Here is a 224872-nt window from a genome sequence, read left to right on the forward strand (position 1 = left end):
TGAGCTGATTTTCAGCATCACGGGCAGGTTCTTGAAAGACATGATCTCGTTCCTGACGCCCTTCGAGGCGCCGCGACCCCATTAGACAGGTCCATCACTTCCAGTTCTCTCTCGATTAATCCGTAATAATTCGTAGGTAACTAAAAGAAGAATCCATTCTGAGTTGTATTGGAGTCTATTGATTATCAAAGTGGGGGCGTGATCAACCGGCCGACAGCGATCCGGCCCGCTCACGTCCCGCTGAGGCGGGCGCAATAGGGGTTCGGCGTGGCTGCAATCGCGCACCGCTCGGCGCTCTGGTGCAAGCCTTGTGCTTGGGTGTATAAGGCCCGCCTTTCCCGCAGGGGTAACGTGCAGCGCGACCCTGCGGACGTGATATCGAGGAGGCTGACATGTCTGATCGCTGGACGCCGGATAGCTGGAGGGCCAAGCCCATTCAGCAGGTGCCTGAGTATCCGGACGCCACGGTTCTGGCGTCGGTGGAGCGTCAGCTTGCCTCGTTTCCCCCGCTGGTTTTTGCCGGTGAGGCGCGCCGCCTGAAGCGCGAGCTGGCCAAGGTCGCCAAGGGCGAGGCCTTCCTCCTGCAGGGAGGTGACTGCGCTGAGAGCTTCGCCGAGCACTCGGCCGACAACATCCGCGATTTCTTCCGCGTCTTCCTGCAGATGGCGGTGGTGCTGACCTATGCCGGCGCCTCGCCCGTGGTGAAGGTCGGCCGCATCGCCGGCCAGTTCGCCAAGCCGCGCTCCACGCCAATGGAGACGGTGAATGGGGTCGAACTGCCGTCCTACCGGGGCGACATCGTCAACGACATCGAGTTCACGCCGGAAGGGCGCGTGCCCGATCCGCGCCGCCAGCTCGAGGCGTACCGCCAGTCGGCGGCGACGCTGAACCTGCTGCGCGCCTTCGCCAATGGCGGCTATGCCAGCCTTGGCAACGCGCATCAGTGGATGCTCGGCTTCATCAAGGATAGCCCGCAGTCCGGCCGCTACCAGGCGCTCGCCGATCGCATCACCGAGGCGCTCGACTTCATGCGCGCCATCGGCATCGACCCGGAAACCCACCCGGAGATGCGCTCGACCGATTTCTTCACCAGCCACGAGGCGCTGCTGCTCGGCTATGAGCAGGCGCTGACGCGGGTGGATTCGACCACGGGCGACTGGTACGCGACCTCCGGCCACATGATCTGGATCGGCGACCGCACCCGCCAGGCCGACCATGCGCATCTCGAATATGCCCGTGGCGTGAAGAACCCGGTGGGCCTGAAGTGCGGCCCCTCGCTGAAGCCGGACGACATGCTGCGCCTCATCGACATGCTGAACCCGCAGAACGAGGCGGGCCGGCTGACGCTGATCGCCCGCTTCGGCGCCGACAAGGTGGGCGACCACCTGCCAGCCCTGGTGCGTGCGGTCGAGCGCGAGGGCCGCACCGTCGTGTGGTCGTGCGACCCCATGCACGGCAACACGATCAAGGCCGGCTCGGGCTACAAGACCCGCCCGTTCGACCAGATCCTCAAGGAGGTGAAGGACTTCTTCGCCGTCCATGCGGCCGAGGGCACCTATGCCGGCGGCGTGCATCTGGAAATGACTGGCAAGAACGTCACCGAGTGCACCGGTGGCGCGCGGGCGATCTCGGATGCGGACCTCAAGGACCGCTACCACACCTATTGCGACCCGCGGCTCAATGCCGAGCAGGCCATCGAGATGGCCTTCCTCGTCGCCGAGCTGCTGAAGCAGGAACGCGCCGGCCGGGTTCGCCCGGTGACCGAAGCGGCTGAATGATACCGCCGGCCCGGAGCCTTGGGTTCCGGGCCGGTCTTCTCTTGCGCGCCGGTGGCACCGGCCGGGACTGACCGGCCGCACCGCGCGTCCTGACGATTGCCGGGCTTTCCGCGGAACGCTACATCAGGTCCATGTCGTCAGAACCCGCCGATCAGCTTCTCATCGCCCTTGCCCAGCTCAACCCGACGGTCGGTGACGTCGCCGGCAACCTCGCCATGGCGCGCGAGGCGCGGGCCCGCGCCGCCGAGCAGGGCGCCGATCTCCTCGTCCTCACCGAGCTGTTCATCGCCGGCTACCCGCCGGAAGATCTCGTGCTCAAGCCCGCCTTCCAGGCGGCGTGCCGCACGGCGGTGGAGCAGCTGGCGAGCGATACGTCGGATGGCGGCCCGGCCGTGCTGATCGGCGCGCCCTGGCTCGATGCCGGCAAGCTCTACAACGCCGTGCTGCTGCTGGAGGAAGGGCGCATCGCCGCCATTCGCTACAAGGTCGATCTGCCCAATTATGGCCCGTTCGACGAGAAGCGCGTCTTCGTCCCGGGCCCGATGCCCGGCCCGATCGCCTTCAAGGGCGTGCGGATCGGCGTGCCGGTCTGCGAGGATATCTGGTCGCAGGACGTCATCGAATGCCTCGCCGAGACCGGTGCGGAGCTGCTGCTGATTCCCAACGGGTCGCCGTATCGTCGTACCGTCTATGACGAGCGGATGAACGTCGCCGTCGCTCGCGTGGTCGAGAGCGGGCTGCCGCTCGCCTATGTGAACCAGATTGGCGGGCAGGACGAACTGGTGTTCGACGGCGGCTCCTTCGTGCTCAACGCCGACCGCTCGCTGGCCATCCAGCTTCCAAACTTCCAGGAGCGCATCCGCATCACCCGCTGGGAGCGCTGGGCCGATGGCTGGCGCTGCGAGGAGGGCGCGCGCGCGCCGCTGCTGACGGGCGACGAGGCGGACTATGCCGCCTGCGTCATCGGGCTGCGCGATTATGTCGAGAAGAACCGCTTCCCCGGCGTGGTGCTCGGCCTCTCCGGCGGCATCGATTCCGCCATCTGCGCCGCCATGGCGGTGGACGCCCTGGGCGCGGAGCGCGTGCATTGCGTGATGCTGCCCTACCGTTACACCTCCAATGAATCGCTCTCCGACGCGGCGGCGGTCGCCGAGGCGTTGGGCGTGCGCTACGACATCGTGCCGATCGCCGACGGTGTCGAGGCGCTGGAGGGCACGCTGGCGCCGATGTTCGCCGGGCGGGCGCGCGACGTGACGGAGGAGAACCTCCAGTCCCGCGTGCGCGGCACGCTGCTGATGTCGATCTCCAACAAGTTCGGCGCCATGGTCGTGACCACCGGCAACAAGTCGGAAATGTCCACCGGCTACGCCACGCTCTATGGCGACATGAATGGCGGCTACAACCCGATCAAGGACTTGTACAAGTCGCAGGTCTTCCGCCTGTGCCGCCTGCGCAATGGCTGGAAGCCGGCGCACGCTCTGGGCCCGGACGGACCGGTGATGCCGGAGAACATCATCACCAAGCCGCCGACGGCCGAGCTGCGCGAGAACCAGAAGGACGAGGACAGCCTGCCGCCTTACGAGGTGCTGGACGCTATCCTCGAACGCTTGGTGGAACGCGAGTTGCCGGTCGCCGAGATCGTCGCGCAGGGCTATGACGCGGCGCTGGTGGCACGCGTCGAGCGGATGCTGAACATCGCCGAATATAAGCGCCGTCAGGCCGCGCCGGGGGTGAAGGTCACGACCCGCAATTTCGGCCGCGACCGGCGCTACCCGATCACCAACCGCTTCCGCGAGACGGCGTAGGCGTCATGACACCTCCGGTCCTCCGCTTCGCCCCGTCCCCGACGGGGCTGCTGCATGTCGGCAATGCCCGCACCGCGCTCTACAACGCGCTCTTTGCCCGGCGCGAGGGCGGGACGTTCATCCTTCGGTATGATGACACCGATACGGCGCGCTCCACCGAGGCCTTTGCGGAGGCCATTGCCCGCGACATGGCATGGCTCGGGCTGGTGCCTGATCGGGTCGAGTACCAGTCGCGCCGGCTCGACCGCTACGATGCCGCCATCGAGCGCCTGAAGGCGGCGGGGCGGCTCTATCCGGCCTATGAGACGGAGGAGGAACTGGAGACCCGCCGCCTCTCCCGTCGCCGCCGGGGCCTGCCGCCAACCTATGACCGGGCGGCGCTCAAGCTCTCGCAGGAGGACCGCGCGCGGCTGGAGGCTGAGGGACGGCGCCCGCATTGGCGCTTCCGGCTCGACGGGCGCAAGGTCGTCTGGACCGATCTCGTGCGCGGCGAGCAGGCGGTGGACACCGCGACGCTCTCCGACCCCGTGCTGGTGCGCGCCGATGGCAGCTATCTCTACACGCTGACCTCGGTGGTGGATGACATCGAGATGGGCGTGACCCATGTCGTGCGCGGCGAGGACCATGTCACCAATACCGGCGTGCAGATCGAGATCATCGAGGCACTCGCCGGCAACGTTCCGGTGTTCGGGCACCATAATCTGCTGACCCTGCCGAGCGGGGAGGGGTTGTCGAAGCGCCTCGGTCATCTCTCGCTGACCGCGCTGCGCGAGGAAGGGCAGGAGGCGCTGGCCGTCGCCGCGCTCGCCATGCTCACCGGCACCTCGCTCGCCGTCGAGGCGGTGGCCGATCTCGATGCGCTGGCTGAACGCCTTGATTTTGCAAAGATTTCCCGCGCGCCGGCGCGCTTTGATCCGGCGGATCTCGACACGCTGACCGCCCAGACCCTGCACGCCCTGCCTTACGCGGCGGTGACGGACCGGCTGGCGGCGCTTGGTGTCGGCGGCGGCGAAGCCTTCTGGCTCGCGGTACGCGGCAATCTCGCGCGTCTGGCCGATGCCGCCGGTTGGTGGCGGGTGGTCGAGGGGCCGCTCGCGCCGGTGATCGCGCCGGAGGATGCTGAATTTCTCGCGCAGGCGGCCGAGCTGCTGCCGCCGGAACCCTGGGACGAGGGCGTCTATGCCGCCTTCCTCGCGGTGATGAAGCCCGCCAGCGGGCGCGCCGGCAAGGCGCTGTTCCACCCCCTGCGCCTCGCGCTCACCGGGGCGTCCAGCGGCCCGGAACTCAAGGCGTTGCTGCCGTTGATCGGCCGCGCGCGGGCCGAGGCGCGGCTCAAGGGCGAGACGGCCTGAGGCTGGTCCTCAGTCGCATCACAACGTCATGGCCGGGCTTGGCCCGGCCATCCACGACTTCTGTTCCGCCGGATGTAGCGGCATCAAATTACCTTTAAAGGTAATTACGGCTTCTTCGCCGGGGCGGCCGGCGTTGCCGGGCGGGGCTGGGCCATTTCGCGCGAGGCGTCCTCGGTGACGACGATGTCGCCCTTGCGCAGGGTCGGGTCGTCTTCCTGGCTCAGCGCCTGCGCCCAGCTCATGCCGGCAGGGCGGCAGGAGCAGGCGGCGACGAATTGTTTCTTGTAAAGCAAGGCGTTAGGCAGCGACATATAGGGCTGCCCATTGGTGCCGACCGCCTGCTCGATGTCCTCGCCCGGATTGCGATAGGCAAAGAGGCGGGCTTCCGTGCCCGGGCACTGGCGCTGGCACTGCGCCTCGTCCGAGCCGAATTTCGCAGGGGTGGCGGCGAAGGAGACCGGGAAGAAGAAGCCGTCGCAGGTGCGCACGCAGACCGTGCGGTAAGTTGACACCTTCGGCATTTCCAGCGGCTGCACGTCGAGCGGGCCGGCTTCCTCGTCGAGATTGCGCGGCACGCCGAAAAGCTGCTCGAACAGGTTGCGCGGGGCGCGGCGCTGCTGCGGGGCGTTGCCATAGCCGCCCTGCGGCTGGCCGAGCGCGGCCTGGTACTGCGCGCCGCAATTATTCTGCGCGAGGGCGTAGACGAGCTGGCGGCGCTGCTCGTCCGTGCCGCCCTGATCGCCGCGCTGCTGCATCATGGTACGGTCGAGCTGGGTGCGGGTCTGGGCGATCCTGCGGTTCAGCGCGTCGCATTGCGGGGGCAGCTGCGGCTGGAAAATGAGGAAGCCGCGCTTGTCGCAACCGAGCTGGCGGCCCTGCGCGGTGAGATCGGCAAGTCCTTGCTGGAGCTGGGCAATCTGCGCGCCGACATCGGGCTGTCCGGTGCTGCCGCCACGGTCGAGCGCGGCGAGCTGGCCCTCCAGGCGGATACACACCGAGCGGTCGCCGGGCGGCGCGCCGCCACCCACCGCGCCGGGCGGCAGATCCTGCGCGAGGGCGCTGCCGGCGAGGACCGTCAGGGCGGCCATGGGGCCGAGCACGGCCGAGAGCACGGCGCGCGGGCGGGGGAATCGCAGCATCATCAGCTAGGTCGTTTCACTTTTGGCTTGCGGCTGTGTGCCGGAATCGGGCGCGAAGGGCAATGAGCATGGCGAGCTTGTCGAAATTTTGAAGCACCGGCGGCCTGGTAGCCCTCCCGGCTTTACCGGGGCGCCGGGCACACCATATGAGCGGTGACATTGTGCCGGAGTGGAACGTCCATGAAGCCTTTCGCCGCCATCCTCCTCGCCGCCGCCCTCGGGCTCGGCCTCGCCGCCCCCGCCATGGCGCAGGAACCGGACCTTATCTTCAAGAAATCAACGGTTTGGAAGTTCCTCACGCCCGACGACAAACTCGCCACCTATGGCATTGACGACCCCGTCGTGGAGGGGGTGGCGTGCCATTATACCGTTCCGGAGAAGGGCGGGGTGAAGGGCATGGTGGGGATCGCCGAGGAGGTGTCGGATATTTCCATTGCCTGCCGGCAGATCGGTCCCATCGCCTTCAAGGGCAAGTTCGACCAGGGCGACGTGGTCTACCGCGAGAGCCGCTCGCTGATCTTCAAGAAGATGCAGATCGTGCGCGGCTGCGACGTCAAGCGTAACGTGCTGGTTTATCTCGTCTATTCCGACAAGCTGATCGACGGCAGCCCGAAGAACTCGACCTCCACCGTGCCGATCATGCCGTGGGGCGCGACCAATGAGGCGCCCAAATGCGCGGACTTCGTGAAATGAAAAAGCCGGCCTGTCAGGGCCGGCTTGAAGGCCGCGTCAGGCGTGGCCAGTCAGTGCAGTGAGGTGGACGATCAGGCCAGTGAGGTGGACAGTCAGGCCGATGAGGCCGACCTCACGGCCGGTCAGATCACCTCACTTGGTGCAGGTGCTCACTTGGTGCAGGTGCTCACTTGGTGCAGGTGCTCACTTGGTGCAGGTGCTCACTTGGTGCAGGTGATCGCCACCGTCTCGGCGCAGCCGGCGCCGTAACAGGCGGTACGCACCGGGCCGGTGGTCACGGCGCTCACCGTGGCATCCGACTTCACCTTGCCGAAGCTGGTGGCGCGCTCGAAATCGTGCACCCGGCACCAGGCGTCGGCCATGGCCTGCCCGCAGCTGGCGCCCGAGGCGACGCAGTTGTCGATGCCGTAGCCGTCCGAACTGTCGACGATGAAGATCTCGCGCACCGGCTCGGCGGCGAGGGCGAGGCCAGGCGCGAGGGTGAGGGCGGCGGCGAGGAGAGCGGAACGCAGGCGCGGGGAGACGGCGGAGGACATGGTCTGGGTCTGCTGCTGATGACAGGCGTTGCGGGGCACGAGCCGGGTGGCTCGGCTTACAGAACTCAACTTTGGCGAAAAGGTTTGAAGCGAGCCTTAATGTTTTCTCTTTCCGGCGCCGCGTGTCCCGCGTGCCGCACTCACCCCCCGGTGCAGAGGCGGGGGAGATAGACCCGCCGGCACGGGGGCGTCAACCGTGTTGCTGAAGATGATGCCGCAGCGGCAGCGGCGATGCTTATCCATCCGCACGCGGCTTGCGCGGGGCTTGCGTGGGTCGTGCGATCCCGCCCGGCGGCCCGCTTTCGCGCCTGCCGCCTTGACGGCCAGAGGGCTTTCCCATCTGCCGCCTTGACGGCGGCGGGCAAACCCGCGACAGACGCGGCACGCCGCGCGGCTTTGCGCGGAAGACCGCCCACGCCGCGCTCCTGAAGCGCGCGCGACGACCCCGGAAGGCTGCAGAAATGACCGACGCAAAGGCCGCGCTGCCCGAGCTGAAACTCTACAACACGCTCACCCGCGCCAAGGAGGCCTTCGCGCCCCTGGATCCGTCGCTGGTGCGCATGTATGTCTGCGGCCCCACCGTTTATGACTACGCGCATATCGGCAATGCGCGGCCGGTCATCGTCTTCGACCTGCTCTACCGCGTGCTGCGCCATCTCTATGGCGCGGACCATGTGAAATATGTCCGCAACATCACCGACGTGGACGACAAGATCAACGCGCGGGCGGCCACTGAGTATCCCGGCCTCGACCTCAACGCCGCCATCGGCAAGGTGACCTTCGCCACCGAGGCGCAGTTCCACGACGATCTCGAAGCGCTGGGCGTGCTGCACCCGGATGTGGAGCCGCGCGCCACCGAGCACATCGCCGAGATGCGCACGCTGATCGAGCGCCTCGTCGCCTCCGGCCATGCCTATGTGGCCGAGGACCATGTGCTGTTCTCCGTGCCCTCCATGCCGGATTATGGCCAGCTCTCCCGCCGCCCGCTCGACGACATGATCGCCGGCGCGCGCGTCGACGTGGCGCCCTACAAGCAGGACGCCATGGACTTCGTGCTGTGGAAGCCGTCCAAGCCCGGCGAGCCGGGCTGGGCTTCCCCGGCCGGCATCGCGGTGAACGGGCGTCCGGGCTGGCACATCGAATGCTCCGCCATGAGCTGGAAGCATCTGGGCGAGACTTTCGACATTCATGGCGGCGGCATCGACCTTGTGTTCCCGCACCATGAGAACGAGGTCGCGCAGTCGCGCTGCGCCTTCCACTCCGGGCTGATGGCCAAGGTGTGGATGCATAACGGCTTCCTGCAGGTGGAAGGCGAGAAGATGTCGAAGTCGCTCGGCAACTTCACCACCATCCGCGACCTGCTGAATGACTGGCCGGGCGACGTGCTGCGCCTCAACATGCTCAAGACCCATTACCGCCAGCCGATCGACTGGACGGTGAAGGGGCTGGAGGAGAGCGCCAAGACGCTGGAACAGTGGTTCGACGCGGCGGCGGACGATGCCTATCCGCGCCCGGCTCCGGCCGTGCTGGAGGCGCTGGCGGATGATCTCAACACGCCGAAGGCGATCGCCGAGCTGCACGGGCTGAAGGACCACGCCGGCAAGAAGGCGCTGGCGGGCACGCTGGCGTTTCTCGGCTTCACGCCCGGTCCGCTGCGCGAATGGTCGGCCTCCCGCGCCCCGGCGCTTTCCATCTCCGCGGCCGAAATCGAGGCGCGAATCGCCGAGCGCATCGAGGCCCGCCGCAACCGCGACTGGGCGGCCTCCGACCGCATCCGTGACGAGCTGCTCGCGCAGGGCGTCGCGGTGAAGGACAACAAGGACGGCACGACGAGCTGGGAGCCGAAGCGGTGAGTGCCGCCAAGGCCCCAGCCGCCGCGCTGCGGCCCTTCCTGCCGGCGGATACGTCGGCGCTCGCCTCCCTGATGCGCGACTCCATCTTCGCGCTGACGGGGGACGATTATGACGAGGACCAGCAGGATGCCTGGGCCGCCGTCACCGAGGACGAGGCCGCGCTCGCCGCGCGCTTCGGTGCCGCGCTCACGCTGGTGGCGACGCGCGAGGGCGAGCCGGTCGGCTTCCTCGCGCTCACCGACAACAAGGTGATCGACCTGCTCTATGTCCACCCGGAAGTGGTGGGCGAGGGCGTCGGCGCGCTGCTCTGCGACGCCGCGGAAAAGCTCGCCACCGCGCGCGGCGCGACCAGCCTGACGGTCGATGCCAGCGACACCGCGCTCGGCTTCTTCCAGAAGCGCGGATTCGTGCCCAAGAGCCGCAACACCGTGCAGCGCGGCGGCGTGTGGCTGGGCACCACGACGATGGAAAAGCTCCTCACCGCCGGCGACGCCCCGCTGCATTGAGGGGCGCGGGCGCCATGCCGATGAAGTGCCTTCGGCGGGTCTTTGCGCTGGATCCCGGCTCGGCGCTCCGGCTTCGCCTGCGCTGGGCCGGGACACGGGCTTGACCGACAGCGCTCCCCGTTTCCCGGACAAGCCGCGCTCACCATGTTCCGTTTCCCGGCCACTGCGACACGGAGAGCAGGGATCGTCGGTGGCTTCGCGACACACGCGATCCCGGATCGGCCTTGCGGCCGTCCGGGATGACGCCAACTCTCACCTCGCGCCGTCATGGCCGGGCTTGCCCCGGCCATCCCTCACGCGGCGGGGCGCGCGGCCCCGCCAAATCCCGTCAATGCCAGGTGTCAGGGCGTCTTGGCCGCCAGCAGGGCGTCGGTGGCATCCGACGACAGGCCGTTCAGCGTGGTGAGCGGGATGGAGAGCGGCTTGGTGCTGGCCGACAGCCGGGTGAGATCGAACCGCGTATAGTTCAGCCCGCCATAGGTGCGGAGATAGAGCGTGCTGCGGTTGAGATCGGTCAGCGCCGTCCAGGAGGTGTACTCGCTGGTGAAGGGCGGCGAATCCTTGGTGGCGACGGCGGCGATGCCTTCATTGCCACCGGAATTGGTGTCGATGGTGATGTTCTTCGGCCGGTCGAAATTGTTCATGATGTGCGCGAGCGTGCGCACCGCATCGTCGGGCGCGGCGACCTTCTCGGCATATTGCGAATAATACACCGCGCGCACGAAGCGGCCGACCGAGGTGTTCGAGGCCGGCAGACCGGCGGTGGCGATGCCGGAATCGGGCTGCGCCACCTTCAGCGCGCCGAACGCGCCGCTCGACTGGTCGACATTGCTGAGGAAGGTGTAATTGTCGAGATTGGTCAGGTGCCAGGTGAATTCCGGGCCGTTGGTCATCACCCCGACCGGGTTGTCGTAGACGGCCTGCTTGCCATTGGCGAACTCGACCACGATCGAGGCGCCGCTGCGGTCGTGCAGCACGTAATGGAAGGGCGACTTGGCGTTGCCGAGCACGGCGAGCGGAGCGAGCAGCACCGGCTGGGCGGCGAGCGCGGCCTTCACCTCGGCGACGCTCTGGAACTGGCCGAGCGTCCACGAGCCGAGATCGATGGCGGAGAGCGCCGCCTTGGTCTTCGAGAAGGAATCCGACGGACCCGCCGCGCCGGCAAAGGCCAGGAGGCTGAAGGTCAGGCCCTTCTCGTTGAAGCCCTCGACGATCTTGAGATCATCCAGCGACCCGTCCGGCACGGTGACGGCGAGGACGCGGTACTTGGTGGTGTAGTCGAGCGCAGCCGCGCCCGCCGTGGCCACCGAGCTGTAGCGCTGGCCGGCCGGCACATAGGCGACCCGGTAGGGCAGCTCCATCGCCAGTTCGAGCGTGCGGCCGAAATACACGCCGCCATTGGCGTCGCGGTAAATCAGGGAGGTGCAGGCCTGAGCTGCCGGCGCGAGCGCGAGGCTCAGGGCCAAGGTGATCGGTCCAACGGCACGGCGCAGGCGACGAAAACGGGTCATGGGCATCCAGGGAAAAGGCACGCCGGTATTGACGTAGCGTGCACCCTAGGCTGCGCGCGCGGCCTTGGATAGCCCCACGCGCCGGCCGTACCCCCTCACATCCGGCCGAGCACGCGCTCCTCGGTGGCGCCGTGCAGCTCGCCCTCGGGCACGCCAGCGACGGCCGTGGTCAGCTTGATGAGGGCGGCGCGCACGCTGTGGGCGACCTCCAGCGTCACCGGCCTCGACACATTGACGAAGCCGGTGGACTGCATGTGGTCGAACAGCGCCAGCAGCGGGTCCCAGAAGCCGGCGATGTTCAGTACCATGACCGGCTTGCGGTGGCGGTTGAGCTGCACCCAGGTGAGCTGCTCGACCAGTTCCTCCAGCGTGCCGATGCCGCCGGGCAGGGCGATGAAGGCATCCGCCCGCTCGAACATCAGCCGCTTGCGCTCATGCATGTCCTGCGTGACGACCAGCTCGTGGGCGTGCTCGAAGGCCTGCTCATTGCCGATCAGGAAATCCGGGATGATGCCGGTGACCTTGCCGCCGGCTTCCGCGCAGGCGCGGGCGGTGGCGCCCATCAGCCCCACGCCGCCGCCGCCATAGATGAGACGGATATCGGCCTCGGCAAGCGCCCGGCCGAGCTCGATCGCCCCGTCGAGATAGACCGGATCAGCCCCGGTGGCCGCTCCACAATAGACGCATACGCTCTTGATCTTTGTCATGGATACCATGGTGCACTGCGATAATGAGTCCGGCAAGGTGCCGATTCCTCTCCAGATGATACTGCCTACCGCCGCGTGCAAATGCGACGCGGTGGCCACCTGTTCCCTTTTCAGCGTCACCTTGTCTTCATCGTCCATCGACGATAAACGATGGCGATGAGCGATGATGCCGCTTCCGGTCCCGATGATGAGCTGCTGGCCTTGCGCCTGCGTGCCCTCGCGCATCCGGCGCGGTTGGCGATCCTGCGGGCGCTGGCGGAGGTGGAGCGCTGCCAGTGCGGGCACATTGTGCGCGGGCTGACGCTGGCGCAGTCCACTGTCTCGCAGCATCTCAAGGTGCTGAAGGAGGCGGGGCTGGTCACCGGCACCATTGAGGGGCCGCGCTCCTGCTATTGCATCGACCGGGAGGCCGTCGCCAGTCTGGCGCGGGAGATCGGCCCGCTGCTTGCCACGCTGGCGGGGGAGGGTGCCTGCGCCCGCCGCAGCCCTGATGCGCGGGAGCACGCTCTGGTCTGAGAGGCGTTTCCGCCTATCTCGACGCCTGATACGAGACAGATGACGCAGGCCCGATGGGACACCATCCCGCTTGCGCCGAACCGAAGGCCGGCCGGGCGCAGCGCGCGCCGGGCCCGCGCCGGAACTGAACGGAAAGCCTGATGTCCGCACCCCAAGGTGTGCCCGCACCTGACGCCCTCTCCCCCCAAGCCGCCGCGGCGACGCCGGGAAAAGCCAGCGAGATCAACCCGCGCGGCAGCCTCCTGGTCGCCCTGAAGGGGCTCGGCCCCTATCTGTGGCCGGCCGACCGGGCGGATCTGCGCGCGCGCGTGGTCTGGGGCCTGCTGCTGCTGGTGCTGGCGAAGATCGCCACCATGTCCACGCCCTTCATCTTCAAATGGGCGACCGACGCGGTGGCGGAGGGCGAGGGCGCCCGCATCACCAGCGATGCGGTGAGCTACCTCATCGCCGCGCCGGTGATGCTGACGCTGGCCTATGGCTTCTCGCGCATCGTCATGGCGGGCCTCACCCAGTGGCGGGACGGGCTGTTCGCCAAGGTGGCGATCCACGCGGTGCGGCGCCTCGCGCTGGAAACCTTCGAGCACATGCACGCCCTGTCGCTGCGCTTCCATCTGGAGCGCAAGACCGGCGGGCTGACGCGGGTGCTGGAGCGCTCGCGCGAGGGCATCGAGACCATCGTGCGCATGCTGGTGCTGCACCTCGCGCCGACGATTCTCGAATTCGCCATGGTGATCGGCGTGCTGCTCTGGCAGTTCGACTGGCGCTACGCGCTCGCCAGCGTGGCGATGATCGGCGCCTACACGCTCTTCACCTTCATCATGACCGAGTACCGCATGGGTATCCGCGCGGCGATGAACGAGAGTGACACCGACGCCAACTCCAAGGCGGTAGACAGCCTGCTGAACTACGAGACGGTGAAGTATTTCGGCGCGGAGACCTGGGAGGCGCAGCGCTATGACCGCTCCATGGCCCGCTATGAGCGCGCCACCGTCCACACCCACACGTCGCTCGCCTGGCTGAATGCCGGGCAGGCGACCATCTTCACCCTCGGCCTCACTGCGGTGATGGCGCTCTGCGTGTTCGACATCCGCGCCGGGCGGCAGTCGGTCGGCTCCTTCGTCATGATCAACGCCATGATGATCCAGCTCTACCAGCCGCTGAACTTCCTCGGGATGATCTACCGCGAGATCAAGCAGTCGCTGATCGACATCGAGGCGATGTTTACCATCCTCGCACGCCCGCCGGAGATCAAGGACACCCCCGGCGCCCCGGCGCTGGCGCTCAACGGCGGCACGGTGCGCTTCGAGGATGTGCGCTTCTCCTACGATCCCGACCGCGAGATCCTCAAGGGCGTGTCCTTCGAGGTGCCGGCCGGGCGCACCGTGGCGATCGTCGGGCCCTCGGGCGCGGGCAAGTCGACCATCTCGCGGCTGCTTTACCGCTTCTACGACATCAATGACGGGCGCATCACCATTGACGGGCAGGACATCCGCCGGGTGAACCAGCAGAGCCTGCGCGCCGCCATCGGCATGGTCCCGCAGGACACCGTGCTGTTCAACGACACGCTGGCCTACAACATCCGCTATGGCCGGGCCGGGGCGAGCGACGCCGAGGTGGCGCGCGCCGCCGAACTCGCGCAGATCGACGGCTTCGTGCGCCGCACCCCCAAGGGCTACGCCACCGAGGTCGGCGAGCGCGGATTGAAGCTCTCGGGCGGTGAGAAGCAGCGCGTGGCGATTGCCCGCACCATCCTGAAGAACCCGCCCATCCTCATCCTCGATGAAGCCACCTCGGCGCTGGACAGCCACACCGAGCGCGAGATTCAGGACGCTCTGGAAGGCGTCTCGCGCGGGCGCACCACGCTGGTCATCGCCCACCGGCTCTCCACCGTGGTCGGCGCCGACGAGATCATCGTGCTCGAGCATGGCCGCATCGCCGAGCGCGGCACCCATGCCGAGCTGATGGACAAGGGCGGCCTCTACCACTCCATGTGGGAGCGCCAGCGCGAGGCCGAGCGCGCCCGCGAGACGCTGAAGGCCGCCGGCGAGGTGGACGAGGTGGTGCCGGACGCGCCCGCGCCCGCCCGCCCGACGCCGAGCCCGGCCGCCGCGTGAGCGGTTGGCGCCGGCGCGGCCCTGCCGGGTGACGCAGCGGCGTCGCCGGGTCGCGACGCGATGGTGGAACCGGAACGGCCTCACGCCGCTTCCATTTGACGTACCGCCCGGCTCGCCCTACCTCTCCGGGGCCGCTGCCGGAGCGGCCGTCAGGAAAGCGGTTCATGACCATCTTCGACTCGATCCGCAGCGGTCTCGCCCCGATCCACCGCGAGGGCTACCCCTTCATCCTCATCGGCGCGGCGGCCTCCGCCTTGCTGCTGTGGCTGGTGCCGCCGCTCGGCTGGATCTGCGTGCTGATCACGGCGTGGATCTGCTACTTCTTCCGCGATCCCGAGCGCGTGACGCCGGTGCGCGAGGGGCTGGTGGTCTCCCCCGCCGATGGGCGCGTCTGCCTCGTCGGCCCGGCCGTGCCGCCGGCCGAGCTCGGCCTTGGCGAGTTGCCGCTGCCGCGCGTGTGCATCTTCATGAATGTGTTCGACGTGCATGTGAACCGCGCCCCGCTGGCCGGCCGCATCACCCGGATCGCCTATCGGCCGGGCAAGTTCCTCAATGCCGAGCTCGACAAGGCGAGCGACGACAATGAGCGCAGCGGCATGGTGCTGGAGACCACGCTCGGCGCCGTCGGCGTTGTGCAGATCGCCGGCCTGATCGCCCGCCGCATCGTCAGCTTCGTGCGCGAGGGCGAGAGCCTCGCGCCGGGCGAGCGCTTCGGCCTCATCCGCTTCGGCTCGCGCGTCGACGTCTACCTGCCGGTGGGCACCCGCATCCTCGTCGCCGAGGGCCAGCGCGCGCTGGCCGGCGAGACGGTGCTGGCCGATGCCCATGCCAGCGGGCCCGAAACCACCTACCGCGTCGACTGACCGTTCACCCCGTCCGCCGCTGCCCGCGAGGATCGCCATGTCGGATCTCTTTCCGCCCTTCGAGCCGGAGGCGCCCGAGCCGCCGCGCCGCCGCTTCCAGGCCATTCCGCTGCGGCTGCTGGTGCCGAATGTGGTGACGCTGCTGGCGCTCTGCGCCGGCCTCACCGGCATCCGCATGGCGTTCGAGGGGCGCATGGAGCTGGCGCTCGGCGCCATCGTCATCGCCGCCGTGCTCGACGCCATGGATGGCCGCCTCGCGCGCATGCTGCAGGGCACCTCGCGCTTCGGCGCGGAGCTGGACAGCCTGTCGGACTTCCTGTGCTTCGGCGTCGCGCCGGCGCTCATCATCTATATGTGGGGGCTGGACGTTCTCGGCTCGCTGGGCTGGATCGCCTCGCTGGCCTTCGCCATCTGCGCCGGGCTGCGCCTCGCGCGCTTCAACGTGATGCTGGAAGACCCGAACAAGCCGCCCTTCGCCGCGGATTATTTCACCGGCATCCCCGCGCCCGCCGGCGCGCTCATCATGCTGCTGCCGATCTATCTGGAGATGATCGGCCTGCCCCGCCTCGTGGTGACGCCCGCCGTGGCGGCGCTGTTCACCCTCGGCATCGGCCTGCTGATGGTGTCCAAGCTGCCGGCCTTCTCCGGCAAACGGCTCGGTGCGCGCATCCCGCGCGACAAAGTGATGCCGCTATTCGTCGCCGTGGTGCTCTCGGTGGCGGTGCTGGTCACCTGGCCCTGGGCGACTCTCTCCGTGGTATGCCTCGCCTATCTCGCGGCGCTGCCCTTCTCCGCCATGCGTTATGCCGGCCAGATGCGGGCCTATGAGGCGCGCCTCGCCAGCGGGGGCCGGCCCGAGGAGCCGCATGGCGTGGAGGTGCCGGACGAGCACCGCCCGCCCTCGCACCTCAACTGAGGCCCGTCAGCGGCTTCCCCAAAAAGAAGCCGCCCGACGGCGTGGAGCCGGGGCGGCATTGGGCAGGAAACGTCGGAAACCGTGACGGGCCCGCCTCAGCGGGCGCGGCGGGCCATGACCTCGACCCGCGCGGTAAGCGGCGCGCCGGGGAAGGCCTGACGCAAAAGGCGCAGCGCCTCGGAATCAGTGGCCGGGCAGGCGAGATCGAGATGCTGCGACATGAGCTGGGTGATGCTGGCCGGATCACGGCGCGCAAAGGCGGTCCGCGCCGGCTCGGCGTCACGCGCGATGAGTGAAGAAACCGCTGGTGTCATGGCCTTGGTCGCCTGCAGCATCACAATCCCCTCTTCTCAACCGAGCGAATCAATCAGCTTTCCTGATGACCACAATGGCTCGGAGCCGCTGTTAACGCACCAACTATCTCGCAGTTCCCGATAACGTGACGATGACTGTGATCAAGATCTCACAGTCCCACGTCGCCGCCATCCGCGAGACTACGCAAGTGGTGGGGGGATTAGTTCAGATATGCCGGCACTTTTTCCACGCGCACGACATATATCGCGGCGGTGCGGGCGTTTCTTCACCGCGCTGCACAATAAAAACGCGCCATCACGCTGGGGAATGGCGGTGCAATGACCGGAGCAATCCAGTCATTGGAATGATTGTAAAATTGAAATATTAGCCGCGGATCAGCGTGATGTGCGTGCCGTCGGCGGTGGTGGTGCCGTCGAACTGGCCATTGCCCATGGGCTTCAGCCGCGCCGTCACCTTGCCGAGGTGGTTCTGCAGCACGATGTCGTCGCCCCACACATCCCACGCCTTGGTCATGAAGATGTCGTTGGGGCAATCCACGTCGGCATTGGCGGCAAAGCCGGTCATGCCGCGATCGGTGGAGAGCGTGACCTTGCAGGTCTTCTGCCCGTTGTCCCAGCCGAACTTCCACGCGCCGGCGAGCTGCGTGCGGGCGGCGCCCGGCTCGGCATAGGCGACGCCGCCTGGCGCGGTGGCCTGGGGCGGGGAGAGGGCGACCGGGGTTTCCGGCGCGCGCGGCGTCACCGCGGCGGCGGCGGTGGCGGCGCCCGCGCCATAGGTGGTGGTCGCGGGGGGCGGCACGGCGGAGCTTTCCACCGAGCCCGAGGGCGCCGGGGTGATCTGGCTGGGCTCGACCGCCGCCTGCTGGCTCCCAAATCCGTCAAGCGTCGTGCTGCAGCCTCCGAGAAGGAGGGCGGCGACGGTGACGGCAAGGGTGGTCTTGACGCTCATCAGGCTCTAACTCCTCGCCCGCCGCACCGCGGGGGCGATCTCGTATCTCTCGGGGCACGCGGGGCGGTCGAGTCTTGTTTCGCGGAGGATCGTGGCGTGACCGTGACCCTGCGGCGGCAAGCCCCGCCCCTGCTGCTTATGCTCAACCATGGGTTAACGACGGCTTGACTGTCGGTCACCTGTCGCTCCGGCATGTTCGGACGATGGACGCGCAGGCGCCGACGCGATATGTGCGACGCAGCATTACCCCCGCCCGTTTCCGCCCGCCGCTTCACGCCTGAGAGGTCGCCGCCATGTATCAGATGCTGGATCCCGCCACGCTGACGGTTCTCATCACCGGAGCCACCTCCGGCATCGGCGCGGCGACCGCGCGGCGCTTCGTGCTGGCGGGCGCCAAGGTCATCGGCACCGGCCGGCGCGCCGACCGGCTGATCGCGCTGCGCGACGAGCTCGGCCCGCATTTCCACCCGCTCGAGGTCGATGTGCGCGACAACGCCGCGCTGACCGAGGCGCTCAGCGGCCTGCCGGAGAGCTTCCGCGCGGTCAATGTCGTCTTCGCCAATGCCGGCCTCGCCCTCGGCCTCGAACCCGCCCAGGCCGCCAGCCTGAAGGACTGGGAGGACATGGTCGACACCAACATCAAGGGCCTGCTCTACACGGTGCGCGCGACGCTGCCGGCCATGGTCGAGCGCAAGGAAGGCCATGTGGTGTTCACCGGCTCCATCGCCGGCGACTACCCCTATGCCGGCGGCAATGCCTATGGCGGCACCAAGGCCTTCGTGAAGCAGTTCGCGCTGAACCTGATGGCGGATCTGGCCGGCACGCAGGTGCGCGTCACCAATATCGAGCCGGGCATGGTCGAGACCGAGTTCTCGCTGGTGCGCTTCCATGGCGACGCGCAGAAGTCCGAGAGCGTCTATGCCGGCACCCAGTCGCTGACCTCCGAGGACATCGCCGAGCAGGTGTTCTTCTGCTGCACCCTGCCGCGCCATGTGGTGGTGAACAGCCTTCAGGTTTTTCCGACCTGCCAGGCCTTCGCCGGCTTCAAGGTGGTTCGGGACTGACCTCACAGCAGCAGGGCGCCGGCCAGCGCGGCGCCCGCCACCACGGCCCAGGCCGGCACCTTCCACAGCGCCAGAGCAAGATAGGCCAGCAGCGCCAGCGCGACCGCGCGCGGCGAGGTGAGGCTGGACGACACCACCGGATCCCAGAAGGCGGCGCCGAGCAGGCCGACCACGGCGGCATTGATGCCGGCGACCGCGTTGCGCACCCGCCGCTGCGCCGCCAGCGCGGTCCAGAAGCGCAGCGCGCCATAGACCAGCAGCGCCGAGGGCAGGAAGGCGCCGATCAGCGCGATGAGCCCGCCGGCAAGCCCGTTCGGCGCGCCGGGCATGATCGCGCCGACATAGGCGGCGAAGGAGAAGAGCGGGCCGGGCATCGCCTGCACCGCGCCATAGCCGGCGAGGAATGCCTCGCGCGTCACCCCGCCGGGATGCACCACCTCCGCCTCGATGAGCGGCAGCACCACATGGCCGCCGCCGAACACCAGCGATCCCGCGCGGTAGAAGGTGTCGAACAAGGCGAGGCCGGGATGCGTGGCCGCCAGCAGCGGCAGCGCGACCAGCAGCACGGCGAAGGTGACGAGCGCGGCGATGGAGACCGTGCGCCCTGGCAGATGCCGGCCGGGGGCGGGCACATGGGTCGGCTCGACCGAGAGCAGCGCCACGCCGATCAGCCCGCCGGCGAGGATGACGCCGACCTGACCCAACGCGCCGGGCAGCAGCGTCGCGGCGGCGGCGGCCAGCAGAGCGAGGGTGCGGCGTTCGCGGTCCGGGCAGAGATTGCGCGCCATGCCGAGCACGGCGTCCGCGACGATGGCGGCGGCGGCAACCTTCAGCCCCGCCAGCCAGCCCCCGCCGATTCCCGCCTTGTCGGCGGCGACGACGCCATAGGCGAAGCCGAGCATGAGCAGGGCGGAGGGCAGGGTGAAGGCGACCCAGGCGGCGGCCATGCCGGCGAGCCCCGCCCGCATCAGCCCGATGGCCATGCCGACCTGGCTGGAGGCCGGGCCGGGCAGGAACTGGCAGAGCGCGACGAGATTGGCGTAGGCGGGCTCGCTCAGCCAGCCACGCTTGGCGACGAGTTCCTCGCGGAAGAAGCCGAGATGCGCCACCGGACCGCCAAAGGAGGTGAGGCCGAGCTTGAGGAAGGCGCCGAACACCTCGCCGGGGCTACCGGTGGTCTCGGCGGTGTCGGTGGTGCGCTCGCGGGTCGTGTCGCTCATCCATCTGCGTTAGCGCGAGCGGGCGCGCTTTGCATGTGAATTTGCGATGACGGCCGGGACGACGATAGCCGGGACGATGGCGGCCTCAGGCCGCCGCGACGCTGCCGGGGACCACCGCGCTGGGCATCACGGCGCTCGGCATGGCCATCGCCGTGCGCAGCGTGTCGGCGAGGCGCCGGGCGGCGGGGGAGGCGGCCGGGGCGAGGAAGAGGCCGATCTCCATGTCCGGCAGCGGCGGCAGGCCATCGGCGGCGCCGAGGCGGCGCCATTCCGGCGGCGCGGCGCATTCGGGCAAAGCGGTGATGCACAGCCCGGTCTCCACCGCCGAATGCACGCCGCCCTGCGAGGAGGAGGTGCAGGCCACCCGCCAGTTCAGCCCGGCCTTATCGAGCGCGGCGGCGATGTGCGGGCGCACGCGGCAGCCAGTGGGAAACAGCGCCAGCGGCAGCGGGTCGTTGCGTTCGGGCCGGTGGCCGCGCGCGGCGAGCCAGAGCAGCTTTTCCTTCTTGAGCAGTTCGCCGGTCGGGCGGGTGAGGTCGCGCGTCAGCAGCGCCACGTCGATCTGCCCGCGATCGACCTCCGGCTCCAGATTCTTCGAGAGGTCGCAGCGAATGGAGATTTCCACGCGCGGATAGGCGGCGGCGAAGCGGGCGATGGTCGGGGTGAAATAGGCGTCGACATAGTCATCGGGCATGCCGATGCGCACGCTGCCCTCGGGCGTGCCGCCCTTGAGATCGGCCAGCGCCTCGCTCTCGAAGGCAAGCAGGCGCCGCGCATGCGCCACCAGCCGCTCGCCGGTCTCGGTCAGCGAGATGCCGCGCCGGGAGCGTTCCAGCAGCCGCACGCCGAGATTTTCCTCGAGCTGGGCGATGCGCGCGGAGACCGCCGATTGGGTGCGGCCCACCCGCTCGGCCGCGGCGGTGAAGCCGCCCGTATCGACGATGGCGATCAGCATTCCCAGCGATTCGGTATCGAGATGGCGCATCGGCGTCCTCCTGCGCGTCCTCCCGAACGCATGGGTCACAGGGCAGGCGGCGTCGGCCGCCGCGCTGACGACTTATATCACCATCATGAATGTATCGACAAAATAAAGTCGCTTTGGCGATGCCAATTCGCGGTGTATCCAGATGTCATCGGCGCTTTCCCCGTGCGGGACGCCGCGCGCGGTCGAGTAGGACCGCGTCGTCCACTCCCTGCATGTCCTGTGTCGAGCCCGGCAATGTCTCCGCCTCCCGCCGCCCTTGCCCCGGCCGCCGCCGAGGGTGCCATCCTGCTCTCCCCCGCGTCGACCGCCGACCTGCATGAGGCGGCGCTGCGCCGACAGGCGTTCTTCGCCGTGGTGCTGGCGGCCATCTGCATCGGCTTCTCCGCCATCTTCGTGCGCCTCGCCGATGTCGGCCCGGCGGCGGTGGGCTTCTGGCGGCTGGTTTTCGCGCTTGGCCCGACCATCATCTGGGCGGTGGCCGAGCAGCGGGCGCTGGAGCGCCGCGCGCCGCGTGCGCCGGGTACTCCCCGCGTGCTGTTCACCCGCCGGCAGCTGTTCATTTCCATGATGGCCGGGCTGTTCTTCGGCGCCGATCTCGTCGCCTTCCATCTCGGCCTTGCCCACACCACAACCGCCAACGCGCTGCTGATCGCCAATCTGGCGGTGGTCATCGTGATGGTGATCGGCTGGCTGGCGCTGGGCGAGCGGCCCTCGCGCGGCCTCCTGCTGGCGCTGGTGCTGTCGCTCGGCGGCACCGTGCTCATCATCTCGCGCAGCGCCGCCGCCGTGCCGGGCGATGGCGTCAGCGTCTATGGCGACGTGCTCTGCATGGCCGCCGCCGCCTGCTACGCCGGCTATATGCTGATGACCCGCCTCGTGCGCCGCAGCGGCCAGAGCCATGGCCCGGCGCTGGGCGGCGGCATGGTCTCGCTGATCGCCGCCAGCACTGCCGCCATCTTCTGCCTTGTCTGGGCCGTCGCGGCGGGCGAGACGCTGGTGCCCTCGAGCCTTCAGGGCCTGCTCGCGGTGGTCGGCCTCGGCCTTGTCGCCCATGCGACCGGGCAGGGGCTCACCACCTTCGCGCTCGGGCGGCTTCAGGCCGGGCTGATCTCGGTGGTGCTGCTGCTGCAGATCGTCGTCGGCACCAGCATGGCGGCCCTGCTGTTCGGTGAAATTCCCTCGCTCATGGTCGCCATTGGCGGCGCCATGGTGGTGGCCGGCATCGTCGTCGCCCGGCCGGGCAAGCCGCAGCCGCGCTGAGCCCGGCTGACGGGGACTTGCGGGGGGTACTTGCGGCGCCCGCGCCGCGGGTCTACCTCGGTGACCAACAGCGAGGAGCGTGACGATGCAGCAGCCCAATCCCTTCGGTGGCGTGATCGAGAACCTGTCGGTGGACGAGGTGAAGGCCGGGCTTGAGGCCGGTACGATCCTGCTGGTCGATGTGCGCGAGCCGAACGAACTCGACGCCGAGCGCATTCCCGGCGCGGTCGATTTCCCGCTCTCCACCTTCGATGCCGCGGCGCTGCCCGATCCCGCCGGCAAGACGCTGGTGTTCTCCTGCCGCTCCGGCCAGCGCTCGCAGAAGGCCGCCGCCGCCGCGCAGGCCGCCGGAATCGACCTCTACCGCCACATGGCCGGCGGTATCCTCGCGTGGAAGGAAGCGGGTTTTCCGACCGAGCGGGGCTGAGGGGGCGGCCGCCCGCCTGATGCGCGATTAGGACGCTGCGCGGAGTCTCTCCTGGATCCCGGATCGGCGCGGCGCTGTGCGCCGCTTGTCCGGGAAACAGGGGCGTTGTTCCGAGTAACGTGTCCCGGCCCAGCGGAGGCGCAGCCGAAGCGCCGAGCCGGGATCCAGCGCAATACACCGCCGCAGGCGTCGTCCTCGGCTTTCCCCGGCCCAGCCGGGCCTCGCAAGATGCTCGTGGCGGGGGGGCTCACCCCACCAGCCGGCGCACCACATCCGCCGTCGCCGCGACGAGGCGGTCGACCTGCACGTCCTGCGTCGCCGGCGAGCACAGCATCATGTCGTGGAAGGGCGAGATCAGCACGCCGCGCACCAGCAGGGCGAGGTGGATGGTGGCTTCGAGATCCGCGTAATGCGCCGCATGGGCCTCGCCGCCCGTTCTGAGCGGGCGCGGGGCGCGGACGACTTCCACGCGGGCGCCGCAGCGGGCGACATGCCAGGGCAGGCGCGCCTTTGCCAGAACCTCGGCAAGGCCCGCCTCCAGCCGGTCGGCCAGCCGGTTCATATGCGCATAGGCCGCGTCGGTGGCGACCTCCTCCAGCGTCGCGCGCAGGGCGGCGAGCTGGAGCGCGGTGCCCGACAGTGTCGTGCCCATCCCTGAGCGCCCGTCCGGCTGGCTGGCACGAGCCCGGGTGAGGCGTTCGGCGACGTCCGCGCTCATGCCCCAGACCGAGGTCGGGACGCCGCCGGCGATCGCCTTGCCGACCACGAACAGGTCCGGCTCCAGCCCGAACTTGCGGGTGTAGCCGCCCGGCCCGCTGGAGAGGGTGTGCGTCTCGTCGATCAGCAGCAGCGTGCCGGTTCGGCGGGTGATGTCGCGCAGCGCGTCGTGGAAGCCGGGCTGCGGCAGCACCATCGCGCAATTGGTCAGGACCGGCTCGGTGATGACGCAGGCGACCGAGCGGTCGGCCAGCGCTTCTTCGAGCGCAGCGATGTCGTTGAACGGGATGACGCGGGTCAGCGCGGTGAGGTCGCGCGGCTCGCCCAGCAGGCCCTGCGCGTTGCGCGCGCGGCCATCCGGGCCGAGCTCGACGAAGGTCTCGTCCACCGCGCCATGATAGGCGCCGTCGAACACCAGGATGCGCGGGCGCCCGGTGGCGGCGCGGGCGGCGCGCAGGGCGAAGCGGTTGGCGTCCGTCGCGGTGGTGGCGATCTGCCAGTAGGGCAGGCCGAAGCGGGCGGCGAGCAGGTCGCCGACAATGGCCGCGTCCGGGCTCGGCAGCATGGTGGCGAGCCCCGCCCGCGCCTGCCGCGTCAGCGCCTCGGCTACCGGCGCGGGGCCATGGCCGAACAGCGAGGCGGTGTCGCCGAGGCAGAAATCGTCATAGCCATTGCCGTCGACATCGGTGAGGCGGGCGCCGGACGCCTGCGCCACCACCAGCGGCACCGGGGTGGACCAGTCCACCATCCAGTGCATCGGCACACCTTGATAGAGATGCGCGGCGGCGCCGGCGGCCGCGCGGGTCTTCGGCCGCGTGCCGAGATAGAGCGCCTCGGCCTCCGCGCGCAGCGCCGCGGTGCGGGCCGGGCTGACCCCGGAGCCTTCGCCGACGGGGGTGACGAGGTTCATCGCGCTTTCCCTATAGTCCGTGCCGGCGGCATTGAAGCACGTTTCGCGCACCCGTGCCGCCGGCGATGGTCTCAGCCCGCCCTCAGTGCACCCAGCCCCAGCGCTTCAGCTCGGCATAGGCCTCGTCCAGCGTCTTGGTGGCGCGGGCGATCAGCTCGTCGATCTCGCCATGCGAGATGGTGAGCGGCGGGGCGATGATGAGGCGGTCACGCACGGCGCGCATGACGAGGTTGTTCTTGAAAGAGAAGTCGCGCGCCAGCGTGCCGGCCTTGCCGACATCGGCGAACTTGGTGCGGCCGACCTTGTCCGGCGTCAGCTCCAGCGCGCCGACGAGGCCCATCATCGGCGCCTCACCGACCAGCGGGTGCTCGGCGAGCTTGGACCACTGCGCCTTCAGATACGGGCCTACATCATTGGCGACGCGGCCGATCAGGTTCTCCCGCTCCATGATGGCGAGATTGGCGAGCGCGGCGGCGCAGGCGGCCGGGTGGCCGGAATAGGTGTAGCCATGGTTGAAGTCGCCGCCTTCCAGCAGCACCTCGACCACGCGGTCGGCCACCATCACCCCGCCCAGCGGCATGTAGCCGGAGGTGATGCCCTTGGCCATGACGAGGATGTCCGGCTCGGTGTGGAAGGTCTCGCAGCCGAACCAGCTGCCGGTCCGGCCGAAGCCGCAGATCACCTCGTCGGAGACGAACAGGATGTCGCGCTCGCGGCAGATGCGGGCGACTTCCGGCCAGTAGGTCGCGGGCGGGATGATGACGCCGCCGGCGCCCTGGATCGGCTCGGCGATGAAGGCGGCGATGCGGTCCTCGCCCAGCGCGTCAATGGTCGCTTCCAGCGCGCGGGCGGTGCGCAGGCCGAACTCGTCCGGCGTCTCGCCCTGGCGCGCCTCGCCCCAGAAATAGGGCTGGGCGATGTGGACGATGTCGGGAATGATCGCGCTCTGGCCGTGCATCGGCGACATGCCGCCGAGGCTGCCGGCGGCGACGGTGGAGCCGTGATAGGCGTTGTGCCGGGAGATGATGACCTTCTTCTCCGGCTTGCCCTTGATCTGGAAATAGCGGCGGACGAGCTTGATGACGGTGTCGTTCGACTCCGAGCCCGAGCCGGTGAAGAAGACGCGGTTGAACTGCTTCGGCGTCAGCTCGGCGAGCTTGGCGGCGAGCTCGATGGCCGGGCCGTGCGTCGTCTTGAAGAAGGTGTTGTAATAGGGCAGCTCCGCCATCTGCTTGGCGACGGCATCGACGATCTCCTGTCGGCCATAGCCGACATTGACGCACCAGAGGCCCGACATGCCGTCGAGGATGCGGTTGCCGTCCGAGTCGGTCAGCCACACGCCCTCGGCCTTGAGGATGACGCGCGAGCCTTCCTCGTTCAGCGATTTGGTATCGCTGAAGGGATGGAGGTGATGGGCGGCGTCGAGCGCACGCAGTTCGGCGGTGGAAGTGGGAAGCGGCATGGCGCACCTGCTCATCATGAAGTCGCGGTGACAATGTGATCACATTTCGCGTGCGTCAAGCCGTCCGGCATGGCAAAAGGGCGTGTCTCACGTCGCGGGGCGGCGCTTGACCACCACCGCGTCGGCGTGAGCACAATCGACTGACGCATTCTGCCAGGTGGATCATGCCATTGCCCGAAGCTGCGGACCTTGCCGCGGCGCTGTCTTCCTCCCGTCCTGCCGATGAGTTCGGCGCCTATGTCGCCGAACATGGCACCCCCGACATTGTCGAGGTGCTGCTGCCCGACACCCATGGCGTGCTGCGCGGCAAATGGATTCCAGGCACGGCGGGCGGGAAGATCTGGGGTGACGGGGTGGCGATCCCGCTCTCGATCTTCGGGTTGGACATTTGGGGGCGCGAGGTCGAGGAGACCGGCATCCATATCGAGACCGGCGATCGCGACGGCATCTGCCGCCCTGTGGCGGGCACGCTGAAGCCGGTGCCGTGGTCGCCGCGCCCGGCGGCGCAGGTGCTGATCTCGATGAACGAGCCGGACGGGCGGGGCGGCGAGCGGCCATGGGATCTCGATCCGCGCCACAAGCTCGCCGCGCAGGTGGCGCGCCTTGCCGCGCGGGGGCTTCATCCCTGCGTCGCCTTCGAGCTGGAATTCTATCTCATCAAGCCCGCCCCCGGCCCCGGCGGCGTGCCCGAGCCGGTGTTCCCGGCCTCTGCCAATGGCCCGGCGCGGCAGAACATGTATTCCATGTCGGACCTCGACGCCTATGCCGGGCTGCTGCACGAAATCCGCGAGGCGGCGCGCATTCAGGGCCTGCCGGCCGACACGGTGATCTCCGAGGCGGCGCCCGGCCAATATGAGGTGAACCTCTATCACCGCACCGACGCCATGGCGGCGGCGGATGACGCCATCCTGCTGCGCCGGCTGATCGACGGCGTCGCCCGCAAGCACGGGCTGCGCGCGAGCTTCATGCCCAAGCCCTTCCTCGACTTCGCCGGCTCCGGCATGCATGTGCATGTGAGCCTTGCCGACCGCTCCGGCGCCAATGCCTTCGGCCAGGGCGAGGCGGGCGAGACGCTGCTGCGCAACGCCGCGGCCGGGATGCTCGCCACCATGGCGGATACCTGCGTCTTCTATGTGCCGAGCTATAATGGCTTCCGCCGCCTCGTGCCCGGCAGCTACGCCCCGACCAGCGTGTCCTGGGGCTTCGACAACCGCGCGGTCGCCGTGCGCGTGCCCAATGGCGGGCCGAAGGCGCGCCGGCTGGAGCACCGCATCGCCGGCGCCGACGCTCACCCCCATCTCGTCCTCGCCGGCATCCTCGCGGGGATGCTGGAGGGCATCGAGAAGGGCCTTGAGCCGCCGGCGCCGCTGACCGGCAATGCCTATGAGCAGGAAGCCCCGCTCCTGAGCTACGACATGGGCGAGGCGGTGCGGCGCTTCGCGGGCTCGGAGTTCGTCGGCCGGGCCTTCGGCGCCCAGTACCAGCGTGTGTTCGCCATCATGAAGGAGACGGAACTGCTCGCCTTCGAGCGGCGGATCAATCTTCTGGAATACGAGACCTATTTGTGAGCGTCCCCAGCTTGTGACCAATGATTGGGCACGAGCCGGGGAGTTTCACTTGAGCGGGGATCGGCGAGGCACTAGCCTTGCCGCCCGGAGCCCTCACCGGTCCATTCGGCTGATCACTTTACTTGCCCAAGGAGAAACGGATGTCTCGCCTCCTTTCGACACTCGCGGCCGGTCTTCTGGCGGCGCTGGCGGTCGCGCCCGCGTCGGCTCAGGAGAAGGTCGTGAACGTCTACAACTGGTCCGACTATATCGACGAGTCGGTGCTGGAGGAGTTCACCAAGGAAACCGGCATCAAGGTCCGGTACGACGTCTTCGACTCCAACGAGGTGCTCGAGACCAAGCTGCTCGGCGGCAAGACCGGCTATGACGTGGTGGTGCCGACCGGCTCCTTCCTGCAGCGCCAGATCCAGGCCGGCGTGTTCATGAAGCTGGACAAGTCGAAGCTGCCGAACCTGCAGTACCAGTGGCCGGTCATCTCCGAGCGGCTCGCCGTCTATGATCCCGGCAACGACTACGCCGTGAACTATATGTGGGGCACCACCGGCATCGGCCTCAACGTCGACAAGGTGAAGCAGCGCCTCGGCGACACCCCGCTCAACAGCTGGGACATCGTGTTCAAGCCGGAACTGCTCGGCAAGCTGAAGGATTGCGGCGTCTACATGCTGGACGGCCCGGAGGAGATCATCCCCACCGCGCTGCGCTATCTCGGCAAGGACCCGAACTCCAAGGATCCGGCTGACATCGAGGCCGCCGGCAAGCTGCTGGCGCCGATCCGCAAATTCGTCAAGAAGTTCGATTCCTCGGGCTACATCAACGCGCTGGCCGGCGGCGACATCTGCCTCGCGGTCGGCTGGTCGGGCGACGTGTTCCAGGCCAAGGCCCGCGCCGAGGAAGCCGCCCAGAAGACCGGCAAGCCGCCGATCAACATCGAGTACATCATCCCGAAGGAAGGTGCGCTGATGTGGTTCGACAACTTTGCCATCCCGAAGGATGCCGCCCACCCCGAGGAGGCGCTGGCCTTCATCAACTACATGATGAAGCCCGAGGTCGCCGCGAAGAACTCCAACTTCATCTCCTATGCCTCGGGCAATGAGGGGGCGCAGAAGTTCATCGACAAGGCGATCCTCGACAACCCGGCGATCTACCCGGACAAGGACACGCTGGCCAACCTCTTCACCGTCACCACCTACCCGCAGAAGGTCCAGCGCGTCGTCACCAAGACGTGGACCGACTTCAAGCGCGGCAAGTGAGCTGAAGGGCTCGCCGGGCCGCCCTGTGGCGGTCGGTGGCACGCGTGGCCGATGAGACCAGACGGGCGTCCGGGAAACCGGGCGCCCGTTTTCTCTTGGGGGGCTCGGGGAGCAGGGGCGGCGCGAGGTGAGTGCGGCGCGAGGTCTGTATCCCGGACGCCTGAAGCGTCAGCGGAAGGCGAGCCGGGACCCAGCGGGAGACTCTTGGGCCGTGTTCTTTTCGACGGGAATAGGAAGGGCCGCCTTCGGCGGAGTCCTGCGCTGGACCCCGGATCGGCGCCGCGCCATGCGCGGCTTGTCCGGGGAACGGGAGGGATGGCGCGCCGCTCGCCGGCTCGTCATGGCCCAAGGCAGCGCCTGCCAACCCGTCATGGCCGGGCTTGGCCCGGCCATCCATGACTTCGGTCGGTGGTACGAGGGAAAGTCGTGGATCCCCGGGTCAAGCCCGGGGATGACGGCGTGTTGGGTGTAAGGCGGCGTGCGAGCAAGGGGATTGGTTGACCCCGCAGCGCGTCCCCGTCAGATCCGCCAGCGGCGGTAGAACCAGGTCCACTGCTCGGGATGCTCGCGGACCCAGCCCTCGACGACCGAGGTGATCATCTGCATCGAGCCGTCCACGTCGATCTTGCCCTTGGCGTCGCGCGGCAGATTGAGAGCGGGGGTGCACTGGATGCGGAAGCGTCCTTCCGGCAGGCGGATGACGCGCACGCCGTGCACCGGGCATTCATAGAGCCGGGCGAGGCGGGCGATGGTGGGGTTGGTGGTGCAGGGCCGGCCGAAGAACTGCACGATCGGCCCGCCCTTGCGCGCCTGATCGACGAGGATGCCGAGATGCTTGCCCTGGTCCAGCACCGCCGCGAGCTCGAACACCGCGACATGCGAGGCGGCGACGAGGTTGCCCATCACCTGGCTGCGGGCGCCGAACAGCAGGTCGGCGAAGAAGGTGTTGTCCGGCGCGCGGAACAGCACGGCGCTGTCCAGCCCCTGCGCGGCGGCGGCGATGGCCGGCAGTTCCCAGTTCGCCAGATGCGCGGTGAACACCAGCGCCGGCTTGCCGTCGATGCGCATGGCGACGAAGTTGGAGACGCCGGTGGTCTCGATCCGGCTCTTGGCCGGCTCCCACATATTGTACTGCCAGATGCGGTCGAGATGGACGAACTCGCCGGCCATGCGGCCGAGATTGTCCCACATGCCCCGCGCGATGGCCTGGCGCTCGGCCTCGGTTTTCTCCGGGTAGGCGAGGGCGAGGTTTTTCAACGCCGCCTTGTGGATCGGCGTGAAGGGACCGATGGCGCGGGCCCAGAAGCTGCCGACCCAGGCGGAGAATTGCGGGTTCTGCATCCGCAACAGGCGCGTGAGCGTCCACACGCCGGCCGAGAGGAAGCCATCGCGGATGCGAAGGCTCCACGGCTTGCGCGGCGAGGTGTCCGTGCTCATCGGCGGGGAAGGCGCCCGTTTGCCATCAGAAGGTGATGACCACCTTGCCGAAGACCCGGCGGGTTTCCAGCCGCTCCAGCCCGGCGCCGAACTGCTCCAGCGGGTACTGCGAATCGATGACCGGCAGCACGCCGCGCTCCATGCGCTTCAGACCGTCGGCAATGGCGCGGATCGGCGCGCCGAAGGAGCCGATGATGCGGTACTGGCGCTGGAAGAGCTGCATCAGGTTCATGTTCACCGACACGCCCGAGGTCGAGCCGCAGGTGACGAGGCGCGCGCCCGGCCGCATGGAGAGCAGCGAGCCGTTCCAGGTCTCGGCGCCGACATGCTCGAAGACGACGTCCACGCCCTTCTTCTTGGTGATCTTGCGGACCTCGTGCTCGAAGCGCTCGGTCTTGTAGTTGATGACATGGTCGGCGCCGAGCGCCTTGGCCTTGGCGCACTTCTCGTCATCGCCCGCCGTGGTGATGACCGTGCAGCCGATCTCCTTGGCCATGCGGATCGCCACCGTGCCGATGCCGGAGCCGGCGGCGTGGACCAGCACGGTCTCGCCGGGCTCGAGCTTGGCATTGTCGAACAGCATGTGCTCGACGGTGGAGAAGGTGACGGGCGCGGTGGCCGCGTCCACCCAGGAGATGCCGTCCGGGATCGGCACGCAGAGCCGGTCCTTGATGTTCAGCGTGTCGCGGGCAAAGCCATCGACATGGAAGCCCATGACGCCGGCGACTTCCTCGCAGAGATTGTCGCGGCCGGACTTGCACATGCGGCATTGGCCGCAGGTGAGGGCGCCATACATGGCGACCTTCGAGCCCTTCTTGAAGCGGGTCACGCCCTCGCCGGTGGCGACGACTTCGCCGACCGCCTCGGCGCCGACGACCAGCGGCATCTTGCGCTTGGCGAAGGCCATGCCGCGCCAGCCCCAGACGTCGATATGGTTCAGCGCCAGCGCCTTGACGGCGACCTGAACCTCGCCCGGCGCCGGAGCATCCGGCTCCGGCAGGTCGACGAGCTTGAGTTCACGGTCGGAAACCAGTTGCAGCGCGCGCATGAAACACTCCGAGGCAGCGCCGGCGGCTCGCATCGGCCCTGCTGGCCGCAAAAGCCAGAGGTGCCGCGCGGGCCGCCCGCGGAAAGACGAGGCTGGATAACGAAATCAGCGCTGGATGGCTAGTGCGGCGGTGAGACCGCCATCCACCGGGAGGGTCGCGCCGGTCACATAGGCGGCACCGGGGGAGAGCAGGAAGCCGACCACGGCCCCCACATCCCCGGGCGCCGCGAAGCGCCCGGCCGGAATCTGCTTCTCGACATTGGCGCGATAGGCCGCGTAGGGCGCCAGCATCGCCGTGTCGACGAAGCCGGGGGCGACGACGTTGACCGTGACGCCGCGCCGCGCCGTCTCGATGGCCAGCGTGCGGCAATAGCCGGCAAGCGCGGCCTTGGAGCCGGCATAGATGGCGTTGCCGGCATTGGCGACATCCGCCGCGATCGAGCCGATGGCGACGATGCGCCCGGCGCGGGCGCGCGTCATCGGCCGGATCAGCGCGCCGGCGATGCGCACGAAGGACCAGTAATTGACCTGCATGAGCTGCTCGGCCTTGGTCTGGTCGACCATCGCCGCCAGCGTGTCGTAGCTCATGCCGGCATTATGGACGAAGCCGAAATAGGCCGGCTCCTCCGCCACCTGTGCGGCGAAGGCCTCGACCGCGTCCTTGTCGGCGAGGTCGAGCGCGCGCACCTCGAGCGAGGCGTCCGGCTTCTCGGCCTTGATGTCGGCGATCAGCGCCTCGGCTTCCGCCGCGGCGGTGCGGACGGTGAAGACGACGTGAAAGCCGGCAAGCGCCGCGGCGCGCACAATGGCCGCGCCGACGCCGCGCCCGCCGCCGGTGACGAGAACACGCTGGGTCATGCTGGGTGGTGCCTGTCGTCTGCTCTCCCGCATGGGGAGAGGCCGGCCCGCAGGGCCGGGTGAGGGTGGAAGCCAAGGCCGGTACTGCCGGTGGCGCCCCGTCCCGCATCGCCTCTCGGGCGCGCGGTCGGCGGCACCGGCGCGTGGATCACGCCGGCGAGCCCTTCATGATCAGGCAGACATTCTGCCCGCCGAAACCGAAGGAGTTCGACATGATGCGGTTCACCTGCGCATCGCGCGCGACATTCGGCACCACGTCGAGCGGAATGGCCGGGTCCGGCAGCTCGTAATTGATGGTCGGCGGGATGCGGCCATTCTGGATGGTGAGCAGCGAGATCACCGCCTCGATGGCGCCGGCGGCGGTGAGCGTGTGGCCGATCATCGACTTGTTGGACGACAGCGGAATGCCCGCCAGACGCTCGCCGAACACGGCGGTCATGCCGGTGAACTCCATGCGATCGTTCTCGGGCGTCGAGGTGCCATGGGCGTTGATGTAGTCGATCTCGTCCGGCGTCACGGCCGCGTCGGCCAGCGCCCGGCGCATGCAGCCGATGACCGGCTTGGCGTCCGGCGAGGAGCGGGTGCGGTGGAAGCTGTCGGCCATCTCGCCGACACCCTCGATCACGCCGAGGATTTTCGCCCCGCGCGCGACCGCACTTTCCATGCTCTCCATCACCAGGGCGCCCGCGCCCTCGGCGATGATGAAGCCGTCTCGGTTCTTGGCGAAGGGGCGGGAGGCGGCTTCCGGCACTTCGTTATTGGTCGACAGAGCCGACAGCAGCGAGAAGCGGATGAGCGCCTCGGCGGTCACCGAGCCATCGGTGGCGATGGACAGCGCCGCGTCGCAATCGCCGCGACGGATCGCCTCGACCGCGAGCTGGATCGAGGTGTTGCCGGAGGCGCAGGCGGTGGACAGCGAGATCGGCTGGCCGCGCGTGCCGAAACGGTCGGCGAGATGATCGGCGATCGAGCCGTAGAGGAAGCGCTCGTGCCAGGCGTCGTGGCCATTGGCCTCGGCGGCGCGCAGCAGGTCGTCATAGGAGATCGGCCCGTTGGCGGCGGCTTCCTGGCCGAGGATGCGGCGCTGCGGCCATTCCAGCTCGATCGGCGGCACGGCGCAGAACAGCGGGCCGGGGAAGTCGCCCTTGGAGCCGATCCCCGATTCGCTGATCGCTTCTTCCGCCGCGAGCTGGGCCAGTTCCTCGGAGAGGTCCGGCGCGGTGCGCCCGCTCTCGGAGAGGTAGTCGACCGTACCGGCGATGGTGGTCCTCAGCGCATCAAGCGGGAAGCGGGTGATGCGATGAATGCCGGACTTGCCGGCCGTGAGCTTCGCCCAGTTGTCCGTCTTGCCCTGACCAAGCGACGTGACCAGGCCCATGCCGGTAACGACGACGATCGGCCGGCCGGCCTTGTCGGTATAGGACGCCATATTCTGCTCCTGCGAAGCCTCAGCTTCCGCAAACGGGGATCAGTCGACGCGCTCCACAAGCGCGACGCCTTCCCCACGCCAATGCCCCACTGCGGTAACGATGGCACGGGAGAGCGGTCCATCGAAAGGCTTTTCAAGCGTTTCGCCGGGCAGCGGGGCGAAGAGCTGCCCTTCCGAAACTGCAAGGCTCGCCAGGGCGAGCGCGACCGGCATCTGCGCCTCGAGCCCGTGGCCGACGCGGTCGGTCACCGAGCGCACCGGCAGGCCGCTGCGGGTGAGGACGTCGACTTCGGCGCGGGTCGGCTCCGGCGCGCCGGAGGCGGCGGAGAGGATCGCGGTACCGGAAACATCCGCGCCCTTGGCCTCGTTGATGAGGCTTTCGAGCACCGCCGCGACGGCGGCGGGATCGTTGCGGCGCGCGCGCTCGGACCAGACGCCGGAGAGCTTGGCGATGGGTTTCGCCCCACGCGCCGTGGCGTGCTCGGGCGATTCCAGAACCAGGAAGGCGCCGGCCGAGCCGGTCGGCACGCCCTTGGGGTCGGCCAGCACCGGCGCCCAGGGGGCGTGCATGGCGAGGCGCTTCAGGGCGAAGAGCAGCAGCATGTCGCGCCGCTCGGCATTATAGGCGCCGCCCACCAGCGCGATCTCGCTCGTGCCGGCGGCAATGCGCGACCAGCCGATGCGCACCGCGTCCGTGCCGGAGCTTTCCTCGCCCATGAAGGTGCGCGAGGAGCCGGTGACGCCGTGGACGATGGAGATGTTGCCGGCCAGCAGATTGGAGAGCTGGGCGAGGAACAGGGTCGGGCGCAGGTTCGACTGAAGCTGTTCGTTCAGGAACACGTCCGGCTTCGGCTGCTTCTCGATGTCGGTGAGGATGGCGCCGTCGACCGACTGGTCGCGCTCGCCGCCGCCCGCCGCCACCACCATGTCGGTGGTGGAGAGAATGTCCTTGTTGCCGGCGATGCCGGCGGAAACGAGGGCGAGACCGGCCGCATAGGTGCCGATGCGCTGCCACGGTTCCATCTGGCGCTGGTCGCCGCGCTTGGGGATCTGCTTGTCGAAGTCGATCTTCGCCAGCGGATGCACGACGTAGGGCAGGAAGTTGCCCTCGTCGGTAACAGGCTTCGGCGTGGCCGACAGGGCCTGCCAGTGCGCTTCCAGCCCTTCACCCAGCGACGAGACGAGCCCGATGCCGGTGATCCAGACGTCACGACGATTAGACATGCGAGAGAGTTCCTGAGCACGCCGCGGCAGCGCCGGCGACGGCCGGCGGCTCCATCGGCATGCCGATGCGCTCGGCTGTAGTAAGAAGGTAACCGCGCAGCTCCGGAGCCGGGAACGGCATGGTTTTCAGCGTGATGTCGGCGTTGCAGACGAGCTTGCCTTCGACGCGACCCTCGGCCTTGAGGCGGGCGAAGCCGGAGCCGTCATGCTCCATGCGCGCGTCCACCTCGATGACCTGGCCGGGCGTGACGAAGGTCCGCAGCTTGCCCTTGTCGACCGAGGCGAGGAACGCCATGCGGTCGTAATTATGCAGGCGGAGCAGCAGCATGCCGCAGCTCTGCGCCATGATTTCGAACAGCAGGACCCCCGGCAGAAGCGGGTGCCCGGGGAAGTGCCCCTCGAAGATCGGGCTTTCATCCGGCACGATATTCGCCGTCTTCAGGGTGCGGGCCTCGAGGTCGAGGTTCAGCACCTTGTCGATCATCTGAAAATATTCGAGCCGCATTACACCGTCCTGCCCCTACGTCGCGATGCCGCCATCAGGCGGACTTGGCGGCGATCAGCTCGTCGATGCGCGCGCAAAGGTTCTTGAGCACGAAATACTGCTCGGTCGTCGCCTTGCCTTCGTTGACTTCCTGCGTCCAGCTCTCGAGCGGGAGCTTGATGCCGAACGCCTTGTCGATGGCGAAGGCGATGTCCAGGAAGTCCAGGCTGTCGATGCCGAGATCGTCGATGGCGTGGCTCTCCGGCGTGATGTTCTCGCGCGGGATGTCGCACGTCTCGGCGATGATGTTGGCGACGGTCTCGAACGTGGTCGACATGGAAAGCCTCTGGTCTCGGCGGCCGCGTCCGGCCACGGTTGAATCGGAGCGTCTCCCGGCACGGCTGTGACGGCAGGCCCCCAAATGGATGTCGGCCCGTATACCTAAGCGCGGACGGCTATTCAATGGCAGCGGCGCGGCAATCCTCGGCTGTGTGACATCCGCGCCCGCCGCGCCGCGCGCGAGGGTTGGCCCCGCGCCGGTGGACAGGGGCGCGATGAGGGGCCGGCGAGCAGCCGGTGAATGGTTGACGTCATGGCCCGGACGCGGATTTCGGCCTATCGTGACGTCACCCGCCGGGGCGGGATCTTTCGAGGTGGTGCTATGGGTGGCGTGCGGTTGGCTTTTTCCTCTCTCGGGCGCGCCGTCGCCGCGTCGTCGCTGGTTCTGGCGCTGATGCTCGCGCCGGCCATGGCGCAGAACGTGCTGCCGGCGGCCAAGCCGGCCGCTCAGGCCACCAAGCCAGCCGCCCAGGCGGGCAAGCCCTCGGCGACCGGCGCGGCCGCGACCGTCGGAGCCCCGGCGCAGGACGCGCTGCCCAAGACCTTTACCCGGCAGGATCTTGTCGAGGCCGCGCGCCGGCTGCAGGCGCTGCTCGACCGCGAGCGCGGGCCGTTGCCCAAGCCCGCCGCGCAGCTGCGCAAGGACGCCGATGCCGCGCTGGCGGCGGGGGATGCGCGCACCGCGACCGATCTTTACGGCCAGCTCGCCCATGCCGCCGGCAACGATGCCGGCGCGTGGCTGCGGCTCTCGCGGGCGCTGGCGCGCATCAAGCCGAATGACGACGAGAGCGGCGACGTGTTCCTGGAGCGGGCGCAGGGCGCGGCGTTCCTCGCCTATCGCAACGCCACGACCCGCGCGCAGCAGGCGGACGCGCTGTTCGCCATCGGCCATCTCTACGACCAGCGCCAGCTCTGGCGCGCGGCACTCGACACGCTCACCCTCGCGCTGACCTACGCCAACGTTCCCGATCAGCGGGCCTTCTACGACAAGTTGCGCGCCGAGCGCGGCTTCCGCATGCTCGACTACAGCGTCGATTCGGACGCGGCGAGCCCGCGCATCTGCGTGCAGTTTTCCGAGCCGCTGGCCAAGGCGACGGACTATGCCGCCTATGTCACGCTGAAGGGCCCGCAGGGCGTGGTCGACAAGCCGGCGGTGTCCTTCGAGGACAGCCAGCTTTGCGTCGAGGGGCTGAAGCATGGCGAGAGCTATGATGTCGGCCTGCGCCAGGGCCTGCCCTCCAGCATCGCGAGCGAGCCGCTGGCCGCCGCGGCCGACCTCACCATCTATGTGCGTGACCGCAAGCCGGGCGTGCGCTTCACCGGGCGCAATTACGTGCTGCCGCGCACCGGCCCGCGCGGCATTCCGCTGGTGAGCGTCAACACCTCGGTTGTCGGCGTCGAGCTCTATCGCATCGGCGACCGGAGCCTCATTCCCACCGCCATTGATGGCGAGTTCCGCCGCGATCTCGCGGGCTATGATCTGGAGCGGCTGAAGTCCGGCCGGGCCGAGCTGGTCTTCAAGGGCGAGCTGGAGACCGCGTCGCCGCTCAATGAGGACGTCACCACCGCCTTCCCGGTGGATGAGGCCGCGCCGACGCTGGCGCCCGGCGTCTATGTGCTCGCCGCCCGCCCGGCCGGTTCCGCCGCCGACCCGAGCGACGAATGGGGTACGAGGGCGACGCAGTGGTTCGTCGTCTCCGATCTCGGCATGACCGCGCTGTCCGGCTCGACCGGCCTCACCGTGATGGTGCGCGCGCTCGGCACCGCCCAGCCGCTGGCCGATGTCGAGCTGCGCCTGCTCGCCAAGTCCAACGAGGTGCTGGCGACCGCGACCACCGACGCCACTGGCGGCGCCGCCTTCGCGCCGGGCGTGATGCGTGGCACTGACGGTTTCGCCCCGGCCGTGCTTGTCGCCCGCGCCAAGGATGGCGACTACGCCTTCCTGTCGCTGGAAGATCAGGCCTTCGATCTCACCGATCGCGGCGTCGGTGGCCGGGCGGCGCCGGACAAGATGGACGCCTTCCTCACCACCGAGCGCGGGGTCTACCGCTCCGGCGAGGAGGTGCATCTCACCGCGCTGCTGCGTAACCCGCAGGTGGAGGCGGTGGCTGGCGTGCCGCTGACGCTCATGCTCAAGCGGCCCGATGGTGTCGAGGAGCGCCGCGTCGTCGCCGAGGATGCCGGCGCCGGCGGGCGCGCGGTCGTCTTCCCGCTGATGAGCGGCGCGATGACCGGGGTGTGGCGGATCGAGGCCTATGTCGACCCGCGCGGCAAGCCCGTGGGCGAGACGACGTTCCTGCTCGAAGACTATGTGCCGGAGCGGCTGGCGCTCGACCTCTCCAGCACCACGACCCGCATCGCCCCAAAAACGCCGGTGACGGTGGATGCCAGCGGGCGCTGGCTGTTCGGCCCCCCGGCCGCCGGGCTGGAAATCGCCGGCGAGATCGAGGTGCGCGTCGCCAAGGAGCGCCCGAACCTGCCGGGCTGGCAGTTCGGCCGCCCCGATGACGGCTTCGCGCCGGTGCGCGCGGCGCTGCCGGACCTCGCCACCACCGATGCCGCCGGCAAGGCGCGGCTCTCCGCCCTGCTGCCGACCCTGCCGCCAACCGCCCGTCCGCTGGAGGCGGAAATCTTCGTCAGCCTGGAGGAAGGCGGCGGGCGCGCGGTGCGCCGCTCGCTGGTGATTCCGGTCGAGCCGGCGCCGCTGGTTTTGGGCGTGAAGCCTCTTTTCGGGCCGAGCGGGCCGGGCGAGAACGCCAATGCGAGCTTCGAGGTGCAGGCCTTTGATGCGGCGGGCGCCTCTGTGGCGAGGCCCGGCGCGAGCTGGGCGCTCTACCGCATCGAGACCCGCTATCAATGGTATCGCCTGGGCGGCAGTTGGGATTTCGAGCCGGTGCAGTCGGTCGCCAAGGTGGCCGATGGCAAGCTCGATCTCGGCAGCGCACCGGCGCGGCTCGACGTGCCGGTCGGCTGGGGCCGCTACCGGCTGGAAGTGAGCGATGGCAGCCTCGTCACCGCCGTGCCCTTCGAGGCCGGCTGGGGCGGCGGGGCGACGGCCGACGCGCCGGACAGGCTGGAGGTTAGTCTCGACAAGAAGCAGTACGCCGCTGGCGAGACGCTGAAGGTGAACCTCGCGAGCCGCCATGCCGGTTCCGCCACCGTGCTGATCGTCGGCGACGGCGTCTTCGCCGCGAAGACGCTCGACGTGCCGGCCGGCGCCAGCACGGTGGACTTCCCCGTCGCGGCGGGCTGGGGACCGGGCGCTTATGCGCTCGCCTTCCTGCACCGCCCGCTCGATGTGGCGGCCGGCCGCAACCCCGGCCGGGCCATCGGCCTTGCCTGGTTCGGCGTCGACCAGTCCGCGCGCCGGCTGGAGGTGAAGCTCGACGCCCCGACGCTGGTGCGGCCGGAGACGACGCTCTCGGTTCCCGTCACCGTCGCCGGGGCCGGGAACGGCGAAGCCTTCGTCACGCTGGCGCTGGTCGATGTCGGCATTCTCAACCTCACCCGCTTCGAGGCGCCGGACCCGGATGGCTTCTATCTCGGCCAGCGCGCGCTGGGCACGGAGGTGCGCGACTTCTACGGCCAGTTGATCGACGGCATGCTTGGTTCGCGCGGCCGCCTGCGCGCCGGTGGCGACGCGATGGACGCGGGCCTTCAGGCCGAGCCGCCGACACAGCCGCCGCTCGCTCTGTTCGCCGGCCCGGTGAAGCTGGACGCGGAAGGGCGCGGCACCATCGACTTCGCCATTCCCCCCTTTGACGGCACGGGCCGGCTGATGGCGGTGGCGTGGTCCGCGGCTGCCGTCGGCCATGCCTCGGCCGATGTCATCATCCGCGACCCGGTGGTGCTCACCGCGACGCTGCCGCGCTTCCTCGCCGCCGGTGACCGCTCGACGCTCAATCTCGCCTTGGCCAATGTCGATGGCGAGGCCGGCGACTATGCGCTCGATGTGGTGACGGAAGGCCCGATCACGGTGCCGAGCGCGCCCAAGACCATCCCGCTCGCCAAGGGCGCGCGGCAGGCCTTCAATGTCGCGCTGAACGGCACGGGGATTGGCGAGGCGAAGCTGTCGCTGCGGCTTTCCGGTCCCGGCGGCCTCAGCGTTACCCGCGACTACCGGCTGAATGTGCGCCCGGCCTATCCGGCGATCTCGCGCCGGACGGTGGAGGCCATCGCGCCCGGCGCTTCGCTGACGCTGAGCCGCGATCTCGTGGCCGATCTCGTGCCGGGCACGGGCGGCGTCACCGTCTTCGCCGGACCCGACCCGGCGCTCGACGTGCCCGCGCTGCTCGGCGCGCTCGACCGCTACCCCTTCGCCTGCTCCGAACAGCTCACCAGCCGCGCCCTCCCGCTGCTCTATCTCAGCGATTTCGGCACGGCCGAGCGGTTCCGCCTGAAGGACCCGGCGGAAACCATCCGCGACGCCATCGCCCGGCTGATCGCCCGGCAGGGCTCGGACGGTTCCTTCGGCCTGTGGAGCGCGGGCGGCAATGACCTCTGGCTTGACGCCTATGTCAGCGACTTCCTCACCCGTGCCCGCGAAAAGGGCCACAAGGTGCCGGAGCAGCCCTTCACCATGGCGCTCGACCGGCTGCGCAACGCGGTGGCCTATGCCAGCGAGGGCGCGACCGATGACGGCACCGCCTATGCCATCTATGTGCTCGCCCGCAATGGCCGTGCCCCGCTCGGCGATCTGCGCTACGTCGCCGATGCCAAGCTCGAGGACGTACAGAGCCCGCTGGCGCGCGGCCAGATTGGCGCGGCGCTCGCCATGCTCGGCGACAAGACCCGCGCCGAGCGGGTGTTCGGGGCGGCGCTGGAACTGCTGCCGGACGCGCCGGAGACGCTGACCTCCGGGCGCGCCGATTTCGGCTCGATCCTGCGCGACGCGGCGGGCGTGGCGACGCTGGCCTCGGAAGCCGGCTTCACCGGCACGGCGCGCACCGCGCGGTCCCGGCTCGCCACCGCCTTCGTCGATGCCGGGCCGACCTCGACGCAGGAAGATGCCTGGCTGCTGCTCGCCGCCCGCGCCGCGCGCGAGGGCAAGGGGCTGGCGGTGGAGGTCGATGGGCGCCTCACCAGCGGCATCTATGAGCGCACGCTCACCCCGGCCGAGCTGGCGACGCCGATCAAGCTGACCAATCGCGGCACGGCGCCGCTTGATGTCGCGGTGTCCATCGACGGCCCGCCCGCGACCCCCGAGTCCGCCTCGGCCGAGGGTTTCGCGCTCACCCGTAGCTATTTCACGCTGGACGGCACGCCGGTGGACCCGGCCAAGGTGGCGCAGAACACAAGGCTCGTCGTGGTACTGGATGCGAGCGAGGATGAGGCGGCGCCGAGCCATGTGCTGCTGGTGGATTATCTGCCGGCCGGTTTCGAGATCGACAATCCGGCCCTCGCCGTTGGCGCCGACACCGGCACGCTCGCCTGGATCGGCGAGACCTCGGACCCCGCCCATACCGAGTTCCGCGACGCCTTCTTCGCCGCTGCCTTCGACCTGACGCAGGAAGGCGAGGAACCGCAGAGCCTGCGCGTCGCCTATATAGTGCGCGCCGTCTCGCCCGGCAGCTATGCCCACCCGCCGGCCATCGTCGAGGACATGTACCGGCCGGGCCGCTATGCCCGCACCGAGCCCGGCAAGGTCGAGGTGACGGGGGCGGCACGGTGATGAGGTGCGCCGTCCGACGTCGGCTGGCGCGCGGGGCGGGCATTGCCCTGCTCGGCGGGATCCTGCTGTCTGGCGGCACCTATGCCTGGGTGGTCGGCGTGCGGGCGGCGGCGCCTCCGGTGGCGTCAATCGCGACCTCCGTGGAGGTGCTGGACCGCGAGTGGCGGCTTCTGCGCCCCTTCGCCCTGCCGGACGGCCGCTGGCGGCTGGCCGCGATGCCCGGCGATGTCGACCGGCGCTATCTCGACATGCTCGTCGCCTATGAGGACCGGCGCTTCTACCAGCATGTCGGCGTCGACCCGCTGGCGCTCATCCGCGCCGCCGGGCAGATGCTGCTCGGCGGGCGCATCGTCTCCGGCGGCTCTACGCTGACCATGCAGGTCGCCCGGCTGATGGAGCCGCGCGCCGAGCGCAGCCTTGCCGCCAAATGGCGCCAGATGAAGCGCGCTATCGAGCTTGAAGCGCGGCTGTCGAAGCGCGAGATCCTCGCGCTCTATCTCGCCCTCGCGCCCTTCGGCGGCAATATTGAGGGCGTGCGCGCGGCGAGCCTCGCCTATTTCGGCAAGGAGCCGCGCCGGCTTACGCTGGCCGAGGCCGCGCTTCTGGTCGCCCTGCCGCAGGCGCCGGAAGCCCGCCGGCCGGACCGTAATCCCGCCGGCGCCGAGCGAGCCCGCGCGCAGGTGCTGGCGCGGCTGGAGGAGACGGGGCTGTACGGCGCGGCCGAGATCGCCTTTGCCCAGCGCGCGCCGATCCCCGCGCAGCGGCAGGCCATGCCGATGCTGGCCGCCCATGCGGCCGAGGCGGCACGCGCCGAGCGGCCCGCCCAGGCGCGCCATCGCCTCGCCATCGACGCGCCGGCGCAGGCGCGGCTGAAGGAGCTGGCCGGCGAGCGGCTTCGCACGCTCGGTCCGAAGGTCTCGCTGGCGCTGGTGATGGTGGACAATGCGAGCGGCGAGGTGCTGGCGCGAGTCTCCGGCGGCGATCCGCTCGATGCGGGCCGCGCGGGGGCGGTGGATCTCACCCACGCCATTCGCTCGCCCGGCTCGACGCTGAAGCCCTTCATTTACGGCCTCGCCTTCGAGGATGGCGTTGCCCATCCCGATACGCTGATCGAGGACCGGCCGGTGCGCTTTGGCGCCTATCGGCCGCGCAATTTCGACCGCGACTATCAGGGCACGGTGCCGGTGCGGCAGGCCCTTCAACTGTCGCTCAACGTGCCGGCTGTCGTGCTGCTGGAGGCGGTGGGGCCACAGCGCCTCGCCGCCCGGCTGGGCTCGGCCGGCTTTGGCCTTCATCTGCCGGCGGGCGAGGTGGCGGGCCTGGCAGTCGGGCTCGGCGGTGTCGGCATGAGCCTTGAGGCGCTAGCCGGGCTCTATGCCGGCGTCGCCAATGGCGGCGCGCCGCATCATCTGCGCGCCCGGCTGGACGAGGGCGTGACCGGGGCGGGGGAGGCGCCGCGGCTGATGAGCGAGGTGGCCGCCTGGTATCTCGCCGATGCGCTCGCCGGCACGCCCGCGCCAAAAAATGAGCGGGCCGGGCGGATCGCCTTCAAGACCGGCACATCCTATGGCTATCGCGATGCCTGGGCGGTGGGGTTCGACGGACGGCGCACCATCGCGGTCTGGGTCGGGCGGCCGGACGGCCAGCCCGTGCCGGGCATGATCGGCCGCGAGGCCGCAGCGCCCATCCTGTTCGAGGCGTTCTCCCGGCTGGTGAGCCAGCCCGCGCCGCTGCGGGCGGCGCCGCGCGGCGCCATCGTCGCGCGGAACGCAGAGCTGCCGCCGCCGCTCCGGCATTTCGGCCGGAACGCGGGGCAGCTGGCGTCAGCGGAGGGTCCAAGGATTGCCTTCCCGCCCGACGGCGCGTCGCTTGAGCGCGGGGAGGGGGAGGCGTTGCCGCTGAAGGTCAACGGCGGCAGTGGCGGGCTCACCGTGCTGATCGACGGTGTGCCGGCGGTTCTCGCGGGAGGCGGACCGGCAGGCGCAGCTACCTATTTCTGGCAGCCGGCGGGCTCTGGTTTTGTCCGTCTCACCGTCATGGACGCTGTGGGGGCTTCCGACAGCGTCGTTCTGCGCATTCGCGGGCCGGAGGAGGCCTCAAGCCTTTCGGCCGGTCGTCTCAGCGGCCGTTGACGGCGACGCGGGCAATGTCGGCGCGGGTCAGGCCACGGGCGGCCAGAGCGGCGTCGGACAGGCGCGACAGGGTCTCGTAACGCTGGGCGATGCGGCGGCCTTCACCGACGGCCTCGAAGAAAGCAGCGACGCCCTCAAAGAAGCGCGAGAAGTCCGGGGTGGTGCGGTGGGTCAGCGAAAAAGTGCTCATCTGAGCTCTCCATGTCTCTCAAGGCATTCTGTATGCCAGTGAATATAGACCGATTGGTGCGCCGCAAAAGTCATTATGCTGCATGACAGCACTGAGGCTCACGCATGGATAGGTGCAAGCTTTCGGCAAGGCTTTTCGGTCTCGGAGGGGAGCGGGGTGCCTGAACGGCGCGATAAGGGTGTAATAATACCTTTAAACGCTGCTCCTATGCGCAATGTGCACCCTGCGCCTGCTTTTCAGTCATGCCTCAGGCGCGGGGGCTTTTCGGTGCTCCCGGCCGAGGAGCGCCGGAATGAGGGAGCAGAAGGTGATCGCGCGCTCAGCAGTGGAAAGCGTGACGGCGGCGGCGAAAGGGGGGTAGACCGAGCCCGCAGGAGGCGCTATAGACCGCGCCACTGCCGCCGAGCCACGTTTCCCGCCGATGCGGGTTTCACCGGCCCGGCCCCGAAAAGCGCCTCAGGGCGCTTCGGTGGGGGATAGTTTAACGGTAGAACTGCGGACTCTGACTCCGTTAGTCCTGGTTCGAATCCAGGTCCCCCAGCCACTCCACATTCCGGAAATATCAAGTTTAACGATTTCAGCGGCCTGCGCCGCAGGCGCGTTGCTGCTTCGGCGTGCGTCTAGTCGCCAAACCCGAACAGCACAACGACGCTCATGCCGATCATGGCGACAAGCCAGATCGCGCCGTAGATCAGGCGCGGGTCGATGCCGAAATCAAGCAGGGCGATCGCGGAGGTCATGGCGCAAGCCTACCTTATCTTCCCGGCGCGGAACAATGCCCGCATCGCGCGCGGAGCGGCGAGATTGCGGTGTTTTGAACGCCGCCGGCTGACGCCCATCTGCCGCCTCACATCCGCATGAAGGCGCTGCCGCGATAGGCGGGCAGGACGCGCAGGGCGAAATCGACCAGCCGCTCCTCGTCCTTCTCACCCTGGCTGGCGGCTTCGATCAGCGCGGCGGCGAGGCGGGTGCGGCGGTCCTGCGAATCGTCCTGCGGGCCGAATGTACCGGCCTCGCTTTCGGCGCGCGTCATGCAGCGGCTCAGCAGGGCGACGGTTTCCGGATCGAAACGGACGAAACGCGACGACATCATACACTCCACAGGGTCATTTGCGGCCCGGGGCAGATGTAGGCAGGGGACTCGGCGCGGCAAGATGCGCCGCGCGTCCCCGCTCATCGTTTTTTCGTGTCCGACGTAAGTCGTTGAAAACAGGGTATTTAACGGCGCCGCCGGAGCCAGATGGCGGCGGCGAGGCTCATGAGGGCAAGGCCGAACCAGGTGAGGGCGTAGACCAGGTGGTTGTTGGTGAAGCGCACCACGGTGAGCCCGCCGACGGGGGCGCCCTGCGGGCCCTGTGACGCCTCGGCATCGACGAAATAGGGCGCGGCATCAACGAGTTGGCGCGCCTGCGCGATCGCGGCGACATCGCGCGAGTACCAGCGGTCGCCGGCCGGGTCATTGCTGCGCAGGAAACCGCCGCCGGGCTCGGAAAGGCGAATGAGGCCAATGACTTGCGTCGGGCCGGCGATCTGCCCGACCGATCGGGTCGCGGGCTCACGGCGCTCGGGCGGGACGAAGCCGCGATTGACCAGCACGGTCCGCCCATCCGCCATCACCAGCGGCGTAAGCACCCAGAAGCCGCCGCCGAGCTCGGTGACGGCCTGCACTAAGGTCTCGCGATCATTGAGAAATTCGCCCTCAATCCGTACCCGGCGATAGGCGTCGTCCGGGGAGGCGGTGGCCGGCGCGGGGACGGGGGCGGCGTGGATGCGGCCGTCCACCTGGGCGATCAGGTCGAGCTTCCAGAACAGGCGCTGGACCTGCCAGATTCCGAGGCCGGTGAAGCCGCCAGTCAGGCCGATGAGGAGGACGATCAGGCCGATATGTGCAAGGCGGGAGCGGTGAGGCGCCAGCGGCGCCCCATCCCTATCCGGGTCGTCCTCGGGCGCCCCGTGGGGCACCCGAGACGCGCTCACGGCATCTTCCTCATGTCGTGCATGCCCGGCATCATGTTGGTGTTGAGGTGGTACATCACCCACACCGAGCCGGAGAGCATGATCACCACCACGATCAGGGTGAACAGCAGCGAGAGCATGCTCCAGCCGCCCTCGATGCGGAAGTCCATGTGCAGGAAGTAGATCATGTGGACCACGATCTGCACCACCGCGAAGCCCATGATGACGAAGCCGGTCAGCGCCGCGCTGCCGAGCACGCCGCTCATCACCAGCCAGAACGGGATGGCGGTGAGGATGACCGACAGCACGAAGCCGGTGACATAGCTGCGCAGGGAGCCGTGGCTGCCCTCGGCGTGGTCATCGTGACCGTGGCCGTGCGCGTCGCCGTGATGAGCGGGGGAGGGGGTCGTCGCGCTCATCGCAGAACTCCCATGAGATAGACGAAGGTGAAGACGCCGATCCAGATGACGTCCAGGAAGTGCCAGAACATCGACAGGCACATCAGCCGGCGCTTATTGGCCGGGATCAGGCCGTGCTTGGTGACCTGCACCATCAGCGTGATCAGCCAGAGGCTGCCAAAGGTGACGTGCAGGCCGTGCGTGCCGACCAGGATGAAGAAGGCCGACAGGAAGGCGCTGCGCTGGGGCGTGGCGCCCTCTTCGATCAGGTGATGGAACTCGTAGAGCTCGATGCCGAGGAAGGCGAAGCCGAAGGCCAGCGTCACCAGCAGCCAGAGCAGCGTCGCCTGCACCCGGTTCTTCTCCATCGTCAGCATGGCGAAGCCATAGGTGATGGAGGAGAACAGCAGCATCGCGGTGTTGAGCGCGACGAGGTTGAGGTCGAACAGGTCGCGCGGGCCGGGGCCCGCCGCGTAATTGCCGCCGAGCACCGCGAAGACCGCGAACAGCACGGCGAAGATGAGACAGTCGCTCATCAGATAGATCCAGAAGCCCAGCGCGGTGCTGTGGCCTTCCGGGTGCGGGTGCTCGTCGACCTCGTAGAAGACGGGCGTGTCGGTCGTGGTGGTTGCCGTGCTCATCACTTCGCCTGCGCGCCGAGCAGCCGGGTGCGCTCGTCCTCGGTACGGGTGACCTCGTCAGCGGGAATGTCGAAGTCGCGGTTGTAGTTGAAGGTGTGGTGGATGGCGGTGCCGATCAGCGCCACGAAGGCCAGCGCGGCGAGCCACCAGATGTACCAGATCAGCGCGAAACCGAGCACGTAGCTGATGGCGGCGAGGATCGGGCCGGTGCCCGTGTAGCGGGGCATGTGGATCGGCTTGAAGCCGGTCAGCGGACGCACATAGCCGCGCTGCTTCATGTCCCACCACGCGTCGAGGTCATGCACCACGGGGGTGAAGGCGAAATTGTAGGCCGGCGGGGGCGAGGAGGTCGCCCATTCCAGCGTGCGCGCGTTCCACGGGTCGCCGGTGGTGTCGCGCAGTTCCTCGCGCTTCCAGATCGAGACGGCGATCTGCAGCAGGAAGGAGCCGATACCGCAGGCGATGAGGAAGGCGCCGAAGGCCGCGATGATGAACCAGATGTGCAGCGACGGGTCGTCGAAGACGCGCAGGCGGCGGGTCACGCCCATCAGGCCGAGCACGTAGAGCGGCATGAAGGCGAAGAAGAAGCCCACCACCCAGAACCAGAACGACACCTTGCCCCAGAACGGCGCCAGCCGGAAGCCGAACGCCTTGGGCCACCAGAAGGCGATGCCGGCGAACAGGCCGAACAGCACGCCGCCAATGATGACGTTGTGGAAATGCGCGATCAGGAACAGCGAGTTGTGCAGCACGAAGTCGGCCGGCGGCACCGCCAGCAGCACGCCCGTCATGCCGCCGATCACGAAGATCAGCATGAAGGCGATGGTGTACATCATCGGCAGTTCGAAGCGGATGCGGCCGCGATACATCGTGAACAGCCAGTTGAACATCTTCGCGCCCGTTGGGATCGAGATGATCATCGTGGTGATGCCGAAGAAGGAGTTCACGCTGGCGCCCGAGCCCATCGTGAAGAAGTGGTGCAGCCACACCAGGTAGGACAGGATGGTGATGACGATGGTGGCGTAGACCATCGAGGTGTAGCCGAACAGGCGCTTGCCGGAAAAGGCCGAGGTGACTTCCGAGAAGATGCCGAAGGCCGGCAGGATCAGGATGTAGACCTCCGGGTGGCCCCAGATCCAGATCAGGTTCACGTACATCATCGGGTTGCCGCCGAGATCGGACGTGAAGAAGTTGGTGCCGATATAGCGGTCAGCCGAGAGCAGCGCGAGAACGGCGGTCAGCACCGGGAAGGTGGCGACGATCAGCACGTTGGTGCACAGCGAGGTCCAGGTGAAGATCGGCATCTTCATCATGGTCATGCCGGGGCAGCGCATCTTCACGATGGTGCAGATGAGGTTGATGCCCGACAAGGTTGTGCCGACACCCGCGATCTGCAGCGCCCAGATGTAATAGTCGACGCCGACATAGGGGCTGTAGCCGATGCCCGAGAGCGGGGGATAGGCCAGCCAGCCGGTCTGCGCGAACTCGCCGACGAACAGCGAGGTCATCACCAGCACGGCGCCCGACACCGTCATCCAGAACGAGAAATTGTTCAGGAAGGGGAAGGACACGTCACGCGCGCCGATCTGCAGCGGCACGACATAGTTCATGAAGCCCGTGACCATCGGCATGGCCACGAAGAAGATCATGATCACGCCATGGGCGGTGAACACCTGGTCGTAATGGTGGGCGGGCAGGTAGCCCTCCGAGCCACCGAAGGCCCAGGCCTGCTGGATGCGCATCATGATGGCGTCGGCGAAGCCGCGCAGCAGCATGATGATGCCCAGCACCATGTACATGATGCCGATCTTCTTGTGGTCCACGCTGGTGAACCACTCCTTCCAGAGATAGCCCCACAGCCGGAAATAGGTCAGCGCGCCCAGCACCGCGAGGCCGCCAATGGCCACCACGATGAAGGTCACGACCAGAATCGGCTCGTGATAGGGGATCGCCTGAAGGTTCAGGCGCCCCAGGAGGAAATTGGGCTCGATAAGCGGGGACTGGGTCATGGGCCGGTCAGGAGTTGGAGAGTCGGCGCGGACCGCGGACAAGCGCGTTCGGCGAGAGATCCGCCGGGCTCTCGCCCGAGGACAGCGACGGAAGGGGCAGGCCGACGCCCGTGACGGGGCGCGGATCCTTCAGCGGGGTGCGCGCGGGCACGGCGGTGAGCGGCAGCAGCGCGGCGAGTTCCTCCGGCGTGCACACGCCCACCACATAGGTCGGGGCGCCGCCGAACACGGTGCCGCCACGGCTCGCCTTGGCGGTGACGACGGTGCGCGGCACGACGTTGTTCACGCTGGCAAGGCCAAGGCCGCCGCGCGCGTCGAGCGCCATCATCTCGCTCTGGCACATCTTGCCGGGGTCGACGCACATATTGAGGATGGCGTCGTAGAGATCGGCGTCGACCGTGCCGAAATAGGTGACGGGCACCGCCTCGCTCGGCTTCTCGATGTCGAGATAGGCTTGGCGGTTGAGCGCGCCGGTGCTGGCCTTCGCCTTGGCGACCCAGCTCTCGAAGGCCGCCTCGTCGGTCGCCTCGAAGCCGAAATGCATCTTGGAGAAGCCGGCGCCGCTGTAGTTGGCGGAGAAGCCGCGCGAGGTGACGGGGCTGTTGGCGACGGCGTGAAGCTGCGTCTGCATGCCCGGCATGGCGTAGATCATGCCCGCCAGCGTCGGCACGTAGAAGGCGTTCATCACCGCCGAGGAGGTGATCTTGAAATGGATCGGGCGATCAACCGGCACGGCCAGTTCGTTGATCGTGGCGATGCCCTGCTCGGGGTAGATGAACAGCCACTTCCAGTCGAGCGCGACGACCTGCACTTCCAGCGGCTTGGTCTCGGCCGGCACCACGGTGTCGGCGGCGATCCGGTCCAGCGGGCGGTAGGGGTCGAGCAGATGCGTGCCCATCCAGGTGAGCGCGCCCAGGCAGATGATGATGAGCAGCGGCGCCGACCAGATCACCAGCTCCATCTGCGTGGAGTGGCTCCATTCAGGCTCATAGGTCGCCTTGGTATTCGAGGCCCGGTACTTCCAGGCAAAGAACACCGTCAGCGCCATCACCGGAATAATGATGAGCAGCATCAACAGCGTGGAGACCACCAGTAGATCACGCTGCTGCGCAGCGATATCGCCGGTGGGCGCCAGTACGACGAAATTGCAGCCGGCCAATGAGGCGGCCAGCGGCACCAGTGCTATGAGACGAAGCCAACGCAACGGAATGTAAACCTATGAAGTGGCCATTTGCGGCCCAATAGCTGCATCGCAGCAATTCCAATATCAAGCATAATGTGCAATGTCGAAGTGTCGCATCCCGGCTTTTCGGGAAGGATGATAACGGTGCCGTGCGATGGCGAAAGGCCGGACGTGGTGCCAGAGTATAAGTTAAATCTATTCAAGTTTCGGTGAAGAACTATGACGAGTCCGACCACCACGGTTGAGCAGGATGCCCGGCAGATCAATGCCCATGACGGTGAGGTCCGCCCCGGCGAGATCGCCGTTGGCGTCGTTATCGGCCGCGCGTCCGAGTTCTTCGACTTCTTCGTTTACGCCATCGCGTCTGTCGTGGTGTTTCCGAAGCTGGTCTTCCCCTTCGTCGATGCGCTCACCGGGACGATCTATTCCTTCGCGATCTTCGCGCTTGCGTTCATCGCGCGCCCGTTCGGCACCGCGCTGTTCATGACCATTGACCGCCGGCACGGCCGCGGCGCCAAGCTGGCGCTGGCGCTGTTCCTGCTGGGCACCTCGACGGTGCTGATCGCCTTCCTGCCGTCCTATGACACGATCGGCAGCTCGGTGATCTGGCTGCTGGCGGTGCTGCGCATCGGCCAGGGCCTCGCCTGGGGCGGCACCTGGGACGGCCTCGCGCCGCTCCTCGCGATGCGCGCGCCGGAAGGGCGCACCGGCTGGTACGCCATGCTGCCGCAGCTTGGCGCGCCGATCGGCCTCATCATCGCCAGCGCGCTGTTCGCCTTCTTCCTCGGCAATCTCTCAGCCGCCGACTTCTTCGAGTGGGGCTGGCGCTACCCGTTCTTCGTCGCCTTCGCGATCAACGTCGTCGCGCTGTTCGCCCGCCTGCGCATGGCGGTGACGCCGGAATATGTGAAGCTGTTCGAGAGCGGCGACCTTGAGCCGCAGAAGATCACCGAGACCATCCGCCTGGAAGGGCGCGGCATCCTCATCGGTGCCTTCGCTCCGCTGGCGACCTTCGCGCTGTTCCACATGGTCACCGTGTTCCCGCTCTCCTGGGTGTTCCTGTTCACCTCGGAAGCGCCGACGCGCTTCCTGCTGATCGAGGCGGTGGCGGCGTTCTTCGGCCTCGCGGCGGTGTTCGCCTCGGGCATGATCGCCGACAAGGTGGGCCGGCGCACGCTGCTCGGCGGCTCGGCGGTGGCGATCGCGGTGTTCTCGGGCTTTGCGCCGCAGCTGCTCGCCGGCGGCGTGGTGGGCGAGTCGCTCTACATGATCCTCGCCTTCATCCTGCTCGGCGTGTCCTTCGGCCAGTCCTCGGGCGTCGTCGCCTCGAACTTCCAGCGCAAGTACCGCTACACCGCCTCAGCGCTGACCAACGATCTCGCCTGGCTGTTCGGCGCGGGCTTCGCCCCGCTGGCGGCGCTGGTGATCTCCAGCCATCTCGGGCTGATCGCCTCGGGCGCCTATCTGCTCTCCGGTGCGATCTGCACCCTGCTGGCGCTGCGCTTCAACCGCTCGCTGTCCATGGCCGCCGCGGGCTGATCCGGCCCCGCCGGCTCAGCGATCTGACCCTCCCGGAGCGTTCCCCGGCGCCGGGCGGGCAGGAAGCCGTTTGCGCAAGCGCGGCCGAATGCTACATTTCACCTAACATGTGAACAGATGGCCGCTGCGCCGCCCCTGCGGCGCGCGGCCGACGGCTTCGGCCGGGGAATCAAAATGGTCGACGAGACCCAGACGCAGGCCGGCCTCGCGCCGGCCGAGAGGTCGTCGCGCACCGATCCGCCATGCCCTGAGACCGGGCGCGGCGAGGCCGGGCGTGCGCGGCAGAACCTTGCCCCGGAAACGGGGCTCCGCCGCGACGATCCCCGCCCGCGCGACGCGCATCGCGGCCGGGATGATCGTGGCCGCGACGAGGCACGCCCGCGCGGCGAGGGCGGCGGCCCGCCGCGCCCGCATGGTGGCCCCCACAGCCCGCATCACAGCTCCCACCACCGGCCGGGCGAAGGTCCGCGCGGGCGCTTTTCCGATTCCTGCTACGCCGCGCTCGATCTCGGCACCAACAACTGCCGCCTGCTGATCGCCCGGCCGACCGCCTCGGGCTTCCGCGTGGTCGATGCCTTCTCGCGCATCGTCCGGCTCGGCGAGGGGCTGATCGGCTCCGGCCGGCTCAGCGAGGCGGCGATGAGCCGCGCGGTGGACGCGCTCGCCGTCTGCGCCTCCAAGATCAACGCCCGCCGCATCGCCGGCGCCCGGCTGATCGCGACGGAAGCCTGCCGCTCGGCGGCCAATGGCGCCGAGTTCATCGCCCGCGTCGCCCGCGAGACCGGGCTGGATCTGGAGATCGTCGACCGCGAGACCGAGGCGCGCCTTGCCGCCGCCGGCTGCACGCCGCTGGTCGACACCCATGCCGATGGCGCCGTGCTGTTCGACATTGGCGGCGGCTCGACGGAAGTGGTCTGGCTCGACCGGCTGGAGACCTGCGACGGTGGCCCGCCCGCCGCCATCATCCGCGCCTGGGTGTCGGTGCCGCTCGGCGTCGTCACCGTGGCCGAGCGCCATGGCGGGGTGAAGGTCACGCCTGATGATTTCGAGGCCATGGTGCAGGAGTTCCGCCCCCATCTCGACGGCTTCGTCGCCGCCGTCGGCCCGCATAATTGCGGAAGGCTGCATTTGCTCGGCACCTCCGGCACGGTGACCACCATCGCCGGCGTGCATCTCGACCTGCCGCGCTATGACCGCTCGCAGGTCGACGGCACCTGGCTCGGCGCCGAACAGGTGCGCGTTGTGGTGGACCGGCTGCTCGCCATGCCCTTCGCCGAGCGGGCGGCCAACCCGTGCATCGGCGTGGAGCGGGCCGACCTCGTTCTCGCCGGCTGCGCCATTCTCGAAGCGGTGCGCCGCGCCTTCCCCTGTGATCGCCTGCGCGTGGCCGACCGTGGCCTGCGCGAGGGCATTCTCGTCGAACTGATGCGTGCCGACGGCGTCTGGCGCGACAGCCCCGGAGCATAGACGTGATCGACAAGCCGACACCGGGCAAGGGGGGCGAGGCGCGCCCGCTGAAAGTGCGCCTCAAGAAGGCGCGCAAGCTCTCCTCCTCCTCGCAGAAATGGCTGCAGCGCCAGCTCAACGACCCCTATGTCGCCCGCGCCAAGCGCGAGGGCTGGCGCTCGCGCGCCGCCTTCAAGCTGATCGAGATCGACGACAAGGTAAAAATCCTCCGGCCGGGCATGCGGGTGGTGGACCTTGGCGCCGCACCGGGCGGCTGGAGCCAGGTGGCGGCCAAGCGCATCGGGCTGGAGAACGGGCGCGGGCGCATCATTGCCATCGACCTTCTGGAGATCGACCCCATTGCCGGCGTCGACTTCGCCCAGATGGACTTCCTGAAAGACGACGCGCCCGAGGCGCTGAAGGCCATGCTCGGCGGCCCGGCTGATCTCGTCATGTCCGACATGGCGGCCAACACCACCGGCCACCGCCCGACCGATCATCTGCGCATTGTCGGCCTCGTCGAACTCGCCATCGACTTCGCCCGCCAGGTGCTCGCCCCCGACGGCGCCTTCATCGCCAAGGTGTTTCAGGGTGGCACCGAAGGCACGCTGCTCACAGAGCTTAAACGCGACTTCACCCAGGTCCGCCACGTCAAACCCCAAGCCAGCCGCGCGGATTCCGCGGAGCTTTATGTGGTGGCGACGGGGTTTAGGGGGTGAGGGGGCCGGTATGAGGACCGACGTTTGATTTTACACACTGGATGCCGCTTGGCCTCACGCTGCCTGACGGCTTCCGTGAGGATCAACATGCCGCTATAATCCGGTCATCCAGCGCAACTTGTTGAAAACAATTGTCAAAATATCCTAAGTCGATAGCAGGTTCTCACGATCTCTCGGCTGACGGGCAGCTAGAGTTCGATTTCAACGCGCCGCTGCCAACGTTACCGCAGCTTTGGACGCCCGATGATATCTTCGCCTCGTGCGACCAAGCGATCATCGAGCGGTTCAAAGAGGACAGTCGCGTCGAGCGGAAGCGAGCGCAGGTGTCCCAGAGTGATCTTGCAGATTACCTATCGATGTGGGGCAACACGCAACCGCACGGCGGTATTGTGTTCATAGGTGTCGAGAATAATGGCTTGATTTCTGGCTGCGCTGCAATCGACATCAAGCACATGAATGAGCTTGAAAAAATCCACCGTTTATGTGCGGATGCGCGGCATGAGTTCAAGAAGGTGCCTGTCCTAAACGCCAAAGGGCAGAAAGACTACGTATTGGTTCTCCGTGTTTATTATCGCGCAGATAAACTCGTAGAGATGGCTGACGGAAATGCTTACATTAGAGAGGGTGATGAGAAGCGTCGCCTTACAGAAACCGAGAAGCGGGAGATTCGATTAAATAAAGGTGAAATTGATGTTGAGTCGGAAAGGGTCAATCTCCGATTCCCTGATGAATTTGATTTAACGCTATTAGACTATTATCGTACAAAATATATTGCAAAACGGCAATTGTCGCAGAGATATACTATAGAGAATATATTATCTTTGAGCAAATTTGGTAGGGTAGGCGCTGACGGGTTTCAGCCTAATCTCGCGTGTGCCCTTCTTTTTGCAAAAGATTCCAGGGCCATTGTGCCGGGCGCTTATATTCGCGTGTTGCGCTACGATGGCACCGAAGAAGGGTTTGGTAGAGGCCTTAATTCAGTCGCTGATAGAATATTTGATGGGCCATTACCTGTTCAGATTCATGAGGCTGAAAGATTTATCGAAACACAAATACGGAATTTTACGAGACTTGGTCTCGATGGGCGATTTGTAACCAGTCCCGAGTATCCAAGGGATGTGTGGCTTGAGGCGTTAGTCAACGCTGTTGTTCATCGTTCTTATAACCTAAGACATATGAATATTTTTGTGAAAATGTTTGAGGATAAAATTGTAATTGAATCTCCAGGCTCTTTCATGCCTCCGACTACCGCTGATACTGTTTTCGAAGCGCATAATCCCCGTAATCCCAATCTAATGTGGGGTATGTATTACTTCGAATATGTACAATGCGCCTTTGAGGGGACTCGGCGTATGCGGGAGGGTATGCGCGGGGCGCATCTGCCGGATCCTATATTTGTTCAGAAGACAGGTAGCGCATATCGAGTGACGGTGACTCTAGAGAACGACGTGCAGCATAGAAAGCAATTTGTTCGCTCGGAGGCTGCAGCAGGTATAGATCCTGATGTATTTTCATCTTTAACTGAAAATGAAAAGATGATCGTAAATTATCTTGCTGAGCAAGGTAACGTCAATGTTACAGATGCGGGTCTTGTTATTGCAAAAGATTGGCGAGAAACAAAAATTATACTGGATAATTTAGAGAAAAAGAATATAATCGCTCGTACAGACGGTAAGGTTCGTAGTCGTCATAGATTTTATTATCTTAAGAAAATAAATATTGGTTAGTAGTATATTTGTCCTCCAATCAAAATTGGCACCCCCTCACACATAAAGCGGCGCCATCTGTCGCCAGGCGCCGGCGCGGTGGGCGCGGCCGGTCCAGATGTGCAGGCGGTGATCGACGCCCTTCTCCGCCAAGAGCCGGCTGAGGCGCAGATTATTGTCGAGGAAGGGGTCGGCGTCGCCGATGGTCATGACGATGTCGAGCCGGCGCAGGCTCTCCAGCCGCCATGGGCAGGCGAGGTTCGGCAGGAAATGCAGCGGCGTGTGGAAATAGATGGTGTCGTCGTAATAGCCGTCGAACAGGTCGGAAAAACATTCCACGGACTGGGTGAGGTCGTAGCGGCCTGAGAAGGCCACCAGCTTGCGCAGGCGGTGCGGGTGGCGGAAGGCGAGGCTCGCGGCCTGAAAGGCGCCGAGGCTGCACCCCATGGCGATGGTGCAGTCGGACGGGTTGAGCCCGTCCATCAGCGGCATCACCTCGTGCAGCACATAGTCTTCCAGCGCCGCGTGGCGGGCGATGCGCGCGGCCGGAGGGCGCGTCGTGTCATAGAAGCTCTCGCGCGCCAGCCCCTCGATGCAGAAGAGCTGGAGATGGCCGGCCCGCACCTTGTCGGCGAGGCTGGCGACGATGCGCAGATCCTCATATTCGAAGAACCGGCCCTCGCGGGTCGGGAACATCAGCACCTTCGCCCCCGCATGGCCGAAGATCAGCAATTCCATGTCGCGGCCGAGCCGCTCACTGTACCAGCGCCGGTAATCCCGCTTCATGTCGTGTCGAAAAACCGTCCCAGCTTGCCCTTGAGCAGCGCCTGTTGCGCGCCCATGCCGGGATAATCGACATGCCCCGCATCCAGAATGACGGTCTCATGGCGGTTCGATGTCGCGGCGGCATTGGCGAGCGAGAACTGGCAGGGCGGCGCCACCGCCGGATCGAAGCGCGCCACGGCGGTGATCAGCGGGATGGTGATGCGCGTCGCCGCGCTGGCGGAATCGAATAGAGCGAGCGTCTCCACCACCGAACCGTGCCGGGCCTGATAGGCCTGCACCGCGGCGGCGCTGCCAATGCTCGGCAAGGAGAGCCAGAGCGGCATGTTGCCAAAGGTCGGCACGCTCAGATGCGCGCGGGCGATCCGCGTCTCCAGGGCCAGCGCCAGCGCGCCAAGCCCGCCCGAGAAGCTGGTGCCGCTATAGCCGATATGGCCGGCCAGCGCGGGGTAGAGCGCAAGCAGGGCGGAGACGGCGAGCCAGATATCCTCCACGCAGCCGCCGAGAATGTAGCGCTCGGGCTTGTCGATATGATCGAGCACATGGAAGGCGGGATCGTCGGAGATCGGCGGGCGCCGGCTGCGCGAGAGGCCGCGCAGGCAGGGAAACAGCACCGCCGCCTCGCGCAGCGGCAGGTCGAGATCCGGCCCGGCGCGCCCGCCATAGCCATGGCCGACAATGATCCCGCGCTTCACCGGCGCGTGCTTCGGCAGCAGCAGCCAGCCGCCGATGGGAAAGTCGTCGGTCGAGGTGTAGGCGAGGTCATGCACCGTCCAATAGGCATGGCGCAGCGGGTTGCGGGTGAGGCGCGGGGCGGGGTCGCGCCGAAGGGCCCGCTCATAGCGCGGCTGCCAGAAGGCATCGAAGCCCGGCGCCAGCGGCGGCGGGCGCAGCGCGGCGAGGTCGCGCAGGCTAAAACCCTGCGTCGGGTCGAACGGGTAGGGGTGGGCGGTCGGCATCGGCATGGTCAGGCAGAATCCTGGCGGTAGAGCGCCAGACTAGCCGCACCGCGCCGACAAATCCCTCACCCCGCGCTGCCCATCTCGCCGGGCGGCTCGGGCATCCGCGCGGGCTTGACCTTGCGCTGGGCGAGTTCGGCGCCGGCATTGGCGGGCAGGCGGATGAAGAAGAACACGGAGCACACGGCGATGCCGGCCACCACCAGGAAGGCGACGCTGAAATCGTCGAGGGTGAGGTGCATCCGCCCGTGAAAGGCGCGCATGGCGTCGATCACCAGCGCGGCGACCGCGACGCCGGTGGAGATCGCCACCTGCTGGGCGACGCTGGCGAAGCTGGTCGCCCGGCTCATCGCCTCGGTCGGCACGTCGGCATAGGAGAGGGCGTTGGTGCTGGTGAATTGCAGCGAGCGGAAGAAGCCGCCGAGCAGCAGCGCCCCCATCAGGACGAGATGCGGCGTCGATGGGGTGAAGGCCGCCGCTACGGCGATGAAGGCCGAGGCGATGAAGCAGTTGACGATCAGCACCCGGCGGAAGCCGAAGGCGCGGATGATCGGCGCGGCCGAGAACTTCATCGTCATCGCCCCCGCCGCCGAGACGAAGGTGATGAGCCCGGAGGCGAAGGGCGACAGGCCGAAGCCGAGCTGAAGCACCAGCGGCAGCAGGAAAGGCATCGCCCCGATGCCGATGCGGAACAGCGAGGCGCCGACCACGCCGGCGAAGAAGGTGGGGATGCGCAACAGTTTCAGGTCGAGGATCGGCCGCTCGGTGCGGCGGGCATGGCGGATGTAGAACGCCATCGCCACCGCCCCGACGAGAATGACCGCGAGCGCGATGCGCGGCTCCACCGCGTGCTGGCCGAGCAGGGCGAAGCCGAAGACGAGGCCGGCGAGGCCGACGCCGGAGAGCATCATGCCCCGGAAATCGAAGGGCGGCACATCCTCCTCGCGAATGTCGGGGATGAAGCGCGAGGCCAGCGCGACGCCGACAATACCGATGGGGATGTTGAGGAAGAAGATGTAGCGCCAGTCGAAATAGGTGGTGATGAAGCCACCGAGTGGCGGGCCGAACACTGGCCCGAGCAGCGCCGGCACGGTGAGCCAGGCGAGCGCGGAAACCAGCTCCTCCTTCGGCACGGTGCGCAAGATGACGAGCCGCCCCACCGGCACCATCATCGCCCCGCCGAGCCCCTGGATGATGCGGTAGATCACGAAATCCGGCAGCGACTGCGCGAGCCCGCAGAGCAGCGAGCCGATGGTGAAGACGATGATCGCCGCGCGAAAGACGGTGCGCGAGCCGAATCGGTCGGCGAACCAGCCGCTCGCCGGGATGAACACGGCGAGGCTGAGCAGATAGGAGGTCAGGGCGAGCTTGAGCGCGATCGGGTCTTCGTTGAGATCTTTCGCGATGGCCGGCAGCGAGGTGGCGAGCACCGTCGAATCAAGCTGTTCCATGAACAGGGCGCAGGCGACGATCAGCGGGACGAGACGTTCGGGGCGCACGGGGAATCCGATCAGGCGGGGCCGAAACTCAAGGTCGTGGACTCAAGGTCGTGAACTCAAGGCGTTGGGGCCATATATCGCCCGCGACGCGCCGCGGCGAGGGCTCACGGCGCGTCATCGGGCCATCACGATAGGGTGACAGGGAAAAGCCGTGCAGACCGCCTGTTTCGCCGCCCGGTCCACAAGGCCACGGTCACGCGGGGCGGCATTGCACGGCGCACAGAGCAAGTGCCTAGGAAAGCGGTGCGGCCCATGGTATGAGCCCGCGCCAACTCGTCAGAGAGCGGCGCCCATCCCGCTCCCTTCGATTTTTCATCCATAGGGCCGACGCGCTGCCCCGCGTCGGGCACCCAACACGGGAGTTGGCGATGTCGGTTTTCGACGGCCTCGCGCGGGAAGCGCTTACGTTTGACGATGTGCTGCTGAAGCCGGGTCTGTCCGATGTCATGCCCGGACAGGTGGACATCCGCTCCCGCGTCACCCGCTCCATCTCGCTCAACATCCCGATCCTGTCCTCGGCCATGGACACGGTGACCGAGTGGCGCCTCGCCATCGCCATGGCGCAGGCCGGCGGTCTCGGTGTCATCCACCGCAACCTCGAGCCCGAGGTGCAGGCCGAGCATGTGCGCCTCGTGAAGAAGTACGAGAGCGGCATGGTGGTGAACCCGGTCACCATCCATCCCGACCAGCCGCTGGCCGACGCGCTGGCGCTCATGAAGAACCACAGCATCTCCGGCATTCCGGTGGTCGAGCGCGGCCCGAACGGGCGCGGCGGCAAGCTGGTGGGCATCCTCACCAACCGCGATGTGCGCTTCGCCACCAATCCCGACCAGCCCATCGCCGAACTGATGACCAAGGAACGGCTGATCACCGTGCGCGAGGGCGTCGAGCAGGCCGAAGCCAAGCGCCTCTTGCACACGCACCGCATCGAGAAGCTGCTGGTGGTGGACGATGAAGGCCGCTGCGTCGGTCTCATCACCGTCAAGGACATGGAAAAGGCCGTCACCAACCCCAACGCCTGCAAGGACGAGCAGGGTCGCCTGCGCGTCGCCGCCGCCACCACGGTGGGCGAGGACGGCTTCCGCCGCGCCGAGCTGCTGGTCGAGGCGGGCGTCGATCTGGTGGTGGTCGACACCGCGCACGGCCATTCGCGCAAGGTGCTGGACCAGGTGAGCCGCATCAAGCAGCTCTCCAACAAGGTGCAGATCCTCGCCGGCAATGTCGCCACGGGCGAGGGCACCCAGGCGCTGATCGACGCGGGCGCGGATGCGGTCAAGGTCGGCATCGGGCCGGGCTCGATCTGCACCACCCGCATCGTCGCCGGCGTCGGCGTGCCCCAGCTCACCGCCATCCTCGACGCGGTGGAAGTCGGTCGCAAGAACGACACGCCGGTGATCGCCGATGGCGGCATCAAGTTCTCGGGCGATCTCGCCAAGGCGCTCGCCGCCGGCGCGGAATGCGCCATGATCGGCTCGCTGCTGGCCGGCACGGATGAGAGCCCGGGCGAGGTCTACCTCTATCAGGGCCGGTCCTATAAGTCGTATCGCGGCATGGGCTCGGTGGGCGCCATGGCGCGCGGCTCCGCCGACCGCTACTTCCAGGCCGAGGTGAAGGACACGCTGAAGCTCGTGCCGGAAGGCATTGAGGGGCAGGTGCCCTATAAGGGCCCGGTCGGCGGCGTGCTGCACCAGCTCGCCGGCGGCCTGCGCGCCGCCATGGGCTATGTCGGCGGCGGCACGCTGGAGGAGTTCCGCTCCAAGGCGAAGTTCGTCCGCATCTCCGGCGCCAGCCTGCGCGAGAGCCACGTGCATGACGTGATCATCACCCGGGAGAGCCCGAACTACCCGTCGGGGGCGTGAGCCCTCCCGGAGCGTTCGCGCCCCGCTGAGAGAGAGTGCCGCGCGTGAGCGTCCAGGCCATCCTTCTGCCGGTCTTCGTGCAGATCGCGCTCACCTTCGCCGTGCTATTCCGCCTCGGAACGGTTCGGCTGCGGGCGGTGCGGGCCGGCAGCGTGGCGCGCGAGCGCGTGATGATCGACGACAGTGGCTGGCCGGCCGAGGTGCGGCAGGCCAGCAACTGTTTTCGCAACCAGTTCGAGCTGCCCGTGCTGTTCTACGCGCTGGTGGCTCTTGCCCTCATTACCCGGCAGGCCGATGGCGTGTTCGTCGTCCTCGCCTGGGTGTTCGTCCTCTCCCGCATCGTTCATGCGGTGGTACATGTCACCACCAATGAGCTGCGCTGGCGCTTTCCGTCCTACATGGTCGGAGTCGTGGTGCTGGCGGCGATGTGGATCCTTTTCGCGCTGGCGATCCTGATCGCGCCCGCGCTGCCCTGACGGAGACCGCATGACACCGGCTGCCCGGCTATCCGCCGCTATCGAGGTGATCGGCACCATTCTGGCCGAACGCCGCCCGGCCGCCGACGTGCTGAAGGACTGGGGCCGCGCCCACCGCTTCGCCGGTTCCGGCGACCGCGCCGCGTTGTCCTCCCTCGTCTACGACGCGCTGCGCCGGCGCGCCTCCAGCGCCTATCTGATGGGCGAGACGCTGGGCGAGGAGACGCCGCGCGGCGTCGCGCTCGGCATGATGAAGCTCGGCCGTGGGCTCGATGTCGAGGCCATCAGCGCGCTGTGCGACGGCGCGCGCTTTGCCCCCGCGCCGCTGACCGAGGCCGAGCGTGCGCGCCTCACGGAAGCCACGCTGGACGACGCGCCGGCCTTCGTCCGCGGCGACTACCCGGAATGGCTGGATGCTTCTTTGGAGGCGGTGTTCGGCGAGGCACGTGACGCGGAAGGCGCGGCGCTGGCCGACCGCGCGCCGCTGGACCTGCGCGTCAACTCGCTCAAGGGCACCATCGACAAGGCGCAGCAGCAGGTCGCCCACCTCAATCCGGTGCCCGGCCCATGGTCGCCGCTCACCCTGCGCATCGCGCTGGAGGCGGACGGCAAGGCGCCCCCGCTCACCGCTGAGCCGGCCTATATCAAGGGCCTCGTCGAGATTCAGGACGAGGGCTCGCAGATCGCCGCTATCCTCGCCGCCCCGCCGCGTGGCGGGCAGGTGCTGGACCTGTGCGCCGGCGGTGGCGGCAAGACGCTGGAACTCGCCGCGCTGATGGACAATGCCGGCCAGCTCTACGCCTATGACGACGATCTGCGCCGCCTCGCGCCGATCCATGAGCGCATCCAGCGCGCTGGCATCCACAATGTGCAGGTCCGCTCGCCCAAGGGACGCGGACCGGAGCGCGGCGACGTGCTGGCCGATCTTGTCGGCCGCATGGACCTCGTCCTCGTCGACGCGCCCTGCACCGGCACCGGCACCTGGCGCCGCAACCCCGACGCCAAATGGCGGATGCGGCCGGGCGCGCTGGCCGAGCGCATCAAGGAGCAGGCGGAAATCCTCGACGCCGCCGCCCCCTTCGTGAAGCCGGGCGGGCGGCTCGCCTACGTCACCTGCTCGCTGCTGGATGAAGAGAACATCGCGCAGATCCGCGCCTTTACCGCGCGCCACCCGGCCTTCCGCGTCATCCCGCCGGCCGAGAGCGTGCTCGCTTTGGGCGAGCGCGGCCTTGCTCTGGCGGGGGCGGCGCTGATGCGGCCGGAAGGCATTCTGCTGACGCCGCGCCGCACCGGAACCGACGGTTTCTTCGTCAGCATCATGGTGCGCGACGCCTGAGCCGGATATGAACCCACGATTGCCGAACGAGCTGATAGAGACCGACATGAGCCAGACCGAGACGACGCCCGAGCACGACACGATCCTCATCATCGACTTCGGTTCGCAGGTCACCCAGCTCATCGCCCGCCGCGTGCGCGAGGAGGGGGTCTATTCCGAGATCGTGCCCTTCCAGAGCGCGGCGGAAGCCTTCACCCGCGTGAAGCCGAAGGGCATCATCTTCTCCGGCGGCCCGGCCTCGGTGCTCGATGAGAACAGCCCACGCGCGCCGCAGGAAGCCTTCGAGGCCGGCGTGCCGATCTTCGCCATCTGCTACGGCCAGCAGACCTGCGCCGTGCAGCTCGGCGGCACGGTGGAAGGCGGCCATGCCGCCGAATTCGGCCGCGCCGAGGTGAAGGTGCAGAAGCCCAGCGCGCTCTATGAGGGCGTGTGGGAGGTCGGCGGCTCCTATCCCGTATGGATGAGCCATGGCGACCGCGTGACGAAGCTGCCCGAGGGCTTCGAGGTCGTCGCCACCTCCGAGAACGCGCCCTGCGCGGTGGCGGTCAATGAAGAGCGCCGCATCTACACCACCATGTTCCACCCGGAAGTGATGCACACGCCGAACGGCGCCGCGCTCATCCGCAACTTCGTGCGCAAGATCTCCGGCGCCCGCGCCGACTGGAGCATGAAGGCGTTCCGCGAGGAGGCCATCCGCCGCATCCGCGAGCAGGTGGGCGAGGGACGGGTGATCTGCGGCCTGTCGGGCGGCGTGGACTCGTCCGTCGCGGCGGTGCTGATCCACGAGGCGATCGGCGACCAGCTCACCTGCGTCTTCGTCGATCACGGCCTGTTGCGCCTCGGTGAGGCCGAGAAGGTCGTCACCCTGTTCCGCGACGCCTACAACATCCCGCTGGTGCATGTGGACGCTTCCGAGATGTTCCTCGGCGCGCTGGAAGGCGTGACCGACCCGGAAGTGAAGCGCAAGACGATCGGCAAGCTGTTCATCGACGTGTTCGAGGACGAGGCCAAGAAGATCGGTGGCGCCGGCTTCCTGGCCCAGGGCACGCTCTACCCGGACGTGATCGAGAGCGTGAGCTTCTCCGGTGGCCCGTCGGTGACCATCAAGAGCCACCACAATGTTGGCGGCCTGCCCGCGCGCATGAACATGCAGCTGGTCGAGCCGCTGCGCGAATTGTTCAAGGACGAGGTACGCGCGCTCGGCCGCGAACTCGGCCTGCCCGACATCTTCGTCGGCCGCCACCCCTTCCCGGGGCCGGGCCTCGCCATTCGCTGCCCCGGCGAGATCACCCGCGAGAAACTCGACATCCTGCGTCTCGCTGACGAGATCTACCTCGAAGAGATCCGCCGCCACGGCCTCTATGAGGAGATCTGGCAGGCCTTCGCCGTGATCCTGCCGGTGAAGACCGTCGGCGTGATGGGCGACTACCGCACCTATGACTATGTGGTCGGCCTGCGCGCCGTGACCTCGGTCGATGGCATGACGGCGGATTTCTACCCCTTCGACATGGCCTTCCTCGGCCGCGTCGCCACCCGCATCGTCAACGAGGTCAAGGGCGTCAACCGCGTGGTCTACGACGTAACCTCCAAGCCGCCGGGGACCATCGAGTGGGAGTGAACTAGGGTGGTTTCAGACCATCCCGCCATAGCGGGATCCGCACCAGCGCTATCGTCGCGTTGAGCCGCGCAAGCGCGCGCTGTCTCCATCGGACGTCCGCGCGGTCCTGGCAGCTCAGGATCACGTGGCGGCGGCGCCCACGCTGCGCTTAGCGGTGACGTTTTTGCTGCTGACCTGTCACAGATCGCCCCATCGACATCGCGATAGGCGACAACCGGTGCGCCGATGTCCATGCCGGCCATCGACACTTCGCCCGCTTCGAAGCGCAAGTCTCCCTGACTATCGCGGATCAGCTTGATCAGGTTGCGGATCAGCGCCTGCCGCGGCCCAAGGCGTGCGGGCGGGAGGTCAGACGCCGCCCCCGAAGTTCTCGTGGAACATCCGGCTTTCGCCAACGAGGCGGAACTTGGTGATGCCGCTGTAAGGCGGGCCGGCGAGGATCTGTTCGCCGCCCATCAAGGCGAGAGGAAACGCGGTGGCGGGATCGGCCAACGCGTCGTCCAACATGATGATGGCCGCTATTCACACCAAGGAGGCGTGTGAATAAATCGGACCGGTCCGCCGGTAATACGTATGTGTGCCGCTGATATATCGGCGGATCATTTATCCGGAGGTGAGCCTCGACCCTAATGGCGTCGGGGCTGCCTGCCGATCTTCCAACGTGTGGCAACTCCCGGCCGGCTCCTCGCCCGGCCGCTCTCCGAAGCCCGCGACAGGAGACCGGTATGGCTACCGTCAAGACCATTCGCCCCTATCACGAACCCGCCGGCGGCTGGGGGGCGCTGAAGGCCATGGGCACGGCGCTGCTGGAGCAGCATGTCGCTGTCTCCGGCATGGCGACGCTGTCGCGCATGAACCAGCCCGGCGGCTTCGATTGCCCGGGCTGCGGCTGGGCCGACCCGAAGAACCCCTCGCCCTTCGAATATTGTGAGAATGGCGGAAAGGCGGTCGCGTGGGAGGCGACCACCAAGCGCTGCACGCCCGATTTCTTCGCCAGCTTCACCGTCAGCGAGCTGGAAGCCTTCACTGACTTCGAGCTGGAAATGCAGGGCCGGCTGACCCACCCGCTGCGCTATGAGGCGCGCACGGATCGGTATGTGCCGGTGAGCTGGGAGGACGCGTTCGCGCTGGTCGGACGGCATCTCAACGCCCTGCCAAACCCGAACATGGCCGAGTTCTACACCTCGGGCCGCGCCTCGAACGAGGCGGCGTTTCTCTACCAGCTCTTCGCCCGCGCGTTCGGCACCAACAATTTCCCCGACTGCTCGAACATGTGCCACGAGGCGACGAGCGTCGGCCTGCCGCAATCTATCGGCGTCGGCAAGGGGACGGTTCTGCTGGAGGATTTCGACAAGGCCGACGCCATTCTGATCTTCGGCCAGAACCCCGGTACCAACTCCCCGCGCATGATGACGGAGCTGCGCAACGCCTCGCGCCGGGGCGCGACCATTCTCTCCTTCAACCCGTTCCGCGAGCGGGCGCTGGAGCGCTTCCAGGCGCCGCAGAACCCGGTGGAGATGGCGACGCTGACCTCGACGCCGATCTCGTCGCGGGTCTTTCAGGTGAAGGTCGGCGGCGACGTCGCCGTGCTCAAGGGCATGATGAAGTACCTGATCGATGCCGACCGGCTGGCGCGTACCGCCAACACGGCCCCGGTGCTCGACTGGGACTTCATCCACGGGCACAGCGTCGGCGTCGATGACCTGATCGCCGATCTCGACGCCACCTCCTGGGACGACATCACCCGCCGGAGCGGCCTTACCCGCGCGGAGATCGAGAGCGCGGGCGCCGCCTATGCGAAGGCCGAGCGCGCCATCCTCGTCTATGGCATGGGCATCACCCAGCATCGCCACGGCACGCACAACGTCCAGCAGATCGCCAACCTCGCTTTGCTGCGCGGCAATGTCGGGCGCGAGGGCACCGGCATCTGCCCGGTGCGCGGCCATTCCAATGTGCAGGGCGACCGCACGGTCGGCATCACGGAAATCCCCTCGGCGGAGTTCCTTGACCGGCTGGAAGCGCGCTACGGCTTCGCCCCGCCCCGCGCGCCCGGCCATAATGTGGTGACGGCGCTCGAAGCGATGCTGCGCGGCGAGGTCCGGGTGTTCATCGGCCTCGGCGGCAATTTCGCCGCCGCCATTCCCGACTGGCAGCGCACGCAGGAGGCGATGCGCCGGCTCGACCTCACCGTCCACATCGCCACCAAGCTGAACCGCAGCCACCTCTTCCATGGCCGCGACGCGCTGATCCTGCCCTGCCTCGGCCGTACCGAGCGCGATCTGCAGGCGGGCGGACCGCAGGTGGTGACGGTTGAGGACTCCATGTCGATGGTTCACGCCTCCTCCGGCCACAATCCGCCCGCGTCGGAGCATCTCAAGAGCGAGCCGGCCATCATCGCCGGCATGGCGCGGGCGACGCTGGGCGGCGGATCACGGATCGGCTGGGAAAAGCTGATCGGCGACTACGCGCTGATCCGCGAGGAGATCGAGGCGATCTTCCCGATCTTTCAGGGCTACAACGCCCGGATCGAGCTGCCCGGCGGCTTTCATCTCACCTCGCTGGCGCGCGAGCGCGTCTGGGCGACGCCGGCCGGCAAGGCGACCTTCCTCGTCTGCGAGGGGCTCTGCGAAGACCCGGCGATCGGCGAGGCGGATGCGCTGTGGCTGACCACGGTGCGCAGCCACGACCAGTACAACACGACGCTCTATTCCACGTCCGACCGCTACCGCGGGGTCTATGGTCAGCGCGATGTGCTGTTCCTCAACCGCGACGAGATCACCCGGCGCGGCCTCGCCGATGGCGACCGCGTGGATATCGCAACCGTGGCGACCGACGGCCTGACGCGTTTGGTCAGCGGTTTCCGCATCGTTGCCTACGATTTTCCGGATGGCAGTTGCGCCGCCTACTACCCGGAGACCAATCCGCTCGTCCCCCTCTACGCCCATGACCCGCAGAGCTTCACCCCGTCCTCCAAGGGCGTGCCGGTGCGGATCGTGAAGTCCACACTCCAGCCGGGAGCGCAGTGATCCCATGGATGCCGTAGCCCTCGCCCGCCTGCAATTCGCCTTCACCGTCGGGTTCCACATCCTGTGGCCGACCATGACCATCGGCCTCGCCTGGTTCGTCACCTGGCTGAGCGTGCTGTGGTGGCGCACCGGCAAGCCCGTGTACCGTCAGCTCATGCGCTTCTGGATGCGCATCTTCGCCCTCGGCTTCGGCATGGGCGTGGTGACCGGCATCGTGCTGAGTTACGAGATCGGCACCAACTGGGCCGGCTTCTCGCGCTCGGCGTCCAATGTGCTCGGGCCGCTGTTCCTCTACGAGACGCTGACCGCCTTTTTCCTCGAAGCCGGCTTCATCGGCATCATGCTGTTCGGCGAGGGGCGGGTCTCCAGGGGCGCGCATGTGTTCGCCGCCGTCATGGTGTCGGTCGGCGCCCTGTTCAGCGCCACCTGGATCATCGCCGCCAATAGCTGGATGCAGACGCCCGCCGGCACCGTCGCCGACGCGCAGGGCATCCACCATGTGGTGAGCTGGTGGGACGTGATCTTCACCGCCTCCTTCCCCTACCGGCTGGCGCATATGGTCTGCGCGAGCTTCCTCACCGTCTCCTTCGTCGTGGCCGGCGTCTCGGCGTTCCACCTCTGGCGCCGCCAGCACATCGCCGCGTCGCGTACCGCCTTCTCCATGGCGCTGTGGATGGCCCTCATCCTCGCGCCGACCCAGATCGTGCTCGGCGACCTGCATGGCCGCAACACGCTGGAGCACCAGCCGACCAAGCTCGCCGCCATGGAAGGTCTGTGGGAGACCACAAAGGGGCCGGCGATGACCGTGATCGCCTGGCCGGACATGGCGGCGCAGACCAACCTCTACGCCATCGACATCCCCCACCTCGCCAGCCTCTATCTCACCCATAGCTGGGATGGCGAGGTGCAGGGCCTGAAGGCCGTGCCCCCGGCCGACCAGCCCAACGTGCCGGTCGTGTTCTTCGCCTTCCGCATCATGGCCGGCATCGGCATGGTGCTGCTCGCCACCGCGATCACCGGCCTCGTGCTGCGGCTGCGGCGCCGGCTGTTCGACACGCGCTGGTTCCAGCTTGTCGTCATGGCCACCACGCCGCTCGGCTTCATCGCGGTGATCGCCGGCTGGACCGTGACCGAGGCCGGGCGCCAGCCCTGGCTGATCTATGGCGAACTGCGCACGGCGGACGCGGTGGCGCCTGTTGCCGCCGGGGCGGTGGGCGCGAGCCTCATCGGCTTCTTCCTGCTCTACAACCTGCTGCTGCTCGCCTTCCTGTGGTTTGCCGGTCGCGCCGCTCTTGCCGGGCCTGCCGACCTGCCGGTGCCGGTCCACGAGCATCCCGGTCTCGACGGCACCAATGTCGGCGGACGACGCGCGGCGTTGCCCACCTCATCCTCTGCCCCTCACGCGCCGGCCACGCCGCGCGACACGCAAGCCGTGGGAGCCTGAGCCATGACCGCCCTGTTTCTGACCGACCACGCCGCCCTGATCTTCGCCGCTCTCGCCGTGTTCTGCGTCGTGGTCTATGTGCTTGCCGACGGCCTCGATCTCGGTGTCGGCATCCTCTTCCTCGCCGCACCGCGCGATGCCGACCGCGACGTGATGATGGCCAGCATCGAACCGGTGTGGGACGGCAACGAGACCTGGCTGGTGGCGGGCGGCACGCTGCTGCTCGCGGCGTTTCCGGCCGGCTACTACATCCTGCTGCCGGCCTTCTATCTGCCGATCGTGACCATGCTGTTTGCGCTGATCCTGCGCGGCGTTGCCTTCGGCTTCCGCCTGCAGGCGACGCGTTTCAGGATCGTCTGGGACAGCGCCTTCTTCGCGGGCTCGGCCCTCGCCGCACTTTGCCAGGGGCTGATCCTGGGCGGCCTGATCGACGGCGTGCCGGTTCAGAACGGCATGTTCGCGGGCGGTCCCTTCAGCTTCCTCTCGCTATTGGGACTGATGTGCGGCGTCGGCCTCATCGGCGGTTACGCGCTGATCGGCGCCGGCTGGCTCATCCTGAAGACGCAGGGGCCCACGCAGGTCTTTGCCCGCGAGATCGCCCACGCGGCGCTGATCCTTGTCGCGGCGATGATGCTGGTCGTCAGTGCCTGGAGCGCCTGGAGCGTGCCGGAGGTGGCCGCGCGCTGGTTCGCCTGGCCGAACCTCGCTTTTCTCGCCCCGGTGCCGCTGGTGACGATCGCGGTTATCCTCGCCATCTGGCGCGGCATCTGGATCGGTGCGGAGATCCGGACCTTCGTTCTGTCCCTGCTTCTCTTCGCACTCGGCCTCATCGGCCTGGTGGTGAGCCTGTGGCCCTACGTGGTGCCACGCGCTGTGACCGTGTGGGATGGCATTGCCGACCCGCAATCCCTCGCCTTCATCAGCATCGGCCTCGCCGTGGTGCTGCCGATCGTGCTGGCCTACCAAGCCCACGCCTATTGGGTGTTCCGGGGCAAGACCGCGCACGACGCCGGGGCTTATGGCGGAAACGGTGGCTGAAGGATCGCCACCACCCTCCGTCGCCAGAAGTACAAGCTGATGGGCCGCTTCCCCGAACTCGACGCCGGACTTTTCGCCCGGCGTCGGGTAGCATCGGCACGGCGGTCGAGGCGATCAAGCTCGGGGCCAGCCAGTGTCTGCCCAAGCCTGCCAACACGCATCCCCCCTCAAAACCGTATCGCGAGCCTGCCGCTGATGGCGTTGTCCTGCGACGCGTCGGCGAGTTGGCCCGCGTAGTGGAAGCCGAAGGTGACGTTTGGGTTGGTGGCGATATCGACCCCGAGCCTGACGATGGCGGCGTTGCGGGCGATCGGGGTGCCGCTCTGCTGGAACGCTGCGCCGCCGCTCTCGAAAGACAGAGTGGAGACCGGCGTGGTGTCGCCGAAGGCATATTGCCAGCCGAGGCTCGCCGAGGCCGTCAGGATGCCGCCCTTGATGGCGAAGGTCTTGGCGGCACGCAGGCCAAGCGTCGTGAAGGTATTCTCCTGCGTATCAGCCCCGCTCTGCAGGGCCGCCGCACCGCCGCTCTCGCTCATGGCGTCGGTGTGGAGGTTGACATAGGCGATGGCGGCGAAGGGCTCGAAATCGGCATAGGGTGTGGCGATGCCGTAGCCGACATCGGCGAAGAGCTGGGTGGTGTCGGCGTCATAGGAAGAGGTCAGCGCGTCGGCGTAGCCCGGGATTGCCACCGTGCGGTTCACCGACACGTCGTGCCAAGTGTAGCTGGCGCCGAGCCGCAGGCCGAGGGCGCCAAACTGGGCGCTGCCATAGAGAGCGATGTCGTAATTGGCGCTGTCGCCGGAGGAACCGAGCGTCGCCGAGTCGAACTGCGACTGCGAATAGCCGCCGGCGATGCCGATGCGGGCGCTCTCGCCGATCGGGCTGTCGATGCCGGCGGTGAAGCCGGCGATGGAGCGGGAGACGTCGGAGACGCCGTTGCTGCCCTCGCCGTCGCCCCAGCCGCCATAGGCCTGCGTCCAGATGGTCGGCAGGAGGCCGGGAAGAAGCGCGGCGGTCTTCGGGCTGCTGACCTCGCCGGTAGCGGCGCCGGCGGCCTGACGCAGCCGGCCGGTGACCGCATCGCGTAGATAGATCGATTGTGCCTGAAGCACGGTCTCGACGGAGGGATAGATCCCGCCGGAGAGGGCCGTAAACGCGGCGGGGGCGCTTGAGTCATTGAGCGAGACAACCGCGTCCATGAAGGGGCTGTCGAGCGGCAGGGTGTCGAGCGCCCCGGCGACGGCGGCCTGGCTGGCATTCTGTGCGGCGGCGGTGAAGGGCACCCCGCTGCGCAGGCTCTGGACCGTCAGCCCGTCTGCGCCATAGCGGGTCGTGAAGCTGAGGAAGGGGTATTGGGTGGCGAAGTCGTCGCTGATGGTCGCGAACTGCCCGGTCACGCCGCCCGTCGCGGTGAAGAAGGTAAAAGTGGCGAGGCCGAGGACGGTGCCTTCGGGCGCCTTGAGCGCGAGCGTCCCGCCCTGCACATTAATGGTGCCGGCGGCCTCGATCCGGTCGCTCGTGCCATTCGGGCCGAGCTCGACCCGATAGGTCGAACCTGGCTGGAACACGACATTCCCGGCGACCGTGAGCGTGCCGATGGAATTGCCGGGGGCGACCACGCCGCCGCTGGAAACCACCAGCCCGCCGCCGATCGTGCCGTTGCCGGTGAGCAGGCCATCATTGAGCACGGAGCTGCCGATTGATCCATTGTTCGCAAGCCAGCCGGTATTGAGCACCGACCCAGCGATCGACCCGGTGTTCTGCACGATGCCGTCATTCACGACATCGCCTTGAATGGATCCGCTCAGGACGAGGGTGGCGCCGGCCGCGACGGCCGTGCCCCCGGTATAGGTGCTGGCGCCTGCCAGCGTCTCGGTGCCGCCGGCGATGATGAGCCCGCCGCCGGTGCCGCCAGCGTAGCCGCCATCCGCGATGCTGCCGGAGAACGTGCCGGAGGCGTCGGTCAGCATCAGGGTCTGCCCGCCCAGCCGGACCGTTCCGGTGCCCGACAGGCTGGTGATGGAGGCGCCGGTCGTGGTGAGGCCGACGATGCCCGGCACGATGCCGGTGCCGGAAATGTCGAAGACGCCATTGGCCTCCACGCCGGAAGACTGGGCGATGCTGCCCGGCCCGACGAGGGCGAGCCAACCATCCGCGTCGATCCGCGTGGAGCCGCTATAGGTGTTCGCCGCGCTCAGCTTCGCCTGCCCGCCGGCCGTCACCACGACGTCGCCGGCGCCGGAGATCACCCCGGCCATGCCGAGCTGGCCATTATTGCCCGTCGTCGCCCCGATGGTGACGGGCGAGACGCGCGTCGTTTCGACCGACGTGTCGGTTACGAAGAAGGAGGTGATACCGGTCAGGTTGTTCGCGAGATCATAGACCACCGAGTTCCCCATGAAGAACCCGATGCCCAGGATCGTCCTGTCCGTCGTGCCGCCGATCGACACATTGACGATGTCCGGGCCCGACGACTGGCTTTCCACCGTCTTCAGCACCGCGTCGGTCTGAGGATCACTGACGACCAGCGTCGCCAGCGCGTTCAGCGCTGCGCTGCTGACCGATGAGTTCAGATAGAGATTGTAGGTATTGGTTCCCGAATCCAGCAGCGTCGCCGCAGAATAGGGATAGGTGCCGGTGTTTCCTGAGCCGATGACCGTGTAGTTCAATGTGATGGAATAGAGGCCGGCACTATTGGCGCCGGATACCGGAAACGGCGAGCCCGTCGTCGACCACTGGAAGACGGAGTCGAACTGCGCCCTGATGGCGGGCGTCAGATCGAGAATGACGTGGGGATTGCAACCGGCGCCCTCGGAGTGGCAGTTCGCCGCGATCACATAGCCGGATGTCGTCGCCTGTCCGAGAATGCCGCCAAACAGGACGTTCCCATAGCGATCCGTCGTCGCATTGGCCGCGCCGAACGTTCCCGCCAGCCCCTTCGCATCGCCGGCTGTCTCCGACGTCGGCGTGTAGATGGGGTTATTGTCGCTGTCATAGGTGATGATGACGGGGTACTCGATGTCCCCCATGAGAAAGCCGGAACCTGGCGTGGTGATGGTGGTGACGGCCGGGGAATTCACGTCGCGATAGAAGGAGATCTCGTTGACGCCGATGGCGGTTTCATAAAAGCCATGCGTTGCTCCCGCATCGCCATAGGTGAAGTAAAAGGGCGATGGGGAACTGGTAACGGGCGTGAAGCTTGCCGGCGCCGAGCCGGCAGTGAAGTTGAAATCCGCGTTGAAGGCCGACGAGCCCGTGTCGAACAGGTAAGTCTGCGGGAGAGCACCGCCGACGCCCACCGTGATGGTCAGCCGATAGCTGTTATTGCTGGGGGCCGGGTCATAGGAGAGCGGGATTTCGTAGGCCGCCGCCGTGCTGACGAAACCGCCGCCCCAGAGAGCCGAAACTGCCATCAGGGGCACCGACAGCTGCTGATGTAACGGCCGGCGGCGCACCGAACAATAAGCCTTGCGCATCTCGGTCCCCCGGCCCGATGGTAGCATCGTCCCTTACGTCAAGTTTGATCAGCTTGCCGGACCGGATGCAACGGGCCCGGACCCGGACGGTAACCGCCATGGGATGCGACGTCGGGCCATCACTAATCAGCGAGGTCGGGCGACCTCTTTTCGCTGCAACGCGTTAGTGGCGGGCCGGCTGGGTCTCGCTGTTCGTCAACCGTGACCTCTGCCGGCAGCTTTGCCGGGAACAGGGAGATTGCGGTTAATGCCGGAAACAAGTGGAGTCGTCGTCACACGACGCAGCGTGATCGTGGGGGCCACCTTGGCCCCTCTGGCCTCGGCGCCGGCGACGGCCGAAGCGCCCGGCACCCGTCCCGCCAATGATCCCGGCGCGCGGCCACCCTCCGCGCGGGGCGCGACGATGCCGGTGCGGTTTGAGGTCAACGGCACCTCGCATGAGCTGACGCTCGACCCCCGCACGACGCTGCTCGACGCGCTGCGCGAGCATCTCCACCTCACCGGCACCAAGAAGGGCTGCGATCACGGCCAGTGCGGCGCCTGCACGGTGATCGTCAACGGCCAGCGCATCAATTCCTGCCTCAGCCTTGCGGTGATGCATGAGGGCGATGCGGTCACCACCATTGAGGGGCTCGGCACGCCGGACGATCTGCACCCGATGCAGGCCGCGTTCGTGCGCCATGACGGCTATCAGTGCGGCTATTGCACGCCCGGCCAGATCTGCTCGGCGGTGGCGGTGCTCGATGAAATCGAGCGCGGCATTCCCAGCCATGTGCAGGACGACATCACCGCCCGGCCCGAAGTCACGACCGAAGATATGCGCGAGCGCATGAGCGGCAATCTGTGCCGCTGCGGGGCCTATTCCAACATTGCCGAGGCCATGGCCGACGTGGCGGGAGTGAAAGCATGAAGCCCTTCTCCTATGAACGCGCCACCGACGCGGCGAGCGCCGCGCGCACGCTGGCGGAGCGGCCGGAGGCGCGCATCATCGCGGGCGGCACCAACCTGCTCGATCTGATGAAGCTGGAGATCGAGACGCCCGGCCACCTCGTCGACATTCAGGATATCGGCCTCGACCGCATCGAGCCGACGGACGAGGGCGGCCTGCGCATCGGCGCGCTGGTGAGCAACACCGAACTTGCCAGCGATGATCGGGTGCGGCGCGACTATGGCGTGCTGGCGCGGGCTATCGTCGCCGGGGCCAGCGGCCAGTTGCGCAACAAGGCGACCACTGCCGGCAACCTGCTCCAGCGCACGCGCTGTCCCTATTTCTACGACACCAACATGCCCTGCAATAAACGCCGCCCGGGCTCGGGCTGCGCGGCGATTGGCGGCTATTCGCGCCAGCTCGCGGTGGTTGGTTCGTCCGAGCACTGCATCGCCACCTATCCCGGCGATATGGCGATTGCCTTGCGCGTGCTTGATGCGCAGGTGGAGACGGTGCGGGCGGATGGGTCGGCGCGGTCCATCCCGTTCGGGGACTTCCACCGCCTGCCGGGCGATGAGCCTCAGCGTGACAATGTTCTGGAGCGTGGTGAGATCATCACCGCCGTGACGCTGCCCCGGCCCGTCGGCGGGACGCATATCTACCACAAGGTGCGGGACCGGGCGTCCTACGCCTTCGCGCTCGTGTCGGTCGCGGCGGTGATCCAGCCGGATGGGACGGGCGCGGTGGCCTTTGGCGGCGTCGCGCACAAGCCGTGGCGGGTCGAGGCGGCCGAGGCGGCGCTGCCGCAGGGCGCGCGTGCGGTGACCGCGCAGGTCTTCGCTGATGCGCGCCCGACCGATGAGAACCGTTTCAAGATTCCGCTGGCCGAGCGCGCGCTCGCCGCGGTGATCGATCAGGCGAGAGGGTAAGCCCATGAAATTCGACAAACCCGCAGGGTCCAACCCGATCGACCGCATGCGCATCGTCGGCCAGCCGCGCGACCGGGTCGATGGCCCGCTGAAGACGACTGGCCAGGCGACTTATGCCTATGAGCACACGGAGATCGCCAATCCCGCCTATGGGGCGGTGGTCGGCGCCGCCATCGCCAAGGGCCGCATCCGCGCGATGGATGGTGCCGCCGCCAAGGCCGCGCCCGGCGTGCTCGCCGTGGTCACGGCGCTGGATGTCGGCGCGCTGGAGAAGGGCGATTACAACACGGCGAAGCTGTTCGGCGGTGACCGGGTCGATCACTACCATCAGGCAATCGCGGTGGTGGTCGCGGAGACCTTTGAGCAGGCGCAAGCGGCGGCCGCGCTGGTGAAGGTGGACTATGCGCCGGAGGAGGGGCGTTTCGATCTCGCCAAGGCGCTCGAGACGGCCAAGCCCGCCAAGGATCCCAACGCCGCGCCGGCCGATGAGGTGAACGGTGTGGGTGATTTCGACCGCGCCTTCGCGGCCGCGCCGGTGACGCTCGACGCGCAGTACACCACGCCGGATCAGAGCCACGCCATGATGGAGCCCTTCGCTTCCATCGCGGCATGGGAGGGGGACCAGCTCACGCTGTGGACCTCGACGCAGATGGTCGACTGGTGGCGCTCCGATCTCGCCAAGACGCTGGGCGTCGACAAGGACAAGGTGCGGGTGATCTCGCCCTATATTGGCGGCGGGTTCGGCGGCAAGCTGTTCCTGCGCGTCGATGCGGTGCTCGCCGCCTTGGCCGCCAAGGCGGCCGGACGGCCGGTGAAAGTGACATTGCCGCGCCCGCTCATCGCCAACAACACGACGCATCGCCCGGCCACCCGCCAGCGCATCCGCATTGGCTGCGAGCGCGATGGCACCATCACCGCCATCGCTCATGAGAGCGGCTCCGGCGACCAGAAGGATGGCGGGCCCGAGGCGGCGGTGAGCCAGACGCGCCTGCTCTATGCCGGCGCCAACCGGCTGACCGCGTTGCGCCTTGCCGTGCTCGACCTGCCCGAGGGCAACTCGATGCGCGCGCCGGGCGAGGCACCCGGCATGATGGCGCTGGAGATCGCCATGGACGAGATGGCGGAAAAGCTCGGCATGGACCCGATCGCCTTCCGGGTGAAGAACGACACGCAGGTCGATCCCGAAAAGCCGGAGCGGCGCTTTTCCCAGCGCCAGCTCGTGCGCTGCCTCACCGAGGGCGCCGAACGCTTCGGCTGGTCGCAGCGCAACGCGATGCCGGGTCAGGTGCGCGATGGGCGCTGGCTGGTCGGCATGGGCGTCGCCGCCGCCTTCCGCAACCATATCAGCCTGAAGTCCGGCGCCCGCGTGATCCTCGGGCGCGATGGACAGGTCACCGTCGAGACCGACATGACCGACATCGGCACCGGCAGCTACACCATCATCGCCCAGACAGCGGCAGAGATGATGGGTGTCGATCTCGATGCGGTGACGGTGCGGCTGGGCGATTCCCGCTTCCCGGTCTCGGCCGGCTCGGGCGGGCAGTTCGGCGCCGCCAATTCCACCTCGGGCGTCTATGCCGCCTGCGTGAAGCTGCGCGAGGCGGTAGCCCAGCGCCTCGGCTTCAATTCCGCCGAGGCGGCGTTCGAGGGCGGGCAGGTGTCGGCCGGCAACCGGACGGTTTCGCTTACGAAAGCCGCCGCCGCCGGTGAACTGGTGGGGGAGGACGGCATTGAATATGGCGACCTCGACGAGACCTACCAGCTCTCCACCTTCGGCGCGCATTTCGTCGAGGTGGGTGTCGACCGTTATACGGGCGTTACCCGTGTGCGGCGGATGCTCGCCATGTGCGCGGCAGGCCGCATCCTCAACCCGAAATCCGCCCGCAGCCAGGTCATCGGCGCCATGACCATGGGCGTCGGCGGGGCGCTGATGGAAGAGCTGGCGGTCGACACGCGCTACGGCTTCTTCGTCAATCACGACCTCGCCGGCTACGAGGTGCCGGTTCACGCCGACATCCCGCATCAGGAGGTCGTCTTCCTCGACGAGGCGGACGACAAGAGCAACCCGATGAAAGCCAAGGGCGTCGGCGAGCTCGGCCTGTGCGGCGTCGGCGCAGCGGTGGCGAACGCCATCTACAACGCCACCGGCGTGCGCGTGCGTGATTACCCGATCACGCTGGAGAAACACCTGGAGCAGCTTCCGGCGGTGGCCTGACGGGCAAGCGAGGGGCGCCCGAGGGCGCCCCATTCGGCGGTTAATGAATCGCCCCGGACTTGATGTACTCGGCGAGCTGGGTCGCCACCGTGCCCCAGCCGTCGTGGAAGCCCATCTGCTCGTGGCTGGCGCGGGTGGCTTCGTCATTATGAATGGCGAGTGCGGTGTAGCGCGTGCCGTTAACCAGCGGGGCGAGCAGCAGGGCGCCGGTGAAGAAGGGCTTGGCGGCGGGGCGGAAGCCGGGCAGCAGCGCGTCGGTGAAGACGAGGCGTTCATGCGGCACCACGTCGAGATAGCAGCCGGGGCTGTCGAACTCCTCGCCCTCGGGTGAACGCATCACCGTGCGGAAAATGCCGCCCGGACGGAGGTCGATCTCGCATTCGGTCACGCTCCAGGGCTTGGGCACGAACCATTTCTTCAGATGAGCCGGCGTCGTCCAGGCCTTCCAGACGAGATGAACAGGCACGTCGATCTCGCGCTCCAGCTTCAGGTCGAGCGCGGGGTTGAAGGGGCCGATGAAGGCGGTCATTCGGGCGTCTCCTCTTTCATCTGCATGAGATAGCTGTCGAGCCGGTCGAGCCGGCGCTCCCACAGCGTGCGTTGCTGGCTAAGCCAGTCTTCCGCGAGCTTCAGCCGCGCCGTTTCCAACTGGTAGATGCGCGCGCGCCCCACCTTGCTGGAACGCACAAGCCCGGCGCCTTCCAGCACCTTCATGTGCTCAAGGAAGGAGGGCAGGGCCATGCGGTAAGGCGCGGCGAGTTCGCTCATCGATGCCTGCTTCGCCGTGAGCCGTTCCACCACATCGCGCCGCGTCGGGTCCGCAAGAGCGCGGAAGATGCCGTCGATGACGGCGGGGGAGGGGGCAAAGCTCGTGGCGGTCATGGACATATCCGCGGTTGTGTCGTGAAGGAGGCTAGCTCGCCGCTTTACTTAGGTAAAGACCTAAGTTTATGGGCGAGAAAACGGGCAGCCAAGGCCGCCCGCTCATCCCTGCGCGGAAACGTCAGACCATCGAGACCTTGCCCGTGCCGATGTCGTAGACGGCGCCGACCACCTTCACCTTGCCGGCCGCGACGGCCTCCGCGAGGATGGGCTTGGCCTCGATGAGCCGCTTCACATTGAGCCGGACATTGGCGGCGATGGCGTTGTCGAGCGCGTTGCCGGGCTCCCCGGCGGAGGCCTCGACCGCCGGCTTGATGGCGTTGATGAGCAGGGGCAGATGGCCGGGCAGTTCGACGCGGTCCTTCACCACCTTGATGGCGGCGTCGACCGCGCCGCAATTGCTGTGGCCGAGCACCATGAGCAGCGGGATGCCCAGCACCTTCACGCCATATTCGAGGCTGGCGAGGCCGTCATCATTGACGAAGTTCCCGGCCACCCGCACGACGAACACTTCGCCGGGCCCCTGATCGAAAGCGAGTTCCGGGGCGACGCGGGAATCGGCGCAACTCACCAGCCCGACAAAGGGGTATTGCGCCTGCGCCCGCGCGGCGCGGCCGGCGGAGAAGTCCTTCACCTGAGGCGTGTTGGCGATGTAGCGGGCATTGCCCTCCATCAGCCGGGTCAGCGCCGCATCGGGGCTGATCGCGTTGGGCGGCGGGGGCAGGTCGGTCTGCGCGGCGGCGGGCAAAGCGAGGCCGCCGAGGAACGCCATGGAGGCGGCGCCGGCGCCAAGAAGATGGCGTCGCGACATCTGGGGCCAGTGGTCGCTACAGGTCTTGTCGCACATGAGTTCCTCCGCTTTGTTTATCGGCGTGGGGCGGGCCACGCCTCAATGGTATCAAAGTAATGCAGAAGGCGCGCGGTGAATTGTCGTGTCCAGGCGGCAGGCGCAAGCATTTGCCGTCCCCGCTGGTGACGGCTTTCCTTCTGCGCAGGCGCCGAGTATTTCTACCGATGCGCCGCCCGCCGAGCGTAAACTTTGCAGGTACTTCAGGCATGGGACGACCGGGAGAAAAGCCCGTACGTGAGGCGCGGGTCGCGCGCGCCGCTGATCTTGATGCGCGCGGACTCGAGGAGGCGAGCGCCCGCCTGCGCGCCTCTGCCGCTTTCCGGCCGGCTCTCGCGCGTTACTGCCTTGCCATGTCCGACGTGCCGCCGGAGGGCTGGCCGCTCTACAAGATGTTCGATCAGCTCAGCCGCTACCTGATCTGCTACATGCTCATCTACAATTACTATGAGTGGCGCGATCATGGCGGGCCGCCGCCCACGCTCTCGGCCCTGCAGAAGCTCGTGCCGTCCAGTCCGCGACAGACAGCGGGCTTCGTCGCATCCCTGAAGGTCGGCCGCTTCATCGCGACGGAGGATGACCCCGCCGACCGGCGCAACAAGCTGCTGCGTCCGGGGCCGGCGGTCATCGGCGAGATCGGCCGTTCGCCGCGGCTCTTCCTGCGCGCGCTCGACGAGATCGAGTCCCCGGCCGAACTTCGCGCGCCCCAGCTCGCTGCACCGGAGATGCTCGGTCGCATGGTGCATTTCTCGGCGGCGGACGTGCTCGCCAATGGCACGCTGCTGCACGGCTTCCCGACAGTGCTGCACTTTGCCCAGCGCGATTGCGGCTACCCGCTGCTGACCGCGATCATGGCGGATCATTATGCCCGCACCCTGCCGGCCGTGGGCGCGCCGCCCTCGCTCACCCGGCGGGCGCTCGCGCAACGCTTTCAGGTGTCGGCGGCCCATGTCGGCAATCTCATCGGCGAGGCCGCCGCCAATGGCTGGTTCGTCCTGGCCGGGGCCGACCGTGTGGCGGCGGTGGCGCCAGACTTCGCCGCCGAGTTCGAGCGCTGGTGCAGCCTGCAGATGATTCATGTCGCCGGACTGTGGGACAGCGTCGATAGCGCCCACGTCGCGCCCGATCTCGCCCTTGCCACCTGACGTCGCGGCCGAGATGGTCCCGCGGGGCTTACGCTAGGGGCGCGACGAAATGCACCGCGTTTTTAAGGTCGGCGGGACTGGACCTTTCGTCGTCTAGGATCATTCTAACCCCGGCGCTATGATGCGCTTGCTCCCAAGCACCGCATCTGACGGTGCCTCAACGATGTTGCCTGGAAGGACGCCATGAATCGCTTCGTCATCACCGCTGCCCTGCTCGCGCTGGGCTCCTCGGCCGCCCTGGCGCAGAGCCCGGCCGGCGATCCGGCCAAGGGCGCCAACGTCTTCAAGAAGTGCATGGCCTGCCATGCCGTCGGCGAAGGCGCGAAGAACAAGGTTGGCCCCGAACTCAATGGCATCGTCGGCCGCAAGATGGGCGCGGTGGCAGGCTTCAACTATTCCGACACGCTCAAGGAGCACAACGCCAAGGGCGATGTGTGGACCCCCGAGGTGCTGAGCGCCTATCTCGAAAACCCCAAGGGCTACATGCCGGGCATCAAGATGGTGTTCGCCGGCCTGCCCAAGGAGACGGACCGGGCCGACCTGCTGGCCTATCTCTCGGGCTTCAACGAAGACGGCACCAAGAAATAGCGCCGGGCCGCTTTGCCCGGCGGCGCGGAGGCGCCGCCATGCCGGCTTGGTTCACGTCGTCGGACCTGATCACCGATCGCCGCACGCTGCTCGCCCGCCTGTCGCTCGCTCTGGGCGCGGCTTGGGCGGGCGGCGCGACAGCGTTTGCGCAGGCGCCGGGCGGGCCGGCGGCGAGTGGAGGCGACCCGCTGCCGCTTGAGCCGGTCGCTCCCGGTATCTTTGTCTATCGCGCGCCTTATGAGCTGGTGACGCCCGCCAATCAGGGCGCCATCGCCAATATGACGCTGATCGTCGGCAGCGAGGCGGCGGCGGTGATCGACACCGGCAACAGCGCGCTTGCCGGCGCCCGGATGCTCGCCGCCGTGCGGGCTACGACGGATCGGCCGCTGCGCTACGTCATCAACACCCACATGCACCCCGATCACACGCTCGGAAACGCAGCCTTCGCGGCGCCGGGGGTGCAGTTCGTCGCCCATCACAAGATGCCGCGCGCCCTCAGCGTGCGCAGCGAGACCTATCTCGGTCAGGCCCAGCGCCTGCTCGGCCCGCTGGCGGAAGGCACTCGGATCGTGCTGCCCGAGGTGCTGGTGAATGACCGGCTGACGCTCGATCTCGGTGGCCGGGCGCTTGAGCTGCGCGCGCATCCCACGGCCCACACCGATAACGATCTCACCGCGCGCGACACGGCGACCGGGACATGGGTGATGGGCGACCTCCTCTTCATCGGTCACATTCCCACGCTCGACGGCAGCCTTACGGGCTGGCTGTCCCTGCTCGACCGGCTGGGCAGCGAGTCATCGCCACGGGTGATTCCCGGTCACGGCCCGGCCTCCGCGCCCTGGCCGGCGGGTGACGATGACGAGCGGCGCTATCTCGGCCGCTTGCGGTCGGACGTGCAGGCGCTGATCGATTCTGGCGGGGCGATGAGCGCGGCGCCGGAGCGGGCGGCTCAAAGCGAGCGCGGTAGCTGGGCACTGTTCGACGAATTCAACCCGCGCAACGCCATCGCTGCCTTTCACGAGCTGGAATGGCAATGACATGCTGCGCTGCACAAAGGAACTTTTCCCAATACTCGCGTGAATCCGCCCATATCTCGGCGTTGCAGCGTGGTATATTTTATATCATCTCGCTCTTGCAGCAAAATCATAATAAGATCGACGCATCATAAGAGTTCTTATTGCGCGTTACTGGAATTCGGATTAGCCTCTTTAATGTCTTCGGCTTCAACGGCTACCGGGAAGAAGTTCCCGGTCCGGTTCGTAGGCCAGCTTGGGGCGGGGGCCCCCGTGAAGTCCGGCTGCCTTCTCCCCAGCCGGTCGTGACACGCTGCCGAGGACAAAAACGTCAGAACGGCAAACAAGCCGCGACGGGCCGCCCTTGTGGGCTGGTCCCGGAGGATCGTTCAGGAGGAGAAAGCATGCGCAAGGTTCTTGCGGTAGCACTGCTTGGTGCTGCAGCGGCCTATGCTTGGCCGGCTTCGGCCAATGACGGGCTCATGAATATTATCAAGGACCCCAAACAATGGGGCATCCAGACGGGCGACTACGCCAACACCCGCTATTCCAAGCTCGACCAGATCAATGCCGGCAATGTCGGCAAACTGCAGGTGGCTTGGACCTTCTCGACCGGCGTTCTGCGCGGTCATGAAGGCGGCCCGCTCATCATCGGCGATGTGATGTATGTGCACACGCCCTTCCCGAACATCGTCTATGCCCTCGATCTTAGCAACGACGGCAAGATCATCTGGAAGTATGAGCCCAAGCAGGATCCGAACGTCATCCCGGTGATGTGCTGCGATACCGTGAACCGCGGTCTCGCCTATTCGGACGGCACCATCTTCCTGCACCAGGCCGACACCACCCTCGTAGCGCTCGACGCCAAGACCGGTGCCAAGAAGTGGTCGGTCGTCAACGGCGACCCGAAGAAGGGCGAGACCAACACCGCCACCGTTCTGCCGGTGAAGGACAAGGTCATCGTCGGCATCTCCGGCGGCGAATTCGGCGTGCGCTGCCACGTCACCGCCTATGACACCAAGACCGGCAAGCAGATTTGGCGCGGCTACTCCATGGGCCCGGACAGCGATCTGCTGGTCGACCCGGAGAAGACCACTGATCTCGGCAAGCCGATCGGCAAGGATTCCTCCCTGAAGACCTGGGAAGGCGATCAGTGGAAGATCGGCGGCGGCTGCACCTGGGGCTGGTATTCCTACGACCCGGCCACCAACCTCGTCTATTACGGCTCCGGTAACCCCTCGACCTGGAACCCGGCCCAGCGTCCCGGCGACAACAAGTGGTCCATGACCATTTGGGCGCGTGACGCCGACACCGGCATTGCCAAGTGGGTCTACCAGATGACCCCCCACGACGAGTGGGACTTCGACGGCGTGAACGAAATGATCCTCACGGATCAGGACTTCAACGGCCAGCCCCGCAAGCTGCTCACCCACTTCGACCGTAACGGCTTCGGCTACACGCTGGACCGCGTGACCGGCGAACTGCTGGTGGCCGAGAAGTTCGACCCGGTGGTCAACTGGGCGACCAAGGTCGACATGGACAAGAACAGCAAGACCTATGGTCGTCCGCTGGTCGTGTCCAAGTACTCGACCGCCCAGCAGGGCGAGGACGTGAACACCAAGGGCATCTGCCCGGCGGCTCTCGGTACCAAGGACCAGCAGCCGGCGGCCTTCTCGCCCAAGACCAACCTGTTCTACGTGCCCACCAACCACGTCTGCATGGACTACGAGCCGTTCCGCGTGAGCTACACCGCGGGCCAGCCCTATGTCGGTGCGACCCTGTCGATGTACCCCGCGCCGAACAGCCATGGCGGCATGGGCAACTTCATCGCCTGGGACAACGTGAAGGGTAAGATCGTCTGGTCGCTCCCCGAGCCCTTCTCGGTGTGGTCCGGCGCTCTCGCCACCGCGGGCGACGTGGTGTTCTACGGCACGCTGGAAGGCTACCTGAAGGCGGTCGACGCCAAGACGGGCAAGGAACTCTACAAGTTCAAGACCCCGTCGGGCATCATCGGCAACGTCACGACCTATGAGCACAAGGGCAAGCAGTACATCGCCATCCTGTCGGGTGTCGGTGGCTGGGCGGGTATCGGCCTTGCGGCCGGCCTGACCGACCCGAATGCCGGTCTTGGTGCGGTGGGCGGCTATGCGGCGCTCTCCAGCTACACCAACCTCGGCGGCCAGCTCACGGTGTTCGCCCTGCCGAACTGACCCGGGCTGATGGCGGGCTCCATGAGGGCCCGCCACTCCTAGACGACACGAGGGGAAACGAGGGGGCCTGGCCGCCGGCTTGACCGGTGCGCCAGGCCCCACCGTCTCAGGCCCTCGGTCCTTATGAGAATCTTAGAACGATGTCAGACAGGCGGGCAGCCACACCCCGGAATCTCCGGGAGGCTCACGCGTCATGGTGTCCGCCGGTCGGTCCATGGCGTTGCTCTGCCCGATGACAGCGCTTCGCCAAGGTCCTCGCCCATCACGTCGCTTCGCCAAAGACTTCGCTGGCCCATGACTTTCGGCCCCCGGCGGGGGTGCCTTCAGGAGACATATTGATGAAGAACTCTGTTCGCGGATGGCTTCTTTCCGGCGCGCTGCCGGCGTCCGCCAGCCTGTCGGCGCTGGTTCTTGCCACCACCCTTGTCCTCGGCAGCCCTGCCACGGCGCAGGAGGCGGCACCCGCTGCCCCCGCGGCCGGCGCAACCGCTCCCGCTCCGGCCAAGGAGAAGGACGATCTCGGCAAGTACACCACCGAGGATGGGACGCCGACCTACAACATCCAGCCGGACGGCACGATGGATTGGTATACCTATTCCGGCTATCGCCGCTATCACGCCGAGTGCCATGTCTGCCACGGCCCCGACGGCATGGGTTCATCCTACGCCCCGGCGCTGGCCAATTCGCTGAAGACCATGACCTATGAGCAGTTCATGGAAATCGTCGTCAACGGCAAGCAGAATGTCGGCGTCGGCACGGCCGACCAGGTGATGCCGGCCTTCGGCGAGAACAAGAACGTCATGTGCTACCTCGACGACCTCTATGTCTACCTGAAGGCCCGTGCCGATGGCGCGCTGGGCCGCGAGCGCCCGAGCAAGCGCGAGGATAAGGCGAAGGCGTACACAGCCAATGAAAACCAGTGCTTCGGACGGCCGGGCTGAGGTGGGCAGGCGCATGGCCGCTGGCCTGAGGCGCACGTCCGGCGCGTGCGCGCTGGCCCTCGCCGCGCTATGCGCGCTCGCTCTGCAGGGCGCGCAGGCGCAAGTCTCCGATCTCGTCGACCGCTCGACGCTTCGGGTCTGCGCCGATCCCGCCAACATGCCCTTCACCAATGAGGCGGGCGCCGGCTTCGAGAACAAGGTGGCGGAACTGCTGGCCGACAAGCTCGGTCTCACCCTCGACTATACCTGGTTCCCGCAGGCGACCGGCTTCTACCGCATGACGCTCGGCGCCAAGCGCTGCGACATCGTGATGGGCTATGTCGCTGGCGGGGATCCGGTGCTCAACACCAATCCCTATTACCGCTCCGCCTGGGTGCTCATCACCCCCAAGGGGAGCGACCTTGCCGATGTGACGACGCTGGAGGACCCGCGCCTCAAGGGCCGGCATATCGGCGTGGTGGCGGGCTCGCCGCCCGGCGACCTGATGGCCCGCAACGGCCTGATGGGCATGGCCCGTCCCTATGCGCTGATGGTCGACCGGCGTTTCGAGAGTCCGGCCGAGGCCATGATCGCCGACATCAATGATGGCGCGATTGATGCCGGAATCCTCTGGGGCCCGATCGGCGGCTATTACGCCAAGAAGTCGGAGAAGCCGCTCGCGGTGATTCCGCTGGTGAAGGAGAAGGGCGATCCCGCGCTCGTCTACCGCATCACCTTCGGTATCCGCCCGGGCGAACTGAACTGGAAGCACCAGCTCAACCAGTTCATCGCCGCCGAGCAGGGCGCCATCGACAAGATCCTGCTGGATTACGGCGTTCCCTTGCTGGACGCACAGAACCGGCCGGTGCAACCCGCACCGTGACCAAAACGGCGGGGGCGCCGGGCGGGATGAAATGAGGACGTCATGTTCAAACGCCAGAACCGGCCCCGCCCCGAACCTCCGCTGAGCCGCCTTGCCTGGCTCGGCATGGCGGGCCTTGCCCTCGTCCTGCTCGCGCTCTCTCCGGTGTCGAGCCAGGAGAGCTCCCCGGCCGCCGCCGTGCCGGAGCCGGATGGCTACCGCATGGAGGCCTACCGTGCCCCGACGCCCGCGACGCTCGCGGGCGCCCGCGTCATCGACACCGCCGCCGCCGCGCAACTCTGGCGGGACAAGGCCGCGACCTTCGTCGATGTCATGCCGCGTGACGTGAAGCCGGCCAATCTGCCGGCGGGCACGGTGTGGCGCGACAAGCCGCGCGAGCATCTGCCCGGTAGCGCCTGGCTGCCCAATGTCGGCTATGGCGCCCTGAGCCCGGAGATGGACACCTATTTCCGCCGCGGCCTCGACGCCCTGAGCGCGGGCAAGCTCGACGCAACGCTGGTGTTCTACTGCATGACCGATTGCTGGATGAGCTGGAACGCCGCCCGCCGCGCGCTCGCCTACGGATATACCGGCGTGGTCTGGTATCCTGCCGGCGCCGATGGCTGGGCCAAGGCCGGCCTTCCGCTGGAAAAGGCCACGCCGATGGAATGAGCGCGCCCGCTGCGCCCGTCCCACCGGTCGGGCAGGGGGGAGAACATGCCGCGTCTCACAGGTTTCACGTCCTGGCTTGCCGCCCGCTGGGTGGTCGCCGCGGCCTTCATGGCCGGCGCGCTTCTGGCCCTGGTGCCGGTTCTGCATGCGGCCTTCGCGCTGCCGCTGCTGCTGATCTTCCTGCACAGCCCCGGCTACATGATCCATCAGGTGGAGGAGCACACGGGCGACCGGTTCCGGCGCTTCGCCAACAGCATCGTGTTCGGCGGGCGCGAAGGGCTCACCGTGCTCAACGTGCTCGTCATCAATGTCGGCGCGGTCTGGGGCCTCAACCTTGCCGCGCTCTACGCCGCTGCCTTCGTCGGGCCGGGCTACGGCCTGATCGCGCCCTATGCCATGCTGGTCAATGCGCTCACCCACCTCGGCGCCGCCGCGCGGCTGAAGCGCTACAATCCCGGTCTCGTCACCTCGCTCGTGCTGTTCCTGCCGCTCTCGCTGGTCACCCTCACGGTGATCGGCCGCGACCCCGGCACGACCCTGGCCCAGCATGGCTGGGGCCTTGCCGGCGCGCTGATCCTTCACGCCCTCATCATCGCCAGCGTCGCGCTGCGCCTGCGGCGGCTGCCAGGATAAGCCGACCGCGCCTCAATCCATCGCGTTCTGGATCGAGCGGGCGAGGGAGAAGGCGCGCTGTTCGAGGATCACCGGGCTTTCGCAGACGGCGGTGACGGCCTGGGCGCGGGTGTCGTAGATGCGGGTGTCCCACAGCACCTGCTTCTCCAGCTCGACCGTCTTGGCCTTGTCGTCGTCGGTGACGGCGGCCTTCTTCGCCTTGGCGAGGGCGAGGCTCTCTTCCTTGATGCGCTGCGACAGGTCGATCTGATGCTTGGCGTAGCGTTCAATACCGGTGAGGATGCGGCTGCGCAGGCCGTTGATCTGGTCGAACACCCCCGCGAAGAGCAGCGTGAGGCGCAGGTTCTTGTCCGGTCCGGCGGTCTTGGCGAAGTCCTCGATCAGCGTGTCCGCCTGCTCGAGCGGCGTGCGGCGCGCGGCGAGCACAGGGACAAGCTCGGAAACCTTGGCGTCGGCGCGCCAGTCGAGCCCGTCGACCGGCGGGCCGGCCCACATCTGCGCCGCGGCGAGACTGGCAACGCGCGGCTGGATGCAGGGCCACAGGCCGGTGGGGGAGGCGGCCAGCGCCGGAGCGGCACACAGCCCGCCCATGAGGGCGGCGGCCACGGCGAGGCAGCGCGCCAGCGGCCGCGTTCGGGCGAAGCGTGGGGTGGTGATCGGCATCGTGGTTCCTCCGGGCTTCTCGTTATCGGCCGCGTCTTGAGCGCGGCTCATTTGGCGTCGTCGGGCCCGCCGCGGCGGGCCATGACGCCGGCGGAAGGATCATAAGCGAGGATCGAGGCGGCGAGGAACACAACCGCGCAACCGGCGACAACCAGCGCCGCCAGTGGGGCGAACTGGCCGTAGAGCGCGAAGCGGATCAGCTCCACCGCATAGGTGAAGGGGTTGAGCGTGCAGATCCACCACAGCACGAGGCTGCTCTCCTGCACCCGCCAAAGCGGGTAGAGCGCGGAGGAGGCGAAGAACATCGGGAAGATCACGAAGTTCATCACGCTGGCGAAGTTCTCCATCTGCCGGAAGACCGAGGACATCAGCAGCCCCATGGCGCCGAGCATCAGACCGGACAGCAGCAGCGCCGGAATCACCGCGACATAGCCGATGGGCGGCAGCTCGACTTCCCAAAACCAGGCGACCAGCAGGAAGGCATAGACCTGCAGCAGCGACACGCAGATGCCCGCGACCAGCTTGGACACCAGCAGGAACCAGCGCGGATAGGGGCTCACCAGCAGGATGCGCATCGCGCCGACCTCGCGGTCATAGACCATGGAGAGCGAGGATTGCAGGCCGTTGAACAGCTGGATCATCGCGACCAGCCCCGGCGTCACATAGACCTCGTAGAGCACATAGGTCTCATAGGGCGGGATGATCGAGACGCCGAGCACCGAGCGGAAGCCGGCGGCGAAGATGAACAGCCACACCAGCGGACGCACCAGCGCCGATAGGAAGCGGCCGCGCTGGTTGAGGAAGCGCAGCCCCTCGCGCCAGCAGATGCCGGCCATGCAGACGAGGTAGCCGGCCAGCGGCAGGCGGAAGCGGGGCGGGGCGTCGCTCATGCCGGCCCTCCCGGCCCGTCGCCCACCAGCTTGAGGAAGGCGTCGGAAATGTCGGACGTACCGGTTTGCGCCAGCACGTCGTCATGGGCGCCCTCGGCGCGGATACGGCCGCGATGCAGCACGACGATGCGGTCGGTGGCGGCGATTTCCTCGATGATGTGGGTCGCCCAGAGCACGCCGATGCCCTCCTGAGCAACCAGCGCGCGGACCTGCGCCACCAGCGCGGCGCGCGAGGCGATGTCGAGGCCGACGGTCGGCTCGTCGAGCAGCAGCAGGCTCGGACGGTGCATCAGCGCGCGGGCGATTTCGACGCGGCGCATCTGCCCGCCCGAGAGGCGGCGCACCTTGTCGCCGGCGCGCTCAGCGAGGCCGGCCTGGTCGAGCACTTCCAGCGCGCGGCGCCGCCCGGCGGCGAAGCCCATGCCGTGCAGCGTCGCGTGATAGACGAGGTTCTGCGCCACGGTGAGTTCAAGATCCAGCGTGCGCGCCTGGAACACCACGCCGAGCTTGCTCAGGGCCGCCGCCGGTGTGCGGCGCACATCATGGCCGAGCACGTCGATGCGGCCCGAGCGGTTGTCGTAGAGCCGGGTGATGAGGGAAAACAGCGTGGTCTTGCCCGCGCCATTCGGGCCGAGCAGGGCGGTGAAGCTGCCGGCGGGTACGGTGAGGCTCACATCGTCCAGCGCCTTGCGGGCGCCGAAGGTGTGGGTGACGTGATGAACGGCGAGGGCCGGCATGCGCGCAGCCGGCGAGGGTGGCAGCTCCGGCGTCGGCAGGGCGGAAGGGGGAGCGCCCGTCATGGCATCGTCCGGTCGGAAGAAGGAAATCCCCGGCCGGGGCCGGGGATGAGTTTTCACGAGGAGAGAGTAGCGCGGAGTCGCGTCATTTCACGATGAATTCGCCCTTCATGCCCCGCTCCTCCATGCCCTTGCAGTACCAGGCGAAGGTGCCGGGCTTGATCGGCACAAAGAACATCTCGGCCTCGCCCTCTTCCTCGAATTCGAGTTCGGTGAGGCCAATGGCCTTGATCTCCATGTCGCCGGCCTCGACCTTGCGCAGGAAGATGGACTGGAACAGGCCCGGCGCCTGCCAAGCGCATTCCTTCTTGCCGGTGGAGGAAATCTCCAGCTGGTAGGCCTTGCCGGTCTCCAGCTCATAGGTCTTTTGCGACACGCCATAGCCGGCGTCGCCGAGACCCAGCTTGAGGCCGGGTAGCTCGATCGGCTTGAGGGTCAGGTCGCCCTTGGCATAGGCGGCACCGGCGAGGGCCAGCGGGGCGGCGAGTGTGGCCGCGAGGGCGGCGGCGAGGGGCAGCTTCATGGGGAATCCTCCGAACCTGTTGCTATTGTTGAGTTGACGGCGCCCTACGGCACCACGACCACGCCCCAGGGCGCGCGGCCCGTCGTCACGGATTTGGTGACCTTCTCGGCGGCGACGTCGATGATCGAGACGTCGTTGGAATTGCCGTTGGTCGAGATCAGGAATTTCTGGTCCGGCGTGAAGCCGAGCTGCCAGACGCGCTGGCCGACGAGGAGATATTTTTCCACCTCAAGCGTCTTGGCGTTCACCACGGCGACGCGGTTAGCTGGGCCGAGGGCAATGAAGGCCTTGGCGCCGTCCTTGGTCAGGCGCACGCCGACCGGCTGTATGGCGTCATTGTTCACGCCGGGGATCTTGAAGGAGATCTTCTTGACGATTTTCCAGGTCGCCGGGTCGATCACCGACACCGTGCCACCGACCTCGGAGGACACCCAAAGCTGCTTGCCGTCCGCCGAGAACTCGGCGATGCGCGGGCGGGAGTCGACGAGGATGTTCTCGATGATCTCATTGGTCGCCGTGTCCACCACATGAGCCATGTTGGTGGTCTCGGAGGTGTTGACCATGTACTTGCCGTCGGGGCTGATGCCCATACCTTCCGGCTCGACACCGACCGGGATCTCGGCGATCAGCTCGTTGTTCTCGACATTCACCACCGTGACCATGTTGTCGTCTTCGTTGGCGATGTAGAGCGGGTTGCCCGAGGGGTGGAGCACGAACAGCTCCGGGTCGGGGCCCGAGCGCAGCGTCTTAACCAGCTTCAGCGTCTGCGCGTCATAGACCTCGACGCGGTTGTCGTCGGAGGCGCACAGATAGATCAGCTTGCCGTCCGGGCTCGCCGTGATGCCGCGCGGGCGGCGGCCGGTCTTCACCGTCTCGATCACCTTGAGCGTCTTCATGTCGAGGACGGTCATGGTGTGGTCGCGCTCATTGGAAATGAAGGCGCGCTCGGCGAGAGCCGGGACGGCATCGGCCATCAGGATTCCCGCGAGCGCAAGGCCGGCGGAAAGCATCAGGTGGCGTTTCATCGGTTCCTCCAGGCGGTTCTTGTTCTAAATCGTTGATCTAGTTGAATTTGCAGGTGCTCTCGGGGCGGTCGAAGCCGAGCGTGTCGAGCGGCGAGGACTGGTGCAGGAAGCCCGCTTGCGGCGACAGGGTCACCGTGTTGGTGGCGTGGGTCAGCAGGATGGGCTGGCGCAGCTGGTGGTCCCAGTCGCGAAAGCTCGCCGCCACGCCCTTGAACACCGGCAGGTCGTAATCGGGCGACAGCAGTTGCGCGCGCACCTTGTCCGGGTCGCTGGAGCGCGTCTTCAAGCTCGCTGAGCCGATGGAGAAGACGCCTTCCCACATCTGGAAATCCAGCGGCTGCATCAGGCGGTTGGACAGCTTGAAGAAGCGGCTCTGCAGCTGCGAGGCGCCCCAGTTCTCCATGGTCGGGTGCCAGGAGAGCGGCATCAGCCCCTGCGTCCCGGCGACCGGGCGCGACAGCCAGGTGTTGTAGGGCAGGATGTCGCCGAACTCGCCGAGTTCATCGGCGACGATCAGCATGTCGTACTCGCCGACCTGCGTGCCGCGCGGCACTTCCGATTGCGCGGTGGCGCGGGCATCCGGCCCATAATCCCAGGTCTTCTCGGCAACGATCTTGCCGCCGAACTTCTTGGCGGAGCGGCGCATGGCCTCGGCATAGAGCCGGTCGCCCTCGGTGCGCCCGGTCATCAGGAACCAGTTGCGCCACTGCTTGGTGATGAGGAACTGCGCCAGCGCATCCGTCAGCATCGCCCGGCTGGGGGCAATGTGGAACACATTGGCCCGGCAGTCCTGCTGGCGCAGGCGGTCATCGGTCGCGCCGACATTGATGAGGAGAGCCTTGCTGTCCTTCAGCGCGTCGGCGATGCGCAAGAGCTGGTCGGCGGGCACGTCGAGCAGCAGGAAATTATTGCCGTCCGCCACCAGCTTCTGCGCGGCGGGGAGGGGATCGCCATCGGTCGGCACGATCTCGGTTGTCAGCTTGTAGTCGAGCTTGAGGAAGCGCCCGCTAGTCAGGTTGTCCTTGATGCCAAGCTCGGCTCCGGCAATGCCGAGATTGTCCGGCGGCATCTGCAGCGGAGCGATCCACGGCGGCGGCACGGGAAGCTGGCGGATCACCCCGATGCGGAAGGTCTGCTCGGGCGCGATCGCCGCGGCAGGCTTTGCCGCCAGCGGCGGGCTGGCGGACGGGGCGGCATTCTGGGCGGCAGCCGGCAGCACGGCGTAGCCGAAGATGACAAGCGCCGTGGCGGCGGCGCGGGCCCTCGGGTTCATTGGCGTTTCCATCCCACGGCGTGATGTTCTCGGAACTTTTCTATGCCGTCGGGTAAAAGTCTAAGCAGATGCGAATAAGTATTCAACATATTAGATTATATAAGAATATAATAAGAATTGAGTATCTTCTTCGTGATGCAACTATACATGATGTATTAAAATCGGGAACTTTTTCCCGGATGGTTGCGGGGAAGTTTCCAGAGAGTATGATCCCGGCAAAACCGCCACCGGGAGGCGACAGGATGAACGTTCGTGGACGGGCCGGGATGCACCGGCTGGCGCTGGCCGGATTGATGATGCTGGGCCTCGTCGGCGTCAGCGAGGCCGCCACCCGCGTGGCGGTGTTCGATTTCGAGCTGCTCGACACCAGCGGGGAGTTCGACCCGCGTGGGCCGAAGCCCGAGGAGGTGCGGCGCCTCGCGCTGATCACCGCCGATGTGCGCGAGCGCCTCGCCAAGGCCGGCTATGAGGTGGTCGATCTCACGCCCCAGCAGGCGGCGCTCACCGAGGCGGCGCCGCTGCGCAACTGCAATGGCTGCGAACTGCCGATCGCCCGCACGCTCGGCGCCGACATCGAAGTGATCGGCCTCGTGCAGAAGGTCTCCAACCTCATCCTCAACATCAACTTCCAGGTGCGCGATGTCGCGACCGGCGCCGTGCTGCGCGCCGGCAGCGCCGACATTCGCAACAACACGGATGAGTCCTGGGGCCGGGGAATCTCGTATCTGGTGCGCAACCGCCTGCTCGACCCGCCGATGACCGGAAAGGCCGCTCCATGATTCCCCCTGCCGGCGTCTCCCGCCGGACGCTGCTCGCCGCCGCCACGCTTTCGATCGGGCTCGCCCCGCTCGCCACCCCCACCCTCGCGCAGGCGCCCCTGCCGAAGCTGCGGGTCGGCACGCTCAAATTCGGCACGCTCAATTGGCTGCTGGACACGGTCCGCGCCGAAAAGCTCGACACGCGCGAGGGCTTCGCGCTGGAGAGCGTCGATTTCGCCGGTGGCCAGGCGACAACGGTCGCGCTGCAGGCGGGGGATATTGATCTCATCGTCAGCGACTGGCTGTGGGCCATGCGCCGGCTGAATGATGGCGAGGCGATGCGCTTCGCGCCGTTCTCCACCGCGCTCGGCGCGCTGATGGTGGCGCCGGACGGGCCGGTGAAGACGCTGGCCGATCTCAAGGGCCGCAAGCTCGGCGTCGCTGGCGGGGCGGTGGACAAGAGCTGGCTGCTGCTGCGCGCCTATGCCAAGGCCAAGCTCGGCCGTGACCTCATCGACATCTGCGAGCCGGTCTATGGCGCGCCGCCTCTGGTCAGCGAGCAGCTCGCGCTCGGCCGGGTCGATGCGGTGCTCACCTTCTGGCCCTATGCCGCCCGGCTCGACGCGCGCGGCTTCCGGCGGATGCTCGACATGAAGGAGGTCGTCACCGGCCTCGGCATCGACCCGGCGCCGCCGCTGGTCGGCTATGTCTGGCGCACCGCCGTGATGGGCGAGAAGGGCGCGGCCATTGCCGCCTTCCTGCGCGCGGCAGCGGCGGCCAACAAGGTGCTCGCGACCTCGGACGACGCCTGGACCCGCATCCGCCCGATCATGCAGGCGGCTGATGATGCCGAGTTCAGCTGGCTGCGCGACTATTACCGCGCCGGCATTCCCGGCAGCTTCGGCGAGGCCGAGCGTGCCTCGTGCGAGAAGTTGTTCGGCGTGCTCGCCCAACTCGGCGGGGCCGAGCTTGTCGGGCAGAATCCGCGCTTCGAGCGCGCGCTCTTCGCGCCGATCGGGGAGTAGACACGCGTGTCCACCGTGTCGCGTCTCGGCATGACGGTGGCGTCGCTCGCGACACTCCTGCTTGTCTGGTACGGCGCGGCGCTCTGGGCGTCGTCGCCGCTGCTGCCGGGCCCCGCCGCCGTGCTGGCGGCGCTGGAGCGGACGGCGGAGACCGGCGCGCTCCAGCGCAACATCGCCATCACGCTGGCGCGGGTGGCCGCCGCCTTCCTCATCGCCATGGCGTTCGGCTCGGCCATCGGCATCGCGCTCGGCCGCTCGCCGCGGCTGAACGAATTATTTGGGCCGTGGATCATCGTGCTGCTGAACCTGCCGGCGCTGGTGATCATCATCCTCTGCTATGTCTGGTTCGGGCTCACCGAGGCGGCGGCGATCACCGCCGTGTCGATCAACAAGATCCCCAATGTCGCCGTGACCATGCGCGAGGGCGCCGCCGCCCTGTCGCGCGATCTCGACGAGATGGCGCGCGTTTATCGCCTCTCGCGCTGGCGCACGCTGCGCCACGTCACCCTGCCGCAGCTCGTGCCCTTCTTCACCGCCAGCGCCCGCTCGGGCCTCGCGCTTACCTGGAAGATCGTGCTGGTGGTGGAACTGCTCGGCCGTTCCAACGGTGTCGGCTTCGAGTTGCAGACGGCGTTCCAGATGTTCGATGTCGCGACCGTGCTCGCCTATGCGCTCGCGTTCACGGCCGTTGTGCAACTCATCGAGATGGGGCTGCTCCAGCCATGGGAGCGCTGGGCGAATGGGTGGCGGCGATGAGCGCGATCGTCATCGACATCGGGCAGAAGCGCTTCCCCGCACAAGGCGGTGCGCCGGCGCGGGAGATCTTCCGCGATTTCCGGCTGGAGGTGGGCGCGGGCGAGTTCCTCGTGCTGCTCGGTCCCTCGGGGCTCGGCAAGACCACGCTGCTCAACATCGTCGCCGGTCTCGATGATGACTATCGTGGCGCGGTGGGCTTTGCCGGCGCGGCGCCGCGCATCGCCTATGCCTTCCAGAGCCCGCGCCTATTGCCATGGCGCACGGTGCTCGAGAACGTCACCCTGCCGCTCGGTCGCGAGGGCACGGGGAGGGCGCGCGCCATGCTGGAGGAGGTCGGCATCACTGATCTCGCGGGCGCCTATCCCGACCGGCTCTCGCTCGGCCAGCAGCGCCGTGTGGCGCTGGCGCGCGCCTTCGCGGTCGAGCCTGACGTGCTTCTCATGGACGAGCCCTTCGTCTCGCTCGACCAGGCGGGAGCGGAGAAGTTGCGCGAATTGCTGCGCCGGCTGCTGGCCCGGAGGCCCGCGACGGTGCTGTTCGTCACCCATGACCCGCGGGAGGCGGCGGCGCTGGCGAGCCGCATCGTGGTGCTGGCCGGCAACCCGGTGACGCTGGCGCGCGACGTGAAGGTCGATTTGTCGCCGCGCGAGCGCGCCTCGCCGGTGCTGGCCGACGCCTTCCTCGCCCGCACCGGCATCATTGCGCGTCCCGAACCGGTGACGCCGCGCAGCTAGGTGCCGACGCGCCGGAAAAACCGTTGCGCGTGAAGTGAAGAAGCCCGCGGCGTGAGCTTCGGGCCAAATTCTTGCGCGTAAAGTGACAAAGCCGGAGTGTGAGCTCCGGGCCAAATCCTTGCGCGTAAAGTGAAAAAGCCCGGAGCGTGAGCTCCGGGCTTTGGGGGAAGTCGGCGTTTCGATGAAGGCGGGGTGTCCCGCCTTCACCTCAGCGCAAGTGACGCCAGCGAACCGCCGTCACTTGTCGAGAAAGATCGCCGCCAACCGCTGGAGCAGGCCCTTCGGATGTTGTGGGGCCGCGGGCGGTGGTGTTGTCTGCCCAGGGTTGCTTCCGATCTAAGCGGCGAAGGGGTGCTTGGCGGTGCCGGCCTGCGCCAGCACTTCCTTGACCGTCGGCGAGCCGTCAACGGCGCGCTTGATCGCCTGCTTGGTGGCTTCGTAGTTGAACTGCTGGATCTTGGCGTCGTCCGCCGCTTCCCAGTGGATGAACACGCCGACCGAAATGTACAGGTCGTCGGCCTCTTCTTCCGGGATCACGCCTTCGGCGACGCTATCCACGACCGCCTTGGCAACGCCGTACTGCGCCGGGCCGAACATCTGGACGGCCTGACGGGCGTCCTTGATGGTGACCTTGTTGAACAGGATGGTGTTGGGCTTGGCGAGAAGGTTCGGCGTTACCACCGCGAGCAGCGAGGTGAAGCCGTCCTTGTTGTTGGTCAGCGCGTTGAGGAACGCGCTCTCGGCGGCGCTGCCGCGCGGCCCGATGATGAGGTCGATATGGGCGACTTCATTGCCGTCACCGACCAGCGACTCGCCGATCAGCACCTTATTGATCTTGGCCATCTACTTCCTCCCAGACAGGGTTTCATGAATGAGGGGCGGGTGTCCCCTCCATCAATGTCCCGGCTATCTTTGTTGCAGCGTTTGGGTCACCAAACCGGTTGGCCCGATAGCACGACCAGACACGTTACGGGGCAGAGACTAGGCTTGCTTCGCCTTGGTCCGCAAGGGCTTCTTCCGCCTATTCGACGCGCTCCGATGCCTTTCCCGAGGGGCGCGACGAATGGCGCAGGCCGGCACCGGATAATGCGGAACTTCGCGGCATGCCGAAGCCGTGGGCATGCGCCGCCGCGTCAAGCTCAATCTTTTGGCGAGCGCGCGCTGAACTCATCCATCAGTTGCCGCGTACAAGCATGGCAAGCTAAACTGGCCTGACAATTGCTGCGTTGCAGCAGGGCCGGAAGCGTGATCGAGAACATTCCGGACAGAAAGGAAGCGCCCGGGATCCGTGTCTCACGCCAGAGGACCTGCTGCATGGAACTGATCCTGTCTATCTGCCTGATCGCCAGCCCCGGCACCTGCCGGGAAGAGGCGCTGTCGGTGAGCATGGAAGCCACCGGCATGCCGACCCAGTGCCTGATGAGCGCGATGCCCACCATTGCCGAGTGGAGTGGCACCCACCCGAAGTGGAAGGTGCTGAAGTGGCGCTGTGCGCCCCCCGGTTCCGCCGGTCGCGATATCTGACCGGCTGTGACATCTGACGCAACCCCCACCCGCCGAGGCGCCGCCCCGGCTCGTGATCCCACTCCCTAGAAAAAGCCGCCGCGCTCTGCTGCGTCGCAGCGTGCGCCGGCGTTGCGTCCGTGGAATCATTCCCTTGCGGCGTGTGGCCGCGTCGGCCAGCGCTTAAACGCGGGCGGGGCATCGGGAAGAGGCATGGGGCGGGTTCTGTTATCGTCGTTGCGCACGCGCATGGCGCTGCTGCTTGCGGTTGCCGTGCTGGTCACGGCGGCGTCCGCCCTGCTGCTGGTCGCTGCGCTCGGCACCGCCAACACTCAGCTCGACCGTCTGGTCTCGGCGCAGAATCGCCTGGAGCTGCTCTCCTCCATTTCCGGCCGCATCGGTGATTACGCGCTGATCTCGCTGCAGGCGGCGCAGCAGCCCGGCCCGCGCGGCGAGGAAGCGCTGCAGACGTCACGCACGGCCACCTTCGCCGCCTTCCAGCGCTTCGAGGCCGCGCTGGCCGACGATGTCATGCGCTATGGCGACGAGGAGCAGCGCACGCTGATGGCGGCGCGCAGCCGCACCGTTGCCCGCCTCCACGCCCAGTTCGAGGTGATGGACCGACAGATCACCGCCGCGCTTGCCGGCCCGGACGCCCCGATGGCCGTGCGCGTGGCGCTCGATGTGTTCGCCGCCGGTTTCGGCGCGCCGCTGAGCCAGGCGATGGAAGAGGAGCGCACCGACGCCCGCGCCGCCCAGCTCGCGGTGCAGGAGCTGCGCGAGCGGGCCATACGCTGGGGCCTCGCCGGCGTGGTGTTCGCCTTCGTCGTCGCCATCGTGGCCTATCACACGGTCGGCTCCTCGCTGGTCCAGCGCGTCGCCGATGTCGCCACCGCCGCCGCGGCGATCGCCCAGGGCCGCTCCGATACCCGCCTCACCGTCACCGGCCATGACGAGCTGAGCCTCGCCATGGCGCGCTTCAACCGCATGGCGGCGCATCTCGCCCGCCGCGAGGGGCGGCTGATTTCCGATCAGCGCCGGTTGCAGGAGATCGTCGATGCCCGCACCGCCGAGCTGCGCGCCGCCAATGCCCGGCTGGAGAATATCGACCTCGCGCGCCGGCGCTTCTTCACTGATGTGAGCCATGAGCTGCGCACGCCGCTCACCGTCATTCTCGGCGAGGCGGAGGTGACGCTGCGTGGCGGGCGGCCGAGCGAGGAGGATCTGCGCGCCGCGCTTCTGGTCATCCAGAACCGCGCCCGCCGTCTTCACCGCCGGGTGGAGGATCTGCTGCGCATCGCCCGCTCGGAAAGCGGGCAGATCGAGCTGGAGCGACGGCCCTTCCTCGTCGCTGATCTGCTCGAGGATGTGCGCGAGAGCATGCTGCCCGTCGCCCGCGCCGCCGGCCTGCCGCTGGAGGTCACCTGCGAGGGCGACGACCTCGTTCTGGAGGCGGACCGTGAATGGCTGCGCCAGACGCTTGACGGGCTTGTCGCCAACGCTGTCCGCCATTCCACGCCCGGCCAGCTCGTGCGGCTTGAGGCGGCGCGGGAGGGCGAGGACATGGTGATCCGCGTGCGTGACCACGGCACCGGCATTCCTGCCCATGAGTTGCCGCATGTGTTCGAGCGGTTCTGGCGCGGGGCGGGGGAGGGGCGCGAGGGCACCGGCTTCGGCATCGGCCTCGCTTTGGCGAAATGGATCGTGGATCGGCATGGTGGCCGGATCGACATCGACAGCAGCACCGGAGAAGATGGGCCGAGCGGCACTTGCGTGGTCGTGCGCCTGCCCGCCCGGGTGCCCGACATCAATCTGGAGGCGGCGCAATGACCATTCTCATCGTCGAAGACGATCCCGATATCGGCTCGCTTCTGCGCCGCGGCTTCGCCTCGGAGAGCTATGCTGTGGAACTGGTGGGCGACGGCGAGCAGGCGCTGCGCGCGGCCAGCGGCAAGTCGCTGGAGGCGATCATTCTCGACGTGATGCTGCCGGGCCGCTCGGGCATCGATGTGTGCCGCGCGCTGCGCGCCGGCGGGCAGACCGCGCCCATCATCATGCTCTCCGCCCGCTCCAGCGTGAACGAGCGCACCGAGGGGCTTTTGGCGGGGGCCGATGACTACATCATCAAGCCCTTCGCCTTCGAGGAATTGCTGGCGCGGGTAAAGGTGCAGGCGCTGCGCCGCTCCAATGGCGAGGGTGAGCAGCGCGTGCTTACCGTGGGCGCGGTCACGCTCGATCTCGATACGCGACAGGCGCAGATCGGCGGGACGCGGGTTCGCCTCACCGAACGCGAGGTGGAACTGCTGGCGCTGCTGATGCGTCATGCCGGTGAGCCGCTTGCCCGTGCCGACATTTTCGCCGCGCTCTGGGCCGGCCATGGCGGGGCGTCGCTGAACGTGGTGGACGTCTATGTCGGCTATCTCCGGCACAAGCTGGCGGAGGCAACGCCGGAGGGCGGGCAGATGATCGTGACCGTGCGCGGGCGCGGCTTCATGTTCGAGTCGGCAACGGCGTGAGGCAAGGTTTCACTGTCAAAATGGTGGTATACTGTGTGCCTACACAGCTGCGTTACCGCTTGCTTGACGAAGATGAAAACAGTCACCAATATCAGTGCTGCGGGTATAATACCGCAAATCAACTTTGCTTCTTATGAACTTCTTAGGAAGTAAAGCGAAGCAAACTCTCGAGGAGGAAGAAATGGCCTGGACCACTCCGCGTATCGTCGAAGTCTGCGTCGGCATGGAAGTGAACGCCTATTTCCCGGCTGACTTCTGAGCCTGAGGCGCGGGCGGCGCGGAAACGGCAGTCACATGCTCACACCCGCGTCCCGCCTGCATCTCATTGTCCTCGGCTCGGCAGCCGGCGGGGGCTTTCCCCAATGGAACTGCCGATGTCCGGTTTGCACCCTCGCTTGGGATGGTGATCCCCGCGTCCGCCGACGGACACAGTCGTCCCTGGCGGTCAGTGCGGATGGCGAGCGGTGGGCATTGGTGAATTGCGCGCCAGAAATTCTGGCGCAGATTCAGGCTGTGCCGGCACTGCATCCGCGAGGAGGCCGCCGGCAATCGCCGGTGGCCTCCGTGCTTCTGACCAATGGCGACATCGACCATGTTGCCGGCCTGCTGAGCTTGCGCGAGGCCCAGCCCTTCACGCTCTTCGCCACGCCCGCCATCCATCAGGTGCTGCGCGCCAGCAGCGCCTTCGATGTTCTGGCCCCCGATGTCGTCTCCCGCCGCGATGTCGAATTGGGGGCCTCGTTCGAGCTGGTCGAGGGCGTCACCGCTACCATCTTCCCGGTCCCGGGGAAGATTGCGCTGTATCTCGAACAGCGCGAGGCGGCGGAGAAGGGCACCCTTGCGACGGATGTGATGGGTGAGCAGACCATCGGCGTCGAGATCGCCGCCGGGGGACGCCGCGCGCTCTACATTCCCGGCTGCGCCACCATGACCAACGCCCTGCGCGACCGGATCGCCGGCGCCGATGCCGTGTTTTTCGACGGCACGCTGTGGCGCGATGATGAGATGGTCGAGGCGGGCGTCGGCACGAAGACCGGCAAGCGCATGGGTCACATGAGCATGTCGGGCGACGAGGGCTCGATGGCCGCGCTGGCCGGGCTGGATATCGGCCGGCGCATCTATGTCCACATCAACAACACAAACCCGGTGCTGATCGACGGCTCTCCCGAGCGTGTCGCGGCCAACCGGGCAGGCTGGGAAATTGCCCAGGACGGGATGGAGATACGCCTATGACCACCCTCATGTCGCCCGAGGAGCTTGAGGCGCGGCTGCGCGACGTCGGCAAGCGGCGCTACCACAATCTGCACCCCTTCCACCGGCTGCTGCATGACGGCAAGCTGAGCTTCGGGCAGGTGCAGGCCTGGGCGCTGAACCGCTATTACTACCAGGCGATGATCCCGGTGAAGGATTCCTCGATCCTCGCCCGCATGGAGGAGCCGGAGCTGCGTCGCGCCTGGCGCCAGCGCATCATCGACCATGACGGCAATCACGAGGGCGAGGGCGGCATCGCCCGTTGGCTGAAGCTCACCGATGGCGTGGGCCTTGATCGCGATTATGTCACCTCGCTGCGCGGCCTCCTGCCGGCCACCCGCTTCGCGGTCGAGGCCTATGTGCATTTCGTCCGCGAGAAGACCCTGCTCGAGGCCATCGCCTCCTCGCTCACGGAGATGTTCTCGCCCGGCATCATCGGCGAGCGTGTCGCGGGGATGCTGAAGAATTATGATTTCGTCTCCAAGGAGACGCTGGCCTATTTCGACAAGCGCCTGACCGAGGCGCCGCGTGATGCCGATTTCGCGCTCGACTATGTGAAGCGCCATGCGCGCACGCCCGAGCAGCAGGAAGCCGCCATCCGCGCCCTCGAATTCAAGTGCGACGTGCTCTGGGTGCAGCTCGACGCGCTGTACTTCGCCTATGTCGAGCCGAAAATGGCCTATCCCGGCGCCTTCGTGCCCAAGGAGACGTGATGACCGCCACCTTCGCCGCGACCGATGTGCCCAAGCTCGCGCGCGGCGTGCGCCTGCGTCATGACGAGGCGCGCGGCCAGTGGGTGTTGCTCGCGCCCGAGCGCGTGCTGACCCCGGACCCGGTCGCGGTGGAGATCCTCAAAAAGGTCGATGGCGCCCGCTCCATCGACGGCATCGTCGATGAACTCGCCGAAGCCTTCGCGGTGGACCGCGCGCGCATCGCCACCGATGTCGATGGCTTCCTCGCCGGCCTCGCCGAAAAGGGCATGGTCGAGGTCCGCCCGGCCGTTATCGGGGATGCCGCGTCATGAACGTCATCACCGATCTCGTCGACAAGGCGAAGGAACTCGTGGCCGAGGCGACACCCGCCCCGGTCGCCCGCCCGGCACCGCCCATCCCGTATGGCATGCTGGCCGAGCTCACCCATCGCTGCCCGCTGCAATGCCCCTATTGCTCGAACCCGGTCGAGCTCGACCGTCGCAATGTCGAGCTGGACACCGAGACCTGGCTGCGCGTCTTCTCGGAAGCCGCCAAGCTCGGCGTGCTTCAGGTGCATCTGTCCGGCGGCGAGCCCACCGCCCGGCGCGATCTCGAACAGATGATCCGCCACTGCGTCGAGGTCGGGCTCTACACCAACCTCATCACCGCGGGCGTCGGTGTCACGCCCGAGCGTCTGCAGGCTATTTCCGATGCCGGCATCGACCATGTGCAGCTCTCCTTCCAGGGCGCTACGGCGGAGGTGACCGACAAGGTGTCGAACTTCCGCGGCGCGCATGAGCGCAAGCTCGCCGTGGCGCGCGAGGTGCGCCGGCTCGGCCTGCCGCTTACCGTGAATTCGGTGGTGCACCGCGCCAATATCCACCAGATCCCGGACTTCATCGAGCTGGCGCTGGCGCTCGACGCCAAGCGCATCGAGATCGCCCATTCGCAATATTATGGCTGGGCGCTGCGCAACCGTGGCGCGTTGATGCCGACGCGCGATCAGGTGTTCTGGGCGCTCGATGTGGTGGAAGAGGCGCGCGTGCGGCTCAAGGGCCGGCTCACCATCGATGCGGTGGTGCCGGACTATTACGCCAAATACCCCAAGCCCTGCATGAATGGCTGGGGCCGTCAGTCGCTCAACGTCACGCCCTCGGGCCGAGTTCTGCCCTGCCACGCCGCCGAGACCATTCCGAACCTCGATTTCTGGAATGTGCGCGAGCATTCGCTGAGCGATGTGTGGGTGAACTCGCCGGCCTTCAACGCCTTTCGCGGCACCGACTGGATGCCGGAGCTGTGTCAGAGCTGCGAGCGCAAGGAGTTCGATTGGGGCGGCTGCCGCTGTCAGGCCATGGCCATTGCCGGCGACGCCGCCGCGACCGATCCCGCCTGCCACAAATCGCCGCTGCACGCTCACCTGCTGGCGCTGGCCGAGACCGACGCCGCCACGGGCGCGGCCGAGTATGATTACCGGCGCTACATGACGCCGGATCGCAATAACTAGAAAAACCACGGGAGTAACGCCGATGCGGCGCCTTGCCTTCATCCTTGCCGCCGCGCTGCTTGCCAGCCCGACCCTGACGAGCCCCGCCAGCGCCGTGCCCACCGGCAATCAGGTGTTCTTCGAGGCGCCCTATCTGATGCGCGTCGCGCCGGGCACCACGCTGAATTATGTCTACAAGCACGTCACGACGAAAGCGGACCTCGGCGAGAGCTTCGAGGAAACCCTCGACATGGAGGTGACCGCGCCGTCGGATGACGCCAGCAAGCGCATCGCCAGCGTCGAGATCCATCGCGGCGCCCGCGAGAGCGAGGCCGGCCCGTTCCCCACCATGAACGGCAACCCGATCTCGCTGGTGCTGCTGGAACGCGACGTGAAGGAGATGGCGCAGCTTAGCAAGGGCAGCCCGTTCTACCTGCGCAACCGCCTGCGCGACCATCTCGGCACCGGGACGGTGGAGCCGGCGAGCTTCACCTTTGACGGCAAGACGGTCGAGGGCTGGAAGCTCATCATGACCCCCTTCGTGGAAGACCCGAACAAGGACAAGCTGCTGGAGCTGGCCAATCGCCGCTACGAGTTCCTGTTCTCCGACGCCGTGCCGGGCGGGCTCTATTCGATCCGCGTCGTCACCCCGGCCAAGGAGGGCGGCGGCAATATCATCGAGACCAGCCTGACGCTGACGGGCGCCACCCCGCCCGCCAAGTGACGCCCATAATGAGCCGCGCCAATCGCGGCCGGGAGGAAACCATGCGCATCATCGCCGCCACCCTTCTCAGCCTCGCCCTCGGCATGAGCGCCGCCGCCGCGCAGAGCGCGAGCCCGGCCGATCCCGCGGCCGCCAGCATGGCGCCGACGCCGGCCGGCGTGAGCAAGCCGGCGCCCGCCGCGCCCACCACCGGCCTCGTCAACGACTACCCCACCGTGGCGCGCGCGGACTACGTCTTCGCCTGCATGGCGGCGAACGGGCAGAGCCGGCAGGCGCTGGAGAAGTGCTCCTGCTCCATCGACACCATCGCCACCATCCTGCCCTACGACAAATATGTGGAGGCCGAGACCATCCTCAGCGTCGGCCAGGTCGCCGGCCAGCAAGCCGAGGTGTTCCGCTCCACCGGCATGTTCCGCGACATGGTGGCGGACCTGCGCCGCGCGCAGGCTGAGGCGGAAGTCACCTGCTTCTATTGAGGGACCGGCACGGGACGACACCGCGACGCCAGCCGATGGCGCGTCGTCTCCCGCGCCGTCATTTTCCGCACGCCGTCATGGCCGGGCTTGTCCCGGCCATGCGCGTCTTGGGGGCCGTCACGCGAGGGGTGCCCCCGGTCGACGTGGGGGAGGGGCGCGGAAGCGCCCGCCTTGCTCAGCCTGCCGGCTTCAGCGCGCCCTCGAAGCTGCGGCCATCCGTGTCGGCGGCGCGCACGTCGATCTCCTGCCCGGTCGGCTCGTAAGAGAACTGGATCGCCGGATCCTCGCTCAGCGAGATGCCGCCGACCATGGAGAAGACGAGTTCGTCCCCCTGCTTCACCTCGATATTGTCGACGAACTTGGCGGGGATGTAGAGCCGAGTCACCTGGTCCATCTGCAGGCCGGAATAGTTCGGGTGGCGGATCATCAGTTGCAGGCGGGAGAGCCGGTTGGCTTGCGTCGCGTCGCCTGACGACACGCCCGCATTGCCGTCCTCGACCACGCGCAGCTTCATCTGGCCGATGTTCTTCAGCGCCTGTTCCTCGTCCTTCAGCGCCGGTGCCGAGCAGCCGCCGGACGCTTTCACATAGCGCGCGCCCATATGCAGCGAGCCGTCGGAGAGCTCGGCGACGGCGCGAATATAGCTGTAGGAGTTCACCCGCAGCCTGGTGCCGAGCGTCACATCATGCCGCGCGCCTCCGAAGCTGAAGGTGGCGGCGACCGGCGCGGGGTTCTCGTCGACGATGAGGGTGAGCTTCTTCACCGTGCGCGTGTCACCGGCCGGCAGCATCACCTCGGCCTCGATCGGCACCATCGCCGCGTCCTCGGCACGGACAGGCGCGGTGAGCCGCACCAGCGGGCTCGCCTCGGCAATGGGTTGCTCGCCGAACACATCGGGTTTGAGCGCCTTCCACGTCGCGTCCGCGCCCGGCTCTTGCGCCAGGGCAGTGGTTGCCGTGAGCAGCGACAGGGCGGCGATGGCCGCGAGGCGCGGCAAATGACGGGGCAGGGCGAGCGGCGAAAGACGCGGCAAAGCGTGCGGCGTGGGCATGGCGATCCTCCCGGATGCCCGCTGGATCGTTTCCCGTCCGGCGGTGCGGGAAGATCATACGCGTTTCCGGCGTGGAATGGCAGCACATTGGCGCGAGCGGGAAGGCGGGGGCGGTAACACAATCGGGGAGACGGGGCGGGCGAAGCCGATTATGACGGCAGCGATGCGACAGCCTTTCCGATGCCGTCTCGGCCGGCCTGTTGCTGTCGGTCCTGTCACCAGCCGGCCGGCGCGTCCCGGCCCCCGCGAAGGATGACCTGATGATTTCGCGCCGTTCGCTCCTGCGGGGCTTGCTCGCCACCGCCCTGACCGCACCGCTCGGCCTCGCCCTGATGCCCGAGGCCGACGCCCAGCCCATGCCCCCGCCCGGCGCCACGCCGCCCGGCCCGCCGCCGCCGCCGCGCCGCGAGCCGCGCCCGGCGCCGCGCCGCGGCTATGTCTGGGTGCCCGGCCACTGGACGTGGTCGACGCGTCGGCGCTGGGTCTGGGTGCCCGGCCATTGGGACGAGGCGCGGCGCGGTTTCAACTTTGTCGGCCCGCGCTGGGTGCTGCGTCGCGGTCGCTGGGTGTACGAGCCCGGCCGCTGGGTCCGCGCCTGGTAAAGTCCTGAAGCGGCAGCCTTCAGTCAACGCAGATAGAGCGCGACACCGGCGTCAGTCGGCGCCGGGGTCGCTCACCGTCTCCTGCACGGAGCGGCCGAGCTCCTGCACCTGCGCGCCATAATTCTGGCGCGTCGTCGGGTCGATGACGGCGATCGGCGCGCTGACCGCGAGGCCGGCGGCGGCGCCGATGGTCTCGCCCACGCCCATGGCGGCGACGCCGATGCGCTCGCCGAGGCTGACATTGGAATCGGTCACCGTCTGCCCGTTCACCAGCCGCTGGCCGATCATCTGCACCACCTCCGGCGAGGAGGCGAAGCGGCCATGGTTGAGCGCGTCGCCCGAGCGCATGGCGGTGAGGTCGATCACCACGATGCCGGATTTCTCCAGCTCGCGGTAACGCTCCTGCGCGTTGATGAGGCCGAGCCGGTCGATGCCGCCGGCGATGGTGCTGGAGACCCTGAGCGCGCGGTCGTCGCGCGAGACGAACAGGGTGAACCGGGCCTTGGGCCGCTCCAGCGCCCGCCATTGCGTGGCGAACACGTCCACATCGACATCGGGCGAGGCGAGGATGACGTTGCTGATCTTGGGCGGCAGCGTGCCGCGCCGGATCGCCATCTGCCGCAGCCCTTCCATGGCCAGCCAGGCGCCCATGGAATGGGCCATGATAGTCACGTCCTTCACGCGCGGATCGCGGGCGACCTGCCAGACGGTCTCCTCGAAGGCATCGCGCGAGAAGATCGTGCTCTCGCGGTCGAACAGATAGTCGAACACCCGCGCCCGCGACGGCCAGGTGAACAGCACGGGGGCGACATCCGAGCCGGAATCATGGGTGATCTGGGCGAAGCGGTAGACCGCGTCCTCGAAGCGATTGTTGAAGCCGTGAACGAAGATCAAGACGCGCCCGCTTGGCGGCAAATGCTTGTCGAGCCACGTCTTCGCCGCGCTCACCCCGTCGAGCGGGGCGACATTCAGCGTGGCGAAATCCGTCGCCGGGTTGGCCGGCAGGCGGCGCGGCCACTGCACCTGCCCGATGGTGCGTCGCTCATCGGGCGGGATCGATACGGTGAAGGCGGTGAGCGCCACCTTCTCGCCGCGCTCGCCCGTGAACAGGATACCGGGATCGGTCGAGGGCGCGCGCGTGGTCGCCACCAGCATCTCGACGCGGGTGGTGTCGGGCGCGGTGTCAGCGATGGGGCTGAGCACGCCGACCGGGCGGCTGGCGCAGGCCCCGAGGATCAGGGCGAGCGCGACCGCCACCCCGAGGAGCGGCGCACGCAGCGGTCGACGAGCGATGCCGCCGGCGCTCCTGCCCCGGCCCGCCTGTTCCGTCCCATGACGCATCATACGCGCGTTACGCTTCCTGTTGCCGTCCCTGTCGCCCCGCGCGCTCTTCCGGCGTCGCTGGGGCGATGCGTTACGGTTACAGCCTCACGCGCTCCGCCTCAACCCGCAAGCGCATCGGTTCATGGGTAGTACGGTCGGGTGAACCAAGTAGTTCAGCCACGTCGCGGTGGGTGGCGCCAGCAGAAGCGTGTGGTATTCCAAATAATGCCGCGAAGGCGCGCAGGAGGTCGCCAGAACTCGATTGTCCGGGCACGTGGGTACCGTTATGAAAGGTAAGCACGTCCTGCAGGAGATTCGAGCATGTCCACGTCGGTTGCCGTCAAGATCGCCGCCTTTTCCATTGTCGCTCTGGCCGTTGCCGGCTGCACCACCACCGAGCGCCGCGCCGGCACGGGCGCGCTGATCGGTGGCGGCGCGGGTGCCGTCATCGGCGGCATTGCGGGCGGCGGCACGGGCGCGGCGGTGGGTGCGGCGATCGGCGCCGGCACCGGCGCGGTCATCGGCGCCGCCACCGCGAACTGATCGCCGGACGCCTCCGGCGTCCTGTGTAACGAAAAGGCCGCGCCCGGCAGGAGCGCGGCCTTTTTCATGGGCGCTGCTCACGGCGCCGGCGAGGCGGGCGGCGGCTCGATGGGCAGCACCTCATCCGTCACCGGGCTCGCGGCGCTGCCGGCCGGGGGCGCGGTGGTCCGGCCCGGTGGCGGCGCGCCGATATCGGCGGCGATGCGGGCGGCGAGATAGTCGTAGAACGGGTTCGACGACATGCGCACCAGCGCGTCGAGATTGACGATCAGCGCCCCGCGCTCGCCGCGCACCGCCATGGCCCCCAGTTCCAGCCCCTGATTATCGGCCGGGTCGGGGTTCGAGCCATAGAGCCCATCCGTCGGCGGGAAGGGCAGGGCGACGTGCGAGAGCGAATAGACGTCGCGCGGGTAGCTCAGCCCCAGCGCGCGCTCGCTCTCCTGCGTGGCGCCGGCGGGGGTCGAGCGCTCCACCACCGCGTCATTGCCGGCGACATTGGTGATGATGGTGCTTTCGAAGCGGCGCGGGGCGGGCGGCAGGGTGCGGGTCAGCGCGTCATAGGTGGTGGCGCGCAGCAGCGGGCCGAGCTTGGTGTCGCGGTTGATGTCGAACAGCACGAGCTCGCTGCCATTGTCGGGCAGCAGGCCGTAGAAGGCATTGACGATGGCCCGCGTCGAGACGGTGAAGTCCATCACCGACTGGAAGGTCAGCGCCGGCGGCAATTCGCCGAGCCCGCCCGCCTGCGCCCGCCGGGCGATGGAATCCTGAAGCGCCGCGGTGAGCCGGTGCGACTGGCGCGCCCCGTTCACCGGGAAGGAGTTGTACTTGAACGGGTTGAACTCCGGTATCACGCCCAGCCACGCCGCCTTGGCGAAAGCGGGCAGCAGCGCCGGCAGGCCCGCGAGCCCGGCGAAACGAGCAAAGGCGGTGATGCCGATCATCGGCGAGATCAGGATCAGCCGGTCGACGCGCGGCTGCTTGGGGTCGTCCAGCGCATCGAGCGCATATTTCAGCGCCAGCGCCCCGCCATTGGAGAAGCCGACAATGTGGAGCTGCCCGGTGTCGCCCGCGCGGCGGCGCGCCTCGCGCACCGCAAGGCGGGTGGCGGCGAGCCAGTCTTCCCACTCCACCGTGGTCAGCCCCGCCGGCACCGTGCCATGGCCGGGCAGGCGCGGGGCGACCACGGCGTAGCCGGCCGAGGCATAGAGCCGGCCGACATGGCGCAGGCTGTAGGGGGAATCCGTCAGGCCATGCAGCAGCACGACGGCGCCCTTGGGCGTTCCCTCCGCCTCGAGCGTGTAGGAGCGGTTCCAGTCGCGGGCGAGGTGCGGCGGGTAGACCACGCTGCCGCTGAAATAGCGGTTGGAGGGAATGCGCTCATCCTCCGGCAGCTTCTGCACCACCTCGCGCTCGACCTCGGCGAAGGCGCGTTCTTCCGCCGCGAGATAGGCGGCCCAGTCGGCACCGTCGAGCTCGGCGATGCTCAGCTCATGCGGCACGAAGGTGTGCCACGGCTCCAGCGGCGCACCGCTCTGCGCGTAATAGATGCGCGTGCCGAGGAAGGTGACGAACACCAGCACCACCGCCACGACCAGCAGCCGCAGGATCAGTCTCAGCTTGCGCAGCATTGCGGGGTCTCCGTCAGGTGGTGGCAGGCGGCTCGCCGGAGAGCAGGCGCGTCAGCCAGCGGCTGCTCTCATATTGCTCGCACAGCGTCAGGGCGGCGATCACCATGGGCACGCCGATGAAGGCGCCGGCGAGCCCCCACATGAACGCCCCGGCGAAGACCGCCAGCAGCACGATGAAGGGCGAGAGCGCGAGCGCCCGGCCGGCGATGCGCGGCTCGATATAGCTGCCGGAGAGGAACTGGATGATGTTCATGCCGGCAAACACCGCCACCGCCATCTGCCAGGATTCGAACTGCGCCATGGTGAACAGTGTCGGCATCAGCGTCGCCAGCAGCGGGCCGATGAAGGGAATGTAGTTGAGCACGAAGGCAATGACGCCCCAGGCGAGCGCGAGGTCGAGTCCGGCAAAGGCGGCGAAGCCCCAGATGGCGAGGCCGGTGCACAGGCTCACCACGCTGCGCACGCCCATATAGCGGCGCAGCTTCGCGGCGGTCTGGGAGGCGGCCGCGAGCAGGCGCCGCCCGTTCTCGCCGGCCTCACCGGCGGCGAGCTTGCGGGCGATGACATCAACCTCCAGCAGACCGAGCATGACGTAGATGCCGGTCACCACCGCGAAGCCGAGCATGCCGTTGACCCGCGCGGCGACGCTTTGCAGGAAGCGGATGAGCCAGCCAACATTGAAGGTTTCGACGATGCTGCCGGCGATGATGAGCCCGTGCCCCTCCAGCCAGCCGGCGGCCTCGGCATAGAGCGACTGGAAGCGGCCGGCATTGGCGATCAGCCATTGCGCCGCCTTGCCGAAGCCCCAGAGCGTCAGCGAGAACAGCCCGGCCAGCACGATCAGCGTGACGCCGAGGGTGAGGAACAGCGCCAGCAGATGCGGCATGTGGCGCTGAAGCCGCGCCTGTAGCGGCCAGACCAGCGCCATGATGAACAGGGCGAAGGCCACCGGAGCGATGAGATCGTCTCCGAGATAGACTGCTCCCGCGATCAGGATCGCGCAGGCGATCCCGACCAGTACGCTCAAGCCCCGCCCCATCATGCCGCGTCGTCAACTCCCCAGACCCCGACACTGTGCCGGATAATCGTGCCGGGCGCCAACGACAAAGCTTGCGCACAAACCGGTGGGGTCGCGCGCCTTGATGGGCCGTGGTACGAAACTAGATCACTGATCTAAAAACATTTTTGTCGGTATTGTGCTGCAATACAATATCACTCTATCATTCCCCGTCCTAAGGGAGGCGGCACGGTGCTCAGGCTTGGCTACAAGGCGTCGGCGGAACAGTTCGACTCGCGCACATTGTTGAATTTCGCGGTGGAGGCGGAAGCCTGCGGCTTCGATTCCGTCTTCGTCAGCGATCATTTCCAGCCCTGGCGCCACACCGGCGGCCATGCCCCGGCGGCCTTTCCGTGGATGGGCGCGGTGGGCGCCTCCACCTCGCGCATCCTCATGGGCACCAGCGTGCTCACTCCCACCTTCCGCCATCACCCCTCCATGGTGGCGCAGGCCTTCGGCACGCTCGGCCAGCTTTTTCCCGGCCGCGTCATCCTCGGCGTCGGCTCGGGCGAGTCGCTGAACGAGGTGCCGGCCACCGGCGCGCCCTGGCCGGAGATGAAGGAGCGCTTCGCCCGGCTGCGCGAGGCGGTGCGGCTCATCAAGGAGCTGTGGAGCGGCGAGCGCGTCAGCTTCGAGGGCGAGTTCTACCGTACCGAGCGCGCCACCATCTATGACCGGCCGGAAGTGCCCGTCCCGATCTATGTCGCAGGCGCCGGGCCGATGGTGGCGAAGTTCGCCGGCCGCGTCGGCGACGGCTTCATCTGCACCTCGGGCAAGGCGTGGGATCTCTATTCCGAAACCCTGCTGCCCAACGTCGCCGCCGGCCTTGAAGCGGCGGGCCGCTCGGGCGAGGGTTATCAGCGGATGATCGAGATGAAGGTCTCCTTCGACACCGACAAGGCCCGCGCCTTGCAGGACACCCGCCACTGGGCGGCGCTCGGCCTGTCGCCGGAGGAGAAGATGAGCACGGAAGACCCGCTGGAGATGGAAAAGCTCGCCGACGCCCTGCCGCTGGAGCGGGCGGCGAAGCGCTGGATCGTCTCCGACGACCCGGAGGAGCATGTGGCGCGCATCCGCCCCTATCTCGATCTCGGATTTAATCACCTCGTCTTCCACGCGCCGGGCGAGGACCAGTCGCGCTTTCTGCGGCTGTATGCCCGCGAGGTGCTGCCGCGCCTGCGCGCCCTCGCCTGAGGCCTCATGGCGGCGGGCGTCCATCTCATCGCACTGGAAGGCCTGCCGCTGATCCAGCCGGGCGACGATCTCGGCGGGCTGCTCGCCGCATCGCTTGAGCGTAGCGGCCTCGCGCTTGGCGATGGCGACGTGCTGGTGCTTGCGCAGAAGATCGTCTCCAAGGCCGAGGGGCGCCTCGTTCGCCTTGCCGACGTCGCCCCCTCTTCGGAGGCGCGGCGGGTGGCGGCGGAGGTGCGCAAGGATCCCGCGCTGGTCGAGCTCATCCTGTCGGAGAGCCGGCGCATCGTCCGTGCCCGGCCGCATGTGCTGATCGTCGAGCACCGGCTCGGGCTGATCATGGCCAATGCCGGCATCGACCAGTCCAATGTCGCGGAAGGCTACGCGCTGCTGCTGCCGGAAGACCCGGACGCCAGCGCCGCCCGCCTGCGCGCCCGCCTCGCGCCGGAGGGAGGGCGCGTCGGGGTCGTCGTCAATGACAGTTTCGGCCGTCCCTGGCGGCGCGGCACCACCGGTGTCGCCATCGGCGCGGCCGGCCTGCCGGCGCTGGTCGACCGGCGCGGCGAGGCGGACCTGTATGGGCGCCCGTTGCAGGTGACGATGATCGCCTTCGCCGACGAAATCGCCGCCAGCGCCTCGCTGCTCATGGGCCCCGCCGCCGAGGCCCGCCCCGCCGTGCTGCTGCGCGGGCTGGACTGGCGCGCGGCGGAGAACCCCGCCGCCCATCTCATCCGCCCCGAGAGCGAGGATCTCTTCCGATGACGGACGCTTTTGCCGGCAAGGTTGTCGCGCTCTCCGGCGGTATAGGCGGGGCGAAGCTCACTTTGGGGCTCGACCGTGTGCTGGCGCCCGGCCAGCTCACCGTGATCGCCAATACGGGCGATGATTTCCGCCATCTCGGCCTGCATGTCTCGCCCGACATCGACACGCTGCTCTACACGCTCGCCGGGCTCGACGATCCCGTGCGCGGCTGGGGTCGGCGCGACGAGACCTGGACCTTCATGGCGGCGCTGGAACAGCTCGGCGGCGAAACCTGGTTCAGGCTCGGCGATGGCGACCTCGCGGTGCATGTCGAGCGCACCCGCCGGCTCGCCGCGGGTGCGACGCTGTCCGAGGTGACGGACGACCTGCGCCGCACGCTGGGCATCGGCTCGGCCATCATCCCGATGAGTGACGCGCCGGTGCGCACGCAGGTCGAGACCGATGAGGGCTGGTACGACTTCCAGCATTATTTCGTCTGCCACCAATGCCGCCCGCGCGTGGTGGGGCTCGAATTCGCCGGCGCGCCCGCCGCCACGCTCGCCCCGGCGGCGGAGGCGGCGCTGGCGGACCCGGAACTCGCCGCCATCGTCATCTGCCCGTCCAACCCCTATCTCAGCGTCGATCCCATCCTCGCCGTGCCGGGCCTGCGCGCCGCCATCGGCGCCTGCCGCGTGCCGGTGATCGCGGTCTCGCCGATCATCGCCGGGCAGGCGGTGAAGGGGCCGACCGCCAAGATGATGACGGAGCTCGGCCTCGTGCCCTCCGCCGCCACGGTCGCTGCCCATTATGACGGGCTGATCGACGTCTTCATCGTCGACGAGGCCGATTCGGGGCTTGAGGTGCCCGGCCTTTCCGTGGTCAGCGCGCCGACGCTGATGCGCAGCCTCGATGATAAAATCGCGCTCGCCCGCCATGTGCTGGCGCAGGCGCGGCCCGGCGCATGAGTGCCCCCGCGACATTGCGCGCGGTGGATGACCTCGTCGCGGTCGTGCCGGTGAAGACATTCGCCCTCGCCAAGCAGCGCCTTGGCCGCACCCTGCTGCCGGCGCAGCGCGAGGCGCTGGCCCGCGCCATGCTGTGCGACGTGCTGGAGGCGCTGACGGGCGCCAAGGGTCTCTCCACTATCGTCGTCGTCACCGCCGATCCGCAGGCCGGTGCGCTGGCAGAGGCGTATGGCGCGCGTCTGCTGTCCGAGCCGCGCGTGCGCGGGCTGAACCCGGCGGTGACGGAAGCCGCCGCCCGGCTGGCGGCGCAGCGGCGCGGGGGCATGCTTGTCCTGCCCTCCGACATTCCCGGCCTCAGCGCGGCGGAGATCGACCGGCTGGTCGCGGCCCACCCGCCGGGGCGGGCGGTCAGCCTCGTCCCCGCCCATGATGGCGTCGGCACCAACGCGTTGCTGGTGACCCCGCCGGACGCCATGCCCTTCTCCTTCGGCCCGCGAAGCTTCGCCCTGCATCAGGCCAATGCGGGGGAGGCGGGCCTGACCTTGCGCCGCCACGCCCCGGCGGATTTTCCCGGCCTCGCGCGCGACATCGACCAGCCCGCCGACCTCGCCGCCCTCGCGGCGCTGCCGCCCGGCGCCCATACGCGCCGCCTGCTGGCGCGGGAAGATTTCGCGCGCCCCGTCGCGCTGTAGATCTGCCCGTGGCGCGAAAGGCGGCAGGGGGCATGAGGGCGCTGCTTTTCTGGGCATAATTATCCAGCGCCAAAGGGAGATCGGCTCTTGTTATCCAGTGTGCTGCAACACCAGCACACTTGGCACGGAGATTGAATTGACCTTCCGGTATCGCCGTTGCGGAGTGCCGGATGTCGTCAATCGCTTTCGTGTCGGTCTTCAAGCGTTACGGAGAGGTGGAGGCGGTGAGCCGGCTCGACCTCGCCTGCGCGGCCGGCGAAATGCTCGCGCTGCTCGGCCCCTCCGGCTGCGGCAAGAGCACCACGCTGAAAATGGCGGCCGGCATCGAGAGCGTGTCGTCTGGCGAGATCTATTTCGGCGAGCGCCCGGTGTCCCGCCTCGCGCCGGGCGAGCGCAACATCGCCATGGTGTTCGAGGATTACGCGCTCTATCCGAACATGACGGTGTGGGAGAATGTTGCCTTCCCGCTGAAGGTGCGCGGCATCTCCGGCCAGCCGGCGGCCGAGCGCATCGGCGAGGTGCTCCAGCTTCTCGGCCTCAGGCAGATGGCCGACCAGCCGGTGCGCGGGCTTTCCGGCGGCGCCATGCAGCGCGTCTCCATCGGCCGGGCTCTGGTGCGCGACCCTGACGTCATCCTGTTCGACGAGCCGCTGTCGCATCTCGACGCCGACCAGAAGGTGCAGCTGCGCGCCGAGATCAAGCGGCTGCAGAAGCTGCGGCAGGTCACTTCAATCCTCGTCACCCATGACCAGACCGAGGCCATCGCCATGGCCGACCGCGTGGCGGTGATGAACCATGGCGTGCTCCAGCAGGTCGGCCCGCCGCAGGAGCTTTACGAGCGCCCGGCCAATCTCTTCGTCGCCAACTTCATCGGCGAGCCGCCGATGAACCTGATGAGCGCCGAATTCGCCGAGGGCGGCCGTGTCATGGGCGCCGGCTGGGCGGCGACGCTCGATGCCGCCCGCCTGCCGGCGGTTGCCGGGGAGGGCGCCATCATCGCCGGCATCCGCCCGGAGAACATCGCACTGCGCGCGCCCGACCTGCCCGGCGAGGCGCGCGGGCGCATCATCTACCGCGAGCCGCGCGGCGATGCCGACGTGCTCACCGTGGCGCTGGAGAGCGAGAACGGTCCCGGCGGCACGCTGATCGCCGAGATCGCCGGCCCGGCCCCCTGGCGGGCGGGCGACCGGGTGACGCTCGGCATCGACGTGGCCCGGCTGCTGATCTTCGACGCCGCCAGCGGGCGCAACCGGGAGGCGCTGTCATGAGCCCGGCTCCCCAGATGGGCCTTGCCGCGCGCGGCATCTTCAAGAGCTTCGCCAAGGGTAAAGCCGAGGTCATTACCGCCCTTGGTGGCCTCGACATCGAGATCGCGCCGGGCGAACTGCTCGCCATCACCGGCCCTTCGGGCGCCGGTAAATCCACCTTCTGCCGCATCCTCGCCGGGCTGGAACGCCCGGACGCGGGGAGCGTCACGCTCGCCGGGCGCAACCTCGCCGGCATTCCCCCGCAGCAGCGCCGGGTGGCGCTGATGTTCGAATCCTACGCGCTCTATCCGCACCTCACCGTGCGCGACAACGCGCTCTCGCCCTTGCAGGCGCCGGGCGGCCGTCTCGACACGGCCGAGGCCAACAAGCGCGTCGACGAGGTGCTGGAGCTCCTGGAAATCCGCCATCTCGGCGCGCGCCTGCCGGGTGCTCTCTCCGGCGGGCAGAAGCAGCGCGTCGCGCTGGCCCGCGCGCTGGTGCAGCAGCCGGACCTGCTCATCCTCGACGAGCCGATCTCCCATCTCGACGCCAAGCTGCGCCACAAGCTGCGCGGGGAAATCCGCCGCCGCCTCGCCTCGCAGACCTCGCCCAGCCTGTGGGCGACGCCGGACGGCATGGAGGCGCTGTCGGTCGGTGACCGGGTGGTGGTGATGGACCAGGGCCGCGTCGAGCAGGTCGGCACGCCCGAGGAAATCTGGCAGCGCCCGGCCAGCGCCCGCGTCGCCCGGCTGCTCGGCGACCCGCCAATGAACCTGATCGACGGCGAACTGGTCCACGAGGCCGGCGCGCTGGTCTTCCGGCGCCGCGACCTCACCGTGCCGCTCACCGGCGCGCTGGCTGGCGCGGCGCAGAAGGCGGCCTCGTCCGCCGTCATTCTCGGCGTGCGCCCGGACGATGTCGGCGTCGTCCCGGAGGGGGCGGCCGACACGGCGGTGGCCGAGATCTATTCAAACGAACCTTTCGGCAAGCACGCCATCGTCACGCTCGACCTCGGCGCGCTGCTCGCCAAGGCCAAGACGAGCATGGCGAACGCCGCCGCGCTCGGCGCGGATGCGGGCATCGGCCGGAAGGTGGGACTGGTTTTGCCGTGGGAGGGCCTCGCGCTCTTCGACGGGACGACGGGGCGCGCGCTGCCCGGCACCTGAACGAGCCGCTGAGATACGACCAACCAGAGGGAAAGTGCGATGAAGAGACGATACGGGTGTTTCGCCGCCGCCTTGGCGGCCTCCATGGTGCTGCTGGCACCGCTGGCGCCGGCCCACGCGCAGGACAGTTTCTACGCCGAGGCGGCCAAGCCCTATAAGGGCGTGACCATCCGCGTGCTCGACGAGATCACGCCGCTGCAGGAGACGCTCTCCAAGATCATCCCGGACTTCGAGAAGGAGACCGGGATCAAGGTCGAGTGGGAGCTGCTCAACCATTTCGAGGTCATCAACAAGGGCCAGGCCGACATGCTGTCGGGCCGCGGCTACTATGACGCGATCATGCTGCACGGCTTCCAGCTCGGGCCGATGATCTCGGCCGGTGTGATCCGCCCGCTCAACGATTTCGTCGCCAACCCGAAGCTGTCGAATCCGAACCTCGCCACCTCGGACTTCATCCAGAACCCGTTCAAGACGGCGGCCTTCGTCGGCGACAAGCAGTATTCCTTCATCAACTGGAACTACAATCAGGTCTACTGGGCCCGCGCCGACCTCCTGAACAACCCGGAGGAACAGGCCGCGTTCAAGGCCAAGTATGGCTATGATCTCGCGCCCGCCACGACGATCGAGCAGATGCGCGACATCGCGCAGTTCTTCACCCGCAAGAAGGGCGAAAAGCTCGCCGGCAAGACGCTGGAGAGCGATTTCTACGGCATCGTGCTCGAAGGCATCAAGGGCGGCTCGACCTTCCCGACGCTGTGGAACAACTTCGTCAAGAACTATGGCGGCAACCTGATCGACGCCAGCGGCAAGCCGAACTTCGACTCGCCCGAAACCGTCGCCGCGCTGAAGATGTGGCACGAGCTGTGGACCTATGCCCCGCCCGGCATCGCCGAATATTCGCTGGTCGACGTGCCGACCGTGATGGGCAACGGCATCGCCGCGCAGTCCATCGCCTGGTCGGACTTCGTGCTCGGCATCGACAAGAAGGGCGTGTCGCCTTACGCGGGCCAGTTCGTCTATGGCCCGATCCCGATCAAGGCCGGCTCCACGGAGCGCTTCGCCGAGGCCGAGCCGTCGGTCACCGTCATCAGCGCCGCCTCGAAGAACCCCGAGCCGACCTTCATCTTCCTGCAGTGGCTGGCCGACCGGAAGCAGCAGGACAAGCTGATCGCGCTGGGTGAGGGCGGCGTGCCGATCCGCGAGAGCTCCTGGGCGCTCCCGGCCATCACCGGCGCGGCCAACAAGACGCTCTATGCGGCGATGAAGTCGACGCTCGACGTCGCGGCGGCCAAGCCGAAGATGCCGAAATTCTACGAGATCTATGACGTGATGAGCGGCATCGCGCAGGAAGTCGGCCTCGGCAAGCTCACCCCCGAGGCGGGCGCCAAGAAGGGCCAGGCCGAGCTGCTCAAGCTCTGCACCAAGTGCCTGCTGTGACCTGACTTTCTTTCCCCTCTCCCCGTCGGGGAGAGGGGATACGGACACCTCAACCCATGGACATGCCCATCATGGCGAGCGCCGGCGACACCATCACGGCCACGCAAGCGCCGGCACCGCTGCCGCGCGAGCGCAGCTGGTATCCCTATCTGCTGATCGCCCCGTCCATGCTGATGCTGGTCGTGGTCTCGCTGGTGCCGTTCCTCTACACGATCTATCTGAGCTTCCACGCCGCCAAGTTCGGCCGCGTCACCGACTTCATCGGCGTCGACAATTACGCCGTGCTGCTCACCGATCCGCGCTTCTGGAACTCCATCGGCATCGCCGCGACCTTCGTCTTCATCGCCGTGCCCATCGAGTTCATGCTCGGCCTCATCGGCGCGCTGGTGCTGAACCAGAATGTGCGCGGGCGCTCCATCCTCATCCCGCTTTTGTTCATGCCGGCGATGATGGCGCCGATCGTGGTCGGCCTGCTCTGGAAGATCATGCTCGCCGGCTCGTGGGGCTTCCTGTCCTACAACGTGCTGGAGCGGTTCGACATCCTGCCGGGCACCTCGGTCTTCGCCTCGCCCGACTACGCGCTCTACGCGCTGATCTTCGTCGATATCTGGCAGTGGACGCCCTTCATGATGCTGGCCTTCTTCGCCGGCCTTCAGGCGCTCCCCCTCGGCCCCTACCGCGCCGCGGCGGTGGACGGGGCGGGCCCGCTGCAGATGTTCGCCCACATCACCCTGCCGATGATGACGCCGCTGCTCGCGGTCATCGGCCTGCTGCGCTTCATCGACGCCTTCAAGGTGTTCGACACGATCTACATTCTCACCGGCGGCGGGCCGGGCATCACCACCGAGACGCCCTCAATCCTCGCCAACAAGATGACCTTCGAGTTCTGGAACATCGGCGAGGCCTCGGCGCTCGCCGTGCTGGTCTGGATCGCCTTCTTCGCCTTCTGCTCGGTCTTCTACCAGATCGCCAAGAAGCGCCTGAACGCCTTCTGAGGGATGGGGATGCGCTGCTCGCTCGTTGCCGGTCTTTCTCCCCGGATCACCGTCATGCCCGGCCTTGGGCCGGGCATCCACGACTTTGCCAGATGCATGTTGGCCAGATGCGCCCCCCCGCAAGGCGTGGATGGCCGTGCCAAGCCCGGCCATGACGTTGCGCGGGCCGTGTCCCGCCATCTCGCCCGCTTGCCCGCAAGGAGTGCCTGACATGGCCGAAGCCACCGATCGCCCCGAAGGCTCAAAAGGCTGGTTCTGGACCGGCGTGACCGTGCTCTACGCCCTCATCGTCCTGTTCCCCATCTTCTGGATGGCGACGATGATGGTGAAGCCGAACGATGCCATGTTCGCGCGCCCGACCCAGTGGCTGTTCACCCCGACGCTCGAGCATTTCAGCTATGTGCTCGACCAGGGCTTCCACTGGTATCTGCTGACATCCTTCGCGCTGTGCTCGGTCTCCACGGCGCTCGTCGTCATCATCGGCACGCCGGCGGCCTATGCCTTTGCCCGCTTCGAGATGCGCGGCAAGGACGATCTGTTCCTGTTCATCCTCGGTTCGCGCATGGCCCCGCCCGTGTGCCTGGTCATCCCGTTCTACCTGATCTTCGCCAAGGTCGGCCTGCTCGACACCTTCACCGGGCTGACGCTCGCCTACATGACCTTCAACCTGTCCTTCTACATCTGGGTGCTGCGCTCCTTCTGCCGCGACCTGCCGGTGGAACTGGAGGAGGCGGCGGCGCTGGAGGGCTGGTCGCGGCTGCAGATCTTCCGCCGCGTGGTGTTTCCGCTGCTGCGTAACGGCATCGTCGCGACCGCCGTGCTGTGCTTCATCTTCGCATGGAACGAGTTCCTGTTCGCCTTCATGCTCGGCGGCAAGGCGATGCAGACGCTGCCCGTCTCGATCCCGAAGCTCATCACCGCGCAGGGCGTGCGCTGGGGCGAGATGGCCGTGGTCGGCATGACCGCGCTGCTCCCCGTCCTCGCGGTGGTCTTCGTCTTGCAAAGGCACATCGTGCGCGGGCTGACGCTCGGCGCGGTCAAGGGGTGAGGAGCACCTGATGGCGGATCATTATCTCCCGGCCCAGCCCGGCACGGTGAATTGGGGCCAGTGGGATGCGAGCCTCAAGCCCGCGCTCACCATCAAATCCGGCGACACGGTGGTCATCGACACGCTCTCTGGCGAGCCCGAGGACATGCCGGACCCGGCGCTCGGCTTCACCCCCGTGCCCGGCCAGGCGGAGGTCTTCGCCGCCACCTTCCGCGGCCCCGGCCCGCATATGCTGACCGGCCCGATCTATGTCGACGGCGCCGAGCCGGGCGACGTGCTCGAGGTGCGGCTGAAGGCCATCGAGTTCCGCGCCGACTGGGGCTGGAACATCCAGATGCCGTTCTGGGGCACGCTGCCGGAAGACTTCCCAAATCTGCGCCGTCTGCATATTCCCGTGGACGCCGCGCGCGGCGTCGCGGTGATGCCCTGGGGCCAGGAACTGCCGCTGGAACCGTTCTTCGGCAATTTCGGTGTCGCCCCCGCGCCCGAATGGGGCCGGCTCTCCTCCACCGAGCCGCGCGTCTTCGGCGGCAATATGGACAATAAGGAGCTCGGCGTCGGCTCCATCACCTATTTCCCGGTCTTCACCGAGGGCGCGCTGTTCTCGGTCGGCGACGGCCATGGCCGGCAGGGCGATGGCGAGGTGTGCCTCACCGCGCTCGAGACCGCGCTCACCGGCACCTTCGAGTTCCATCTGCGCAAGGACATGAAGCTCACGACGCCGCGCGCCGAGACGCCGGCCGACTGGATCACCATGGGCTTCGATCCCGATCTCGACGACGCCGCCAAACAGGCGCTGCGCGACATGATCGCGCTCATCCGCGAGCATTCCGGCCTCTCCGCGCAGGACGCCTACACGCTGTGCTCGCTCTGCGCCGATCTGCGGGTGACGCAGACGGTGGATCTCAACAAGGGCATCCACTGCGTGCTGCCGAAGAAGTACCTGCCCCGTTCGTCCGGTCCGACCACTCCAGCCGGGTGATGACGGTTGCCTTCTCCCTCTCCCCGACGGGGAGAGGGCTGGGGTGAGGGGGCTTCGACGCTCCGCCATCGTGTCACCCCTCACCGACCCGCTTCGCGGGCCACCTCTCCCCAATGGGGAGAGGTATAGAGATTTACCCGCTCGCTCCGGCGAGCCGGATTGTCAGGAGCCATCCGATGTCCGCTATCACGGCCCATAAAGACCCGAAGCTCCCCCCGCCCGTCGTCCTGCCGGTGGATGCGAGCTGGGTCGGCGCGCTCTCGCTGTTCGAGGCCCAGGCGGCGGAGACCCTGGTCGCGGTGGTGCGCACACTCTACCCGCATGATGGACTGCCCGAGCGCATCTATCGCCGCACCGTGTTCCATTTCGATGCCATGGCGGCCAAGGCGCCCGGCATCGCGCAGGTCTTCGCCGAGTTCATCGATATGGCGGACAGCGCTTTGCCGCTGCCCTTTCGCGAGCTGTCGGAAGGCTACCGCGTGCAGGTGCTGAAGACGCTGGAGACGACGCCGCCCTTCCGCCTCGTCCAGCGCTCGGCCGTGCGCTTTCTCTATGACGATGTCGAGGTGTGGCAGGCCTTTGGCTATGAGGGCGCCTCGGTCCATCTCGGCGGCTACGTCAACCGCGGCTTCAACGATCTCGACTGGCTGCCCGATCCGCCCGCTGGCGTCTGATCCCTCGGCAGCCCTTTCCCGTTTCCCGGAGTGACCCCCATGACCGCCTATTCCCTCGACGACGATGGCGTCGTCGTCATCATCGGTTCGGGCGCCGGCGGCGGCACGCTCGCCAACGAGCTGGCCCAGCGCGGCATTGACGTGGTGCTGCTGGAAGCCGGCAAGCACCTGACCGCCGAGGATTTCGTCAATGACGAGTGGGGCGGCTACGAGATGCTGTCCTGGCTCGACAAGCGCACCTCGTCCGGCACCTGGCGCGTCGCCAAGGATCACCCGCTGACCCCCAGCTGGAGCTGTCAGGTGGTCGGCGGCACCACCACCCACTGGTCCGCCTGCTGCTACCGCTTCATCGCGGACGAGCTGCGCGCCAAGACCGTCTATGGCGACATTCCTGGCACCACGCTGATCGACTGGCCGCTCACGCTCGACGAGCTGAACCCCTATTACGACCTCGCCGAAGCCAAGATGGGCGTCACCCGCACCAATGGCCTGCCCGCCCTGCCGGCGAACAACAATTTCAAGGTGATGCATGCCGGCGCCACCGCGCTGGGGCTGAACGTCTCGACCGGCCGCCACGCCATCAACACCATCCCCTATGATGGACGCCCGGCGACCATCCAGGACGGTTTCACCATCACCGGCGACAAGACCGGCTCGCGCTGGTCGACGCTGAATGTCGAGATCCCCCGGGGTCTCGCCACCGGCAAGCTGGAACTGCGCGCCCAGTCCCGCGCCGTGTTCATCGAGCATGACGCGGCCGGCAAGGCGAGCGCGGTGCTCTATGTCGATGCTCAGGGCGTCACCCACCGGCAGAAGGCCCGCGCGGTGGTGCTCGCCGGCAATTGCGTGGAATCCTCGCGCCTGCTGCTTCATTCCAAGAGCGCGCGTTTCCCGGACGGGCTCGCCAATGGCTATGGCCATGTCGGCCGGCACTATCTGCGCCACCTGATCCAGACCGTGTGGTCGACCTTCGACAAGCCGGTCCACATGCATCGCGGGGAGATCATGGGCGGCATGATCGACGATTTCGTGCGCCACGACCCGTCGCGCGGCTATGCCGGCGGCTTCTATATCGAGATGAACTCGATGGGCCTGCCCACCACCGCCGCCTTCATGGAGCCGGGCTGGTGGGGCCGCGACTTCGCCTCGGTGATCGAGCAATACGCCAACATGGCCGGCATCTTCATGTCCGGCGAGGACATGCCGCAGGCCGACAACCGGGTGACGCTGACCGACGAGCTCGACGCCTATGGCGTGCCGGTCGCCAACATCCATTATGACGACCACCCGAACGATCTGAAGATGCGCAGCCATGGCTACAAGGTGCTGACCTCGATCCATAAGGCGGCGGGCGCCAAGCGGTCGGTCGAGGCACCGGCCTATCCGGCGAGCCACAATCTCGGCTCCAACCGCATGGCGGGCAGGGCCGAGGACGGCGTGCTCGACGGCCATTGCCGGGCCTGGGAGGTACCGAACCTGTTCATCGCCGACGGCTCCAACTTCGCCACCGGCGGCGCCTGCAACCCGACGCTGACCATTGTCGCGCTGGCCATAAGGCAGGCCGACTTCATGGCCCGGCAGATGGCCGCCGGCGAGCTGTGAGGGTAGGGCGGTCCGCCTGACACTTCCCCGCTGCGGCCACGGCCCGTCACGCATCATGTCCCGGCGTCGCCATCTGTTGCGCCGGTGCAACGGTCCGGCACGCCGTTTCGTTGCGGCAGCGCACGAAGGGGGAAATGCGGGCTCCGGCTCCGCGAGCCGGCCTCGCGAAGGCGTTGAATCCTCTTCGCGAATGCCGGTGGGTGGGATGGTTCCAGGTTGCCGCGAATTGTCTTTAGACAAGATCTAAACTTTTGATTTTGATAGCCTTTTTCGATTTGCGCGGTTAGCTCTGGGGCCATTGAGGCCCCAAAGGCACGCCCGCCGCGATGACCAGCACCAGCTCCACCGCCCCGCAGGTTCAGGACGAGATCGTGACCGCCTATCTCAGGCACTGGCGGGCACTGCTGGCCATGCTGCGCCGGCGCGTCGGCTCGCAGGAGCTGGCGGAGGATGCGCTGCAGGAGACCTGGCTGCGCCTCTCCACCCTGTCGCCGCAGACCCCGCCCATCGCCGACCACCGCGCCTTCATCCTGCGCGTCGCCGGCAACATCGCCATCGACCTCGCCCGCCGCGAGAAGCGTCACACCGGCGGCGTCATCACCGACGACATGGTGCTGAACGCCATTGCCGACACCTGCCCCTCGCCGGAAACCATCATCATCGACCGCGACCAGCTCCGCTTCCTCGTGCTGGCGCTCACGAAGCTTGCGCCCAAGCCCCGCGCGGCGCTGCTGTTCAACCGCTGCGACGGGCTGAGCCATCGCGAGATCGCCGGGCGGCTCAAGGTCTCCGAGAGCATGGTGGCGCGCTATCTCGCGCAGGCGCTGCGCCATTGCCGCGACTTCTTCCGCGACGAGCGATGAGCTTTTTTCGCGCGCCCGCTGCAAGGTCGGCCCGCCCGATCCGTCCTTGATAGAGGCATACCGGACGGATCACGACACATCATGGCCAGCAGCGACCACGACCGGGCGGACATCGCGCTCAGCGACGAGGCCATTGAATGGCTGGTTCGCCTGCATTCCGGCCGGGCGACCGAAGCCGACCGCGCGGCCTTCATCCACTGGCGCCAGCGCGGCGAGGCGCATGAGATGGCGGCGCGCGAGGCGGAGGCGATCTGGCACGGGCTCGGCATTGCCGGCAGCGCGGTGCGCCGGCGCGAGCGGCAGGCCGGGCGCACCCGCGTCACCCGCCGCCTGGTGATCGGCGGTCTCGGCCTCGGCGCGGCGGGCCTCGCGCTGGAGCGCTCCGGCCTCATTGGCGCGCGGCTGTTCGCCGACCATGTCACCGGCGTCGGCGAGCGCCGCACGCTGACTCTCGCCGATGGCTCGACCGTGCTGATGAACGCCTGCACCGCGCTCGGCGTCGATCTCGGGAAAAGCGAGCGGCGGCTCACCCTCCTGGAGGGGCAGGCGCTGTTCACCGTCGCGCCCGATGCCGCGCGTCCCTTCATCGTCGCGGCGGCGGGCGGTGCCACGCGGGCGGTGGGGACGGTGTTCGATGTGGACCTGCGTCCCGACGATGTCGTCGTCACCGTGCTGGAAGGGCGGGTTTCGGTGGCGCGCGATGCGGACGCGCAGGCGCCGACCCTCGCCGGGGCCGACCAGCAGGTGAGCTATTCGGCCACGCGCCTCTCGCCCGCCCGGCCGGTCGATGCGCGCATGGCGACCGCCTGGCGGCGCGGCAAGCTGATCGTCAACCAGCGCCCGCTGGCGGAAGTGGTGGCTGAGATCGAGCGTTACCGCCCCGGCACCATCCTCATCGCCAATCCCGCGCTGGGCGAGCTTGAGGTGACCGGCGTGTTCGACCTCGCCGGCGCCGACGCCATCCTCGACACGATCGAGCAGACATTGCCCGTGCGCATCACCCGCCTGCCGCTGGTGACCATCATCCGCTGACATTTTTTTGCGGCGCGCGGTGCAAGGTCGCGCGCCCCGCCTCGTCCTTGGAGTGAGCACCGAGCGGCACCGGCTCCCAAGAGGCCGGCCCTCGCGCCATCAGGGACAGAAGACGGGCAGGGATCATGCAGGCCACCACCGACGCGACGCACCACCTCTCTCACGCGGCCCGCCAGAGCCGCCGCCGGAGCCGCCACGCGCGGCGCGTCGCGCTTCTCGCCTCGGTCGCCCTGAGTGTGATGGCCGCCGCCCCGGCCGCCCGCGCGCAGGGCACCTCGCCCGCGACCGCCACGGCGAGCCGCGCGCTCAGCCTCGATATTCGCGCCCAGCCGCTCGGCGCGGCGCTCACCGCCTTTGCCGATCAGGCGGGGCTGCGGCTGCTGTTTCCCTCCAGCCTCGTCGCCGGCCGCACCAGCGCGGCGCTGATCGGCCGCTTCACCCGCGAGGAGGCGCTGGCCCGCCTGCTCGGCGGCACCGGGCTCAGCTACGCCTTCACCAGCCCCAACACGGTGCGCATCAGCGCCCCCGTCTCGAGCGAGGCGACCGCGTCCGACGGCACGATCGAGCTGGGCACCATCGACGTGAATGCCGGCGCCAATCCGGCCGATCGTCCCTATGAGACCCCCGGCTCGACCAACTACATCTCCAGCGCCGAGATCGAGCGCTTCCCGCCGCAGACCGCCGGTGCCCTGTTTCAGGGCACCCCGGGCGTCATCTCCGGCACCGGCAATAACGGCGCCTCCATCGACCCGAACATTCGCGGTCTTCAGGGCATGAACCGCGTCGCCGTCACCATCGACGGCGCCCAGCAGTCCACCTCGAGCTATCGCGGCTATTCGGGCGTCCAAAGCCGGACCTATGTCGATCCCGATCTCATCAGCGGCGTGAGCATCACCAAGGGGCCGGACGGCGCCGTCGCCGGGGCGATCGGTGGCACCATCGCCATGGAGACGCTGAATGTGGAGGATCTGCTGAACCCGAGCGAGAACTGGGCCCTGCGGCTGCGCACCGGGGTCAGCAGCAACAGCACCGCGCCGGTCATCGGTCAGGCCACGGCCAATTATGACGGCGGCAGCACTGAGATCAGCAATGGCAGCGTCGCTGTTGCCACGCGCGAGGAGAATATCGACTTCGTCGCCGCCTTCGTCCGTCGCCAGACGGGAAACTACACCGCGGGCACGCAGGGGGCTCTAACCACCGTCGACTATCTCGGAGAGACCGCGCCACTATCCAATTATGGTTATGGGCAGGAGGTCTACAACACCTCGGAGGACGTCACCTCCGGTTTGCTCAAGGTTACGATGCGGCCCACGGATGAGCAGGAGTTCGAGCTAGGCTATCTTTATTACGGCAATGATTTCGGCGAAGTGTCGCCGTCCGCAATCACCGCGGGCAATGGCGTAACCTTCCAGCTGCCGCTCAGTTCGGTGGCGGTCAACCAGGTCACAGCGTCCTATCACTACCAGCCCGTCGACACCGACATGGTCGACCTGAAGGTCAATGCGTATGCCTCCAGCATCGACGAGACCAATATGTTCGCGGCGCTGGATGTGGTCGAGCCGCTCCGGCAGCAATCGCAGAATGTCGGCATCAGCGCGCAGAACACGGCGCGGTTCGCGCTGGCGGAAAGGCCGGCGGCGCTGACCTTCGGCGGCAGCTATACCTATGAGAATGCCCGGCCTGACACAGCCTATGACTATACCGATCTCGCGCTCTGGGCCGTGCCGGCCAATGGCGAGCGCGAGGTCGCGTCGGTGTTTACCCGCCTGAAATGGGAGATGACCGACTGGCTGACGGCCGAGGCTGGACTTGAATACTTGACCTATACAACCGCCTTCAACGGAACGACGAGCTACAACGTTCCCGGAGAAGATTTCTCGGCCTATTCCGGCAGTGGGTTCAGCCCAAGTGCCCGCGTGACGGTGGCGCCGTTCGAGGGGTGGCAGCTTTACGCCCAGTATCAGAGCGGCATTCGTCCCCTGAGCGTGCGCGAGGTCAGCCAGACCCGCAGCGATCAGGTCTTCAATCCCGATCTTGAGGCGGAAGAGGCGAGCAACTGGGAGGTCGGCACCAACCTGCTGCGTCAGGACGTCTTCATGGCCGGCGACAAGGCGCGGCTGAAGCTGGCCTATTTCGACAACACCACCGACAACTATGTCGGCCGGCAGTTCGGTGGCGTCGGCTATATGAGCCTGTTCAACTACGATTTCGTGCGCTTCAAGGGTTATGAGCTGTCCGGCGGCTACGACATGGGTCGCTACTTCGCCGAGTTCGGCATCAACTATTACACCGATTTCGAGGCATGCCAGCAGAACGGGGTCTGCACCGATTACACGCTCTCGGCCGACTACCTGACCAACCAGATTCCCCCGCGCTTCACCGCTTCCTTCACCGCCGGCGCCCGCTTCTTCGACGAGCGGCTGACGGTCGGCGGCCGCGTTACCTATATGGGCGAGCGCCTCGCCGAGGTGCAGTCGGACGGTATGTACTTCACCTGGGTGACCAAGGTGTGGGAGCCCTACACCGTCATCGACGCTTTCGCGCAGTTCAAGATCAACAGCAACATCACGCTCGATGTCAGCGTCCAGAACCTGACCGACGCCTATTACGTCGACGCGCTCAACAACACCGACATGCCGGCGCCTGGCCGCACCTTCATGCTGTCGCTCACCGGCAAGCTGGGCGGAGAGGAAACGCTGGCGCCGCCGCGGATCGCCCTGCCGGAAAACGACATCTGGACCGGCTTCTATGTCGGTGGTCATGCGGCCTATGGGCGTGGCTCGGTGACGGGCGAAACGACCTTCGCCGACGGCACGACCAACGCGCATGCGCTCGGCGAGTCCGCGGACCAGTCGTTCAGCGGCGGCATGTGGGGTGGCCAGTTCGGCTACACCTATCGGTTCGACAACAATGTTGTGCTGGGTGTCGAGGCCGACATCTCCTTCTCCCAGATGGGTGCGTCGAGCCAGTTGGGCGCTTCCGAGACCGCAACGCTGATCGCGGCGGACATGCCGGAGTCGCAGACCGATTACGCGTTTGAATGGCTGGCGACGCTGCGCGCCCGCGCGGGCTATGCGGCGGGCCGCCTTATGGTCTACGGGACCGGCGGTCTGGCCTTCCTGCGGGAGTCCGAGCAACGCTCGCAATACATCGTGTCGACCGCGGGCGATCGCACGAATCTGGCATTTGGCGAGACCGATTCCGAAACGCGAACCGGTTTCTCACTCGGTGCCGGCGCCGAATACGCCATCAGCAACCGCTGGACGCTGAAGGCTGAATATCTTTATGCCGGCTTCGGCGTGGACGACTTCCTGTTTGGCGACGCCCGTTCCGGTGTCCTGCGCAGCACGACGGCGCGCGTGGCAAATGGCTGCATCTACGTCGGAACGCGCTGTATCACCCGCTATGTCAATGTGACGACACCCGGCACCTCCGACACGGTGAGCGGCCGCACCGTGTCGAACGAGGCGGACCTCCAGCTCGTCAGGATCGGCCTCAATTACCGGTTCTAGACGGCAGGCACCGCCCCGGACGTGACGCCCCGCGTCGTGCGGCCGGGGCCATTGCGTGTCCGCAGATTTAATCTGTAATCAATCTAAATCATTGATGTTGCATGATAAAACGGATTGGCTAAGGGTAGCTGAACCTCTCTTTCGGGAGCCGCCCGTACCGGGTGACCGGCGGCGCGCGGCGTCCCAGGTGATCAGCCTTGGCCCTTCGCGCGATCAGTCCCCGGACCCCCCCGATCTTGCCCGCCACTGGCGCGGGCGGGGGGTACGCGTGAGTCTCAATCTCTGGCTTGCCGACCTCTACCGGCGCCACCACCGCGATCTCGTGCGCTTCGCCGCCCGGCTGGTGGGCGACCGCGATGGCGGCGAGGAGGTGGTGCAGAATGCCTATCTGCGGCTCGCCGGCCGCCCCGCCCAGGCGGCGGTGATCGAGCATCCCAAGACCTATGCCTTCGCGGCCACCCGCACCGCCGCCATCGACTTCACCGCCCGCCGCCATGCCGAATGGCTCTACCGCGTCGATATCGAGGAGATCGACGCACTGGCCGTGACGGGCGATCCTGAAGGCCCGCTGCATCACCGCCGCCGCATCGTCCGGCTCGCCGTGCTGCTCAACGAACTGCCGGCGGCCTGCCAGACCGCCTTCGTGATGAACAAGCTGGAAGGGCGCGGGCATCGTGAGATCGCCGGCCATCTCGGCGTGTCCGTCAGCATGGTGGAAAAGCACATATTGCGCGCGCTCATCCACTGCCGCGACCTGATGCGGGATGAGGCGTGAGGCGGGTGTTGAGGATTTCTCCGCCGCGCGCCGTCTATAGGGACAAGCCGCCGAGCCACTCCGGCCCGTGCGCCGTTCTGTGAGCCTGTCCATGGATCGTCCTTCCCATCCGCCCCGTGCGCTGTCCGACGAGGCGCTCGGCTTCATCGTGCGGCTCAATTCCGGTGAGGCGCAGCCCGCCGACCGCGCCGCTTTCACCGCCTGGCGGGAGCTGAGCGCCGATCATGAGGCGGCCGCGCGCGAGGCCGAGCAGCTCTGGGGCGAGGCGTCGGAGCTGCATCAGGATCCGCGGACCGGCCTGATCCGCCCTGGTGCCTCCGCTCGCCCGCGTCGAAGCGGCCTGTCGCGCCGGGCAATGCTGGGCGGCGCCGCCGGTCTTGGCGTCGTGGGGGCGGGCGGGGCGTGGATGGCGGGGCTTCTCGGCGCACGGCCGGACATCGCCACAGGCACGGGCGAGGTGCGCACGGTGACGCTCGCCGACCGCTCGCGCGTCACGCTGAACGCCCGCAGCGCCCTCGCGCTGGATTTCTCCCCGGCGCGGCGGGGCGTGCAGCTGCTCGCCGGGCAGGCCTTCTTCGAGGTGGCCCCCGATCCGGCACGCCCCTTCGAGGTGGCGGCGGGCGCGGGCCGCGTGCGTGCCCTCGGCACCGCTTTCGACATCGACGCCAATCGCGGCGATGGCTCGCTCGCGGTCGGCGTCACCGAACATGCCGTCGAGGTGACCGGCACCACCGTCCTGACGCTGAACGCCGGCGAGCGTGTCGAGATCGCCGGCAATGGCCGCCTTGGCCCCGTCACCCTTCAGCCCGCCGACGTCACCCTCGCCTGGCGCTCGGGCCTGTTCATCGCCGAGGATCGCCCGCTCGCCGACATCCTCGCGGCGCTCCGGCCCTACGATGCCGGCTGGATCCTCGCGCGCGGGGAGGGGATCAAGGCGCTCCGGGTCAATGCGGTGCTGGACCTGCGCACCCCCGACCTGTCGCTCGCCGCCCTCGCGCAGGGCCTGCCGATCCGCGTGATGCAGCTCTCGCCCTACCTCACCGTCGTGTCGGCGAGCTGACCCGCAAAAAAATCGCACCGGCCACTGAGGATTTTCCACGCCGCTCCGGTCTTAGCCAGCGAGGGACCAGACGACCCGGCAAGGCACGGCCCTCGTCACGCAAGCGGAGACAGGACAGATGGCGGGCTTTACGGGGCGAACGGGGACACAGCGGGGCGGCATCTTGCGCGCCGATATGCTGCGGGCGGGGCTTATCGCCTCCACCATGCTGATGCCGGTGCCCTTCATCGGCGCGCAGGCGCAGACGACTACGGCCGCGCGGGTGAGCTTCGACATTCCCGCCCAGCCGCTTGGCGCCGCGCTCACCATTTTCGCCCGGCAGACCGGCATCAAATTCGCCTATCCCGCCGCGCTCACCAGCGGGCGCACCTCCCCGGCGCTGCGCGGCAGCTTTTCGGCGGAGGAAGCGCTCGCCCGTCTGCTCGGCGGCAGCGGCCTCATTTACGCCTTCACCAGCCCGACCAGCGTGACCATTTCCGCCCCGCCGCCGGCCGGCGCGGAGGCCGCTGCCGCAGCCGGCGGCACGATCGAGCTTGGCACCATCGACGTGAATGCCGGCACCAGCCCGGAAAACCGCCCCTATGAGACGCCGGGATCGACCAACTACATCTCCGCCGCCGAGATCGAGCGTTTTCCCGGCCTGACCTCGGGCGCGATCTTCCAGAGCACGCCCGGCGTGTTCACCGGCTCCAGCAATAATGGCGGCTCGATCGACCCGAATATTCGCGGTCTTCAGGGCATGAACCGCGTCGCCACGACGATTGACGGCTCGCAGCAGGCGACCTCCTCCTATCGCGGCTATAATGGCGTTGATAACCGCACCTATATCGACCCCGACCTGATCTCCGGCATCACCATCACCAAGGGGCCGGATGGCTCGGTCGCGGGAGCCATCGGCGGCACCATCGCGGCGGAAACGCTGGGGGTGGCCGATATTCTCGACCCCGGCCAGACCTATGGCGCCCGCGTGCGTGCCGGCCTGACCTCGGGCCTCACCGACCCGGTGATCGGCCAATCGGGCGTCACCGAGAGCGGCGGCGACGCGCCCGGCCCGACCAATATCAGCCTGGCGCTCGCCACCACCTCGGAGAACATCGACTTCGTCGCCGCCTTCGTGCGCCGCAAGACCGGCAATTATTCGGCCGGCACCAACGGTTCGCTGACCTATGACGGCGTCGACGGGCCGCAGCGCCTGTCCAGCTATGGCTATGGGCAGGAGGTCTACAACACCTCGGAGGACGTGACCTCCGTGCTGCTCAAGACCGTGCTGCGCCCGACCGACGAGCAGGAAATCAAGCTCGCCTACATGCATTACGACAATGTCTATGGCGAGGTGACGCCGGGCGTCGTCAATGTCGACAATTACATGCTGCAAATGCCGCTCAACTCGGTCTCGCTCGACCAAGCGACGGTGCATTACCACTACAAGCCGGTGGAGACCGATCTCGTCGACATCCACGCCAACGCCTATGTGTCGAACATCGACGAGACGGTGAACTACGCCGCCTATTCCACCGCGACGCCGGTGCCGCAGAACGCGGTGAATGCCGGCATCTCCGCCTCCAACACCTCGCTGTTCAGCCTCGCCTCGACCCCGCTCGCCGTCACCTTCGGCGGTTCCTACCGGCAGGAGAGCGGCACGCCGGTGGGCGACCTTCTGGTCGACTACGGCAACGGCGCCATCCCGCCGGATGCGCAGGCGCAGGTCGCCAGCGTCTTCGGCCGGGCCAAATGGGAGCCGTGGTCCTGGCTCGCGGTGGTGGGCGAGCTGCAATACATCAACTATCAGAGCACCTTCCTGGGCGTGGAGAGCTGGTCCTATGAGGGGGAGGACTTCGCCACCTATGCCGGCGATGGGGTGAGCCCGTCGATCAGCGTCACCCTGAGCCCGGCGGAGGGCTGGCAGGTCTACGCGCAGTACCAGACCGGCATTCGCCCGCCGGGGCTGCGCGAGGTCAGCATGACCCGCTATGAGCAGCTGTTCAATCCCGACCTCGAGGCCGAAAACGCCCGCAATTTCGAGGTCGGCGTCAATTTCCTGCGTGAGAACCTGTTCAAGCCGGGCGACGAGGGCAAGCTGAAGCTCGCCTATTTCGACAACAAGACCTACAACTATATCGGACGGGATTATGAGAACGCCCGGATGATCCTGTTCAATTATGACTATGTGCAGTTTCAGGGCATCGAATTCTCCGGTGGTTACGATGCCGGCTGGGGCTTCGTTGATTTCGGCATCAATTACTACACCGGATTCAATGCCTGCCTCGATGACGGGGAGTGCATCGACTACACGCTTCAGTCGGACTATTTGACCAATCAGGTGCCGCCGGAATTCACCGCCTCGGTCACCGCCGGCCTGCGGTTCTGGGATGACCGTGTCACCGTCGGCGGGCGCGTCACCTATGTCGGCGAGCGCCTCGCCGAGCTCTATCAGGCCGAGGACGATCCCTATTTCTTCATCACCAAGGCTTGGGCGCCCTATACGGTGGTCGACCTGTTCGGCAGTTGGAAGATCAACGATCATCTGACGCTCGATGTCGGCGTGCAGAACCTGCTCGACGCCTATTATGTCGACGCGCTCAACAACACCGACATGCCCGCGCCGGGCCGCACCATCACCGTCGGGCTCACCGGCAAGCTGGGCGGGGAGGGGCCGCTGCCGGCGCTGACCAAGAGCTTTCCCAAGCCCAACGGCCCGTGGACCGGCCCCTATGCCGGCGTGAATGCCGGCTTCGGCTATGGCCGGATCACCGGCAGCACCACGGCGGGCGATGGCAGCGCCAATGCGGTGGCGGCGAGCGAATCCGCCGACCAGAGCCTGGAGGGCATGATCGGTGGCTTCCAGGGCGGCTTCAACTACCAGTTCGCCAATAATCTCGTTGTTGGCATCGAGGCCGATTTCTCCTGGATGCAGATGCAGGACGAGGCGGTGATCTATTCCACCGAGACCGCCGCGCTCATGGAGCGCGACGCCCGCGAGGCCCGTATCAAGTACCAGTATGACTGGCTCTCCACCGTGCGCGCCCGCGTCGGCTACGCCGCCGGCAGCTGGATGGTCTATGGCACGGGCGGTCTCGCCTTCCTGAAGGAGCGGGAGCAGCGCGGCCAGTATCTCGCCGCCGCCAACCCGGCCTACAGCTCCACCGTGCCCACCCCCAGCAGCACCTCGCTCGCCTTCACCGAGACGGCGGACAATGTGCGCACCGGCTTCTCCGTCGGCGCCGGCGCCGAATATGCCTTCGGCAGCAACTGGTCGCTGAAGGCGGAGTATCTCTATGCCGGCTTCGGCGCGGAGGACTTCCTGTTCGGTAATGGCCGGGGCGGCGTGAGCCGCGATTACCAGATCCGCACGCTGTGCCGGCGCGGCCAGGTCACGGCGATCTGCAGCGGCGCCTCGACCGGCTATGTCTATCAGGGCTTCAACGGCGCGGGCGACGATGTGATCGGCCGCACCGCCTCCAACGAGGCCAATCTCCAGCTCTTCCGCATCGGCCTGAACTACCGGTTCTGAAGCGCCCGCGCGCCCTGCCGCTGTGGATGCGGGGCGCGTGGGTCCGTCTTGGCGATGGCCCGGCCCGCCCTGCGCCGTTAGGCTGGGGCGTGTCCGACGATTTCACCGAATCCACGCTGGCCTATTGGCAGGAACTGCACCCCGGCGTGCCGGCGGGTGTCGCGGCCGCGCCGCCCTATCGGCGGGGCTATCCGGTGACGCTGCCGGATGGGCGGGTGCTGGTCCTGCCGCTGCGCCGCCTGCCGAATTCCGATCAGGCGGTCGCCTCGCTGATCGCCAATCAGGCGTCGCATGAGGTGGTCGCCGCGCTGACCGAGGCGATGGCCGTGGAGGCCCACGCGCTCGGCGCCGAGATCATTGCCGGCCTGCCGACACTCGGCCTCGCCTTCGCCGCCGGGGTGGCAGAACGGCTCGGCCAGACCCGCTATGTGCCGCTCGGCTATTCCCGCAAGTTCTGGTACGCCGACGCGCTCTCCGAGCCGGTGTCCTCCATCACCTCGCCCGAGGCGGGCAAGCGCCTGCGGCTCGACCCGAACCTGCTGCCGCTCATCGAAGGCCGGCGCGTCGTCTTGGTCGACGACGCCATCTCCACCGGCGCGACGGCGGTGGCCGCCTGCCGGCTGCTGGCCCGCGCGGGCGCTGAGATCGCCGGCATGGTGGTGGCGATGAAGCAGACCAATCGCTGGGTCGCCGCCATGGCGGATGTTCTCCCGCGCGAGACGATCCGCGCCGCCTATGGCTGCCCGCGCTTCACCCTGCGCGACGATGGCTGGTGGCCGGAGGAAGCGACGCGGCCGGAGGTTCCGTAGGGGGCAATGGGAGCCTGAAGTCCCCCTGCGCGACGTCATGGCCGGGCGTGGCCCGGCCATCCACGACTTCCCTTGCGTCCGCCAAAGTCGTGGATCCCCGGGTCAAGCCCGGGGATGACGGCGTGATTGTTGCCGAGCGCGCGGCTTGTCCGGGACACGCGCCACCCGTTTCCCGGCCCAGCGACGCCGCAGGCGGAGCGCCGAGCCGGGATCCAGCGCCCGACTCTTTGGCGCCTTAGCCCCGCGCCGCTTGAACCGCCTCCCACACCCGCGACGGGGTGAGCGGCATGTCGAGATGGGTGATGCCGAGGTCCGACAGCGCATCCACCACGGCGTTGACGAAGGCGGGCGGGGCGCCGATGGCGCCGGCTTCCCCGGCGCCCTTGATGCCGAGCGGGTTGGTCGTGCAGGGGGTGTTCTGCGTCGTCACGGAAAAGAACGGCAGGTCGTCGGCGCGCGGCAGGCCGTAATCCATGAAGGAACCGGACAGCATCTGCCCGGTCTCGGGGTCGTACACCGTGCGCTCGGTCATCGCCTGGCCGATGCCCTGGGCGATGCCGCCATGCACCTGACCGGAGAGCACCAGCGGGTTCAGCGTGCGGCCGAAATCATCGACCACCGTGTAGCGCTCGACGGCGATGAGCCCGGTCTCCGGGTCCACCGCGACCTCGCAAATATGCGCGCCATTGGGGAAGGTGCCGATCATCTGTTCGAAATCGCCGACGCCCTCCAGCCCGCCGACCTTGGCGGCGACATCGACGATGCCGACATGCCGGTTGGTGCCCGGCACGCGGAACAGCCCCTCGTCGAAATCGAGCTCGCGCTCGTCGACCTCCAGGAGCTTGGCCGCCGCCTGGCTCGCTTTCGCCAGCAGCGCCCCGGCGGCGAGCTTGAGCGCCCCGCCGCCATGCACCATGGAGCGCGAGGCGACCGTGCCGCCGGCCGACGGAATGGGATGCGCCGTGTCGCCGGTCTTCACCGTGATGCGGGCGGGGTCGAGGCCCAGCGCCTCGGCGGTCATCTGCACATAGGTGGTCTCGTGACCCTGCCCGGTGGACTGGGTGCCGACATGCACGGTCACCGCGCCATCCGCGGCGATCTCCACGCGCGCGCCCTCCTTGCCGGGCACGCCGGTGCGCTCGATGTAATAGGCAAGGCCGATGCCCCGCAGCGTGCCGTCGCTCGCGGCCCGCCGCGCCGGGAAACCGGCCCAGTCGGCTTCCTCCATGGCGCGATGCATCACCCGGACGAAATCGCCGGAATCATAGGTCACGCCGGTCGCGGTCCGGTGCGGCATCTCTTCGGGCGGGATCATGTTGAGCGCGCGTAAGGCGTCCGGCCCGATGCCGATCTCGCGCGCCGCCTTGTCCACCAGCCGCTCGATCAGATAGGCCGCCTCCGGCCGCCCGGCGCCGCGATAGGCGTCGATCGGCGCGTTATTGGTGTAGGCGATGCGCACATCGGTCGCCACCACCGGGATCTTGTAGACGCCCGGCGCCATGGGCGGGCCGGAGAGTGTCGGGCAATAGACGCCGAAGGCCGACAGCGCCCCGCCGGCGCTCGCCAGCGTCTCCACCTTCAGCGCGGTGAAGCGGTTCTCGGCGTCGAGCCCGAGCCACGCCTTCGAGGCGTTGTCGCGGCCCTGCGTGTCCGACAGGAAGGCTTCCGCCCGGCTCGACTGCCAGCGCACGGGACGGCCGAGCTTGCGCGCGGCATAAAGCACCAGCGCCTGTTCGGGGTAGGGGATCGCCTTCATGCCGAAGCCGCCGCCGACATCGGGGGTGATGACGCGCAGGCGGTCCGCCGGCAGGCCGAACACGCCCTCGAACATGAAGTCGCGGATCATGTGGCTGCCCTGTGAGCCCGTCACCAGCGTGAACTGGCCGGCCTCGGCCTCATAGAGCCCGATGGCGTTGCGCGGCTCCATGGAGGAGACGACGATGCGGTTGTTGATCAGCTCCACCTCGACGACCCGCGCCGAGGCTTTGAGCGCGGCATCGGCCGCGTCGATCTCGCCGAGCCGCCAGTGCAGCGCCAGATTGCCCGGCGCCTCCTCGAACAACTCCGGCGCATCCGGCGCCAGCGCGCTCGCGGGCTCGACGACGGTGGGCAGGTCGTCAATGTCGAGCATCACCGCTTCCGCTGCGTCCTGCGCCGCGCGGGCGGAGGTCGCGACGACAAAGGCGACGGGCTCGCCGAGATAGCGTACCTTGCCGGCGGCCAGCAGCGTGTGAGCGGGAAGCGGCATTTTCTCGCCGCTCACATGGTCGAGCACGATGATGACCGGGAGTGCGCCGATGCCGTCGGCGGCGAGGTCATCGGCGGTGTAGACCGCCAGCACCTCCTCCATCTCGCGCGCGGCGCTCACATCGACGCCGTTGAGCACGCCATGGGCGACGGGGGCGCGCACCACGGCGGCGAACAACTCGCCCTCATAATGAATGTCGTCGGTGAAGCGGCCGGTGCCGGTGATGAACCGGAGATCCTCGACCCGCCGGAAGGGTTGACCCAGACCGAACTTCATCGCGCCGCTCCCTCATTCTGCCGCCGAAAAAGGCATTGCATGATTGTGCTCACTTGCCAATCATTCTATTTGCTCAAAGTCCAGCACATATCGTAGGATAAGCCCGCATCGTGAATAAGATAGCAGTTTCAACGTGAGGTTTGAGGCGCGTGTCGTCAGGGGCGTTCGAGACCGGTTCGCCGGCGGTTGACGGGCAGGGCAAGGCCGCGCGCGGTGTCGGCGCGTCGCTGCCTCGCAAGGAAGATGCCCGGCTCATGGAAGGGCGCGGGCGGTTCATTGGCGACATGCGATTTCCGGGCCAGCTGGAGGCCGCCTTCCTGCGCGCGACCCTCGCCCATGCCCGCATCACCGCCATCCACATTCCCGCCCATCTGAAGGGCCGCGCCTTCACCCATGAGGACATGGTGGGGGTGAAGGACATTCTCGCCAAGACCGGCCTGCCGGGCTTCCGCGTCTCCACCCAGCCCTCGCTGGCGAGCGGCAAGGTGCGCTTCGTCGGCGAGCCGGTGGTGATGGTGCTGGCGGATACCCGCGCCGAGGCGGAGGATCTGCTGGAAGAGATCCAGGTCGAGTACGAGGAACTGCCGGCCAATCACGACATGCTGCGGTCCGTCACCCCGGAGGCCGCGCGCATCCATGAGGACTGGCCGGACAACGTCTTCCTCGTCTCGCAGGCCGAGAAGGATTTCAGCGCGACGCTGGCGGATGCGCCGATCAAGGTGACGCGCGAGGTGCGCACCAGCCGGCAGTGCATGGCGCCGCTGGAGGGCAAGGGTTGCATCGCCGTCTCCGAGCGCCACACCGAGCAGCTTCATCTGTGGACCTCGACGCAGATGCCGCACATCGTCCGCTCCGGCCTTGCCGAGTGCCTCGGGTTGGACGAGCGGAAAATCCGCGTCGTCGCCCCCGATGTCGGCGGCGGCTTCGGCTGGAAGGGGCTGCTTCAGCCCGAGGAAGTGTGCTGCGCCTGGGCGGCGCTCAAGCTCGACCGGCCGATCAAATGGCTGGAGGACCGGCGCGAGCACCTGATCGCTGCCGCCAATTGCCGCGAGCACCATTACATCATGACCGCCTATGCCGACGCCGATGGCCATTTGCTCGGCTTCGAGGCCTCCGCCCATGTCGATGCCGGCGCCTATTCGGTCTACCCGTTCTCCGCCTGCCTTGAGGGCGCGCAGATCGTCTCCAATCTGCCCGGCCCATATAATTTGCCGGCCTATCGCGCCCGCGCTTTGTCGGTGTGCTCCAACAAGCCGCCCATCGTGCCCTATCGCGGCGTCGCCCGCACCGGCGTGTGCACGGCGATGGAGTTGATGATCGACGCGGTCGCCCGCGCCGCCGGCATCGAGCCCTATGAGGTGCGCCTGCGCAACCTCGTGCGGCCCGACCAGATGCCCTTCCGGTCCATCACCGGCAAGGATTTCGACATGGGCGACTATCCCGAAAGCCTGCGCCGCGCCCACGCCATGATCGGCCATGACGCCGTTCGCGCCCGCCAGCAGCAGGGTGAAGCGGATGGGCGGCGCATTGGGCTCGGCTACGCCATCTATTGCGAGCAGGGCGCCCACGGCACCTCGGTCTATCATGGCTGGGGCATCCCCATGGTGCCCGGCTTCGAGCAATGCGGCGCGCGCCTCACCCCGGACGGCACGCTGGAGGTGCGCGTCGGCAATCAGAGCCACGGCCAGTCCATGGAGACCACGCTGGCGCAGGTCGCCTGCGAGGTGCTGGGCATCGACCCGGAGCTGGTCAATGTCGTGCATGGCGACACAGCGATGACGCCCTATTCCACCGGCACCTGGGGCTCGCGCTCCGGCGTGATGGCGGGCGGCGCGGTGGCGAGCGCCTGCGACAAGCTGGGCGAGCGCATCAAGCGCATCGGCGCGCATCTGCTACAGGCCCCACTCGATGCCGTGCGGATCGAGGACGCGAAGGTCGTCGGCCCGTCCGGCTCCGTCACTTTCCGCGAGATCGCCCACACCTTCTACCGCGCGCCGCAGAACCTGCCGGTTGATGCCGACCCGGACGGGCTGGATCTTGTCGCCGGCTACCGGCCGGTGGTGGATACCGGCACCTTCTCCTACGCCACCCATGCCTGCGTAATCGCGGTGGAGCCGGAGACCGGCGAGGTGGAGATCCTCGATTACGTCATCGTCGAGGATGGCGGCGTGCTGCTGAACCCGATGGTGGTCGACGGCCAGATCTATGGCGGCACCGCGCAGGGCATCGGCACCGCGCTCTATGAGGAGATGGTCTATGACGAGAACGGCCAGCCGCTCGCCTCGACCTTCGCCGATTATCTCCTGCCCGGCGCCAATGAAATGCCGCCGGTGAGGATCCAGCATATGGAAACGCCCTCGCCCAACACCCGCTTCGGGCAGAAGGGCATCGGCGAGGGCGGCGCCATCGCCCCGCCCGCCGCCATCGGCAACGCCATCAATGACGCGCTGGCCGATCTCGGTGTGGAACTCACCGTCTCGCCGATGACGCCGCGCCGGGTGCGCGAGGCCGTGCTCGCCGCGCGTGCGCGCCTGCATTCCGGGGAGGGCGCCGCGTGAAGCCCGCCCGTTTCGACTATCTGCGGCCCGCCGATCTCCCCGCCGCGCTGACGGCGCTGCGGGACGACGCGGGCGCCAAGCCAGTGTCGGGCGGGCAGAGCCTCGGGCCGATGCTGAATCTGCGCCTCGCCCGGCCCTCGCTGCTCGTCCATGTCGGGGCGCTGCCCGAGCTGCGGGCGGTGGAGGAGGGGCCCGACGCCATCGTCTATGGCGCGGCGATCACCCATGCCGAGTTCGAGGACGGCGCGGTGCCGGACGCGACGCCCGGCTTCCTCGCCCGCATCGCGGGAGGAATCGCGTACCGCGCGGTACGCAATCGCGGCACGATCGGCGGCAGCCTCGCCCATGCCGACCCGGCGGCCGACTGGCCGACCACGCTCGCCGCCCTTGGCGCGCGGGTGCGGCTGGCGCGCGTGGCTGCACACACTGGTCACCAGGCTGGACACACTGGCCTGACTGGTCACCTCACTGCACTCATCGAACCGCGCGAAATACCGGTCGAGGACTTCATCACGGGCGCCTTCGAGACGGCGCTGGGGGAGGGGGAAATCGTCACCGGCGTGGCCGTTCCACGGTGTCATGACACCGCTCGCTTCGGCTATCGCAAGTCCTGCCGCAAGGTCGGCGAGTTCGCCGAGGCCATGTGCGCGGTGCTTTATGACCCCGCGCGCGGCGTCGTCCGCCTCGCCGTGGGCGCCACGGAGGCCCGGCAATTGGTGATTCAGGATGCTCGCTTCATTCTGCAAGATATTGAGAAGATTGACGAAGTCCTGCACGAGGCCGGGCTCGCCGACGACCCCGCGAGCTTTCGCCTGCGCCGCGCGGTGATCCGTCAGGCCATCGCCGCGCTTGAGCCCGAGAGCCTTTCCGCATGACGTCCCTGTCGATCGAGGTCAATGGCCGCCCCATCGACGCCGAGGTCGAGCCGCGCCAGAGCCTGGCCGACTTCCTGCGCGAGGAATTGCTGCTCACCGGCACGCATCTCGGCTGCGAGCACGGCGTCTGCGGCGCCTGCACGGTGCTGGTGGACGGTGCCCCGGCGCGTTCCTGCATCGCCTTCCCGGTGATGCTGGAGGGGTCAAAAATCACGACAATAGAAGGACTTATCGACGATCCCGTAATGCTGGAACTGCGCGCCGCCTTCACCCGCGAGCACGCTCTCCAGTGCGGATTCTGCACGCCGGGCATGCTGGTCATGGCGCGCGATATCGTGCTGCGCCGGCCCGGTCTCGATGAGGCCGCCATCCGGCATGAGCTCGCCGGCAATCTGTGCCGCTGTACCGGCTATGCGGGAATTGTCATGGCAATTCAACAGGTTGCGGCCGCGCGCGCGAATGAGGCGCCGGTGGTGACGCGCGGTGCCCTGACACCGCCGCCGTCCTACGCTTCGCCGCTCACCTTACCAGTGGCGCCGAGCCGCGCCGTCGCGCCGTCCCCGGCACCGGTGAATACGCCGGCTGAGGCCATCGAGGCGGCACCGCCAGTCCCCGAGCTGCTGCGCAATCCCGTTGAAATCACTGAGGAATTCGATGTCGCCGCGCCGCGCCCCACGGTGTGGGCGCTGTTCCAGGATCCCGCCCGCGTCATCGCCTGCCTGCCCGGTGCGCAGCTGACCGAGCCGTCTGACGGTAACATGATCCGGGCCAAGATGGTGGTGAAGCTCGGCCCGATGCAGGCGGCCTTTGGCGGACTCGGCGTCATCGTCACCGACCCCGCCGCCTGGTCCGGCACCATCCATGGGCGCGGCGTGGATGAGAAGAGCGCCACGCGGGTGCAGGCGCGGCTCATCTATCGTCTTGAGGAGCAAGGCGAAAATCTCACCCGCGTGCGGGTTGATGTCGCCTATGTGCTGCAGGGTCCGCTGGCGCAGATGAGCCGGGGCGCCATCGCCCGCGACCTCGCCGCCCGCCTGACCGCGACGTTCGCGGCCAATCTCGACCGGGCGCTGCAGGGTGGGGAGGTCGTGGCCGAGGCGGCGCCGCTCGACGCCGGCGGGCTGTTCCTCGCCATGCTGAAGGGCTGGCTCGCCCGGCTGTTCGGGCGCCGCGGGGCTTGAATCGGCGTGTCAACAACGGGGGCGAAGCGGGTGAATCAAGATTCCCGCTTCCTTCGTCAAGTCATTGATAAGTCGAAAGATTACCCGAGAAGGTCGACGTCGAGCTGCACACAGTCGCCGCGATAGATGATGTCGGCGACATAGATCACCACGTTAGTCGCGTCGGTAATGACGAGATGCGCCTCCACCGTCGGAAAGCCGATGCCGGTCGCCAGCAGGTTCGCCACGCGCGGTTCCACCGTACCGACGATAAAGGACTGCCGCGCCTTCGCCACCGTCAGCCCCTCCAGCGTGGCCACCACCGCGATGGTCGGCTCGCGGTCGAAGCGTTCCGGCGCGAGGTCATAAAGACGCTCGTCGAAATGCACGCGGGCATAGGAATAGGGCTGCCCGCGCCGCGACTGCACGCTCTCCAGATAACGGTAGGATGGTGCCGCCTCGCCATCCTCCGGCCGGATCACCGGCGCCGGCGGGTTGGTGTTGAGCGGCAGGAAGCGCGGCACGTTGGCGCCGATGGTGCCGGCCAGCGAATGCCACTTCAGATCGAGCTTCAGCCAGCGCTTTTCCTCGACATTGCCGGAGACGAAGGTGCCCTTGCCCTGGATACGGCGCACCAGCCCTTCGCTCTGCAGCACTTCGACCGCCTGGCGAACGGTGACGCGCGCGACCCGGAACTCGGCTTCAAGTTCTTGCAGCGTCGAGATTTTCTCGTTCGGCTTCCACACGCCGTCCTCGATCCGCCGGCGAATGACACCGGCGATCTGGAGATAGCGGGGCACGGGGCTTCGGCGGTAGTCCGGACTGCTGAGGGAGGCCGCGTGGTCCTTGAGCATGGGCAGGCTGGTTCCGATGTCGGCCGCAGCGCGGCGTCGCTTCATAGTGGAATCGGCGGTCTACCTATCTTCAGTATCATGTAATCCTATCCGCCGCCCCGCGCCGTTACTCGGTTTCATACGCGCTGACAACGCCGGAGATCAGATTCGCACGCCAAAGCGCGTCCGTATCAATACGGGCTCCCTCGCGCACGGGCGCAAGGCTGGCGACCAGCCGGGCGACCGCCTGTTCCTGCGCCCGGCGCGCCGCTTCCGCCTCCGCAACGCTGACGGCCGCGAAGCGCAGTTCCGCCCCGGGCAAGAGCCGGCCGGCGGCGGGCAGGTCGGCGGAGATCACCGTGGCGATTTTGGCATAACCGCCAATGGTTTGGTGATCCGCGAGCAGCAGGATCGGCAGGCCCGAGCCGGGCACCTGGATGGAGCCGGTGGCGATCCCATCGGAGACGATGTCGGCGCTGGTGACGAAGCCAAGCGGCGGTCCGTCGAGCCGCATGCCCATGCGGTCCGCCTCGCGGGAGACACGGTAGGCGGCGGTGAGGAAGGTGGCCCGCGCGGCCTCGGTAAAGGCTTCCGCCTGCGGGCCGAGCACGACGCGCAGCGTGCCGGCAAAGGCCAGCGTCGGCGGGTGGGGCAGATCGAGACAAGGGCCGGAAGGATCGGCATTGCTCACAGGTATCATATCACCGGAGATCAGCGCCCGCCCTGCCACCCCGCCAAAGCGCCCCTTGAGATCGGTCGCGCGCGAGCCCATTACCGCCGGCACATCCATGCCGCCTGCCACCGCGAGAATGGCGCACCCGCTCTGTGTGAGCGCCCCGATGCGCACCGTCGCCCCCTCCGGCACGTCGATGGCCCGCCAGCTCGGATAGGCGCGCGTCTCGCCATCCGCGATCACCTCGATGCGGGCGGATGCCCCGGCGAGGGCGATCCGGGCAGAGCCGTCCTCGACCACAAAGTGAGGCCCCGCAAGGCGTAGCTCGAGCGCGGCGTCCGTCGCCGCATTGCCGACCAGCGCATTGGCGAGCCGCAGCGCCACCGGGTCCAGCGCGCCGCAGACGGGCACGCCGAAGGCCTGAAAGCCGCGCCGCCCAAGATCCTGCACGCTGGTCTGCGGGCCGGGCTGGAGGATGCGTAGCGTGCTCATGCGCTCTCCCCCGCCAGAGTTTCATGGTGAGGTATAAAAACACCAGCATCAACCGCTACCCGCACGCGCTCGTGCTCAGTTGCGTCCACCGGCACGAAGCGCACGCCATCCCCCGGCGCGAACAGCGTCGGCGGGGTCAGCGTGGGGTCGAAGAAGCGCACCGGCGTGTTGCCGATCAGCCGCCATCCTCCTGGCGATTCAAGGGGATAGACCCCAGTCATGCGCTGCGCGATGGCGACCGAGCCCGCCGGAACCCGCACGCGGGGCACGCTGAGGCGCGGCAGGTCGAGTGCCGCCGGCAGATCGCCGAGATAGGCGAAACCGGGCAGGAAACCTTGCACGTAGACGCGGTAAGTGGTGCCGGAATGCTGCGCGATCACCTCCGGCACGGATAGCCCGGTGGCACGCGCGACCTCCTCAAGGTCCGGCCCCGCCTCGCCGCCATAGAGCACCGGAAGATGCCAGAGCCGGGCGGGCGCCGCGCCCGCGGTCTCGCCGAGATCGAGCGCGGCCAGCGTCGCTTGCAGCGCTTCCGCCGAGGTCACCAAGGGGTCGTAATGCACCAGAAGCGAGCGAAAGGTCGGCACCGTTTCGATGAGCCCGGCGGGCGGCGCGAGCGCCAGCAGGGCGGCGGTACGGTGCACGAGCGCGTTGATGTCGGGCGCGATGACGCTGCCGAACTCCACCGCGAAGGCCGTGTCGCCGACGGGCAGAAAGCGCGCAAGTTGGCCCAGCCGGCGCGTTGAGCCGTCGCCGCTTGTACCCGCTTGACCGTCCTCGCGCTGCATCTGTCCCCACGCCGCTACGGCAATCATCCTATTCATAGTATGTTTGCGCTTGAAATCCATTATTATCTAATGTGTTAATGAGCGCACGTTCAGCACTGGCAGGAGGCTTCCCGTGGCGCATCGCATCAACATCAACGCCGATATGGGCGAGGGCTACGGTCACTATCAGATCGGCAATGACGCGGAGATCCTGCGGATCGTCCAGAGCGTGAATGTCGCCTGCGGCCTGCATGCGGGCGATGCCACGGTGATGCGCGATGTCTGCATCAAGGCGGAGGCCAATGGCGTGTCGATCGGCGCGCATCCCGGCTTCAACGATATCTGGGGTTTCGGGCGGCGCCAGATCCGCATGAGCGCGGATGATCTCGAATATCTCGTCGCCTACCAGATCGCCGCGCTCGTCGGCATGGCCGCCTATGCCGGCGCCAAGGTCACCCATGTGAAGCCGCATGGCGCGCTCAACAACATGGCGGCGGTCGACCGCGACTACGCGCGCGCCATCGGCCGCGCCATCCGCACCGTCGATCCCTCGCTCTATTACCTCGCTCTGTCGGGCTCGCAGATGGAGGCGGCGGCGCTGGAGCTCGGCGTGCCGCTGGCGCGCGAGGCCTTCATCGACCGGCTTTACGATGACGAGGGCAATCTGTGCTCGCGCAGCAATCCGGCCTCCGTCATCAAGGATCCGGCGGTGGCGGCCGAGCGTGTGGTGCGCATGGTGCTGGAGCAGGAGATCATCTCCATCAACGGTAAGAAAATGCCGACGGCCTTCGACTCGCTCTGCGTGCATGGCGACGAGCCGACCGCCATCGCCGTCGCCACCGCCTGCCGCGACGCGCTGAAGGCCGCCGGGGTCGAGCTGGTCACGCTCCCCGAGATGATGAAGGCCTGAGCCGATGGCAGCGCGCGAGGGCTGGCGGGCGGGGGCGGAGCTGGACGCCGGGGAGGCGCTGGCCCTCGCGGAGGAGGGCGACCTTTCCGCCCTCATGACGGCTGCCGCACGGGTGCGCGACGAGGGCTTCGGCGCGACGGTGACGGTGTCGCGCAAGGTATTCATCCCGCTGACCCAGCTCTGCCGCGACGTGTGTCATTATTGTACCTTCGCGCACCCGCCAAAGAAGGGCCAGCGTGCCTTTCTCACGCCCGATGAGGTGCTGGAGATCGCCCGCGCCGGCGCCCGCCTCGGCTGCGACGAGGCGCTGTTCACCCTCGGCGACAAGCCGGAGCTGCGCTACGCCGTTGTCCGAGACGAACTCGCCGCCCTCGGCCATGCGACAACACTGAGCTATCTCAAGGAGATGGCGGGGCTGGTGCTCAAGGAGACCGGCCTGCTGCCGCATATCAATGCCGGCGTGATGGGCGAGGAGGACCTCCTTAGTCTGCGCGCCGTCTCGGCCTCGCAGGGGCTGATGATCGAGACCACCGCCGAGCGTCTCTCCGCGCGCGGTGGCCCGCATTTCGGCTCGCCGGACAAGCGCCCCGCCGCGCGGCTGGCGACGCTGGAGGCGGCCGGGCGCGCCCGCGTGCCCTTCACCACCGGGCTGCTGATTGGCATTGGCGAGACCCGGCGCGAGCGCATCGAGGCGCTGTTGGCGATCCGCGACAGTCATGCCCGGTATGGTCATGTGCAGGAAGTCATCATCCAGAATTTCCGCGCCAAGCCCGGCACGAAGATGGCCGGCGCGCCGGAGCCTTTGCTGGAGGATCATCTCTGGACCGTCGCCGTCGCGCGGCTGATCCTCGGGCCCGCCATGTCCATCCAGGCGCCGCCCAACCTCCAGCCGGAGGGGCTGAAGACGCTGATCGACGCCGGCATCAATGATTGGGGCGGCGTCTCGCCGGTCACGCCCGATCATGTGAACCCGGAAGCGCCGTGGCCGGCGCTGGCGTCGCTCGGGGTCGCCACCGCCCGCGCCGGCAAGGTGCTGGCGCCGCGCCTTGCGGTCTATCCGCGCTATCTCGACCAGCGCGCCACTTGGCTGCACGCGGACGTCGCGCCCCTCGTGCTGCGCCGGGCCGATGGCGCCGGTCTCGCGCATGAGAGCGCCTGGCGCGTGGGCGAAGAGGAGCGGACCCGCCTCGTCGACTGGCCGGCCGCGCCGGCGCTGGCGGGAGAGGAGACCGCACTCGACGCCATCCTCGACACGGCCTTTGCCGGGCGGGAACTGGCCGAGGCCGAGATCGCCACCCTGTTCGACGCACGCGGGGCGCGGGCGCAGCGCGTGTTCGAGGCGGCGGATGCGCTGCGGCGTGAGACGGTGGGCGAGACGGTGTCCTATGTCGTCACCCGCAACATCAACTACACCAATGTCTGCGCCTATCGCTGCGGCTTCTGCGCCTTCTCCAAGGGCCGCCAGCACGCCCATCTGCGCGGCCGGCCCTATGAGCTTGACCTCGGCGAGATCCAGCGCCGCACAAGCGAGGCATGGGAGCGCGGGGCGAGCGAAGTCTGCATGCAGGGCGGCATCCACCCGGATTTTTCCGGCGAGACCTATCTCGCCATCCTGCGCGCGGTGAAGGCGGCGGTGCCGCAGATGCATGTCCACGCCTTCTCGGCGCTCGAAGTGCGCCACGGCGCGGCGACGCTGGGCGTAACGGTCCCGGAGTTCCTGTTGATGCTGAAGGAAGCGGGCCTCGGCTCGCTGCCGGGCACGGCGGCGGAAATCCTCGACGACGAGGTGCGGGCCATCATCTGCCCGGACAAGCTGACGACGGAGGAGTGGCTGGAGACCGTCGGTGCCGCCCATCGCGTCGGCCTGCGCACCACCTCGACCATCATGTTCGGCCATGTCGACGGCTACCGCCACTGGGCCCGCCATCTGCTGCGCCTTCGCCGGCTTCAGGCCGAGACCGGTGGCATCACCGAATTCGTGCCGCTGCCCTTCCTGCACATGGAGGCACCTTTATACCTCAAAGGTGGCACCCGCGCCGGCCCCAGCCGCCGCGAGGCGCTGCTGATGCACGCGGTCGGGCGGCTCGCGCTTCATCCGCTCATTCCCAACATCCAAGCCTCCTGGGTCAAGCTCGGGGAGGGCGGCATCGTCGCGGCGCTGAAGGCGGGGGCGAACGATATTGGCGGCACCTTGATGGATGAATCCATCAGCCGCGCTGCCGGCGGTATGCATGGGCAGGAATTCCCGCCGGACCGCATGGAAGCCGCCATCCGCGCCGCCGGGCGGCTCGCCCGCCAGCGCACGACGCTCTATGGCGAGGCGCCCTCGCGCCAGAAGCAGCGCTCCTATGCCGCCGAGGCGCTGGCGCCCCGGAACGAGCCGGCCGCTGGCCGCTTCGCGCGGGTCGGCAGCCTTGCCGCCCGTCAGGGCTGATCGGGCTCTCATCGTCAGGAAAAGGGTGAGGGGCGCCTTGAGGGGGTCATGCGCGCCCCTCACCAGCCCGTCTGTCCGGGCTACCCTCCCGCGGGAGGGATTGGTGAGCCGAGCCGGCTATTTGCGCAGCAGCGGCAGAACCTCGTGGGCGAGCAGGTCGATCTGCTCCTTCTCATAGCGCCACGGCACGAAGACGATCTTCTTCACGCCGGTGGCGATATGGGCGGCGATCTGCTCGGCGCATTCGGCTGGCGTGCCGACAATGGCGCTGTCGAAGGTCGAGAGCGAGCCCTTGGACAGATCCCATTCGGCGTGCAGCCATTCGGTCATCTTCGCCATGCCGACCTCGCGCGGGCCGATATAGATCGGCAGCTGGTTCAGGCTGTAGAGCTCGGCCGGGTCGCGGCCGGCTTCCTCGGCATAGGCGGTGATCTTGCCCCAGGCCTCGGTGTAGCCTTCGGGGGTGTAGAAATAGGTCAGCCAGCCGTCGCCCTTGGTCGCCGCGCGCTTCAGCACCACGTCGACATAACCGCCGATCAGTATGGGTGGGTGCGGCTTCTGCACCGGCTTGGGAAACATCACCGCATTGCGCAGGTTCAGCTCATCCCATTGGCCGGTCACGGAATCTTCCGTCCAGAGCCGCTTCAGTATCTCCAGATTGCGGTCCATGATCTTGCCGCGCCGCTCATAGGCAATGCCGACGGCGTCGAATTCCCGCTTGTACCAGCCGACTGCCGCGCCGAGCATCAGGCGGCCATTGGAGATGAGGTCGAGCGAGGAAAGCTGCTTGGCGAGGATCACCGGGTTGCGCAGCGGCAGCACCAGCACGCCCGTGCCGACCTTGATCGTCTTGGTGCGCGCCGCCACGGCGGTGAGCAGCGAGAGCGAGTCGATGATCGGGAAATGCGGGTCGGTGCCGAGCAGGATGTGGTCCCACACCCAGAGCGACTCGAAGCCCAGTTCCTCCATCCGTACACCATAGTCGATCAGCGCCCCGGCATCCGGCAGCTCCGGGAAGCGGGTGAAGTTGCGCATCGCGATGCCGAAGGCGACGGGAGCGGGCATGGGCTTTCCTTTCGAGGCGACTTCAGGCCGTCATCCCGGACGGCCAAAGGCCGATCCGGGATCGCTGGAAACGGGAGAGCGATCCCGGCTCTCCGGCTTCGCCTCCGGCCGGGATGACGACGGAGGGGAGCAGGGAAGCGCGCATCACGCCGTATAAAGCTGCGCGGGATCGAGCTCGCGCAGAATGGCCAGTTCCTGCGGTGTCGGCACCTCCGTGGTCGGCACATCCGCCGGCACGGGCAGCTCGAAGCCTGTATTGGCCTGGATCGCCGCCGCCGAGACTCCCGGATGCAGCGCCACCACCGTCATCGCCCGGCTGTCCGGGTCGAAGCCGAGAATGCCGAGATCGGTGACGACCCGGAACATGCCGCCCGCCGGCAGGCCGCGCTCGGCGCGGGTCTTGCTGCCATCGAGGAAGCCGGGGCTGGTGATGAAATCCACCTTCTCCACGAAGCGCCGCTTCTCATGCTTCATGGCGACGATCATGTCGGCTAGCGAGGCGATGTCATTGCCCCCGCCCGTGCCGGGCAGGCGGATCTTCGGGTCCGCCGGGTCGCCGATGAAGGAGGAGTTGAGGTTGCCGAAGCGGTCGATCTGCGCCCCGCCCATGAAGCCGACATCGACATAGCCGCGCTGCAGCATCAGCAGCACTTCGGTGATTGACACCAGCATGTTGGCGCGGCGCGTGCAGCGCTGCTCATTGGTCGACGGTGGCAGCTTACCGGCTTCCACGAAGGGGCCGATGACCCCGCCCTCGAACAGGATGGTGAGGCCCGGCGCATGGGTCTTCTGGGCGAGGATGGCGGCGAGCAGTGGGATGCCGACGCCGGCGAAGACGGTCTGCCCGTCCTTCAGCAGACGCGCGCTCATCACCGCGAGCAGTTCCGAGCCGGTATAGCAGGGAACGGGCGCGAGGGCGTGGCCAGCGCGTGCGCGTTCAGTCGTCATAGATGCCACTCCCGCGACGCTGGGCATCCAGCAACTCGGCCATGCCGATGCGGCTGAGATAGTCCGCCCAGTCCTTCGGCTCGTGATAGAAGCGCTCCAGATAGGCGGCCGCTCCCGCTTCCGGGTCGCGCGCGGTCATCTGCGCGTAGAGATCCATATGGCTGTAGAACGGCTCATAGAGCCCGTAGCACTCATGCGGCGCGCAGCCGAAGGGCACCTCAACCACCGCATCCACGGTGAAGAAGCCGATCTTGGTCTGGTCCGGGTGGCGGCGGATCTGCTCGTTCGAGACCACGCGCTCGGTGGTGAGGATCACCCGGTTCGCCGCCATGGCGATGTCGATGTCCATGAAGGTCAGCCCGTCGAGCTGGGCATTGCCATAGGCGTCGCAGCGCTGGACATGGATGATAGCCACATCGGGATTGAGCGCCGGCACCAGCAGTAGCGTCTCGCCGGTGAACGGGCATTCCATGGTCTTGGCGGCGGCAAAGGCCGCATCGGCGGGGCCGGTATCGCCGCTCACCCGCCCCAGCACATCCGAGCCGAGCATGGAGCGCATGGGCATGAAGGGCACGCCCATGGCGCCCGCGCGGTAGCGCAGGCCCATCGCCATGTGGCTCCATTCCTCGAAGCGCGCGCGCTTCGATTCCGTGTAGGCGCGCATCACCTTGGACACGCCCCAGACGATGCCCTGGCTGAACCAGCTGGTGATGATGTGCCGGGAGAGGCCGGAGGCGTAGAAGATGTCGCCTTCGGTCGAGGTGATGGAGCGTGAGACGGTAAGATCCTGCTTCTGCGCCCGCACCAATGCCCAGATCAGCGCGAAAGGCGTGCGCGACGCCGTGCAGCCGCCGACGGCGAGGTGATCGCCGTTCTGGACCAGCCGCACGGCGTCCTCCAGCGTCGTCACCTTGTTGCGCAGGCTGCGGTCGCGCTCTCGGGTACGCTGCCGGAGATCGGAATAGGAGAGGGGCGCCACGCTCACATGCTCCTCATGCCGCCTGGGCGATGCCGACATCGCGGTTCATGCGGTCGATCATCTCGTCGAAGATCGGGAGATAGTCCCGCAGCCCCTTCCAGAAGCTCTGGTGGCGGCGGCGGTCGAAATCCTCGACCGAAATGCCCTGCTGTTCGACCCAGGTGTAATAGCCGAGGTTGAACACGCGCTGGCGCTCGCGGTGGTCAAGCTCCAGCACATGGTCGGCATCGCCGCCGAGCAGGTGCTGGCCGAAGGTTTCGGCCGCGTCGATCTGGTCGAACGTCCCGCCCCGGCGAGCGAGATGGGCGGCAAGCTCGCTGGGGTAGAGCTCGGCGCCATCGGTTGCCACCGTGATGATGACGTCGGTCTCGCTCAGATCGAGGCGCCGTGCGGTCTTGATCGCCGCCAGCACATTGCCGATGCCGGAGAATCCCATTTCCGCGAGGCCATCCAGCGTCGCCGTGTCGATGCCGCGCCGCTCGGCCAGATAGGCGCGGCCGGCGGGCGAGCCGAATAGCAGCGCGAGGTCGTCCGTCGCGCGGTCGGAGACGCCGGCGATCATGTCGGTGTTGGTGACGTTGTGGATCAGCGGCACATGTTTGTCGCCGATGCCCTGAATGTTGTGCTCGCCGAAGCCATTATAGAGCAGCGTCGGGCATTCCACCGGCTCCATGGCGACGATGCGCGCGCCATAGGTCTCCTTCAGATAGTCGCCTGTCCCCAGCGTGCCGGCCGAGCCGGTGCCGGCCACGAAGGCGGCGAGGTTCAGCGTGCCGGAGGCATTAAGCGCCTCGAACAGCCGGCCGGCGGCGGTGCCGGTCATGGCGTAATGGGCGAGGTAGTTCGGGAATTCGGAGAACTGGTTGAGGATGAAGTTACCCTCATCCTTCGCCATCTCGGCGCAGGCGTCGTAGATCTCCTTCACATTCGACTCCGTGCCCGGCGTGCGCACGATGTCGGCGGGATCGGTGACCCATTTCTCCAGCCAGTTGAACCGCTCAGCGCTCATCCCGCCCGGCAGCACGGCGACGCCATGGCAGCCGAGGATGCGGGAGATGGCGACGCCGCCCCGGCAATAATTACCGGTGGAGGGCCATACGGCGCGGTGATGCGTCGGGTCGAACATGCCGGAGACGAGGCGCGGGGCGAGGCAGGCATAGGCCGCCAGCACCTTGTGCGCCCGGATCATCGGAAAATGCCGGCCCTGCATGACGACGATGCGCGCGGGAACGCCGGTGATGGCCGAGGGCAGTTCGATGAAGGAGGGGACGGTCACACCGTCCACACTGTCCGCCTGATTGAACCAATGAACCCCGAACAGATTGCGCCCGTCCGGCGCCCCACGATCCGCCCGCGCCGCCTGCTCGCGGGCCGCGGGGGACATGGTCTCCGGTGCCGCGAGCTCGGAAAAGCGCGGCAGAACAATGCCGCGACCGCGCAGATGCGCGACGGTGCGGGCATAGATGCCGTCATCGACGACGCGGGAGGGTAGCTCGAACGGGTTCATGCGGCTCAATCGCAGTTCCGGGTAGGCGTCACGCGCCACAGGTAAGGATGATACTAATCATAGTACCACTGATGCAAATTATCATTCCGAGGTATCAACTTAAATTCGCAGGCGGATGTCGGTCGCCCTCTAACGCACGCTTCGGCGCTGCGTCCGACGGCCCGTCCTGGTGGGGCAGGCGATATGCGGCAGGCGAAGGGTCGAGGGCTATCCGTTTTCCTTTGAGGTATGGTGTGCTAATTGACCATACCAATCATCCCGATTTGCTCAATACACATTGGAGCTTAGCCTTGGGCTAATTTTATGCAGCCGGCGCCTTCTCAGCGGGCAGCCATGCATGGAATGTCCGGCTCTCCGGCCCGGAATGCCCAGACGGCGCGGGTTGGCACATCGGTTGCTGTGATCGCGGATGGCCTAAGGGGGGCGTCTGTCCGGGATGGGCGGCGCCGCGTCGCTGGTTGAAGTCGCCCAATGGTCGGGTGCAGGATTTGGTGGTCGGGGAAGTGGGTGTCTCATGGAGTTGACGGGATCGCATCGCATCGAGGCTCCCCGCGCGGAAGTGTGGCGGGCGCTCAACGATGCGCAGGTGCTGCGCCAGTGCATCCCCGGATGTCAGGAACTGCTGCAGGTGTCGCCGACCGAGTTTACCGCCAAGGTCGTTCTGAAGGTCGGGCCGGTGAAGGCGAGCTTTGCCGGCGCGGTGACCCTGTCGGACCTCGATCCCCCTTCGGCCTACCGCATCGACGGCGAAGGGCAGGGCGGTGTCGCCGGCTTTGCCAAGGGCGGCGCGCGCGTCTGGCTGGTGGAAGAGGGCGAGGTGACCGTGCTCCATTACGAGGCGCAGGCGAAGGTGGGCGGCAAGATCGCCCAGTTGGGCGCGCGCCTGATCGAGGGCACGTCGAAGAAGCTCGCCGGCGAGTTCTTCAGCGCCTTCGCACAAACGCTCTCACCGGCAGTGGCGCCGGCCGAGCCGAGCTGACTTTTTCGCATAGGCGACCGGGAGCAAGCCGATGCAGACCATAACCCTGACCGTCAACGGCACCCCCGTCACCCTGACGGTCGATCCACGCACGCTGCTGGTGCACGTGCTGCGCGACATGCTGGCGCTGACCGGCACCCATGTCGGCTGCGACACCAGCCAGTGCGGCGCGTGCACCGTGCATGTCGATGGCGAGGCGGTGAAATCCTGCGCGATCCTCGCGCTGCAGGCCGATGGCGCCACCGTCACAACCATCGAGGGCATCGGCACGGCCGAGCACCTGCACGCCATGCAGGCCGCGTTTCGCGAGCATCACGGCCTGCAATGCGGCTTCTGCACGCCCGGCATGATCATGGCCGGGCTCGACATGGTCCGCCGTCATGGCCCGGTCCTGGACGAGCGCACCGTGCGCGCCGAACTGGAAGGCAACATCTGCCGCTGCACCGGCTACCACAACATCGTGCTGGCGATCATGGCGGGCGCCCGGGCCATGGCAGCCATTCCTGTCGCGGCGGAGTGAGCCCGCATGTTCCCCTTCATCTATCATCGCCCCGCCGACCTCGCCGCCGTCCAGGCGCTCATCGCCGCGCAGGAAGAGGCAAAGCTGCTGGCGGGTGGGCAAACCCTTATCGCGACGTTGAAGCAGCGTCTGGCGAGCCCGAGCGATCTCGTCGATCTCGGTGCGGTGCCGGGGCTCGCCGGCATCCACCGCGAGGGCGATACGCTGGTCATCGGCGCGATGACCCCGCATGCTCAGGTTCACGCCTCGCCCCTTATCCGCGAGGCATTGCCGGCACTCGCTGAACTGGCGGGGCTGATCGGCGATCCGGCCGTGCGTAATCGCGGCACGCTCGGTGGCTCCATCGCCAATAATGACCCCTCTGCCGATTATCCCGCCGCCTGCCTCGCTCTCGACGCCAGCATCGTGACGGACCGACGGGAGATGGCCGCGACGGCGTTCTTCCGCGATCTGTTCGAAACCGCGCTGGAGCCGGGCGAGATCATCCTGCGGGTCGTCTTCCCGCTCGGCGGTGTCGGGGCCTATGAGAAATTCCCCAACCCGGCCTCGCGCTACGCCATGGCCGGCGCCTTTGTCTGGCGCGCGGCAGCGGGCGTGCGCGTCGCCATCACCGGCACCGGCCAAGCGGGTGTGTTCCGCTGGGAGGAGGCTGAAAGGGCGCTGACAGAGGCGTTCAACGTCGACGCGTTGGAGGGGCTGAGCCTCGATGGCGACGCCATGATCAGCGACATTCATGGCACCGGCGCCTATCGCGCGCATCTCGCTGGCGTTATGACGCGCCGTGCCGTGGCGCGGCTCGCCGCCCAGGGCTGAAGGCGGGCGGAGGACGACATGGCGGTCACGATCTACGGCATCAAGAACTGCGACACGATGAAGAAGGCGCGGGCCTGGCTCGACGCGCAGGGCATTGCCTATGCCTTCCATGACTACAAGGCGTCCGGCATCGACGCCGCCCACCTCGCCGCATGGGCAGGAAAGGTCGGCTGGGAGACGCTGCTGAACCGCGCCGGCACAACGTTCCGCAAGCTCGACGAGGCCGACAAGGCGGGGATTGACGAGGCCAAGGCGCTCACGCTGATGCAGGCCCAGCCCTCGCTCATCAAGCGGCCGGTGCTTGAGGCGGACGGGGCGCTGCTGGTCGGCTTCAAGCCGGAGACCTATGCGAAGCAGTTCGGCTGAGCGCGGCGGAATTCCCGCCGCCTCTTGATCCGCAGCGGCTTCCCTGCCATTTCCCGCCCATGAACGCGCTTTCCAATTCCGCCGCCTCGCCGATCGCGCTCGAAGTGGCGCGCCGCCGCACCTTCGCGATCATCTCGCACCCGGATGCGGGCAAGACCACGCTGACCGAAAAGCTGCTGCTGTTCGGGGGCGCGATCCAGCTTGCCGGTCAGGTGCGCGCGAAGAAGGACCGGCGCTCCACCCGCTCGGACTGGATGGCGATCGAGCGCGAGCGCGGCATCTCGGTCGCGACATCGGTGATGACCTTCGAGTTCGCGGGCCATGTGTTCAACCTGCTGGACACGCCGGGCCATGAGGACTTCTCGGAAGACACCTACCGCACGCTGACCGCCGTCGACGCGGCGGTGATGGTGATCGACGCGGCCAAAGGTATCGAGGCCCGTACGCGCAAGCTGCTGGAAGTCTGCCGCCTGCGCGACATTCCGATCATCACCTTCATCAACAAGATGGACCGCGAAAGCCGCGATCCCTTCGAGATCCTTGACGAGATCGAGAAGACGCTGGCCCTCGACACCTCGCCGATGACCTGGCCGGTCGGGCGCGGGCGCGACTTTGTCGGCACGATGGATGTCGCGACCGGCGGCATGCGCCTTCTGGACGGCGACGAGGGCAAGACCGGGCCGCTGCGCAGCATGAGCATGGCCGAGATCGCCGCCCTCAACGTTACGCTCGATGAAGCGGCGCTCACCGAGGAACTCGGTCTGGTGCGCGAGGGATGCAACCCGTTCGACCTCGAATCCTTTCTCGAGGGCCATCTCACGCCGGTCTATTTCGGCTCGGCGCTGCGCAATTTCGGCGTCGGCGACCTGCTGGAAGGCCTCGGCAAATATGCCCCGCCGCCGCGCGCGCAGGACGCCGACAAGCGCCGCGTCGAGGCGGAAGAGCCGCGCATGACGGCCTTCGTCTTCAAGATTCAGGCGAATATGGACCCGAACCACCGGGACCGTATCGCCTTCGCGCGGCTGTGTTCCGGCAAGCTCCAGCGCGGCATGAAGGCCAAGCTGGTGCGCACGGGCAAGCCGATGAGTCTCGCCACGCCGCAGTTCTTCTTCGCGCAGGACCGCCAGCTCGCCGAGGAGGCGTATGCCGGGGACGTGGTGGGCATTCCCAACCACGGCAATCTGCGCATCGGCGACACGCTCACCGAGGGCGAGGAGATCAACTTTGTCGGCGTGCCGAGCTTCGCGCCGGAAATCCTGCGCCGTGTAAAGCTGTCGGACGCCATGAAGGCCAAGAAGCTCAAGCAGGCGCTGCAGGAAATGGCGGAAGAGGGCGTCGTCCAGGTCTTCCGCCCGACCGATGGCTCGCCCGCGCTGGTCGGCGTCGTCGGTCCGCTGCAACTCGACGTGCTGAAGAACCGGCTGGAGGCCGAATATGGGCTCGACGTCGGTTTCGACATGTCCGAGTTCCAGCTCGCCCGCTGGGTCTCCGCGGCCGATCCGAAGCGGCTGGACGAGTTCGCCGCCGGCAACCGGCTGTCGACCGCCGAGGATCTCGACGGCGATCTGGTGTTTCTGAGCCCTTCCGCCTTCATGATCGGCTACACCGGCGACCGCTGGCCGGGCATCGTCTTCACCGATGTGAAGGACGTGAAGAAGGCGGCGTGACGCTGCCTGGGGTCACCCGAACAGGCGCGGCTCGGCGGACATCACCCGGTTGCGCCCGCCGCGCTTGGCGGCGTAGAGCGCCTTGTCGGCCTCGTTGAGCACCTGCTCGAAGGTCGTGCCATGGGCCACGCCGAACGCGAAGCCGGCGCTGGCGGTGGAGCGAAAGCCCGCCACGCCCAGCCCGGCCGCGTTCTGCGCGAAGGTCTGGCAGATGGTTTCTGCCAGCCGCAGCGCCTGATCCGCCGAGGTCGCGGCGACGACAAGCGCGAACTCCTCGCCACCGAGCCGGGCGACAAGCGCTCCTGTCGGCGCGTGCCGCGTGATCGACGCGGCAAAAAGATTGATGACGCGATCCCCGAAGGCGTGACCGTGCGTGTCGTTGATGGTCTTGAAGCTGTCGATATCGAACACGATCACGGCTGTCTCGGCGGCGACGGGGGAAGCCGAACCGGCATCGAAAAGCGCGCGGCGGTTCATCAGGCCGGTCAGCGGGTCCGTCATCGCCGCACGGTGCAGTTCGCCTGCGAGGCGCGACTGGTTGAGCGTCAGCGTCACGGCACCGATGCCCGGCACACAGGCCACCATCACCAGAAGCGAGAGATCCTCGGCCCAGCCGGTTGGCGCGCCGTCCAGCATCGGGCGGCCATCCAGCCCGAGCATGATCCCACACAATACGAAGGACGCGCCGATCGTCGCATAAAGCAGGCACAGGCCCCGAACGGCGGCCGGCGCATACGGGCGGGCGCCCCAGTACTGCCCCGCTATGAGAAACAGCAGAGCGGCCGCCGTGAAGTTGATGGGTACGAGGCCGAGGCCGGTATAGCCGAGCAGAAGGGCCGGCAGAGCGACCAGATTTGACACGACGGCGGTCAGCACAATCAGCCTGCGCGGCGATCGTCCTGTGCGGAAGCGGTAACCTGCCCCGACCAGTGTGGACAGGCCCGTCATGATCGCCGCAAAGGCGAGCACGGCGATAGGCGCGTGGGGCGCCACCACATAGAAGCCGTAGAGCAGCAGCCCCAAACCGCACAGTGCGCCGCCCACGGCGCAGCTCAGCAGAAACGAATCCTTGGGCCCCATCAGCCAACCGATGAAGATCATCACCGACAGGCAGGCGGCGGAGATGCCGACAGCAGCCAGAAGGGTCACGTAGTCCAGTAGCATCGCGGAGCGCCTGTGCCCTTCATTGGTCGCTGCCTGCGCGGCAGCGGGCCGTGGGCCTCGGGTGCGGCCCGTCAGCGCGTTATTTCGATTTTCGTATTAACCCGCCCGACGTCGCTGACAAGCGCGAAGAACGTCGCGGCGTTCTGCGGATGCAGCCTTACGCAGCCATGTGAGGCGGGACGGCCGAGCCGGCGCAGGTCGCTCGTGCCATGAATGGCATAGCCGCCATTGAAAAAGATGGCGTAGGGCATCGGCGCATTGTCGTACTTCCGGGAGAAGTAGCGGCGGTGCATGCGGTAAGGCTGGAAGTTGCCGGTGGGCGTGCGATACCCTTTGCGCGCCGAGGAGATCGGCCACGTGTAGCGCCGCCAGCCATCGACCCACACTTCCATGGTCTGGGTGGAGATGTCGATGTGAGCCTTCACCTCGCGCGGGGCCGTGGGGGAGATTGACGCGGGCATCGCGGTGAGCGCGATCTGGGGCGCGTATTGCTGCGCGCTACCGCGTGCGGCATGTGCAACACACAGAACCAGCGTCGCCAGCAGGACCAGAAGGGTACGCGTCACCAGCCTCTCCCATCATTGGGCGCAGTCTGACACGGCTTGCGATTGCCAGGGAGCGCCCTCGCCAAACATGGTTTACCCAAGGGCGGCAACTGCTTGGCCATGCGACCGTGCGCGGCGGTAAGTCGGATGGCGTACGGCTTGGAAACGATCTAGCTTCCGGCGCCTTTCACCTATGGAGCGCCCCATGATCCTGATGCTCGCCGGCCTCGCCCTGTTCGTTGCGATCCATCTCGTCTCCGCGCGCCGCAAGATGGCGACGGCTGCCGGCGCGATGCTGGGGACGACGACCTATCGCGTGCTGCATGGCGTGCTCGCCGCCACGGCCGTGCTGATGATGGCCTATGGTTTCGGCCAGTGGCGCGCCGAGGGCCCGACCCAGCTCTATGACCCGCCGGTGGGGCTGCGCCACCTCGCGCTTCTGCTCATGCTGATCGCCTGCATCGCCGCCGTCGCGGCGCTGGTGCCGAGCCACATCAAGGCGTGGCTGAAGTTCCCGTTCCTCGTGGCGATCAAGACCTGGGCGCTGGCGCATCTCATCTCCAACGGCGATGCCGCCACGGTGACGCTGGCGGTGGTTATCCTCGCCTGGGCGGTGGTGCTGCGCATCATGGCCAAGCGTAGCAACCGGCCGCTGCCGGTGGCGCCGGCCGGCTGGGGCGGCGACCTCGTTGCGATTCTGGGGGGTGTCGTGCTTTATGCCGTCCTCGCCTTCGGGCTCCACCCCTACATCATCGGGGTGCCGGTAATGGGCTGACAAGCCCTAGAAGAACAAGAGGAAACGCTCCGACATGTCGGTCCAGTCCGCCGCTCGCCGCCTCACCGCCCCGGACATTCGCGCAAAGAAGGGCGGCGAGCCCATCGTCTCGCTCACGGCCTATCACGCTCACACTGCCCGCCTCATCGACCCGCATGTCGACTTCATGCTGGTCGGCGATTCGCTGGGCATGGTGATGCACGGCATGGAGACGACGGTGCCCGTCACCGTCGAGATGATGATCCTGCAGGGGCAGGCGGTGATGCGCGGCTCGTCCCACGCGCTGGTGGTCGTGGACCTGCCCTTCGGTTCCTATGAGGGCTCGCCGCAGCAGGCCTTCGCCACCGCCTCGCGCGTGCTGAAGGAGACCGGCGCCGGGGCGGTGAAGCTGGAGGGCGGCCGGCGCATGGCCGAGAGCGTGCGATTCCTCGCTGATCGCGGCGTGCCGGTGATGGGCCATGTCGGCCTCACCCCGCAGGCTATCAACACGCTCGGCTCGTTCAAGGCGCTGGGGCGCGACGAGGCAAGTGCGGCGCTGATCCTGGACGACGCGCGCTCCATTGCCGAGGCGGGCGCCTTTTCCATCGTGCTGGAGGCCATTTCCGAGCCGCTGGCGCGGCAGATCACGCAGGAAGTGGCGCCGCCGACCATCGGCATTGGCGGCTCTGTCGCCTGTGACGGGCAGATTCTCGTGCTGGAAGATATGCTTGGCCTCTCGGACCGGGTGCCGCGCTTCGTCAAGAAGTTCGCCGATATCGGGCCGGCCATTGGCTCGGCGGTGGAGGCCTATGCGAGCGAGGTGCGGGCCCGCAGCTTCCCCGGTCCCGAGCACGTCTACGCGCCGAAGAAGGCCTGAGAAGACAGCCTGTAGCTCCCGGCACGGCGCGGTTTTGCGCGGCTTTACCGTAGCACCGCGCCGCGATTTGCCTTGTTGAGGCCGCATCGCTAGTTTACGCGGCCTTTCGCGACCGGTGCGCAGCCTCTGCCGCCGGTGCCCTTCTGACGACCTGCCCACGGACACGACATGGCCGACATTTTCCACGAGATCGACGAGGATCTGCGTCGCGAGCGTTTTTCGCGGCTCTGGAGCCGCTATGGCGCCTATCTCATCGGTCTTGCCGTGCTGATCGTTCTCGCGGTCGCCGGCTGGCGCGGCTATGAGTGGTATCGCCTTCAGCAGGCGCAGCAGGCCGGCGCGCGTTTCGAGGCGGCGTTGCTGCTTGCCACGCAGGGCAAGACCGCCGAGGCCGAGACCGCCTTCGCCGCGCTGGAGAAGGACGCCCCCGCTGGCTACCGCACGCTGTCCCGTTTCCGCGCCGCCATCGAGCTGTCGAAGACCGACGCCAAGGCCGCCATCGCCGAGTTCGACGCGCTCGCGGCCGATGCGGGCGTTGGCCGGCTGATGCAGGATGTGGCGCAGGTGCGCGCCGCCATGCTTCTGGTCGATACCGCGCCGCTCAGCGAAATCGAGAGCCGCGTCAAGCCCTTGGACACGCCGGAAGGCGCCTTCCGCCATTCCGCCCGCGAGCTGATCGGTCTCGCCCAGTACAAGGCCGGTGACTACAAGGCCGCCACGGACACCTTCACGGCGATCCTGAATGACGGCCAGAGCCCGCCCGGCCTTCGCCGCCGCGCCGAGCTGATGCGCACGCTGGCCAGCACGCAGGTGGCGCCCGCCGCAGCGGCTGCGGGCACGCCGGCCCCGGCTGCGGCGCCTGCTGTTCAGTGAGGAGAACCCGATGACGAACCCCGTTTCGCCGCGCCGGCTGCGGCTGCGTCGCGCGTTGGCCCTGCTGCCCGTTCTCGGGCTCGCCCTGGCCGTTTCCGGCTGCGAGACGCTCGACAAGATGAACCCCTTCAATGAGAAGGAAAAGCCGCTGCCGGGCGCGCGCGCTCCGGTGTTCCCCGAGGGCGTTCCGGGCGTCGACTACAATGCGCCCCCGCCGCAGCCGGCCAATTCCGCGAAATACGACACGCCGACGGCGGCGCCCGCGCCGGCCGCTTCGACGCAGTAAGGCGCTTGGAGGCGCCTTTCCATGACCATTACCGTCGCCATCGTCGGCCGGCCGAATGTCGGAAAATCCACGCTTTTCAACAGGTTGGTCGGAAAGCGGCTGGCGCTTGTCGATGACCGCCCGGGCGTGACCCGCGACCGGCGGGAGGGGGACGCGCGGCTCGGCCATCTCTCCTTCCGTGTCATCGACACGGCGGGTCTGGAAGAGGCCAAGGCGGAGTCGCTGGAAGGGCGGATGCGGGCGCAGACCGAGGCGGCGATCAGTGACGCCGATGTGCTGCTGTTCCTCATCGACGCCAAGGCCGGCATCACGCCGATCGACCGCACCTTCGCCGATCTCGCCCGCAAATCCGGCAAGAACACCATTCTCGTCGCCAATAAGGCCGAGGCGAAAGGGGCTCTGGCCGGGTCGCTGGAGGCCTATTCGCTCGGTCTGGGCGATCCGGTGGAGCTCTCCGCCGAGCATGGCGACGGCATGGTGGACCTGCTTCGGGCGCTCTCGGCCCATGTGGCCGATGAGGGCGATGAGGTGGACGATCAGGCCGATGAGACCGAAGAGGAGCGCGCCCGCCGGCCGATCCGCGTCGCCGTTCTCGGCCGCCCCAATGCCGGCAAGTCGACCCTCATCAACGCCATCCTCGGCGAGGACCGGCTGCTGACCGGACCCGAGGCCGGGATCACCCGCGATTCGATCTCGGTCGATGTCGAGCACCACGGTGTCGCTCTTCGGCTGTTCGACACGGCGGGCATGCGCAAGCGCGCCCGGATCGAGGACAAGCTGGAAAAGCTCTCCGTCGCCGACGGGCTGCGCGCCGCGCGTTTCGCCGAGGTGGTGGTGGTGCTGATCGACGCCACCCACCCCTTCGAGGAGCAGGACCTGCGCATCGCCGACCTTGCCGAGCGCGAGGGGCGGGCCGTCGTGATCGCGCTGTCCAAGTCCGATCTCGTGAAGGACCAGCCGGGCATGGCCTCCCGGATGCGCGAGGAAGCCGACCACTGGCTGCCGCAGGTGAAGGGCGCCCCGGTGGTGATGGTCTCCGGCCTGACCGGGGAAGGACTCGACCGTCTGGTGCGCGCCATTCAGCAGACCTACCTGGTGTGGAACCGCCGCGTCGCCACCAACCCGCTGAACCGCTGGCTGGGCGAGGTGACGAATGACCATCCGCCACCGGCGGTGTCCGGCCGGCGCATCAAGCTGCGCTACATGACGCAGCCCAAGGCCCGCCCGCCGAGCTTCGTGCTGTTCTGCTCGCGCGCCGACGCGCTGCCGGAAAGCTATCTGCGCTACCTCGTCAACAATCTGCGCACCAGCTTCGACCTGCCGGGCGTGCCGATCCGCCTGACGCTGCGCGAGAAGGACAATCCTTACGCCGAGAAGGAATGAAGCAGCCGTGCGAGCGGCCGGAGGCAGGCTCGCTTGAAGCTGCGGACCAGCCCGCGCGCGCGGGTGAGGGCGCTGCGTAGCCGCCGTTGGGAGCGACGCTCCGGCGGCTTGCGGCGATATTGCTCGTGCAGATGCGCCGCCAGCAGCCGCTCCTGCGCGATCATCGGGTCGGCGGCGAGGCGCGCCGTGCGGGCGGCATTGTCGCCCCCTGGTGTCGCCAGCAGCGCGTCCAGATAGGGCTCCAGCCGGTAGCGATCCAGCTCCGTGGGTCTGAGCTTCTGCGTGAACGCCCGGCCAGCCGGGTAAAGCTCAACGATCTCACGCGCCAGCGCACTCGCATCGAGTCGGCGTTCGCAGCAGCGCCCGGTGAAGTTGTAGCGCGCGGCGCGGGCGAGGTTCTCCGCGCTGAGATAACCCGGCCCGCCGAAATGATCGTAGACGAAGACCGGCACGCGGGCGGCGAGCGCATAGGGCACGGTCTTGCCGATGCTGATGACGACATCGCTGGCCGCGACCATCTCGGGCGTGAGCAGCCTCTGCCCGCCCTGCGAGGCGCCGAGGCGATGCACGGTGTAGTCCCGCTCTAGAATATCCAGCGCCGCCATCAGCGCCGGGTCGCTGTGGTTGGTCACGGCGGTGATCGTCCTCAGCCGGGCGCCCGCCGTGCAGTCCGGGCGGAAATAGGCGGCGGGGGCGGCATTGTGGAACACGGTGACGGGGGCGGTGACGCCCACCTCGATGAGCCGCTCCGCCGTCAGCTCTGAATTCGCCAGATAGGCGTCGGCCAGAATCCGGTCATGACGCCAGCCGCCGCTCTCCATGAAGGTGCGCCGGCCCAGTTTGCCAAACACGACCGCCGTGCGCGCGCGTGAGGCGGCATCGAGCCGGTAGTCGAACAGGCCGGCGACATGGTGCTGGAGATAGGCGAGATCATAGGCGAAAAGGGTGACGGCGGCCGGATCGGTGACGATCTCGATGCCGAGCCGGGTGCGGAAGAGATCGGCGATCGGCGGGCCGGCCACGCTGGCGAAGACCGTGACGTCGTGCCCGCGGGCGCGGAAGTGCTCGGCCATCTCCAGCAGGATTCGCTCGGAGCCGCCGATTGTGACGAAATAGGCATTGGCGAGAAGGATCTTCATCGGCACCGAACGGTACTGGAGACGCGACGCTGCAGACCGCCCTCGCTTTACCCGAATCGCCGGCACGCTTCATCCTGATGTTCCCAGCGCCCTTTGTTGGGCACAGCTTATGCGCCGGCCGTTCCCATTTCGGTGGCTTGCCCGCGTGGAGGGCGGGGCGCCGCTCGATCGCCCTGCTTCGGGCCGGCGCGGACGCATTCGCACAGGCGTTTGTTTCCCCACGCGAAACGAATTTCCTTCGCGTCCGGGGCTGGCGGGTTCTATAGTCGGCTCTCCCTCGCGGAGCCGCCCGGCGCCGCTCTCCCGTTCATTCCGCACCGACGGCGTGCTCTTGCGGGCGCGTCCCCGGGCGCGGCTGTCGTTCCGGACGTCTCCCATGCTGATCGGCATTCTTGCGGGCCTCATGACCGGGGCGCTGTGGGGGCTGGCCTTCATCGCGCCGCGCGCGGTGCAGCCCTTCACCGCGCTCGACATCTCCGTCATCCGCTACCTGATTTTCGGCGTGGTCAGTGCCGGGCTCATGGTGATTCCGAAATTCCGCCCCACCGGCCTGTCGCCCCGCATGCTGCTGATGGGCATGGTGCTCGGCGCCGTCGGCACGTTCGGCTATTTCCTCGCCATCTCCTACGCCGTGCTGCTGGCCGGCGCGGTGCTGCCGCCGCTCATCACCGGCACGGCCCCGGTGCTGCTCGCGATCACGGCGAATTTTCGCGAACGGTCCATGCCCTGGGGGCGCCTTGCGCTGCCGCTCGGGCTCATCGCAGCGGGTCTTGGCGTGGTCAATATCGCCAGCCTTCAGGAGGCGCCCTCCGGCGAGGTGGGCAGCCTGCTCATCGGTGTGGCGCTCTCGGTCTTCGCGCTGTTCATGTGGATCGCCTATGGCATGGCCAATGCCGTGGTCATGCGCGCGCCGGACGCGCCCGACGCGCTGCGCTGGACCGGCGTGCAGGGCATTGGCTGCGGCCTGCTGGCCTTCCTGCTGCTGCCCTTCATTTCCAGCGGCCCGGCGATGCTCGATCTCGCCAGTCCGGCGACGCAGCATTTCTTCCTGTGGGCGCTGATGATGGGCGTGGTCACGTCCTGGTTCGGCACCTATGGCTGGGTGGTCGCGTCCGAGCGCCTGCCCATGGCGCTCTCGGCCCAGCTCATCGTGGCCGAGACGGTGTTCGGCCTCGCCTATGGCCTCGCCTTCGAGCAGCGCCTGCCGACCGTCCCGGAGGCGGTGGGCGGGCTGCTGCAGCTGGTGGGTGTCGTGGTGGCGGTGGCGATCTTCGCCCGCCGCCGCATCATCACGCCGGAACCGGGAACGCCTTGAGGCTGCGCGTGGGGAAATCGTAGAGCGCGCCGGTTTCCTCGAAGCTCGGCAGGCAGAGCGACAGGATGGCCTCTGCCACTTCCTCCGGCGCCGGCAGCGTCTCGGGATCCTCGCCGGGGAACGCCTTGGCCCGCATCCGCGTGCGGATCGGGCCCGGATTGATGAGGTTCACCTTGAGATTGGCGATGTTCATCACCTCCGCCGCCCAGGTGCGCGCGAGCACTTCGAGCCCGGCCTTGGTGACGGCATAGGTGCCCCAGAAGGCGCGGGCCTTGTGGGCGGCACCGGAGGACACCAGCACGGCCCGGCCGGCGGTGGAGAGGCGCAGCAGCGGATCGAGCGAGCGGATGAGGCGCCAGTTCGCGGTGAGGTTCACCGCCAGCGCGTCGTCCCATTCCTTCGGCTCGACCTGGGCGAGGGGGGTCATCGGGCCGAGCACGCCGGCATTGCCAACGAAAATGTCGAGCTTGCCGAAACGCTCATAGAGCGCGCCGCCGAGCCGGTCGATGGCCGCGCCGTCCTTGATGTCGAGCGGCACCAGCGTCGCCGTCGAGCCGGCCTTGACGATGGCGTCGTCCAGTTCCTCAAGCGCGCCCGAGGTCCTCCCGATGGCGATGACATGGGCGCCGGCGGTCGCGAGCGCCAGCGCGGTCGCTTCGCCAATGCCACGCGTGGCGCCGGTGACGAGGGCGTAGCGGCCGGCGAGCGGGCGCGCGTCGGAAGTGTCGGACATGGCGATTCCTCGAAAGCTAGTCAGCGTCGCTCATTACCACGGAAGGAGCGGACCGCCGGTGCGGGCCGTGAGTGACGGCCTCGATGTTATTGCCTTCGGGATCGAGCACGAAGGCGGCATAATAGCCGGGATGGTAGCTGCGCGGGCCCGGCGCGCCATTGTCACGCCCGCCGGCGGCGAGCGCCGCGGCGTGGAAGCGGCGCACCGTCTCCTCGTCGCGCGCCTGGAAGGCGAGATGGGCGCGCCCGGTGGTGGGTTCACCGGGCGAGACGAACAGCTCATCGGCGAAGAAATAGCCGTCACCCTCGACCAGCGGCACGTCCAGCACCGCCAGTACCGCCGCATAGAAGCGGCGGCACGCATCATAATCGGCGACCACGAGCGAGATATGGTCGATCAGCCGTCCGCGATGCCACTCGGAAAGCTCGACCATGGCCGCCCGTCCGGTCAGCTCGCTTCGGCGAGCAGCGAGAGCTGGCGCGGGGCCACCTCGCCGGCGCGGTCGGTGAGCGGGGTCGGGTACTCGCCGGTGAAGCAGTGATCGGTGAATTGCGGGCTCACCGCGTCACGGCCCTCATAGCCCATCGACTTGTAGATGCCGTCGATGGAGAGGAAGGCGAGGCTGTCGGCGCCGATATAGCGGCGCATGCCTTCGAGGTCATGCGTGGCGGCGAGCAGCTTGTCGCGGTCCGGCGTGTCGATGCCGTAATAGTCCGGGTGGGTGATGGGCGGGGAGGAGATGCGGAAATGCACCTCGCGGGCGCCCGCCTCGCGCATCATGCGGACGATCTTGACCGAGGTCGTGCCGCGCACGAGGCTGTCGTCGATCAGCACGATGCGCTTGCCCTCGACCACGGCGCGGTTCGCCGAGTGCTTCATGCGCACGCCCTGGTCGCGGACCGACTGGGTGGGCTGGATGAAGGTGCGGCCGACATAGTGGTTGCGGATGATGCCGAGCTCATAGGGCAGGCCCGAGGCCTGCGAGTAACCGATGGCGGCGGGCACGCCCGAATCCGGCACCGGCACCACGAGGTCGGCATCGGCCGGGGCCTCGGAGGCGAGGTGCATGCCCATATTCTTGCGCACCTGATAGACCGACCGGCCGCCGACGATCGAGTCCGGCCGGGCGAAATAGATGTACTCGAAGATGCAGGGGCGGGGCTTCACGGCGCCGAAGGGGCGCAGCGTCTCCACCTTGTCGGAGGAGAAGACGATGACCTCGCCGGGGTCGATGTCCCGCACGTGACGCGCACCGATTATGTCGAGAGCGCAGGTCTCGGAGGTCAGAATTGGGTGGCCGTCGAGCTCGCCGAGCACCAGCGGTCGGATGCCGAGCGGGTCGCGGGCGCCCACCAGCTTCTTGTTGGTCAGGCCGACAAAGGCATAGGCGCCCTCGATGGCGCGCAGCGCGTCGACGAAACGCTCGGTGAAGCGCACGCGCTTGGAGCGGGCGACCAGGTGCAGCATCACCTCGGTGTCGGAGGTCGACTGGCAGATGGCGCCGTCGCGGACGATCTGGCGGCGCAGCGTCAGGCCGTTGGTCAGGTTGCCGTTATGGGCGATGGCGAAGCCGCCGCCATCCAGCTCGGCGAAGAGCGGCTGCACATTGCGCAGGATGGTCTCGCCGGTGGTGGAATAACGCACATGGCCAACCGCGATATGGCCCGGCAGACGCTTGATCGCCTCGCCATCGGAGAAGGCGTCGGAGACCAGACCGAGGCGGCGCTCGGAGTGAAAACGCTGGCCATCATAAGTGGTTATGCCGGCCGCTTCCTGGCCGCGGTGCTGCAGCGCGTGCAGGCCGAGGGCCGTGATGGCGGCGGCGTCCGGGTGCCCGTAAATGCCGAACACGCCGCACTCCTCGCGCAGCGTGTCCCCGTAATCGTCGTAATAATCGTTGGCTTCGACGGGTTTCGGCACCACACCGTCAACGGCTAGTTTGGCCATGTGACCATTGCTCCGCTCTGCGCAGTTCAAGGCTGCGCCCGCTTTCAACTGCTCAATTGCAACGCACGTCGTTCGGGTCGCTGTGCCCCGAAGGCGCGGTCGAATTATGGCGCCGACGGTGTCGTCGCGGGGGCCGGGTTGAACGGCTCCGGCGGCGGCTCGGTCGGCTCTGCGTCCTTCGAGCTGCGAATGTCGCGTATCAGGCTCTCGGGATCTTCCGGCAGTATGGAGATGAGCCAGTCACCCGCACTTTGCAAGACCAGCTTGGCGCGCGCGTCACGAATCCACTGCGGCTGGCCCTGTTCGTTCTGGACCAGCCAGTTGAAGAACAGGAAGGCCACCACCATTATCAGGAATCCGCGCGCGAGGCCGAACAGGAAGCCGAGCGTGCGGTCGAGCGCGCCGATGCGGCTGTCGAGCACGAGGTCGGAGATGCGCACGGTGATGATGGAGACGATCAGCAGCGTCAGCAGGAAAACGCCGCCGACGCTGGCTGCCATCGCGAAGGTGTCATTGGAGATGTGCTGCTTGGCGAAGGGCAGCACGAGCGGGTAGGCGTAGAGCGTGACGCCGGCCGCAATGACCCAGGAGGCGATGGCGAAAACCTCGCGCACCAGTCCCCGCACCATGGCCAGAAGGCCGGAAATCACCATCACGGCGATGAGGATGATGTCGAGCAGCGTCAAGACGAGCGCACCGTGACCGTGGCGGCTCCCGGTAGGGGAGCGGCGAATCTCAAAGGCGTGGGGCCCCGATTGGAGCCGCGCGAGGTATAGCGCGCCACGGCCGGGCCGTCATCCCTCTTCGCTCGCGCGCTCCACGCTCTCTTGCGGGCGGCCCCGGCGCGGGGCGCGGGAGGCGATGCTGGCGACGATGTCGCCGAGGGAGGCGACGGTTTCCACGGCGAGCCCGGCATCGGCGCTGTCGCGGCCGGCCTTGTCGCCGGTCGTCTTGTCGCCCGTCGTCTTTTCGCCAGTCGTCTTTTCGTTCGCCGCTCCCTTCTCGCGCTCCTTCTTGCCCTCCGGCGCGACGGCGATGTTGAAGCCGAGCTTCGCCGCCTCCTTCAGCCGCGCGGGGGTGTGGGGAACGGGGCGCACGGCGCCGGTGAGGCTGACCTCGCCGAAATACACCGCGTCCGGCGGCAGCACCGCGCCCGAGAGCGAGGAAACCAGCGCGGCCGCGACAGCAAGGTCCGCCGCCGGCTCGGTGATGCGGAAGCCGCCGGCGACGTTGAGATGCACATCATGCGCGCCGAGCTTCACCCCGCAGCGCGCTTCCAGCACGGCGAGCACCATGGAGAGGCGGCTCGGATCCCAGCCCACCACGGCGCGACGCGGCGTGCCGAGGCTGGTGGGCACGACCAGCGCCTGGATCTCGACCAGCACCGGGCGCGTGCCTTCCATGCCGGCATAGACAGCGGTGCCCGGCGCGCCGCGATCGCGGTTCGACAGGAACAACTCGGAGGGGTTGGCGACCTCGCGCAGGCCGAGGCCGGTCATCTCGAACACGCCGATCTCGTCAGTCGGCCCGAAGCGGTTCTTCTGCGCGCGCAGGATGCGGAACTGGTGGGCGCCATCACCCTCGAAGGAGAGCACGGCATCCACCATGTGCTCGACCACGCGCGGGCCGGCGATCTGGCCGTCCTTGGTGACATGGCCAACCAGAATGACGGCGGCGCCCATGCGCTTGGCGTAGCGGATGAGGATCTGCGCGGAGGAGCGGACCTGCGTGACCGTGCCGGGGGCGGATTCCACCGTGTCGGTCCACATGGTCTGGATCGAATCGATCACCACCAGCGCCGGCTTGCGGCCCTCCGAGAGGGTGGCGACGATGTCCTCGACATTGGTTTCGGCAGCAAGCTCGACCGCCGCGCCGGCAAGACCCAGCCGCTCGGCGCGCAGGCGCACCTGCGCCACCGCCTCTTCGCCGGACACATAGATGATGCGGTGCCCGGCATTGGCGAGCGCGGCGGAGGCCTGGATCAGCAGTGTCGACTTGCCGATGCCGGGATCGCCGCCGATCAGCAGCACCGAGCCTGGCACCAGACCGCCGCCGGCCACGCGGTCCATCTCGCTGATGCCGACGATGACGCGCGGCGCGTCTTCCGAGGTGCCCGACAGGCTCTCCAGCGCGATAAGCCGCCCCTTGCGGTTGGCGCGCTGGGCCGGAGGCACCGAGCCGCCGGAGGCTTCCTCCTGCACGATGCTGTTCCACGCGCCGCAGGAGTCGCAGCGGCCCTGCCAGCGGCTGTGAACCGCCCCGCAGACCTGACAGATGAAGCTCGCCGCGCGCTTGGCCATGGGTCCCTGCGTGTCTCCCGCGTCTCGTTCGCGAATCGCGTGATGTCAGACCGTCATGCAGACGTCAGCGAGGGAGAGCAAGGGGAATGGCGGAGGGGGCGGTACGCGCGGCGGCGGCGCCTTCCTCGAGCCCAAAGTCGGGCAGCGAGCGCAATGGGGCGCGTTTTGTGGTATTATGTTAAGATTGGCCGTGCCGGTTCACGGGCTTGTGGCGCCACCGTTCCTGCGGATGCCGCCGTCCACAGGGTGACGGTACGGGAATTGCTTTCCATACATTATTACCGCGACAACCCGAAACATGGTATGGACGCCGCCGGCCGGGATGAATAGTTGACCGACATGGAACAGATCATCGCCCGCCCAAACCACCGCTTTCTGGTGTGGTTATTGATATTGCTGCCGACGACGTTCGGCATTGGCAGCTTAGTGCTGTGGTTTTGGCATCGCTCCTTCGTTTACAAGGTGGATCCGAGCGGGATTTACCTATGGTCAGGACGTTTCGTCCCGTGGAAGGACGTAACGGGTCTTCTCAGCCGAAAGAGTTACAGCCATGTCGACCACAACGTGCTGCGGCTCGATGTGCTGTTTGATAAGGGACGGGGCGTTGTGCTGCCCCGTTGGCTGGAAAATGGCGAAGAAGTCGTGCAGGCCGTGCGGGCGCAGGTCCGCCAGGGGCTCCCGGCCGAGGCGCGGCTGAAGACGCATTACGTCCAGCGCCGGTGAAAGCGCCGGCCGAGCGAGGTCAGGATTTCATAATCGATGGTCTGTGAGGGGTGGGCGAGGTTGTCGAGACCAAGTCCCTCGCCGATCAGCGTCGCCCAGTCGCCGGGCTGAACCGCGTCCTCGGGCACCTCGGTCACATCGACTGCCAGAAGATCCATCGAGATGCGCCCGATCAGAGGGCAGCGCTGGCCGGCCACCAACGCCGCGGCGCCGGGCCGTTGGTCCGACGCGCCGGCAAGGCGGGGAAGGCCGTCGGCATAGCCGGCGGACAGGATGGCGATGCGGCTCGGCCGCCGCACGGTCTGCGCCCCGCCATAGCCGACCGTCTCTCCCTCATGCACATGGCGGAGCTGGGCGATGCGCAGGTCGAGCCGCACCACGGGCTTGAGCGGCGCGATGTCCCGGCGCGGGCGCCCGCCATAAACCACGATGCCCGGCCGCACGAGGTCGAAATGCAGCGCGGCGTCGCCCATGGCGGCGGCGGAATTGGCGAGCGAGGCCGGCACATCCGGGAACAGCGCCCGCACGGCGCGGAAATCCTCGAGCTGGCGGGCGGTGAGCGGGTGGTCGGGCTCATCCGCACAGGCGAGATGGCTCATCAGCAGCGCGAGGGGAAAGCCCAGATCGCCGCGTCCCTCCGCGAGGCTGATCGCCTCGGTGGGGGAGAGGCCGAGCCGGTTCATGCCGGTGTCGACATGGATGGCGGCCGGCAGCGCCACCTCGCTCGCCGCGCAGAAGGACTGCCAGCGGGCGATCTCCGGCAGGCTGCCCAGCACCGGGATGAGGCGTGAGTCCCGGTAGGCGGCCTCCGTGCTAGCGAACAGGCCGCTGAGCACGAAGATCTCGGCCTCCGGCAGCACGGCGCGCAGCGTGTGCGCCTCGCTCAGCAGCGCGACGAAGAAGCGGCGCGCGCCGGCCTGCCACAGCGCGGTTCCCGCCTGGATGAGCCCGATGCCGTAGCCATCCCCCTTCACCACGGCGGCGACTTCCGCCGGGGCGACGCGGCGGACGATCTCGGCGAAGTTCGCGCGGAGCGCACCGAGGTCGATGGTGAGCAGGCCGCCGGCTTCGGCGAGGGGAATATGGCTCTGGGTCACGCGGGGCACTCGATTGTGGGCCGGCCGCTCAATGCTCCGGCAGGCGGTCGCTATGGGCGAGGTTGGAGAAGCGGGTGAACTGAGCCTCGAACTGCACCTTCACCGTGCCAGTGGGGCCGTGACGCTGCTTGCCGATGATGACTTCGGCAATGCCCTGCGCCGCCTTCATGTCCTGGTCCCACTTGAACCATTCCTCGGTGCCTTCCTTCGGCTCCTTGCCCTTCAGATAATACTCCTCGCGGAACACGAACATGACCACGTCGGCGTCCTGCTCGATGGAGCCGGATTCACGCAGGTCCGAGAGCTGCGGGCGCTTGTCATCGCGCGTCTCGACCTGACGCGAGAGCTGGGACAGCGCCATGATCGGCACGCCCAGTTCCTTGGCCAGCGCCTTGAGGCCGGTGGTGATTTCGGTGATTTCCTGCACGCGCCCCTGCGACGAGCTCTTGGAGGAGCCGGTGAGCAGCTGGAGATAGTCCACCACCATGAAGTCGAGGCCGCGCTGGCGCTTGAGCCGGCGGGCGCGGGCGCGCAGCTGGGCGATGGAGATGCCGCCGGTGTCGTCGATATAGAGCGGGATGGTCTGCATCATCTGCGCGCAGCTCGCGAGCTTGTCGAATTCGTGCTCGGTGATGTCGCCGCGGCGGATCTTGTAGGAGGCGATCTCGGCCTGCTCGGCCAGAATACGGGTGGCGAGCTGCTCGGCCGACATTTCCAGCGAGAAGAAGCCGACCACACCGCCGTCGAGCGCCTTGATCGAGCCGTCCGGCAGGGTCTCGGAGCGATAGGCCGCCGCCACGTTGAAGGCGATGTTGGTGGCGAGCGAGGTCTTTCCCATGGCCGGACGGCCGGCGAGGATGATGAGGTCGGAGGGCTGGAGGCCGCCCATCATCTGGTCGAGGTCGTCGAGGCCGGAGGCGGTGCCCGACAGATGGCCCTCGCGCTGGAAGGCGCGGCTGGCCATATCCACGGCTTCCTTCAGCGCGTCGTTGAAGCGCAGGAAGCCGCCATCGTAACGCCCGGTCTCGGCGAGCTCGTAGAGGCGCTTTTCGGCCTCCTCGATCTGGTCCTGCGGCGTCGCGTCGATGTCCGCGTCATAGGCCTCGTTGACGATCTCCTCGCCGATGGCGATGAGGTCGCGCCGCACCGAGAGGTCGTAGATGGTGCGCCCGTAATCCTCGGCGTTGATGATGGTGGTGGCTTCGGCCGCGAGGCGCGCGAGATATTGCGGCGCCGTCATGCCGCCGACATCGAACTCCGCCGGCAGGAAGGTCTTCAGCGTCACCGGGGTGGCGACCTTGCCGGCGCGGATCAGCGCGGCCGCGGTCTCGTAGATGGTGACGTGCAGCGGCTCGAAGAAATGCTTCGGCTCAAGGAAGTCCGAGACGCGGTAGAAGGCTTCGTTATTGACCAGGATGGCGCCCAGCAGCGCCTGCTCGGCCTCGATGTTGTGAGGCGCTGTGCGGTAAGTCGTGTCGGGCGCCGCCGGGGGGCGGGCGGAGGAATCGAGCATGGCGTATCCGGGTGTGCAGAGGCTGGGCTACAGCTAACGCCACCCCGGCGACCGAGTCCGGGCGAATCGCGTGCGTCCTATTTTGTCTTGTGGAGCGCCTGTGGAAAGCGGAATCCCGCTTGACGGGATTCCGCTCCGGCAGGGCTGGTAGCCGGCTCCGACCCATCACTCGCCCGCGAGGCGCAGGCCGGGGCGGTGGCGGTTCTCCATCCGGGCGAGCGCCGCCTCGGCCTCGGCGATGTAGCCGCGCGTCATCGGCACCACCCCCTCGCGCTTGGCGAGCTGGAACTGGAAGATCATCATGCCCTGATGGCGGAACGCCATCTCGGAGGAGGCGAGGTAGAACTCGAACATGCGCACGAAGCGCGCATCGTAGAGCCGTTCCACCTCCTCGCGATGGGCGAGGAAGCGCTCGCGCCAGGCCTTCAGCGTCTCGGCATAATGCAGGCGCAGGATCTCGACATCGGTGACATAGAGGCCTGCCCGTTCGATGGCCGGCAGCACCTCGGACAGCGCCGGGATGTAGCCGCCGGGGAAGATGTATTTGGCGATCCACGGGTTGGTGATGCCGGGCCCTTCCGAGCGGCCGATGGCGTGGATGAGGGCGACGCCGTCCTCTTTCAGCAGGCTCGCCACCTTGCCGAAATACTCGTCGTAATGGCCGACGCCGACATGCTCGAACATACCGACCGAGACGATGCGGTCGAAGGGGCCGGGCGTGTCGCGGTAATCCTGCAGGCGGAAGTCGGCACGGCCGGCAAGGCCGCGCTCGACCGCGCGGTGGCGGGCAACGCCGAGCTGCTCCTGCGAGAGGGTGACGCCGGTGACGCGGGCGCCGGCATTCTCCGCGAGATAAAGCCCCATGCCACCCCAGCCGCAGCCAATGTCGAGCGCGGTGAGGTCCGGCTTGTCGAACAGCAGCTTGGCGGCGATGTGGCGCTTCTTGGCGAGCTGCGCGTCGTCCAGCGACTGGTCCGGGCGCTCGAAATAGGCGCAGGAATATTGCCGGTCGGCATCGAGGAAGAGGGAGTAGAGCCGGCCATCGAGGTCGTAATGGTGGGCGACGTTCTGCTGCGAGCGTTCCCGCGGGTTGAACTGGGCGAGGCGCCGGAACAGGAAGCGCAGCTTCATCAGGAATTTCGCGCTGGCGCTGGGCACCGCGAGGCCGACCTGCGCCATGAGCAGGGCCAGCACCTCGGCAAGATCACCCTGTTCGATGACAAGGCCGCCTTCCATATAGGCCTCGCCGAGCTTCAATTCGGGATCGAGGCCCACCTGGCGCTGCCATTCCGGTGAGGTGAAGCGCATCGCGAGAGCCGGGCCGCTGCCATCGCCGAAGGTGGCGCGACGGCCGGAGGCGAAGGTGACGGTGAGATTGCCGCGCCGGACGACGCGGGAAATGACCTGCAGAAGCACCCTTTCCATGGTCCACTCCGACCACAGGCAGTCGTTCGGCGGCCAGCCGTTGCGGCCAGTATCCGGGCGGTAACTGCCTGCCCATTCGTTGGGCTTGTCTAGATGATGGCCATCATTGCATCACACCAATTCCTTCCTCGCAACACGCGTAGATTGCAGCAATGCAAAAAAGCCCGGCCGCCGAAGCGACCGGGCTACGCAATTTGGCGTATTCCGCTAGGGAATACTTCAGGCCTGCTCGTCTTCGGCCTCTTCCTCGGCTTCCGCCGGGGCCTCATACTCGTCCTCGTCCTCGTCGTCATCGCGACGGACCGAGAGGTCTTCGCCACGGGACTGACGCTCGGCTTCCTCGGCGCTGCGGGCGACGTTCGCGCTGATGTTCACCTCGACCTCGGGGTGCAGCGTCACCGGCACGCTGTGCAGGCCGATGGTCTTGATCGGCTGGTTCAGCGCGATCTGGCGGCGCTCGACGGTGAAGCCGGCGGCGGTCAGGGCGTCAGCGATGTCGCGGGTCGAGACCGAGCCGTAGAGCTGGCCGGTTTCGCCGGCCTGGCGCACCAGCACGACGATGGTGCCGCGGAGCTTCTCGCCGACCTTCACCGCCTCGTTCTTGAGCTCGAGGTTGCGGGTCTCGAGCTGGGCCTTCATCGAGTCGAAGCGGGTCTTGTTTTCCTTGGTCGCGCGCAGCGCCTTGCCCGAGGGCAGCAGGAAGTTGCGGGCGAACCCGTCCTTGACGCGAACCACTTCGCCCATCTGGCCAAGCTTGGCCACGCGCTCCAGCAGAATGACTTCCATTTCAGTTCTCCATTCGATCGTTCGATTTGAATAAGTCGGTAGGGTTCGGGCGTTCAGGCTTCGTTGGCGGCCGGCGGTACGCCGGGCCCGCCGCGCGGAAAGCGACGCCGAATGCCGAAGAGGGTCTCGACCGCGCCGAGCAGCGCCAGCAGCGCGAAGGGCCAGCCAAGGACGAGGGCGGCGATCCACACCGTGGCGAGCACCAGCGTGCGGCCGCCGGCCCCGCGGGTGATCCAGTGCAGCGTGGCGAGGCCGACAAAGGCGAGCGCCATCAGCAGCGTGGCGCCGAGCAGCTCGCACACGAGGCCGATAAAGCCGGAGGCGAGGGCCGAGCCGAGGAACGCGCCGGCGAGCAGGGCGACGCTCGCCTGCGGCAGGCTGATGCTGGCGAGGTCCGGCCAGGGGCGCATCAGCCGGCCGGACATGCGCGCCACATGAGCGGCAATCCACAGATTGACGATCTGCGTGACCATGGTGATCAGCGCGGCCGCCGGCGGCATGACGGTGACCAGAAGGTCGATCAGGCGCGCCGTGTCGGCATCCGCCGGGGTGGCGGGATCGGCGTTCAGCATGGTCTGGAACAGCGAGCGCAGCGCCGCCTGATAGTCCTCGAAGCTTCCGGCCACCAGCGGGATCAGCGCGGCGACCGCGAGGCAACCCAGCACGGCGGCGGCGAGCACGATCCGCCCGACCGGGAACCACACCAGCGGCCCGTCCGGCGTCTCCTGCCGCGCCATCAGCGCGAGATAGGCGAGGACATAGGCGGGAAGGCCAACGCCGGCGACATAGGCCAGCATCAGCTCAAGGCCGAAGCCGAGGCCGAGTGCCACGGCGGCGGCCGAGCCCGCGACCAGCGCGGCGATCTGCGACCAGCCGAGACCAACGATGAGGATGGGCAGGGGAGCGAGATAGAACAGGGGCAAAGCCAGCGTGGTTCCGGTGGACACACTGGCCACCAGAAGGGCGGACGCCGCACCGGCGCCGAACGCAATAAGCCAAACCTGAACCATCGACGAGCTGTCCCGCTTGGGCGGTTAGAGGCGGATCCACGTCCACCCCAGCCAAGGCCCGCGGGACCACCCCGAAGACCTGTCGGATATGAGACTGCCCGAAGGCAGCAGACCATCCCCGGCCGGAGCCGGGGATGGAAAGCGTTACGCGATCAGCGGATCACGAAGGGCAGCAGGCCGAGGAAGCGGGCGCGCTTGATGGCCTGGGCCAGCTCACGCTGCTTCTTGGCGGACACCGCCGTGATGCGGGACGGGACGATCTTGCCGCGCTCGGAAATGTAGCGCTGCAGCAGACGCACGTCCTTGTAGTCGATCTTCGGCGCATTGGCGCCCGAGAACGGGCAGGTCTTGCGACGACGGAAGAAAGGACGACGAGCGCCCGACGTGTTCGCGGCAGCGCCGCCAGTACCACCGAATGCCATCACTCAGTCTCCACGCTGGCCGGAGCCTCTTCACGCTCGCGGCGCGGGCCGCGATCACCACGGTCGCCGCGATCGCCACCGAAGCTGCGGCCGCCGCCACCAAAGCCACGATCGCCGCCGAAGCCGCGATCACCGAAGCCGCGGTCGCCGCGGTCGTCACGGTCGCGCTTCTGCAGCATGACCGACTGGCCTTCCTCGAGCGTCTCGACGCGGATGGTGAGGAAGCGGAGCACGTCTTCGTCGATGCGCATCTGGCGCTCCATCTCGGCGACGGCCGGAGCCGGGGCGTCGATGTTGAGCAGCGAGAAGTGCGCCTTGCGATTCTTGCGAACGCGGTAGGTGAGGGTCTTCACACCCCAATATTCGGTCTTGGTGACCGAACCACCATTCGCCTCGATAACGCCCTTGAAGCGGGCGGTGAGTTCCTCGACCTGCTGCGCCGTGACATCCTGGCGCGCGAGGAACACATGCTCATAGAGAGCCATGTCTCGTGCCTTTCCTATAGGTTCCGCACAATTGCGGCCATCATCCCGGCGCCGAGCCCTTCGAGCCTCGGGAAAGGCTCGAACAATCTCGAAGGCGGGGACACGGGACGGCGGAGATCGGGTGATTCCTGCCACACCGGCAAAATGCCAAAGCGTAGCCGTCCGTTCAGCCCCCGGCCGGGACTGACAGTGGCGCGCTTATACGCGCAATCGCTGCAAAATCAAGAGCGGCGCCCGCGCGAGGCTTGCGGGGCAGGCGGACGTCTATGAAGCACCGGCAGGCGCGGCTAGCCCTGAGCCGCGAGGATCTGCACCACGGCGCAGCTTTCCATGCACACGCGGTTACGCCCGGCGCGCTTGGCGGCATAGAGCGCGGTGTCGGCGCGCTGGATGAGGGAGGCGGCGTCGTCGTCCGCGCGCAGTTCCGCTACGCCGACGCTTATGGTCAGCGAGACCAGCTCACCCTCCTTGAAGACGCGCAAGTCTGCAACGAGCAGGCGCAGCCGCTCGGCCGCCTGCACCGCCTGGTCGATGCGGGTCGAGGGGGCGATGACGGTGAACTCCTCGCCGCCGATGCGGAAGGCGATGTCGGTATCCCGCCGGCCGCGCCTCAGCGCCTTGCCGATCTGGCGCAGCGCCTCGTCGCCCCAGTCATGGCCATGGGCGTCATTGATCCTTTTGAAGTGGTCGATGTCGAACAGCATTACCGCCAGAGGCTGGTCGCGCCGGCGCGCGATCTCGATGCGCTCGGCCATCGCCATGTCGAAGCTGCGCCGGTTCGGCAGGCCGGTCAGCGTATCGGTGAAGGCGGCCTTCTTGAGGTCGGCGACCTTCAGCGGGTCACCGAGCGAATCCCGCGTGAGAAGGATCATCGCCAGCATGGTGATGCTGCCGCAAAGGCTGACCACCGGCATGAGAATGTCGATGTCGTCATGCTCGAACTGGCTGTGCTCCTGAAAATAATGCAGCGCCAGATAGGCATAGAGGAGTGAGGTTCCGGCCATCAGCGTGGCGAGGACGCGCCAGGCCCGGCGGATGCGCCGTGGCGCCCCGCGGCCGAGCCAGATGACGAGCGCCGCCGAGACCAGCCCGATGGCGACGGCGACAAAGCTACCAAAGAGGATCAGCGCTTCCAGCATGCTCATGGGCTAAACCCGGCAGCTTGCTCGAAGCTGGCCGGCATGGGGACGGGCTTTTCCCCCATGAAACTTGACAGCCGGGCCGGGGCGGTGTTCCTGCGCCCGCCTATTCTTAACGAATGGCCAATGTTAGCGAATGGACAGCGTCACGATATGAGCAGCGCCTTTGTGTTCCCCGGTCAGGGCAGCCAGGCGGTCGGCATGGGCAAGGCCCTCGCCGACAACTTCGCCGCCGCCCGCGTGGTCTTCCAGGAAGTGGACGAGGCGCTGGGCGAAAAGCTCTCCGCCATCATGTGGGACGGCCCGATCGAGACGCTGACGCTCACCGCCAACACCCAGCCTGCGCTGATGGCGGCCTCGCTCGCCGCGCTGCGGGTGCTGGAGAGCGAGGCGGGCCTCGATCTCACCCGTGACGCCGCCTTCGTCGCCGGCCATTCGCTCGGCGAATATTCCGCGCTCGCCGCCGCCGGCACCTTCTCCATCGCCGATACCGCCCGGCTGCTGCGCCTGCGCGGCACCGCCATGCAGGCGGCGACGCCGGTCGGCACCGGCGCCATGGCGGCGATTCTCGGTCTCGACTTCGATAAGGTCGCCGCCGTGGCCGCCGAAGCCGCGCAGGGCGAGGTCTGCGACGTCGCCAATGACAACGCGCCCGGCCAGGTCGTGGTCTCCGGCCATGCCGCCGCCGTGGCGCGCGCCTGCGAGATCGCCAAGCGCGAAGGTGCAGCCCGCGCCGTGCTGCTCACCGTCTCCGCGCCGTTCCATTGCAGCCTGATCGCCTCCGCGGCCGATGCCATGGCCGAGGCGCTCGCCAGCGTCGAGATGCGCGCGCCGAAGGTGCCGCTGGTCGCCAACGTGACCGCTGCCCCGGTGACCGACCCGGCCGAGATTCGCTCTTTGCTGGTGAAGCAGGTAACGAGCACGGTGCGCTGGCGCGAGAGCGTCGCCTTCATGGCGGGCGCGGGCGTGACGCGGCTTGTCGAGGTTGGCACCGGCAAGGTGCTCTCCGGCCTCACCAAGCGCATCGCCCGCGAGGTCGCCTCCGCCAATGTCGGCACCCCCGAGGATGTGGCGGCCTTCGCCGCCGCGCCGGTGGTGGCCTGAACCCTACGGCCTGAACCCAGGAGTTTCCCCGTGTTCGATCTGACCGGAAAGACCGCTCTCGTCACCGGCGCGACCGGCGGCATTGGCGGCGCCATCGCCACGGCGCTGCACGCGCGCGGCGCCACCGTGGCGCTGTCCGGCACGCGCCGCGAGGTGCTGGAGGCGCTGGCCGCCCAGCTCGGCGAGCGCACTTATGTGCTGCCCTGCGACCTGTCCAACACCGAGCAGGTCGAGGCGCTGGTGCCGCAGGCCGAGGAGGCCATGGGCGTCCTCGACATTCTCGTCAACAATGCCGGCATCACCCGCGACGGGCTGTTCGTGCGCCTGACCGACGAGATGTGGGACACCGTCATTCAGGTGAACCTCACCGCCGGCTTCCGCCTGACCCGCGCGGCGGCCCGCTCCATGATGCGCCGGCGCACCGGCCGCATCATCGGCATCACCTCGATCGTCGGCGTCACCGGCAATGCCGGGCAGGGCAACTATGCCGCCGCCAAGGCCGGCATGATCGGCATGTCCAAGGCGCTGGCCAAGGAAGTGGCGGCGCGCGGTGTGACGGTGAACTGCATCGCGCCCGGCTTCATCGCCACGCCGATGACCGATGTGCTGAACGACAAGCAGAAGGACGCGATTCTCTCCGCGGTTCCGGCGGCGCGCCTCGGCACGCCGGAGGACATCGCGGCGGCGGCCGTCTACCTGGCGTCGTCCGAGGCCGGTTATGTCACCGGCCAGACCCTGCATGTGAATGGCGGAATGGCCATGATCTGACAAAGCGCGCGTCGTCCGGCACTTCCGGCCCCACCCTGGGCGCTGGTTTTGCCAGATGAAGTGTGCTAACGACCGCCTCGGCTCACAGGGGTGGACGCCGCGAGAAACAGCGGGATCGTCCGGGCACTTCCTGTAATCGGGGCAGAAAACAGGCCGCCAAAACCGCGTGCCCACGCGGGGGCCAATTTGGAACAACGTAGCAACCTCCGGATACGGACGAGGGTGGACCGATGAGCGATATTGCCGAGCGCGTGAAGAAGATTGTGGCCGAGCATCTGGGCGTTGAAGCCGAGAAGGTCACCGAGAATGCGAGCTTCATCGACGATCTCGGCGCGGACAGCCTCGATACGGTCGAGCTGGTCATGGCCTTTGAAGAGGCCTTCAACTGCGAGATCCCTGATGACGCCGCCGAGACCATCCTGACGGTCGGCGATGCCATCAAGTTCCTGGAAAAGAACGCGGCCTGAGGCCCGTTCAGCACGCTGCGACGGTCCGCCCGTCGCAGCGTTTTCTTGTGTGACGCTATCCGGAGACATCGGATGAGACGTGTTGTCGTTACCGGCCTCGGCATGGTGACGCCGCTTGGATGCGGCGTGGATGCCACCTGGAAGCGGCTGCTGGCCGGTGAGAGTGGCGCTGGCCGCGTCGAGAATTTCGAGGTCTCCGACCTTCCCGCCAAGATCGCCTGCCAGATTCCGCGCGGCGACGGCTCCGACGGCACCTATAATCCCGACCAGTGGATGGAGCCGAAGGAACAGCGCAAGGTCGACGAGTTCATCGTTTACGCGATGGCCGCCGCCAAGCAGGCGCTGGACGATGCCGATTGGCATCCGACCTCCTATGAGGACCAGTGCGCCTCCGGCGTGCTCATCGGCTCCGGCATTGGCGGCCTTCAGGGCATCGCCGAGACCAGCCTGCTGCTGCAGGAGCGTGGTCCGCGCCGCGTATCCCCCTTCTTCATTCCTGGCCGCCTGATCAATCTCGCGGGCGGTTATGTCTCGATCGCGCACGGTCTCAAGGGGCCGAATCACGCGGTCGTCACCGCCTGCTCGACCGGAGCGCACGCCATTGGCGACGCCGCCCGTCTCGTCGCCTTCGGCGACGCGGATGTGATGGTCGCCGGCGGCACCGAATCGCCGATCAACCGGCTGGCGCTCGCGGGCTTCGCCGCCTGCCGTGCGCTCTCCACCAGCTATAACGACACGCCGGCCAAGGCCTCGCGCCCCTATGACGCGGACCGCGACGGCTTCGTGATGGGCGAGGGCGCTGGCGTCGTCGTGGTCGAGGCGCTGGAGCACGCTCTGGCGCGCGGCGCGAAGATTTATGGCGAGGTCGTCGGCTACGGCATGTCGGGCGACGCCTACCACATCACCGCCCCCTCCGAGGACGGCGACGGCGCCTATCGCTGCATGCAGGCGGCGCTGAAGCGGGCCGGCATCACGGCGGGCGATCTCGACTACATCAACGCCCATGGCACCTCGACCATGGCCGACACGATCGAGCTTGGCGCGGTTCAGCGCCTGCTGGGCAACGCCGCCGCCAAGGTGTCGATGTCGTCGACCAAGTCGGCCATCGGCCACCTGCTCGGCGCGGCCGGCGCGGTGGAGGCGATCTTCTCGCTGCTCGCCATCCGCGACCAGATCGCCCCGGCGACGTTGAACCTCGACAACCCGTCGGTCGAGACACCCATCGACCTCGTGCCGCACACGCCGCGTCAGCGCACCATTGATTACGCGCTGTCGAACTCCTTCGGCTTCGGCGGTACCAACGCGTCGCTGGTGTTCAAGCGCTACACGAACTGAGCGGAGCGGGGCGGACGCAGGGGAAAAGCCGGGCTTTTCCCCGCGCCGGGTTCCCGCTTTCGCCATATTCAAGGGTAGTCTGCCTGTGCGTTGCGCCGCCCGCGGACGCCAGGCGAGGCACCCGATGATCGATCAGACTCCTCCCCCGCCGACGCCCGTTCCCGCCGAGACGCCGCCCGCGGCGTCGAGCGCGACGGCGCCTGCGCCGGCCACGGAGACGGCCGTCAATCCCGCTGCCAAGCCGGTCAAGAACCGCCGCGCCTCCAAGCGTGCCGGCCATCCACTGGTGGTGGCGGGCAGCGCGATCTTCACCCTTCTTCTGATGGCGATCCTGCTCGGGGGCGGGGCGCTGTGGATCGGCCTCAAGCGCTATGACGCGCCGGGCCCGCTGCCGCAGGACACGGCGATCATTATTCCCGGCGAATCGGGCCTGATGGACATTGCCGATCTTCTGGTGAAGCGCGGGGTGATCGACGACAAATGGGTGTTCGTCGGCGCGGCCGTGGGCACGCGCTCCTCCGGCAAGCTCAAGGCGGGCGAGTATGAATTCGCCGGACGCGCCTCGATCCGGCAGGTGCTGGACACCATCGTCTCCGGCAAGGTGATCGAATACAACGTCACCATTCCCGAGGGGCTGACCTCCGACCAGATCGTGCAGCGGCTGCTGGAAATCGAGGAACTGTCCGGCGCCATCCGCCAGGTGCCCCGCGAGGGCAGCCTGATGCCGGACACCTACAAGGTGACGCGCGGCACCTCGCGCGAGGACGTGCTGCGCCGCATGGCCCGCACGCAGGACGCGCTGCTGAAGGAAATCTGGGAGAAGCGCGATCCGTCCATCCCGCTCAAGTCGCCGGAGGAGCTGGTCATCCTCGCTTCCATCGTCGAGAAGGAGACCGGCGTGGCGCAGGAGCGGCCCGAAGTCGCGGCGGTGTTCATCAACCGCCTCAACAAGAAGATGAAGCTGCAATCCGACCCGACGATCATCTACGGGCTGGTGCGCGGCAAGGGGCGGCTGGACCGGCCGATCACGCGGGCCGACATCACCACGCCGACGCCGTTCAACACCTACACCATACCGGCACTGCCGCCGGGCCCGATCGGCAATCCCGGCCGCGCCTCGCTGGAGGCCACCGCCAATCCCGCCAAGTCGAAGGCGCTCTATTTCGTGGCGGATGGCTCGGGCGGCCACGCCTTCGCCGAGACGCTGGACCAGCACAACCGCAACGTCGCGCGCTGGCGGCAGATCGAGCGCGACCGCAAGATCGACCCGTCCAGCCAGCCCGCCGGCATCTCCGGCAATACCGGGACGACCACCGACATCAACTAGGCGGTACGCGGCTCTTCTTCTTGAGGCGTCGGGGCACCGCCGTTATGGTCCGCGCGCCGCATTGGTGCGCGGCACGCCGCGACGGTGCGCGGCAGGGGAGACAGCATGGCGCTTGCCAGCATGACGGGCTTTGCCCGCACCCAGGGACAGGCCGGCGCATGGCACTGGACCTGGGAAGTGAAGTCGGTGAACGGCAAGGGCCTCGATGTGCGCCTGCGCCTGCCCACGGGCTGGGACGGGCTCGATATCCCGCTGAAGCAGATCGCCTCGCGCGCGCTCGCCCGCGGCAACGTCAACGCTACCCTCTCCATGACCCGGGCCGATTCGGCGGTGAGCGTCACCGTCAATGAACCGCTGCTGCGGGCGGTCGCCGCCTCGGTCGCCACCGTCGCGCGCGATCTCGACGCCCCGCCGGTGCGGCTGGAAAGCCTGCTGTCGCTCAAGGGCGTGCTGGAGGTCAGCGAGACGCAGGACAGCGAAGCCGAGCGCGGCGCTGTCGAAGCGGCGGTGACGGAAGGATTCGAGCGCGCCATATCCGAACTGGTCGCCATGCGCGCCAAGGAAGGCGCGGCGCTCGGGCTGGTGCTCAATGAGCGGCTCGACGGCATCGAGCGGCTGACCGCCGCCGCCGAGGCAAACCCGGCGCGCCGGCCGGAGGCGATCCGCGCCAAGCTCGGCGAGCAGATCCGCACGCTTCTGGACACCGGCGCCAATTTCGACCCCGACCGGCTGCATCAGGAAGCCTTGATGCTGGCGGCGAAGGTGGATGTGCGCGAGGAACTCGACCGGCTGGTCGCCCATGTTGCCGCCGCCCGCGCCATGCTGACGGAGGGCGGCGCGGTCGGGCGCAAGCTCGACTTCCTCGCCCAGGAATTCAACCGCGAGACCAACACGCTCTGCTCCAAGGCGAACGACGTGTCGCTCACCGCCATCGGCCTCGAGCTGAAGGGCGTGGTGGAGCAGTTCCGCGAGCAGGTTCAGAACATCGAGTGAGGCGCATGAAGCATTCCAACGTTGCCCGCCGAGGCCTCATGCTGATCCTGTCCTCGCCCTCGGGCGCGGGCAAGTCGACGCTGGCCCGGCTCCTGCTGGAGCAGAACCCGGACATCTATCTCTCGGTCTCCGTCACCACGCGCGAGCGCCGGCCGAGCGAGGTGGAGGGGGTGCATTACCACTTCCTCACCCGCGACCGCTTCGAGAAGATGCGCGATGCCGGAGACCTGCTCGAACATGCCGAGGTGCATGGCAATTTCTACGGCACGCCGCGCGAGCCGGTGGAAGCGGCGCTTGCGACCGGGCGCGATGTGCTGTTCGACATCGACTATCAGGGTGCCGAGCAGCTTTATGCCCGCATGCCCGAGGATATCGTCGGCGTGTTCATCCTGCCGCCCTCGGCGCATGAGCTGAAGATGCGGCTGGAGCGCCGGGCGGAGGACGCCTCCGGCGTGATCGAGAAGCGGCTGAAGAACGCCCGCACCGAGATCGCGCACTGGCAGGACTACAATTACGTGCTGGTCAATGAAGACCTGAACAGCACCTTCGCCAATCTGCGCAACATCCTCTTGGCCGAGCGCCTGCGCCGCGAGCGCCAGGTCGGCCTCGCGCCGGTGATCGAGCGGCTGGACGAGGAACTGGCGACGCTGACGGACTGAAAACAATCCGTCATCCCGGCCGCAGGCGGAGCCGGAGAGCCGGGATCGCTCTCCGATCCCACGCGATCCCGGATCGGCCTCCGGCCGTCCGGGATGACGGACTGAGGGACTCGTCTGTCGGAGACCGTCAGCCCTTCGGCGTTGATGCCCGCATCGCCACCCAGGCATTGGCCAGTGCGACAAACCCCTCGACCGGGATCTGCTCGGCCCGTTCGGTGGGGGGCAGGCCGGCGGCCTCCAGAAGCGCCATGGTGTCGACGCCGAGGCTCTTGAGTGACTGGCGCAGCATCTTGCGGCGCTGGCCGAAGGCTGCCTCCGTCACCCGCTCCAGCGCCTTCAGATCGCAAGCCAGCGGCGCCGGGCGCGGGATGATGTGGACGACCGAGGACGTGACCTTGGGCGCCGGCACGAAGGCGGAGGCCGGCACGTCGAAGGCGATGCGCGCCGTGGCCCGCCAGCCTGTGAGGATCGCGAGGCGGCCATAATGATTGGTGCCCGGCGCGGCGACGATGCGCTCGGCTACCTCGCGCTGGAACATCAGCGTCAGGCTCTCATACCAGGCCGGCCAGGGCCCGGAGAGCCAGCCGATCAGCAGTGGCGTCGCGACATTATAGGGCAGGTTGGCGATGATGACGGCGCGTCCGCCCTCGGGCACCAGCGCGCGATAATCGGCCTCCAGCGCGTCGCCCTCCACCACCGCCAGCTTGCCGGGATAGTGCGCGGCGACTTCGCCCAGCGCCGCGATGCAGCGCGAGTCGCGCTCAATGGCGACAACCTTCTGCGGGCCGAGGGCGAGAATGGCGCGGGTGAGCCCGCCGGGGCCGGGGCCGACCTCGATCACCGTCACCCCGTCGAGCCGGCCAGCGGTGCGGGCGATCTTCGAGGTGAGGTTGAGGTCGAGCAGGAAATTCTGGCCGAGCGACTTCAGCGCCGAGAGCCCATGCTCCCGGATGACCTCGCGCAGCGGCGGAAGATTGTCGATCCCGCTCATGCCGGCACGCGCTCGACAGAGGTGGCGGCCAGGGCCGCGCGGTCGACATCGGCGAGCCGGCGGGCAAGGCGCAGCGCCTCGATGAGGCTCGACGGATCGGCCGAGCCCGTGCCGGCAATGTCGAAAGCCGTGCCATGGTCCGGCGAGGTGCGGATAAAGGGCAGGCCGAGCGTCACATTCACCGCGCGGTCGAAGGCCAGCGTCTTCACCGGCGCCAGAACCTGATCGTGATAGGCGCCGATCACCACGTCATAGCCCGCGCGCGCCTTGGCGTGGAACAGCGTATCGGCCGGGAAGGGACCGCGGGCGTCGATCCCCTCGGCCCGCAGCGCCGCGACGGCCGGCCGGGTGATCTCCTCATCCTCCCGCCCGATCGTGCCGTGCTCGCCGGCATGCGGGTTGAGCCCGCAAAAGGCGAGGCGCGGGCGGGCGATGCCGAAGCGCTGCTCCAGGTCGCGCGCGGCGATGCGGCCGGTCTCGACCAGCAGTTCGGTCGTCAGTTGGGAGGCGATCTCGGCGACCGGGATGTGGATAGTGGCGGGGATGACGGCCAGTTCCGGCGACCAGATCATCATCACCGGCCGCAGCGTGGCATCGCCGGCGAGGTGCGCAAGATACTCGGTATGGCCGGGAAAGGCGAAGCCGGCACTGTAGAGCACCGATTTGGCGATGGGATTGGTGACGACGGCGCTCGCCCGGCCGGCCTGCACCAGCCGCACCGCCGCGTCGATCGCCGCCTTGGCGGCCGGGCCGCTCGTCGCATCCGGCGTGCCGGGCTGCGCGGTGACGACGGGGCCGGCGGGCACCACCGGCAGCACATCGGCAAAAAGGTTGGAGGCCTCTTCCGGCGTGCAGGGGCGAATGACAGCGGGCACGCCGAGCTGGTCCGCACGGGCGCGCAGGCAGGCGGGATCGCCGGTGACGAAAAAGGCCGGCAGCTCCAGCGCGGCCCGGTGCTCCCAGGCGAGCAGGGCGATGTCGGGTCCGATACCGGCAGGTTCGCCGAGCGTCAGCGCGAGGGCGGGGGAGGGCGCGGGGCGCTCGGGCATGGTGTCAGCGGTACTGGATCATCGCCTGCTTGCGGGCCTCGTCCAGCAGGCGGCGGGAGAGCGCGTCGAACTGCTTGGTCTGCAGCTCCTGCTTCACCTCGCGCTTCTGCGCGCTTTCGCCGACGATCTCGCGGCGCGCGCAGATGGCGACCATCTCGATGCCGGCGCGGGTGACCTCGGGGGCCGTGGTCTGGCCTACGGGAATCTCGTCCATCACCTTGCGCAGCGGCGCGCTCATGTCGGCCGAGGTGCGGATGACGGGATCGCGCACCACGGTCTCCTTCAGCGCGCGGGCATCGGCGACGCCGCTCTCGCAATTGGTGAACCGCTTGCGCAGGGCATTGGCCTCGGCCATCCGCTGGGCGCGGCTGGCATCGGGCGCGGTGCGCGAGACCACGAGCACGATCTGCCGGACGGTGTATTCGGTGGTGCGCTGGGCCTTGGTCAGATCCTCACCCTTCGTCTCCAGCGCCGCGAACACGTCGGAATCGCGCACCGTGGTGACGGAAGAGAAGCGCCCGCGCACATAGCTGTTCCAGACATAGTCGGCGCGCATCTTGTCCTTCAGCGTCTGTGCGCTGAGGCCGGAGGAGGCGAGGGCGTCGGTGAGCTGTTCGGCGTTGCGGCCGCTGCGGCTCGCCATCTGGCTGAACAGCTTGTTCACGTCATCGGTGTCGGCGGTGATGCCGTAGCGCTGGGCGGTGGCGATCTTCAGCTTCTCGTCGATGAGGTCTTCGAGCGCCTGCTTCTGGCTGAGATTGGTGCGCTCGGTGAGCTGGGCGAGCTTGATGCGCTGGCTGACGTCGAAGCTGGTGATCGGCTGTCCCTGCACCAGTACCAGAACCTGCTGGGCGGCGGCCGGTGCCGGGGCGAGCGACATGGCGGTGAGGCCAAGGGCGGTCGACAGCAGGAAGGGCGCCAAAAGGCGCAACGCCGCGCCGCGTTCCCTGCCGCGTCCTGCGCCGGTTCCGCGCTTCGAGGTGCCGTGCACGCTCCGCATGGTCATGTCCGCCTCATACCCCTCTCGCTGATCCGAGGATCCGCACCCGCCATCGGCATCGCCAAAAGGCCGTGCGGTTCTTCTGACCAGCGGTTGTGGCGTCAATACGACGCCACGTTCACGGATCCGAACCGTCGGCTGTCCGCTCTCACTCACCCGAGGTCATGGTGGAGCCGACCTGGGAGGAGAAGCCCGCCTGGCCCAGCGTGCGCAGGCTGATCGTCAGCAGCACCGTGTCCACCCGCTCGCGGTTGCCGCTCTCGGTGTAATCCGACTTGTAGGACAGGGTCAGACCGAAGCAGTCATCCGCATAGGAGACACCGAAGAGCGAGTAGTCGATCTCGTTCTCATGCAGATTGTACCGCGACGCCGCCAGCAGGCTCCAATTCTCATTGAGCTTGAGCTGGCCGGTGCCGAGCACGCCCTGGCGCTCGTCATAATAGCCGAGCTCCGGCTGCGCGGCGTAGAGGCCGTAGGTCGCCGACAGCGTGAGCTGGTTGACGGTCGCCCGACCTTCCAGCTCGTAGCGCTCGACGCCCCAGTCGTCATTGTCGAAGCGGAAGCGGTTGATGAGGGCGAAGTTCTTGTTCGGCGCCCAATAGAGGCGGGCGACATAGTCGGAGACGTCGTCCTCCAGGCCCGAATCCGCACCCGTATTGGCCATGTCGTAATAGGCGTACGAGTTCTGGCCGGCGAGCTGGTAGGACTGGCCGAACAGCGCGTTCACCTGGCCGGCGCCGCGGATGTTGGCGGTGTATTGCAGGCCCACATTGGCGCGGGTGCCGCCTTCGACCCGGTCATAGCCCGAGTACTTGTTGATCTCGAACAGGTTGGTGTCGTCGAAGATCAGGCTCTGGGCGTCTTCGTTCGGGAACTTGCCGATATCGGTTTCGTTGGGGCGCACGATGAGCTGGGCGATCGGCTCCAGCGTCTGAGTGCCCCAGCTCTGCACGGCAATGAACGGGTAGCGATATTCCAGACCCACCGCCGGCATGGCACGCACCAGCGACTCGCTGTCGGCGGACAGCCAGGGATAGTCCTGCGGCTCCGGGTCAACCTGGGCAGCGTCGAGCTGGACATTCAGGAACGGCGTCCATGACTGGCCGGCCGTGTCGATGAAGGTGCGGCGCCAGTTCGCCACGCCCGACACGCGGGTGTAGCTGCCGGCCATGCCGCGCATCAGGCAGTTCTCACGCTGGACCGCCGGGTCCGCGCTCATCGTCGACAGGTCGCACTCGTTGATCGGGCCCTGCGTGACATTCGTCGCCGCATATTCCGAGGAGGTCGCGCGGATATCGATCTCGTTCCGCGTCAGGCTGATCATGTTGAAGTCGTAGCTGAACTCGCCGCCGAAAACCGATTTGTCCAGCGTCTTGCTGTAGTCGATCACCGCAACCGTCGGCTGCTGGTCCTGGATGTCATAGGACGTCAGGCCGGTGAAGTACTGCAGGCGCGCGTCGAAATAGCTGCGGTCGCCCTGGCCGACGATGTAGAGCTGCGACGTCACTTCCTTCTTGGAGTCGTTGATGAGGTTGTAGTCCTCCATGAAGGTCTTGTCGGAGGTCAACCAGCCATCCCAACCCCAGTACCACTGCTCGTTGATATTGAAACGGCCGTGGGTCTCGATCATGCCGCGCTGGTCGCGATAGCCGGGCTCGCCGAGGAAGGCGTCCTTGTCTTCCTGCTCGATGCCCGCCGCGCGGATGCTGTAGATGCCGGTCTCAAGCCGATGCCGGAAGGTGCCGTCGAGCAGCACGCCCTGCTTGGTGAGGAACATCGGCGAGAACGTCACGTCCATATTGGGCGCGATGTTCCAGAAATAGGGAATCGTGACGCCGTAGCCGATCTCGCTGGTGTTGATGAATTGCGGGATCAGGAAGCCGGACTTGCGCTTCACCGTCGGATCGGGCGCCGACATATAGGGCACCCAGGCGATCGGAACGCCGAGGAATTCGAGGCGGGCGCTCTCGAAATAGATCGTCTGTTCCTTTTCCTTATGGATGATCCGGGCGGCCTTGATCTGCCACATGGGCGGCTTGGTCGGATCGGTCTTGCACGGTTCGCAGGGCGTGTAGGCGCCGCTGGTCATGACCGTGGTGTCGCCCCCCGTGCGGTCGGCCCGCGCGGCGGCGAAATGCATGTTGTCCGGCGTGTCGATCCGCAGCGAATTGACGAAGCCGTCGGTGAACTGCTGGGACAGGTCGAGGCTCTCGGCCGAGATGACCTTGCCGTCCTTGTCCTTGAGGCGCACGCCGCCTTCGGCACGCAGGCGCTGGCCGGTGCGGTCATAGACCACCCGCTTCGCCTCGAGCACGGCACCGTCGTAATAGATCTGGACGTTGCCGTCCGCGATGACCTCATTGCGATTGTAGTCGTAGACCAGCTCATCGGCGGTCACGAGCATCTTGGCATCGGGATCGGTAGGCTGGCGCTGGGCCAGCATTTCACGGGCCGCCGAGTTGGCGTTGGTCTGCGCCTGCGCGAACGCATCCGGCGCCGAGGCAACGACGCCCAGCGAGCCAATGACTACCGTGAAGAACAGCCAACAAGCGGAGGTGACCAGACGGCGCTTATGCCGCGAGACCACCGTGTCCGCCTGGCCGGCCAAGGGGTTGCCGACCTTCATCCGTCCTCCCGGTGAAGCAGGATGAGTACGCCCATCAATGCCCCAACGACCGCTGGAAACCACGCTGCAATAATGGGATGCACGATCCCGGCCTCACCGAGATCCTCGGCGAGCTTAGTGAACACATAAAGCAGAAAGCCGGCGGCCACGCCACCGAGAATCGTCTGACCGATCCCGCCGAACCGGAACACGCGCAGGCTGACGGAGGCCGCGATCAGCACCATCGCCAGCAGCAGCATGGGCCGCGCGAGCAGCGCCTGATACTGCAGCCGGTAGCGTTCCACACCGAAGCCGACGCGTCGCGCAGCCTCGATCGCGCCGGGCAGGTTCCAGAACGGGACGGTATCGCTCTGCAGCGTTTCCTCGATCTGATTCGGCGTGAGATTCGTGGCGACCATGTACGTATCGTACGACTGCAAACCTAGACCGGGGGTTAAGACCCGGGCTTCGCTCAGTCGCCAGGCTCCGTCTTCGAGGGTGGCGTTGCGCGCTTCGATGCGCTCCTGCAGCTTGCCATCCGGACCAAACAAGAAAACGTTAACGCCGGAGAGCTGCCGCCCGCCATCGACCTTGGCGCCGGCCTGGATGATGGCCTGCCCGTCGACGCTCTGCTGGCGGATCCAGAACCCGCCGCCGGTCGAGGCGAACAGGCCCGTCTGACGGTTGAAAATCTCCGCCTCGATCTTGTTCGCCCGTTCCTTGAACTCGGCGGACATCGGATTGTAGACGGTTGTGGAAAACACCCCCAGCAGCACCGCCAGCAGGCAGGCCGGGAAGAGAAACTGCCAGGCCGAGATGCCGGCCGCGCGCGCCACCACCAGCTCCAGCCGCCGCGACAGGGTCAGGAAGGTGCCGATGGCGCCGAACAGTACCGCGAAGGGCAGCAGCTGCTCGGTGAAGAAGGGCGCCCGGTAGAGGATGAGCACCAGCAGCGTGACCGAATCCACGTCGCGCTCACCCACCCGGCGCGACATCTCCAGGAAGTCGACCATCATGATGAGGACGACGCAGCTCACGAAGATCCCGAGCACGGAACTCATGAACCGGCGGCCGAAATAGAATCCGAGGGTGCGGCCGATCACGGGGCGCCTTCCCATTTATTCGCGATCATCATCGGCGCGCTCAGTTCACGGTCGCGCGCACGACGCGCTGCGCCATGCGGTCGAAATACAGGCTCAGGGCGCGCGGCATGCGCGGCTTGAAGCGCCCGCTCAGCGACAGGATAGAGCCGATGATGAAGACCACGGGCACGAGATACACGAAGGGCACGAGGTCCGGGTTGTTGCGCACCTGATTGATGAGCCCGAAGCTCGTCACCTGCAGCACGATCACGAAAGGCGCCGTTCCCGCCAGCGCCAGCCCACGCCCCTCGCGCGTCGTCCGCGGCTCGGCGAGCGCGGCACAGGCGATGCCGAAGAAGGCGAGCACATAGAGCGGCAGCGACAGGCGGCGGTGAATTTCCTCGGTGAAGCGGCCGGGATCGCGCTGATAGGCCGGGTCGTTCGGGTCCGGGCTCAGCAATTCGCGGAAGGAGCGTTCCGGAGCGCGGTACATCGTGTTGTCGGCCCCGCTGGTGAAGGGCGACAGGTCGAAGGCGTAGCGCTGGAATTCCACGACATTGCTGTCCGGCTTGCCGGTGGTGCGGCGGTGGATCGCGCCGTCCTCGAGAATCAGGAAGGTGCCTTCGGCGCTATCCACCACCTGGCCGCGATCGGCGAGGTAGGTGCTGACCTCATTCGGGTTGCGCGCATCGTTGATGAAGATGCCGCCGAGCACGCCGCTGGAATTGCGCTCGCGCACATTGAACACCATGCCGTCCGCCAGCGGCGTGAAACGGCCGGGCTGAGCGATGAAGGCGACGACGTCGGCGCGTACCCGGCTGATCTCATAACGGAACTGCCGCAGCGCGGCCGGCACCAGCTCCATGGACAACGCGGTACAGAGCGCGGCGACGATAAGCGCGAGGATCAGCAAGGGCCGCAGGAAGCGCGCCGTCGAGATGCCGGCGGAACTCGCCACCACGATTTCCGAATCGGTGTTCATGCGGAAGAGCGTGTGCGAGACGGCGATGAACAGCGCAGCCGGCGCGAGGCCGAGAATGAGCGCGGGCAGGGCCAGGCTGGTGATGAACACGAAGGCCAGGATGGTCTGGCCCTGCGTGGTCATGATGTCGAGCTCGCGCAGCGCCTGCGTCACCCAGATCATGCCGGCAAGGACGACCAGCGTTCCGATGAAAGCCGTGGCGGCCGCGCGGAACACGTAACGGTCAAGTCGAGTCATCGAGCGGCGATTCCCGTTGCAACGTCGTAACGTCCGCCGCCCCGGCGACCGTCAGCGGCTCATCAATAAGCGCCCTCGCGGCGCCGTGCAAATAGGGCGACTTTGTGAGCGGGGTGACGCAGCGCCCCGGTGACCCGGTTCACCATGCGGCTGCGCGGGCCTCGTCGGCGGACGCACATTCGGCTAAACAGAAGGCCTGCGTGCGATCCCAGCCAAGGTGCCCCCGATGTCCGATACCGTGAAATTCAGTTTTGCCAAGATTCCGGCCGCGCTCGAGGGCGTGGTGGTCGTGCTTGCGGCGGAGGGCGGCGAAGCGGGTGGGCTGGTACTCGCGCCGGAGGTTTCCGCGCTGCTCGGCGCCGCCGCCGATACCGTGACGCGGGCCGCGCAGGCGGAGCGGTTCACCGCCAAGTCCGGCAAGGCGCTCGACCTTCTCGCCCCCACCGGCCTTGAGGCCACCCGGCTGATCGTCGTCGGCGTCGGCAAGCCGGAGGAGCTGAAGCCGCTCGACTGGCTGAAGCTCGGCGGCGCCACGCTCGGGCGCCTGTCGGCCTCGGCCAAGGAGGTCGGCATCGTGTTCGCGTTGCCCGGCGGGCCCGTCTCGCCCGAGGCGGCGGCCGAGTTCGCGCTCGGCATGAAGCTGCGCGCCTATTCCTTCGATCGCTACAAGACGAAGAAGAAGTCCGATGACGCCGCCGCGAAGCCGCGTGTCACTCTTTATATAGAGAGCGATACGGCGGCGAAGCGCGCCTTCAAGAAGCGCGAGGGCGTGGGCGAGGGCGTCATCATCGCTCGCGACCTGGTCAACGAGCCGGCCAACGTCCTCACCCCCACCGAATTCGCCAAGCGCGCGGGCGACCTCGCCAAGGTCGGCGTGGATGTCGAGGTACTCGGCGAGAAGGATCTGAAGAAGCTCGGCATGGGCGCGCTTCTCGGCGTTGGCCAGGGCTCGTCTCAGGAGAGCCGCGTCGTGGTGATGCGCTGGAATGGCGCCAAGAACGATTCGGCCCCGCTCGCCTTCGTCGGCAAGGGCGTGGTGTTCGACACGGGCGGCATCTCCATCAAGCAGGCAGCCGGCATGGAAGACATGAAGGGTGACATGGGCGGCGCGGCCGCCGTGGTCGGCCTCATGCACGCGCTGGCGAGCCGCAAGGCGAAGGTGAACGCGGTCGGCCTGATCGGCCTTGTGGAGAACATGCCGGACGGCAACGCCCAGCGCCCCGGCGACATCGTCACCTCCATGTCCGGCCAGACCATCGAGATCATCAACACCGATGCGGAAGGCCGGCTCGTGCTCGGCGATGTGCTCTGGTACGCCAAGGAGCGCTTCAAGCCGCAGTTCATGATCGACCTCGCCACGCTCACCGGCGCCATCATGGTCGCGCTCGGCACCGAGCATGCCGGCCTGTTCGCCAATGACGACACGCTGGCCGAGCGGCTGGCCAGCGCCGGGCAGGCGACCGGCGAGAAGGTGTGGCGCATGCCGCTGTCGCCCGACTACGACAAGCTGGTCGATTCGAAGTTCGCCGACATGAAGAACACCGGCGGGCGCTTCGGCGGCTCCATCACCGCGGCGCAGTTCCTCAAGCGCTTCGTCGGCGATGTGCCGTGGGTGCACCTCGACATCGCCGGCACCGCCATCAACTCCCCGACCAGCGAATTCAACCGCAGCTGGGGTGGTGGCTGGGGCGTGCGGCTGCTCGACCAGTTCGTCGCCGATCATTACGAAGCCTGAGCCGGCATCGCGCGCATGGCCGAGGTCTTCTTCTATCACTTGCAGGGGCGTCCGCTTGAGGGCGCCCTTCCGCAATTGCTGGAGAAGTGCCTCGAGCGCGGCTGGCGCTGCATCGTGCAGGCGTCCTCCCCCGAACGGATCGACGCGCTCGACCAGATTCTCTGGACCTATGACGACGCGTCCTTCCTGCCGCACGGCACGGATCGGCAGCCCGAGTCGGCGCGCCAGCCGATTCTCCTCACCACGGAAGAGGCGAATCCCAATGGTGCGGCCGTGCGATTCTTCATTGAGCGCGCCACGGCCGGCGATATCGGCGCCTATACCCGGGTGATTCACCTCTTCGACGGCGCCGATCCCGACGAAATCGACCATGCGCGGGCGCAATGGCGCGCCGCAAAGGCGGCCGGACACGCCGTCGCCTATTGGCAGCAGACGGCCGAGGGGCGCTGGGTCCAGCGCTGAAACCGGGCCGCTTCAAGGCGCCAATCGCCACATTCTGAGTGAGCGCCCCAACGGACGAATCCCGTTAAGCCTTGATTTACCATGGCTTTCTAGTTTGCCGCCTCAGGCGGAAAAGCGGCCGCCGGGACCGTGAAAATTGTGTCCAGATAGCAACACTCGGTTGCCGAATGGCCCCGAGGGCCTGTTTGGAGCCACTTTGGCTTTGCACCTCCCAGGGCTTTCAAACAATATCGTCCACGGATGTCGCGGGTTGCGGCGGATCCTGACAATCGAAAACCCAACATTGGTCCAATTTGGGGGAGAATGAAGTGAAGACGGTCATGAAGAATGTACTGCTCGGTTCGGTCGCCGGGCTCGCGATGGTCGGGACTGCTGCGGCGGCCGATCTGCCTGTGAAGGCGAAGGCTGCGGAATATGTGAAGATCTGCTCCACCTACGGCGCTGGCTTCTACTACATCCCCGGCTCCGACACCTGCCTCAAGGTCGGTGGCTTCGTGCAGACCGACTATAACTACCTCGACACGTCGTACACCCCGGCGAACGAGCAGAACGACACCTACTTCCTGGCCCGTGGCGCGATCCGTCTGGACGCCCGCACCCAGACCGAGTACGGCACGCTCCGTTCCTACCTCGAGTATCGCCTGACCTACGGCGACTCGACCTCGCCGAGCCTCGACAAGGCGTACATCCAGTTCGCCGGCTTCACCTTCGGTAAGGTTCAGTCGTTCTACGACTACTACGCCGACAACAACGTTTGGGGTATCGACTCGGTTGAGCTGACCTCGGACGAGAACGCCACCGTCGCGGCTTACACCGCTGACTTCGGCAACGGCTTCACGGCCACGATCTCGATCGAAGACGACAGCACCCGTTCCAACGGCGTGTATGACCTCGACTTCGGTTACTCGAACGTTGGTTCGGACCTCCCGGCCCTCGTCGGTAACATCAACTACGAAGGCGAGTGGGGCGGGTTCCAGGTCTCCGGCGTCGTCCGTCAGATCAACGACGAGAACTACGACGTTCTCAACCCGGGCTCGAGCGGCGATGACATCGGTTGGGGCGTCCTCGGCGGCGTCAAGTTCAACCTGAACGCTCTCGGCGAGGGTGACACCCTGTACATCGAAGCCACCTACGGCGATGGCGCGATCGAGTACACCGGCATCACCGGCAGCTACGCTCAGCTGAACACCTTCGAATTCGCCGACACCTACTACAACCCGGCCACCGGCGACTACGAGTCCGCCACGGCCTGGACTGTCGCCGGCGAACTGACCCACTACTTCACCCCGTCGGTCTTCGGCGTGCTGTTCGGTAACTACGGCGAGCTCGACGTCCCGTCGGCTGCTTGGGACGGTTCGGTCTCCAGCATGAGCCTCTTCAACGTCGGCGCCAGCCTGAACTGGACCCCGGTCAAGGGCCTCCTCTTCGTCGCTCAGTACACCTACGGCGAAGCCAACTACGACGCCCCGATCGAGGACGACTTCGGCAACCTCGTGAACTCCTCGGACTTCAACCAGGTCATCCTGTCGGTCCGTCGTTCGTTCTGATCTCGTCAGTCTCTGACGTGATGGAAACCCCGGCCTTGCGGCCGGGGTTTCTTTTTGTGCGGTACGTGGTGAAGCCGCAGGACGAGGCATCGGCCGCGCTCGTCCGTGCGGGTGTTCTCGACGCTCAACGGGCGATAGAACGCGCACGCGTCCGCCCGGCGCGCGCTTTCGCGCGGACCGGCTGACAGTCTGACCGGGGGGCTATCGTCTAGAGTTGCGCTTCCAGCTCTTCGAGCTGCGCGGAGAGCGTGATCCAGCGCTCCTCCGCCTCGGCCAGCTTTTCGCCACAGGCGCCACGGCTGGTGGCGAGGCGAGCGGCTTCACGCGGGTCTTTCTCATAAAGGCCGGGCGCGCCGAGCTTGCCGTCGAGCTCCGCGAGCTCCTTCTCCAGCTTCGCCATCGCCGCTTCCGCATCCTTGATCTGCTTGCGCAGAGGGCCAAGTGCCGGGCGCTTCGGCGCGGCGGGCTTCGCTTCGGCGTCTTTCCGGACCGTCTCCTTGGGAGAGGACCGGCGCAGGACGAGCTGCTGATACTCGTCGAGATCGCCCTCATAGGGCCGCACCGTGCCGTCCGCTACCAGCCAGAGCCGCTCGGCAGCGGCGTCGAGCAGCGAGCGGTCATGGCTGATAAGGATCACCGCGCCGGGAAACTCGTTCAGCGCCTCCACCAGCGCCTGGCGTGCGGCGATGTCGAGATGGTTGGTCGGCTCGTCGAGAATGAGCAGATGCGGGCCGCGAAAAGCGGCCAGCCCCAGCAGCAGCCGGGCTTTCTCGCCACCGGACAGCGCGGCGATCTTGGTGTTGGCCGGTTCGCCGGAAAATCCCATCTCGGCCGCCCGCGCCCGTACCTTCGCCTCCGGCGCGTCCGGCATCAGGCGCCGCACATGGTCATAGACCGTGTCCTCGGCGATCAGCTCGTCGAGCTGGTGCTGGGCGAGATAGGCGATCTCCAGCCCGCCGGCCTTCACCATGCGCCCGCCGAGCGGGGCCAGCCGATCCGAGATCAGCTTGGCAAAGGTGGATTTGCCATTGCCGTTCGGGCCGAGCAGGGCGATGCGGTCGTCATGGTCGATGCGCAGCGTCAGGTTCTTGAGGATCGGCTTGCCCGGCTCATAGCCTGCTGAAACACCGTCGAGCGTCAGGATGGGCGGGGAGAGCTGCCGCTCGGGATGGCGGATGGAGATGGCAGCGGCCGCCTCGCCCACCGCCTCGGCGATCGGCGCCATGCGCGCCAGCGCCTTCAGGCGGGACTGGGCCTGCCGTGCCTTGGTCGCCTTGGCTCGGAAGCGCTGGACGAAGGCCTCCATATGCTTGCGCTTGGCCTCCTGCTTCATCCGCGCCTTCTGGTCCACGGCCAGCTTGTCCGCCCGCTGGCGCTCGAAGCTGTCATAGCCGCCGCGCCACAGGGTGAGCTTGCGCTGGTCGAGATGCAGAATGAAGGAGACCGACTGGTTCAGCAGCTCGCGATCATGACTGACGATCAGAACGGTGCGCGGGTAGTGCGCGAGGTAGTCCTGCAGCCAGAGCGTGCCTTCAAGGTCGAGATAATTGGTGGGTTCGTCGAGCAGCAGCAGGTCGGGCTCGGCGAACAGCACGGCGGCGAGCGCCACGCGCATCCGCCAGCCGCCAGAGAATTCCGCGCAGGCCCGCTGTTGCGCCGCCTCATCAAAGCCGAGGCCGGCAAGGATCCGGGCGGCGCGCGCCGGGGCGGCATGGGCGTCGATATCGACGAGGCGCAACTCGATATCGGCGATGCGGCCCGGATCGCTCGCGCTCTCGCGTTCCTTCAGCAGCCGCGCGCGCTCGGTATCGGCGGCGAGCACGACATCGATCAACCGCTCGGGCCCGGCAGGTGCTTCCTGCGCGACCTGGCCGATGCGCGCGGCGCCGGGCAGGCGGATGTCACCGGTCTCCAGCGACAAATGGCCGGTGATGGCGCGGAACAGCGTCGTCTTGCCGGTGCCGTTGCGCCCGACCAGGCCGACCCGCGCGCCCTCGGGGATGAAGACGGAGGCGTGATCGATGAGCAGCCGGCCGGCCACGCGCAGCGAAATGTCGTCGAAGGTGATCATGCGCGTCTTGTGCCGCGCGGAGGGCGGTGCGGCAAGGGGGATGGGGTGGGGAAGTGCCGTGCCTCGCGGCTGAAGAGGGAGCTGACAGGGCCCGCGGGGAAGGGCGGGGGCGAAATGCACGCGCTCTTTACGCAGCCGCAGGAATCCTACTAAATTAGTCGAATACTTTAGGTCTCAGGAGATCCATCCATGTGTGTTCCCGGTTGCCAGGAAGCCGTTGCGCGCCAGCTCTCCCGGCGCAGCCTGTTCAAGAGCGCGGCCGCGACGGCAGCAGCCTTCTCCGCCTTGCCCGTCGCCGGCGCTTTTGCCACGACCACCAGCTTTTCCAAGGTGGTGGATCTGACCCATGTGCTTGACCCGTCCTTTCCCACTTTCTTCGGAAAGCCGCAGCTCGAGATCCGCAAGCTGTTCAGTTTCGAGAAGGACGGTTTCAACCTCAACGAATGGGTGGTGAACGAGCATACCGGTACGCATCTCGACACGCCGTTCCACTTCTCCAAGGATGGCCCGAGTGCCGAACAACTGCCGATCGACACGCTGGTCGTGCCGCTGGCGGTGATCGACGTGTCGGCCAAGGCGACGGCGAATCCGGATTATCAGCTCACGGCCGAGGATATCGCGGCCTATGAGGCGGCGAATGGCAAGCTGCCGCCGGGGGCCGCCGTGGCGCTTTATTCCGGCTGGGACAAGCTGGTGGCGACCGACAAGTTCCGCAACGCCGATGCCGCCGGGACGCTGCATTTCCCCGGCTTCCACCCGGATGTCGCGGCGGTGCTGATCGAGAAGGGCGCGTCCGGTGTGGTGGTGGACACACTGTCGCTCGACTATGGCGCCTCGAAGGATTTCGCCTTCCATTACAAGTGGCTAGGCTCCGGCCATTGGGGCGTGGAAGCCGCCAGCAATCTTGGCACACTCCCGGCCAAGGGCGCGACGCTGGTGGTCGGCGGGCCGAAGATCAAGGGCGCCTCGGGCGGGCCGAGCCGCGTCCTCGCATTGGTCTGACGCCCGTTCATAGAGCTCGGTTGGAGCCGCCCGGCCGTCACAGCGGCCGGGCGATGTCGGTCTCCCGCTGCCGGGCGATGAGGTCGATCGTGGGGCCAGCTTCCGGACCGCCCAAGATGGTCAGCAGCGTGTGGACCTGCCCGCGATGGTGGGTCTGGTGGTTGAACAGGTGGTCCAGCACGGTCCAGAGCGGCTGGGTGAACTGCGCCCCGGTCATATTGGCGTAGGTGATGGGCGCCAGCAGCCGCTCGGACGTCAGCGACGCCGCGAGATCGGTGATCCGTGCATCGTCCGCCACGCGGGCGGCGGCGAGATCGGCGAAGCTCTCGAAAAGCTGGGCGTCGAGCCGGTCCGGCGCCTCGCCCGTGCCGGTGATGCGGCGCAGCCAGATGCGGTCGGTCGCCAGAAGATGATTGAGCGTCCCGCACACCGAGCCGAAAAAGGCGCCGCGGTCGGCGCGAAACTCATCCGGGCTCAGCCGGGCGGCGGCTGCATAGAGGCGGGCATTGGCCCAGCGGTTGTAATCCGCAAAATTGAGGTATCTTTGCACCATCGCGGCATCGGTGGCTGACGGCGCGGCGGAGATGAATGTCGGCATGAGCGGCCCCTGTACATGTCAGCCAACTCTGCCGCAGGAGCGCGCGCCAACGCCAATTCCAAAATGAAATGTCGGGCGCGCGCGAAAACGATGGATGTTTGCTTCGGGGGCTGATCCCGGCCCCGCTGCGAACAGCCGGGGCCGGGCTCGCCGAACGCAGCACCGGGTCGGCGGTACTGGCTGTGTCCGGTAGGGGCGTTCCGATCTCGGAACACCATCACCATGCCAAAGCCCGCTGCAACGGCGGCTGAACGCGCCGTTGGCCGGTGTTCATCTTCACGCTGGGGAGAAGGTCAGCCCAAAAAGAATGCCCCGGCTCCTTGGGGGGAGGAGCCGGGGCGTATGGGCTCGCGTCGGGGCTTGGGGGAGTGGGGGATGCCGCGAGCCTATTCCTGAAATCTCAGTAGCAGACGGGGCGCTCGACCTGGACCATGCGGCCCGCATCGCTCATCCAGCGCGTCTGCATCACGCAGTCACCCGCAACCGGTTCGGTCGGAATCTCGACCGTCGCCACCTGCGGCTGACGCTTGAAGTAACCGGTGGCCGAGGCCGCGCCCACATAGAGAGCGCTGAAGCCCATGACCGCCGCAACGGCACTGATCATCACGGTTTTCAACATATCCGGCTCCTTCCACCTCCCGGTGGAGCAGCCACCGGACCGTTAGAAACGCACGCCTTCCCAGAAACTCACGGGGTTACGCTCACTGTGACGCCGTACCTCGACATATTTTCCGCGCACACGGTGCCGCTGCCGGCCGCTCGGGGCGGCTGGCTGAAGAGAACGAACAACGACGCCTTCGTTCATCCGTGGTGGCCTCATGCGCTTCGTTAACGGTGACTTAACGTGGGTACGCCGTAGAAGGTTCCAAGGATCGTTCATGAAGTCGTGAAGCGCGATTACTCGTCGAATACGCAACGGCGCCGGGTTTCGAACCGCGGCGTACCGGAGGCGACAAAGCTGCGCTCCTGGAAGCAGCTCCGGTAGCCGGTCGGCTGCGGCTCGGTCTGGGCCTTGGCCGTGATGGCCGGCACGCCCGTACCGGCGCTGGCTCCCGCCGAGGTCAATCGCGGGAGGAGCAGGGCGCCGCCCAGCAGCAGGAGGGCGCCAAGCACAGGGAACACATACTTCGTCATCACGCAGGCTTTCAGGCGAGGGGCGGGAAGGAGCCCGCCTTGCGCCGAACAGATGCGCCTCGCTCCCCTTTCCCACAAGCCGCGAACGCCCGGAACTTTCGTCGGTGCACGCAGCTGTGTTCCAGCCCATTCCGCGGTCTCTTTTGACGGGCGCGGGGCCTCGATACGGGCTGTCCCGCCCGGCAGGCAAAGGCGCTGTGGCATGGCGGCGCGCCATGATGCAGCGGGCGTCTTGTCGGGACCGGGAGCCCCCGCTATAAGCCGCCTCGATCACGCATTCCCCACACTTTCAAGGAAGACGACCATGGCGCTCGAGCGCACCTTTTCGATCCTCAAGCCCGACGCGACCCAGCGCAACCTGACGGGCGCCATCAACGCCTATATCGAGAAGGCCGGCCTGCGCATCGTCGCGCAGAAGCGCATCCTGCTCACCCGCGCTCAGGCCGAAACCTTCTACGCGGTCCACAAGGAGCGCCCCTTCTTCGGTGAGCTCGTGGACTTCATGATCTCCGGCCCGATCGTCGTGCAGGTGCTGGAAGGCGAAGGCGCGGTTGCCAAGTACCGCGACGTCATGGGCGCCACCAACCCGGCTAACGCCGCCGAGGGCACCATCCGCAAGGACTTCGCCCTCTCCGTCGGCGAGAACTCGGCCCACGGTTCGGACAGCCTCGAGAACGCCGCGATCGAGATCGCCCAGTTCTTCGCGGGCAACGAGATCGTCGGCTGATCCTCAGTCTTCGCAGCCGATTACGCTGAGTTCAGGCCCCGTCCGGGCAACCGGGCGGGGCTTTTCTTGTGCGCGGCAGCGTAAACGAGCGCGTCCGCAGCATCATTAACTCGGAATAGGGGAACAGAAGGGGTTGGCGGTCGGATAGATTATTATGTATGTTGCCGCTCATGGCGCTGCGGGGGTCCGGCCACAGGAGAAGTGGCCCGCAGCGGGGATAGCCGATTTGGCGCGCCAAGAGCGCCCGGGAGTGGGCCCGCCGGAGCCACCTCCTCTTGCCTCACCTTTGCACGGCGCGCCAACGCCGCTTGAACCAATCAAGAGAGTCTCGTCCGCACGCGGAACGAGGTGAGGGAACCATAATGAATTATCTTGAGCCGCTATTCTGGCTGGCACTGTTGAAGATCATCTGGATCAACGTGCTGCTGTCCGGCGACAACGCTGTCGTCATCGCCATGGCCTGCCGGTCGCTCCCCGACAAGATGCGCCGCACAGGCATGATTCTCGGCGCTGGTGTCGCCGTGGGCATGCGCATCGTCTTCACCGCCATCATTGCCGTGCTGCTCGGCCTGCCCTGGCTGCGCGTCGTCGGCTCGCTGGCGCTGATGTACATCGCCGTCGATCTCGTCGTCCCCGAGGCTGAAGGCGAAGAGGGCGGCGTCGCCGCGCATGACAGCCTGTGGCGCGCCGTCGGCACCATCGCGGTCGCCGACCTGGTGATGAGCCTCGACAATGTCGTCGCCATCGCCGCCGTCGCCGATGGCGACTGGACGCTGATCATCATCGGCCTCGTCATCTCCATCCCGATGATCATCGCCGGCGCGGCGCTCATCATGGGCCTGCTGGCGCGTTTCCCCTTCCTGGTGTGGGCCGGCGCGGCTCTGCTGGGCTGGGTCGCGGGCGAGATGTTCGTCTCGGATGTGAAGGTGCTCGATTATTTCGGCGAGGCGCTTGTCCACCACTACGAATATGCGGCGGCGGCTGCGGGCGCGGTGATCGTGCTGGCGCTCGGCTGGGGCATGACGCGCCTGCGTCGTGGCTCCCACCTGCCCGAAACGCACGCCTGACGCGCTGAATCGGGTTCCCTCCCTGAAGCGCCCGCGACCTCATCCGTCGCGGGCGCTTTCAGTTTCAGGGAAAAAATCTGGCATACATAACAAGGTATGCCAGATGGGGTTGGGGCCCGGTCCTTACTGAACTCTACTTTTCGACGACCGGAGAGAACCTATGGATTTTTCGAGCCCTATCTTCTGGGTCGCTCTGCTGCAGATCATCTGGATCGACCTGCTGCTGTCCGGCGACAATGCCGTCGTCATCGCGCTTGCCTGCCGCTCGCTGCCGGAGAAGCAGCGTAAATGGGGCATTCTGCTCGGCGCCGGCGCGGCGGTTGGCCTGCGCATCATCTTCGCGCTGGTTGTATCGTACCTTCTTGGCGTTCCGCTGCTGAAGGTGGTCGGCGCCCTGCTGCTGTTCTGGATCGCCATCAAGCTGGTGCTGGACGAGGGCGGTGACGGCCATCATGTCGAGGGCGCGGACAGCCTGTGGAAGGCCGTGCGCACCATCGCCATCGCCGATGCCGTGATGAGCCTCGACAATGTCGTCGCCATCGCCGCGGCCGCCCGTGGCCATGCCGAGCTGTTCATCTTCGGCCTGCTGCTCACCATCCCGCTGATCATCTTCGGCTCGCAGCTCATCCTGAAGCTGATCTCGCGCTTCCCGATCCTCATCTGGTTCGGCGCGGCGCTGCTCGGCTGGATCGCCGGCGAGATGCTGGTCAGCGACAAGATCGTGCTGGAAACCATGCAGGGCCTGGGCCCGAACCTGGTCGAGACCATCGCCGATCCCGAGGATCCGGTGGGTCTCAAGCCCGCCCCGCTGCCGCATTACCTCGCGGCTGTGGTCGGTGCGGCCTTCGTGCTGGCCTTTGGCTGGATCGTGAAGAACCGTCGTTCGGCGGCGGTGGTCGGCTCGCACTGAGCCTGTCGCGGCGTTGGCCTAACGCCGTGATGTAAAAAGATGGGGCGCTCCGCTAGGATGCTGGCGGAGCGCCTTTTTCATGAATCAGCACAGCCTGCCCAGCCACACCGGCTATTCCGCCTGTCCGCATGACTGCCCGTCGACCTGCGCGCTGGAGATCGACATCTCCGGCGGGCGCATCGGCCGGGTGCGCGGCTCGCGTGACAACAGCTACACCGCCGGCGTCATCTGCGCGAAGGTAGCAAGATACTCCGAGCGCGCGCATCATCCCGGCCGCCTGACCCAGCCTTTGCGCCGCATCGGCGCGAAGGGGGAGGGGCGTTTCGCTCCGATCGGCTGGGACGAGGCGCTCGACGAGATCGCCCATCGCTTCGATAAGGCTGCCCGGATGCACGGGCCGGAGACCGTCTGGCCGTATTATTATGCCGGCACGATGGGGCTGGTGATGCGCGACGGCATCAACCGGCTGACCCATGCGATGGGTTATTCGCGTTTCTTCTCAACGATTTGCGTCAATCCGGCGTGGAGCGGCTTCATGGCCGGCACCGGCCGCCTCGCCGGGCCGGACCCGCGCGAGATCGCCAAGGCCGACCTGGTGGTGATCTGGGGCACCAACCCCGTGGCGACGCAGGTCAATGTGATGACCCACGCCATCCGCGCCCGCAAGGAGCGCGGCGCGAAGATCGCGGTGGTGGATGTGTACCGCTCGCCGACCATGGAGCAGGCCGATATCCCCGTGCTGATCCGGCCGGGCACCGATGCGGCGCTCGCCTGCGCGATCATGCATGTGCTGTTCCGCGACAACCTCGCCGACCGCACCTATCTCGCTGATTTCGCTGACGATCCCGCCGGGCTTGAAGCCCATCTGCAGGACCGCACGCCGGAATGGGCGGCGGCGATCACCGGCCTGCCGGTCGCCGAAATCGAGGCCTTCGCCCACGCGATCGGCCGCACCCCGAAGACTTTCATTCGCGCGGGGTATGGTTTTACCCGCTCGCGCAATGGCGCGGTGGCCATGCACGCGGTGACCTGCATCCCGACCGTGACCGGCGCCTGGCAGCATGAGGGCGGTGGTGCCTTCCATACCAACTCGGCGATCTACCGCTGGAACAAGACGCTGATCGAGGGGCTGGACCTGCTCACCCCCGGGTCCAATGGGGTGACCAGTCAGGCCAGTGAGGTGACCAGTCAGGCCAGTGAGTCCAGTGAGGCGCGCCCGCGTCCTCGCCCGGGCCGGCAGCTCGACCAGTCGCGCATCGGCGCGATCCTCACCGGCGATGCCGAGGCGCTGGCGGGTGGCCCGCCCGTGACGGCGATGCTCATCCAGAACACCAACCCGGTCTCGGTCGCGCCGGATCAGGCCCGGGTGCAGGCGGGGTTCGCGCGCGAGGACCTGTTCGTCGCCGTGCATGAGCAGTTCATGACCGAGACGGCGGCGATGGCGGACATCGTGCTGCCGGCGACCATGTTCACCGAGCATGACGACCTCTATCAGGCCGGCGGCAACCAGTATGTCATGCTCGGCCCCAAGCTGGTCGAGCCGGCCGGCGACTGCCGTTCCAACCATGAGGTGATCTGCGCGCTGGCGGAGCGGCTCGGGGCGGAGCATCGCGGCTTCGCGATGAGCCCGCGCGCGATCATCGACTGGACGCTGCAGGCCACCGGGCGCGGCACCCTTGATGAGCTTGAGGAAAAGCGTTTCCTCGACGTGCAGCCGGACTTCGCCACGGCGCATTATCTGAAGGGCTTCAGCTGGCCGGATGGCAAGTTCCGCCTCAAGCCGAACTGGGCCAAGGTGCCTTATGCCGCCCCCTCCAAGATGGGGCCGTACACCCAGATGCCGGAATGGCCGGACCATTGGGCGGTCATCGAGGAGGCGAATGAGGAGTACCCGTTCCGTCTGGTCACCGCGCCCGCGCGCAATTTCCTCAACTCGACCTTCACGGAAACGCCGAGCTCGCTGGCGCGCGAGAAGCGGCCGGAGCTGATGATCCACCCTGAGGACGCGGCCGCGCTCGGCCTCGTGGAGGGCGATCTCGCCCGGGTCGCCAGCGCACGCGGCGAGGTACGGCTGCATGTGCAGCTCTTCGACGGTCTGCGGCGCGGCGTGGTGGTGGCGGAATCGATCTGGCCGAACCATGCCCATGAGGACGGGCAGGGCATCAACAGCCTGACCGGCGCCGACCCCGTCGCCCCGGTCGGCGGCGCCGCCTTCCACGACAACCGCGTGCGCATCACGCGGGGGTGAGGGGGCGTCCCTCACGCCGTCATCCCGGACGGCCGAAGGCCGATCCGGGATCGTGTTGTCCCGAGGGCGGCGCGCGATCCCGGCTCTACGCTGCGCTTCGGCCGGGATGACGTTTACAGGGTGCGGCCTCGCGCTCCGCGCCTTGGGGAGTTCATTGGCAGAAGAGTCTGGCGCTGGGTCTCGGCTCGCCTTCCGCGGGCGCTTCAGGCGTCCGGGACACGAGGGCGATGGAGGGATGACGGGCAGAGCCGTCATCCCCGGGCTTGGCCCGGGGATCCACGACGTGGCGGCCACCATGTTCGCGAGCGAAAGTCGTGGATGGCCGGGCCAAGCCCGGCCATGACGCCGTTCGGGCGGAACTAGGCGTTATCCCACCCACGTCATCTAAAGAGTTGGTCCGGCCATAACGGGCGAAACTTGCCCCTCGCGCCATCATCCCGGACGGCCGAAGGCCGATCCGGGATCGTGTTCCCCTGAGGGCGGCGCGCGATCCCGGCTCTGCGCTGCGCTTCGGCCGGGATGACGTTTACAGGGTGCGGCCTCGCGCTCCGCGCCTTGGGGAGTTCATTGGCAGAAGAGTCTGGCGCTGGGTCTCGGCTCGCCTTCCGCGGGCGCTTCAGGCGTCCGGGACACGAAGGCGATGGAGGTATGACGGGGAGAGCCGTCATCCCCGGGCTTGGCCCGGGATCCACGACGTGGCGGCCACCATGTTCGCGAGCGAAAGTCGTGGATGGCCGGGCCAAGCCCGGCCATGACGCCGTTCGGGCGGAACTGGGCGTTATCCCACCCACGTCATCTAAAGAGTTGGTCCGGCCATAACGGGCGAAACTTGCCCCTCACGCCGTCATCCCGGACGGCCGATAGGCCGATCCGGGATCGCGTGTTCCAGTAAGAGCGGGGCGCGATCCCGGCTCTCCGCTGCGCTTCGGCCGGGATGACGTTTACAGGGTGCGGCCTCGCACGCTGCGTCTGGCGGAGCCGCTCCGTCCTTACCCCCGCGTCTCCCCGGCCCCCTACGGCGTCACCGGGCTGAGCGGCTGGGTGAGCTGGACGTTGATCTCGTCGATCAGGCCCAGCGGCTCGCCGGATTCCACGGCTTCGACGATGGTCATCACCGGCAACGACTCGTGGCGGGGAGTGATGCGCAGGGAGAGGGTGGAGAGCGGCTTCTGGATGAAGGCGACCAGCGCCTGCGCGGCGGGTTCCAGATCCGGGCGGTCGGCCACCGTCTGGGCGAGCAGCAGCTCGGCGAAGCCGGCGAGGAGCTGGCGCAGCGCCTCCGGTTGCATGTCCTGCTGCTTGGCGGCTTCCTCCAGCTTGCGCTCATAAATGCCGGCATCGGAAATGGTGATCTCCAGCGCACCGAGATTGGCGCCGAGCGCGCCGGCCAGCGCCTCGTCCGGCTGCGGCGAGAACAGCGCGTCGTCGACATCGCTCAGCGACAGCTTCACCGAGAGGGCGAAGGCGTCGGACACCTCGGCATAGAGCGGGGCGAGGGTGAGGGTGCTCGCCGCCTCGTTCCACTCCCCGCCAATGTCCAGCGCGACGCTGGCGCGCTGCATGCCGTCCGGCACCAGCGCGAAGACCGGCTTGTCGGCGGCGAAGGCGGAGGTGGGGCCGGTGACGCGCAGCGAGGCGGCCATGCGGGTCGGCAGGGCATCGGTCTCGCCGTTCCAGGAGAGGCTTGCCCGGTCGATCACCACTGGCTCGCCGCCCTTCTCAACCGGCGCCTCGGCGCCTTCCAGCGTGAAGCTGCTGACAATGCCGAACAGCCGCATCAGCCAGGCGATGTCGCGCGTCGCGTCCGGGTTCTCGGCCGCGTCGGCGGCGAGTTCCATGATGGCGCCGGGCCGCAGCCCGCCGATCTTCAGCGTGTCGAGATGGAAGGTCTTGCCGTCCGGCTCGGTGCCCTTGAGGCGGTCGAGGGCAAGGCTGTCGAGCTTTCCCTCATCGAGCGGGCCGGCGGTGAGCGCGGCGAGCTCCACCTTGGTGCCGTCCGCCTCCAGCGCGGTCATGTCCTTGAGCGTGATGGAGCGGATGCGCAGCCCGTCATAGGTGGCGGCCATGGCGCGCAGCATGTCCGCCATCTCGGCAGGCGCGGGCTGCTCGCCCTTGGCGGCGAGCTGCTGGATGCGCTGGCCGCTGGCCAGCAGCTCCTCGGCGGGAATGGCCGAGGGGCGGATGGCGACATCAGCGATCGCGATCGTGCTCCAGCGCTGGGTGAGGCCGCTATCGGCCTTCAGCTCATAGCCATCGACCTTCACCGTGCCGTAGAGCGTGCGGTAGTTTTCTTCCCGCGCGCGGCGCTCCGGGTCGAGCAGGATCAGCAGGGCGGCGACGTCGATGGTCTCGATGCTGACGCGCCCGACCCGGCCGGTGGCGGCATTGGCCGGGGCGCCGCCCGAGGTGAAGCGCGAGGGCTCCATGCTGGCGCGGGCCACGCGGCCGCCGGCGATCTCCTCCAGCGTCACCGCGCCATGGGTGACGTCGGTCTCCAGCCGGTCATTGCCGGTGCCCGTTCGGGTGGTGACCAGCGAATCCGGGATGGCGACGCGCTGCACCTTCAGCGCCTCCAGCACGGCGAGGGCGATCTGCGCCGGCTCGGTGCCATCCGGGGTCACGACGGTCGGGCCTTCGACGCCGGTGATCTCGATCTTCGGCGCGCGGTAGCTGATGTCGACCATGGGCGCGAGCGGGGCCGGGCCGTCGAAGGAGAGGTCGTGAATGTCGATCTGCCGGGCGGTGAAGCGGCGGTCATCCGGGCGGGTCAGCCCGTCGGCGACCAGCGAGGTCAGCTTCAGCGAGCCCTGGCCGGGAGAGGTGAAGGAGACATTCTCGATCTCGAAATGGCCCTTGAACAGGTCAAAGCGCACCTCGCCGCGATGCGCCTCGATCCCCGCCGCGCCGAGATCGGCGAACAGGGCGTCCACTTGCCGGCGGGCAAAATGGTTCACGATGGCGCCCAGCGCGAAATAGCCGCCGACCAGGGCGACGAGCAGGGCGGCAGTCGCGACGACAAAAGTCTTGCGCATGAGAATACGACCTGAAAAGTGACGGTACGCGCGGGTGGTTGGTCTCGTCCGGCGGCCGCTTTGATGAGTAAGCTTACCTGACCGTCGAAAGGCGGGCATTACAAAATCGGCAACTCGGTGTACGGCACAAGAGAGCCCCACGCCGTACCGCCTGTTCCGGGGGAAGGAATCGCCATGGCCTCGTACATTTCCGATGACCTGCGCTCAGGGGCGCTGGTCTATCACCGCCTGCCCCGTCCGGGGAAGCTGGAGATCCAGCCGACCAAGCCGCTCGCCAATCAGCGCGATCTGGCGCTGGCCTATACGCCCGGCGTCGCTGCGGTGTGCGAGGCGATCGCCGCCGACAAGGAACTCGTCGCCGAACTGACCGGCCGGCAGAATCTCGTGGCGGTGGTGTCCAACGGCACGGCGGTGCTCGGGCTCGGCAATATCGGGCCGGAAGCCTCGAAACCGGTGATGGAGGGCAAGGCCGTCCTCTTCAAGAAATTCGCCGGCATCGACGTGTTCGACATCGAGATCAACGCGCTCGAGCCCGACCATGTGGTGAGCGTCGTCGCCGCGCTGGAGCCGACCTTCGGCGGCATCAACCTCGAGGACATCAAGGCACCCGAGTGCTTCGAGATCGAGGAACGGCTGCGCGAGAAGATGGGCATTCCCGTCTTCCATGACGACCAGCACGGCACCGCGATCATCGTCGCCGCCGCCATCGTCAACGCGCTGCATATTGGCGGCAAGAAGCTGGAGGAGGTGAAGATCGTCACCTCCGGCGCCGGCGCGGCGGCCATCGCCACGCTGCGGCTGCTGCTCTCCATGGGCGCCAAGCGCGAGAATATCTGGGTCACCGACATCGAGGGCGTGGTCTATGAAGGCCGCACCGTGCTGATGGACCCCTATAAGGGCGCCTTCGCCCAGAAGACCGAGGCCCGCACGCTCGCCGAGGCGATCGCCGGCGCCGACATCTTCATCGGCCTCTCCGCCGGCGGCGTGCTCAAGCCCGAGATGCTGAAGGCGATGGCGGACCGTCCGCTCATCATGGCGCTGGCCAACCCGACGCCGGAGATCATGCCCGACCTCGCCCGCGAGGCGCGCCCGGACGCGATGATCTGCACCGGCCGGTCGGACTTCCCGAACCAGGTCAACAACGTCCTGTGCTTCCCCTTCATCTTCCGCGGCGCGCTGGATGCCGGGGCGACGCAGATCAACGAGGCGATGAAGATCGCCGCCGTTCACGCCATCGCCGAGCTCGCGCGCGACACGCCCTCCGACGTGGTGGCCCGCGCCTATGGCGGCGAGACGCCGGTGTTCGGCGCGACCTCGCTCATTCCCTCGCCCTTCGACCCGCGCCTCATCCTGCGCGTGGCGCCGGCGGTGGCGCGCGCGGCGATGGAATCGGGCGTGGCCAAGCGGCCGATCGCCGATTTCGACGCCTATCAGGAGCAGCTCGACCGCTTCGTGTTCCGCTCCGGCCTCGTGATGAAGCCGATCTTCACCCTCGCCCGTCAGGCGCCCAAGCGCGTGATCTACGCCGAGGGCGAAGATGAGCGCATCCTGCGCGCGGCGCAGGTCGTGGTCGAGGAGGGCATCGCCCGCCCGATCCTGATCGGCCGCCCCTCGGTGGTGGAGACCCGGCTGGAGCGTTTCGGCCTGTCGATCCGTCCGGGCGTCGAATTCGACCTCATCAACCCCGAGGACGATCCGCGCTACCGCGACTATGTGCAGACCTATGTCGAGCGCGCCGGCCGCCGGGGCGTGACGCCGGAACTCGCCCGCACGCTGGTGCGCACCACCCCGACCGTGATCGCCGCGCTGGCGGTGGTGCGGGGCGATGCCGACACCATGCTGTGCGGCGTTGAGGGGCGGTTCATCCGGCACCTGCGCCACATTCGCACCATCATCGGCCTCGCGCCGGGCGTGCGCGATGTGGCGGCGCTCTCCATGTTGCTGACACAGAAGGGCGCCTTCTTCCTCTGCGACACGCAGGTGACGACCGACCCGAGCGCCGAGGATCTCGCCGAGATGGCGATCCTGTCCGCGGCGCATGTGAAGCGCTTCGGCATCGAGCCGAAGGTGGCGCTGCTCTCGCATTCCGACTTCGGCTCGCGCGACGATGCGAGCGCGGTGAAGATGCGCTCGACGCTCGACCTGATCCTCGAGAAGGCGCCGGACCTGATGGTCGATGGCGAGATGGAAGGCGACAGCGCGCTGGTGCCGGAGATGCGCGAGCGGGTGATGCCGGGCTCGCGCCTGCAGGGCGTGGCCAACATCCTCGTCATGCCCAATCTCGACGCCGCCAACATCGCCTACCAGATGGTGAAGGTGTTCGGCGACGCGCTCCCCGTCGGCCCGATCCTGCTCGGCACGGCGCGCCCTGCGCATGTGCTGACGCCCTCGGTGACCGCGCGCGGCGTGGTCAACATGACCGCCATCGCGGTGGTCGAGGCGCAGAACGGCTGAGCCTTTTCATGCGCGCGGGGGCGACCCCCGCGCGCATCTCTCTGTCCGCCTGTCTTTGCGCGGTCTCCCGGCGCCGATGCCCGCCGGCTTAATCCCAACGTAACCTGCCCCCACGTACCGTCCTTGCGCTGGAGCGCGGCCGGTTCGCGCCGCGCCGGGGAGGTTCGTGATGTTTCGCCGCTGCGCCGTCTTCCTTGCCGTCGCCCTGTGCCTCGCCGCCCCGTGCCTGGCCTCTTCGCCCGCCCGCGCGGGCAATGGCGGCGCGGCGGAAGGTGCGGTGATCGGCGGGCTCACCGGCGCGATCCTCGGCGGGGCGCTGATCGGCACCGGCACCGGCGTGCTGCTCGGCGGCGCCATCGGGGCGAGCGCCGGCGCGGTAATCGGGCGCAATCGTGGCCCGCAGGGTTACTATTACGTCCGCCGCGGCAACTGCCATTACCGCTACCCGAACGGGCGCGTGGTCCGCGTCAGCTATGATTATTGCTACTGAACGGTAGCCCTGTCAGCCGCTGAAAAGCTGGCATTTTCTCGCCAGGAAACTCATCGCAGTTTCGCCGTATATGGGGCGGAAGTGTGGCGATTTTTGCCGTCTAAAAGCCATATTCCTCGCCAATCTGAACGTGCACGGATTTGACCGAAGGACTGCGCCGCCCGCGGGCGCACAGGTTTTCGCACAAGCCGTCTGCCGGCGGGCGTCATCCGGCGTTCGCCGCTAAAAATCCTGGTCTCCTAAGGTTTCTTTCTATGGCTGATACCGGCACCGTTAAGTGGTTCAACGAGCAGAAGGGCTACGGCTTCATCCAGCCGGATGGCTCGGGCAAGGACGTGTTCGTCCACATCAGCGCCGTGCAGCGCTCGGGCCTGCAGGGCCTGCGCGAGGGCGAGAAGGTCTCCTTCGAGCTGCAGACGGACCAGCGTTCGGGCAAGACCTCGGCGGTGAACCTGCGCCCGCTCTGAGCGGTCCGGGAGTAACGGGCGGCGCGCCGCCTGTTTAGACGAGATCTGAATGTCGCCGTCTTGTCGCCTGGTGCGGGCGAGGCGGCGACATTTGCCGGCTAAAGCGGCTTTCCGCGACGGCACCGGCCCTTGCATTGGCGCGCATTCGCGCTAGTCTTCATGCCAGATTTTGGCTGGACTCTGGGCCGTTTCACCTTGGCGTTGCCGGGTGCACGTTCAGCTTTTCTTCCAAATTCGACCCAGCGGCAGGTGCTACGCGCCTGCTGAATGTGCAACCTCGATGACGTGAGACTACCCTGATGTCTACCCAGACCGGCACCGTGAAGTGGTTCAACGACCAGAAGGGCTACGGCTTCATCCAGCCTGATGGCGCGGGCAAGGACGTGTTCGTCCATATCAGCGCGGTTCAGCGCTCGGGCCTGCAGGGCCTGCGCGACGGCGAGAAGGTTTCCTTCGAGCTGCAGACCGACCAGCGTTCGGGCAAGACCTCCGCGGTCAACCTGCGCGTGGGCTGATACGCCTCCGGGTCGCACCAGGCGTCCCGCATGAAGCCGCCGCTCCCGCCGGAGCGGCGGCTTTTTTGTGCCGGCGGGGGCGCGCGCCCGCAGCTCCCCAGACCGACGTTAGGGCAGCCGTCCTTCCGTGCAAGCAATTGAAATTTATGATGATTTACCCTTGGTCATGCCGTTCCGGCATTCATCGATCTGTGATTTGCGAGGACTAGGAGGCGGGTGGTTTCTCCCTTGAGAGGACAATTCCCATGCCTGCCATCACCTCCCGTCTCACGCTCGGTATCCTGTTCGCTCTGGCCGGTACGGCCTGCGCCCAGGCCGGCGATTACCCGCTCTCCTCGGTTCCCGGGCCGATCGCTCCGATGGACGGCTACTCGGCGCCGAATGTCCTGTCCCGCGAATTGATGGCGGCCGTCGTGGCCTCCGGCGACATGGCGCTCGATGGCGCCACCGAGATCGTGCGCTTCTACGGCTATCAGGGCCACGAGCCCTTCGCCCCCAAAATGGGCGACATGCAGAGCCCGACCCATAATGTCGAGGCGACGAAGACCGAGCCGGACAAGAACACCTATCTGGTGCTCGCCGGCCAGACCGGGGCGGACCCGGCCTATGATTACGGCACGCATTTCCTTTTCCAGGGCCACGAGAGCGCCATCACCGTGGACGGAAAACCGCAGGGTTACATCACCCGCATCAATCTCGACGCGGATGCCGCCCATCGGGTGACGCTGCTCGCCGCGCGCGATGTCGACGGCCAGCCGCTCCAGATGTTCGACGGCTCGACCTGGAACCCCTTCACCCGCCAGCTCCTGTTCACGGCGGAGGAAGGCAAGGTCGGCGGCGTGTGGCTCTCGACCGTCGATTACCCCGCCAAGGTGGTGACGCTGCACGGCGTGTTCGGCCACGCCGCCTATGAGGGCGTGCAGGTCGACCGCAACGGCACCATCTGGCTGGTCGAGGATGAGGGCGGCAAGACCTCGAAGACGATCACCAAGGCCAAGCAGCCCAATTCCTTCGTCTACCGGCTGGTGCCGAAGGATGCCGGCGATCTGTCGAAGGGCGGCAGGCTGGAGGCGCTTCAATACAGCGCGCCGGACGGCACGCCGGTGAGCTTCCACCCCGATGATATGGACGGTGACATCACCGCGCCGGGGCTGAAGGCGCTGCACAGCTACGGCACCACGCTGAAGGCGAAGTGGATCGTGATCCACGATACCGATCGCGACGGCACCGAGCCCTTCGATGCCAATGCGGCGGCCAAGAAAGCCGGCGCCTCACCGTTCAAGCGTCCCGAGAACGGCGTGTTCCGGCCGGGCACGAACTTCACCGAGTTCTACTTCACGGAGACCGGCGACACCAATGCCAAGAGCGCGGCGGGCCGGGAGCAGGGGGGCTTCGGGGCGCTGCTGAAGATCAAGCAGGCGAGCGCCGATGCCAACGAGGCCGAACTGTCCATGGTCTTTCTGGGCGACGTGGCCCATACCGGCCTCGACAATATCAGCTTCTGGAACGCCCATCAGGTGGCGGTGGTCGAGGATGCCGGCGACACGCTGCACGCTCAGCGCAGCGCCCTCGACAGCGGCTATCTGATCGACGTGACCGCCGATTACGCCAAGGGCGCCGTGCCGCTGCGCTTCCTGGCCGAGGGCCGCGATCTCGCCGCGACCATCGACGCCGATCTTGCCGAGGACGCCGAGCAGACGGCTTATCAGAACGAGGGCGACAACGAGATCACCGGCATCCATGTCTCCGATGGCGATGCCTCGGTGGCCGGGCTGTTCGGGACCAAGGCTCCGACGCCCTTCGCCAATGGCTGGCGGGTCTTCTTCACCCAGCAGCACGGGTTGAACCAGACCTGGGAAATCCTGCCGAAGAACTGAGTGTTCTCATGGCCTCATGCGAAGGGCGCCCGTTGCGCGGGCGCCCTTCTTGCATTCCAGGCCGTGTCAGAACCGCACGACCAGATTGACCTGGAAGGCGTTCACGGTCGCGGTGTCGGCGAACTGGCCGATATAGGCGGCGCCGATCCGCGTGCTGGCGTTCACCACCAGGTCGAGCCCGGCTTCCACCAGCGCCGTGTTCTCGGCGAGCGGCAGGCCGGAGACGGTGAAGGAGGCCGCCGGCAGCGCGGAAAGCGCGAGCTGCGAGGTCGGCGTGGTGTCGCCGAAGGCATATTGCCAGGCGATCGCGCCATGGGGCGCCAGCACCGTGCCGTTGTCGAGCGTCACGGTGGTGGCCGCCCGCAGACCCAGCGTGCTGTAGCCGACATCCTGCGAGGCCGAGTCCGCCGTCAGCCCGGCGGAGGTCGCCCCGCTTTCGGTGAAGCTGTCCGTGTTCAGGTGAACCCAGGCAAGGCCGGCATAGGGCTCCAGCGCCAGACTGTTCCAGATGAGGCCGTAGCCGACCTCGCCGAAGATCTGCGTCGTGCCGCCATTATAGTCGGCATTGGCGGTCTCGGCGAAGCCGGGGAAGGCGATGGTGCGGTCGGCGCTGACGTCGTTGAAGGCGTAGGTGGCGCCGAGGCGCAGCTTCACCTTGCCATAGCTGGTGCCGGCATAGAGGCCGAGCAGCAGCGAATTGACCGTGCTGGAGGCGTTGAGGTCGTCGACCGTGCTGCTCGACTGCGAATAGCCCAGCGCGCCGCCGACCCGCCAGTCGCCCCAGGCGACGTCGGCGCCGGAGATGACGCCGCCAATGGAGGAATCCGCGGCAGCGGTGTTGCTGGTGCCCTCATAATTGGTCCAGCCGCCGAAGCCCTCGGCCCAGAAGACCGGCCCGTCCGTCGTTGCGACGACCGGTGGCGGGGCCTTGGTGGCATAGGCGAGCGCCTCGGCGGCGGTGGCTGGCGGGGCCCCCGTGCTGCCGGGCTGGACGGTCCTCGGGCCGCCAAAGGCGAGGGCGGCGGACGGGCCTTCCGCGCCGACATAGGCGTTCTGCCGCAGCCGCCCGAGCAGCGATTGCCGGCTGTAATAGCCATCCGAGATCATCACCGACTGCTCGCTGGCATAGGGCTGGCCCGACAGCGCGTCCAGCGCCGCCGGAACCTGCGCCGCCGTGAGGTCGTAGAACGGCGCGAGGCCGGCCGGCAGCAGGCCGATGGCGGCGCCCGGCACATTGTTGAGCGCGCTGTCGATGGCGGCGCCGACCGCGCTCTGGTTGGCGGAAAGGCCGGGGAGGTTGGCAAGACCGGAGGCGACATTGAGCGTCACATCGGTCGCGCCATAACCCAGCCCCGCCGTGAAGAAGGAGGGCAGCCCGGCGGTGTCGAGGCTGGCGAAGCTGCCGGTGACGCCGCCGCTGGCGGTGACGATGGTGTAGCTCTTGAGCAGCGACTGCGTGCCGGTGAAGCTCGCCGCCAGCGTGCCGTTGAGCCGTGCCGCGCCGTCCACGGCGAGAAGGTCGCTGGTCGCACCATCAACCCGCAGCGCCAGCGTGCCGGTCGAGGTCTGCGCGAACACGCCGGCGATCTGCTGCGTGGTGCCCGCGCCCGCTGCGCTGATGCCGAGCCAGCCGCTATTCTCGAAACGGCCCTGCGCGAGCGGCAGGAACGCCACCTGGCCGTCGATAATGCCTGTATTCACCACCATCGTGCCTTCGGCGTCCGTGGCGGTGGTGACGGCGTAGCTGCCCGGCGCGGCGGTGATGGTGCCGGTGTTCAGCAGCGTGCCGTCGAGCCCGCCCATTTCCACACCGGAGGCACCGGCGCCGGTCACGGTGATCGTGCCGTTATTGGTGACGACGCCATAGGTGTCGGCATGGATGCCGACGGCATTGGCGCCGCTGACGGTGATGGTGCTGTCATTGACGATGTCGTCGCCGCTGATGCCGGTGATCCCCGTCGCGCCGTCGACCGAGACCGTCAGCGCGCTGGTGTTGCGGATGGGATCGTAGACGCCGGGCACGGTGACGAAATAGTTCAGCATCGTGCCATTGGCGTCGAAGTAGAAGCCGACGGCGTTGCCGGCATAGATCGAGTCGATGGAGGTGGTGAGCGATCCCGGCACGTCCAGCTCGATCCATTCCGTCGAGCCGTCGGGGTTGATGTGGAGGATCGCGGCGTGCAGGCCGCCCTGCGCGTCGATCCAGTCGCTGGCGAGATTGTAGGAGCCGTTGCGCCCGCCGCCGGTGATGCCCTGGAAATGGGTGGCGATGGCGCCGGGGTGGTCGTAGGTGGTCCAGGTATCGGTGGTGATGTCATAGAGGAAACCGTGCTGGGCGTTCAGCCCGCCCGAATCCGTGTAGCCGCCGATGACCTTGTCGCCATAGATGCCGTAAGCGGTGGTGACGACGGCGCCGGGACCGCTGAGCTGCGTGTAGCTCTTCGTGACCATATTATAGAGAAAGGCGCCGCCTTCACCTTCCGACGTGTCGAAGCTGCCGACGACATTATTGCCGAAGGTGCTGTGCGGGATGGTGTTGATGACCGTCAGCCCCGGTGCGGAGGGCATGAAAATGTCGGTGTACTGCGCGCCCGGCGCGGCGGCGGCGTCATAGATATAGCCGGTGTCGCCGGAGGACGAGGTCAGCTTGTAGGAGCCTACCAGCCGGAAGACGCCGCCATCGGGCGAGCCGAAGGTCGGGCCATAGGGGGAGGCGCTGTAGACGCCGGGATAATTCACCCCATTGGCCGTGGCGGTCGGAATAGCGATCCAGCTCTGCGTATCCGTGCGGTAGAGAATCCCGCCCGATGCCCCGTTGCCGTCCGGGATGAGGTAGTTGCCGACGATATTGGCGCCGCGAATACCGGTAAAATTCGCCTCGGCGACAGGATAATTGAGGTTGATATAGTCAAGAGTGCTATCGGCCTGCGCGGTCTGAATGCCGAGCGGTAGCAAAATCCAGGCGCAACTAGCCATTAGCCGCCCGCGGTGGCGACTTTTTGTAGATGTCACGATGTATCCCCCAGCCCATCGGGCGAGGGAGAACTATAGAAGTCTGGAATAGTGAGGTAAGTCGGTCGACGGGATGCGACCAAAAAAAGTCAGTCAGTTATCCTGACCTACTGCGCGCGGGCCTGTGGGCATGCGGGCCGTCTTTCGCGGCTGTCGCGACCGGTTGGGAGCGTCGGTCTTGCGCACGTCAGCGCGGGGGTGCGGTCTCTCCCGCGCCATCGCGCTGGCGCTCCAGCAGCACCATGTCCCGCCCGCCATAGCTCGCCCCGGCGAAGCGGGTGAAGCCGAGCGTGCCCGCGATATGCAGCGAGGCGGCGTGGCTCTCCTCGATCATCGCGGTGAGGCGCCGTGTGGGGTGATGCGCATCCGCCCAGCCGAGCACGGCCGTCATCGCCTCGCGCGCATAGCCCTTGCCATGGGCGGCGCCGGCGAACACCCAGCCGGCCTCCATCGTCCCCTCCAGCGAGGGGGAGAGGGCGCGGCGGAAATCGTGAAACCCGGCCTCGCCGATAAAGGCGCCGGTGGCGCGCTCTTCAACCGCGAAATGGCCGAAGCCGAGAAACTGCCACAGGCCCGGATGGCGCAGGAACCGGTTCCACGCCACCTCGCGCGAAAATCCCTGCCCGCCAATGAACCGCACCACCGCCGGCTCCGCCCACATGGCCGCATACGCGTCGAAGTCGTCCAGCCGGTGCGGGCGCAGGATGAGGCGGGGCGTGGTGAGGGTGGGGGGCGTCATGGTCGGTTCCGTTCGTGGCGTCGCAAACGAAAACGGCCGGGGGTGAACCCGGCCGTTTCTGTGTCGGTTAAGCCGAAGCCTCAGCTGCAGCCGGTCGTCGAGCCGCAGGTCTCGCACTTCAGGCAGGTGCCGTTGCGCACCATGGTGAAGTTCTGGCACTCGGGGCAGGACTCGCCCTCATAGCCCTTGGCGCGGGCGATGGCGCGGGCTTCCGACTTGCTCGGGCCAGCGGCAGCGGCGGGGGCCGCGGCCGGGGTGGCCCAGGGCAGGGCGTCGGTGGCGCCGAGCGCCTCGTCTTCCTCGATCTCCGGCTCCGCCTTGAGGGCGGTCGCGCCCTGAACGGCACCGCGCAGGGCGGTGACGTTCGAGGTCGCCTGCGCGGAAGCCGGGGTCACGGTGGAGCCGGCCGGCACCACCATCAGCCCGACCGAGCGGCCGCGCGTCAGGCCCTTGGAGACCATGCGCGAGGCCGGGGTAACGCCGGGCGCCGCCTTGCCTTCGTCCACGCCCTTGCCGAGCGCGTCGAAGTTCGACTCGCTGTGATCGACATGGCCGAGGTCGTTGCGGGCGAGATAGGACACGGCCAGCTCGCGGAAGATGTAGTCGAGGATCGAGGTCGCGTACTTGATCGTGTCGTTGCCCTGCACCGGGCCGGCGGGCTCGAAGCGGGTGAAGGTGAAGGCGTCGACATACTCCTCCAGCGGCACGCCGTACTGGAGACCCAGCGACACCGAGATGGCGAAGTTGTTGATGAAGGAGCGCAGCGCCGCGCCTTCCTTGTGCATGTCGATGAAGATCTCGCCGAGGCGGCCATCATCATATTCGCCGGTGCGCAGATAGACCTTGTGGCCGCCGACGACCGCCTTCTGGGTGTAGCCCTTGCGGCGATCGGGCATCTTCTCGCGGTCGCGGATGGCGACCACGCGCTCGATGACCTTCTCGACGATCTTCTCGGTGATCTGCGTGGCGCGCGCGGCGGCGGGCTTCTCCAGCAGGGCCTCGAGCGCGTCCTCCTCGTCATCCTCGTCAGAGACGAGCTGCGAGTTGAGCGGCTGGGAGAGCTTGGAGCCGTCGCGGTAGAGCGCGTTGGCCTTCAGCGCCAGGCGCCAGGACAGCATGTAGGCCTGCTTGCAGTCCTCCACCGTCGCGTCGTTCGGCATGTTGATGGTCTTGGAGATCGCGCCCGAGAGGAAGGGCTGCGCCGCCGCCATCATCAGGATGTGGCTTTCGACCGAGAGGTAGCGCTTGCCGATGCGCCCGCACGGATTGGCGCAGTCGAACACCGGGTAGTGCTCGACCTTGAGGAAGGGCGCGCCCTCCAGGGTCATGGCACCGCAGACATGGATGTTCGCGGCCTCGATGTCCTTCTTCGAGAAGCCGAGGAAGGTCAGCAGGTCGAAGGCGGGATCGATCAGCTTGTCGGCGGGTACGCCGAGCTTGGCCAGCGCCTCGTCGCCGAGCGTCCAGCGGTTGAAGACGAACTTGATGTCGAAGGCGCTCTTCACGCTGCCATCGACCTTGGCGAGCATCGCGTCGTCAAAGCCCTTGGCGCGCAGCGAGCCATGGTTGATGGCCGGCGCCTGGGTGATCGAGCCATGGCCGACGGCATAGGCTTCGATCTCGGCGAGCTGGCTCTCGGAATAGCCAAGCGTGCGCAGCGCCTCCGGCACGGCGCGGTTGATGATCTTGAAGTAGCCGCCGCCGGCCAGCTTCTTGAACTTCACCAGCGCGAAGTCGGGCTCGATGCCGGTGGTGTCGCAATCCATGACGAGGCCGATCGTGCCGGTGGGCGCGAGCAGCGTGGTCTGGGCATTACGGTAGCCATGGGCCTCGCCGAGGGCAATCGCCTGGTCCCAGGTCGCCTTGGCGCGCTCGATGAGGATCGGCTCCGGCACCTTGGCGTGGTCGAGCGGCACGGGGTTGGTGTTCAGCCCCTCATAGCCACCCTTCTCGCCATAAGCGGCGCGGCGGTGGTTGCGCATCACGCGCAGCATCTCGGTCGCGTTGGGCTTGTAGCCTGCAAACGGGCCGAGCTCCTTGGCCATCTCGGCCGAGGTGGCATAGGCGACGCCGGTCATGATCGCGGTGAGGGCGCCGCAATAGGCGCGGGCCTCGTCCGAGTCATAGGGGATGCCGGAGGTCATCAGCAGGCCGCCAATATTGGCGTAGCCGAGGCCGAGGGTGCGGTACTCGTAGGAGAGCTTGGCGATCTCCTTCGAGGGGAACTGCGCCATCAGGATCGAGATTTCGAGCACCACGGTCCACAGGCGGCAGGCGTGCTCATAGCTCGCCACGTCGAAGGTGCCGTCGGCGTTGCGGAACTGCAGCAGGTTCAGCGAGGCGAGATTGCACGCCGTGTCGTCGAGGAACATGTACTCGGAGCACGGGTTGGACGCGCGGATCGGGCCGGCGGCCGGGCAGGTGTGCCAGTCATTGATGGTGGTGTGGAACTGGATGCCCGGATCGGCGCAGGCCCAGGCGGCGTGGCCGATCTTCTCCCAAAGCTCGGCGGCCTTGAGAGTCTTCGTCACCTTGCCGGTGATGCGCGAGGTGAGGTTCCAGTCGCCATCGGCCTCGACCGCGGTGAGGAAGTCGTCATCGACCCGCACCGAATTGTTCGAGTTCTGGCCGGAGACGGTGAGATACGCCTCGGAATCCCAATCCGTGTCGTAGATCGGGAAGTCGATGTCGGTGTAGCCCTGCTTGGCGAACTGGATGACGCGGTGAATGTAGTTCTCCGGCACCAGCGCCTTCTTGGCGGCGCGGATCTCGCGCTTCAGCGCCGGGTTCTTCTCCGGGTCGTAGCAATCGCCATTGTCGCCCTCGCAGTTCACGCAGGCCTTCATCACGGCCTTCATGTGCTTGGCGACGATCTTGGAGCCGGTGACGAGAGCAGCGACCTTCTGCTCCTCCTTCACCTTCCAGTCGACATAGGTCTCGATGTCCGGGTGATCGACGTCGACCACGACCATCTTGGCGGCGCGGCGGGTGGTGCCGCCCGACTTGATGGCGCCGGCGGCGCGATCGCCGATCTTCAGGAACGACATGAGGCCGGAGGAGCGGCCGCCGCCGGAGAGCTTCTCGCCCTCGCCGCGCAGCGCCGAGAAGTTGGAGCCGGTGCCCGAGCCATACTTGAACAGGCGCGCCTCGCGCACCCACAGATCCATGATGCCGCCCTCATTCACGAGGTCGTCGCCCACGGACTGGATGAAGCAGGCATGCGGCTGCGGGTGCTCGTAGGAGGACTTCGAGCGGGTCAGCTTGCCGGTGACATAATCGACGTAGAAATGGCCCTGGCTGGGGCCGTCAATGCCATAGGCCCAGTGCAGGCCGGTGTTGAACCACTGCGGCGAGTTGGGCGCGGCCATCTGCATGGCCAGCATGTAGCGGTGCTCGTCGAAGAAGGCCTGGGCGTCGACTTCCGAATCGAAATAGCCGCCCTTCCAGCCCCAATAGGTCCAGGTGCCGGCGAGGCGGTCGAAGACCTGCCGCGCGTCGATCTCGCCGATATAGCGCTCCTTCTCGGGGAGGCCGCCGAGGGCCTTCTCATCGGCCGCGCCGCGCCAGAGGAAGGAGGGGACGGTCTCCTCCTCGACCTTCTTCAGCCGCGCGGGGACGCCGGCCTTGCGGAAATACTTCTGCGCGAGAATGTCGGTGGCGACCTGCGAGAAGTGCTCGGGCACGTCGATGCCTTCGAGGCGGAACACCACCGACCCGTCGGGATTGCGAATTTCGCTCGTCGCCTTGCGGAACGCCATGGAAGCGTAAGGTGACTGGCCGGCCTTGGTGTAGCGGCGCTCGATGCGCATGATCGTCGTCCCCGGTTCGCGGTGCGCCCCGTCCGGCGCACTCGAATATGAATTGGCTCGAATCTCCGTCCGAGCGCGTCCCCGTCAGTCCCTCACGAAAACAACCGCCGCTGGCGCCTATCGTTTCCGTGTTCCAAAGCCCGGACATGCGTTGTCGGCTCTCGGCCAGAAGACCGAAATCGCAACGCATCAGGCTTGGATTTGCCCCCGGGTCGTCGGCTTGCCGCCGCAGTCGGGGACGAAACGCAACCTGTACGACTCTACGTGTGACGTCAAGAGATAGTGGGCACTCGTAAACAAAGCCCTACATCTCGTATGTGGTGTGTGCGCACCCGCACTTCCACCCATTAGTGGTCTATGACGCGCGGATTCGCGCCGAGAGTCCAGACGCAAGGCGTCCTCCCGGCCGGTGGACAGCGGGGAAGACGGGCATGGATCTCACCCGCGGCCAATAAGCGGTGGGCGGCGCTTTGTGACAGGTCATTGGGGCCGCCGCCACGAAGGACGATCTGTCCACAATTACGTGAGGCGCACGCTCTCACGCGGGCGCGCGAGGGCGCGTTCAGGTGGGTTAGGTGCCCGCAAGGCTTGCCCGCGCTGGACACCGGGCGGTCCGGGTGGCATGTTCCGCCCCATCTTCCAGCCGGCGCAGGGACGATTTCCGTGAAGCTTTCCGACTTCCTCACCGAGACCTTCACCTGGTGGAACGGCCAGACCATGGGCACGCGTTTCCATACGTGGCGCCACGGTGAATTCGTCGGCACCGATGAGCAGGGCAACAAGTACTACCGGACCAAGGGCGGCAAGATCGACCCAGCGCTGGGCTTCGAGCGCCGCTGGGTGATCTTCAACGGCCCCGCCGAGGCGACCGCCATTCCGCCGGGCTGGCACGCCTGGATGCACCAGCGCAGCGATGTCCCGCCCTCGCAGGAAACCTATGTCGCGCGCGAGTGGGAAAAGCCGCACCGCGCCAACCCGACCGGCACCCCGGCGGCCTATCGCCCGGCCGGCTCCACTGTCGGCTTCGGCCACCGCCCCGCCGTCACCGGCGACTACAAGGCGTGGACGCCCGAGTGAACCGTCGCGGGTGAGCCTGTCCTGTTCCGGTCTCCGCACCGGCTTTCGCGCGGGCCCGCCCCGACATCGCCGCATTGCCCCGCATCTTGACGCGAGGCGCGCGCCCCGGCCGGCGCGCGATTTCCGAGGCCTTGCGATGCTTTCCGCCCCGATGCGTATCCTCCTTCTCGCCACTGCGGCATCGCTCGCGCTGAGCGCGCCGCTGGCTGCCCAGCAGAGCTGGCAGGGCGGGGTGGAATCGCAGCCGCTCGCCCCGCCGCCCGGCGCGGTGACCAATCCCGATTCGCCTCCGCCCGGCGGCGCCGGCGTGCCCTCCATCATGGCCCCGCCCGAAGGCGGCGAGGTGCGCCAGCCCGCCCCGGCCCAGCCGGACGTGCCCGGCCAGGCGACGGTCGGCCCGAGCGGCGACATTGAGGTGGTGCAGCCCCCGGCTGAGAAGGTGGTGAACAAGACCGCCGTGTTCTCCGGCCTCGACAAGATCACCGGCCGCATCATCTCCTTCGACGTGGCGGTGAACGAGACCGTGCAGTTCGGCGCGCTGCGCATCACCCCGCGCGCCTGCTACACGCGGCCGGTGACCGAGTCACAGAACACCACCGGCTTCGTCCAGGTTCAGGAGATCACGCTGGACGGGAAGGTGCAGCCGCTGTTCAGTGGCTGGATGTTCGCCTCCAGCCCCGGCCTGCACGGCGTCGAGCACCCGATCTATGATGTGTGGCTGACCGACTGCAAGCAGACAGCGCCGGTGATCGCCTCGCCCGGCGGCCAGCAGTAGAAATCACCCTCGCCTTCCAGCGCCTGCGTCAGCAGCCGGTGATAGTGCCGGCGCGTGACCTCGATCGCGCCGAAGCTGCGCAGATGATCGGTCACGAACTGCGTGTCGAGCAGGGTGAAGCCGCCCTTGCGCAGCCGCGCCACCAGATGCACCAGCGCCACCTTCGAGGCATCGCGCGCGGTGTGGAACATGCTCTCGCCGAAGAAGGCCCGGCCGAGCCGCACCCCGTAGAGCCCGCCGACCAGCACGCCATTCTCCCACGTTTCGACCGAGTGGCAGTGGCCGCGCTCATAGAGGTCGCAATAGAGCTTGCGGATGCGCCGGTTGATCCAGGTCGAGCCGCGCCCGTCCGCCGGGGCAGCGCAGCCATCGATCACCGCCTCGAAGTCGTAGTCGATACGCACCTCGAAGCGATCGGAGCGCACGGTGCGGGCGAGGCGGCTGGAAATGGCGAAATCGTCGAGCGGGATGACGCCGCGCCGCTCCGGCTCGATCCAGTAGAGGCCGGGATCGTCGGCGCTCTCGGCCATGGGGAAGATGCCGCAGGCATAGGCCTTCAGCAGGACTTCGGGCGTGATCTCGACCTGATGTTCGCGCGGGCGTGACATGACGCCAGAATGACGGAGATGGACGGCGCTGTGAAGGCGCCGGCGCCCGCGACCGCTCACAATCGGCTCAGCGATTGGGGAAGCGGCGGCCGCAAAAGAAATAGCCGGGACGAGCCCGGCCATGATGGTCGTGTGCAGGCGGTGTCGCCCGGCT

The 224872-nt window shown here is 67.5% G+C and carries 197 protein-coding genes, 1 tRNA gene and 1 pseudogene (2 of these 199 cut by a window edge); 114 read left to right on the plus strand and 85 right to left on the minus strand.

What is annotated here, in order from left to right:
• Positions 1 to 42 carry the beginning of a methyl-accepting chemotaxis protein gene (locus AncyloWKF20_RS01790; RefSeq protein WP_279316264.1) on the minus strand. Its footprint begins 1656 nt before the window's first position, so 42 of the gene's 1698 nt are visible here — the first part of the coding sequence; it begins with the start codon at positions 40 to 42; its stop codon lies beyond the left edge, outside the window.
• A gap of 350 nt (positions 43 to 392) precedes the next feature.
• Here AncyloWKF20_RS01790 and AncyloWKF20_RS01795 point away from each other — a divergent pair, with 350 nt between their 5' ends.
• The 3 genes from AncyloWKF20_RS01795 (at position 393) to AncyloWKF20_RS01805 (ending at position 4935) form a co-directional block, all read left to right on the plus strand.
• Entirely contained in the window at positions 393 to 1778 is a 1386-nt protein-coding gene (locus AncyloWKF20_RS01795; RefSeq protein WP_267583159.1) for a 3-deoxy-7-phosphoheptulonate synthase class II, read from the plus strand.
• A gap of 131 nt (positions 1779 to 1909) precedes the next feature.
• Positions 1910 to 3583 (plus strand): NAD+ synthase, encoded by a 1674-nt coding sequence (locus AncyloWKF20_RS01800; protein ID WP_279316265.1) that lies wholly within the window; start codon positions 1910 to 1912, stop codon positions 3581 to 3583.
• 5 nt (positions 3584 to 3588) lie between these two features.
• Complete coding sequence (locus AncyloWKF20_RS01805; RefSeq protein WP_279316266.1) at positions 3589 to 4935, plus strand: glutamate--tRNA ligase; 1347 nt, start codon at positions 3589 to 3591, stop codon at positions 4933 to 4935.
• 104 nt (positions 4936 to 5039) lie between these two features.
• Here AncyloWKF20_RS01805 and AncyloWKF20_RS01810 read toward each other — a convergent pair whose 3' ends face one another.
• Positions 5040 to 6077: a DUF2865 domain-containing protein gene (locus AncyloWKF20_RS01810; RefSeq protein ID WP_279316267.1), complete on the minus strand. Its 1038-nt coding sequence runs from the start codon at positions 6075 to 6077 to the stop codon at positions 5040 to 5042.
• 177 nt (positions 6078 to 6254) lie between these two features.
• On the opposite strand from AncyloWKF20_RS01810, the gene AncyloWKF20_RS01815 reads away from it, so the two are divergent.
• Positions 6255 to 6767 carry a CreA family protein gene (locus tag AncyloWKF20_RS01815; protein ID WP_279316268.1) on the plus strand — a complete coding sequence of 171 codons (513 nt, stop codon included), beginning with the start codon at positions 6255 to 6257 and terminating at the stop codon, positions 6765 to 6767.
• A 200-nt stretch (positions 6768 to 6967) separates the two neighbouring features.
• Here the strand turns inward: AncyloWKF20_RS01815 and AncyloWKF20_RS01820 are convergent, their stop codons facing one another.
• Positions 6968 to 7303, minus strand: a complete 336-nt coding sequence (locus AncyloWKF20_RS01820; RefSeq protein ID WP_279316269.1) for a hypothetical protein — start codon at positions 7301 to 7303, stop codon at positions 6968 to 6970.
• Between the two features lie 461 nt (positions 7304 to 7764).
• Between AncyloWKF20_RS01820 and cysS the strand changes: the two genes are divergently transcribed.
• Together cysS and AncyloWKF20_RS01830 are read left to right on the plus strand one after the other, a co-directional pair.
• Entirely contained in the window at positions 7765 to 9156 is a 1392-nt protein-coding gene (cysS, locus tag AncyloWKF20_RS01825; RefSeq protein ID WP_279316270.1) for a cysteine--tRNA ligase, read from the plus strand.
• Positions 9153 to 9662, plus strand: a complete 510-nt coding sequence (locus tag AncyloWKF20_RS01830) for a GNAT family N-acetyltransferase (RefSeq protein WP_279316271.1) — start codon at positions 9153 to 9155, stop codon at positions 9660 to 9662. The genes cysS and AncyloWKF20_RS01830 overlap by 4 nt, the downstream gene beginning before the upstream one ends.
• Positions 9663 to 10003: 341 nt before the next feature.
• Here the strand turns inward: AncyloWKF20_RS01830 and AncyloWKF20_RS01835 are convergent, their stop codons facing one another.
• Positions 10004 to 11173, minus strand: a complete 1170-nt coding sequence (locus AncyloWKF20_RS01835; RefSeq protein WP_279316272.1) for a linear amide C-N hydrolase — start codon at positions 11171 to 11173, stop codon at positions 10004 to 10006.
• Positions 11174 to 11268: 95 nt separating this feature from the next.
• Complete coding sequence (locus tag AncyloWKF20_RS01840) at positions 11269 to 11889, minus strand: TIGR00730 family Rossman fold protein (protein WP_279316273.1); 621 nt, start codon at positions 11887 to 11889, stop codon at positions 11269 to 11271.
• 147 nt (positions 11890 to 12036) lie between these two features.
• Between AncyloWKF20_RS01840 and AncyloWKF20_RS01845 the strand changes: the two genes are divergently transcribed.
• The 4 genes from AncyloWKF20_RS01845 to AncyloWKF20_RS01860 all read left to right on the plus strand — a co-directional run bounded on the left by AncyloWKF20_RS01845 (position 12037) and on the right by AncyloWKF20_RS01860 (position 16289).
• Positions 12037 to 12396 carry a metalloregulator ArsR/SmtB family transcription factor gene (locus AncyloWKF20_RS01845; RefSeq protein ID WP_347710385.1) on the plus strand — a complete coding sequence of 120 codons (360 nt, stop codon included), beginning with the start codon at positions 12037 to 12039 and terminating at the stop codon, positions 12394 to 12396.
• A gap of 140 nt (positions 12397 to 12536) precedes the next feature.
• Positions 12537 to 14510, plus strand: a complete 1974-nt coding sequence (locus tag AncyloWKF20_RS01850) for an ABC transporter ATP-binding protein/permease (RefSeq protein ID WP_279316275.1) — start codon at positions 12537 to 12539, stop codon at positions 14508 to 14510.
• Between the two features lie 164 nt (positions 14511 to 14674).
• Entirely contained in the window at positions 14675 to 15373 is a 699-nt protein-coding gene (locus AncyloWKF20_RS01855) for a phosphatidylserine decarboxylase (RefSeq protein ID WP_279316276.1), read from the plus strand.
• 37 nt (positions 15374 to 15410) lie between these two features.
• Positions 15411 to 16289: a phosphatidylcholine/phosphatidylserine synthase gene (locus tag AncyloWKF20_RS01860; protein ID WP_279316277.1), complete on the plus strand. Its 879-nt coding sequence runs from the start codon at positions 15411 to 15413 to the stop codon at positions 16287 to 16289.
• Positions 16290 to 16384: 95 nt separating this feature from the next.
• Here the strand turns inward: AncyloWKF20_RS01860 and AncyloWKF20_RS01865 are convergent, their stop codons facing one another.
• Positions 16385 to 16624 (minus strand): transferase, encoded by a 240-nt coding sequence (locus AncyloWKF20_RS01865; protein ID WP_279316278.1) that lies wholly within the window; start codon positions 16622 to 16624, stop codon positions 16385 to 16387.
• A gap of 343 nt (positions 16625 to 16967) precedes the next feature.
• Positions 16968 to 17552, minus strand: coding sequence for a protease inhibitor Inh/omp19 family protein (locus AncyloWKF20_RS01870; protein WP_279316279.1), 585 nt, complete (start codon positions 17550 to 17552; stop codon positions 16968 to 16970).
• Between the two features lie 293 nt (positions 17553 to 17845).
• Here AncyloWKF20_RS01870 and AncyloWKF20_RS01875 point away from each other — a divergent pair, with 293 nt between their 5' ends.
• Positions 17846 to 18616, plus strand: coding sequence for an SDR family NAD(P)-dependent oxidoreductase (locus AncyloWKF20_RS01875; RefSeq protein ID WP_279316280.1), 771 nt, complete (start codon positions 17846 to 17848; stop codon positions 18614 to 18616).
• Between the two features lie 2 nt (positions 18617 to 18618).
• Here AncyloWKF20_RS01875 and chrA read toward each other — a convergent pair whose 3' ends face one another.
• Both chrA and AncyloWKF20_RS01885 read right to left on the minus strand, forming a co-directional pair.
• Positions 18619 to 19836, minus strand: a complete 1218-nt coding sequence (gene chrA, locus AncyloWKF20_RS01880) for a chromate efflux transporter (RefSeq protein WP_279316281.1) — start codon at positions 19834 to 19836, stop codon at positions 18619 to 18621.
• Positions 19837 to 19921: 85 nt separating this feature from the next.
• On the minus strand, positions 19922 to 20821 hold the full coding sequence (locus AncyloWKF20_RS01885; RefSeq protein ID WP_279316282.1) for a LysR substrate-binding domain-containing protein: 900 nt from the start codon (positions 20819 to 20821) through the stop codon (positions 19922 to 19924).
• Between the two features lie 234 nt (positions 20822 to 21055).
• On the opposite strand from AncyloWKF20_RS01885, the gene AncyloWKF20_RS01890 reads away from it, so the two are divergent.
• Entirely contained in the window at positions 21056 to 22081 is a 1026-nt protein-coding gene (locus AncyloWKF20_RS01890) for a DMT family transporter (RefSeq protein ID WP_279316283.1), read from the plus strand.
• Between the two features lie 85 nt (positions 22082 to 22166).
• Entirely contained in the window at positions 22167 to 22508 is a 342-nt protein-coding gene (locus AncyloWKF20_RS01895) for a rhodanese-like domain-containing protein (protein ID WP_279316284.1), read from the plus strand.
• A 247-nt stretch (positions 22509 to 22755) separates the two neighbouring features.
• Here the strand turns inward: AncyloWKF20_RS01895 and AncyloWKF20_RS01900 are convergent, their stop codons facing one another.
• Both AncyloWKF20_RS01900 and AncyloWKF20_RS01905 read right to left on the minus strand, forming a co-directional pair.
• Positions 22756 to 24135: a transaminase gene (locus AncyloWKF20_RS01900; RefSeq protein WP_279316285.1), complete on the minus strand. Its 1380-nt coding sequence runs from the start codon at positions 24133 to 24135 to the stop codon at positions 22756 to 22758.
• 82 nt (positions 24136 to 24217) lie between these two features.
• Positions 24218 to 25597, minus strand: a complete 1380-nt coding sequence (locus AncyloWKF20_RS01905) for an aspartate aminotransferase family protein (protein ID WP_279316286.1) — start codon at positions 25595 to 25597, stop codon at positions 24218 to 24220.
• A gap of 170 nt (positions 25598 to 25767) precedes the next feature.
• Here AncyloWKF20_RS01905 and AncyloWKF20_RS01910 point away from each other — a divergent pair, with 170 nt between their 5' ends.
• Positions 25768 to 27165, plus strand: a complete 1398-nt coding sequence (locus AncyloWKF20_RS01910) for a glutamine synthetase family protein (RefSeq protein WP_279316287.1) — start codon at positions 25768 to 25770, stop codon at positions 27163 to 27165.
• A gap of 140 nt (positions 27166 to 27305) precedes the next feature.
• The gene (locus AncyloWKF20_RS01915) at positions 27306 to 28415 is read left to right on the plus strand and encodes a polyamine ABC transporter substrate-binding protein (protein WP_279316288.1); all 1110 of its coding nucleotides are present in this window, start codon (positions 27306 to 27308) and stop codon (positions 28413 to 28415) included.
• Between the two features lie 519 nt (positions 28416 to 28934).
• On the opposite strand, the gene AncyloWKF20_RS01920 is transcribed toward AncyloWKF20_RS01915, so the two are convergent.
• The 7 genes from AncyloWKF20_RS01920 to AncyloWKF20_RS01950 all read right to left on the minus strand — a co-directional run bounded on the left by AncyloWKF20_RS01920 (position 28935) and on the right by AncyloWKF20_RS01950 (position 35232).
• On the minus strand, positions 28935 to 29852 hold the full coding sequence (locus tag AncyloWKF20_RS01920; RefSeq protein WP_279316289.1) for a lipid A biosynthesis lauroyl acyltransferase: 918 nt from the start codon (positions 29850 to 29852) through the stop codon (positions 28935 to 28937).
• Positions 29853 to 29877: 25 nt separating this feature from the next.
• Positions 29878 to 30900, minus strand: coding sequence for a zinc-binding dehydrogenase (locus tag AncyloWKF20_RS01925; protein ID WP_279316290.1), 1023 nt, complete (start codon positions 30898 to 30900; stop codon positions 29878 to 29880).
• Positions 30901 to 31005: 105 nt separating this feature from the next.
• Positions 31006 to 31758 carry an SDR family NAD(P)-dependent oxidoreductase gene (locus AncyloWKF20_RS01930; protein ID WP_279316291.1) on the minus strand — a complete coding sequence of 251 codons (753 nt, stop codon included), beginning with the start codon at positions 31756 to 31758 and terminating at the stop codon, positions 31006 to 31008.
• 148 nt (positions 31759 to 31906) lie between these two features.
• On the minus strand, positions 31907 to 33187 hold the full coding sequence (locus AncyloWKF20_RS01935; protein ID WP_279316292.1) for a beta-ketoacyl-ACP synthase: 1281 nt from the start codon (positions 33185 to 33187) through the stop codon (positions 31907 to 31909).
• A 39-nt stretch (positions 33188 to 33226) separates the two neighbouring features.
• Positions 33227 to 34411, minus strand: coding sequence for a beta-ketoacyl-ACP synthase (locus AncyloWKF20_RS01940; RefSeq protein ID WP_279316293.1), 1185 nt, complete (start codon positions 34409 to 34411; stop codon positions 33227 to 33229).
• On the minus strand, positions 34404 to 34916 hold the full coding sequence (locus AncyloWKF20_RS01945) for a beta-hydroxyacyl-ACP dehydratase (protein WP_279316294.1): 513 nt from the start codon (positions 34914 to 34916) through the stop codon (positions 34404 to 34406). The genes AncyloWKF20_RS01940 and AncyloWKF20_RS01945 overlap by 8 nt, the downstream gene beginning before the upstream one ends.
• A gap of 34 nt (positions 34917 to 34950) precedes the next feature.
• Positions 34951 to 35232: an acyl carrier protein gene (locus AncyloWKF20_RS01950; protein ID WP_018390121.1), complete on the minus strand. Its 282-nt coding sequence runs from the start codon at positions 35230 to 35232 to the stop codon at positions 34951 to 34953.
• A gap of 333 nt (positions 35233 to 35565) precedes the next feature.
• Here AncyloWKF20_RS01950 and AncyloWKF20_RS01955 point away from each other — a divergent pair, with 333 nt between their 5' ends.
• Together AncyloWKF20_RS01955 and pbpC are read left to right on the plus strand one after the other, a co-directional pair.
• Positions 35566 to 40905, plus strand: coding sequence for an alpha-2-macroglobulin (locus AncyloWKF20_RS01955; protein ID WP_279316295.1), 5340 nt, complete (start codon positions 35566 to 35568; stop codon positions 40903 to 40905).
• Positions 40905 to 43037, plus strand: a complete 2133-nt coding sequence (gene pbpC, locus AncyloWKF20_RS01960; protein WP_279316296.1) for a penicillin-binding protein 1C — start codon at positions 40905 to 40907, stop codon at positions 43035 to 43037. The genes AncyloWKF20_RS01955 and pbpC overlap by 1 nt, the downstream gene beginning before the upstream one ends.
• Here the strand turns inward: pbpC and AncyloWKF20_RS01965 are convergent.
• Positions 43024 to 43227, minus strand: coding sequence for a DUF1127 domain-containing protein (locus AncyloWKF20_RS01965; RefSeq protein WP_279316297.1), 204 nt, complete (start codon positions 43225 to 43227; stop codon positions 43024 to 43026). The genes pbpC and AncyloWKF20_RS01965 overlap by 14 nt on opposite strands.
• A gap of 470 nt (positions 43228 to 43697) precedes the next feature.
• Here AncyloWKF20_RS01965 and AncyloWKF20_RS01970 point away from each other — a divergent pair.
• A tRNA-Gln gene (locus AncyloWKF20_RS01970) sits at positions 43698 to 43771 on the plus strand.
• Between the two features lie 303 nt (positions 43772 to 44074).
• Here the strand turns inward: AncyloWKF20_RS01970 and AncyloWKF20_RS01975 are convergent.
• From AncyloWKF20_RS01975 to cyoA, 6 genes are all read right to left on the minus strand, one after another.
• Complete coding sequence (locus tag AncyloWKF20_RS01975) at positions 44075 to 44317, minus strand: hypothetical protein (RefSeq protein WP_267583126.1); 243 nt, start codon at positions 44315 to 44317, stop codon at positions 44075 to 44077.
• 128 nt (positions 44318 to 44445) lie between these two features.
• A complete protein-coding gene (locus AncyloWKF20_RS01980; protein WP_279317852.1) occupies positions 44446 to 45111 on the minus strand; it encodes an SURF1 family protein in 666 nt (221 codons plus the stop codon).
• A gap of 89 nt (positions 45112 to 45200) precedes the next feature.
• The gene (cyoD, locus tag AncyloWKF20_RS01985) at positions 45201 to 45602 is read right to left on the minus strand and encodes a cytochrome o ubiquinol oxidase subunit IV (RefSeq protein WP_279316298.1); all 402 of its coding nucleotides are present in this window, start codon (positions 45600 to 45602) and stop codon (positions 45201 to 45203) included.
• Positions 45599 to 46222 (minus strand): cytochrome o ubiquinol oxidase subunit III, encoded by a 624-nt coding sequence (gene cyoC, locus AncyloWKF20_RS01990; protein ID WP_279316299.1) that lies wholly within the window; start codon positions 46220 to 46222, stop codon positions 45599 to 45601. The genes cyoD and cyoC overlap by 4 nt, the downstream gene beginning before the upstream one ends.
• Entirely contained in the window at positions 46222 to 48231 is a 2010-nt protein-coding gene (gene cyoB, locus AncyloWKF20_RS01995) for a cytochrome o ubiquinol oxidase subunit I (protein ID WP_279316300.1), read from the minus strand. Before cyoB ends, cyoC begins: the two co-directional genes overlap by 1 nt.
• Before the next feature lie 7 nt (positions 48232 to 48238).
• Positions 48239 to 49435: a ubiquinol oxidase subunit II gene (gene cyoA, locus AncyloWKF20_RS02000; protein ID WP_279316301.1), complete on the minus strand. Its 1197-nt coding sequence runs from the start codon at positions 49433 to 49435 to the stop codon at positions 48239 to 48241.
• Positions 49436 to 49633: 198 nt separating this feature from the next.
• Here cyoA and AncyloWKF20_RS02005 point away from each other — a divergent pair, with 198 nt between their 5' ends.
• From AncyloWKF20_RS02005 to AncyloWKF20_RS02020, 4 genes are all read left to right on the plus strand, one after another.
• Positions 49634 to 50953: an MFS transporter gene (locus AncyloWKF20_RS02005; protein WP_279316302.1), complete on the plus strand. Its 1320-nt coding sequence runs from the start codon at positions 49634 to 49636 to the stop codon at positions 50951 to 50953.
• 174 nt (positions 50954 to 51127) lie between these two features.
• On the plus strand, positions 51128 to 52420 hold the full coding sequence (locus AncyloWKF20_RS02010; RefSeq protein ID WP_279316303.1) for a Ppx/GppA phosphatase family protein: 1293 nt from the start codon (positions 51128 to 51130) through the stop codon (positions 52418 to 52420).
• Positions 52421 to 52422: 2 nt separating this feature from the next.
• Entirely contained in the window at positions 52423 to 53118 is a 696-nt protein-coding gene (locus tag AncyloWKF20_RS02015) for an RlmE family RNA methyltransferase (RefSeq protein WP_279316304.1), read from the plus strand.
• 131 nt (positions 53119 to 53249) lie between these two features.
• Positions 53250 to 54845, plus strand: coding sequence for an ATP-binding protein (locus AncyloWKF20_RS02020; RefSeq protein WP_279316305.1), 1596 nt, complete (start codon positions 53250 to 53252; stop codon positions 54843 to 54845).
• A gap of 36 nt (positions 54846 to 54881) precedes the next feature.
• On the opposite strand, the gene AncyloWKF20_RS02025 is transcribed toward AncyloWKF20_RS02020, so the two are convergent.
• From AncyloWKF20_RS02025 to AncyloWKF20_RS02035, 3 genes are read right to left on the minus strand one after another with little or no spacing between them, the layout of a single operon-like run.
• Complete coding sequence (locus AncyloWKF20_RS02025) at positions 54882 to 55610, minus strand: alpha/beta hydrolase-fold protein (protein WP_279316306.1); 729 nt, start codon at positions 55608 to 55610, stop codon at positions 54882 to 54884.
• Positions 55607 to 56572, minus strand: coding sequence for an acetylxylan esterase (locus tag AncyloWKF20_RS02030; protein ID WP_279316307.1), 966 nt, complete (start codon positions 56570 to 56572; stop codon positions 55607 to 55609). Before AncyloWKF20_RS02030 ends, AncyloWKF20_RS02025 begins: the two co-directional genes overlap by 4 nt.
• Positions 56573 to 56631: 59 nt before the next feature.
• Positions 56632 to 58065 (minus strand): DHA2 family efflux MFS transporter permease subunit, encoded by a 1434-nt coding sequence (locus AncyloWKF20_RS02035; RefSeq protein ID WP_279316308.1) that lies wholly within the window; start codon positions 58063 to 58065, stop codon positions 56632 to 56634.
• 368 nt (positions 58066 to 58433) lie between these two features.
• On the opposite strand from AncyloWKF20_RS02035, the gene guaB reads away from it, so the two are divergent.
• The 4 genes from guaB to guaA are packed head-to-tail and all read left to right on the plus strand — an operon-like array spanning position 58434 to position 63354.
• A complete protein-coding gene (gene guaB / locus AncyloWKF20_RS02040) occupies positions 58434 to 59924 on the plus strand; it encodes an IMP dehydrogenase (RefSeq protein ID WP_267583115.1) in 1491 nt (496 codons plus the stop codon).
• Between the two features lie 44 nt (positions 59925 to 59968).
• Entirely contained in the window at positions 59969 to 60400 is a 432-nt protein-coding gene (locus AncyloWKF20_RS02045; protein WP_279316309.1) for an MAPEG family protein, read from the plus strand.
• Positions 60401 to 60410: 10 nt separating this feature from the next.
• Positions 60411 to 61736 (plus strand): RsmB/NOP family class I SAM-dependent RNA methyltransferase, encoded by a 1326-nt coding sequence (locus tag AncyloWKF20_RS02050; RefSeq protein ID WP_279316310.1) that lies wholly within the window; start codon positions 60411 to 60413, stop codon positions 61734 to 61736.
• A 46-nt stretch (positions 61737 to 61782) separates the two neighbouring features.
• On the plus strand, positions 61783 to 63354 hold the full coding sequence (gene guaA, locus AncyloWKF20_RS02055; protein ID WP_279316311.1) for a glutamine-hydrolyzing GMP synthase: 1572 nt from the start codon (positions 61783 to 61785) through the stop codon (positions 63352 to 63354).
• 348 nt (positions 63355 to 63702) lie between these two features.
• Here the strand turns inward: guaA and AncyloWKF20_RS02060 are convergent, their stop codons facing one another.
• Positions 63703 to 63846 carry a hypothetical protein gene (locus tag AncyloWKF20_RS02060; protein WP_279316312.1) on the minus strand — a complete coding sequence of 48 codons (144 nt, stop codon included), beginning with the start codon at positions 63844 to 63846 and terminating at the stop codon, positions 63703 to 63705.
• Positions 63847 to 64079: 233 nt separating this feature from the next.
• On the opposite strand from AncyloWKF20_RS02060, the gene AncyloWKF20_RS02065 reads away from it, so the two are divergent.
• From AncyloWKF20_RS02065 to cydB, 3 genes are read left to right on the plus strand one after another with little or no spacing between them, the layout of a single operon-like run.
• On the plus strand, positions 64080 to 66380 hold the full coding sequence (locus AncyloWKF20_RS02065) for an FdhF/YdeP family oxidoreductase (RefSeq protein WP_279316313.1): 2301 nt from the start codon (positions 64080 to 64082) through the stop codon (positions 66378 to 66380).
• Between the two features lie 4 nt (positions 66381 to 66384).
• On the plus strand, positions 66385 to 67824 hold the full coding sequence (locus tag AncyloWKF20_RS02070) for a cytochrome ubiquinol oxidase subunit I (RefSeq protein ID WP_279316314.1): 1440 nt from the start codon (positions 66385 to 66387) through the stop codon (positions 67822 to 67824).
• 3 nt (positions 67825 to 67827) lie between these two features.
• Entirely contained in the window at positions 67828 to 68862 is a 1035-nt protein-coding gene (gene cydB, locus AncyloWKF20_RS02075) for a cytochrome d ubiquinol oxidase subunit II (protein WP_279316315.1), read from the plus strand.
• 167 nt (positions 68863 to 69029) lie between these two features.
• Here the strand turns inward: cydB and AncyloWKF20_RS02080 are convergent, their stop codons facing one another.
• Complete coding sequence (locus AncyloWKF20_RS02080) at positions 69030 to 72275, minus strand: autotransporter domain-containing protein (protein ID WP_279316316.1); 3246 nt, start codon at positions 72273 to 72275, stop codon at positions 69030 to 69032.
• A 310-nt stretch (positions 72276 to 72585) separates the two neighbouring features.
• Between AncyloWKF20_RS02080 and paoA the strand changes: the two genes are divergently transcribed.
• The 3 genes from paoA to paoC are packed head-to-tail and all read left to right on the plus strand — an operon-like array spanning position 72586 to position 76410.
• Entirely contained in the window at positions 72586 to 73248 is a 663-nt protein-coding gene (paoA, locus tag AncyloWKF20_RS02085) for an aldehyde dehydrogenase iron-sulfur subunit PaoA (protein ID WP_279316317.1), read from the plus strand.
• Positions 73245 to 74195 carry a xanthine dehydrogenase family protein subunit M gene (locus AncyloWKF20_RS02090; RefSeq protein ID WP_279316318.1) on the plus strand — a complete coding sequence of 317 codons (951 nt, stop codon included), beginning with the start codon at positions 73245 to 73247 and terminating at the stop codon, positions 74193 to 74195. Before paoA ends, AncyloWKF20_RS02090 begins: the two co-directional genes overlap by 4 nt.
• A 4-nt stretch (positions 74196 to 74199) precedes the next feature.
• Positions 74200 to 76410, plus strand: coding sequence for an aldehyde oxidoreductase molybdenum-binding subunit PaoC (gene paoC / locus AncyloWKF20_RS02095; RefSeq protein WP_279316319.1), 2211 nt, complete (start codon positions 74200 to 74202; stop codon positions 76408 to 76410).
• Between the two features lie 40 nt (positions 76411 to 76450).
• On the opposite strand, the gene AncyloWKF20_RS02100 is transcribed toward paoC, so the two are convergent.
• The 3 genes from AncyloWKF20_RS02100 to AncyloWKF20_RS02110 form a co-directional block, all read right to left on the minus strand.
• On the minus strand, positions 76451 to 76939 hold the full coding sequence (locus AncyloWKF20_RS02100; RefSeq protein WP_279316320.1) for an SRPBCC family protein: 489 nt from the start codon (positions 76937 to 76939) through the stop codon (positions 76451 to 76453).
• Positions 76936 to 77292: a metalloregulator ArsR/SmtB family transcription factor gene (locus tag AncyloWKF20_RS02105; RefSeq protein WP_279316321.1), complete on the minus strand. Its 357-nt coding sequence runs from the start codon at positions 77290 to 77292 to the stop codon at positions 76936 to 76938. The genes AncyloWKF20_RS02100 and AncyloWKF20_RS02105 overlap by 4 nt, the downstream gene beginning before the upstream one ends.
• Before the next feature lie 121 nt (positions 77293 to 77413).
• The gene (locus AncyloWKF20_RS02110; RefSeq protein ID WP_279316322.1) at positions 77414 to 78139 is read right to left on the minus strand and encodes a carbonic anhydrase; all 726 of its coding nucleotides are present in this window, start codon (positions 78137 to 78139) and stop codon (positions 77414 to 77416) included.
• Between the two features lie 209 nt (positions 78140 to 78348).
• Between AncyloWKF20_RS02110 and AncyloWKF20_RS02115 the strand changes: the two genes are divergently transcribed.
• From AncyloWKF20_RS02115 to AncyloWKF20_RS02150, 8 genes are all read left to right on the plus strand, one after another.
• Positions 78349 to 79284, plus strand: a complete 936-nt coding sequence (locus AncyloWKF20_RS02115; protein ID WP_279316323.1) for a hypothetical protein — start codon at positions 78349 to 78351, stop codon at positions 79282 to 79284.
• A gap of 183 nt (positions 79285 to 79467) precedes the next feature.
• A complete protein-coding gene (locus AncyloWKF20_RS02120) occupies positions 79468 to 79872 on the plus strand; it encodes a cytochrome c family protein (RefSeq protein WP_267583063.1) in 405 nt (134 codons plus the stop codon).
• 38 nt (positions 79873 to 79910) lie between these two features.
• On the plus strand, positions 79911 to 80909 hold the full coding sequence (locus tag AncyloWKF20_RS02125; protein WP_279316324.1) for a quinoprotein relay system zinc metallohydrolase 2: 999 nt from the start codon (positions 79911 to 79913) through the stop codon (positions 80907 to 80909).
• Between the two features lie 380 nt (positions 80910 to 81289).
• A complete protein-coding gene (xoxF5, locus tag AncyloWKF20_RS02130) occupies positions 81290 to 83095 on the plus strand; it encodes a lanthanide-dependent methanol dehydrogenase XoxF5 (protein ID WP_279316325.1) in 1806 nt (601 codons plus the stop codon).
• A 338-nt stretch (positions 83096 to 83433) separates the two neighbouring features.
• Positions 83434 to 84036 carry a c-type cytochrome, methanol metabolism-related gene (locus tag AncyloWKF20_RS02135; RefSeq protein ID WP_279316326.1) on the plus strand — a complete coding sequence of 201 codons (603 nt, stop codon included), beginning with the start codon at positions 83434 to 83436 and terminating at the stop codon, positions 84034 to 84036.
• 13 nt (positions 84037 to 84049) lie between these two features.
• A complete protein-coding gene (locus AncyloWKF20_RS02140; RefSeq protein WP_279316327.1) occupies positions 84050 to 84898 on the plus strand; it encodes a substrate-binding domain-containing protein in 849 nt (282 codons plus the stop codon).
• Positions 84899 to 84940: 42 nt separating this feature from the next.
• Positions 84941 to 85549, plus strand: coding sequence for a PQQ-dependent catabolism-associated CXXCW motif protein (locus AncyloWKF20_RS02145; RefSeq protein WP_279316328.1), 609 nt, complete (start codon positions 84941 to 84943; stop codon positions 85547 to 85549).
• 45 nt (positions 85550 to 85594) lie between these two features.
• Positions 85595 to 86182: an HXXEE domain-containing protein gene (locus tag AncyloWKF20_RS02150; RefSeq protein ID WP_279316329.1), complete on the plus strand. Its 588-nt coding sequence runs from the start codon at positions 85595 to 85597 to the stop codon at positions 86180 to 86182.
• 12 nt (positions 86183 to 86194) lie between these two features.
• On the opposite strand, the gene AncyloWKF20_RS02155 is transcribed toward AncyloWKF20_RS02150, so the two are convergent.
• The 6 genes from AncyloWKF20_RS02155 to AncyloWKF20_RS02180 form a co-directional block, all read right to left on the minus strand.
• Positions 86195 to 86845, minus strand: coding sequence for a hypothetical protein (locus AncyloWKF20_RS02155; protein WP_279316330.1), 651 nt, complete (start codon positions 86843 to 86845; stop codon positions 86195 to 86197).
• A gap of 47 nt (positions 86846 to 86892) precedes the next feature.
• Positions 86893 to 87735 carry an ABC transporter permease gene (locus tag AncyloWKF20_RS02160; protein WP_267583056.1) on the minus strand — a complete coding sequence of 281 codons (843 nt, stop codon included), beginning with the start codon at positions 87733 to 87735 and terminating at the stop codon, positions 86893 to 86895.
• Positions 87732 to 88535 carry an ABC transporter ATP-binding protein gene (locus AncyloWKF20_RS02165; protein WP_279316331.1) on the minus strand — a complete coding sequence of 268 codons (804 nt, stop codon included), beginning with the start codon at positions 88533 to 88535 and terminating at the stop codon, positions 87732 to 87734. The genes AncyloWKF20_RS02160 and AncyloWKF20_RS02165 overlap by 4 nt, the downstream gene beginning before the upstream one ends.
• Positions 88536 to 88617: 82 nt before the next feature.
• Entirely contained in the window at positions 88618 to 89055 is a 438-nt protein-coding gene (locus AncyloWKF20_RS02170; RefSeq protein ID WP_279316332.1) for a copper-binding protein, read from the minus strand.
• A 44-nt stretch (positions 89056 to 89099) separates the two neighbouring features.
• Positions 89100 to 90080 carry a YVTN family beta-propeller repeat protein gene (locus tag AncyloWKF20_RS02175; protein ID WP_279316333.1) on the minus strand — a complete coding sequence of 327 codons (981 nt, stop codon included), beginning with the start codon at positions 90078 to 90080 and terminating at the stop codon, positions 89100 to 89102.
• 37 nt (positions 90081 to 90117) lie between these two features.
• Positions 90118 to 91353 carry an ABC transporter substrate-binding protein gene (locus tag AncyloWKF20_RS02180; RefSeq protein WP_279316334.1) on the minus strand — a complete coding sequence of 412 codons (1236 nt, stop codon included), beginning with the start codon at positions 91351 to 91353 and terminating at the stop codon, positions 90118 to 90120.
• Positions 91354 to 91595: 242 nt separating this feature from the next.
• Here AncyloWKF20_RS02180 and AncyloWKF20_RS02185 point away from each other — a divergent pair, with 242 nt between their 5' ends.
• The 4 genes from AncyloWKF20_RS02185 to AncyloWKF20_RS02200 are packed head-to-tail and all read left to right on the plus strand — an operon-like array spanning position 91596 to position 94626.
• Complete coding sequence (locus tag AncyloWKF20_RS02185; protein WP_279316335.1) at positions 91596 to 92132, plus strand: DUF3280 domain-containing protein; 537 nt, start codon at positions 91596 to 91598, stop codon at positions 92130 to 92132.
• Positions 92129 to 93136: an ABC transporter substrate-binding protein gene (locus tag AncyloWKF20_RS02190; protein ID WP_279316336.1), complete on the plus strand. Its 1008-nt coding sequence runs from the start codon at positions 92129 to 92131 to the stop codon at positions 93134 to 93136. Before AncyloWKF20_RS02185 ends, AncyloWKF20_RS02190 begins: the two co-directional genes overlap by 4 nt.
• A gap of 6 nt (positions 93137 to 93142) precedes the next feature.
• Positions 93143 to 93892, plus strand: a complete 750-nt coding sequence (locus tag AncyloWKF20_RS02195) for an ABC transporter permease (protein WP_279316337.1) — start codon at positions 93143 to 93145, stop codon at positions 93890 to 93892.
• Positions 93880 to 94626, plus strand: coding sequence for an ABC transporter ATP-binding protein (locus tag AncyloWKF20_RS02200; protein ID WP_279317853.1), 747 nt, complete (start codon positions 93880 to 93882; stop codon positions 94624 to 94626). The genes AncyloWKF20_RS02195 and AncyloWKF20_RS02200 overlap by 13 nt, the downstream gene beginning before the upstream one ends.
• 336 nt (positions 94627 to 94962) lie before the next feature.
• On the opposite strand, the gene fae is transcribed toward AncyloWKF20_RS02200, so the two are convergent.
• Both fae and AncyloWKF20_RS02210 read right to left on the minus strand, forming a co-directional pair.
• The gene (gene fae, locus AncyloWKF20_RS02205; RefSeq protein WP_279316338.1) at positions 94963 to 95469 is read right to left on the minus strand and encodes a formaldehyde-activating enzyme; all 507 of its coding nucleotides are present in this window, start codon (positions 95467 to 95469) and stop codon (positions 94963 to 94965) included.
• A gap of 296 nt (positions 95470 to 95765) precedes the next feature.
• Positions 95766 to 95942 (minus strand): hypothetical protein, encoded by a 177-nt coding sequence (locus AncyloWKF20_RS02210; RefSeq protein ID WP_279316339.1) that lies wholly within the window; start codon positions 95940 to 95942, stop codon positions 95766 to 95768.
• On the opposite strand from AncyloWKF20_RS02210, the gene AncyloWKF20_RS02215 reads away from it, so the two are divergent.
• The 10 genes from AncyloWKF20_RS02215 to AncyloWKF20_RS02260 all read left to right on the plus strand — a co-directional run bounded on the left by AncyloWKF20_RS02215 (position 95941) and on the right by AncyloWKF20_RS02260 (position 103271).
• On the plus strand, positions 95941 to 96150 hold the full coding sequence (locus AncyloWKF20_RS02215) for a hypothetical protein (RefSeq protein ID WP_279316340.1): 210 nt from the start codon (positions 95941 to 95943) through the stop codon (positions 96148 to 96150). The genes AncyloWKF20_RS02210 and AncyloWKF20_RS02215 overlap by 2 nt on opposite strands.
• Before the next feature lie 228 nt (positions 96151 to 96378).
• Positions 96379 to 97959, plus strand: a complete 1581-nt coding sequence (locus tag AncyloWKF20_RS02220; protein ID WP_279316341.1) for a HAMP domain-containing sensor histidine kinase — start codon at positions 96379 to 96381, stop codon at positions 97957 to 97959.
• Positions 97956 to 98645 (plus strand): response regulator transcription factor, encoded by a 690-nt coding sequence (locus tag AncyloWKF20_RS02225; protein WP_279316342.1) that lies wholly within the window; start codon positions 97956 to 97958, stop codon positions 98643 to 98645. Before AncyloWKF20_RS02220 ends, AncyloWKF20_RS02225 begins: the two co-directional genes overlap by 4 nt.
• A gap of 181 nt (positions 98646 to 98826) precedes the next feature.
• A complete protein-coding gene (gene pqqA / locus AncyloWKF20_RS02230; protein WP_279317854.1) occupies positions 98827 to 98904 on the plus strand; it encodes a pyrroloquinoline quinone precursor peptide PqqA in 78 nt (25 codons plus the stop codon).
• A gap of 56 nt (positions 98905 to 98960) precedes the next feature.
• Positions 98961 to 99878 carry a pyrroloquinoline quinone biosynthesis protein PqqB gene (pqqB, locus tag AncyloWKF20_RS02235; RefSeq protein ID WP_279317855.1) on the plus strand — a complete coding sequence of 306 codons (918 nt, stop codon included), beginning with the start codon at positions 98961 to 98963 and terminating at the stop codon, positions 99876 to 99878.
• Entirely contained in the window at positions 99875 to 100609 is a 735-nt protein-coding gene (gene pqqC, locus AncyloWKF20_RS02240; protein WP_279316343.1) for a pyrroloquinoline-quinone synthase PqqC, read from the plus strand. Before pqqB ends, pqqC begins: the two co-directional genes overlap by 4 nt.
• The gene (pqqD, locus tag AncyloWKF20_RS02245; RefSeq protein ID WP_279316344.1) at positions 100609 to 100920 is read left to right on the plus strand and encodes a pyrroloquinoline quinone biosynthesis peptide chaperone PqqD; all 312 of its coding nucleotides are present in this window, start codon (positions 100609 to 100611) and stop codon (positions 100918 to 100920) included. The genes pqqC and pqqD overlap by 1 nt, the downstream gene beginning before the upstream one ends.
• On the plus strand, positions 100917 to 102092 hold the full coding sequence (pqqE, locus tag AncyloWKF20_RS02250; RefSeq protein ID WP_279316345.1) for a pyrroloquinoline quinone biosynthesis protein PqqE: 1176 nt from the start codon (positions 100917 to 100919) through the stop codon (positions 102090 to 102092). Before pqqD ends, pqqE begins: the two co-directional genes overlap by 4 nt.
• A 22-nt stretch (positions 102093 to 102114) precedes the next feature.
• Complete coding sequence (locus AncyloWKF20_RS02255) at positions 102115 to 102795, plus strand: hypothetical protein (RefSeq protein WP_279316346.1); 681 nt, start codon at positions 102115 to 102117, stop codon at positions 102793 to 102795.
• Positions 102796 to 102932: 137 nt separating this feature from the next.
• A complete protein-coding gene (locus AncyloWKF20_RS02260; RefSeq protein ID WP_279317856.1) occupies positions 102933 to 103271 on the plus strand; it encodes a hypothetical protein in 339 nt (112 codons plus the stop codon).
• Positions 103272 to 103446: 175 nt separating this feature from the next.
• On the opposite strand, the gene AncyloWKF20_RS02265 is transcribed toward AncyloWKF20_RS02260, so the two are convergent.
• The gene (locus AncyloWKF20_RS02265) at positions 103447 to 104322 is read right to left on the minus strand and encodes a quinoprotein dehydrogenase-associated SoxYZ-like carrier (protein WP_279316347.1); all 876 of its coding nucleotides are present in this window, start codon (positions 104320 to 104322) and stop codon (positions 103447 to 103449) included.
• Between the two features lie 260 nt (positions 104323 to 104582).
• Here AncyloWKF20_RS02265 and AncyloWKF20_RS02270 point away from each other — a divergent pair, with 260 nt between their 5' ends.
• Positions 104583 to 104924 carry a hypothetical protein gene (locus AncyloWKF20_RS02270; protein ID WP_279316348.1) on the plus strand — a complete coding sequence of 114 codons (342 nt, stop codon included), beginning with the start codon at positions 104583 to 104585 and terminating at the stop codon, positions 104922 to 104924.
• Between the two features lie 51 nt (positions 104925 to 104975).
• Here AncyloWKF20_RS02270 and AncyloWKF20_RS02275 read toward each other — a convergent pair whose 3' ends face one another.
• Complete coding sequence (locus AncyloWKF20_RS02275) at positions 104976 to 106202, minus strand: alpha/beta hydrolase (protein ID WP_279317857.1); 1227 nt, start codon at positions 106200 to 106202, stop codon at positions 104976 to 104978.
• Positions 106203 to 106568: 366 nt separating this feature from the next.
• On the opposite strand from AncyloWKF20_RS02275, the gene AncyloWKF20_RS02280 reads away from it, so the two are divergent.
• Positions 106569 to 106790 carry a hypothetical protein gene (locus AncyloWKF20_RS02280; RefSeq protein ID WP_279316349.1) on the plus strand — a complete coding sequence of 74 codons (222 nt, stop codon included), beginning with the start codon at positions 106569 to 106571 and terminating at the stop codon, positions 106788 to 106790.
• A 77-nt stretch (positions 106791 to 106867) separates the two neighbouring features.
• On the opposite strand, the gene AncyloWKF20_RS02285 is transcribed toward AncyloWKF20_RS02280, so the two are convergent.
• The gene (locus AncyloWKF20_RS02285) at positions 106868 to 108418 is read right to left on the minus strand and encodes an alpha/beta hydrolase (RefSeq protein ID WP_279316350.1); all 1551 of its coding nucleotides are present in this window, start codon (positions 108416 to 108418) and stop codon (positions 106868 to 106870) included.
• Between the two features lie 13 nt (positions 108419 to 108431).
• Positions 108432 to 109445 carry an AI-2E family transporter gene (locus AncyloWKF20_RS02290; protein WP_279316351.1) on the minus strand — a complete coding sequence of 338 codons (1014 nt, stop codon included), beginning with the start codon at positions 109443 to 109445 and terminating at the stop codon, positions 108432 to 108434.
• Positions 109446 to 109667: 222 nt separating this feature from the next.
• Here AncyloWKF20_RS02290 and fgd point away from each other — a divergent pair, with 222 nt between their 5' ends.
• The 19 genes from fgd to AncyloWKF20_RS02385 all read left to right on the plus strand — a co-directional run bounded on the left by fgd (position 109668) and on the right by AncyloWKF20_RS02385 (position 133777).
• The gene (gene fgd / locus AncyloWKF20_RS02295) at positions 109668 to 110669 is read left to right on the plus strand and encodes a glucose-6-phosphate dehydrogenase (coenzyme-F420) (protein ID WP_279316352.1); all 1002 of its coding nucleotides are present in this window, start codon (positions 109668 to 109670) and stop codon (positions 110667 to 110669) included.
• 6 nt (positions 110670 to 110675) lie between these two features.
• Positions 110676 to 111428, plus strand: coding sequence for a coenzyme F420-0:L-glutamate ligase (cofE, locus tag AncyloWKF20_RS02300; protein ID WP_279316353.1), 753 nt, complete (start codon positions 110676 to 110678; stop codon positions 111426 to 111428).
• Positions 111425 to 112372: a 2-phospho-L-lactate transferase gene (gene cofD, locus AncyloWKF20_RS02305; RefSeq protein ID WP_279316354.1), complete on the plus strand. Its 948-nt coding sequence runs from the start codon at positions 111425 to 111427 to the stop codon at positions 112370 to 112372. Before cofE ends, cofD begins: the two co-directional genes overlap by 4 nt.
• A complete protein-coding gene (gene cofC / locus AncyloWKF20_RS02310) occupies positions 112369 to 113064 on the plus strand; it encodes a 2-phospho-L-lactate guanylyltransferase (protein WP_279316355.1) in 696 nt (231 codons plus the stop codon). The genes cofD and cofC overlap by 4 nt, the downstream gene beginning before the upstream one ends.
• A 170-nt stretch (positions 113065 to 113234) precedes the next feature.
• Positions 113235 to 114332: an ABC transporter ATP-binding protein gene (locus AncyloWKF20_RS02315; protein ID WP_279316356.1), complete on the plus strand. Its 1098-nt coding sequence runs from the start codon at positions 113235 to 113237 to the stop codon at positions 114330 to 114332.
• The gene (locus AncyloWKF20_RS02320; protein WP_279316357.1) at positions 114329 to 115477 is read left to right on the plus strand and encodes an ABC transporter ATP-binding protein; all 1149 of its coding nucleotides are present in this window, start codon (positions 114329 to 114331) and stop codon (positions 115475 to 115477) included. The genes AncyloWKF20_RS02315 and AncyloWKF20_RS02320 overlap by 4 nt, the downstream gene beginning before the upstream one ends.
• 39 nt (positions 115478 to 115516) lie before the next feature.
• Entirely contained in the window at positions 115517 to 116914 is a 1398-nt protein-coding gene (locus AncyloWKF20_RS02325) for an extracellular solute-binding protein (protein WP_279316358.1), read from the plus strand.
• Positions 116915 to 116970: 56 nt separating this feature from the next.
• Positions 116971 to 117909, plus strand: coding sequence for a sugar ABC transporter permease (locus AncyloWKF20_RS02330; RefSeq protein ID WP_279316359.1), 939 nt, complete (start codon positions 116971 to 116973; stop codon positions 117907 to 117909).
• Positions 117910 to 118120: 211 nt separating this feature from the next.
• Positions 118121 to 118957, plus strand: a complete 837-nt coding sequence (locus AncyloWKF20_RS02335) for a carbohydrate ABC transporter permease (RefSeq protein WP_279316360.1) — start codon at positions 118121 to 118123, stop codon at positions 118955 to 118957.
• Positions 118958 to 118967: 10 nt separating this feature from the next.
• A complete protein-coding gene (locus tag AncyloWKF20_RS02340; RefSeq protein ID WP_279316361.1) occupies positions 118968 to 119939 on the plus strand; it encodes an acetamidase/formamidase family protein in 972 nt (323 codons plus the stop codon).
• 176 nt (positions 119940 to 120115) lie between these two features.
• Positions 120116 to 120613: a hypothetical protein gene (locus AncyloWKF20_RS02345; RefSeq protein ID WP_279316362.1), complete on the plus strand. Its 498-nt coding sequence runs from the start codon at positions 120116 to 120118 to the stop codon at positions 120611 to 120613.
• Positions 120614 to 120652: 39 nt separating this feature from the next.
• On the plus strand, positions 120653 to 122215 hold the full coding sequence (locus AncyloWKF20_RS02350) for a GMC family oxidoreductase (RefSeq protein WP_279316363.1): 1563 nt from the start codon (positions 120653 to 120655) through the stop codon (positions 122213 to 122215).
• A 326-nt stretch (positions 122216 to 122541) separates the two neighbouring features.
• Positions 122542 to 123078, plus strand: a complete 537-nt coding sequence (locus AncyloWKF20_RS02355) for a sigma-70 family RNA polymerase sigma factor (RefSeq protein WP_279316364.1) — start codon at positions 122542 to 122544, stop codon at positions 123076 to 123078.
• A gap of 81 nt (positions 123079 to 123159) precedes the next feature.
• Positions 123160 to 124110, plus strand: coding sequence for a FecR family protein (locus tag AncyloWKF20_RS02360; RefSeq protein ID WP_279316365.1), 951 nt, complete (start codon positions 123160 to 123162; stop codon positions 124108 to 124110).
• A 125-nt stretch (positions 124111 to 124235) separates the two neighbouring features.
• Positions 124236 to 127622, plus strand: a complete 3387-nt coding sequence (locus AncyloWKF20_RS02365; RefSeq protein WP_279316366.1) for a TonB-dependent receptor — start codon at positions 124236 to 124238, stop codon at positions 127620 to 127622.
• Between the two features lie 268 nt (positions 127623 to 127890).
• The gene (locus AncyloWKF20_RS02370; protein WP_279316367.1) at positions 127891 to 128397 is read left to right on the plus strand and encodes a sigma-70 family RNA polymerase sigma factor; all 507 of its coding nucleotides are present in this window, start codon (positions 127891 to 127893) and stop codon (positions 128395 to 128397) included.
• A gap of 91 nt (positions 128398 to 128488) precedes the next feature.
• Positions 128489 to 129457 (plus strand): FecR domain-containing protein, encoded by a 969-nt coding sequence (locus AncyloWKF20_RS02375; protein ID WP_279316368.1) that lies wholly within the window; start codon positions 128489 to 128491, stop codon positions 129455 to 129457.
• A 163-nt stretch (positions 129458 to 129620) separates the two neighbouring features.
• Positions 129621 to 132968, plus strand: a complete 3348-nt coding sequence (locus AncyloWKF20_RS02380; protein WP_279316369.1) for a TonB-dependent receptor — start codon at positions 129621 to 129623, stop codon at positions 132966 to 132968.
• 89 nt (positions 132969 to 133057) lie between these two features.
• Positions 133058 to 133777 (plus strand): phosphoribosyltransferase, encoded by a 720-nt coding sequence (locus AncyloWKF20_RS02385; RefSeq protein WP_279316370.1) that lies wholly within the window; start codon positions 133058 to 133060, stop codon positions 133775 to 133777.
• 235 nt (positions 133778 to 134012) lie between these two features.
• Here AncyloWKF20_RS02385 and AncyloWKF20_RS02390 read toward each other — a convergent pair whose 3' ends face one another.
• A complete protein-coding gene (locus AncyloWKF20_RS02390; RefSeq protein WP_279316371.1) occupies positions 134013 to 136301 on the minus strand; it encodes a xanthine dehydrogenase family protein molybdopterin-binding subunit in 2289 nt (762 codons plus the stop codon).
• 254 nt (positions 136302 to 136555) lie between these two features.
• On the opposite strand from AncyloWKF20_RS02390, the gene AncyloWKF20_RS02395 reads away from it, so the two are divergent.
• The 3 genes from AncyloWKF20_RS02395 to AncyloWKF20_RS02405 are packed head-to-tail and all read left to right on the plus strand — an operon-like array spanning position 136556 to position 140915.
• A complete protein-coding gene (locus AncyloWKF20_RS02395) occupies positions 136556 to 138859 on the plus strand; it encodes a xanthine dehydrogenase family protein molybdopterin-binding subunit (protein WP_279317858.1) in 2304 nt (767 codons plus the stop codon).
• Positions 138856 to 139734 (plus strand): FAD binding domain-containing protein, encoded by an 879-nt coding sequence (locus AncyloWKF20_RS02400; protein WP_279316372.1) that lies wholly within the window; start codon positions 138856 to 138858, stop codon positions 139732 to 139734. Before AncyloWKF20_RS02395 ends, AncyloWKF20_RS02400 begins: the two co-directional genes overlap by 4 nt.
• Positions 139731 to 140915 (plus strand): 2Fe-2S iron-sulfur cluster-binding protein, encoded by a 1185-nt coding sequence (locus AncyloWKF20_RS02405; RefSeq protein WP_279316373.1) that lies wholly within the window; start codon positions 139731 to 139733, stop codon positions 140913 to 140915. The genes AncyloWKF20_RS02400 and AncyloWKF20_RS02405 overlap by 4 nt, the downstream gene beginning before the upstream one ends.
• Positions 140916 to 140995: 80 nt before the next feature.
• On the opposite strand, the gene AncyloWKF20_RS02410 is transcribed toward AncyloWKF20_RS02405, so the two are convergent.
• From AncyloWKF20_RS02410 to pxpB, 3 genes are all read right to left on the minus strand, one after another.
• The gene (locus AncyloWKF20_RS02410) at positions 140996 to 141694 is read right to left on the minus strand and encodes a GntR family transcriptional regulator (RefSeq protein ID WP_279316374.1); all 699 of its coding nucleotides are present in this window, start codon (positions 141692 to 141694) and stop codon (positions 140996 to 140998) included.
• A 160-nt stretch (positions 141695 to 141854) separates the two neighbouring features.
• Positions 141855 to 142892: a biotin-dependent carboxyltransferase family protein gene (locus AncyloWKF20_RS02415; protein WP_279316375.1), complete on the minus strand. Its 1038-nt coding sequence runs from the start codon at positions 142890 to 142892 to the stop codon at positions 141855 to 141857.
• A complete protein-coding gene (gene pxpB, locus AncyloWKF20_RS02420; RefSeq protein ID WP_279316376.1) occupies positions 142889 to 143707 on the minus strand; it encodes a 5-oxoprolinase subunit PxpB in 819 nt (272 codons plus the stop codon). The genes AncyloWKF20_RS02415 and pxpB overlap by 4 nt, the downstream gene beginning before the upstream one ends.
• A gap of 85 nt (positions 143708 to 143792) precedes the next feature.
• On the opposite strand from pxpB, the gene AncyloWKF20_RS02425 reads away from it, so the two are divergent.
• Positions 143793 to 144569 (plus strand): 5-oxoprolinase subunit PxpA, encoded by a 777-nt coding sequence (locus AncyloWKF20_RS02425; protein ID WP_279316377.1) that lies wholly within the window; start codon positions 143793 to 143795, stop codon positions 144567 to 144569.
• 4 nt (positions 144570 to 144573) lie between these two features.
• On the plus strand, positions 144574 to 147003 hold the full coding sequence (gene cofH / locus AncyloWKF20_RS02430) for a 5-amino-6-(D-ribitylamino)uracil--L-tyrosine 4-hydroxyphenyl transferase CofH (RefSeq protein ID WP_279316378.1): 2430 nt from the start codon (positions 144574 to 144576) through the stop codon (positions 147001 to 147003).
• Between the two features lie 117 nt (positions 147004 to 147120).
• Here the strand turns inward: cofH and AncyloWKF20_RS02435 are convergent, their stop codons facing one another.
• From AncyloWKF20_RS02435 to AncyloWKF20_RS02450, 4 genes are all read right to left on the minus strand, one after another.
• Positions 147121 to 148068: a TIGR03619 family F420-dependent LLM class oxidoreductase gene (locus AncyloWKF20_RS02435; RefSeq protein WP_279316379.1), complete on the minus strand. Its 948-nt coding sequence runs from the start codon at positions 148066 to 148068 to the stop codon at positions 147121 to 147123.
• A gap of 144 nt (positions 148069 to 148212) precedes the next feature.
• Positions 148213 to 149016, minus strand: a complete 804-nt coding sequence (locus AncyloWKF20_RS02440; protein ID WP_279316380.1) for a CoA-transferase — start codon at positions 149014 to 149016, stop codon at positions 148213 to 148215.
• Positions 149006 to 149995 carry a CoA-transferase gene (locus AncyloWKF20_RS02445; RefSeq protein WP_279317859.1) on the minus strand — a complete coding sequence of 330 codons (990 nt, stop codon included), beginning with the start codon at positions 149993 to 149995 and terminating at the stop codon, positions 149006 to 149008. Before AncyloWKF20_RS02445 ends, AncyloWKF20_RS02440 begins: the two co-directional genes overlap by 11 nt.
• Before the next feature lie 13 nt (positions 149996 to 150008).
• A complete protein-coding gene (locus AncyloWKF20_RS02450) occupies positions 150009 to 151502 on the minus strand; it encodes a pyridoxal-phosphate dependent enzyme (protein ID WP_279316381.1) in 1494 nt (497 codons plus the stop codon).
• Positions 151503 to 152016: 514 nt separating this feature from the next.
• On the opposite strand from AncyloWKF20_RS02450, the gene AncyloWKF20_RS02455 reads away from it, so the two are divergent.
• Genes AncyloWKF20_RS02455 through AncyloWKF20_RS02475 form a run of 5 tightly spaced genes read left to right on the plus strand, consistent with a single transcriptional unit; the run spans position 152017 to position 155847 of the window.
• Complete coding sequence (locus tag AncyloWKF20_RS02455; RefSeq protein ID WP_279316382.1) at positions 152017 to 152481, plus strand: carbon monoxide dehydrogenase subunit G; 465 nt, start codon at positions 152017 to 152019, stop codon at positions 152479 to 152481.
• Between the two features lie 31 nt (positions 152482 to 152512).
• Positions 152513 to 153001, plus strand: coding sequence for a 2Fe-2S iron-sulfur cluster-binding protein (locus tag AncyloWKF20_RS02460; RefSeq protein WP_279316383.1), 489 nt, complete (start codon positions 152513 to 152515; stop codon positions 152999 to 153001).
• 6 nt (positions 153002 to 153007) lie between these two features.
• The gene (locus AncyloWKF20_RS02465; protein WP_279316384.1) at positions 153008 to 153814 is read left to right on the plus strand and encodes a xanthine dehydrogenase family protein subunit M; all 807 of its coding nucleotides are present in this window, start codon (positions 153008 to 153010) and stop codon (positions 153812 to 153814) included.
• Between the two features lie 18 nt (positions 153815 to 153832).
• On the plus strand, positions 153833 to 154180 hold the full coding sequence (locus AncyloWKF20_RS02470) for an ArsC family reductase (RefSeq protein WP_279316385.1): 348 nt from the start codon (positions 153833 to 153835) through the stop codon (positions 154178 to 154180).
• Positions 154181 to 154239: 59 nt separating this feature from the next.
• Positions 154240 to 155847, plus strand: coding sequence for a peptide chain release factor 3 (locus tag AncyloWKF20_RS02475; protein ID WP_267582997.1), 1608 nt, complete (start codon positions 154240 to 154242; stop codon positions 155845 to 155847).
• Between the two features lie 12 nt (positions 155848 to 155859).
• Here AncyloWKF20_RS02475 and AncyloWKF20_RS02480 read toward each other — a convergent pair whose 3' ends face one another.
• Both AncyloWKF20_RS02480 and AncyloWKF20_RS02485 read right to left on the minus strand, forming a co-directional pair.
• Positions 155860 to 156948: a GGDEF domain-containing protein gene (locus AncyloWKF20_RS02480; RefSeq protein WP_279317860.1), complete on the minus strand. Its 1089-nt coding sequence runs from the start codon at positions 156946 to 156948 to the stop codon at positions 155860 to 155862.
• Between the two features lie 134 nt (positions 156949 to 157082).
• Positions 157083 to 157577, minus strand: a complete 495-nt coding sequence (locus AncyloWKF20_RS02485) for a L,D-transpeptidase (RefSeq protein WP_279316386.1) — start codon at positions 157575 to 157577, stop codon at positions 157083 to 157085.
• 184 nt (positions 157578 to 157761) lie between these two features.
• Between AncyloWKF20_RS02485 and AncyloWKF20_RS02490 the strand changes: the two genes are divergently transcribed.
• The 5 genes from AncyloWKF20_RS02490 (at position 157762) to der (ending at position 161729) form a co-directional block, all read left to right on the plus strand.
• Positions 157762 to 158331 carry an NnrU family protein gene (locus AncyloWKF20_RS02490; RefSeq protein ID WP_267582995.1) on the plus strand — a complete coding sequence of 190 codons (570 nt, stop codon included), beginning with the start codon at positions 157762 to 157764 and terminating at the stop codon, positions 158329 to 158331.
• A 34-nt stretch (positions 158332 to 158365) separates the two neighbouring features.
• Positions 158366 to 159187 (plus strand): 3-methyl-2-oxobutanoate hydroxymethyltransferase, encoded by an 822-nt coding sequence (gene panB / locus AncyloWKF20_RS02495; RefSeq protein ID WP_279316387.1) that lies wholly within the window; start codon positions 158366 to 158368, stop codon positions 159185 to 159187.
• Between the two features lie 168 nt (positions 159188 to 159355).
• A complete protein-coding gene (locus AncyloWKF20_RS02500) occupies positions 159356 to 160060 on the plus strand; it encodes a tetratricopeptide repeat protein (protein ID WP_279316388.1) in 705 nt (234 codons plus the stop codon).
• A gap of 10 nt (positions 160061 to 160070) precedes the next feature.
• Positions 160071 to 160346 carry a hypothetical protein gene (locus AncyloWKF20_RS02505; protein WP_279316389.1) on the plus strand — a complete coding sequence of 92 codons (276 nt, stop codon included), beginning with the start codon at positions 160071 to 160073 and terminating at the stop codon, positions 160344 to 160346.
• 21 nt (positions 160347 to 160367) lie between these two features.
• Complete coding sequence (gene der, locus AncyloWKF20_RS02510) at positions 160368 to 161729, plus strand: ribosome biogenesis GTPase Der (RefSeq protein ID WP_279316390.1); 1362 nt, start codon at positions 160368 to 160370, stop codon at positions 161727 to 161729.
• On the opposite strand, the gene AncyloWKF20_RS02515 is transcribed toward der, so the two are convergent.
• Positions 161711 to 162868 carry a glycosyltransferase gene (locus AncyloWKF20_RS02515; protein ID WP_279316391.1) on the minus strand — a complete coding sequence of 386 codons (1158 nt, stop codon included), beginning with the start codon at positions 162866 to 162868 and terminating at the stop codon, positions 161711 to 161713. The two genes, der and AncyloWKF20_RS02515, sit on opposite strands and share 19 nt — an antisense overlap.
• Positions 162869 to 163244: 376 nt before the next feature.
• Between AncyloWKF20_RS02515 and AncyloWKF20_RS02520 the strand changes: the two genes are divergently transcribed.
• The gene (locus AncyloWKF20_RS02520; protein WP_279316392.1) at positions 163245 to 164183 is read left to right on the plus strand and encodes a DMT family transporter; all 939 of its coding nucleotides are present in this window, start codon (positions 163245 to 163247) and stop codon (positions 164181 to 164183) included.
• Here the strand turns inward: AncyloWKF20_RS02520 and AncyloWKF20_RS02525 are convergent.
• The 5 genes from AncyloWKF20_RS02525 to radA form a co-directional block, all read right to left on the minus strand.
• Positions 164158 to 164916: an SDR family NAD(P)-dependent oxidoreductase gene (locus AncyloWKF20_RS02525; RefSeq protein WP_267582988.1), complete on the minus strand. Its 759-nt coding sequence runs from the start codon at positions 164914 to 164916 to the stop codon at positions 164158 to 164160. The two genes, AncyloWKF20_RS02520 and AncyloWKF20_RS02525, sit on opposite strands and share 26 nt — an antisense overlap.
• A gap of 16 nt (positions 164917 to 164932) precedes the next feature.
• Positions 164933 to 165349 carry a VOC family protein gene (locus AncyloWKF20_RS02530; protein ID WP_279316393.1) on the minus strand — a complete coding sequence of 139 codons (417 nt, stop codon included), beginning with the start codon at positions 165347 to 165349 and terminating at the stop codon, positions 164933 to 164935.
• A gap of 14 nt (positions 165350 to 165363) precedes the next feature.
• The gene (purF, locus tag AncyloWKF20_RS02535) at positions 165364 to 166863 is read right to left on the minus strand and encodes an amidophosphoribosyltransferase (protein ID WP_279316394.1); all 1500 of its coding nucleotides are present in this window, start codon (positions 166861 to 166863) and stop codon (positions 165364 to 165366) included.
• Between the two features lie 104 nt (positions 166864 to 166967).
• Entirely contained in the window at positions 166968 to 167549 is a 582-nt protein-coding gene (locus tag AncyloWKF20_RS02540) for a CvpA family protein (RefSeq protein WP_279316395.1), read from the minus strand.
• A gap of 108 nt (positions 167550 to 167657) precedes the next feature.
• Positions 167658 to 169163, minus strand: a complete 1506-nt coding sequence (gene radA, locus AncyloWKF20_RS02545; RefSeq protein WP_279316396.1) for a DNA repair protein RadA — start codon at positions 169161 to 169163, stop codon at positions 167658 to 167660.
• A gap of 330 nt (positions 169164 to 169493) precedes the next feature.
• On the opposite strand from radA, the gene AncyloWKF20_RS02550 reads away from it, so the two are divergent.
• Positions 169494 to 169886, plus strand: coding sequence for a hypothetical protein (locus AncyloWKF20_RS02550; protein ID WP_279316397.1), 393 nt, complete (start codon positions 169494 to 169496; stop codon positions 169884 to 169886).
• On the opposite strand, the gene alr is transcribed toward AncyloWKF20_RS02550, so the two are convergent.
• From alr to AncyloWKF20_RS02590, 8 genes are all read right to left on the minus strand, one after another.
• Positions 169868 to 170983 (minus strand): alanine racemase, encoded by a 1116-nt coding sequence (gene alr, locus AncyloWKF20_RS02555; protein WP_279316398.1) that lies wholly within the window; start codon positions 170981 to 170983, stop codon positions 169868 to 169870. The two genes, AncyloWKF20_RS02550 and alr, sit on opposite strands and share 19 nt — an antisense overlap.
• Positions 170984 to 171011: 28 nt before the next feature.
• Entirely contained in the window at positions 171012 to 172496 is a 1485-nt protein-coding gene (locus AncyloWKF20_RS02560) for a replicative DNA helicase (protein WP_279316399.1), read from the minus strand.
• A 165-nt stretch (positions 172497 to 172661) separates the two neighbouring features.
• Positions 172662 to 173921 carry a cyclopropane-fatty-acyl-phospholipid synthase gene (locus AncyloWKF20_RS02565; protein WP_279316400.1) on the minus strand — a complete coding sequence of 420 codons (1260 nt, stop codon included), beginning with the start codon at positions 173919 to 173921 and terminating at the stop codon, positions 172662 to 172664.
• 219 nt (positions 173922 to 174140) lie between these two features.
• Positions 174141 to 174707 (minus strand): 50S ribosomal protein L9, encoded by a 567-nt coding sequence (gene rplI / locus AncyloWKF20_RS02570; RefSeq protein ID WP_279316401.1) that lies wholly within the window; start codon positions 174705 to 174707, stop codon positions 174141 to 174143.
• A 53-nt stretch (positions 174708 to 174760) separates the two neighbouring features.
• Positions 174761 to 175717, minus strand: coding sequence for a DUF2232 domain-containing protein (locus AncyloWKF20_RS02575; RefSeq protein WP_279316402.1), 957 nt, complete (start codon positions 175715 to 175717; stop codon positions 174761 to 174763).
• A gap of 152 nt (positions 175718 to 175869) precedes the next feature.
• Positions 175870 to 176139 (minus strand): 30S ribosomal protein S18, encoded by a 270-nt coding sequence (rpsR, locus tag AncyloWKF20_RS02580; RefSeq protein ID WP_018390316.1) that lies wholly within the window; start codon positions 176137 to 176139, stop codon positions 175870 to 175872.
• Positions 176139 to 176624 carry a 30S ribosomal protein S6 gene (rpsF, locus tag AncyloWKF20_RS02585; protein WP_267582977.1) on the minus strand — a complete coding sequence of 162 codons (486 nt, stop codon included), beginning with the start codon at positions 176622 to 176624 and terminating at the stop codon, positions 176139 to 176141. The genes rpsR and rpsF overlap by 1 nt, the downstream gene beginning before the upstream one ends.
• A 287-nt stretch (positions 176625 to 176911) precedes the next feature.
• On the minus strand, positions 176912 to 177769 hold the full coding sequence (locus tag AncyloWKF20_RS02590) for a GGDEF domain-containing protein (protein ID WP_279316403.1): 858 nt from the start codon (positions 177767 to 177769) through the stop codon (positions 176912 to 176914).
• Between the two features lie 147 nt (positions 177770 to 177916).
• On the opposite strand from AncyloWKF20_RS02590, the gene fabD reads away from it, so the two are divergent.
• From fabD to gmk, 7 genes are all read left to right on the plus strand, one after another.
• Positions 177917 to 178867, plus strand: coding sequence for an ACP S-malonyltransferase (fabD, locus tag AncyloWKF20_RS02595; RefSeq protein WP_279316404.1), 951 nt, complete (start codon positions 177917 to 177919; stop codon positions 178865 to 178867).
• Between the two features lie 30 nt (positions 178868 to 178897).
• A complete protein-coding gene (gene fabG, locus AncyloWKF20_RS02600; RefSeq protein ID WP_279316405.1) occupies positions 178898 to 179635 on the plus strand; it encodes a 3-oxoacyl-[acyl-carrier-protein] reductase in 738 nt (245 codons plus the stop codon).
• Between the two features lie 230 nt (positions 179636 to 179865).
• Positions 179866 to 180102, plus strand: a complete 237-nt coding sequence (locus AncyloWKF20_RS02605) for an acyl carrier protein (protein WP_203191689.1) — start codon at positions 179866 to 179868, stop codon at positions 180100 to 180102.
• A gap of 72 nt (positions 180103 to 180174) precedes the next feature.
• A complete protein-coding gene (gene fabF / locus AncyloWKF20_RS02610) occupies positions 180175 to 181437 on the plus strand; it encodes a beta-ketoacyl-ACP synthase II (protein ID WP_279316406.1) in 1263 nt (420 codons plus the stop codon).
• Between the two features lie 124 nt (positions 181438 to 181561).
• A complete protein-coding gene (mltG, locus tag AncyloWKF20_RS02615; RefSeq protein ID WP_279316407.1) occupies positions 181562 to 182764 on the plus strand; it encodes an endolytic transglycosylase MltG in 1203 nt (400 codons plus the stop codon).
• A gap of 105 nt (positions 182765 to 182869) precedes the next feature.
• Positions 182870 to 183757, plus strand: coding sequence for a YicC/YloC family endoribonuclease (locus tag AncyloWKF20_RS02620; RefSeq protein WP_279316408.1), 888 nt, complete (start codon positions 182870 to 182872; stop codon positions 183755 to 183757).
• 5 nt (positions 183758 to 183762) lie between these two features.
• Positions 183763 to 184416 carry a guanylate kinase gene (gene gmk, locus AncyloWKF20_RS02625; RefSeq protein WP_279316409.1) on the plus strand — a complete coding sequence of 218 codons (654 nt, stop codon included), beginning with the start codon at positions 183763 to 183765 and terminating at the stop codon, positions 184414 to 184416.
• A 127-nt stretch (positions 184417 to 184543) separates the two neighbouring features.
• On the opposite strand, the gene rsmA is transcribed toward gmk, so the two are convergent.
• The 6 genes from rsmA to lptF all read right to left on the minus strand — a co-directional run bounded on the left by rsmA (position 184544) and on the right by lptF (position 192362).
• Positions 184544 to 185407 carry a 16S rRNA (adenine(1518)-N(6)/adenine(1519)-N(6))-dimethyltransferase RsmA gene (gene rsmA / locus AncyloWKF20_RS02630; RefSeq protein ID WP_279316410.1) on the minus strand — a complete coding sequence of 288 codons (864 nt, stop codon included), beginning with the start codon at positions 185405 to 185407 and terminating at the stop codon, positions 184544 to 184546.
• Positions 185404 to 186456: a 4-hydroxythreonine-4-phosphate dehydrogenase PdxA gene (gene pdxA / locus AncyloWKF20_RS02635; protein WP_279316411.1), complete on the minus strand. Its 1053-nt coding sequence runs from the start codon at positions 186454 to 186456 to the stop codon at positions 185404 to 185406. The genes rsmA and pdxA overlap by 4 nt, the downstream gene beginning before the upstream one ends.
• Before the next feature lie 4 nt (positions 186457 to 186460).
• Positions 186461 to 187462 (minus strand): peptidylprolyl isomerase, encoded by a 1002-nt coding sequence (locus AncyloWKF20_RS02640; RefSeq protein WP_279316412.1) that lies wholly within the window; start codon positions 187460 to 187462, stop codon positions 186461 to 186463.
• 142 nt (positions 187463 to 187604) lie between these two features.
• The gene (locus AncyloWKF20_RS02645) at positions 187605 to 190082 is read right to left on the minus strand and encodes an LPS-assembly protein LptD (protein ID WP_279316413.1); all 2478 of its coding nucleotides are present in this window, start codon (positions 190080 to 190082) and stop codon (positions 187605 to 187607) included.
• Entirely contained in the window at positions 190079 to 191164 is a 1086-nt protein-coding gene (lptG, locus tag AncyloWKF20_RS02650; RefSeq protein ID WP_279316414.1) for an LPS export ABC transporter permease LptG, read from the minus strand. The genes AncyloWKF20_RS02645 and lptG overlap by 4 nt, the downstream gene beginning before the upstream one ends.
• Positions 191165 to 191204: 40 nt before the next feature.
• Positions 191205 to 192362, minus strand: a complete 1158-nt coding sequence (gene lptF, locus AncyloWKF20_RS02655) for an LPS export ABC transporter permease LptF (protein WP_279316415.1) — start codon at positions 192360 to 192362, stop codon at positions 191205 to 191207.
• A 226-nt stretch (positions 192363 to 192588) separates the two neighbouring features.
• Between lptF and AncyloWKF20_RS02660 the strand changes: the two genes are divergently transcribed.
• From AncyloWKF20_RS02660 to AncyloWKF20_RS02670, 3 genes are all read left to right on the plus strand, one after another.
• Complete coding sequence (locus AncyloWKF20_RS02660) at positions 192589 to 194097, plus strand: leucyl aminopeptidase (protein ID WP_279316416.1); 1509 nt, start codon at positions 192589 to 192591, stop codon at positions 194095 to 194097.
• 15 nt (positions 194098 to 194112) lie between these two features.
• A complete protein-coding gene (locus AncyloWKF20_RS02665) occupies positions 194113 to 194559 on the plus strand; it encodes a DNA polymerase III subunit chi (RefSeq protein ID WP_267582962.1) in 447 nt (148 codons plus the stop codon).
• Positions 194560 to 194867: 308 nt separating this feature from the next.
• Positions 194868 to 196106 carry a porin gene (locus AncyloWKF20_RS02670; protein ID WP_279316417.1) on the plus strand — a complete coding sequence of 413 codons (1239 nt, stop codon included), beginning with the start codon at positions 194868 to 194870 and terminating at the stop codon, positions 196104 to 196106.
• A gap of 208 nt (positions 196107 to 196314) precedes the next feature.
• On the opposite strand, the gene AncyloWKF20_RS02675 is transcribed toward AncyloWKF20_RS02670, so the two are convergent.
• Complete coding sequence (locus tag AncyloWKF20_RS02675) at positions 196315 to 198177, minus strand: ABC-F family ATP-binding cassette domain-containing protein (protein WP_279316418.1); 1863 nt, start codon at positions 198175 to 198177, stop codon at positions 196315 to 196317.
• A gap of 189 nt (positions 198178 to 198366) precedes the next feature.
• On the opposite strand from AncyloWKF20_RS02675, the gene AncyloWKF20_RS02680 reads away from it, so the two are divergent.
• A complete protein-coding gene (locus AncyloWKF20_RS02680) occupies positions 198367 to 199179 on the plus strand; it encodes a cyclase family protein (protein WP_279316419.1) in 813 nt (270 codons plus the stop codon).
• 37 nt (positions 199180 to 199216) lie between these two features.
• On the opposite strand, the gene AncyloWKF20_RS02685 is transcribed toward AncyloWKF20_RS02680, so the two are convergent.
• The 3 genes from AncyloWKF20_RS02685 to AncyloWKF20_RS02695 form a co-directional block, all read right to left on the minus strand.
• A complete protein-coding gene (locus AncyloWKF20_RS02685; RefSeq protein WP_279317861.1) occupies positions 199217 to 199732 on the minus strand; it encodes a DinB family protein in 516 nt (171 codons plus the stop codon).
• 445 nt (positions 199733 to 200177) lie between these two features.
• On the minus strand, positions 200178 to 200396 hold the full coding sequence (locus tag AncyloWKF20_RS02690; RefSeq protein ID WP_279316420.1) for a hypothetical protein: 219 nt from the start codon (positions 200394 to 200396) through the stop codon (positions 200178 to 200180).
• A gap of 278 nt (positions 200397 to 200674) precedes the next feature.
• The gene (locus tag AncyloWKF20_RS02695) at positions 200675 to 200914 is read right to left on the minus strand and encodes a hypothetical protein (protein ID WP_279316421.1); all 240 of its coding nucleotides are present in this window, start codon (positions 200912 to 200914) and stop codon (positions 200675 to 200677) included.
• Between the two features lie 301 nt (positions 200915 to 201215).
• Here AncyloWKF20_RS02695 and ndk point away from each other — a divergent pair, with 301 nt between their 5' ends.
• From ndk to AncyloWKF20_RS02715, 4 genes are all read left to right on the plus strand, one after another.
• A complete protein-coding gene (ndk, locus tag AncyloWKF20_RS02700; RefSeq protein ID WP_279316422.1) occupies positions 201216 to 201638 on the plus strand; it encodes a nucleoside-diphosphate kinase in 423 nt (140 codons plus the stop codon).
• Positions 201639 to 202000: 362 nt separating this feature from the next.
• Positions 202001 to 202705 carry a TerC family protein gene (locus AncyloWKF20_RS02705; RefSeq protein WP_279316423.1) on the plus strand — a complete coding sequence of 235 codons (705 nt, stop codon included), beginning with the start codon at positions 202001 to 202003 and terminating at the stop codon, positions 202703 to 202705.
• 160 nt (positions 202706 to 202865) lie between these two features.
• Positions 202866 to 203615, plus strand: coding sequence for a TerC family protein (locus AncyloWKF20_RS02710; protein WP_279316424.1), 750 nt, complete (start codon positions 202866 to 202868; stop codon positions 203613 to 203615).
• Between the two features lie 79 nt (positions 203616 to 203694).
• The gene (locus tag AncyloWKF20_RS02715; RefSeq protein ID WP_279316425.1) at positions 203695 to 205863 is read left to right on the plus strand and encodes a molybdopterin oxidoreductase family protein; all 2169 of its coding nucleotides are present in this window, start codon (positions 203695 to 203697) and stop codon (positions 205861 to 205863) included.
• Between the two features lie 1013 nt (positions 205864 to 206876).
• Here the strand turns inward: AncyloWKF20_RS02715 and AncyloWKF20_RS02720 are convergent.
• Positions 206877 to 208895, minus strand: a complete 2019-nt coding sequence (locus AncyloWKF20_RS02720; protein ID WP_279316426.1) for a hypothetical protein — start codon at positions 208893 to 208895, stop codon at positions 206877 to 206879.
• A gap of 174 nt (positions 208896 to 209069) precedes the next feature.
• On the opposite strand from AncyloWKF20_RS02720, the gene AncyloWKF20_RS02725 reads away from it, so the two are divergent.
• The 5 genes from AncyloWKF20_RS02725 to AncyloWKF20_RS02745 all read left to right on the plus strand — a co-directional run bounded on the left by AncyloWKF20_RS02725 (position 209070) and on the right by AncyloWKF20_RS02745 (position 214698).
• Positions 209070 to 211349 carry an NADP-dependent malic enzyme gene (locus tag AncyloWKF20_RS02725; protein WP_279316427.1) on the plus strand — a complete coding sequence of 760 codons (2280 nt, stop codon included), beginning with the start codon at positions 209070 to 209072 and terminating at the stop codon, positions 211347 to 211349.
• 169 nt (positions 211350 to 211518) lie between these two features.
• A complete protein-coding gene (locus tag AncyloWKF20_RS02730) occupies positions 211519 to 211839 on the plus strand; it encodes a hypothetical protein (RefSeq protein WP_279316428.1) in 321 nt (106 codons plus the stop codon).
• Positions 211840 to 212093: 254 nt separating this feature from the next.
• Positions 212094 to 212306 (plus strand): cold-shock protein, encoded by a 213-nt coding sequence (locus AncyloWKF20_RS02735; RefSeq protein WP_213755755.1) that lies wholly within the window; start codon positions 212094 to 212096, stop codon positions 212304 to 212306.
• Positions 212307 to 212605: 299 nt separating this feature from the next.
• Positions 212606 to 212821: a cold-shock protein gene (locus AncyloWKF20_RS02740; RefSeq protein ID WP_013165949.1), complete on the plus strand. Its 216-nt coding sequence runs from the start codon at positions 212606 to 212608 to the stop codon at positions 212819 to 212821.
• A gap of 245 nt (positions 212822 to 213066) precedes the next feature.
• A complete protein-coding gene (locus AncyloWKF20_RS02745) occupies positions 213067 to 214698 on the plus strand; it encodes an alkaline phosphatase PhoX (RefSeq protein WP_279316429.1) in 1632 nt (543 codons plus the stop codon).
• 66 nt (positions 214699 to 214764) lie between these two features.
• On the opposite strand, the gene AncyloWKF20_RS02750 is transcribed toward AncyloWKF20_RS02745, so the two are convergent.
• From AncyloWKF20_RS02750 to AncyloWKF20_RS02760, 3 genes are all read right to left on the minus strand, one after another.
• On the minus strand, positions 214765 to 217674 hold the full coding sequence (locus tag AncyloWKF20_RS02750) for an autotransporter outer membrane beta-barrel domain-containing protein (RefSeq protein ID WP_279316430.1): 2910 nt from the start codon (positions 217672 to 217674) through the stop codon (positions 214765 to 214767).
• 223 nt (positions 217675 to 217897) lie between these two features.
• A complete protein-coding gene (locus AncyloWKF20_RS02755) occupies positions 217898 to 218449 on the minus strand; it encodes a GNAT family N-acetyltransferase (RefSeq protein WP_279316431.1) in 552 nt (183 codons plus the stop codon).
• An 80-nt stretch (positions 218450 to 218529) separates the two neighbouring features.
• The gene (locus tag AncyloWKF20_RS02760) at positions 218530 to 222258 is read right to left on the minus strand and encodes a vitamin B12-dependent ribonucleotide reductase (RefSeq protein ID WP_279316432.1); all 3729 of its coding nucleotides are present in this window, start codon (positions 222256 to 222258) and stop codon (positions 218530 to 218532) included.
• A gap of 663 nt (positions 222259 to 222921) precedes the next feature.
• Here AncyloWKF20_RS02760 and AncyloWKF20_RS02765 point away from each other — a divergent pair.
• Positions 222922 to 223335, plus strand: a complete 414-nt coding sequence (locus tag AncyloWKF20_RS02765; RefSeq protein WP_279316433.1) for an NADH:ubiquinone oxidoreductase subunit NDUFA12 — start codon at positions 222922 to 222924, stop codon at positions 223333 to 223335.
• Between the two features lie 385 nt (positions 223336 to 223720).
• Positions 223721 to 224071 (plus strand): annotated as a pseudogene (locus tag AncyloWKF20_RS02770) (DUF2155 domain-containing protein); the annotation flags it as partial.
• On the opposite strand, the gene aat reads toward AncyloWKF20_RS02770, so the two are convergent.
• Positions 224041 to 224718 (minus strand): leucyl/phenylalanyl-tRNA--protein transferase, encoded by a 678-nt coding sequence (gene aat / locus AncyloWKF20_RS02775; RefSeq protein ID WP_279316434.1) that lies wholly within the window; start codon positions 224716 to 224718, stop codon positions 224041 to 224043. The pseudogene AncyloWKF20_RS02770 and the gene aat sit on opposite strands and share 31 nt — an antisense overlap.
• A gap of 153 nt (positions 224719 to 224871) precedes the next feature.
• Position 224872, minus strand: partial view of an acetyl-CoA carboxylase biotin carboxylase subunit gene (gene accC, locus AncyloWKF20_RS02780; protein ID WP_279316435.1) — a 1-nt sliver only. It continues 1352 nt past the right edge of the window; just 1 of its 1353 coding nucleotides falls inside the window; its start codon lies beyond the right edge, outside the window — the gene reads right to left on this strand; only part of the stop codon is in view: it crosses the right edge, with 1 base visible at position 224872.

Origin of the sequence: Ancylobacter sp. WKF20 (assembly GCF_029760895.1) — a bacterium.
GTDB lineage: Bacteria > Pseudomonadota > Alphaproteobacteria > Rhizobiales > Xanthobacteraceae > Ancylobacter.

What these genes read in the sequence shown, in the direction of transcription:
- AncyloWKF20_RS02530 (WP_279316393.1), bottom strand. Translation starts at nt 165,349, where the DNA reads ATGGTCGAGCTTTCCGAGTGGCATCGCGGACGGCTGATCGACCATATC.
- AncyloWKF20_RS02180 (WP_279316334.1), bottom strand. Translation starts at nt 91,353, where the DNA reads ATGAACCCGAGGGCCCGCGCCGCCGCCACGGCGCTTGTCATCTTCGGC.
- AncyloWKF20_RS02490 (WP_267582995.1), top strand. Translation starts at nt 157,762, where the DNA reads ATGATCCTGATGCTCGCCGGCCTCGCCCTGTTCGTTGCGATCCATCTC.
- AncyloWKF20_RS02340 (WP_279316361.1), top strand. Translation starts at nt 118,968, where the DNA reads ATGGCGGATCATTATCTCCCGGCCCAGCCCGGCACGGTGAATTGGGGC.
- AncyloWKF20_RS02170 (WP_279316332.1), bottom strand. Translation starts at nt 89,055, where the DNA reads ATGAAGCTGCCCCTCGCCGCCGCCCTCGCGGCCACACTCGCCGCCCCG.
- AncyloWKF20_RS02500 (WP_279316388.1), top strand. Translation starts at nt 159,356, where the DNA reads ATGGCCGACATTTTCCACGAGATCGACGAGGATCTGCGTCGCGAGCGT.
- AncyloWKF20_RS01965 (WP_279316297.1), bottom strand. Translation starts at nt 43,227, where the DNA reads ATGAGCACTTTTTCGCTGACCCACCGCACCACCCCGGACTTCTCGCGC.
- AncyloWKF20_RS01870 (WP_279316279.1), bottom strand. Translation starts at nt 17,552, where the DNA reads ATGAGCGTCAAGACCACCCTTGCCGTCACCGTCGCCGCCCTCCTTCTC.
- AncyloWKF20_RS02220 (WP_279316341.1), top strand. Translation starts at nt 96,379, where the DNA reads ATGGCGCTGCTGCTTGCGGTTGCCGTGCTGGTCACGGCGGCGTCCGCC.
- AncyloWKF20_RS02190 (WP_279316336.1), top strand. Translation starts at nt 92,129, where the DNA reads ATGATTCCCCCTGCCGGCGTCTCCCGCCGGACGCTGCTCGCCGCCGCC.
- AncyloWKF20_RS02315 (WP_279316356.1), top strand. Translation starts at nt 113,235, where the DNA reads ATGTCGTCAATCGCTTTCGTGTCGGTCTTCAAGCGTTACGGAGAGGTG.
- AncyloWKF20_RS02145 (WP_279316328.1), top strand. Translation starts at nt 84,941, where the DNA reads ATGTTCAAACGCCAGAACCGGCCCCGCCCCGAACCTCCGCTGAGCCGC.
- AncyloWKF20_RS02110 (WP_279316322.1), bottom strand. Translation starts at nt 78,139, where the DNA reads ATGTGCGACAAGACCTGTAGCGACCACTGGCCCCAGATGTCGCGACGC.
- der (WP_279316390.1), top strand. Translation starts at nt 160,368, where the DNA reads ATGACCATTACCGTCGCCATCGTCGGCCGGCCGAATGTCGGAAAATCC.
- AncyloWKF20_RS02605 (WP_203191689.1), top strand. Translation starts at nt 179,866, where the DNA reads ATGAGCGATATTGCCGAGCGCGTGAAGAAGATTGTGGCCGAGCATCTG.
- AncyloWKF20_RS02150 (WP_279316329.1), top strand. Translation starts at nt 85,595, where the DNA reads ATGCCGCGTCTCACAGGTTTCACGTCCTGGCTTGCCGCCCGCTGGGTG.
- AncyloWKF20_RS01925 (WP_279316290.1), bottom strand. Translation starts at nt 30,900, where the DNA reads ATGCGCGCGCTGCAACTGGTTTCCGACCGTGAACTCAAGCTCGTCGAC.
- AncyloWKF20_RS02590 (WP_279316403.1), bottom strand. Translation starts at nt 177,769, where the DNA reads ATGAGCATGCTGGAAGCGCTGATCCTCTTTGGTAGCTTTGTCGCCGTC.
- AncyloWKF20_RS02435 (WP_279316379.1), bottom strand. Translation starts at nt 148,068, where the DNA reads ATGCCCGCTCCCGTCGCCTTCGGCATCGCGATGCGCAACTTCACCCGC.
- AncyloWKF20_RS02760 (WP_279316432.1), bottom strand. Translation starts at nt 222,258, where the DNA reads ATGCGCATCGAGCGCCGCTACACCAAGGCCGGCCAGTCACCTTACGCT.
- rpsR (WP_018390316.1), bottom strand. Translation starts at nt 176,139, where the DNA reads ATGGCATTCGGTGGTACTGGCGGCGCTGCCGCGAACACGTCGGGCGCT.
- rsmA (WP_279316410.1), bottom strand. Translation starts at nt 185,407, where the DNA reads ATGAGCGGGATCGACAATCTTCCGCCGCTGCGCGAGGTCATCCGGGAG.
- AncyloWKF20_RS02515 (WP_279316391.1), bottom strand. Translation starts at nt 162,868, where the DNA reads ATGAAGATCCTTCTCGCCAATGCCTATTTCGTCACAATCGGCGGCTCC.
- AncyloWKF20_RS02415 (WP_279316375.1), bottom strand. Translation starts at nt 142,892, where the DNA reads ATGAGCACGCTACGCATCCTCCAGCCCGGCCCGCAGACCAGCGTGCAG.
- AncyloWKF20_RS02440 (WP_279316380.1), bottom strand. Translation starts at nt 149,016, where the DNA reads ATGACGACTGAACGCGCACGCGCTGGCCACGCCCTCGCGCCCGTTCCC.
- AncyloWKF20_RS02345 (WP_279316362.1), top strand. Translation starts at nt 120,116, where the DNA reads ATGTCCGCTATCACGGCCCATAAAGACCCGAAGCTCCCCCCGCCCGTC.
- AncyloWKF20_RS02005 (WP_279316302.1), top strand. Translation starts at nt 49,634, where the DNA reads ATGACGAGTCCGACCACCACGGTTGAGCAGGATGCCCGGCAGATCAAT.
- AncyloWKF20_RS02480 (WP_279317860.1), bottom strand. Translation starts at nt 156,948, where the DNA reads ATGATCTTCATCGGTTGGCTGATGGGGCCCAAGGATTCGTTTCTGCTG.
- AncyloWKF20_RS01940 (WP_279316293.1), bottom strand. Translation starts at nt 34,411, where the DNA reads ATGTCTAATCGTCGTGACGTCTGGATCACCGGCATCGGGCTCGTCTCG.
- AncyloWKF20_RS02660 (WP_279316416.1), top strand. Translation starts at nt 192,589, where the DNA reads ATGTCCGATACCGTGAAATTCAGTTTTGCCAAGATTCCGGCCGCGCTC.
- AncyloWKF20_RS02525 (WP_267582988.1), bottom strand. Translation starts at nt 164,916, where the DNA reads ATGTCCGACACTTCCGACGCGCGCCCGCTCGCCGGCCGCTACGCCCTC.
- AncyloWKF20_RS02080 (WP_279316316.1), bottom strand. Translation starts at nt 72,275, where the DNA reads ATGGCAGTTTCGGCTCTCTGGGGCGGCGGTTTCGTCAGCACGGCGGCG.
- gmk (WP_279316409.1), top strand. Translation starts at nt 183,763, where the DNA reads ATGAAGCATTCCAACGTTGCCCGCCGAGGCCTCATGCTGATCCTGTCC.
- AncyloWKF20_RS02335 (WP_279316360.1), top strand. Translation starts at nt 118,121, where the DNA reads ATGGCCGAAGCCACCGATCGCCCCGAAGGCTCAAAAGGCTGGTTCTGG.
- AncyloWKF20_RS02255 (WP_279316346.1), top strand. Translation starts at nt 102,115, where the DNA reads ATGCGGCGCCTTGCCTTCATCCTTGCCGCCGCGCTGCTTGCCAGCCCG.
- purF (WP_279316394.1), bottom strand. Translation starts at nt 166,863, where the DNA reads ATGGCCAAACTAGCCGTTGACGGTGTGGTGCCGAAACCCGTCGAAGCC.
- AncyloWKF20_RS02620 (WP_279316408.1), top strand. Translation starts at nt 182,870, where the DNA reads ATGGCGCTTGCCAGCATGACGGGCTTTGCCCGCACCCAGGGACAGGCC.
- rplI (WP_279316401.1), bottom strand. Translation starts at nt 174,707, where the DNA reads ATGGAAGTCATTCTGCTGGAGCGCGTGGCCAAGCTTGGCCAGATGGGC.
- mltG (WP_279316407.1), top strand. Translation starts at nt 181,562, where the DNA reads ATGATCGATCAGACTCCTCCCCCGCCGACGCCCGTTCCCGCCGAGACG.
- cysS (WP_279316270.1), top strand. Translation starts at nt 7,765, where the DNA reads ATGACCGACGCAAAGGCCGCGCTGCCCGAGCTGAAACTCTACAACACG.
- AncyloWKF20_RS02565 (WP_279316400.1), bottom strand. Translation starts at nt 173,921, where the DNA reads ATGGAAAGGGTGCTTCTGCAGGTCATTTCCCGCGTCGTCCGGCGCGGC.
- AncyloWKF20_RS02115 (WP_279316323.1), top strand. Translation starts at nt 78,349, where the DNA reads ATGGGACGACCGGGAGAAAAGCCCGTACGTGAGGCGCGGGTCGCGCGC.
- AncyloWKF20_RS01800 (WP_279316265.1), top strand. Translation starts at nt 1,910, where the DNA reads ATGTCGTCAGAACCCGCCGATCAGCTTCTCATCGCCCTTGCCCAGCTC.
- AncyloWKF20_RS01855 (WP_279316276.1), top strand. Translation starts at nt 14,675, where the DNA reads ATGACCATCTTCGACTCGATCCGCAGCGGTCTCGCCCCGATCCACCGC.
- AncyloWKF20_RS02270 (WP_279316348.1), top strand. Translation starts at nt 104,583, where the DNA reads ATGATTTCGCGCCGTTCGCTCCTGCGGGGCTTGCTCGCCACCGCCCTG.
- fae (WP_279316338.1), bottom strand. Translation starts at nt 95,469, where the DNA reads ATGGCCAAGATCAATAAGGTGCTGATCGGCGAGTCGCTGGTCGGTGAC.
- AncyloWKF20_RS02140 (WP_279316327.1), top strand. Translation starts at nt 84,050, where the DNA reads ATGGCCGCTGGCCTGAGGCGCACGTCCGGCGCGTGCGCGCTGGCCCTC.
- AncyloWKF20_RS02715 (WP_279316425.1), top strand. Translation starts at nt 203,695, where the DNA reads ATGAATCAGCACAGCCTGCCCAGCCACACCGGCTATTCCGCCTGTCCG.
- AncyloWKF20_RS01860 (WP_279316277.1), top strand. Translation starts at nt 15,411, where the DNA reads ATGTCGGATCTCTTTCCGCCCTTCGAGCCGGAGGCGCCCGAGCCGCCG.
- AncyloWKF20_RS02355 (WP_279316364.1), top strand. Translation starts at nt 122,542, where the DNA reads ATGACCAGCACCAGCTCCACCGCCCCGCAGGTTCAGGACGAGATCGTG.
- AncyloWKF20_RS02155 (WP_279316330.1), bottom strand. Translation starts at nt 86,845, where the DNA reads ATGCCGATCACCACCCCACGCTTCGCCCGAACGCGGCCGCTGGCGCGC.
- AncyloWKF20_RS02465 (WP_279316384.1), top strand. Translation starts at nt 153,008, where the DNA reads ATGTTCCCCTTCATCTATCATCGCCCCGCCGACCTCGCCGCCGTCCAG.
- AncyloWKF20_RS02135 (WP_279316326.1), top strand. Translation starts at nt 83,434, where the DNA reads ATGAAGAACTCTGTTCGCGGATGGCTTCTTTCCGGCGCGCTGCCGGCG.
- AncyloWKF20_RS02575 (WP_279316402.1), bottom strand. Translation starts at nt 175,717, where the DNA reads ATGGTTCAGGTTTGGCTTATTGCGTTCGGCGCCGGTGCGGCGTCCGCC.
- AncyloWKF20_RS02390 (WP_279316371.1), bottom strand. Translation starts at nt 136,301, where the DNA reads ATGAAGTTCGGTCTGGGTCAACCCTTCCGGCGGGTCGAGGATCTCCGG.
- AncyloWKF20_RS02640 (WP_279316412.1), bottom strand. Translation starts at nt 187,462, where the DNA reads ATGACCATGCGGAGCGTGCACGGCACCTCGAAGCGCGGAACCGGCGCA.
- pqqE (WP_279316345.1), top strand. Translation starts at nt 100,917, where the DNA reads ATGAACGTCATCACCGATCTCGTCGACAAGGCGAAGGAACTCGTGGCC.
- AncyloWKF20_RS01890 (WP_279316283.1), top strand. Translation starts at nt 21,056, where the DNA reads ATGTCTCCGCCTCCCGCCGCCCTTGCCCCGGCCGCCGCCGAGGGTGCC.
- AncyloWKF20_RS02470 (WP_279316385.1), top strand. Translation starts at nt 153,833, where the DNA reads ATGGCGGTCACGATCTACGGCATCAAGAACTGCGACACGATGAAGAAG.
- AncyloWKF20_RS01920 (WP_279316289.1), bottom strand. Translation starts at nt 29,852, where the DNA reads ATGAGCACGGACACCTCGCCGCGCAAGCCGTGGAGCCTTCGCATCCGC.
- AncyloWKF20_RS02265 (WP_279316347.1), bottom strand. Translation starts at nt 104,322, where the DNA reads ATGCCCACGCCGCACGCTTTGCCGCGTCTTTCGCCGCTCGCCCTGCCC.
- cofD (WP_279316354.1), top strand. Translation starts at nt 111,425, where the DNA reads ATGACGGACGCTTTTGCCGGCAAGGTTGTCGCGCTCTCCGGCGGTATA.
- AncyloWKF20_RS02090 (WP_279316318.1), top strand. Translation starts at nt 73,245, where the DNA reads ATGAAGCCCTTCTCCTATGAACGCGCCACCGACGCGGCGAGCGCCGCG.
- cofC (WP_279316355.1), top strand. Translation starts at nt 112,369, where the DNA reads ATGAGTGCCCCCGCGACATTGCGCGCGGTGGATGACCTCGTCGCGGTC.
- AncyloWKF20_RS02505 (WP_279316389.1), top strand. Translation starts at nt 160,071, where the DNA reads ATGACGAACCCCGTTTCGCCGCGCCGGCTGCGGCTGCGTCGCGCGTTG.
- AncyloWKF20_RS02215 (WP_279316340.1), top strand. Translation starts at nt 95,941, where the DNA reads ATGGAACTGATCCTGTCTATCTGCCTGATCGCCAGCCCCGGCACCTGC.
- ndk (WP_279316422.1), top strand. Translation starts at nt 201,216, where the DNA reads ATGGCGCTCGAGCGCACCTTTTCGATCCTCAAGCCCGACGCGACCCAG.
- AncyloWKF20_RS01885 (WP_279316282.1), bottom strand. Translation starts at nt 20,821, where the DNA reads ATGCGCCATCTCGATACCGAATCGCTGGGAATGCTGATCGCCATCGTC.
- AncyloWKF20_RS01900 (WP_279316285.1), bottom strand. Translation starts at nt 24,135, where the DNA reads ATGAACCTCGTCACCCCCGTCGGCGAAGGCTCCGGGGTCAGCCCGGCC.
- AncyloWKF20_RS02120 (WP_267583063.1), top strand. Translation starts at nt 79,468, where the DNA reads ATGAATCGCTTCGTCATCACCGCTGCCCTGCTCGCGCTGGGCTCCTCG.
- AncyloWKF20_RS01820 (WP_279316269.1), bottom strand. Translation starts at nt 7,303, where the DNA reads ATGTCCTCCGCCGTCTCCCCGCGCCTGCGTTCCGCTCTCCTCGCCGCC.
- AncyloWKF20_RS02050 (WP_279316310.1), top strand. Translation starts at nt 60,411, where the DNA reads ATGACACCGGCTGCCCGGCTATCCGCCGCTATCGAGGTGATCGGCACC.
- AncyloWKF20_RS02010 (WP_279316303.1), top strand. Translation starts at nt 51,128, where the DNA reads ATGGTCGACGAGACCCAGACGCAGGCCGGCCTCGCGCCGGCCGAGAGG.
- AncyloWKF20_RS02645 (WP_279316413.1), bottom strand. Translation starts at nt 190,082, where the DNA reads ATGAAGGTCGGCAACCCCTTGGCCGGCCAGGCGGACACGGTGGTCTCG.
- cydB (WP_279316315.1), top strand. Translation starts at nt 67,828, where the DNA reads ATGACCGCCCTGTTTCTGACCGACCACGCCGCCCTGATCTTCGCCGCT.
- AncyloWKF20_RS02175 (WP_279316333.1), bottom strand. Translation starts at nt 90,080, where the DNA reads ATGAAACGCCACCTGATGCTTTCCGCCGGCCTTGCGCTCGCGGGAATC.
- AncyloWKF20_RS02365 (WP_279316366.1), top strand. Translation starts at nt 124,236, where the DNA reads ATGCAGGCCACCACCGACGCGACGCACCACCTCTCTCACGCGGCCCGC.
- AncyloWKF20_RS02210 (WP_279316339.1), bottom strand. Translation starts at nt 95,942, where the DNA reads ATGCAGCAGGTCCTCTGGCGTGAGACACGGATCCCGGGCGCTTCCTTT.
- AncyloWKF20_RS02475 (WP_267582997.1), top strand. Translation starts at nt 154,240, where the DNA reads ATGAACGCGCTTTCCAATTCCGCCGCCTCGCCGATCGCGCTCGAAGTG.
- pbpC (WP_279316296.1), top strand. Translation starts at nt 40,905, where the DNA reads ATGAGGTGCGCCGTCCGACGTCGGCTGGCGCGCGGGGCGGGCATTGCC.
- pqqA (WP_279317854.1), top strand. Translation starts at nt 98,827, where the DNA reads ATGGCCTGGACCACTCCGCGTATCGTCGAAGTCTGCGTCGGCATGGAA.
- AncyloWKF20_RS02325 (WP_279316358.1), top strand. Translation starts at nt 115,517, where the DNA reads ATGAAGAGACGATACGGGTGTTTCGCCGCCGCCTTGGCGGCCTCCATG.
- panB (WP_279316387.1), top strand. Translation starts at nt 158,366, where the DNA reads ATGTCGGTCCAGTCCGCCGCTCGCCGCCTCACCGCCCCGGACATTCGC.
- cyoD (WP_279316298.1), bottom strand. Translation starts at nt 45,602, where the DNA reads ATGAGCGCGACGACCCCCTCCCCCGCTCATCACGGCGACGCGCACGGC.
- aat (WP_279316434.1), bottom strand. Translation starts at nt 224,718, where the DNA reads ATGTCACGCCCGCGCGAACATCAGGTCGAGATCACGCCCGAAGTCCTG.
- AncyloWKF20_RS02160 (WP_267583056.1), bottom strand. Translation starts at nt 87,735, where the DNA reads ATGAGCGACGCCCCGCCCCGCTTCCGCCTGCCGCTGGCCGGCTACCTC.
- AncyloWKF20_RS02735 (WP_213755755.1), top strand. Translation starts at nt 212,094, where the DNA reads ATGGCTGATACCGGCACCGTTAAGTGGTTCAACGAGCAGAAGGGCTAC.
- AncyloWKF20_RS01850 (WP_279316275.1), top strand. Translation starts at nt 12,537, where the DNA reads ATGTCCGCACCCCAAGGTGTGCCCGCACCTGACGCCCTCTCCCCCCAA.
- AncyloWKF20_RS01945 (WP_279316294.1), bottom strand. Translation starts at nt 34,916, where the DNA reads ATGCGGCTCGAATATTTTCAGATGATCGACAAGGTGCTGAACCTCGAC.
- chrA (WP_279316281.1), bottom strand. Translation starts at nt 19,836, where the DNA reads ATGAGCGACACGACCCGCGAGCGCACCACCGACACCGCCGAGACCACC.
- cofH (WP_279316378.1), top strand. Translation starts at nt 144,574, where the DNA reads ATGGCAGCGCGCGAGGGCTGGCGGGCGGGGGCGGAGCTGGACGCCGGG.
- pqqC (WP_279316343.1), top strand. Translation starts at nt 99,875, where the DNA reads ATGACCACCCTCATGTCGCCCGAGGAGCTTGAGGCGCGGCTGCGCGAC.
- AncyloWKF20_RS02680 (WP_279316419.1), top strand. Translation starts at nt 198,367, where the DNA reads ATGTGTGTTCCCGGTTGCCAGGAAGCCGTTGCGCGCCAGCTCTCCCGG.
- AncyloWKF20_RS01835 (WP_279316272.1), bottom strand. Translation starts at nt 11,173, where the DNA reads ATGACCCGTTTTCGTCGCCTGCGCCGTGCCGTTGGACCGATCACCTTG.
- AncyloWKF20_RS01840 (WP_279316273.1), bottom strand. Translation starts at nt 11,889, where the DNA reads ATGGTATCCATGACAAAGATCAAGAGCGTATGCGTCTATTGTGGAGCG.
- AncyloWKF20_RS01915 (WP_279316288.1), top strand. Translation starts at nt 27,306, where the DNA reads ATGTCTCGCCTCCTTTCGACACTCGCGGCCGGTCTTCTGGCGGCGCTG.
- AncyloWKF20_RS02165 (WP_279316331.1), bottom strand. Translation starts at nt 88,535, where the DNA reads ATGACGGGCGCTCCCCCTTCCGCCCTGCCGACGCCGGAGCTGCCACCC.
- fabD (WP_279316404.1), top strand. Translation starts at nt 177,917, where the DNA reads ATGAGCAGCGCCTTTGTGTTCCCCGGTCAGGGCAGCCAGGCGGTCGGC.
- AncyloWKF20_RS02690 (WP_279316420.1), bottom strand. Translation starts at nt 200,396, where the DNA reads ATGTTGAAAACCGTGATGATCAGTGCCGTTGCGGCGGTCATGGGCTTC.
- AncyloWKF20_RS02725 (WP_279316427.1), top strand. Translation starts at nt 209,070, where the DNA reads ATGGCCTCGTACATTTCCGATGACCTGCGCTCAGGGGCGCTGGTCTAT.
- AncyloWKF20_RS02720 (WP_279316426.1), bottom strand. Translation starts at nt 208,895, where the DNA reads ATGCGCAAGACTTTTGTCGTCGCGACTGCCGCCCTGCTCGTCGCCCTG.
- pqqD (WP_279316344.1), top strand. Translation starts at nt 100,609, where the DNA reads ATGACCGCCACCTTCGCCGCGACCGATGTGCCCAAGCTCGCGCGCGGC.
- AncyloWKF20_RS01935 (WP_279316292.1), bottom strand. Translation starts at nt 33,187, where the DNA reads ATGGCGTCCTATACCGACAAGGCCGGCCGGCCGATCGTCGTCGTTACC.
- AncyloWKF20_RS02665 (WP_267582962.1), top strand. Translation starts at nt 194,113, where the DNA reads ATGGCCGAGGTCTTCTTCTATCACTTGCAGGGGCGTCCGCTTGAGGGC.
- AncyloWKF20_RS02375 (WP_279316368.1), top strand. Translation starts at nt 128,489, where the DNA reads ATGGATCGTCCTTCCCATCCGCCCCGTGCGCTGTCCGACGAGGCGCTC.
- AncyloWKF20_RS02330 (WP_279316359.1), top strand. Translation starts at nt 116,971, where the DNA reads ATGGACATGCCCATCATGGCGAGCGCCGGCGACACCATCACGGCCACG.
- AncyloWKF20_RS01930 (WP_279316291.1), bottom strand. Translation starts at nt 31,758, where the DNA reads ATGACCCAGCGTGTTCTCGTCACCGGCGGCGGGCGCGGCGTCGGCGCG.
- AncyloWKF20_RS02755 (WP_279316431.1), bottom strand. Translation starts at nt 218,449, where the DNA reads ATGACGCCCCCCACCCTCACCACGCCCCGCCTCATCCTGCGCCCGCAC.
- AncyloWKF20_RS02105 (WP_279316321.1), bottom strand. Translation starts at nt 77,292, where the DNA reads ATGACCGCCACGAGCTTTGCCCCCTCCCCCGCCGTCATCGACGGCATC.
- AncyloWKF20_RS02395 (WP_279317858.1), top strand. Translation starts at nt 136,556, where the DNA reads ATGGAAGGGCGCGGGCGGTTCATTGGCGACATGCGATTTCCGGGCCAG.
- AncyloWKF20_RS02350 (WP_279316363.1), top strand. Translation starts at nt 120,653, where the DNA reads ATGACCGCCTATTCCCTCGACGACGATGGCGTCGTCGTCATCATCGGT.
- AncyloWKF20_RS02320 (WP_279316357.1), top strand. Translation starts at nt 114,329, where the DNA reads ATGAGCCCGGCTCCCCAGATGGGCCTTGCCGCGCGCGGCATCTTCAAG.
- AncyloWKF20_RS02225 (WP_279316342.1), top strand. Translation starts at nt 97,956, where the DNA reads ATGACCATTCTCATCGTCGAAGACGATCCCGATATCGGCTCGCTTCTG.
- AncyloWKF20_RS01845 (WP_347710385.1), top strand. Translation starts at nt 12,037, where the DNA reads ATGAGCGATGATGCCGCTTCCGGTCCCGATGATGAGCTGCTGGCCTTG.
- paoC (WP_279316319.1), top strand. Translation starts at nt 74,200, where the DNA reads ATGAAATTCGACAAACCCGCAGGGTCCAACCCGATCGACCGCATGCGC.
- cyoB (WP_279316300.1), bottom strand. Translation starts at nt 48,231, where the DNA reads ATGACCCAGTCCCCGCTTATCGAGCCCAATTTCCTCCTGGGGCGCCTG.
- xoxF5 (WP_279316325.1), top strand. Translation starts at nt 81,290, where the DNA reads ATGCGCAAGGTTCTTGCGGTAGCACTGCTTGGTGCTGCAGCGGCCTAT.
- radA (WP_279316396.1), bottom strand. Translation starts at nt 169,163, where the DNA reads ATGGCCAAGCGCGCGGCGAGCTTCATCTGTCAGGTCTGCGGGGCGGTT.
- AncyloWKF20_RS01950 (WP_018390121.1), bottom strand. Translation starts at nt 35,232, where the DNA reads ATGTCGACCACGTTCGAGACCGTCGCCAACATCATCGCCGAGACGTGC.
- AncyloWKF20_RS02740 (WP_013165949.1), top strand. Translation starts at nt 212,606, where the DNA reads ATGTCTACCCAGACCGGCACCGTGAAGTGGTTCAACGACCAGAAGGGC.
- AncyloWKF20_RS02030 (WP_279316307.1), bottom strand. Translation starts at nt 56,572, where the DNA reads ATGCCGATGCCGACCGCCCACCCCTACCCGTTCGACCCGACGCAGGGT.
- AncyloWKF20_RS01905 (WP_279316286.1), bottom strand. Translation starts at nt 25,597, where the DNA reads ATGCCGCTTCCCACTTCCACCGCCGAACTGCGTGCGCTCGACGCCGCC.
- AncyloWKF20_RS01795 (WP_267583159.1), top strand. Translation starts at nt 393, where the DNA reads ATGTCTGATCGCTGGACGCCGGATAGCTGGAGGGCCAAGCCCATTCAG.
- AncyloWKF20_RS02450 (WP_279316381.1), bottom strand. Translation starts at nt 151,502, where the DNA reads ATGAACCCGTTCGAGCTACCCTCCCGCGTCGTCGATGACGGCATCTAT.
- fabF (WP_279316406.1), top strand. Translation starts at nt 180,175, where the DNA reads ATGAGACGTGTTGTCGTTACCGGCCTCGGCATGGTGACGCCGCTTGGA.
- AncyloWKF20_RS02685 (WP_279317861.1), bottom strand. Translation starts at nt 199,732, where the DNA reads ATGGTGCAAAGATACCTCAATTTTGCGGATTACAACCGCTGGGCCAAT.
- AncyloWKF20_RS02260 (WP_279317856.1), top strand. Translation starts at nt 102,933, where the DNA reads ATGGCGCCGACGCCGGCCGGCGTGAGCAAGCCGGCGCCCGCCGCGCCC.
- AncyloWKF20_RS02745 (WP_279316429.1), top strand. Translation starts at nt 213,067, where the DNA reads ATGCCTGCCATCACCTCCCGTCTCACGCTCGGTATCCTGTTCGCTCTG.
- AncyloWKF20_RS01895 (WP_279316284.1), top strand. Translation starts at nt 22,167, where the DNA reads ATGCAGCAGCCCAATCCCTTCGGTGGCGTGATCGAGAACCTGTCGGTG.
- cyoC (WP_279316299.1), bottom strand. Translation starts at nt 46,222, where the DNA reads ATGAGCACGGCAACCACCACGACCGACACGCCCGTCTTCTACGAGGTC.
- AncyloWKF20_RS02185 (WP_279316335.1), top strand. Translation starts at nt 91,596, where the DNA reads ATGAACGTTCGTGGACGGGCCGGGATGCACCGGCTGGCGCTGGCCGGA.
- AncyloWKF20_RS02520 (WP_279316392.1), top strand. Translation starts at nt 163,245, where the DNA reads ATGCTGATCGGCATTCTTGCGGGCCTCATGACCGGGGCGCTGTGGGGG.
- AncyloWKF20_RS02455 (WP_279316382.1), top strand. Translation starts at nt 152,017, where the DNA reads ATGGAGTTGACGGGATCGCATCGCATCGAGGCTCCCCGCGCGGAAGTG.
- pdxA (WP_279316411.1), bottom strand. Translation starts at nt 186,456, where the DNA reads ATGCCCGAGCGCCCCGCGCCCTCCCCCGCCCTCGCGCTGACGCTCGGC.
- AncyloWKF20_RS01810 (WP_279316267.1), bottom strand. Translation starts at nt 6,077, where the DNA reads ATGATGCTGCGATTCCCCCGCCCGCGCGCCGTGCTCTCGGCCGTGCTC.
- paoA (WP_279316317.1), top strand. Translation starts at nt 72,586, where the DNA reads ATGCCGGAAACAAGTGGAGTCGTCGTCACACGACGCAGCGTGATCGTG.
- AncyloWKF20_RS01975 (WP_267583126.1), bottom strand. Translation starts at nt 44,317, where the DNA reads ATGTCGTCGCGTTTCGTCCGTTTCGATCCGGAAACCGTCGCCCTGCTG.
- AncyloWKF20_RS02125 (WP_279316324.1), top strand. Translation starts at nt 79,911, where the DNA reads ATGCCGGCTTGGTTCACGTCGTCGGACCTGATCACCGATCGCCGCACG.
- AncyloWKF20_RS02710 (WP_279316424.1), top strand. Translation starts at nt 202,866, where the DNA reads ATGGATTTTTCGAGCCCTATCTTCTGGGTCGCTCTGCTGCAGATCATC.
- AncyloWKF20_RS02065 (WP_279316313.1), top strand. Translation starts at nt 64,080, where the DNA reads ATGGCTACCGTCAAGACCATTCGCCCCTATCACGAACCCGCCGGCGGC.
- AncyloWKF20_RS02560 (WP_279316399.1), bottom strand. Translation starts at nt 172,496, where the DNA reads ATGCTCGATTCCTCCGCCCGCCCCCCGGCGGCGCCCGACACGACTTAC.
- rpsF (WP_267582977.1), bottom strand. Translation starts at nt 176,624, where the DNA reads ATGGCTCTCTATGAGCATGTGTTCCTCGCGCGCCAGGATGTCACGGCG.
- AncyloWKF20_RS02750 (WP_279316430.1), bottom strand. Translation starts at nt 217,674, where the DNA reads ATGGCTAGTTGCGCCTGGATTTTGCTACCGCTCGGCATTCAGACCGCG.
- guaB (WP_267583115.1), top strand. Translation starts at nt 58,434, where the DNA reads ATGTCGGTTTTCGACGGCCTCGCGCGGGAAGCGCTTACGTTTGACGAT.
- cofE (WP_279316353.1), top strand. Translation starts at nt 110,676, where the DNA reads ATGGCGGCGGGCGTCCATCTCATCGCACTGGAAGGCCTGCCGCTGATC.
- AncyloWKF20_RS02100 (WP_279316320.1), bottom strand. Translation starts at nt 76,939, where the DNA reads ATGACCGCCTTCATCGGCCCCTTCAACCCCGCGCTCGACCTGAAGCTG.
- guaA (WP_279316311.1), top strand. Translation starts at nt 61,783, where the DNA reads ATGAGCCAGACCGAGACGACGCCCGAGCACGACACGATCCTCATCATC.
- AncyloWKF20_RS02285 (WP_279316350.1), bottom strand. Translation starts at nt 108,418, where the DNA reads ATGCTGCGCAAGCTGAGACTGATCCTGCGGCTGCTGGTCGTGGCGGTG.
- AncyloWKF20_RS02460 (WP_279316383.1), top strand. Translation starts at nt 152,513, where the DNA reads ATGCAGACCATAACCCTGACCGTCAACGGCACCCCCGTCACCCTGACG.
- AncyloWKF20_RS01805 (WP_279316266.1), top strand. Translation starts at nt 3,589, where the DNA reads ATGACACCTCCGGTCCTCCGCTTCGCCCCGTCCCCGACGGGGCTGCTG.
- AncyloWKF20_RS02070 (WP_279316314.1), top strand. Translation starts at nt 66,385, where the DNA reads ATGGATGCCGTAGCCCTCGCCCGCCTGCAATTCGCCTTCACCGTCGGG.
- AncyloWKF20_RS02360 (WP_279316365.1), top strand. Translation starts at nt 123,160, where the DNA reads ATGGCCAGCAGCGACCACGACCGGGCGGACATCGCGCTCAGCGACGAG.
- pxpB (WP_279316376.1), bottom strand. Translation starts at nt 143,707, where the DNA reads ATGATTGCCGTAGCGGCGTGGGGACAGATGCAGCGCGAGGACGGTCAA.
- AncyloWKF20_RS02025 (WP_279316306.1), bottom strand. Translation starts at nt 55,610, where the DNA reads ATGAAGCGGGATTACCGGCGCTGGTACAGTGAGCGGCTCGGCCGCGAC.
- AncyloWKF20_RS01865 (WP_279316278.1), bottom strand. Translation starts at nt 16,624, where the DNA reads ATGCTGCAGGCGACCAAGGCCATGACACCAGCGGTTTCTTCACTCATC.
- AncyloWKF20_RS02675 (WP_279316418.1), bottom strand. Translation starts at nt 198,177, where the DNA reads ATGATCACCTTCGACGACATTTCGCTGCGCGTGGCCGGCCGGCTGCTC.
- AncyloWKF20_RS02280 (WP_279316349.1), top strand. Translation starts at nt 106,569, where the DNA reads ATGTCCACGTCGGTTGCCGTCAAGATCGCCGCCTTTTCCATTGTCGCT.
- AncyloWKF20_RS01815 (WP_279316268.1), top strand. Translation starts at nt 6,255, where the DNA reads ATGAAGCCTTTCGCCGCCATCCTCCTCGCCGCCGCCCTCGGGCTCGGC.
- AncyloWKF20_RS02405 (WP_279316373.1), top strand. Translation starts at nt 139,731, where the DNA reads ATGACGTCCCTGTCGATCGAGGTCAATGGCCGCCCCATCGACGCCGAG.
- AncyloWKF20_RS02705 (WP_279316423.1), top strand. Translation starts at nt 202,001, where the DNA reads ATGAATTATCTTGAGCCGCTATTCTGGCTGGCACTGTTGAAGATCATC.
- AncyloWKF20_RS01875 (WP_279316280.1), top strand. Translation starts at nt 17,846, where the DNA reads ATGTATCAGATGCTGGATCCCGCCACGCTGACGGTTCTCATCACCGGA.
- AncyloWKF20_RS02730 (WP_279316428.1), top strand. Translation starts at nt 211,519, where the DNA reads ATGTTTCGCCGCTGCGCCGTCTTCCTTGCCGTCGCCCTGTGCCTCGCC.
- lptF (WP_279316415.1), bottom strand. Translation starts at nt 192,362, where the DNA reads ATGACTCGACTTGACCGTTACGTGTTCCGCGCGGCCGCCACGGCTTTC.